This window comes from Plantactinospora sp. ZYX-F-223 (assembly GCF_039649625.1).
In the GTDB taxonomy this organism is placed as follows: Bacteria; Actinomycetota; Actinomycetes; order Mycobacteriales; family Micromonosporaceae; genus Plantactinospora.
The window spans coordinates 1-165,466 of sequence record NZ_JBDJAV010000020.1; the positions used below are offsets into that span (position 1 = coordinate 1).

Below are 165,466 nucleotides of genomic sequence, written 5' to 3' on the forward strand. Positions count from 1 at the left end.
GACGGCACGCAGCGAAGCGGAGTGCCGGCATGAGGCACATCCCCGCACCGAGCCGGCCCGAGGACTGGTGGAAGTCCGCGGTGGTCTACCAGGTGTACGTCCGCAGCTTCGCCGACGACGACGGTGACGGCATCGGTGACCTGGCCGGAGTACGCAGCCGACTGCCGTACCTGCGCGACCTCGGCGTGGACGCGCTCTGGCTGACCCCGTTCTACCGCTCGCCGATGGTGGACGGCGGCTACGACGTGGCCGACTACCGGGACGTCGACCCGATCTTCGGCACGCTCGACGACTTCGACCACATGATCACCGACGCGCACGCGCTGGGGCTGCGGATCATCGTCGACATCGTGCCGAACCACACCTCGGACGTGCACCCGTGGTTCGTCGCCGCCCTGGCCAGCCCACCCGGCTCGGCCGAACGGGACCGCTACCTGTTCCGGGACGGCCGGGGACCGGACGGCGCACTCCCGCCGAACGACTGGGAGTCGATCTTCGGCGGCCCGGCCTGGACCCGGGTGCCGGACGGCCAGTGGTACCTGCACCTCTTCGACCCGGCCCAGCCCGACCTGAACTGGCGGCACCCCGAGGTACGCGCCGAGTTCGAAGACGTGCTGCGGTTCTGGCTCGACCGCGGGGTGGACGGGTTCCGGATCGACGTGGCACACGGGATGATCAAGGCGGACGGGCTGCCGGACGTCGGCGACGGCGTCCCGGCCGGTCAGCGCCAGGTCGAGTTGCTCGGCCGGGCCCGGCTGCCCTACTTCGACCAGGACGAGGTGCACGACATCTACCGGGCCTGGCGGCCCATCCTGGACAGCTACCCGGGCGGCCGGATGGCGGTCGCCGAGGCGTGGGCCGAGACCCCGCAGCGGCTGGCCCGGTACGTCGGGCCGGACGAACTGCACCAGGCGTTCAACTTCGACTTCCTCGACGCCACCTGGTCGGCCGACTCGTTCCGCAAGGTGGTCGACACCGCGCTGGCCGAGTCGGCGATCGTCGGCGCGCCGACCACCTGGGTACTGTCCAACCACGACAAGCAGCGGCACGTCACCCGGTACGGCGACGGCGCGCTCGGGCTGCGTCGGGCCCGCGCGGCCGCCCTGCTGATGCTCGCGCTGCCCGGCAGCGTCTACCTCTACCAGGGGGAGGAACTCGGCCTGCCGGAGGTGCTCGACCTGCCGGACGAGCTGCGTCAGGATCCCGCGTTCCGGCGCACCGGCGAGAGCCGGGACGGCTGCCGGGTACCGCTGCCGTGGGGCGGCGACGTCCCGCCGTACGGCTTCGGCCCGGCCGGTGGCGCCCCGGCCTGGCTGCCGGCCCCGCCCACCTGGCGGGCCCTCTCGGTCGCCGCCCAGACCGGCGCCCCGGACTCGACCCTGGAGCTCTACCGGACGGCGCTGCGGCTGCGACGCGAACACGCGCCGGTCGGCGGTGCGACCGAACCGGGCCAGGTGACCTGGCTGGGCAGCGAGCCGGGAGCGCTCGCCTTCAGCCGGCCGGCGGGGGCCGGTTCGACGGAGCTGGTCTGCGTGGTCAACTTCGGCGACGAGCCGGTGGGTGTCGACGGGTACGGGACGCCGATCCTGCGCAGCCAGCCGCCGGGCGCGACCGACGACCCGGCTCGGCTGCCGACCGACGCGGCCGGGTGGTTCATCCGGCCGGTAACCGGGTAACTCCCTATCGACCTGGTCGTCCGCCGCGCTCCGCGCCGACGGGCGGCTGGGGCGGCGGCCCCTTTGTGGTGGAGGGGATGGTGGTACCGGTGCTCCGGGAGCGCACTCCCGGGGCACCGGTGCGTCACACCACCCCGGACTCTGCCCGGAATGGTGTGGGGGAGTCTCAGTGGGGTGGGAACCCCGTCGAGATTCCCCGATCCGGTGGGGTGGGTGTGCCCGGAGCCGCCCGTCAGGGGGAGGGACGGGTGAGCATCGCGGCGATCCGGGCGATGCCGGCGCGTACCTCGGTGGGGTCCGGGGGTTGCCGGGGCTGCGCCGGCGCTCGGGTGCTCTCGCCGATCACCTCCTCCTCGCCGAGGTCCTCGTAGTCGCCGTAGATGCTGGTGTCGTCTAGGTCCGCCGCCTCGTCCTCGGCCTCGACCGCGATCTGCGCGGCGGCGATCTCGGCCCGGATCTCCTCGGCGGAGACCCGGGGCAGCAGCGGCTCGACCACCGCCATCAGCTCCTCGTCGGCCACCACCGACTCGGCCAGCGCCAGGGCGTGGGGCCGCTCGTACGGGCCGCAGACCACCGGCTCCCACTCCTCGTCGTCGTCGAGCGGGCCGAACGTGATGATCCAGGGCAGGGCGAGGATCGGGGAGTCGTCCGGCAGTTCCAACGTCACTAGTGCGCCCACGCGACTCATCATCGCGGCGATCCACACACCATTAGTGGCTTTTGCCCGAATCGTAGTTCTGGTCTCTTTCTCCGGGACCGATCACGCCCGGTTGCCGCCCACAGCCGCCCGTCACCCACAGCTCTGGCCGCCATCCACAGCCGGTCGCCGACTCACTCGGTCGACGGTGGGTGCGGCCGGGCCGGATCGGGCACCTCCGGCGCCCCGGCCAGGTCGCGGACCCTCCCCTGGTGGCTGGTCGCCGCGAGCGCCGCGCCGAACAGCAGCAACTGGTTGAGCAGATAGAGATAGATCAGCAGGCCGACCGCGCCGGCCACCACCGTGTACGCCGGATTCCGCTCCCAGCGCACCACGTAGTACCGGCCGACCGAGTTCAGCAGCGTCACGCCCACCGCCACCAGCAGCACCGCCGGCAGCCACCGCCGGAAACTCATCCGCAGCCTCGGTACGGCGAGCAGCAGCGCCGAGGCCAGCAGCATGTTGATCAGAAACGCCAGGAACCAGCTACAGATCGTGAGCCCGATCGAACGTGCGCCCAGCAGCCAGCTCAGCAGCGACTCCAGCGCGTCCACGGCACCGATCGAGAGCCCGAGCAACACGAAGATCACCAGCAGTACGGCCAGGTCGACGAGCTGGCGCAGCACGAGGTAGCCCGGATGCTGGGCCAGACCGTGGATCAACCGCTGCGAGGAGCGGATCGACTCGACCCAGCCGATGCCGGTGACCGCCAGCAGGATCAACCCGATGACCCCGGGGCGGCTGCTGCTCTGCCGGATCTGCTCGGGGTCGACGAACGGCAGGTTCCGGGTGAGGAACCCGACTATCACCTCGCCGCTCTCCGCGCTGTCCCCGAGCAGCGCGCCCAGCACCGCGTACGCCACCAGGCCGAGGGCGAAGACCGCGAAGAAGCCGTAGTAGGCGATCGCCGCCGCCAACCGGGCGCCGAGCACGTCGGTGTAGCGGCCCACCGCCCGGGCAAGGTGGTCGAACCACGGGGACTGCCGGCGGTACGCCGTCAGCCGCGCGTCGACGCGCAGCACCGCCCGCTCGAACGCGTTCACGCCGCCATCCTTGCCCATCACCACCCGACGCGGGGCCCGCTCGACCCGCCACGCCGGCACCGCCGCGTCGTGAACGGCTTCCCGGCTCTCGGCGGGACTCAGCCGCCGAGCGGGAAGTCCCGGCGGGGCTGCCAGCGGGCGTCGCCGCTGTGCGAGAAGAGGGTGAACTTCTCGACCTTGAACAGGGCGGAGAAGTCGGCCAGGTCCTCGTACACCTGGTCCAGCGCCTCCGGTGCGACGTCCTGGGCGACCGTGACGTGCGGATGGTACGGAAAACGGCTCTCCCGGCGCAGCTCGGGCGCCCGGCCGATCGCCGCGGCGAGCAGCTCGCACTCGCTGATCCCGGCGGCCACCACCACGAAGACCACCTCGGTGATCGGCCGGAAGGTGCCGGTACCGCGCAGGTGCAGCAGGTACGGGCGGTGCGCGGCGGCCACCTCGGCCAGGTGCCGCTCCACCGCCGGCAGGCTCGCCAGGGGTACGTCGGTCGGCCCGAGCAGCGTCAGATGCGCCGGCACGTACGCGGCCTGCGGGTCACCGGCCTCCGCCCGCCGTCGGGTGAGGAACTCACACCACGGCTCCGGGACGTCCACGGCGATCCCGACCCGGGTCATCGGAGTTCCCGGATCCTGCGATCCGTCCGTGACAACCACACTCCGCTCCACTCACCGCACCGGGCGGCAGCGCGCCGCCCGGCGACCACGTCCCGGTACCCGGCGGTCTGAGCCCCGCCGGGGCGTCCGGCGGGCTCAGCCGTTCCGGGTGCCGGGCAGGAACCCCACCCGGTCGTACGCCTCGCGCAGCGTGACCGAGGCGACCGCGCGGGCCTTCTCCGCGCCGATCGCCAGCAGCTTGTCGAGCTGCGCCGGATCATCGAGGTAACTCTGGGTGCGCTGCTGGATCGGCCGGACGAACTCCGCCACCACCTCGGCCAGGTCCTTCTTCAGGTCCCCGTAGCCCTTGCCCGCGTACGCCTCGACCAGCTCGTCGATGCTCCGGCCGGTCAGCGCGGAATAGATGACCAGCAGGTTGGAGACCCCCGGCTTCCGCTCCGGATCGAAGAGGATGTCCCGGCCGGTGTCGGTCACCGCCGACCGGATCTTCTTGGCCGATTTCGCCGGGTCGTCCAGCAGCATGATGATCCCGGCCGGCGACGAGGACGACTTCGACATCTTGGCCGTCGGGTCCTGAAGGTCCGTGATCTTCGCGGTGTCCCGGACGATGTGCGGCGCCGGCACGGTGAAGGTCCGGCCGAACCGGGTGTTGAACCGCTGCGCCAGGTCGCGGGTCAGCTCCAGGTGCTGCCGCTGGTCCTCGCCGACCGGCACCGCGTCGGCCTGGTAGAGCAGGATGTCGGCGGCCTGCAGGATCGGATAGGTGAAGAGCCCGACGCTGGACCGGTCGGCACCCTGCTTCACCGACTTGTCCTTGAACTGGGTCATCCGGCTCGCCTCGCCGAACCCGGTGATGCAGCTCAGCACCCAGGCGAGCTGGGCGTGCTCCGGCACCTGGGACTGGACGAAGAGGGTGGTCCGCTCCGGGTCCAGCCCGACGGCGAAGAGCTGCGCCGCCGCGACCCGGGTGGAGTGCCGCAGCGCGACCGGGTCGTGCCCGGCGGTGATCGCGTGCAGGTCCACCACGCTGTAGAAGGTGTCGTGCGTCTCCTGCATCGCCACCCAGTTGCGTACCGCACCCAGGTAGTTGCCCACATGGAACGAGTCGGCGGTCGGCTGGATCCCGGAGAGCACCCGGGGCCGGGCAGGAGCGTCGGACATGCCGGCAATTCTGACAGCAACCGTGGGAGCGTGTCCCGACGCCCCCGTGCCATTCCGCCCCGGTCGCACCGCGGCGGTGCGGCGCGGTCGAGCGGGAATCCGGGGAACCGGGCGCAACGGTGCGGACTCGTACCCTGAAACCGGAGTCGGTCGGCGGCTCCGCCGTACCCGGGTGCGGCGTACCGCCCGGCCGGGAGGGACAGCGCTTGGTACGGCAGCGGGGCGGACGCTCCTCCGGCGGCGAGCGGGGCGCGGTGGACGAGGCGATGGGCGAGCTGTACCACGCCTGCTACCGGCGACTGGTCGCGCAGGTCTACGCGTTCACCACGGACCTGACCGAGGCGCAGGACGTGGTGCAGGAGGCGTTCGCCCGGGCGATCGCCCGGCCGCAGGGGTTGACCGACGTCGACAACCCCGAGGCGTGGCTGCGTACGGTCGCGGTCAACGTCGTACGCCGCCGCTGGCGGCGACGCCAACTGCTGGACACCATCCTGCTGCGGGACCGTCCGGTGACCCGACTGGTCGAGGCCGCTCCCGGACCCGAGCGGACCGACCTGCGGGAGGCCCTGGCCGGCCTGCCGGTCAGCTATCGGGAGGTGATCGTGCTGCACTACTTCGCCGACCTGCCGGTCGAGGAGATCGCCACCGTGCTCGGGGTACCGACCGGCACGGTGAAGTCCCGGCTGTCCCGGGGGCGTTCGGCGCTCGCCGTCCAACTCGGCGACTACCAGGGCACCGGCGGGCCCGCCTCGACGCCGGGACCGGAGGGCCGGACGGACCCTCCGGCCGACAGTGCGGACAGTCCGGCCGGCCGGCCGGATCCGATGGCCGCCAGGACGGAACCACCGGCCCGGGTACGGCCGGCGGTGCGACCGGGGTGAGAGATGCCTGACCGAGATTTCTCCGGCCCGGACCTCGACGTACGGCTGGCACGCGGCCGGGCGGCGCTGCTGGACAGCATCGACCAGCCGCCACTGGCCCGGATCCGGGACCGCGCGGCGACCCGGCGCCGTCGGCGGCACGCGGCCGGCGCGGCCGGGGGCGCCGCCCTGCTCAGCCTGGCGGTGGTGGCGACCGTGGCGCTCCAGCCGTGGACGGGCGACGGCACCGACCCGGTGCCGCCGCCGGTGGCGGGCGCACCGCCCGGCGGTCCGGTCTACACCGGTGCCGGCATCACCATCAACGGGCTCACCACGGCCGCCGTGGCACACGTGCCGGGGACGATCAGCGACGTCGAGTTCGTCGACCCGGACCACGGCTACCTGCTGGCCCGCTGCGGGGCCGCCGAGCCCTGCCCGGCCAACCTGGCCCGGACCTCGGACGGCGGCGCGAGCTGGGAACACAGTGAACTGCCGGCCGGCAGCGCCGGGCAGCGCAGCCTGGACCTGGCCGCCTTCCCAGGCGGACGGCTGCTGGTCAGCCACCCCGGCGGGGCGTACGCCTCCACGGACGAGGGACGGAGCTGGCGGGAGGTCGGGACCGGGGACGGGACCGGCCAGGTGCCGGCGGTCCGGGGCGACCTGCTCCGGGCCGGGCCGGGCGGCGGGCGGTGCGGCCTGGACGTGGAGGTGTGGCGACCGGAGCTGGCTCGGGCGGGCGCCCCGGCGACCTCACCCGATCTCGACGTCTGCTGGGTGGCACCGGCGGCCGGTGCCGACGGCGCCTGGTGGGTGGGCGGCTTCCGGAACGGCCACCCCGCGGTGGCGATCACCCGGGACCGGGGAGCACGCTGGCGGACGGTGGAACTGCCGGGCACCGGCGTCCCGGCCGGTACCGTCGAGGTGGCCAGCCTGGGCAGCCAGGCGTACGCGGCGGTGCTCGGCACCGACCGGCGGCTGCTGGCCCTGCACCACTCCGCCGACGGTGGCCGGACCTTCACCCGGAGCCGGTCCGGCTCGTCGGGGCTGCCGGCGGGGCTCTCCGGTGCGCTGGTGCCGCTGCTGGACGGCCGGCTGCTGGTGACCGGCACCGACCGGCAGCTCTACCTGAGCGCTGACGACGGGGTGACGTTCCAGCGGGCCGGCGGGAGCCTGCCTCCGCTCGCCCGGCTGGAGCGGACCGTCGCCGGCTACGTCGCCTACGACCTGTTCGGTTCCGGCTGGGCGGCCTACTCGGCCGACGGCGCCACCTGGCGCAAACTCCAGATCATCTGACCGGATTCGAGATCATCCGATCGAATTCCAGATCGTCTGAGCGCCGCCGATCCCGGCGATCCGAGACTGGCGAGTCACCCGGGGCCCGACCGAACGAGTCACCCGGGGCCGGCCGAACGAGTCACCCGAGGCCGGCCGAACCGGGCGAGGACTCGGATTCCTCGCCGGGCTCCCCGTCGGTGCGTGCGGCCGGCACGCTGGCGCGCTGTTGCTCCGGCAGCCGGGCCACCGAGACACCGACCCGGGCCACCCGGCGGCCCTCCACCGCCAGCACCCGGAGCAGCCAGCCGCCCGCGCCGGAGCCGCCGTCCGGGTCGGCACCGTTGCGGAACCCACCCGCCGGGCGGCCCGGACCACCGCCGTTGCCGGCCACGCCGGGCTCCTCCGCGCCGGGCACCGGCACCTCGTCACCGCAGACCGGCAACCGGCCCAGGGCGGCCATCACGAAGCCGCCGACCGTCTCGTACGGGCCGGGTGGCAGGGCGATGCCGACCCGTTCGGCGAAGTCGGCGAGGTTGAGCCGGCCGTCCACCTCGGTCGGGGCGCCGGTCGACACCGGGTCGGGCGCGCTGTCGTACTCGTCGTGGATCTCGCCGACCAGCTCCTCGATCAGGTCCTCCAGGGTGACGATCCCGGCCGTGCCGCCGTACTCGTCGATCACGACCGCGAGGTGGTGCCGCTCGCGGCGCATCTCGGTCAGCGCCGCCAGCACCCGCTTGCTGCCCGGGATCTTCTTCACCTCCCGGGTCAGGTCCCCGATCGTGGTGCAGGTGTCGTCGTCCGGCCGGAGCAGTACGTCGCGCAGGTGCACGAAGCCGACCACGTCGTCGGAGGTGCCGTCGACCACCGGGTACCGGGTGTGGGTCTCGACCCGGACGAGTTGGGCCGCCTCCTTGAGAGGCAGTCCGGCGGCCAGGAAGACCACCTCGGTCCGGGGCATCATCACCTCCCGGACCAGGCTGGCGCCGGCCACGAGTACCTCGTCGATGATCCGCCGTTCGACCGGGTCGAGCCGGGTGTTCGCGGCGACCAGGTCCCGGAGTTCGGCCTCGCTGATCTGCTCCCGACCGGCCGTCGGGCTGGCCCCGAGCAGCGCGGTGACCAGCCGGGTCGAGCCGTCCGCCGCCCGTACGATGATCCGGGCCAGGGCCCGCGCGAGTGGACCCGGTTGCCGTCGAGTACGCCCCGACGATCGTCGCCGGGGCCCGGTACTGCCGCCGTCCCGCATGCCAAGGATGGTAGACACCGGAGGTACCCGATGTGGGCACCTCCGCCACCCGTGCACCCCACCGGCCGATGTTCGACTCTGTGCAGAATTGACAGAACATGGTGAAATGCTGGGGGCCCGGCGCCGAACACGAAGCCGATACGGAATCGGCACCGGAGCCAGCGCGGCATCCGTCGTACCGAAGCAGAAAGGCACAGGCGTGAAACTGCTCGTCACCGGAGGTGCGGGTTACGTCGGCAGCGTCGTCACCCGGCTGCTGCTCGACGCCGGGCACGAGGTGGTGGTCCTGGACGACCTGCGTACCGGACACGCCGAGGCGCTGGCCCCGGAGGCCACCTTCGTCCAGGCCGACGTCGCCGACGTCGCCGGAGTGCTGACCCCCGACTCCGGCTTCGACGGCGTCCTGCACTTCGCCGCGCTGATCGCCGCCGGGGAGTCGATGGTCAAGCCGGAGCTCTACTGGCAGGTGAACACGGTCGGCTCGCTGGCACTGCTGGACGCCGCCCGGCTGGCCGGGGTGCCCCGGATCGTCTTCTCCTCCACCGCCGCCGTCTACGGCAACCCGACCGAGACGCCGATCAAGGAGACCAGCACTCCGCTGCCGACCAGCACGTACGGCGCCACCAAGCTCGCCGTCGACATGGCGCTCACCTCGATGGCCACCGCACACGGACTGGCGGCGGTCTCGCTGCGCTACTTCAACGTCGCCGGGGCGTACCTGCGCCCCGGGGTGGCGCTCGGCGAGCGGCACGAACCGGAGACGCACCTGATCCCGATCGCCCTCCAGGTCGCCGCCGGCCGCCGGGACAAGCTGCAACTCTTCGGCGACGACTACCCGACCGAGGACGGCACCTGCGTCCGGGACTACATCCACATCGAGGACCTGGCCCGGGCCCACCTGCTCGCGCTGGAGGCCGCCAAGCCCGGCGCGCACCAGGTTTTCAACCTCGGCAACGGCTGCGGCTTCTCCAACCGCCAGGTGGTGGAGGCGGTCCGCGAGGTGACCGGGCACCCGGTGCCGGTCGAGACGGCGCCGCGCCGCGCCGGCGACCCGGCCGCGCTGGTCGCCTCCGCCGAACACGCCCGGACCGACCTCGGCTGGACCCCGGCCAAGCCGGCCCTGCCGGAGATCGTCGCCGACGCCTGGACGTTCTACCAGGAGCAGATCCTCGGCGGGGCAGCGTCGTGACCGGCACTCCCGAGACCACGCACCGCCCGGCCACCACCAACCACCCGGACCGGCCGGCCGGGCCGGTCACCGAGCGCGCCACCACCGGCTTCCTCAGCGAGTACGCCGAACGCCCCGCTGGAGTGTGGGCGGCACCCGGCCGGGTCAACCTGATCGGCGAGCACACCGACTACAACGACGGCTTCGTGCTGCCGTTCGCGCTGCCGCAGCGCACCGTCGTCGCCGCCGCACCCGAGAAGGGACGGCGCTGGACGGTCTGGTCCGAGCAGGCCGGTGAACGGCTCTCGTTCGGCCGGGCCGACGCCGCCGAACCGGGCCGGGTGGCCGGCTGGGGGGCGTACGTCGCCGGAGTGGTCTGGGCGCTGCGCGAGGCCGGGCACGACGTACCGGTGGCCCGGCTGGCCATCGCCTCCGACGTACCGCTCGGTGCCGGACTCTCCTCCTCGGCGGCGCTGGAGTCCGCCGTGCTCACCGCCCTGGCCGACCTCGGCGAACTGGACCTGCCACTGGCCGACCGGCCGGCGCTGGCCCAGCGGGCCGAGAACGACTACGCCGGGATGCCCTGCGGGATCATGGACCAGTCCGCGTCGCTGCGCTGCCAGCCCGGGCACGCGCTCTTCCTGGACTGCCGGACGCTCGCCGTCGAGCAGGTGCCGTTCGACCTCGACGCCGCCGGGCTCGCCATCCTGGTGATCGACAGCAACGCGCCACACCGGCACGTCGGCGGCGAGTACGCCGCCCGCCGCGCCGCCTGCGAGTCCGCCGCCGCCGCGCTCGGGGTCCCGGCGTTGCGGGACGTGACCGTCGACCGGCTCGACGCCGCGCTGGCCCGGCTCGACGACGAGACGGTACGCCGCCGGGTGCGGCACGTCGTCACCGAGAACCAGCGGGTACTGGAGACCGTCGAACTGCTCCGCGCCGGCCGGCTGGCCGAGATCGGGCCGCTGCTGACCGCCTCGCACTCCTCGATGCGGGACGACTTCGAGATCACCGTCCCGGAGGTGGACACCGCGGTCGAGGCGGCGCTGACCGCCGGGGCGTACGGGGCCCGGATGACCGGGGGCGGGTTCGGCGGCTGCGTACTCGCCCTGGTAGACGCGGCAGCCGCCGAGACTGTGGCGTCGGCGGTGACCGAGGCGTACGCCGGACGCGGCTTCCGCGCCCCGGCCACCTTCACCGCGACCCCCGGCCCGGGCGCCGTACGCCTCGGCTGACAACCGAACCGGTCGGGCTCGGTCAGCCGCTGCCGAACAGATGGCGAGAGGTCTGCCGGATGCGTTCCTCGGCCTCCTCACTGCCTGGCGTCGTGGCGATGTCCCGGATGTCGAAACCCGGACCCAGCACCTCGCGGTAGCGCGCGTTCACCAAGTCGTTGAACGCTCCCTGCGCACGGTCGATGGTTTCCACGATGAGGCGTGCCAACGTTCGCGGCTCATGCCTTCGGTAGACAGCCGGGTCGAGCCACAACTCCGAGATCTTTCCGCCGGCCACGGTGACTCTCACCAGGCCGTCGGCAGTCTCCGCCGTAGCGTCCGCCGCCGCCACCTCGGCCTGGATCTCGCCGAGCCGGTCACGCACGTTGTGGAACCGTTCGAGCATCTCGTTGAGTCGATGGCCATGCTCGCCTCGAAACATCCGTCCCTCGCTCAGCTATACGGATCTTCGTTCCTGGGTTCCCAGGCGGTATGGTCGCCCGGGAAGGCCCCCGGAATGTCGTCGCCGCCGAGTTCGTCAACGGCGGTCGCGGCATGGATACGGGGACCGATGTTCTGCATCGCCTCGGTCATCGCCTCCAGTCGCGGCAGTATCGACGCGAAACCCGCGATGATCAGACCGACCGCGCCGATTATGACGCCGACGATCCCGACGATCAGGCCGACCACCGCTCCGACTCCGGTGATGCCGGTGTAGACAGCGATCACGGCACCAGCGATTCCCAGGATCAATCCGATGACGCCCAGGATGTATCCGACAATCTCGTACCAGCGGACTTCGAAGCTCTCAGCAACGTCGACCAACGCCGACCCGACGACCTGTAGCGCGGCGGCCTCGTCGTCGATCGCCCGCTCGATCGTCTCCATATAGCCGACGAACTGCTCGTACGCCGCGCCCGTCCAGCGATCCTGCACGGATGACAGCAGCATCTCCGTCAACCGCTCCGCGTGCTCCTCGAGCGCCACCTGGGCAGCGGCCTTTTCTCCACCGGCTCCCCACACACTCTCGCCCACCGCCTTGAGGCGATCGATATCGACCCAGGACAACTCTTCGAGATACCGGAGCGGATCATCACATCCCACCGCTCGCGCGATCGACGACAGTTCACGGACCTCGGCGGGAATGACCAGAGCCATCAGATGAATCGCCCATGGGCACTCCGGTCAGCCCGATCATAAGATCGTGCGACCTCGTGCAGGTTGGTGTCGGTGATCCGCAACTGCTGAACGATCTTGTTGTTCCGGGCCGCTGTGGCCCGCCGGGCCGCCTCGTAGACCTGACCGAGTCTCTCCAAGTGCCAACCAAGCGCGACCAGATACATCATCCTGCCGCCCCACACCCGATCTTCGAGTACGGCATCTCCGAGGAAGATCCGCCGATTGAGATCCTCGAGATCGTCGGCGACGGCGGAGCCTCTAACGCCGTACCATCGGAGTGCATCAGTGTCAGTGACAAAGCCGCTATCCGTCATCGGCCCCCTCAGCATTAGGTAAGAGTATTACTTACAGTCAATGTCGATGGAACCCGACAGGAGTAGCCGTGACATCGGCCCGACCCGAACGCATCCCGGAGGACCTGCCGTTCGTCGTCCGGACCGACCGCCGAAAGTTCCTGCTCTGGTTCGGCGGCATCACCTTCGCCGGCTATCTGCTGCTGTGCTGCGTCGTCGGTACGGTGCTCTACCTCGGCACCCGCGACCTCGGCACGTCCCCCGGGGTCACCGTGGCGCTCGTCGCGATCCCGCTGCTCGCTCTGGGTCTCCTGCTGGCAGTTCCGGTGCTGGTCGGACACCACCGGTTCATCGGGCGTGGACCGCTGCTGGCGGCGGACCATGCCGGCCTCTGGGTGCGCAACGTCGGCTTCCTGTCCCGTCCACAGTGGCTGCCGTGGGAGGCGGTCCGCGCCGTGTATCCGAGACACCAGGGCCCGGAGAAGCTGGTCTGGATCGAAGCCGACCCCCGCTATCCCGGCATGCCACCCGGCACCCGGCTCGTGGTCACCACGCTGATGTCCGACCACGACGCCCGGCAGGTTCTAGTCGCGCTCGCCGGACTGGCAGCCGGACGGGCCGTCGTCCACCCACCTGGTTGACCGCCGAAACGGCCCGACGATCTTACCGGCGCTGACCACACAACACATCGCCCCGTCGATACGCCCGTCCGGGTCCGGGTTCGACGGTGGGCCTGAGGGTCTCCCAGGTCCGTGGCGTCAACGCCGCGCCGGACGTTGGGCGCTGTCGCCACCGGGCCGCGGTCGCGGCGACATCCGGGGCGCGGCCCGCTTCTGCCGTCCGACTCGATAGGCGCGCAGCGCTTCCCAGCGCGTTGCTTCGTCCCGCTCGCGGTAGCCGATCAGCCTGATCCCGACACAGCTCGGTCGGTCGCCCCGATCGTCCCGCGAGAGGTGGCGGAACCGTTGGCCCGTGACGCCGTGGGGTGGGCTCAGGTAGGAACCGCCGGCGAGCCGGAAGGCGCCCTCGAAGCGCCGGTCGCCGTCGAACCGCTCATGCGGCAACTCACGGACGATCTCGTGCACGCCCCCGCAGCAGTCATAGACGTCGTCCGGCGATCGGCCGGCCTCATAGGCACCGACCGGGCTGAGCCGGCTGTCCGGCGTGAACTTGAGATTGGCGTGCAACGGTGTCGGCGGGTCAAGTCCCCAGGGGTAGGGCTGGGCGACGCAACCGGAGAGCGTGATCCACTCGGCGACCGTGGGAATGTCCCAGCGCCAGTCGTCGCCGCCGGGTGGCCGGGGCAGCGAGCCGAGGAGGTTGCTCAGTTCCCGCCACATCCCGGCGAACGCGCTCCCGTCGACCCGGTCCTGGGGCAGTACGTAGGGCATGGCAGGTTCGCTGCCCGGTGGCCGGCGCAGGATGAGGTCGACGTCGCCGACCCGCAGTGGATAGCGCATCGCCTGGAACGGATAGGGGCAGATGGCGCTGGCGGAGAAGCCGACCAGGTCGGGGGTGAAGACGCTGGGGCCGACGGCCGCGCCGAGCCGGCCCAGCAGGATCCGTACCCGCTTCAGGGTCGCCGGGCCGCTGCCGCGGGCCCTGAGCACGGCGTCATGCTGCTGCAGCTCGTCGCGGATACGGCGCAGCGTCACCGGGTCGTCGCGGGCGATCTCGATGAGGAAACTGACGTTCGGATAGAGCCGCTTGTGCTCGCCACCGCATTGGCTGATCGCCTCGGCGATGAGGCTGTTCGCCAGCCCGGTCTCGCGGTACGGGGCGGTGGCACTCAGATAGGTGTCGAACAACCACCGCCACATCTCACGGAGACGCGGTACAGCCGCCGGTTCGTTCCGCAGGATCGTGTCGGTCTCCCGCAGTATCCAGCGCTGGAGGCCCAGGCCACCGTCCTGGACGATGGAGTCGATCAGTAGGACGGTCCAGAACCGGGCGACGCTGTCCGCCGGCACGTCGTGCGGGCGATGCGCGGTGCGGACCTCGACATCGATCTCCGGCAGTGCGTGCTCGAGGAACTCGTCGAGCGGTGCCAGAGCCGGGCAGAGTTCTCGGGCTGGCATGCCGCGGAGCAGGCCCTCGGACACACCCGGGCGGTGGAGATATGGGATCCAGGCTTCGGCCGCGATACGGACGTGGGCGACCTGCCGAGCCTCGTACGCGGGGTCCGGGACGGCGCTTGCGGACCGGACCGTCTCCGGCGAACCCGCCGGAACCGTCACCTGAGGCGCGTCGGGCGAGGGCAGGATGGCGGTGCCGGCGGATGCCGGGGAGGCCACAGCGATCCCGTCCCTCGCCAGGACCAGCGTCAGCAACGCGGCCCAGAGGCTTGCCACGCCAGCCAGCCAACTGGCCACTTCCAGGCTTTGCAGACCGAAGAACGTGGCCGCGAGGGCCAGACCCGCTGCGAGGACGCCGCCGCCGAGCCAGGAGACCACCGTCCGTCGCTTCACCGTCACCAATCCATCACCTGCGAACCGGACAACAGTTGTCGTCGACCAACCTGCGGTGCCCTCGGGAGTGACTCGAACACCCGCCTGCGGCTCCGAGGGCCGCCGCTCTATCCCCTGAGCTACGAGGGCCATACCGAACCCGGGTGGGCTCAACTTTCGATGCTAACGGCAGGGTTCCACCCGGGCCCCCGGGCCGAGCCCGGCACGACCGGACCGGCAACGGGTGTCGACAGCCACTGGGGTGGGATCGGTGTCGCACCGGTTGCCCGTGGTGGTCGCCGAGGTCAGGAGCTGCCGTCCCGCTCCCATTCGGCATGGTCCGCCTCGATCCGCTGCCACACGGCCCGCAGCCGCTCGTCCGGCACGTCGTCGAGCGGCAGGTGGAACACCTCGCGCAGCACGGTCCGCCATTCGGCGTACCCGGACAGTTGCCGGACCGTCGCGGACCCGGCCACCGGCCGCTCGGTCAGCACCTGGCCACGGATGATCCGGGCGCCGGCCGGCGTCCGGTGCTGCGCCGTCACCACCCGCACCATGCCCGACGTCGGCGAGGTGGAGAGTTCGATGTGCTGGTCCACCAGATCGCTCGGCCGGGTGGCCGTGGTGGGGAAGTCCATCCCGACGAATGCGCCACCGGGTTCGTGGTCGAACCGCCAGCCGGCCGGCACGGCTTCCGACGGCCGCAGCCGGAACCGGTCGTCGGGTCCGAACGCTCCGGCCGCCAGTGGCACCGGGTCGAGCGGGCCGTCGCCCAGGCCGGTGTCCACCCACCAGGCTCGGCCGTCCAGCTCAGTGGTCAGCGCGAGATGGTTGCCGCTGTCCCCGGCCGGATCCCCGGCCTGGCCCTGCACGCCGGCCCGATGCCAGGTCACCTGGTAGCCAAGCGTGGTCAACAGTGCGGAAAATGCGCCGTTGAGCTGGTAGCAGTACCCACCCCGCCCGGCTACCAGGTATCCCGCCGCCTCGACCGGGTCGATCCCCCGCGCCTCGCCCAGGGCGATCCAGACGGTCTCGTACGGCACGCGTTCGACGTGCGCGGCGTGCAGGCGGTGCAACTGCGCCACCGACGGCCGGTCCGCCCGCTCGGCCACCGGGTCGAGACCCAGCCGGCGCAGGTAGGCGGCGACGACCGTGTCGTCGAGCGTCGGTGGCCGCCACAGATCGGTGCCCAGCGTCGACTTATTGATCACGTGGTCAGCTTAGCCAGCGGCAGTGACGGTAACGGCATCAACTCAGCGAGCGAGATCAATTGTTCTGCACCGCGTTCCGCTGTCGCCCACGTCAGGGAATGACGAACCTTGAGCCCGGTGAGCGCCTTCTCGTCGACCTCCGGCAGGCACAGCCGGTCGGCGGCGTCCGCGGTCCCGCTGCGCCACTGCGCGGGGGGTGAGGTCCCGGCGGAGCCGGAGTACACGTCCGCCTGTTCCTGCATCGGATCGGTGAGGCCGGCCAATGCGCTGGTCAGAGTGGCGTTGGTACGGAAACCCGCCCAGGTCCTCCAGGGCACGTCACCGGAGGCTGGACGGGTGACCACGGTGCCGCCCGGGACGTGCGGCCGGCTTCAGCCGCTCGGTGAACGGCTGGTCCCCACCCCGGCTGAGTACGTGGTAGAGGTCGCCCGCCGCAACCGGTGCACCACCCGTCCGCCGGGCGGCCGCCGATCACAGCGTCGCGGGCGGCGAACAGAAGAGATGCTGTGGCCCGTTCAGCGGATACCTGCCACGGCCTTCGGCGCTGGCGGCGGGTTTCGGCGCAGCGGCCTCGCTCTGGAGTACGGCGCCGAGGCAGAAGACCACTTCCCGCACCGGCTCCGGAAGCCTGACCGTGGCGACGTAGGGGCGGCGGCCTTCGAGTGGCAGGGAGACCGAGAACTCCTCGGTGACTTCCTCGCCGGGTGGGACGAACGTGCCTTCAATCGTGCCGACCGCGTCGGCGTTCACTCCGGATGGGATGGCGAAGGTGCGCTTGGCCAGCTCGACCGTGCCATCCTTCCGGGCGGTCACGTAGACGTCGAAGGCGTGCGAGGCGGCGTCTCCTTCCACCCCGGCGTAGGCGACGATCGGCTCCACGCCCTGGTTGCGCAGCGTGTAACGGATGTCCAGGGACTCCGCCCGAGGGGTGACCTCGGCGTCGAAACTCGCCGTCCGCTTGGCGCCGGTCGGGCTCCACTCCGGCTCGAAATCCACATAGGCATCCGCGCCGCAGCCGGCCAGCGTGACGACGGTGAGCATCGCCGCACCGCCGGCGAGAAGCAACTTCTTGATCAAGAGTACGACGTCCTTCTCGGCCAGCCCATCTCGTCACGGAAAGCATTCTCGGTGTAACTGTAGGGGTGGTCGGGGTCGATCTGGCCGGGCGTGTTCGGGTCGTCGTCCTCGTCGATCGGCAGGCCGACGGCCTCTCGTTCGTCGTTCTCGACCCCGACATCGTCCGGCCCTTCGTGGGTACCGGGAGCGGACGTGTTGTTGCCGTAGTCGTAGACGTGGGCGAACTCGTGGAACAGGCCCTCGATCGGCGGGCGTTCGTCCGACGACGACAGCCGGCTCGGGTTGTAGGTGACCTCGTAGTTCTCGCCCAGATGCCAGTTCGTGGTGGACGAGGCGGTGTTGGAATCGGCCTCGACCCAGCGGATCAAGGCGTACAGGATTCCGGTGATCCGGCTCTTCGGCGGCCATCTGGAGCACGCGGTTGAGGCGTTATCCCGGGTCGACAGCAGCGGCCGGCAGATCAGCCCGGACCAGATGGTCTCCGCGCTGACCTACCAGGCCGAACACGGCGAGACCCTCACCGACTGCATCTCCGGGATCCGGGAGAGCATCGCCGACGGCGGGTTCGGGGACGTCGCGGCGGAACCGGTCTTCCAGACCATCGTCGCTATCAGCGGCGAGGACGACGTGCAGGGCGCCCGCTGGACCGCCCTCGCCCGACCGGGTGGGGAGGACCCTCGACGGCGTCGTCGTGCAGGCCGAGGTCGCACTGCACCGGGCGGTGCGGTTCCTCCGGTACGAGGCCGGGGTGCCGGTGGCCTGGCTGGTGCCGTACCCGCAGCAGTTCATGCTGCTCGCGCTCTTCTTCCACCACCGGCCGCGCCTCGCTCAGTCTGCCCGGCCACCACCCCCAGCCGCTGCCGGAACGCTTCGACACCGAGGACGGCCGGGTACGCGCCTTCCTGCTCTGGGAGCTGAATCACTTCGGTCAGCGCTACGGGCTGGACGGCGAACCGATCCAACTCGTCGACCTGCTGGCCCGCTCCGGACCCGCCGCCTACCGCCGGATCGTCACCGGGACACGGGACGCCGCCAGCATCGCCAACCGGATCGTCCTGCCCACCCCACCCGGCACCCCAGTACGCGACGCCCTGCGCAACCTTCCGTTGAGACTGCTACGGCCGGTGGCGGTCAGCCACGGCATGCCGCCAGCGGCGTTGGCCCAACTGCTCGCCGATCACCGCGAAGGGTTCATCCGGGAGCGCAGCGCCGCCCTGGTCAGGCCGGAGCAGCAGTTCATCCAGGAGATTGGCGGCGAGGATCTCACCTGGGACAGCACCCAGGAGGACGGATCCTGATCGGAGGGTCGGATGGTACGAGCATCGAGGTTATCCACAGGTTCCCGACTGTAGGGTGACGAGGCGGTCGCGCTTCGTGCTATAACCTCCGAGTCAATTTCACCTGATAATCGGGGGTATCGGGCTCATGGAGACAACCGAGCCGGGGTGGCGACCGGAGTATCGCGGCGATGACGCCAGCGTCGGCAACGTCGGCTCGGGTAAGGAACTCGGCGCGCACCTCTACTACCTCTACCGGGCCGGTCGCAACGAGCTGCCCAGGATCGCCAGGACCTACGCCGACGTGACCGTGCTGGTGCACCAGACGGCCGGGGCGATGGAAGGGCAGTTCGACCTACCCGACCGAGGCATCGGCCCGGCCCAGCAGCGTCTGCTGGAGTTGCGCGCCGAGGTACAGGACGTGCTGCGACTGACCTCGCTGCGGATGTCGGAGGTCGGCGCCGCACTGGTCACCATCGCCGACCGGTACGCGGCCACGGACGAGGCGGCTGCCAAGGAGTTCACCCGACTCCTGGGCAACAACGCGTCTGACTACCAGCGTCCCGCCCTCACCCCGCCCGATCCCCCGGCCCCCGGGGATCCACCCCTGGCGGATCCCCGCATTCCCCGCAACATCGTTGACTGACCTGGCCAGACGGGAGACGCCATGGTCGACAACTCGATCCCCTTCGACTACCGACAGATGCACCAGTACCTGAACGAGATCGGCACCTACCTGGCCGAGCTGCACTACATCGACCAGGTGTTCGCGTATATGGACGAGGCCGAGTCCAGTTGGTGGGAGACGGCCGTCGATGGGGTGCTCAGTGCCGGGACAAGTTCCGGTGACACTATCGTCGTGGATTTCGTCGGGACTGTTTCCTTCAAACGAACCTGGCGTTTACCGCAGACACTACCTCTGCGACTACCCTGGCAGGATTCGTTCGAGGAGGAGGTCCGGGGGCGAATCGAGAAATACAAGACCGAGGCATCGGAATGGGCCTCGAGTAACATGGACTCAATCAAGTCGATGACCAAGCCACTCGCCCATCCCACCGGGTCCGTCTATCTTAACGACCTGATCCAACCATCCCGGGACGCCCTGGCACGGCTGGAAGACTTTGTGACCCACGACTTCGGCAAGCTGCGGCAGAGCCTCGGCCACTGGTCCGGTGAGGCGGCCGATGACTTCGCCACGAACTTCTACAACCCGTTCGAGCACACCCTGGCCAGCCATCAGCGGATGATCACCGCGCTCGTCACCGGCCTAGAGGGCGCGCACACGATCGTCGACCTCACTCAGCAGAGCCTGATGAACGTGTTGCACAAAACGCGCGACGCGCTCCTCGAACAGTTGCACCGGCGCGCCCAGCAGGCGGCAGCGATGCAGAAACAGGCGCAGGAGCAGTCCATCAAAAACGCGATGATCATCGTTAGCGCGGTTATTCCAATCTTCAAGAAGCAGGAGCTCTGGGACACCCGCCTCGACCTGGCCGGCGTCGCCGCTTCCGCTGCGGCGGGTGCCGCTTCTGCAGGGGCCATGGAGGAGCACGCCCTGACCGGGGGTACTGCCGAGGAACTGCTTCTCTCGCTGGGCAAAGCCATCCAGCTTATCGAGGACAACGCAGACCACCAGTACCGCGATCTCGACGAAAAGGTAAGTGCTGTCCTTTCCCGCATGGATCTCATCCGGAACACACCAAGCGGCGAAGACGGGCGGTTGATACCCCCGCAGCCCCGACTCATCGACGGCACTAACAGCAGCGATTTCTACCTGCCGGATGCCAGATGAACTCCTCCGATCAGCGCCTCCGCGCTCGAATGCACTCTCCGACTGTCCGCCACAGGCTAATTGTGGCTGCCGCTACCATCATTCTTGTGCTCGCGGCATGCGACCCCGGTCCGGAGCCGGTTGAGACTCCCGAGCCGCGGGTGACGTATGGGCAGGTAGCCCCAGACATGTGCGAACGCATGAAGATGGACGAGCTTGCTGCCCGGTTCAATCTGAAGCTGCGATCGTCGTACGACCCGACACTGAAGTTCGAGCACCGGGCCGGATACGACTACATCAGCTGTGATATCAGGACATACGATGACGGCGAACGCTTCCGAACGCCGCTGAAGGAGTTTGACCCGGGCGGGACCGTCACACTTCGCAGGTACCCGAATCATGATGATGCCAAGGGCGATCACGACGCGGCGATGTCCTCGTTGCGGGCCCTTGAGCAGTCCAGGACGGAGCTGTCGACGAAGGCAGTCAACGGCGGCTGGTGGGATGAGGGGATGTACGTCCAGCGGATAGATCCGATCGATCCGAAACAGTACCCGCGCGTCGAAAACCTCGACGCGGCAGAGGTCGGGGTGGGTTACGAACTCCGGCATGGAAACCTTCTCATCAGAACGCACCTTGACACGCAGGCACCCACTCCGCAGATCGAGCAGGTCCTCGCCTTCCTTCGTGACTTCGCGGACGCATTCACCAAGGACGCGGTGACCCATCTCGCCCGTACCAGCCCGGACTGATCCGGCTACCCGAGGACGCTAGATGTTCGAAATATCGCGTACCGGCGAGGATCCGGCGGGCCGCCGCGCACGGAGTCGACGACTGTGGAGAGCAAACACAAGGTTTCGCAATCCCTCGCCGGAGCGGGTCCATCCACCCATCGCCGGCTTCCACCATCAAGCGGAGGTTGGTGAGGGGCGCTGGTTGGTGCTCTCCGGCCAGCTCGGGATCCGACCTGGCGGACACGTACCGGATGACCAGATCGAGCAACTGGTCATCGCGCTCGAAAACGTCCGCCAGAACCTCTGCGGCGCCGACATGGAGATCAACGACGTAGTAAAGCTGACCATCTACCTCGTCGGTGGTGTCGACATGGATCGGCTGCGAGCTGAAATCGCCCGCTGGCTGGGCGGCCACGAACCGACCCTGAGCATCCTGTTCGTCGCCGGGCTCGTCGGTCCCAGCTTCCGGGTGCAGGTTGACGCCGTGGCTGCCGCTCCCTTTCACTGAGTTGCGTTGGCCGGTCTCACACGCCGGTCACCGGGGCGATCGGCCGTTTCGGTGTTCGTTCGCCACCCAGGCGTCCGGCAGCGTGACCCACTCGTCCTAGGCCACCGGCACCACTGTGGCGTCGAGCCGGGGAAGCTGGCCCGGATCCTCCATCGGACAGAGCAGCCACACCGCCCCGGCCCCGCCCCGGGCCAGGTCCGCCAACTCCTCCAGCAACTCCATCGCGCCGTACCGGGCGAGCGGCGCGGCGTGCAGGCTCTTGATCTCGATCAGGTACAGGCCGGCTCGGGCTGCCACCAGCAGGTCGATTTCGTAGACGTGACCGGTGTCGGCGGTGAAGGTGAAGTTCGACCAGGCCCGGTACGGCTCGGCGTCGGGAAGGTGCCGGCGGATGTGCTCCAACGCGGCCCGTTCGTGGTCGAACTGCGACGGCGTGATCGTCGTCCACCGGCCGTCCTGCATCGGTGCACGCCTCCTGTCACGTCCATGCCGCGATCCTGGCCCGGACGGGTCAGCGGCAGGCATCCCAGCGTAGTGACTCCGCGACAACCCGCGCGCTCGGGTTATCGGCGGACGACACCCGGTAGCCGGCTCGACCCGCGACCCTTCCGAGCCAGCGACGACCTACGACGGTCAGCCCGCCTCGACGATCATCCCCGCGCCGACCGTACGGTTGGTCGACTCGTCGATCACGATGAAGCCACCCGTCGTACGGTTGCGCCGGTACTCGTCGGCGAGCAGCGGCACAGTGGTCCGCAGCCGTACCCGGCCGATCTCGTTGAGCTTGAGTTCGGTGGCGGCCTCGTCCCGGTGCAGCGAGTTCACGTCGAGCAGGTACCGCAGGTTGCGGACCACGGCCCGGGCCGACCGGGTGGTGTGCTTGATGGCGTACTTGCCGCCGACCCGCAGCGGCCTGGTCTCGTCCATCCAGCAGATCATCGCCTCGATGTCCTGGGCGACCGCCGGGGCGTTGGTCGGCCGGCAGATCAGGTCACCCCGGGAGATGTCGATCTCGTCGGTGAGGCGCACGGTCACCGACATCGGCGGGAACGCCTGCTCGACCGGGCCGTCGGCGGTCTCGATCGAGGCGATCCGGCTGGTGAACCCGGACGGCAGCACCATCACCTCGTCGCCCGGCTTGAGCACACCCGAGGCGACCTGCCCGGCGTAGCCCCGGTAGTCGGTGACCGTGGTCGACTGGGGACGGATCACGTACTGCACCGGGAACCGTACGTCGACCAGGTTGCGGTCGCTGGCGATGTGCACGTGCTCCAGGTGGTGCAGCAGCGACGGGCCCTCGTACCACGGGGTGTGCTCGGAGCGGGAGACGATGTTGTCGCCATGCAGCGCCGAGATCGGCACCACGGTCAGGTCCGGCACGTCCAGCTTCGCCGCGAAGGCGGTGAACTCGTCCGCGATCTGCTCGAAGACCTCCTGGGACCAGTCGACCAGGTCCATCTTGTTGACGCAGAGCACCAAGTGCGGCACCCGGAGCAGCGAGCAGAGGAACGCGTGCCGGCGGGACTGCTCGACCAGTCCCTTGCGTGCGTCGACCAGGATCAGTGCCAGGTCGGCGGTGGACGCCCCGGTCACCATGTTCCGGGTGTACTGGATGTGCCCGGGGGTGTCGGCGATGATGAACTTCCGCCGGGGGGTGGCGAAGTATCGGTACGCCACGTCGATGGTGATGCCCTGCTCGCGCTCGGCCCGCAGCCCGTCGGTGAGCAGCGCCAGGTTGGTGTACTCGTCGCCCCGGGCCGCACTGACCGCCTCGACCGCCTCGAGCTGGTCGGTGAAGAGCGACTTGGTGTCGTAGAGCAGCCGGCCGATCAGGGTGGACTTGCCGTCGTCGACGCTGCCAGCGGTGGCGAACCGGAGCAGGTCCATCGCACGGGTCTCGGTGGGGACCATGGTCGCCGTCATCAGAAGTAGCCTTCCCGCTTGCGGTCTTCCATCGCCGCCTCGCTGACCCGGTCGTCGCCCCGGGTGGCGCCGCGTTCGGTGATCCGGGTCGCGGCCACCTCCTCGATCACCAGCTCGACGGTGTCCGCCGCCGACCGGACCGCCGCCGTGCACGAGGCGTCGCCGACGGTGCGGTAGCGGACCTGCTCGACAAAGGGCGTCTCACCGGCCCGGGGCGAGATGAATTCGTTGACCGCGTAGAGCATGCCGTCCCGCTCGACGACCTCCCGCTGGTGGGCGTAGTAGATCGACGGCAGCACGATCTTCTCCTGGGCGATGTAGTGCCAGACGTCCAGCTCGGTCCAGTTGGAGAGCGGGAAGACCCGGATCGACTCGCCCGGATGGTGTCGGCCGTTGTAGAGCGACCACAGCTCGGGGCGCTGGTTCTTCGGATCCCACTGGCCGAAGTCGTCGCGGAAGCTGAAGACCCGCTCCTTGGCCCGGGCCTTCTCCTCGTCCCGCCGGGCGCCGCCGAAGAGCGCGTCGAAGCGGTACTTCTCCACCGCGTCGAGCAGCACCGGCGTCTGGATCCGGTTGCGTACCCCGTCGGCCGGCTCCTGCACCAGCCCGGACTCCAGCGCCTCCGGCACGCTGGCCACCACCAGTTGCAGCCCCATCTGGGCCACCCGCCGGTCGCGGTATTCCAGTACCTCCGGAAAGTTGTGCCCGGTGTCGACGTGCATCACCGGGAACGGGATCCGGGCCGGCGCGAACGCCTTCTCGGCCAGCCGGAGCATGACGATCGAGTCCTTGCCTCCGGAGAAGAGCAGCACCGGCCGCTCCAGCTCGGCCACCACCTCGCGGATGACGAAGATGCTCTCGGCTTCCAGCGCGTCGAGATGGGAGACCCGGTAGGCCGCCGGCGAGGTCATGCCGTCACCTCGCCACGCTCACCGACGGAATCCGGCTTCCCGGCGCTGGCGAGATCGGCGATTTCGGCAAGGGCGCCGGCCCGCTGGCCGATCCGCTCGCGGTGCCCGCTCATGCCGGCCCGCGCAGGTGCTGCTCGCATGGGATTTCCAGACCCTCCCGGTCGGTTAAGTCGCCATGTCCTGGCCTACGGTACCCGGAGGTGGCGCTGCAACGCTGCGAGCAGCCGAGGAGCGAGATCCTTACGGCACACCACCAGATCCGGCAGGCGGGGATCGGCCTGGTTGTATTTCAGCGCGGATCCGTCGATTCGGGAAGCGAAAAGTCCGGTGGCCGTCGCCACAGCGACCGGAGCCGCCGAATCCCACTCGTACTGGCCGCCGGCGTGCACGTACCCATCGACCTCGCCGCTGATCACGGCGGCGATCTTCGCGCCCGCCGAGCCCATCGGCACCAGCTCGGCGCCGACTTCGGCGGCCAGGTCGGTGAGGAAGACCGGGGGCCGGCTCCGGCTCGCGGCCAACCGGATCCGCCGGCCGATGCCGTCCGGGCCGGTACCGTCGGTCGCCGCCGGCAGCGTCATCGGCGGGTACGCCGGCGGCTGGTCGGTGCCGAGCACCCGGTGCTGGGCGGGCAGCCCGACGGCGCCGGCGACCAGTCCGTGCGCGGTGCCGGCCCGGCGGGACCAGAGCGCCACATGCACCGCCCAGTCCGCCCGGCCCTCCTCGGAGAACTCCCGGGTGCCGTCCAGCGGGTCGATGATCCAGACCCGGTCGGCGCCCAGCCGGGGCGCCACCTCCGGCTCGGCCTCGGCGGCCCAGGCCAGCCGGGCGCCCTCGTCCTCCTCGGAGAGCACCGCGTCGGCAGGCCGCCAGCGGGCCAGCTCGGTGCGGAGGAGTTCGTGCGAGACCTTGTCGCCGGCCGCCTTCAGCGCTCCCGGGTCGGAGAAACCCAGCTCGGCCCGGAGTTCCAGCAGCGCCTGGCCGGCCCGACCGGCCAACCAGCGGGCGAACTCACCGTCGATAACTGGCGGCGCGGCCATCAGCACACCTCCATGGAACCGGCGTCGCCGGCCGCCCGACACGGAATCATCATCGTCAGCCTCCTCACCCGCGGCGAGAAGACTACCGGTCTCGGTGCGGGCGCGGGTGCACCGGCGGTCCGCCACACCGGTCGCGGTCCGTCCGTCGCCGCTCAGGTCCCGTGGTACGAGTTCTGCGCCCACTCCAGGCCGCGGGTCACGATCGCCTCCGCCGCATCGGCCGCCCGGTCCACCAGGAACTCCAGCTCCTTGCGCTCCACCGGGGAAAAGTCGGAGAGTACGAAGTCGGCCGGGTCCTGCCGCCCCGGCGGCCGCCCGATCCCGAACCGCACCCGCAGGTAGTCCTTCGTCCCCAGCGACTTGGACATCGACCGCACCCCGTTGTGCCCGCCCTCGCCACCGCCCTGCTTCAGCCGGATCTGCCCGTACGGGATGTCCAGCTCGTCGTGGACGGCGACCACCTGGTCGACCGGCACCTTGTAGAACTGGGCCAGCGCCGCCACCGGGCCGCCCGAGAGGTTCATGTAGGTCATCGGCTTCGCCAGCACCAGCTTCGGCCCGCCGAACCCGAGCCGTCCCTCGGCCACCTCGGCGACCGCCCGGCGGTGCCGGCCGAACTTGGCGCCGATCCGCTCGGCGAGCAGGTCGGCCACCATGAAGCCGACGTTGTGCCGGTGCCGCGCGTACTCCTTGCCGGGGTTGCCGAGCCCGACCAGCAACCACGGATGAAGCTCCTCCGCCACGCCGCTCTTCCCCCAGTTCTGCTTCCCGGCCCGCTCGGTGTCACAGTACGGAAACAGGCGCCCCCGAACGTCCGGGGGCGCCTGTCAGACGGTTGTCGCTCAGGCCTCTGCGGCAGCCTGCGCGGGCGCGCCCTGGTTGTCGCCCTCGGCCTCGGCGGCCTCGGCACCGGGGCCCTCGGCTCCGGCCTCCTCCTCGGCCTCCGCGGTCGGCTCCTCGCCGGCCTCGGCGGCCATCTGCTCGGCGCTCGGCGCCTGGGTGACGAGCGCGAGGATCTGCTCCGGGTCGGCGACCAGCTCCACACCCTGCGGCAGCCGTACGTCCGCCGCGGTCACCTGCGAACCGACCTCGAGACCGTCGATCGAGACCTCGAAGCTCTCCGGCAGCCGGGTCGCGTCGGCACTCACCGAGAGGGTGTTCTGCTCGTGCACGACCAGGGTGTCCCTGGCCGCCTCGCCGGTCAGGTGCACCGGCACGTCGACGGTGACCTTCTCGCCCCGCCGCACCAGCAGCAGGTCGATGTGCTCGAGAGTGTCCTTGATCGGATCACGCTGGATGGCCTTCGGCAGCGCGAGCGCCTGGGTGCCGTCACTGATCTCGATCGCGAACAACTGGTTGGCGCCACCGTGCCGGATGGCGGCGGCGAACTCACGCGCGGGTAGCGCGATGTGCTTGGGCTTTTCGCCGTGGCCGTACAGCACGGCGGGCACCTTACCGGCCCGGCGGGTACGACGGGCACCACCCTTGCCGAACTCGGTGCGGGGCTCGGCGCTGATCTTTACCTCGGACACGGGAAGACTCCTGATACGGTCACTGCGGCGCTACGTCGGCTGGCGGTTGGCGGTGCTTGGGCGAGGGGGCGCGCTGGGGGCTTTGCGTGTGGCCACTGCCCGGAGCACCGCGTCGATGACGGTGCATCCGTGCGGCGCTTGCTTCAGCGGCCCGCAGGGCACCCTCGCCGTGGCAACCGCACCAGTCTACCCGAGCCCCGATGCGGCTTCGCGGCGGTCCCCGCCCAGGCGGGTTGGCGCCATTCGCCATCCGCCAATTCCGTCTCCCGGCACCCCCGCAAGCCACACGCCCGCGCCGTCGGAGGGGACCGCCGACCGACCCGGCGCAGCGTCGAGTCGGTCCGCCGGGCAGTCGTCAGCTCAGCCCACCGAAGAGGGTGGTCACCGAGCCGTCATCGAAGACCTCGCGGATCGCCCGGGCCAGCAGCGGCGCGATGGAGAGCACGGTGAGCTTGTCGAGCTGCTTCTCCGGCGGCAGCGGCAGGGTGTTGGTCACCACCACCTCGCTGATCCGGCTGTTCTTCAGCCGTTCGGTCGCCGGGTCGGAGAGCAGGGCGTGGGTGGAGGCCACCAGCACGTCCGCGGCCTTCGCCTCGTGCAGGATCTCGGCCGCCTTGCAGATGGTGCCACCCGTGTCGATCATGTCGTCGACAATCAGGCAGACCCGACCCTCGACGTCCCCGACCACCCGGTTCGCCACCACCTGGTTCGGCTTGGAGGGGTCCCGGGTCTTGTGGATGAACGCCAGCGGGCAGCCGCCGAGCCGGTCTGTCCAGCGCTCCGCGACGCGTACCCGGCCCGAGTCCGGGGCCACCACGGTCATCGGGCGGCCGGCGTACTTGCGCTGGACGTACTCGGCCAGGATGTCCATCGCGAAGAGGTGGTCCACCGGCCCGTCGAAGAAACCCTGGATCTGCGCGGTGTGCAGGTCCACGGTGAGGATCCGGTTGGCGCCGGCCGTCTTGAGCAGGTCCGCGACCAGCCGGGCCGAGATCGGCTCCCGGCCGCGGTGCTTCTTGTCCTGCCGGGAGTACGGATAGAACGGCAACACGACGGTGATCCGCTTGGCCGAGCCGCGCTTCAAGGCGTCGATCATGATCAGGGTCTCCATGACCCACTTGTTCACGCCGTGCGTGACGGACTGCACCACGAAGGCGTCCGAACCACGCACCGACTCCTTGAACCGTACGAAGATCTCACCGTTGGCGAACTCGTACGCGTCGGACGGTGTCGGCGCCACCCCGAGCACCTCACCGATCTCCGTTGCCAGCTCCGGAAATCCCCTTCCGGAGAAGAGCATCAGACTCTTGCGATTTTCGGCGACGATGCTGCCCATCGGCTCGTCTGCTCCCGTTTGTCGGTGGGTCACCCGGCGTTGGGCCAGAGACTATTCGGTTGCAGTATCTCCCGAGGCCGGACGACCTTCACCCGCTACGGAGCCCCCGTGCAGTGGCTCACCTTCGCTTGCGCCCGGCGCCCCCTGTCCGGCACGCTCCGCGGCCGCCGCCGACTTCGTGCCGGCCCGGCGGCGCAGCACCCAGCCGTCGATGTTGCGCTGCTGGGCCCGGGTCACCGCGAGCGCCCCCGGCGGCACGTCGATGGTCACCGCGCTGCCCGCCGCCACGTACGCCCCGGCGCCCACCTCGACCGGCGCGACCAGGCTGGTGTCACAGCCGACGAACGCCGCCTCACCGACCACCGTGTGGTGCTTGTTGACCCCGTCGTAGTTCACGAAGAGCGTCCCGGCGCCGATGTTGGCCCGAGGCCCGATGGTGGCGTCCCCGACGTACGTCAGGTGGGGCACCTTGGCCCCCTCGCCGATCTCCGACTTCTTGACCTCGACGAAGGTGCCGACCTTCGCCTTCTCCCGCAGCGTCGCCTCCGGCCGCAGGTACGCGTACGGCCCCACGCTCGCGCCCGGACCGACCGCCGCGCCGACCGCGTGCGCCCGGATCACGGTGGCGCCGGCGCCGACGGTGGTGTCGATCAGGGTCGTGTCCGGGCCGACCGCCGCCTCCGGACCGACCGTGGTGGCGCCGCAGAGCTGGGTGTTCTGGTCGACCACCGCGTCCCGGCCCAGCGTGACGGTGACGTCGATCCAGGTGGTCGCCGGGTCGAGCAGGGTCACTCCGCTGCGCATCCAGCCCTCGTTGACCCGGTCCCGCAGCAGCCGGCGCAGCGCCGCCAACTCGACCCGGTCGTTGCAGCCCAGCGTCTCGGTGGCGTCCGCCGCGACGTGCACCGCCACGGTCTCGCCGGTCGCGGCGAACTGGCCGAAGACGTCGGTCAGGTATTCCTCGCCCTGGTCGTTGTCGGTGGAGAGCTTGCCCAGCGCGTCGCGCAGCAGCGCGGCGTCGAAGGCGTAGATCCCGGCGTTGATCTCGCGGATCGCCCGCTGGGCCGGGCTGGCGTCGCGCTCCTCGACGATCTGCTCCAGCCCGCCGTCGGCGCCCCGGACGATCCGGCCCAGGCCGGTCGGGTCGGCCACCTCGGCGGCGAGTACGGTCGCCGCCGCTGAAGCTGCCTCGTGCGCGGCGACCAGTTCGGTGACGGTCTCCGGCCGCAGCAGCGGTACGTCTCCGTTGAGCACCACCACGGTGCCACCGGCGTCCGGGGCGCTCTCCAGGGCGATCCGGACGGCGTGCCCGGTGCCGTGCTGCTCGGCCTGGAGCACCGGCTCGGCGTACGGGGCGACGTCGCGCAGGTGCGCGGTGACCTGGTCGGCGCCGTGGCCGACCACCACCAGCGTGCGGTCGGCCGACACCGGGGCGGCCGCCGTGAGCACGTGGCCGAGCAGGGTACGCCCGAGGATCGGATGGAGCACCTTGGGTAGCGCCGACTTCATCCGCTTGCCCTCACCGGCGGCGAGGACGACGACGGTGCGGAGGCGGGGCTGGGACACGAGAATGCTCCCGTCGTACGACTGGCAGTTTGCGGCCTCATGCTAGCCGTACTCCGTGGAGCGGTTCGGGGGTTCTCGGCCGGACAAACCGCCCAGACGGGCTGGAGTAGGAGCTCGGCCGCCAGGACTCGAACCTGAAACACAAGAACCAAAATCTTGGGTGTTGCCAATTACACCACGGCCGAAGGTGTAGCGGCCTTAGCCTAGCGCCTCGCCCTCCGTCGACCCCACCCCCTCGGCGTCGCCGCCGAGCGCGGCCCTCACGGCCGCTCACCGGACCGACCTCGTCGGCCGCCCGGGCGTGCGCGTCCGCCTCGGCGGCGTCCCGGGCGACGCGATGCCGCGCCCAGCGCGCCTCCGACATCCTGTGCGCGTGCGCCCGGCGCCGCGCCTCGGCTTCCGGGGCGGGGTCGAGCGGCAGGTGCCGGACCCACCGATACGCCGTCGACTTCGCCACCCCCAGCTCGTCGGCGATCTCCGGCACCGAGCGGCCCGCCCCGCGCAGCTCGACGGCCCGGGCCCGCAACTCGTCCTTGGCGTTGGGCCGTTTCGTCCACTCCGGCGGGGGAACATCCCCCAGCAACGCCGACAACCGATCCTTGCCGATGCCGAGCCGTCGCCGGATCTCTCGCGCGGACAGCAGCTCGACGGTACGCAGACGACGCGCCTCGGCAGCGAGCGGATCGACCATGACCTGGAGATTAGGACCCGTGTACGACAAGATCCGTCGATGGCTGACAGCGGATTCCCAGTTCGCGTCCATGGCAGACTACGAGAGCGTAGGTTACGGTGACGTAGGCGTAAGTTATCAGTCTTCCCCCTACGCTCAGCGAGGTGCCATGTCCTCCGTCCTGCTCGAACAACCGGCCTCCGAAGCCAAGAAGGGGCCCAAGCCGCTCACCGACGGCGTCCAGTCCAAGGGCATCCTCGTCGCCCTCTGGTCCTTCGTCATCATCCCCTTCCTCGCCCTGCTCGCCGCCGTACCGGTGGCCTGGGGCGGGTGGCTGAGCTGGACCGACATCGCGATCGCCGGAGTGTGGTACGTGGTGGCCGGGCTCGGCATCACGGTGGGCTTCCACCGGTACTTCACGCACGGGTCGTTCAAGGCCAAGCGCTGGCTGCGGGTCACCCTGGCGGTCGCGGGTTCGTTCGCCGTCCAGGGCAACATCACCCAGTGGGTGGCCGACCACCGCCGGCACCACGCCTTCTCCGACGTCGAGGGCGACCCGCACTCTCCATGGCGGTTCGGCGCCAGCGTGTGGGGGCTGACCAAGGGGCTGTTCCACGCGCACGTCGGCTGGCTGTTCAACCGGGAACTCTCCAACCGCGAGCGGTTCGCCCCCGACCTGCTCGCCGACAAGGACATCAGCCGGGTCGACCGGCTCTTCCCGCTGCTGGTGAGCCTCTCACTGCTCACCCCGGCGCTGCTGGGCGGTTTGGTCACCTGGTCCTGGCAGGGCGCGCTGACCGCGTTCTTCTGGGCCGGCCTGGTCCGGGTCTCCCTGCTGCACCACATCACCTGGTCGATCAACTCCGTCTGCCACGTCTACGGCGAGCGACCCTTCGAGGTACGCGAGGGTGACCGGGCGACGAACTTCTGGCCGCTGGCCATCCTGTCCTTCGGCGAGAGCTGGCACAACCTGCACCACGCCGACCCGACCTGTGCCCGGCACGGCGTACTGCGCGGTCAGGTCGACATCACGGCCCGGACGATCTGGCTCTTCGAGAAGGTCGGCGCCGCGTACGACGTGCGGTGGCCGAAGCCCGAGCGGGTCGCCGCGAAACTGCTCAAATCAACACCGTCGCATTGACCCGCGACGCGCCCGGGCACCCGGCCACGAGCGTCTGCCTGGCAGGATGGCCAGGTGACCGAGCGCAGCGAGGGCACCACCAGGGACGACACAAGTCAGCGCGGCATCGCGGGACGGCAGCGGGATAACGAGGTGACAGACAGTCCGCGTACCACCCGCGGGATCGGGCGCCGGCAGGTCCCGGCCCCGACGCCACCGCCGCCGCCCGCCAAGCCCGTTTCCCGGGTACGGATGTCCGCGGCCCAGCGCCGAGAGCAGCTCATCGCGATCGGCCGGCAGGCCTTTGCCGAGCGCGGGTTCGACGCCACCTCGATCGAGGAGGTGGCCGCCCGCGCCAAGGTCTCCAAGCCGGTGGTCTACGAGCACTTCGGCGGTAAGGAGGGCCTCTACGCGGTCGTCGTCGACCGGGAGGTACGCGCCCTGCTCGACCGGGTCACCACGGCACTGACCGCCGGGCATCCCCGGGAGTTGCTGGAGCAGGCGGCGCTGGCCCTGCTCGACTACATCGAGGAGGAGACCGACGGCTTCCGGGTGCTGGTCCGGGAGTCTCCGGTGCTCTCCGCCACCGGCAACTTCAGCAGCGTGATGAACGACGTGGCGCACCAGGTCGAGCACATCCTGGGCGCCGAGTTCAAAAGCCGGGGCTACGACCCGAAGCTCGCCGAGCTCTACTCGCAGTCCCTGGTCGGCATGGTGGCGCTGAGCGGTCGCTGGTGGCTGGAGGTACGCAAGCCGCGCAAGGAGACGGTGGCGGCGCACCTGGTGAACCTGGCCTGGAACGGCCTGTCCCACCTGGAGGCCAAGCCGACCCTGCTCACCCGCCGGACCCGCTGAGCGGCCGGCGGGGCCGGGTTCAGCGGCCGGGGCGGGCGTTCGAACTGCTGCGCATCTCGCGTTCCGTCTCGGCGTGCTCCGGCGGACCGACCTTGTCGTACAGGCCGGTGGCGAGCAGGACCAGGCCGAACAGCATCGACACGATGACCGTCGACATCGAGAAGTTGAGGATGTTCGCCTCGGTCTGCAGCACGGTCATCATCGCGAGGGCGACGACCAGGAAGACCACCCCGATGGCCAGGTTCATCAGGTGCCCGAAATTGCCCCGGTGCACCGCTCCGAACAGCACCACCAGCCCGAAGATCACCGACACCAGCGCGAACGCCATGTTGGTCCGCAGCCCCAACACCCAGTGGCTGTCCCGGCTGAAGAAGTCGTGCCCGGCGGTCTCGAAGAGTCCGAAGACGCCGAAGACCACGATGTAGAGGCCGATCAGCCCGGCGAGTACCCGGTAGACCGGCCGCGCCGGATGGTTGATTGGAATATGCGCCATTGCCCCTCCTCGCTGCCGGTGGGCGACTTTCCTACCGGATTGTCACCCGGGCCGGAGGGGATTGCCCGGCGAACGCCGGGATCAGAGCACCAGGCGGGCGTCCTGCCAGGCCTTGGCCTCCTCCTCGGAGCCGACCTTGCCGTACATGCCACACATCAGCAGGACCAGACCGAGGATCATGGTCACGATGGCGGTGGCGACGGTGAAGTTGAGATAGTTGGCGTCGGTACGCAGCACCGCCAGCCCGGCGAGCCCGAGCGCCATCAGGCCGTACCCGAGGAACTTGTCGACCGCCGTGTCGACGTTCCGGCCGACCAGGGTGGCGAGCAGGATCACGAGGCCGAGCACGGTCGAGATCGCCGAGTAGCCGAGGTTGGTCCCCTGGCCCAGCACGAGGGTGTCGTCCTGGGCGAAGAACTCGCCGCCGCCGGCCTCGACGAAGCCGAGGACGCCGAAGGCCACCAGGTAGAGGCCGGTCAGCCCGCCGATCGCCCGGTAGACCGGCCGCGCGGGATGGTTGACGGGGTTGTGGGCCATGATCAGCAGTCTCCAACGCCGTTGCCAGTGAGGGTCGGGGCTAGATTCTTCCGCATGGCATCCGGGTGACGCCGCACACCCCCGCCGGTCAGCTGCCGCCGTCGTCGCCGCGCCGGCGCTCAGCCCTCCGGTACCTGCTCGGCCAGGGCCAGCCAGGCCTCCTCGGTCTGCTCCCGCTCGGCCCGTACCGCCCTGAGCTGGCCGTCCAGTTCGGCGATCCGGGTGTAGTCGGTGGCATGCTCGGCCATCTGGTCGTGCAGCGCCGCCTCGCGCTGCTCCAGCTTGCCGATCTGCCGCTCCAGCCGGCTCAGCTCCTTGCGGGCCGCCCGCAGCTCCCCGCCGGAGAGCGCGCCGTCGACCCGTACGGCGGCCGGTGGGGCCGTGCCGTTGCTCCGCCCGTCCGGTGGCGGCCCGCCGGGCGTGGCGGCCCGGGCAAGATATTCGTCGATGCCGCCGGGCAGGTGCACCAGCCGGCCGTCGCCGAACATCCCGTACACCACGTCGGTGACCCGTTCGACCAGATAGCGGTCGTGACTGGCCACGATCAGGGTGCCGGGCCAGGAGTCGAGCAGGTCCTCCAGCGCGGCCAGGGTGTCGGTGTCCAGGTCGTTGGTCGGCTCGTCGAAGAGCAGCACGTTCGGCTCGGCGGCGAGCAGCCGGAGCAGTTGCAGCCGGCGCCGCTCCCCACCGGAGAGGTCGGAGACCGGGGTCCAGAGCCGCCGGTCGTCGAAACCGAAGATCTCGGCGAGCTGGGACGCGTTGACCTCCCGGTCTCCGAGTACGACCCGGCGGGCCACCTCCTCGACCGCCTCCAGTACCCGCAGCTGGCCCGGCAGCTCGGCCAGTTCCTGCGACAGGAAGGCGGGCCGGACGGTGGAGCCGGTCCGCACCTGCCCGGCGTCCGGGCCGCGTACCCCGGCCAGCAGCCGCAGCAGGGTGGTCTTGCCGGCCCCGTTCGCGCCCACGATGGCGATCCGGTCGCCCGGACCGACCTGCCAGGTCAGGTTCTCGAGGATCAGCTTCGGGCCGGCGGTCAGGGTGACGTCGGTCAGGTCGTACACCTGCTTGCCGAGCCGGGCGGTGGCCAGCCGTTGCAGCGACACGGTGTCGCGCGGCGGCGGTACGTCCGCGATCAGCGCGTTCGCCGCCTCGATCCGGAACCGCGGCTTGGAGGTCCGGGCCGGCGGGCCGCGCCGCAGCCAGGCGATCTCCTTGCGCAGCAGGTTCTGCCGGCGCGCCTCGGTGGCCGCGGCCACCCGCTCCCGCTCGACCCGGGCCAGCGTCCAGGCGGCGTAGCCGCCCTCGTAGGCGCGTACCGTCCGGTCGGCGACCTCCCAGGTGTCGGTGCAGACGGCGTCCAGGAACCACCGGTCGTGGGTGACCACCACCAGCGCGCCGCGCTTGCCGATCAGGTGCCGGGCCAGCCAGTCCACCCCGGCCACGTCGAGGTGGTTGGTCGGCTCGTCCAGCACCAGCAGGTCGGCGGTGCGGACCAGCAGGGCGGCCAGGGCCACCCGCCGCCGTTCGCCGCCGGACATCGGCCCGACCGGCTGGTCCAGCCCGAGGTACGGCATGCCGAGCCCGTCCAGGATCGCGCGTACGCCCGCGTCGCCGGCCCACTCGTGCTCGGCGCCGAACCCCTCGTCGAGCCAGGCGGTGCCGAGTACCACGTCCCGGACCCGGGCCTCGGGGTCGAGCACGAGGGTCTGCGGCAGCCAGGCGACCCGCAGGTCACGGCGGTGCGTCACCCGACCGCTGTCCGGCTCCTCGGCCTTGGTCAGCAACCGCAGCAGGGTGGACTTGCCGGTGCCGTTCAGCCCGACGACGCCGATCCGGTCCGAGTCGGAAAGGCCCAGGGAGACGTCGGTCAGGAGCTGCCCCGCCGCGCCGTACCCCTTGGAGACCCGGTCCAGATTGACGATGTTGGCCATGTACTCAGACGGTAGTCAGGTGGTCAGCTCACCCGGGCGCCGGGGACCGGCCCGTACGCCGTGCGGACCGTCCGGCACAGCCCGGAGGCGGTCAGCTCGGCGGCGACCCGCTCGGCGTGACCGCTGTCGGCGGCCAGGAAGACGCAGGTCGGCCCGGAGCCGGAGACGATGCCGGCGAGCGCTCCGGCCGCCTCGCCGGCCTTCAGTGTCTCGGCGAGCGCCGGGCGCAGCGAGAGCGCGGCGGCCTGGAGGTCGTTGCCGAGCGCCCGGCCGAGCCGGGCCGGGTCCCGGCCACGCAGCGCGGCGAGCAGCGCGTCGGCGGTACGCAGCGGTGCTGGGGCGGCGTGTTCGGCGCGCAGCCGGTCGAGTTCGCGGTAGGCGGCCGGGGTGGAAAGGCCGCCCTCGGCGATCGCCACCACCCAGTGCCAGGTGACCGGGCGGGCCAGGATCGGGCTGATCGTCTCGCCGTGGCCGGTGCCGAGCGCGGTGCCGCCGTACACCAGGAAGGGGACGTCGGAGCCGAGCCCGGCGGCGATCCCGGCGAGCTCGTCCCGGCTCAGGTCGGTGCCCCAGAGCGCGTCGCAGGCGACCAGCGTGGCGGCGGCGTCGGCGCTCCCCCCGGCCAGGCCGCCGGCCAGCGGGATCTGTTTGCGCAGGTGCAGCCGGGCGTGCGCCGGCACCCCGGCGTGCGCGGCCAGCGCCCGGGCCGCCCGGATCACCAGGTTGGACTCGTCCAGGGCCAGCTCACCGGCGCCCTCGCCCTCCATGGTCAGGGTGAGGGTGTCACCCCGGCGGGCGGTCAGTTCGTCGTGGATCGAGATCGCCTGGTAGACGGTGTTCAGCTCGTGGTAGCCGTCCGGGCGCAGCGGCCCGACCCCGAGATGGAGGTTCACCTTCGCCGGTACCCGGACCTTGACCGGGCCGGACATCCTCCGGCGCGGACGTTCGTCCTCGTCGTCCGGCCGCCATGCCTCGGTCATGCAGCGATGCCCCGGAGCCGCGGCCGGGCGAGCCGCTGGCGGAGCGGGTCAGGTGACCACGGCCGCCAGGACGCGGGATCCACCGGCTCGGCCGTCACGTCGGCCACCTCCTGCCACACACGTCGTCAGCCTACTCGGCGGGTCGGGCGGCCACCGGGGCCGACGCGGCGATCGCGGCGAACTGCGCGACGGTCAGCGACTCGCCCCGGGCGCCGGGATCGACCCCGGCCGCGACCAGCGCCGCCGCCGCCCGGTCCGGACCGCCGGCCCAGCCGGCCAACGCGGCCCGCAGGGTCTTGCGACGCTGCGCGAACGCGGCGTCGACCACCGCGAAAACCTGGTGCCGGGGTACGTCGGCCCGGGGCGGCTCGCGCCGGGTGAAGGCGACCAGCCCGGAGTCGACGTTCGGTACCGGCCAGAAGACGTTCGGCGGGACCCGGCCGGCGCCGCGCGCGTCGGCGTACCAGGCGAGTTTGACCGACGGGACACCGTAGGTCCGGGAGCCCGGACCGGCGACCAGCCGGTCGGCCACCTCCTTCTGCACCATCACCAGTCCGTGCCGCAGCGCGGGCAGTTCGGCGAGCAGGTGCAGCACCACCGGCACGGCGACGTTGTAGGGCAGGTTCGCCACCAGCGCGGTCGGGGCCGGCTCGGCCAGCTCGGCGGCGGTGATCCGCAGCGCGTCGGCGGGGTGCACGGTCAGCCGGGCCGCACCGGTCGGGCCGGCGTGCCGTCGCACCGTCTCCGGCAGCGCCCCGGCCAGTACCGGATCGAGCTCGACCGCGTGCACGTGCCCGGCCACCGGCAGCAGGCCGAGGGTGAGCGAGCCCAGCCCCGGCCCGACCTCCAGCGCCACGTCAGCCGAGGTCAGTCCGGCGGCGGCGACGATCCGGCGCACCGTGTTCGGGTCGTGCACGAAGTTCTGGCCGAGCTTCTTGGTCGGGTGCACACCCAGCCGGGCGGCGAGTTCCCGGATCTCCGCCGGGCCGAGCAGGTCTGCGGCCATGCTGCAACAGGGTACGGCCCGCCGGTGCGGCCGGGACGGCGTACCCGCCGTACCGTCCGACGCCGCTGTGCCCACGGTCGTCGCTGTGCCCACGGTCGCCGTCCGCACGAGCAGCCGGCCGCTCCGCCGTCCCGGCCGGCGCCGACCTGGACACCAGAGGCGTTATCCGCGTGCCGTAACGCCTCTGGTGTCCAGGTGTACCGAGCAAAGAGCCGGACCAACGGCGCTGCGGGCTACGACGTAGCCGGTAGCGGCGTACCGGCGAAGTGGCAGGCGGCGATTCGCTCGCCGGCGACGGTCGCGGCGTCGCCCTCGGGAACGAGCAGCGCCGGGGTCTCCCGGGCACAAATGTCCTGGGCGATCGGGCAGCGGGTGTGGAACCGGCAGCCGGACGGCGGGTCGACCGGGCTCGGCGGGTCGCCGGCCAGCACGATCCGCTCCCGGCCCCGCTCGCGCGGGTGCCGCACCGGCACGGAGCCGAGCAGCGCCCGGGTGTACGGGTGGGCCGGGTCCTGGTAGACGGTGGCGGCCGGGCCGAGTTCGGCGAGCCGGCCGAGGTACATCACCGCGACCCGGTGCGAGACGTGCCGGACCACGCCGAGGTCGTGCGCGATGAAGACCAGGGCGATGCCGAGCCGCTGCTGCAACTCGGCGAGCAGGTTGACCACCTGGGCCTGCACCGAGACGTCGAGGGCGGAGACCGGCTCGTCGCAGACCACCACCCGGGGTTCGGTGGCCAGCGCCCGGGCGATGCCGATCCGCTGTCGCTGACCGCCGGAGAACTCGTGCGGGAACCGGCGCATCATGTCCGGGGCGAGCCCGACCATCTCCAGCAGCTCGGCGACCCGGTCCCGGCGGGCGGTCGCGCCCCGGGCCAGCTTGTGCACGTCGAGCGGTTCGGCGATCACGTCCAGGATCGGCATCCGGGGGTTGAGCGAGGTAACCGGGTCCTGGAAGACCATCTGGACGGCGCGGCGCAGTTCGCGGCGGCGGGTGCCCCGGGCGGAGCCGACGTCGAGGCCGGCGTAGCGGACCTGGCCGGAGTCGGGTCGTTCCAGCCCGACCAGCAGCCGGGCCAGCGTCGACTTGCCGCAGCCGGATTCGCCGACCACCCCGAGGGTCTCGCCGGCCGCCACGGTCAGGTCCACCCCGTCCACGGCGTGCACCCGGGAGTGGCCGCCGAGGCCGCGTCCGGCCCGGTAGGTCTTGCGGACTCCGGTGGCGACCAGCAGCGGCTCGCCGATGGTCGGTACGTCGGCGGTCAGCGGGCCGGAGGTGTTCGGGCCGGCGGAGGCGGAGAGTGCGGTCGGCACGCCGGGCGTACCGACCGTCGGGGTTGACCCGGCCGGGCCGGAGGAGGCTGGGCCGGGCCCGGCCGAGTGGTCAGACGGGGGCATCGACGGCCTCCTCGGCGTGGTGGCAGGCGGCGGTCCGGCCGGGTACGGCGAGCGGCCGCCGCTCCGGGCGGGTCACCGTGCACTCCTCGGTGGCCCGGTCGCAGCGCGGATGGAAGGCACAGCCGGTCGGCAGCGCCAGCAGGTTCGGCGGGCTCCCCGGGATCGGCCGGAGCCGGTCGCCGGGCTGCGCCAGATCGGGTACGGAGCGCAGCAGCGCCGCCGTGTACGGGTGGGCCGGCCCGTCCAGTACCTCGGCCACGGTGCCGGTCTCGACGATCCGGCCGGCGTACATCACCGCGACCCGGTCGGCGATCTCGGCGGCCACCCCTAGGTCGTGGGTGATCAGCAGGACGCCCATCCCGAGTTCGGCGCGCAGCCGGTCGACGAGTTGCAGGATCTGCGCCTGCACGGTCACGTCGAGCGCGGTGGTGGGCTCGTCGGCGATCAGCAGCCGGGGGCCGAGCGCGACCGCCATGGCGATCAGAATCCGTTGCCGCATGCCGCCGGAGAACTGGTGCGGATAGTCGCGTACCCGGCGGTCCGGGGCCGGGATGCCGACCAGCTTGAGCAGTTCGGCGGCCTCGGCCCGGGCGGCCCGGCGGGACAGCCCACGGTGGATCCGGAACACCTCGCCGAGCTGGTCGCCGATCGAGAGCACCGGGTTGAGCGCGGAGAGGGCGTCCTGGAAGACCAGCGCCATGGTCTCGCCGCGCAGCTTCCGGACCTGCTCCGGGCCGGCGGTGGTCAGGTCGTGCCCGGCGACCCGGATCTGCTCGGACCGGACCTGCACCCCGCCGGAGTCGAGCAGTCCCATCACGGCGCGGGCGGTGACGGACTTGCCGGAGCCGGACTCGCCGAGCAGCACCAACACCTCGCCGGCGGCGATGTCGAGGTCGACCCCGCGCACCGCCGGGACGGTGCCGCGCCGGCCGGTGAAGGTGACGTCGAGGCCCCGGACCCGCAGTGCGGCCGGCAGGTCGGCATCGGGTGACCGTCGCTGGCTCTCTACCCCGCTAGTCACTACACCTCCCGAATTTCCGTGATGTTTCCTGCCGTAACGATTTCTGTCGCCCAGCCGTTGATCCGCGCCGGAGTTGGCCAACATGTTGACACGCTGCGCCTGATCCTGGCAATCTCTGCTCCCACATCGCCGACAATCCACACCCAGATCAGGTCACGGCGCCGAAATCCACCGCGCGCCCAGCATCTGGCACCGACCCGAAGGAGGGAGCGGCGTGCTCGACCCGGCCCCGCGCTACACCGGATACACGTCCTACAGCTACCTGGAGGCAGGTACCGACTACCGGGAGTTCAAGCTCGCTCCGGAACTCGGCCGGGTGCCGGCATACCAGGGCATCTCGCTGACGGACGGGCAGCGAGACCGGGTCCGCCGGCTGCTCGCCGACAACGTCGTGATCTCGCTGCACGACCACCCGTCGGTCTTCCCGGAGGAGATCGGCCAGACCGTCGACTACAACCGCACCGCCCGGCACCACACCGGGTACGCCGGACTGGCCCGCTCCGGCATGACCGCCGTCTTCGACAACATGATGGACGGCACCTGCTGCGTGACCAGCCAGATGGGCTGGAAGTGGACCGACGTCATCGCCGACCTGGGGATGCGGCTGTCCGACCTGGCCCACCAGGACTACCTGATCCGGGTGGAGCGGCTGGCCGACATCCACCACGCCCACGAGACCGGCCGGATGGGTCTGGTGCTGGCCACCGAGGCGGCCACGATGATCGAGAACGAGCTGGACCGGATCGACATGCTCTACGGCTTCGGCGTCCGGCAGATGGGCATCGCCTACAGCGAGGCGAACACCCTGGGCAGCGGGCTCAAGGAGCGTGGCGACGGCGGCCTTACCTACTTCGGCGAGAAGGCCGTACGCCGGATGAACAAGCTGGGCATCGCGATCGACGTGTCGCACTCCGGCGACCGTACCTCGGCCGACGTCATCGCCGCCTCCACCAAACCGATCTTCATCACGCACGCCGGATCGCGTACCGTCTGGCCCACCAACCGGATGAAGCCGGACGAGGTGATCCGGGCCTGCGCCGAGCGCGGCGGGGTGCTCGGCCTGGAGGCCGCACCGCACACCACGCTCTCGCCGGCCCACCCCGAGCACAGCATCGAGTCGGTGATGGACCACTTTGTGCACTGTGTCGACCTGGTCGGCATCGACCACGTGGCGTTCGGGCCGGACACCCTCTTCGGCGACCATGTCGGACTGCACGACACCTTCGCCGCGCACCTGTCCATCGCCGAGGCGCACGGCCACGTCGAGCACCCCCGGGTGCCGTACGTGGACGGGCTGGAGAACCCGGCCGAGTGCTACTGGAACATCGTCTCCTGGCTGGTCAGCCACGACTATTCGGACGACGAGATCGGCAAGGTCCTGGGGGGCAACATCATGCGCGTCCTTGAGGAGGTCTGGCACTGATGCGTACATTCCGGCGCGCCCTCGCCGTGGCGGCGGGCGCGCTCTCGATAGGGCTGGCGGCGACCGCCTGCTCACCCAGTAACCCGGACAGCTCCGATGGCGGCGGCAGCGGCGGCTCGGCGGACCGGATCACGATCGGCACCACCGCCGACGTGCTCAACTACAACCCGCTGGTCGGCAACAGCCGTACCGACACCTGGGTCACCAACCTGATGTACCCCCGGCTGATGAGCATGGGGATGGACGGGGTGCGCTCGCCGTACCTGGCCAGCAAGTGGGAGTACACCGACGGCGGGCGCAAGGCGAAGTTCACGCTGCGGGACGACTTCACCTGGAGCGACGGGGAGAAGGTCACCGCCGACGACGTGGCGTTCACCATCGACGCCGTCGCCAAGGAGAAGATCGGCGTCGTCGCCGGGCTGATCTCGTCGTACCAGAAGTCCACGGTGATCTCCCCGACGGAGATCGAGTTCCAGCTCTCCCAGCCGGACGGCACCTTCCTGGAGAACGTCGGCTTCTGGATGCCGGTCGTCCCGGAGCACGTCTTCAGCAAGGTCGGCAGCGTGCAGAAGTTCGCGAACGACTCCGACTGGGTGTCGGCCGGGCCGTACAAGCTGACCACGGTGGAGCGGGGCCAGCGGTACGTGCTGGAGCGGATGGAGAACTTCCCGCTGGTCGAGGGCGGTCCGAAGACCAAGGAGGTGGTCTTCCGGGTCTTCCCCGACGTCAACACCGAGGCGCTGGCGCTGCGCAACGGCGACGTCGACCTGATCGCCAACGCGCTGCCGCCGCCGCTGGCCAAGACCCTGGAGGGCGACAGCAAGCTCAAGCTGGTCAAGGTGCCGTCGCTGGGCTGGGCGCACATGCAGTACAACACCGCCCGCGAGCCGCTGGACAAGCTGGAGGTACGCCAGGCGCTGGCCGCCGCGGTCGACTACGAGGCGATCCGCCGGGTGGCGTTGCAGGGCAAGGCGGTCTCGTCGAACTCCTCGGTGCTGACCCCGACGCTGAAGCAGTGGCAGGACCCGACCGCCAAGGAGTACGCGCACGACCCGGCCAAGGCGAAGTCGCTGCTCACCGGTGCGGGATTCTCCGACGGCAACGGGGACGGGTTGTTCGACGGGCTGAGCCTGCGGATGATCTACGACCAGGCCGACCCGAACATCTCCAAGTGGGCGCAGCTGGTCCGGGACTCCAGCAAGGAGGCCGGGATCGAGATCAAGCTGGAGGGTCTGGAGCGGAACACGTACGTCGAGAAGTACACCGCGCGGGACTACGACATCTACGCCGGCTCGTGGGCGATCATGGAGAACCCACCGGCCAACCTGGCGCTGGCGTTCAAGTGCAAGGGCTTCATCAACTACGCCAACGCCTGCGACCCGGAGCTGGACGCCCTGATCGACCAGGCCCGGTCGCAGCTGGACCAGGCCGCCCAGAAGGGCCCGATCCAGCAGGCCGCGAAGATCATCACCGACAAGGTGTACGACAACGTGCTCTATGTCGAGGAGTTCACCATCGCGCACTCGGCGGAGTGGTCCAACTTCCTGGTCCAGCCGAGTGAGCTGCTCTCCATCGTCAACCCCGTCTCGGTGGCCCAGGCCACCAAGGGCTGACCAGTTCGACGCGGTCGGGGCGGGCCCGGTGTGACCGGCCCGCCCCGACGCCAAGCCAAGGGAGGAGAGAGACCATGCCCGCTGGCGCCCGGTTCGTCACCCGCCGCCTGCTGCGCGGCGTACTGACCATGTGGTTCGCGGTGACCGTGACGTTCTTCCTGCTCCGCCTGCTGCCCGGCGACCCGGCCCTGGCGGTGGCGGATCCGGGGATGACCGAGGAACTGCGGGCCGAGCTGCTGCGCGACTACGGCCTGGACCGGCCGCTGGCGGTGCAGTACTGGGAGTACCTGACCCAGCTCCTGCACGGCAACCTCGGGGTGTCGTTCCGGCAGAACCAGCCGGTGCTGGACATCCTGCTGGAGCGCCTGCCCTGGACCCTGCTGCTGGCCGGTTCCGCGCTGGTGGTGACGGTGGCGCTGGGCATCCCGCTCGGCGTGCTCGCGGCCACCCGGGCCAAGGGCACCCTGGACCGGCTGATCCAGGTCGGCGGCATCACCGGCCAGTCGCTCTTCATCCCGAGCATCGGGGTGTTCCTGCTCTACGTCTTCGGGGTGGTCTTCGGCATCCTGCCGATCGGCGGCGCGATGGACGACGACGTCTACGGGCTGGCCGCGTACGGCAGCATCGCGCTGCACCTGATCCTGCCCTGCCTGTCGCTGGTGCTGGTGCAGCTCGGCTCGTACGTGCTGACCCTGCGCAGCACGCTGATCGACGCGCTCGGCGAGGACTACTGCACGCTGGCCCGGGCCAAGGGGCTGCCGAACCGGAAGGTGGTCTGGCGGCACGCGCTGCGCAACGCGCTGCTGCCGACGACCACGCTGGTCGGGCTGCAACTGGGCTTCCTGGTCGGCGGGGCGGTGCTGACCGAGTCGATCTACGCGTACCCGGGGGTCGGCCGGGCCATCTTCGAGGCGGTCGGCCAGCTCGACTTCCCGGTGTTGCAGGGCGCGTTCCTGATGCTCGCCTTCGCGGTGATCGCCGCCAACCTGCTCACCGACCTCGCCTACGGACTGCTCGACCCGAGGGTGAGGACGTCATGACGACGACCGATGCGCTGATCCCGCCGCCGGGCGACGCGCCGCCGCCGGCCGCCGCCGCGACCCCGGCGGCCGGCGGGCTGCCGCCGTCGGAATCGGTGGCGCGGCAGACCTGGCAGTCGTTCCGGCGCAACCCGCTGGGCCTGGTCAGCGCCGGAATCCTGCTGCTGCTCGGCCTGGTCGCGCTGGCCGCGCCGCTGATCGCCGACTACCCCAGCGGGTACGGCGAGGAGGTGCTCGCCGGCCCGGGGGCCGGGCACTGGTTCGGCACCGACGACCTGGGGCGGGACGTCTTCGCCCAGGTGGTCTGGGGGACCCGGGTCAGCATCGTGGTCGGCTTGGCGGCCAGCCTGCTGGCGATCGTCATCGGCGTGCTGGTCGGGGTCGCGGCGGCGTACTTCCGGCCGGCCGATCTGGTGCTCGGGGTGATCGTCGACGTCTCGCTCTCGCTGCCGGTGCTGCCGCTGATGATCCTGGTCGCCGCGCTGGCCGGGCCGAGCGTGCCCACCCTGGTGGTGGTGATCGCGGTCTTCAGTTGGCCCGAGGTGGCCCGGGTGGTCCGCTCCCAGGGGCTGGCCGTGGTGCCGATGCCGTACGTCTCGGCGGCGCACGTGATCGGCGGCTCGCACCTGTGGATCATCCGCAAGCACGTACTGCCCGGCGTCGCGCCGGTGGTCGCCGTCTCGGTGGTGCTGACCACCTCCCGGGCGGTGCTCTCCGAGGCTGGGCTGTCGTTCCTCGGGCTCGGCGACCCGAACAGTTGGTCGTGGGGAACGATCCTGCACCAGGCGCAGCGCTCCGGCTCGCTCGCCACCGCCTGGTGGACCACGCTCTTCCCGTCGCTGGCCATCCTGCTGCTGGTGGTGGCCACCACCCTGCTCGCCGTGGCGTACAACGACGCCCGCAACCCGAGGACGAGGTGACGAGGCCGGTGCGACTGGCTGCTTCCTTCTACTCCGCGCTGCACGAGACCGTCCGGGCCGAACTGGACCGGGCCGGGCTGGACGCGCTGCTGCTGGACGATCCGCTCGACGTGGCGTACCTGACGGGTTTTTCGCACTTCCCGAACGAGCGCCCGGTCGCCGCCTACCTGGCCCGGGACGGCGCCGTACTGCTGCTGGTCCCGGACCTGGAGCGGGAGTACGCCGCCGACCAGCGGGCCGCCGCCGACCTGGTGGTCTATCCGGAGTTCCCCGGCGAGCGGAGCCCGTGGGCGGTGCTCCGGGACGCGGTGCCGGCCCCACCGGTCCGGGCCGGCTACGCCCCGTCCACCTCGGTCGCCCGGGTCGCCGGGATCGGCCGGGCGTTCCCCGGTACCGCCTGGGAGCCGAGCGACCTGGTCGGGACGCTGCGGCTGCGCAAGACCCCGGAGGAAATCGCCCTGCACGCCGAGGCGGCCCGGATCGCCGACGCGATGCTGGCCGAGGGCGTCCGGCTGGTCACCGACGCGGCGGCCGGTGGCGGCGAGCTGCCCACCGAGACGGAGCTGGCCGGGCACGTCACCCGGTACGGCGCGGCGCTGATGTACGCCGAGCACGACGACGTCGTGGTGGTGCCGATGCTCACCGGCGGCCTGGTCTACGGCGGACCGAACTCGGCCCAGCCGCACCGGCTGCCCGGCGGGGACCGGCTGCGGCACGGCGAGCCGTTCATGCTCTCGCTCGGCTGCGCGGTCGGCGGCCGGTTCGTGGAGAGCGAGCGGACCTTCCTGCTCGGTGAGCCGAGCGCCGAGCAGCGCCGCTACTACGAGGTGGTCCGCCAGGCGCAGCAGGTCGGCACCGAGGCGCTGCGCCCGGGCGTCCGGTGCGTGGACGCCAACCGGGCCTGCCTGGACGTGATCCGCCGGGCCGGGCTGGGCGAGTTCCTGCGGCACCGGCAGGGGCACGGGATCGGGCTCGGCTTCCACGAGCCGCCCTGGGTGGCCGACGGCGATGACACGGTGCTGGCGCCCGGCATGGTGCTCTCCAGCGAACCCGGGGTGTACGTGCCCGGACACGCCGGCTACCGGATCTCGGACACCGTACTGGTGACCGACGACGGGCCACGGCGGCTCACCAGCTATCCCCGGGACCTCGACGAGATCGTGATCGGAGCATGACCATGGAACCGACGATGGTGGAGATCAACGGCAACCGGCTCAACGTGCTGGTGCTGGGCGACGACGCGCCGGAGAAGCCGGTGATGATCGTGCACCACGGCGCGCCGGGACTGGGCTCGATGGCGGAACCGAGGGCGTCGTTCGCGGCCTTCGCCGACGAGTACCGGGTGCTGGTCTTCGACGCCCGGGGTTCCGGGGCGAGCGAGGGGAACGGGCCGTTCACCCACCAGCAGTGGGCGGCCGACGTGGACGGGCTGCGGGAGTGGATCGGTGCCGAGCGGATCGTGATGGCCGGCGGCTCGTACGGCGGCTTCATCGCGATGGAGTACGCGATCCGCTATCCGGACCGGGTGGCCGCACTGGTGCTCCGGGACACCGCCGCCGACAACGCCAACCAGGAGCTGGCGTTGCGCAACGCGCTCGCCTCGGCGCGGGTGGAGATCGACCGGGTGAAGCTGGACCGGATCATGTCCGGCACGGTCCGGGACGACGACGACCTGCGGGACTGCTGGGCGGAGATCCTGCCGCTCTACGACCACGACCTGGACTGGGACAAGGTGCGGGAGCGGGTGGCGAACACGCCGTACCGGTACGCCACGCACAACTTCGCATTCGCCGTCAACCAGCCGAATTACGACATCAAGTCGTTGCTCCCGGGGATCTCCTGCCCGACCCTGGTCACCGTGGGTCGACATGACTGGATCACGCCGGTGGAGTGCAGCGAAACCATCGCCGGACTGATCCCGGACGCGAAACTGGTGGTCTTCGAGCACTCCGGGCACTCCCCGCAGTTGGAGGAGGCAGAGCGGTTCCAGCAGGTCGTCCGGGAGTTCCTGGCCGGCGTACCGGCGTCGCGGGCATGATCCCGGGCGAGATCTACGACCTCGATCCGACCGACCGGCGCATCGTCGCCGCGCTCCAGGTCAACGGCCGGGCGAGCTGGACGGAGATCGCCCAGCTCACCGGCACCTCGGTCACCACCGTGGCCCGCCGGGCGCAGCAGCTCTTCGCCGACGGGCTGGTCAAGGTCGCCGCCGCGCCGCAGCCCGGCGGCGGGCCGGCCGACCTGCTGATCGTACGGATCCGCTGCGCGGCGGGGAGCCAGCTCGCCGCCGCGCAGGCGCTGGCCGCGATGCCGGAGATCCGCTTCGTCGCACTGGTGACCGGGGTGTACGACCTGGTGGCCGAGGTACTGGTGCCGAAGGGGACCAGCCTGCACAGCGTGCTGCTCAACGGGTTGCAGAAGATCCCCGGGGTGCAGGGCAGCGTCGCCGACCTGAACCTGCACACCTACAAGTCGACCCACGAGTGGTCCCGGCACCTGCTCGGCACCGAACCCCAGCTCGTCGCCCCGCCACCGGTGCACGACTGCCCTCCGGCGCACCTCGACGAGCTGGACGAGCGGATCATCGCGGCGCTCCGCGAGGACGGCCGGAACAGCTTCCAGGCCGTGGCCGGCGGGTTGGGAGTCAGTGAGAGCACCGTACGGCGACGGTTCGAGTCGCTGTACAACGCGGGCTGCGTACAGGTGATCACGCTGGTCCCGGCGACGGCGCTCGGCTTCGAGGCGGAGATCTTCTTCTGGCTGTCGGTGGCGCCGTCCCGGCTCGACGGGGTGGCCCGGGAGCTGGCCGCGCTGCGCGGCGTCCGCTACGTCGCCGCGACGCTGGGCCAGGAGTCGCTGATGTGCGAGGTGATCCTGCCGACCCACGCCGACGTCTTCGAGTTCACCACCAAGACGCTCGGCGGGATCGACGGCATCCAGGCGTGGACCGCCGGGGTGCAACTGCTCACCGTCAAGCGGGGCTTCGTGATCACCCCCTGGGCCGCCCGGCGACTCGCCGCCCAGGGCATCGGCGGCGACGCCGTCCCGACCCAGCCGACCGGCGGTACCCCGGCCGGCAACGGCCGCGTCACCGCCCGCAACCGGCGTACGTCGGCCTGAGCCCGCGCGGCGCGTGGCCGGCGGGCGGCGTCACCAGGGGCCGAAGACCCGGTCGCCGGTGGCGGAGATCGCCGCGCAGAGTTCGCCGAGGTCGGCGCCGGTCGTCTCGGCCAGCGACCGGACGGTCAGCGGGATCAGGTACGACGCGTTCGGCCGTCCCCGGTGCGGCATCGGCGTCAGGTAGGGCGCGTCGGTCTCCACCAGGATCTGGTCCAGCGGGGTGATCCGGGCCGCCTCGCGCAGCCCGGCGGCGTTGCCGAAGGTGACCGTGCCGGCGAAACTCAGCAGGTAACCGCGCCGGACGCACTCGGCGGCGAACTCGGCGTCCCCGGAGAAGCAGTGCAGCACCACCGTCTCCGGGGCACCCTCCGAGTCGAGGATCCGCAACACGTCGGCGTGCGCGTCCCGGTCGTGGATCACCAGCGGCTTGGCGTACCGCTTGGCGATCGCGATGTGCGCCCGGAAGCTCGCCTCCTGGGCCGCCCGGCCCTCGTCACCGGTACGGAAGAAGTCCATCCCGGTCTCGCCGATCCCGCGTACCCGCTGCTCGGCGGCGAGTGACTCGATCTCCCGCAGCGCCTCGTCGAGGTCGGCCAGCCGGGGCGCCTCGTTCGGGTGCAGCGCCACCGTGGCGACCACCCCCGGCTGCCGCCGGGCCAGCTCGGCACCCCAGCGCGACGACGCCACGTCGACGCCGACCTGCACCAGCCGGTCCACTCCGACCCCGGCGGCCACCTCGACGGCCCCCGCCACCGGATCGTCCGGCCGGCCGTTCCACGGCGGGGTGCCCGCCTCGGCGAGGGTGATGTCCAGGTGGGTGTGGCTGTCGATCACCGGCCCGGGCAGTGGCTCCGGTACCGGTGGAAACTCCCCCGCCCGGCGGGCGGCCCGCGCACGGCGGCTCTCGGTCGGCTGCTCACTCATCGCCGCCAGCATCACATATCGGCGGGACGAGCCGGGCTCGGGCGTACCGGACGGGGGCGGTTCTGCGCGGGATCCGCCGAACCGGCGGTGACGGGCGGCCGAACCGGCGCCGGCCGGCCAGCCGAACCGGCAGTTCGCGTTCGGGGCGGCGGGGCAACCCCGGTCGGTAACCCTCTGTTCACCGGGCCGGTACTGACCGGTCTTAGCGTCGGCGCGGTGAGCGTGTCCCCGCCGGCCAGTGCGGTGCCCGAGACGCCGGCCGGACTCCGGGTCCGGTACGGCGCAGCCGTGCACCCGGCCGAGGAACTCGCCCGGGGTGCCGCGTACGAGCTGTTCAGCACCGAGCCCGTGCCCGGCTTCGAGCGGGACCGCCGCCCCGACGCACGCTACCCGTACCACCGGTACGCGCACGCCAGCGAGGTCGGGGTGCTCCCCGGCGCCAGGGCGACCGGCGGTGGCGCCGGTCCGGGCGAGCGGGCGAACGGGCTCGGTGTCCCGGACACCCCGCTGACCGCACCGCTGCACCGGGTCTGGGGCTGGACGGACATCCACGGCCTCAGCCAGAGCCCGGCCGCGGCCGAGGACCCGGTGCTGGTCTCGGTACGCGAGTCGGCGACCGTGCGGCGGGGGAGCCAGATGGTCAAGGCGCTCTCCGCCCAGCAGTTCGCCGGTTTCCTGCTGCGCGGCTGGCTGCCGTACGGCTTCTGCTACCGGGAGTACGACGTGGCGCACCTGCGCACGCCGGCCGACCAGATGCTGCTGCGTACCGACTCGGAGGCGGGGCGGGCGGTGCCCGAGGTCGCGTACCTGCTGCGCTGGCGGGCGACCGACCCGATCGACTACGTCGCACCGCTGGCCCCCGAGCACGAGGGTCTGATGACGATGCCGCCGCACGACCGGGTCGGGCCGCCGGTGCTCGGCACCGGGTTCACCCCGAGTGGGCGGCACCTGATCCCGGAGTTCGTCACCCGGGACTTCGCCGACCTGCCGCTGCCGGCGAACGCCGCCCTGCTGGCGCACACCCCGGACGGGGACGAGGTGGTGCTCTACACGTACCAGCCGGAACAGCGCGGCTGGCTGCGGATGGCCGGGCCGCGCTGGCGGCACCTGCTGGCCGCGGTGCCCGGGGTCTCCCCCGACCAGGAGTACGTCTCGACCAGCGACGCCATCCGGTCCACCCTGCTGATCGGCGGATACCGGGGGCAGGAGCACGAGGCGGTCGCCGACCCGCCCGGCGAGTTCCGGGTGCTGGCGATGACCAGGGCGGCCCGCTATCCGGTGGATACCCTCACCCGCCGGGCCCGGTACGTCATCTGGCGCGACACCCGCTGCCTGGTGCTCCGCGAGGAGGGCGGCTGGCTGCGGGTACGGCTCTGCCGGCCCGACCCGGACAACGTCGCGGCGCTCGGCGCGCAGTGCTACGAGCGGGGCGTCTACGAGGCGTGGGCGCCGGCGGTCGAGGTGACCGACGACCAGCTCCTCGACGTGCCGTACGAAGTCTGAGAGAGCGTCGGTCTCAAGGCGGGTCAGCTCAGGCGCTCGAAGGTGAGGTCGAAGTCCTTCCGCCAGGTCTTGCCGGCGTCCTCGGATGCCTCCCAGCGGCCGAGGATCCGGTCCTGCTCGACGTCGGCGATGAAGCGCTGGTGGAAATCAGGATCCTCGCGGCTCATCGTCCAGTGCCCGCCGTCGAAGGTCATCGCGAACTGGCGGCAGACGCCGCGGTCGTCCTGGTAGAGCGCGACGAACCGGTCGTTCGGGTCGCTGCGTCCGAGGACGAGGCTCAGCTCGGAATGCGCGTGCCCGCCCCCGCCGAACTCCGACCGCACGACCAGTAACGACTCCCCGAGCCATTCGACGGTGCTGGTGCCCGGCACCGTGGTGCCCGGCGGTTCGAGGAACCAGGCGTCCGACAGCGTCGTCGTCCATTCGCCGACCAGCCCGTCGAGCTTCGCCATCTCGGTGTTGCGCATCGTCTCCTCCGATCGGTCCGCGTACCCGCGCTTCGCCCTGCCACGATCCCATGGCTCGACCAGAACGGCGGCGGAGGAGTCGGCGGCGCCGGGCGGTGACTTCCGGGTGTGGCGCCGAGCGGGCATTGTGGTCCCCGTGAGTGACGTCGCGCTCTACTTCCCGTATGTCAACCTTCCGGCGGACGAGTGGGTGAAGGCCGCCGCCCTGCACTGGCCCCAGCTCGGCCGGATCCGTCCGACCGGCTACTACGGCCTGCGCGACTCCGACACGGTCAAGCGACTCCGGGACGAACTCGACTTCATCATCGACGTACGGCCCGGCTGGGGCGAGCGGTCCTGGGTGGACACCGAGGTTCTCGAAAGGGTGGATGACGTCTACCTCGAGTGGGCCCGGGGGGTGGACACCGAGGACCAGGTCGACGCGCTGTTCTTCGATTTTCTCGACCGGCACCAGGACGAGCTGACCCCCCGGTACGGCGCCGAGGCACTCGGGGTCGAATCCCTGCGCACCCGGGACGTGTACGACGAACTCCTGTCGACAGATCCCCGGCTGGAGAAGATTCATCCGGGCAAACTGTCGTACGGGCTGGCGCACCGGCTGGCGGAGGCCGGGTTGCTGATCTCCCGGAGCTACCAGTGGCGGCGCGCGCCCGACGGGAAGGTGCTGCACATCGCTGACCTGGCGGCGCACCGCCGCCTGGCCCGGCTGTACCTGGCGATCCTGGCTGACGTCGTCGCCCGGGAGAACGGGATGACGCCGGTTACCGACCAGCCGCTGGCCTCCGCCGGTACCGCGGGCTGGACGGTCGAGGCGATGGCCCGGATCCTGCTCGGCGAGGAGACCGACCCGGCGCCGGAGGACCCGACGGACTACAGCCACGCGTTCGCGGTGTTGGCCCTGGAGACGGTACTGCCGCGCGACCTCGCCGAGGTGCCGGTCGAGCGGATCATCGAGGCGCGACGGAGGCTGCTGCCGCAGTTGCTGCAATATCGCGAATTCCTCGACTCGCTCACCCCGGACTTCGTGGCGATCAGCGAGGTCCGGGACCCGGACGTGCGAGCGGCCAAACTCCGCAACCACGTGCAGAGCCGGATCGCCCATCCGCTCGAAGAGATGGAACGTACGCTCGGTCGGCTCGGCCTGGTGCCGGTCCGAGCCGTACTCAGTCTCCAAACGCTCGCGCCGCCGGCCGCATTGGGTGTGCTGGCCAACGCCGTCCATTTTCCGCCGGTCGTCACCAGCGCGGGAGTGGTGGCGGGGTGCCTGATCGGGGCCGTGAGCAGCACGCTCGACCAGCGGAGGCAGGTCGTCGCCGGCCACCCCGCCGGCTATCTGTTGGAGCTGCGACACGAACTGGGGCCTTCCGACACCGTCGCGCGAATCCGGTCCGCCATTCGGCGGGCGATCCCCGAGTGACGGAGGGCGTTTCGGCGAGAATCACCCACGACACGACCGCGCGCGGCGGACAGTGCACCGATGGCCCACCGTCCGCCACGCGCCCTGCCAGGTGGCGGTCAGCCCCTGGTCGGCGTGCTCAGGTGCTCACCGAGCAGGTTCTGGGTGATGATCCCTTCATCCACCGCCCGCTGGCCGGCGTAGCAGGTCCAGTGCAGTCCCGCCGCGTCCTCGCCGACACAGCCGCCCGCGACATTGCCCTGATCGTCGGCGAACATCTCCTTCCGGTCCGTGTAGTCGCGGACGATCGGCTTGGTCGGGCGCTTCATCTCCGGAATTCGGGAAAGGTCGGGTAGCGGGTCGTTGGGGGGACGGCTGAGGGTGCAGGTGAAGACGATGTTGTCCTCGGTCGTACACGTCGGATCGGTCCCCTGGAAGATCTCGGCCGCGCCGGGCATGCCTCGACTGACGGTCTCCGGGGTGAGCAGCGCCACCGCGGCGAAGGCGGCGCCACCGCCGATCGCCAGCACTCCGGCGGTGACCGTCGCCAGGAACGCGGCCCGGGATCCGAAGAGCCGGCGGCTTCCGTGTCGCCGGCCGGTCGCGGCGAGGTCCCGGCTGACCGCGTGTTCGAGTTCGTTGCCGAGCCGGATTAGGTCCGGGTGCAGGTCGTTCGCCATCAGGATGCCCTCCTGGTCCGGGTTGTCGGGGTCGGTCTGGTCGGTCGGAGCCTGCCGCGCAGTGCGGTGAGTCCACGGGAGACCCGGATCCGGGCCGCACCGGGTGAGCAGTCGAGCGCGGCGCCGATCTGCTGGTAACTCTGGTCGTGCAGTACCCGCAGCTCGACCGCGCTGCGCTGGGCCGCCGGCAGCGACGCGAGCGCCGCCGCCAGATCCGCCTCCAGGCCGTCGAGCCAGCTCTGGTCCGGGGCCACGGCGGCCCGATCGGTTCGTACGTGCAGTCGGGCGCTCGCCTCGGCGTGGATCCGCCGGTCCCGTACCGCCCGGAGCAGCAGGTTGCGGGCGATACCGAACAGCCACGGTCCCACCGATCCGGCCCGCTGGTCGACGAAGCGGTGCCGCGACTGCCATGCCTGGGCGAAGGTCTCCGCCGTCAGGTCCAGTGCCGCTTCGTGGTCGCCGGTGCGCTTGCGGCAGAACCCGTGGATCGCCTGCGCGTACCGGTCGTACAGCTCTCGGAAGGCGTGTGCGTCGTGGTCCGCGGCCACGAGCAGTTCGATGTCGGTCCTCATCCGTGCCCCGTTCCGGCCGGCCTTCGGACATGTTCGTCCACCAACGTGTCCCTCCCAGGTCGTGGTGTTCTTCCACCTCTCTATGCCGGCGACCGGGTCGGTTGTTTCAGCGCAGATCAGTGAACCTTTTTCAACCTCCCCTTGCGGTCCGGCGGACCGCAAGGTCGGACGCGGTGCGTGAGCGCCGCGCGGTCCAGGTTGAAAAAGGTTCAGTTCGGGCGGATTGGCCGAGGGCTCAGGCAGGGCGAAAAGCCGCCATGGTCGCGATGTGGGAGCGCGCGGAGTTCCCCGTCGGGCGCCCCGAACCGGCGGTGGAGCGGGCGCAGACGTTCGTGGGCACTGGTCAAAGCCGACGCCGGACCGGTGACCTGGACACCAGATGCGCTATCGATGCCGGATAACGCGTCTGGTGTCCAGGTCAAGCTCGTCGGTCACCGACCGGTGGTGCCGGGAGCACAAGCGGGGCAGCTCGACAGCCTTCGACGGGGACACCCCTTGGCGGGACGTCGTCCCCGAGTTACCGGGTGGGTCAGGGCTTGCGGAACACCACGCCGCACTCCATGGAGCGCTGGTTCTCCGGGGGCGACTCCAGATAGGGCCGCAGCGGCTCGTCGACATGCGCCAACGTCGGCTGGTCGGGGTCGGGACGCCAGTCGACGACCTTCACCAGGCCCGGCTCCACCGACTCCGCACCGGTCAACCCGCGCATCAGCTCGACGACCTGCTCCGGGGTGCGGTTGCGCCAGGCCAGGCCGAGCCGTTTGGTCATCTCGTTGCCCTCGTCCACCGTCGCCTGGTCCACCCCGCACACCTGGGAGAACGCGAGGTAGCTGCCGGACGCGAGGGCCTCCCACACGGTGCCGAGCATGTTCCGCAGCAACGTGTCATCGACGATGGAGTGTCCGATGGACAGGAACAGCGCGGCGACCGGCCGGGAGAAGTCGACCAACTTCCGCGTCTCCGGGTCGCCGAGAATCCGCTCCGGTTCGGTCATGTCCGCCGCGATCACGGTGGTGGTCCGGTCGTCAGCCAGCAGCGCCCGCCCGTGGGCCAGCACGATCGGGTCGTTGTCGACGTAGACGACGTGCGCGTCCGGCTGGAACTGCTGGGCCACCTGGTGCACGTTGGCCTGGGTCGGCAGCCCGCTGCCCATGTCGAGGAACTGCCGGATCCCGGCGTCCCGGGCCAGGAAGCGCACCAGCCGGTAGAGGAACAGGCGGTTGTTCCGGGCCTCGGTCACGCCCTCCGGGAACTGCTTGTGCACGGCCAGCACCGCCGCCCGGTCGACCGGGAAGTTGTCCTTGCCGCCGAGGCAGTAGTCGTACATCCGCGCCGGGGTGGGCACGTCCTGCCGGATCTGAGGCTTACTTCCGTCATTCGGCGCGGTCACGACACCAGCTCCACGATCGACAACCGTCTCTGACTCGGGGGGAAGTGGAAAGACGGATCGTACCCGACCGGCTGGCTCAGCCGACGAGTCGGGCGAGTTCCTCGTCCACGATCGACGGGTCGAGCTTGCGGAAGACCGGCTTCGGCGCGGCCAGTGCCCGCCCCGCCTCGACCGGTACCGACTCCCATCGCGCCCCGACCGTGTAGTCCCCGGTCAGCACCGGGTACGACGGCCCGCCGTCCAGGTCGTCGACCTCCACGATCGACGGCATCGGCGCGTGTACCCCGGTGCCGCCGAGCAGCTCGTGCACCTGCTGCGCCGAGTGCGGCAGGAACGGGGTGAGCAGCGTGTTGGCGTCGCTGACCACCTGGAGCGCGACGTGCAGGATGGTGCCCATCCGAGGCTTGTCGGCCTCGCCTTTCAGCTTCCAGGGGGCCTGCTCGGAGAGGTACTTGTTGGCCTCGGCGACCACCCGCATCGCCTCGCCGATCGCCTGCTTCTGCCGGTGCTTGGAGATCAGGTCGCCGACGATGCCGAACCCGGCCCGCGCGGTGGCGAGCAGCGCCTCGTCGGCCTCGGTCAGCCCGGCCGGGTCGATCGGCGGGATCGCGCCGAAGTTCTTCGCGGCCATCGAGATCGACCGGTTGACCAGGTTGCCCCAGCCGGCGACCAGCTCGTCGTTGTTGCGGCGCAGGAACTCCGCCCAGGTGAAGTCGGTGTCCTGGCTCTCCGGGCCGGCCACGGCGATGAAGTAGCGCAGCGCGTCCGCGTCGTACCGGGCCAGGAAGTCCCGTACGTAGATCACGACCTGCCGGGACGAGGAGAACTTCTTCCCCTCCATGGTCAGGAACTCGCTGGAGACCACCTCGGTCGGCAGGTTGAGCCGGCCCAGGTCGCCGGGCTCACCGCCCCGGTCGCCCTCGCCGTCGTAGCCGAGCAGCAGCGCCGGCCAGATCACCGAGTGGAAGACGATGTTGTCCTTGCCCATGAAGTAGTAGCCCCGGGCGTCCTTGCCCTGGGCGTCCGCCGCCCACCAGCGCCGCCACGCCTCCGGGTCGCCGGAGCGCCGCGCCCACTCGATGGACGCGGACAGGTAGCCGATCACCGCGTCGAACCAGACGTAGATCCGCTTGTCGCTGCGGTCGCGCCAGCCCTCCAGCGGAATCGGTACGCCCCACTCCAGGTCCCGGGTGATCGCCCGGGGCTGGAGGTCGTCCAGCAGGTTCCGGGAGAAGCGCAGCACGTTCGGCCGCCACCCCTCCCGGGTGTCCAGCCACTTCGCCAGCGCCTGAGCGAAGGCCGGCAGGTCGAGGAAGAAGTGCTCGGTCTCGACGAACTGCGGTGTCTCGCCGTTTATCTTGGATCGGGGGTCGACCAGGTCGATCGGGTCGAGCTGGTTGCCGCAGTTGTCGCACTGGTCACCCCGGGCGTGCGGGTAGCCGCAGATCGGGCAGGTGCCCTCGATGTAGCGGTCCGGCAGGGTACGGCCGGTGGACGGCGAGATCGCCCCCATGGTGACCTTGGGCACGATGTAGCCGTTGCGGTGCAGCGTCTCGAACAGCTCCTGCACCACCGCGTAGTGGTTGCGGGTGGTGGTCCGGGTGAAGAGGTCGTAGGAGAGGCCGAGCCCGTGCAGGTCCTCGACGATCACCCGGTTGTAGCGATCAGCCAGTTCGCGCGGGGTGACCCCCTCCTTGTCCGCCTGCACCTGGATCGGCGTGCCGTGCTCGTCGGTGCCGCTGACCATGAGTACGTCGTGCCCGGCCATCCGCATGTACCGGCTGAACACGTCGGAGGGGACCCCGAAGCCGGAGACGTGGCCGATGTGGCGCGGGCCGTTGGCGTACGGCCAGGCAACCGCCGCGAGAACGTGACTCATGAGAAGCAAGCCTAGTGACCACCCTCCGAGTACCGCGAACCAACGCCGTACCCCGGGCCGACGGCGCCGGTAGGGGGCTGGCCGGCGGCCCGCCATCGACGGGTGTTTAGCGGAAAGATCACTCAACCTGCCAATATTCAGACTGATATCCGACTTTTTTCTCCTTCGACACGCCTGTGCGGCTGCCCTGGCGAGTCCGAGCAGCGTTGTCCAATGGACGGGTGACGGGCCAGGAGGGTGGGCAGCCAGCAGCGGAAACGCGCCCTTCCGAGACCCAGCCCGGCCCGCCGGCACCCGCCCAGCCCGGTCCGCCGACACCCGCCGGGACCGCGTCCGGACAATCACCCACCGGGCCGGTCCAGCCCGCCGAGGCCACCGACAATCCGGCCGCCGAGGCGGGACCGGCGCCGCAGCAGCGGCCGGCCCCGGCGTACGAGCCGGCGCCGGCCAGACCGTTCCGGGGGGCCACACCCGCACTCGGCTCCGCCTGGCTCGGTGCCCCCGGCACGCTCGCCGGCCCGTCCGGCATCGAGCCGACCACCGGCGCCCCGCTCGCGATGCTGCCCCGGCGGGCGCCCCGGGCCACCGCACCGACCTGGAACGGACCGACCGGGTCGCTACCGACCACCGCACCGGGAACGGATCCGGAAACGGCCGAGGAGGACGACTTCTGGCTGCCGATCGAGGAGGTCCACTGGGACGGCACGCCCGTGCAGCCGACTCCCCGGACCTGGTACGGCCGGCCGAAGGACCCGGCCGCGGCCGCGACCCGGCGGCGGGTGCCGCGACCGCCGAAGCCGCCGCGGAACCCGGCGCTCGGGCTCGCCGGGGTGATCCTCTGCTCCCTGGTCGCCAGCTTCTTCGCCTGGGTCAGTGCCGAGCCGTTCTGGCTCGCCGTCGGCCACGGCGAGCTGGGTACGGCGACGGTGCAGACCTGCACCGGGCACGGGCTCGGGCAGCACTGCCGGGGCACCTTCAGCGCCGACAGCGGCTCGGTGCGGGTCCACGACATCCGGCTGGTCGACGTCGGCGCGGCGCACCGCGAGTTCGGCAGCCGGTTCACGGCCCGGATGACCGGGGCGGACAGCGGGAAGGCGTACGTCGGCGCGGGCACCGGGCTACTGCACCTGCGCTGGGTACTCGGCTTCGGGATGGTGCTGCTGTGCTGCGTGGGAGCCGGTTGGACCAGCGGGGCGCTGCGACTGGTCGAGCGGCGCAACCGGCACACCGCGGCCCTGGTGAGCGTCGCCGGCCCGCTGCTGCTCGCCGCCGGGTTCCTGGCCGGCGCCTACTGACCCCCGCTGGCGCCGGCCGACGCGTCAGCTCGACGCCGGGGGGTGCACGGCGTTGTAGACGTCCCGGCGGCGCAGGCCGTACTCGGTGGCGACCGCGGTGATGGCGTCGCGTCGGGACGTACCCCCGGCCTCCAGGTCGGCGACCGCGGCCCGCAGGTCCGCGACGGCCGGGACCGGCGCGGCGACCGCCGGGGCACCCGCCACCACCAGGGTGATCTCGCCGCGCGGCTCGCCGGTGGCGGCCCAGGTCGCCAGCTCGCCGAGCGGGCGGCGCAGCACCTCCTCGTAGGTCTTGGTCAGCTCCCGACAGAGCGCCGCCGGCCGGTCGGCGCCGAACGCGGCCGCCAGGTCGGCGAGCGCGCCGGCCACCCGGTGCGGCGCTTCGAAGAAGACCAGCGTCCGCTCCTCGGCGGCGAGCGCCCGCAGCCGGGCCCGGCGCGGGCCGCCGGTGCGGGGCAGGAACCCCTCGAAGCAGAACCGGTCGGTGGGCAGGCCGGAGAGGGCGAGCGCGGTGGTGACCGCGCTCGGGCCGGGCGCCACGGTGACCGGGGCGCCCGCGTCGAGCGCGGCCCGGACCAGCCGGTAGCCGGGGTCGGAGACGCTCGGCATCCCGGCGTCGGTCACCAGCGCCACCAGCGCGCCGTCGAGGACGGCGTCGACCAGGTCCGGGGTACGACGCTCCTCGTTGCCCTCGAAGTACGACACGATCTTGCCGGTGATGGTGACGTCCAGGTCGCGGGCCAGCCGGGTGAGCCGGCGGGTGTCCTCGGCGGCGACGACGTCGGCCTGCCCGAGTGCGTCCCGCAGCCGCGCCGAGGCGTCGCCGGGGTTTCCGAGCGGCGCTCCGAGCAGGATCAGCCGGCCGTTACCGGGCGATTTTTCCACCGACCGACTCCTTCATCGATACCTGTCATCGCACATAGCGAGCGTCGTGCCCCGTTTCACACCATCGCAGCCTACGATCACGGGGTGACTCTGGCGTCGACAGCGCAGACCGAGAGCCCGGGCACCGCCGGGCCGCCGGCAGGCCCGGTGGTCGAGGTGGTCTCGGCCACCCCGGCCGGGACAGCCACGACCGAGCGCCCCGAGCGCCCCAACGGGGGCGTACCCGGGATCATCAGACGCCGGCTGGCCCCGTTCGACGCCCGGCTCGAACCGTGGTCCTGGCTGGCCACCGCCGTGGTGGTGCTGATCGCCGGCATCCTCCGCTTCGTCGGGCTGAGCAACCCCAAGGGCAAGATCTTCGACGAGATCTACTACGCCACCGACGCGCACAACCTGCTGCTGCGCGGCGTCGAATGGGACGAGAAGAACAATACCGCCGCGTACGTGGTGCACCCGCCGCTCGGCAAGTGGATGATCGCGATCGGCGAGCAGATCTGGGGCTACAACGAGCTGGGCTGGCGGTTCTCCGCCGCGGCGATCGGTACGCTCTCCGTCCTGCTGCTGATCCGGATCGCCCGCCGGATGTTCCAGTCGACCGTGCTCGGCTGCACCGCCGGGCTGCTGATGGCGCTGGACGGCTTCCACCTGGTGCTCTCCCGCACCGCGCTGCTCGACATCTTCCTGATGTTCTTCGTGCTGGCCGCGTTCGGCGCCCTGGTGGTGGACCGGGACGTCCGGCGGAAGCGCTGGCTGCGGGCGATCGAGTCCGGCCTCGACCCGAGCCAGCCGGGGCGACGCAACCGGCCGCCGTTCCGGTGGTCCGACGGGGTGCCGTGGTGGCGGCTGCTCGCCGCCGTGATGCTGGGCTGTGCCTTCGGGGTGAAGTGGAGCGCACTGTACTTCGTACCGGTGTTCGCGCTGCTGGTCGTGCTCTGGGAGGTCGGCGCCCGCCGTTCCGCCGGGGTACGCCGGCCGTGGCGGGACACCTTCCTCGACGAGGGGCTCTGGCTACTCGGCGCCGGGGTGCTGATCGGGCTCGTCTACCTCGCCACCTGGTCGGGCTGGTTCGCCAGCGACAACGGCTACTTCCGGAACTGGCGGGCCGACACCGGCCAGTCCAGCCTGCCGATCATCGGCAGCCTGCAGAACCTGTGGCACTACCACGAAGAGGCGCTCAAGTTCCATTCCGGCCTCGACGACAAACACGTCTACCAGTCCTGGCCCTGGCAGTGGCTGCTGCTCGGCCGGCCGGTCGCGTTCCACTGGTCCGACCAGGGCGCCTGCGGGGCTCCGAGCTGCGCCTCGGAGATCCTGCTGCTCGGTACCCCGATCCTGTGGTGGTCGTTCCTGCCGGCGCTGGCCGCGGTCGCCTGGCTGGGCCTGGCCCGGCGGGACTGGCGGCCCCTGGCCATCCTGCTGCCGGCGGCCGCCGGCCTGCTGCCGTGGTTCTGGTTCGCGCTGGACGGCCGGACGATGTTCTTCTTCTACGTCGCGCCGGTGGTGCCGTTCATGATCCTGGCCGTGACCTACGTGCTGGGCGCGATCATCGGCCCGGCCCGGGCACCGGCGCCAGCGGGCGCCCCGGCCGGCGGTGACCCGCCCGCCGCATCGGCCGGCGACGGTGGCCAGGGCGGGCGGACCAGTGACCGCCGCATGATCGGCGCGATCGTCGCCGGCACGTACGTGCTGCTGGTGGCGATCTGCTTCGCCTACTTCCATCCGATCTTCGTGGGGCAGCTCCTGCCGTACGCGGAGTGGTCGAGCCGGATGTGGCTCGGCAACCGCTGGATCTGACCCCTTTCGGCACAGCCGACCGAGACGGCCGGGCGGCGCACGCTCCGTGCCCGCGCCGGCCGCTCCGTCTCGACGGTCCCGGTCGTCTCGACAATCCCGGCCGTGTCGACGGTCCCGGCGTGCCGCTCGCACCGTGATGGTGCGATCCGACGACGATCTGACGGCGCGGTTCCATGATGGACGACCGGGAGGAACGTGGACGAACGCAGGAACGGCTAGGCGTGCGTGGTGTCGGCCGGGGCGCCTCGTGGCCGGTGCGCGGGGCACGGCGGACGGCGCTGGCAGGAAGGCTGGTCGGGCCACGGCAAGGCCCGGACATAGGTGCGCGCCCCGATCGCCTGCCACGGGGGAAGCGGGCGATTGGGGCGCGCACCAAGGAGCTTAACCACCCTGGATCAGTGGCACAACGGGTGGTGTTAAGTCAGATTTCCGACCGACGCACCGCCGAACACAACGGGCGTATGGGGCAGAGTACTCGGACGGGCATCAGCCACCCGATCGACCGGCCCCGGCCGGCCATCTGAACCGGCCCGAAGCGAGGCCGCCACCGCTCGCTCCCGGGCCGGGACCGGCACCCGCCTGCCGCCGGGCGGCTCCCCCGTTCACAGGATGCCGACTCCGCCGATCATCAGGCCAACCCCCCGGAACGACCCGACATTGAAGTGACCGAATAGCGGCCCTGTCGGTAGTTGACGTCGATAGGCACACTGTTGCGGTGACCGGACCACTGCGTTCAGGATTCACCCCGACACCGACCCGGCTGGTCGTGGTCGGCCTGGTGGCCGTGCTCGGCCTCACCTCCTGTGATCTGGGCGGCGACGCGCCTGCCACCGGCCCGAGTTGGTCGGGCAGCGCCAGCCCGACCCCGGGCGGCGTGGGTGGCGCCAAACCCACCGCGTTCACCGGCTGGTCGGATCCGGCCCTCGTCGGCAAGCCGTACGGCACCAAGGTGGACGGCCTGCTCACCTTCCGGGGCAATCCGACCCGGACCTACTACGGCACCGGGCCGATGCCCCGGACGACCCCGGCGCGGCAGTGGCAGTTCCCGCGCAGCGGTGGCCTGTGTGGGGAGTCGACCGACGAGAAGGGCACCCGGGTCTGGTGCGGTACGGGCTGGACCGGCCAACCCGCCGTCTTCGAGCGGGACGGGCGGACCTGGGTGGTCTTCGGGGCGTACGACCACAAGATCCATTTCTTGGACGGCGAGACGGGCGAGCGGATCCTGCCGGACTTTCCGACCGGCGACATCATCAAGGGCTCGGTCACCATCGACCCGGACGGGTTTCCGCTGGTCTACTCCGGATCGCGGGACAACTACTACCGGGTGATCGCGATCGACCGGGGCAGGCCGACCGAGCTGTGGAAGCTGTCGGCGCGGGCGGTCTCGCCGACGATGTGGAACGACGACTTCGACGGTGCCGGCCTGATCCTCGACGACTACCTCTTCCTCGGCGGCGAGAACAGCCAGTTCCACATCGTCAAGCTCAACCGGAGGTACGCCGCCAACGGCAAGGTCACGGTCAAGCCGAAGCTGGTGTTCAACACCCCCGGCTGGGACGCCCAACTCCTCCGCGACGTGGACGACCGGATGGTCTCGATCGAGAACTCCGTGGCGATCTCCGGCAACGTGGTCTACTTTGCCAACTCCGGCGGGTTGGTGCAGGGCTGGGACATCAGCGGTCTGAAGCAGGGGCGCAAGCCCAAGCGGGTGTTCCGGTTCTGGACCGGTGACGACACCGACGCCTCGATCGCGGTCGACGAGACCGGCGCGCTCTACGTCGGCTCGGAGTACGAGCGGGGCACCGCCCGGTCGAAGCAGGTCGGGCAGATGATGAAGCTCGACCCCAAGCGCAAGGGCAACCCGAGCGTCTGGCACGTCGACGACCACGCCCGCAAGCCGGCCGGCATCTGGGGCAGCCCCGCCCTGCACAGGGACATCGCGATCTTCGACACCCAGGGCGGCGAGGTGCTCGGCGTCGACCGGGCGACCGGGGCCGTACGGTGGCGGTTCGAGCTGCCCGGCCCGACCTGGCAGTCGCCGGTGGTGGTCGACGACGTACTGGTGATCGGGGACTGCAACGGCACGCTGCACGGGTACGACGTCGCCGACACCACGGCCGCACCGAAGCCACTGTGGAAGGTCAAGCTGGGCGGCTGCATCGAGTCGACTCCGGCGGTCTGGCGAGGGCGGATCTACGTCGGCACCCGGGCCGGCGCGTTCCACGCCATCGCGGCCCGCTGAGCCGGTCGACACCGCAGACCGGCCCGGGGGCCTCCGGACGATCCGACGGCCACGAGAACCAGGGGGGAACGAGAAGAAAGAAACCTACACAGCTACTTTCGCGCGGCGCAGGTATCTGCCAACCTGACATCTACATTTGCCTATGTCAGGAGGCCAATCATGTCGCTGCCTCGTCGCCTGGTCCCCCTGCTAGCCGCCATCACCGTCCCACTCGTCAGCACGCTCGCCGTCGGCCTGGCCGCCGTACCCGCGCACGCGGCCGCGACCACCTACACCGCGCTCGGCGACTCGTACGCCTCCGGCACCGGCACCCGGGAGTACTACCCGGACAGCGGCTCCTGCCAGCGCTCCCGACACTCCTACCCGGTGCTCGACGCGGCCCGGCTCGGCGCCACGCTCAGCTTCCCGGCCTGCGCCGGAGCCACCACCTCCAGCGTGCTCAGCGGGCAGCTCGGCAGCCTCAACTCGGCCACCAACTACGTCACCGTGCAGGCCGGCGGCAACGACCTCGGCTGGTCGTCGGTGATCGTGCAGTGCGCGCTGCCCTGGCCCACCACCTGCTGGTCCCAGATCGACAGCGCGGAGAACATCATCCGGAACACCCTGCCGGGCCGGCTCGACCAGCTCTACTCCCGGATCCGCAGCCTCGCCCCGAACGCCCGGGTCGCGGTGGTCGGATATCCGCGCCTCTTCAACGGCGAGGAGTGCAACATCATCGCCCGGATCTCCCCCGGTGAGCAGGCCGAGCTCAACGCCGCGGCGGAGCTGCTGGCGACCACCATCGCCGCCCGGGCCGCCGCGCACGGGTTCGCCTTCGTCGACGCCCGGGGGCCGTTCACCGGGCACGCGGTCTGCGACGACGTCGAGTGGCTGAACGGCACCTCCAACCCGCTCGGCGAGTCGTACCACCCGAACCGGGCCGGACACGTCGGGTACGCCGGCATCGTCGAGACCGCCCTCCGGGCCGCCGCTGCCCGCAGGTCCTGACCGGTACGCACCCGACCCACCCGGTACCCGCCCGGGCGCACCGCCGCCTCGCCGGGCTGCTCCGGACCGGTCGCCCGGCCGGAATCGGGACCGTGGGGTACGGCGGGGACCACTCGGCTCCCCGCCGTACCTCCGGATCACTCGCAGGTCCAGCGGACGGCGGCGGTGGCGGTGGCGTCCGGGCCGACCGAGACGAGCCCGCCGACCACCCGGCCGTCGTCGCTGACGCTCACCGCCGCCGGTCCCTCCCTGCCGGGTACCGCCCCGTCCGGCGCCGGCAGCACGAGCGGCCGCTCGCCGGCCAGCACCGCCGGGGTCTCGACGCCGGCCGCGTCCCGGACGAACCCGGCCACCCAGCCGTACCGGTTGATCGCCACTCCCCGGGCCAGACCGGTCAGCGGGGTCGCTACTCGGTCATGCCGACCGGGTCGGAGCGGACGAACGCCATCGTCCAGCAGCCGTCGGCGTCCTGCTGGGGCCGCAACTCGTAGAGGTGGTCCACGCCGGGCAGGTCCGCAGGCTCGTCCGAGCTGCTGCTCAACACCCACCGTCGCGGCGGCCGGCCACCGGGCGCGGCCGGCAGGTCCCGGGCAGTGCCGTCGGCCGGACCGCCCGCGAAGCGTACGGTGACCCACTCCACGTTCTCATGTTACGAGCGCGATCGCCCGCCGATGCGCCGGAACGAGCAGCGGGTCGCGGTCCACCGCCGCTCCGGCCGGGTGGACCGCGTTCCCGGAGCGCTCACAGTCAGCCGCAGCCGATTCCGGCTCCGGCTCCGGCTCCGGTTCCGGTTCCGGTTCCGGAGAACATCCGGTTCCGGAGAACAACCGTTTCCGACCGGAACTGCCGCAGGTCCGATCGCCGGCTATCCCCGCCCGCCCGAGGTACCGCGCCCGGCCGCCGGCGGCTATCCCCCGCCCGCCCGGAGCACCTCGCCCAGCCGCCGACGGCGCCGGAATGCGAACTCGACCCGCAGCACCGCGACGACCGCCACCGGCAACGCGACGGCGAGCAGGCCGATCTCCCACCACGGCAGCACCAGCGCCGGGTCGGCAGCCTGCACGGTGAGCAGTCGCAGCGCGAGCGGACCGAGCGTCAGGCCCGCGAGCAGTGTGCCGAGCAGTGTGCCGCCCACCGCGGCGACGACCACCGGCGGCAGCAACTCACCCGCGGCGACCCGGCGGGCGTCCGTCGGCCGCAGGCCGAGCGTCCGCAGCCGGGTAAGGGTCTGCCACCGCTCCGGCGCACCGGCAGCCGCGCCGAGCGCGAGTCCGAGCAGCCCCATGGCCAGCAACATCGCAACCGAGGCCCGGCCCAGCCGCAGCATCCCCAAGGAGAGCGGCGCCACGCGGCGCTGCGCCAACACGTCCTCGCGCACCACCACCTCAGCCGCGACGCTGGTGTCGGCGGCCGCCCGAGCCGCGCCGGGGCCGGCCACCCACACGGTGTTCGGAACGACCGGCACACCGGTGGCGGCAATCGCGGCGGCGTCGACGATGACCACGTCGTCCGCGTCGCCGACGGTGGGCGCCGCGCCGACCACGGCGAGCTGGACGGCCGGGCCGTCCTGCCGGCGGAGCTCCAGCCGCATGCCGGGCCGCAGCTCGCCGTCGCTGGAGCGCACCAGCGCCGGGACGGGGCCGGGGCCGGTCACTGCGAGCTTGTCGAGTTCCGGTCCGCCCGCCAACGGGGTCGCGGCCAGGAGCCGCGCGAGAGCAACGGCGTCCACGATCACCAGACGGGGCGCGACGAGCGTCGAATCGGCGGCGATCGAGGCGCTGTCGGTCACCTGCGCGGCCACCACCTGCCGCACCCCCTGCGCAGCGGCGATGCGCCGGGCGAGATCTGCCGTGGAGTCCTCGGCGGCCGGGCTGACGTCGACCCGGACGTCGGCGCCGACGGTATGCCACGCGCCCGCCGCGAGGCCCCGGACGGTGGTGGCCTGGAGCGTGAGCGCGAACGACGCCAGCGCGACGGAGGTCACCAGGACCAGCAGTGGAAGTACGCGTGCCGACGTCGCGGCCGCCCGCGCGGCGCCGAACACCGCCAGCGGGCGGCGGGAGCGCAGGGAGCGCCGCAGTGCAAGGCGGGTGCCGGCAGGCAGCAGCCGCAGCAGCACGAGCCCGCCGGTGAGCGCGCCAAGCGCGGGCGCGCTCGCCGGCAGTGTCAGGCCATCGTGCTGGCCGGACTCCGGACCGGCCGGCGCGCCGGAGAGGACGGCCGGAAGGATTCCGCGCTGGTGCAGCGCGACAAAGGCGGCCAGCGCGGCGGCCAGGACCGCGGTCTCCAGGGTGGCCCGGCGCAGTTGCCCGGTGCGGCGGACCCAGCGGCGGGCGGCCCGGTTGGCCGGGACGCGTCGGTCCCGGGTGGCCCGGGCGGCGGCGAGTGTGCCGAGAGCCGGGCCGGCAGCGGCTGCGGTGAGGACCACCGGGGCCGCCCAGCTCCAGGAGAGTCCCGGGGCGACCACGCCGGCCAGCGCGAGCCCGGCCACGGCGGCCACCAGCGCCAGCACGCTGGACTCGAGCAGCAGTTCCGCAGCGAGGTCCGGCAGGGCGGCGCCGCGCTGCCGGGCGGCGGCCAGCGCCGTGGCGCGGCGCCGGACCAGCAGCTCGGCAGCGAGCGTCAGCACCAGTACCGCGACGGCCAGGACCCCGATGAGCAGTACGGACGCCTGCGCGGTCGCGGCGGCGATCTGGGTCCGGACGTCCCGTAGCACGGCGTCGAGCCGCGTCTCCCAGCGCAGGGAGCTGTCTCGGACCCCGGAGGAGCCGGAGGACGTTTTGAGGGCGACCACGGTCGCGGCGATGCTCCCCGCCGAGTCCTGGGTGAACGCCTCGGGGTCGGGGCTGAACCAGATGCTGCGCTCCAGCTCGTCGTCCTCGAAGGCGAGCCGGGCGTCGGGCAGGGAGTCGGCGGAGAGCAGTCCGGCGAGCCGGGTGCTGCCCACGCCGTCGACGCCGGGAACGGGTCGCAACAGCCACGGTGCGAGTCGCCAGGCCGGATCGCCGCTGTCCGCCGCCTCGAAGACACCGCTGACCTGGACGTACTTCTCGTTCTTGCGTTGGTCCACGAGCGGAATGCGGTCGCCGGGGCCCAGGCCGAGGGCTTCGGCGTCCGCCTTCGACAGGCCGACCTGCACCGGCCGGGGCGGTCCGCCGTACAGGACCTCGACCCGGCTGTCCGCCTCCGGGACCGCCGGCCGGGGGGCGCCACCGGCGATCCAGATGACGTCCGGGCCCCCACCGGTCGCAGGATCGTTCCCGAGGTAGCTGAGCTGGAAGGTGCGCTGCACGCTACCGTCAGTGATCTTGAGTATGCTGCTGGTGACGCTGGCGATGGACGGGCGCAGCGCGGCCGCCAGATCGGGTCCGAGTTCGTCCCGGGCCATCCCGTGCAGGTCGCCGACGGCCTCGGCGAGGTACGGGTCGCGGACGCGTCCACCGCGCGGTCCGGCGTCCGGCTCCCAACGGGTATGCACCCGGACTGCGGCGTCGTCGCCGGCGCGGCGTACCGCCTGCTGGACGGCGTCGTCGGCGGTGGCCCGGATCAGTGGCGGCACGGCACCGGCGAACAGGACGACGGCCGCGACGACGACCGCGGTCAACAGCAGCGGCCCGGCATCGGCCCGAGGGCGGCTGCGGATGGTCGGCCAGTGCGGCGCGGGCAGCCAGTGCACGGCGTGTCGCCAGGACACAGCGGGTCGCCAGGACGCCGAGGGGCGCCGGAGCCGGATCACGAACTCACCCGCAGGTACGCGGCCTCGGCGCGCCGGGTCCGGACGGTGACCACAACCGCCACCGCGAGCACGCAACCGGCCAGCAGCAGGCCGAGCAGGGCCGCCTCGGCCGCCCACGGCCAGTACGGCACGACGGGCGGGACCGGCGCGGCACCGGCGTCGGACCGGACCAGCGGGGGCGCGACGACGAGCGTGGCGAGCCCGCCGACGGCCGCACCCGCGATCAGCAGCGGCAGCAGGAGGCCGGCGTACTGGCCGAACAGCACCGCGCGGACCTCGCGCCGGGTCATTCCCAGCCCGAGCAGCCGGGCCACCTCGACCGTGCGGGCCCGCAGGTCGACGAGTACGTGCAGGACGACACCGGCGACCAGCAGCAACGCGGCGGCGGGGACGAGCAGCCGAAGCGCGGCCGGCAGTCCGGCGCGCAACGGCCCGGCGCGCAGGCGCTCGGCCTCGGCGGCGCGGGTGGTGACCTGACCGACGTGCAGGGCCGCGGCGTGTACGGCGGCGTCCGTCCGGGTGGGGTGGCCGACCCACCAGCCGTCCACGGGATACTGGAGGTCGCCGGCGACCACCAGGGCACGGGAGACCGCGTCCAGGTCGGCCAGGATGGCGGCGGCACCGGGGGCGGACGGGACGTACGGCACCACGTCGGCGACGACGACGGAAACGGCCGAGGCGCCGACGCCGATGCTGAGCGGGGAGCCGCGGTGCACCCCGAGTTCGTCGAGGAGGCGGGCCGAGACGGCCACGGGTATCGGTCCGGGCGCGGGGAAGGCGGTCGCGACGAGGTCGCGGGCGGCGATCTGAGCGCCGCTGAGCTGGACGGTCGTCGTCATTCTCAACTCGATGCCCGAGGCGGTGCCGGCGAGCGCGACGGCCGAATCCGTGAGCTGTTCGGGTGCGGGCGGGGCGGAGGTGGCCGTCCACGGCGGTGCGCCGTTCCGGGCCGACGCCCCGGGAACCATCAGCGTCACGGCGACGTGGCTGCGCTCGGGACCGGCCGGACCGGCGGACGGATCGGCCGCGATCGGCAGGGAGAGCGCGACCAGTTCCAGACCGTCGGCCGGCACGCACTCCGGTAGCCGGTGTACCGCGCCGTCGAGCGGGACGAGTTCGCCGGTGCAGGTCGTCCGCAGGCCCGTGGCGTCCTGGAACACCAGCCTGGGGGTCACCACGACCGGGGTCGAACCGGTCGCCGTACCGGTCAGGGCGAGGGCGGTACCGGCCGGGACGGCAACTCCGACGGCGCGGGACGGCGGCGCCAGTGCGGCGCCCACCTCCGCCCAGCTACGGTCGCCGTCCAGCCGCCCGCGCAGCAGCGTCCCGGCGCGGCCGGTGTCCACGGCCACCAGCCGGGGCGCGTCGCCGGCCGTGCCGAGCCACTGGCCGATGGCGACGCCCCGCTCGGCGGCCGGGCTCACCGCTCCCCCGGTCGCCCCGCTGACCGCCGCGCCCTGCCCGGCGACCGGCGGGGCCGTCAGCGCGATCGCCAGGTCGGTGCCGATCGAGAGGTCGGCCTGGTCGTACTGCGACCGTTCCCAGGTGGCGTCGAAGGCGACTGCGAAGGTGCCGGCTCCGCAGGCAAGGCCGATCAGCAGGCCGGCGGCGACCGCCTGGGGCCGGCGGGCGGCCTCGAACGCGGCAAGCGGAAGCGCCAGTCCCCGGGCACGGCGGGCCAGCCGCTCGGCAGCGTGCAACGCGGGCGGTATCAGGCGCAGGGCCAGCGCGGCGCCGGCGGCCAGCAGCAGCGTGGGCGCGACAACCCGGACGGCGTCGACCCGGCTGTCGGCGCCGGCGGCCTGGGCGTGCAGCTGCCAGAGCCCGACCGCGCCGAACGCCACGAGCAGGACGTCTGCGCCGGACCGGGCGAGCAGCCCGCGCGGGTCGCGTCGGCCGCCGGCCACGGCGACCGGCCGGGCGGCGAGGACCACGAGTACCGCTGCGAGCACCAGTACGCCGCCGACGATGACGAGCAGCTGCGGGGCGGTCACCCCCGGTGGCCCGGCGAGGCCGGCGCCCGCCAGGGGTGGTAGCCGGGTCAGGCCGGAATGCAGCAGGGACGAGGCGGGGACCGCGAGCGCGGCGGCGAGCAGCGCGAGCGTACCGCCCTCGACAGCCGACACGGCGGCGAGCTGGCCACGGCCGAAGCCCAGTGTCGACAGCAGGCCGGTCTCCTCGGCGCGTATTCCGGCAGCGAGCCGTCCGGCGAGGGCCAGGGCGGTCGCGGTCAGTACACCGCCGAGCAGGGCGACGGCGAGCACCGTGGCGGCGGTGACCCGCTGCTGTTCACGGGCGGCCAGCAGCGTCTGTGGCAGCCGCGAGGCGAGGTTCTCGATCCGCACCCGGTCGCCGAGGATCCCGGCCAGCCGGCGGTCGGCGCCGCGTACGGCCCCGGCGACGGTTTCCAGGTCGTGGCGGGCGGGACTGGAGAGGTCCGGTTGGGCGGTGATCTCCATCCGGTCGATGGTGTGGCCGCCGGAGAGCAGGTCGGCGAGATCGACGATGACCGGACCGTAGGCGTGCACCAACTGCGGTTGGCGCCCGTCGCTGAACGCGAGATCGTAGCCGGCCCCGCCGAGCGGGTCACGGTCCCACCCGGTGCCGGGCAGCGGGCGTACGACGCCGACCACGGTCACGTCGACCGCCGGGGCGGGCTCGTCGGTCAACTCCGCGCCGAGCCGGACGCGACTGCCGAGGCCGAGATCGAGCCGCCGCGCGGTGGGTTCGAGCAGCACGGCCTCCAGGGACGTGGCCCCACCGGCGGCCTGTGGCCAGCGTCCGTCGACCAGCGCGGCACGGGCCGGCAGGTCATCCATTGCCGACAGGTACGTCTCGGTCAGGACGTCGGTCCGTCCGGCCAGCCGCTCCGGCAGCGTACGGAACGCGGACGACGCCCGCGTGGCCGTCGTCGCGGAGAACGGGGCGAGGGTCGAGGTCAACAGTTCGCGGGTATCGGCGGCCACCGAGCTGGCGTGGGTGCCCCGCACGGTGACGGTGTAGGCGGTGACGCCGACGTCGCCGGGAGCGGCCCGGGCGGCGGCGACCTCGAACGCCCGATCTGCGGTACCGGTCACCAGCAGGGCGCAGGTGCCGAGCAGGGTCGCGCCGAGCACGACGACCGCCAGCAGAGCCGCGAGCAGCGGCCACTGGGCGCGGGCACGGAGCCCGAGCAGCCTCAGCATCCGCCGCCCCGGGCCGTCACCGGGATGCCAGCCCGTCGGGCTCGTCGTCGAGCCGGCCGTCCTGGATCCGGATCACCCGGTCGGCCAGCGCCATCATCACCGGGTCGTGCGTGGAAACCAGTGCCGTGACACCCTCGGACTCCACCACGGCACGCAGCAACGACATCACCGACAGGCCCGTCTCGGCGTCCAGTTGCCCGGTCGGCTCGTCGGCGATCAGCAGCCGTGGTGACGCGGCCAGGGCCCGGGCGATCGCCACTCGCTGCTGCTGGCCGCCGGAGAGTTCGCCGGGCCGCTGCTGGGCGTGGTCGGCCAGGCCCACCAGTTCCAGCAGCAGCTCGACCCGGCGCTCGCGCTCCGCCACCGGGGTACGGGCCAGGCGCAGCGGTGCGCCGACGTTCTCCGCGGCCGACAGCACCGGGATCAGTCCGAACGTCTGGAACACGTAGCCGACCGTCGCGCGTCGTAGCCGGGAGAGGCCGTCCTCGTCGAGGGTGGTCACCTCGGTGCCGTCGACGACGACGGTGCCGGAGTCCGGCCGGTCCAGCCCGCCGACGATGTTGAGCAGCGTGGTCTTGCCGGAGCCGGAGCGGCCGACCAGGGCGACCATCGTGCCGGCGTCGACGTCGAACGACACGTCCCGTAGCGCGTGTACGACCGTCGGCCCGACACCGAAGCTCCGCCGGACGCCGCGTACGGCGACCAGCGGGTCGGCGCTCATGCCGGCACTCCGCTGCGCTCCGTGCCGACATGAGACACATTGGCACTGAGTCCGATGATTCACTCGCTGCGCTCGCTCATGCCGGCACTCCGCTGCGCTCCGTGCCGACATGAGACACATTGGCACTGAGTCCGATGATTCGCTCGCTGCGCTCGCTCATGCGGGCTCGGCGAGGTCGGGGCGGATCGCGACGTGGTCGGCCTCCAGGGCGAGCCGGACCCGCCTGGTCAACGCCAGCGCCTCGCGGTACTCGCGGGGCACCTGGACCCGCCCGGCACGATCCATCACGGCGTACTCCTCGGCGACCACCCGCACGTCGCCGTCGGCGCCGGTCGCCGCACGGCGCAACACCTCGCTGCTGGTACGCCCGTCGCGGATCGCCACTGTCCGCTCGACCTTGCCGCTGACCTCGGGATCGTGGGTCACGACGACGACGGTGACGCCGAGCTGCCGGTTGACGTCCCGCAGCGCCCCGAGAACCTCCGCCGAGGTGGCGGTGTCCAGCTCGCCGGTCGGCTCGTCGGCCAGCAGCACCCGGGGCTGGTTGGCGAGGGCGACCGCGACGGCGACCCGCATCTGCTGCCCGCCCGACATCTGCGCGGGACGCCGGTCGGCGCAGTCGGCGACACCGAGGGCGTCCAGCAGTTCGGCGGCGCGGGCGCGGCGGGTACTGGCCGGCGTGCGGGCCGCGGTCATCGGCAGGTCGACCATCTGCCGCGCGGTCAGGTAGGGCACGAGATTGCTCGTGCTCTGCTGCCGGACGAACCCGACGGTGTGCCGCCGGTAGCGGACGCGGTCGGCCCGGGACATCGCCAGCAGGTCCCACCGGTCGACGCGGGCCCGCCCGGCGGTGGGGGCGTCGATTCCGGCGAGGATGGAGAGCAGCGTCGACTTGCCCGACCCGGACGCCCCGACGACGGCGACCATCTCACCGCTCTGTACGACGAGGTCCAGCCCCTGCAACGCCTGTACCTCGATCGACCCGGTCTGGTAGATCCGGACCAGGCTCTCGCAGACGATGAGCGCGTCCCGGCCGAACTCCGCCGCTCGCCGTGCCGGTGGTTGCGGGAGAGACAGCGGTGTGATGGCGACACCTCTCCTTCGGCCCGCGTCGCGCAGACTCTAGCCATGAAGATCTATGCGGTCAACCGCGCGGCGCTCAGGGCGACCTGCTGGCTGGCGGCCCGGACGGCGAGAGGCGGCAACGGTGCTGGGCCGGGAGACGATCTCCCGGCGCAGCACCGTTCGTGGTCAGTCGGTCAGTTGGTCAGCGTGCAGTCGTCGACGAGCAACGTGGGACCGCCCGGGGTCAGGTTGTGCGACAGGACACTGAGCGGCAGCAGGTTGTCGCTGGTCGTGGCGGTGTGGGTCAGGGCCACCTGATACCAGGTGTTCGGGTCGCCCAGTGCCACCCCCGCCGACTCGGTCGGCCCGGTGACCGACTGCCAGTCCGGGGTGTACTCCTGCACCCGGACCCGCGCGGTGACCGGGCTGGCCGACCGTACCCAACAGGACGCCGAGTAGGTCCGGCCGGCTACCGTGCGCGTTTGCGGGTTGGGGCTGGTGGCACCGGCGGTGACCGGGGGCGTCCCGGTGGTGCCTATCTGGAGCGCCCGGGCGCCGCTGCGCGCGGTACCGACCGGGGTGAGCACGGTGGCCGGGCCGAAGGTGCCCCAGACCGGCGGGCTCGCCTCGAAGCCCGGGTCGGTCAGGTGGTTGGTCGGAGTCGGGGTGCCGACGGATCCGAACGGGATGCCGGTGGCGGCGGCGAACGCCGCGATCGTGGTGTACTGGGTGCAGGTGCTCGACGGGCACCAGTGGATGCTCTGGTTCCCCGACACGGTGTTCCCGGTCGCCCGCCCGATCATCTGGGCGGCGTTGACCTGTGCGGTACGGTTCGTCTCCATCAACCGGGTGGTCGCCGACGTCCCGTGCACGGTGTTCGAGGTGATCACGGTGTCGGTGGTGTTCCAGGTCAGCCCCAGACCGGCCGAGTACGAGTCGGTGGAGGGCGACCGCGCGTCGTCGTAGACGCCGAGCTGGGTCCGGTTGCCGGAGAACCGGTTGCCGGTTATCGACACGTGGTCGGAGCCGGACACCTTGATACCCCGCCCGTTGCCGTCGATCTGGTTGCCCGTGATCGTGGCACGGGCCGAGACCTCCCAGTAGATGCCGTTGTTGGCGTTGTTCACGACGGTGTTGCCGCTGATGGCTCCGTCGGTGCACCCCAGGTCGCACCAGTAGCCGGTGCCGTGGTTGTCGGCGAAGACGTTGTCCCGCACGGTCGGCCGGGCGGTGTGCGCCATCTTGAGCCCGGCGATGGTGCAGGCGTAGGTACAGGTCGACACCGCGAACCGGGCGGTGTTGTTGCGGCTGAACGTGTTGCCCGTCACCAGCACGTCGTGCGCCCGGTTGAAGTTCCCTCCCGCGCCGCCATTGTCGACCACCTGGTTGCCGGTGACCGTGATCCCGGTGTTGTAGATCCCGAGTGCCCGGCCCGCGCTGCGGGTGAGGACATTGTTGTCGATCACCGCGTCCGGTGCGTTCACGATCAGCACCGCGAGTTGGTCCTCGTTCCAGTGTGGTGCGTACTCGGTGAAGGTGAGGCCGCGGATCACGCTGCCGGCGGCGCCCGGGTTGAGCAGCATGGCCCGCCACCGGACCGACGCCTCCACCACCGCGCCGGCGGGGTTGTCACCCACGTACAGCGCCTTGCTGGTCGGGTCGACGAAGAAGGTGCCCGGCACCACGTCGGCCCGCGATCCGACCTGGCGCAGCGGTGCGCCGTCCCGGAACACCTGGTCGGGTCTGCCCGCCAACGGGTACGCCGGATCGATGGCGTCCGCGTCGTAGCAGGTCTGGCAGAGCGGCGAGACCCAGGTGCTGGCCCGCCAGTCACCGCCGTCGGCCGTCCAGGCCGAGATCACGTCCGAGCCCTTGAGCCGCACACTCTCGTCCGGGTACGGCTGCACGGTGATCCGCTTGTTGACGCCGCCCATCCCCTCCCGGTAGACGCCACCGCGCATCACGATCGTCCCGCCGGCGGCCACCTTGGCGACCGCGGCGGTGAGCGTACGCAATGGTTGGCTCTCCGTGCCCGGGGCACTGTCGCTGCCGGCCGGCGACACGAAGAGCGCACCGGCCGGGACCGGATACGCCAGGGCCCGGGGCGCCCCCGTCGCGGCTTCGGGGATCGGGCTCACCCCGGCGTGCGCGGGGGCCGGCACGGCGACCGGGCCCAGCGTGGCCAGGCCCAGCGTGGCCAGGCCGGCGGCGGCGAGCAGGCGCTGCCTGGCCCGTCCTGGTGATCGCTCTCGTTGGGGCGCGGTGGTCGGGCATGTCAGGGATTGCACGGGGCGTCCTCTCGGGTGGCTTCCTCACGCGATTGCTGCCATTGGCACCAGTTCAGTACCACGGCTGGCGTCGCACGGGGCGACCCGTGTGCGGATCCTGTGCGGCCCGGGAACAGGTGCCCACCCGGCCAGGGTGTACGCGAACGCGCTCCTCGCCGCGCTGGCCGGGTTCCTCGGTGCGCGCCGGGGCCGAGAATCACCGACGTTTCGAGGTCCTGGCTGAATCGACCAGAGCAGGAAGGTGCCGATGGCCTCGCCGGTCTTGAGTTCCTCCGCCACGGTCCGGGACCCGTCCGCCGGTCAGATGACGGTCAGATGATCAAGGGCGGCTTCTCGATCTTCCGAGAACCCGCCCTTGACCTGCTACTTCGATGGTGGAGCTGAGGGGATTTGAACCCCTGACCCCCTCGATGCGAACGAGGTGCGCTACCGGTCTGCGCCACAGCCCCTTGACCGACCCACCAACAGGGCGGGCCGGCGCCAAGGCTAACAGGTCGGCCGGTCCGAGCGCGAACCAGCCCCGCCGACACGTCACCCGGCGCCGGTCACCGTCCGCCGGCCTCGTAGGGGCGCCCGCGCAGGCCACCGGCCCGCCGGTAGGAGACCGATCCCGCCGCCCGACCGCCCCCACTGGCCGCCGGTGGCAGGTCGGCCGTCCGGTTCATCCCCAGCGCCGCCCGGCGTACCGCTTCCCGCTGAGCCGCCAGGCGACGCTGCGCTTCCCGGCGGGCCTGCGCCCGGCGGGCCTGGGCGCGCCGGACCTCCGCCTGCCGGGCGGCCAGCCAGGCTGCCTCCCGGGCCTGCATCCGCCGCCGACGGCGGTCGGCGATGGCCCGGCTGCGCAGGTGTACGAGGTACGCGCACAGCAGCGCGCCGGTGGCCGCGAAGCCGATCCAGAAGCCGGGGCTGACCAGCACCACCCCGACCAGCTCGACGAAGTTGAGCAGCAGCAGGGCGGCGAATACCCGGCGCCGCCGGTAGACGGCCGGGGTGTGCCGGGCGGGCGGTGGCCGCCGCCGGACCGGTCCCGGGGTCCGGGGCACCGAACGCAGTCGACGGCTGCGCCGACCGTTCCCCGGCGGCCCGGAGACCGGGGTGCGGGGACCGGCGGCCGGCGAGACCGGTTCGGCGCCCGCAGCCTCAGGGGGCGGAACGCCGGCACGCAGGGTGATGATTCGAGTGCGGGGTGGGTTCACCGGCTGCCGGCCCGGGACACTCCGGCGCCGTCGGCGGCGCTGGAGCACCCGCGCCGTCGACTGCGCCCGCTCCGCGGCCAGCCGCTCCGTGGCGTCGTACCGGCGGACCAGTGCCGGCGCGAGGGCGAGCAGACCGGCTGCGGCGAGGACGGCGAGGAGCACCGAGGCCGGCACCCTCATCCCTCCCGTCACCCACCTCGGGGCAACCGACCGGACGAGCACCTCCCGCACCGCCGGGTACGTCCACGGCAGGCGCGGACCAGCTCCCGGAGCCGGCGCGGGTCCGTCCGACGTTGCCGCACGTCCCGATTACTTCAGGTTACGGGGACACACCAGGAATATCGTGCGGCGCGCCGGCCGACCAGCGACTAAGAAGATCAACAGGGGCAACGCCGCGGGGTCAGGAGGCGGCGGCGCGCAGCCGGTGCCAGCGGGCCAGCAGGCCGCCCTCCCGGATGACCTCCTCGCTGGTCATCGCGTACCCGATGTGGTCACGCCAGGCGCCGTCGATGTGCATGTATCGCGGGTGGTACGCCTCCTCGCGGAAGCCCAGCTTCTCCACCACCCGCCGGGACGGGCCGTTCTCCGGCCGGATGTTGACCTCGATCCGGTGCAGCCCACCGGGCCCGAACGCGTGGTCGACGGCGAGCGCCATCGCGGTCGGCATCACGCCGCGCCCGGCCACCCGGCCGTCCACCCAGTAGCCGGCGTACGCCGAGCAGAACGCCCGGCGCACGATGTTGCCCAGGTTGAGGTGCCCGACCAACCGCTCCCGACCACCCTCGACCAGGCAGACCGCGAATGGCATGCTCTCGCCGCGACGCGCCTGTTTGCGCTGGTCGCGATAGACCCAGCGGAACGCGGCCGGAGAGTTCATCTCGTCCCACCGCCCCGGCGGGGACGACTCCCAGGGTGCCAGCCAGGCTTGGTTGGCGCAGCGCACCTCGGACCAGGCCGCCGCGTCCGACCGCTGGTACGGGCGCAGCAACACCGCCCCGTCCCGGAGTACGACCGGCCAGCCCGGGGTCGTGGCAAGGTTCACGCCCGGTGTCCCGTCGGCAACCCACGCCTCCTCATCGACGTCCCGACACCGTTCCGCACGCCGTTCCCGGCAGCCCGGTCACCGGCGCCGGTCCAGCAGCAGCACGTCCACCGTGGAGCCGGCCGCCGCGCTGGTCACCCGCTCGCCGAGCACCATCAGTCCGTTCGCCTCGGCCAGCCCGGAGAGCGTGTACGGCCCGCCGCGCAGCGGCTGCACCGTGTAGCCGCCGCCGCGCCGCTCGGCCACATGCGCCGGCCGGAACTCCCGCAGCCCGGACGGCGAGGAGACCGTCTCCAGCAGGTGTGCCCGCACGCTGGGCCGGAACACCGGCTCGGCCCCGGCCAGCAACTGGATCGCCGGCCTCGCCAGCACCTCGAAGCCGATCAATGCCGCGCCGGGCTCACCGGGTAGACACACCACCGGCACCTCCTCGGCTCCGACCGTACCGAATCCGAGGGCGCTTCCGGGATAGAGGGCGACCTCCATGAAGGTCACCGGGCTGGCCCGACCACCGTCCCGGCGGGACAGTACCCGGCGGATCATGTCACCCGGGCCGGCGCCGGTACCACCCGTCGTGATGATCAGGTCGGCCCGGAGTGTCTGGTCCTCCAGCAGCCCGCGCAGCCCTTCCGGGTCGTCGTCGCAGATGCCCACCCGGTACGCCAACGCGCCCACCTCGGCAGCCGCCGCCGTCAACGCGTGCGAGTTGATGTCCACCACCTGCCCCGGCTGGCTGGCCCGGCCGACGTCGACCAGCTCGTCACCGGTAGCCACGATCACCACCCGGGGACTGGGCCGGACCACCACGTGCCCGATGCCGGTCGCCGCGAAGACCGCGACCAGGGCCGGCGAGATGTACGAGCCGGAGCGGGCCAGCAGGGTACCGGCCGGCAGTTCCTCCCCGGCCCGGCGCAGCCCGTAGCCGCGCTTCGGAGTCCGGAAGATCTCCACCGCCGCCATGCCCTGGTCGGTCCACTCCACCGGCACCACCACGTCGGCGGCGATCGGCAGCGGCGAGCCGGCCGCCACCGAGAAGCAGGCTCCCGGGGTCAGCCGCACCGGCCGCCAACTCGCCGCGCCGAGGTCACCGACGACGTTCAGCCGCACCGGGCGGGGATCGCCGAGCCGGCTCGGGCCGTACCCGCCCGCCGTGCCACCGGTACGCCCCGCTCCCGAGATGTCCTCCCAGCGCGCCGCGTACCCGTCGATGGCCGCCTGGTCGAAGGCCGGATAGGCGTGCGGCGCGACGACGTCCTCGGCGAGCACGTTGCCGTACGCCTGGGTGAGGTCGAGGTCGAGCGGGGGAAGCGCCCGCAACCTGCGCAGCACGCTGCCCAGGTAGTCGGCGAGCGGCGTCAGCTCGTTGGCGGCCGCCTCGGCATCGGCCGTCGCTGTCACACCGTCACCTCGCAGGGGGGCGTCATGTGCGGCGGCCGGCGTCGGAGGCGACGAACTCGCCCAGCCACTGCCGGAACTCCGCACCGAGATCCTCGCGCTCGCAGGCCAGTTGCACCACGGTTTGCAGGTAGCCCAGCGGCATGCCGGTGTCGTAACGGGTGCCACGGTAGACGATCGCGTGCACCGGCATACCCTCCTTGAGCAGCAGACCCATCGCGTCGGTGAGCTGGATCTCCCCGCCACTGCCCTTTCCGGTACGCCCGATCGCCTCGAAGATCGCGCTGGGCAGCACGTACCGGCCGAGCACCGCCAGGTTGCTCGGCGCGTCCTCCGGCTTCGGCTTCTCCACCAGCCCGGTCACCTCCACCACCTCGCCGAGGTCGGCCAGGCTCCGGTCGGCCGGCGCCACCGAGGCGATGCCGTACCGCTTGGTCTCCTCCGGCGGCACCTCGAAGAAGGCCAGCACGATGCCGCCGGTCCGGGCCTGGAGATCCAGCATGGCCGGCAGCAGCGGCTCGGAGAGGTTCACGAACTCGTCGCCGAGCATGACCGCGAACGGCTGGTCACCGACGTGCGTCTCGGCGTACCCGACGGCGTGGCCCAGGCCGAGCTGCTCCGGCTGGCGGCAGGTGTAGATCTGCGCCAGCTCTCCCGGCCGGCGCACCGCGGCCAGCAGTTCCGGGTCGCCCTTCTCCTCCAGCCGCGCCTCCAGGTCGGGCCGGCGGTCGAAGTGGTCGACCATCGCGGTCTTGCCCCGGCCGGTGATCAGCAGGACGTCGTCGATACCGGCCTGGGCAGCCTCCTCGACGATGTACTGCAACACCGGACGGTCGACGACCGGCAGCAGTTCCTTCGGCACCACCTTGGTGGCGGGAAGGAACCGGGTCGCCAGGCCGGCGGCCGGGATGACCGCCTTCACCGCCCGTCGTCCGGCCGTCGGCGTCGAGGAGTTGGCTGGGGTAGCTGCGTTCTCCGGCATGTCGCGAGACTATCGGCCACGGCCCTGACGCGGCGGTTGTGGCCCGGATAACGCGCCGTCCGGGCCGCCGTCGGCGGTGACCGGTCCGTCCGCGCCCGGCCGCCCCGCCCGGGTCGATCCGTCTCCGCCCGGCCGCCCCGCCCGGGTCGGCCAGCCGCCGCCCGCGCCGAGCGTCGGCCGGCTACCCGCCCACGGAAGCCCGTCGTCCGGCGTCGCCGCGCCGGCCCGGACCGGGATCTCCTCGACCGTCAGCCGGCCACCGGCGGTGGCCATCTGGTACGTGTCCCGGCCCGCCGCCTTCGCCGCGTAGAGCGCCTCATCGGCCGCGACCAGCAACTGCGGGCCGGTGGCGGCGTGATCGGGATAGACGGCGACGCCGATCGACACGGTGACCGAGACCAAGGCCCCGACCGGGGTGACCGCGCCGGGCCGGGGCCGGATCGCCATCGGGGTCTCCCGGACGGCCGCGCCCAGCCGCTCCGCCACCGTCGCCGCGCCCCGGGCATCCGTCTCCGGCAGCAGCACCACGAACTCCTCGCCGCCCTGGCGGAAGGCGAGATCCACCTCCCGCATCGCACCCCGGATCCGCTGGGCGAACTCGGCCAGCACCGCGTCCCCGGCCGCGTGCCCGTACGTGTCGTTGACCTCCTTGAACCGGTCGAGGTCGAGGGCGAGCACGCTGAGCATCCGGCCGAACCGGCTGGCCCGTTCGATCTCCCGCCGGATCGACTCCTTGAGATAGCGGTAGTTCCAGAGCCCGGTCAGCGGGTCGGTCAGCGACAACCGCTGCGCCTCCTCGTGCATCCGGACGTTCTCCAGCGCCACCGCCGCATGGTCGGCGAAGGTGCTCAGCGTGACCAGGTCGACGTCGTCGAACTCGTCCGCCCCGAGCCGGTCATAGAGGGCCAGTACGCCGACCGGCGTCTGCCCCACCCCAAACGTCAGCCCCGGACGCCCGGTCCCCGGCCCGGCGGCCGTACCCGGCCAGCCGCCGGCGGTCGCCGGGCGCAGCGGCGGCGTACCGGTCCCCGGCTCCGCCCCCGGATACGGCACCTGACCGGCCGTACCGGAGGACGGGAGCGGCACGGCCACGTATGTCCGGCAGCGCGGCTCGCGGCCGTAGAGGCGCGGCCCGTCCCGGTCCAGCCGGCCCCGGCGCGGCTCACCCGTCGCCACGACCGTGCCGAGCAGCCCCTTGCCGAGCGGTACCCGCAGCGCCGGTGGATCGCCGTGCCGCTGCCGGTCGTCGGTCGGGCGATCCCGATGCGCTCCCGCGAAACCGCTCCCCCGACCGTCCACCGGCCCGGTAGCTCCACCGCCCGCCGGGTCGGTAGGGCCACCGCCCGTCGGGTCGGTGGGTCCACCACATGCCGGGTCGGTGTGCCCACCACCCGCCGGGTCGGTGCTGCCGGAGCTGGCGGGTGCGGCCGGTGCGCGGGTCGACGCCGGTCGGCCGAGCCCGACACCGCGCCGGTCGAGACCTTCGGCGCACTGGCTGACCAGGACTCCGGTCCTCGGGTCGAGCAGCAGCACCACCCCGGCCCGGGCCCCGGTCGCCGCCATCGCGGCCCGGAGCAGCAACTGGAAGATCCGGTGCAGGTCGTGTGAGCTGGCCAGGGTGTCGCCGAGCACGGCGAGCTGGTCACGCAACTGGTGCCGGCTGATCACCAGGGCCCGGAGGTAGGACTCCGCCTCCCGGGTCATCCGGTTGAAACTGTCGGCGAGCCGACCGACCTCGTCCGGGGACCGGACCGGCACCCGGGTCGCCAGGTCACCCTCGGCGACCCGGTCGGCGGCCCGGGCCAGCTCGGCCAGTGGCCGGGTGGTCGACCGGGCCAGCCGGCCGGCGGCCAGTACCGCGAACACCCCGGCGAGCAGTACGACGATCGCGAGGGGTCCGTAGCGGGCCACCGGCGGGTCGCGGGGCACCGAGAGCACCAGCGCCAACGGCTGGCCGGGGGCCGGACCGACCCGGCGGACGTACCGGCCCCCGCTCGCCTGGACGATCCTGTCCCCGGAGATCCGCCGGGCGGCGGCGAGCACGGCCGCCCGGGAACCGTTCGACTCGGTACTCGGCGACTCGGCCCCCTGCGGCCCCGCGTCCGGCGCCGCACTGCCAGCCGGACCACCACCAACGGACGAACCAACGCCCGGGGAGACGCTGCCAGCCGGACCACCACCGACGGACGAACCAACACCCGGGATGCCGGTGCCGGGCGGACGACTACCGGAGGCCCCGGGATCCGGGGGTGCGGAGCCCGGTGCCGCGACGAGGCCCGACGGCGGCGCGCCCGGGGACGTCGCCGCTGGCCCGGGCACCTCCCGCAGCAGGGTCACCGCGGTTCCGCTGGCGGTGGCGAGCCGGCGGACGAACGCCGCGTCGAGGACCTGTGCGGCCCAGACCTCGCCGGTCACCGCCCCCGACCGGTCCCGGAGTTCCACCCGGGCCGCCAGGGCACGAGGCGCCGGGCCGGTGCCGGCCGTCCCGGAGCAGAAGGCCCAGGGCCGGGCCGGTGCCGTCGGGGTGACGAAGTCGACCGCACCGGCCGGGCCGGTGATCAGCACGCCGTCCGCCAGCCCTCGCGCCACCACCTCGGCCGCCGCGCCGGTCCGGCTGGCCGGATCGGCGAGTACGGCCAGCGCGCCGGCCGTGGCATGCAACTGTTGGCAGAGTGCGCCGATCGAGGTACGGACGGCGTCGGCGGCGAGGTTGAGCCGGTGCTCGGCCTGATGGCGGCTCGCCGTCGCGGCCGTACCGGCGACGGAGAGCGCACCGAGCAGCACCGGCCCGAGCACGACGGCGAGGAAAGCTGTGGTCAAGCGTCCACGCAGCGTCACTCATCCCCCCGGAAGCTCGGCACCCGATGCTGCGATGCTGACCCAACCGCAATGGTTAACCGGCCTGCCCCCGGGAGTGTTACGTGCCGGATTTTTCGGATGAAGGGGTCGGCCCGCGCAAGAGCGCGCTCCGGGCCACCATGCTGGCCCGGCGCCGGGCGCTGTCGGCTCCGGCCCGACTGGCCGCCGCCGAGCGTGTCCGGGCCGAACTCCGCACCCTGGCCCAGCGGGTACGACCGCGCCTGGTCACCGGCTACGTGCCGGTCGGCAGTGAGCCGGGCGGAGCGGAGTTGCCGGACGAGCTGGCCGGCGCTCTGGGACCGGGTGCACAGCTCCTGCTGCCGGTACTCCGCCCCGACCTCGACCTGGACTGGGCGCCGTACGCCGGACCGGGCTGCCTGGTCGCGGCCGGCCGAGGGCTGCGGGAGCCCGCCACCGACCGGCTCGGTCGGGGCGCGATCGGCTCGGCGGAGCTGGTCGTCGTACCGGCGGTGGCGGTCGACCGGCGCGGCGTCCGGCTCGGTCGCGGCGGCGGCTCGTACGACCGTGCCCTCGCCCGGGCCGCTCCCGGGGCCCTCACGGTGGCGCTGTTGCACGACGGCGAGTTGATCGACTCGGTCCCGGCGATGGATCATGACTGTCCGGTACGGGCCGTGATCACCCCTTCCGGTGGACTCCAGCCGGTGGTGTCCGGTTGACCGGTCGCGGGTCCGGGTTCCCCGGCGTCGGCCCGGACACTTTGGCTGGACGAAAACGGGTACGATGCCGCACCATTGGCACTCGGATACGTCGAGTGCCAACAGACTTGCAAGATCCGGAGGGGAACGTGCCCACCTACCAGTACGCCTGCACCGAGTGCGGCCACCAGCTCGAGGCGGTGCAGTCCTTCACCGATGAGCCGTTGACCGAGTGCCCGGCGTGCGAGGGTCGCCTGCGCAAGCTCTTCAACTCCGTGGGCATCGTCTTCAAGGGCTCCGGCTTCTATCGGACCGACTCCCGGAGCAACGGCTCGGAAGGGGCCGGCAGCTCCACGGCGGCCAAGTCCGACTCGTCGAAGAGCGACTCCACGAAGACCGGCTCCGGCGGCGACTCGGGCTCGACCAGCGGCGGCACGTCCAGCTCCACCAGCGGCGGCGGATCCGGCTCGACCAACGGCGCGTCGAGCGGGTCCGGCAGCAAGCCGAAGGCGACGTCCTCCTCCTCGACCAGCACGACCTGACGACCTCCAACCAGCGCATCTGCCGGGGCTGGGAGAAGGCCGGCTCGTCCGCCGTCGACACGGTGGCCGGCAGGTCGCTTCGCCGACCCCTCCGTCTCCCGGCGGGGCGGCCTGGGCGAATGCGCCTGGCCGGGGTCAGTGGAGTTATCCACAACCCCCCGAGTTATCCACAGGGCGTGAATCCTCGACTGCCTCCCCCAGGCGCCCTCGCCTAGCCTGCTGCGCACCGGACGACGCCGACCCCACTGGCGCCGCCGGGCCGAGGGAGGTTCGCCGTGGCGCTCGACCGTACGCCCACCCGTCGCGATGCCACGCTGAGCCCGACCCGCTGGTCACGACCGGGTGCCGGCTCGATACTCCGCTGGATGCTGGTCGCCGCCCTGTTGGCGCTCGCGCTCGGCGCGCTCTACCTACCCGAGCCGATGTCGCCCTGCCCCGCGCCGTCGGCCGGTGCCAGCGGGGGCAAGGCCGACCCCGCCGGGTCCGGCGGACCGGCGTCCACCGGGTCGGCCGGCGCGAGTCCGGCGGCGGGGAGCGGGCCGGCGGAGCGGCCCAGCGGGTCGCCGGCTGGACCCGGTGGCACGGTAGCCCCGGGCGACTCGGGGGTGCCGGTGCCGGCGGGGACCGTGGGGGTGCCGATCCGGCTCGCCGAGCCGGCCGCGCTGACGGTGGCCCGGCCGGGAGCCCGGGTGGATCTCCTCGCGGCACCCGGCGGTGACCAGGCGGGCCGGGCACCGAAGCCGACCGTCCTGGCAACCCGGGTACTGGTGCTCGACGTGCTGGGTCCCGGCCAGACCGACGGCGCGGCCAGCGCCGTCTACCTGGCGCTCCGCCCGGACCAGGCCCACCGCGCGGTCGGGATGCCGGAATCCACCCGCTTCGCGATCATCGTTCGTTCGTAGCCACCGTCACAGCCGCAGGCCGGTGACCAGCCGCCCAGCACGGAGCCGGTGACCAGCCGCCCGGCACGGAGCCGGTGACCAGCCGCCCGGCACGGAGCCGGTGATCAACCGCCGGCACCACGCCGGTGACCAGCAGCAGGCACTACGCCGGTGGCCAGTGGCCCGGAACGACGCGGTCGATCAATCGCAGGCGCTTCGGCGCAGGCGGGTCATTCCCAGTGCGGCGGGCGCTCGGCCAACAACCGTTCGTCGTTGGAGTCCGGCCGCTCGCCCCAGCCTCGGTCGGTGTCGTCCACGGACTGCTCCGGCAGCACCCGGTAGTCACCGGTCAGCTTGACCGGCCGGTCGTCATCCCGCCCGACACCGGTGGTGCGCTGCTGCTCCGTCCCCGACACCCGGCAAGCGTACCCGGGGCAGCCGGTCCACAGTCCGCCGGTGACAGCGGGCAAGGGGCCGGAAACGGCTCCGGTTGGTAGCGTCGGACAGCGTGACGACGCAGAGCGGGAACTCCGCCGATGACGCCTTCTGGCGTCGACCCACCGGACCGCCCGCCGACAGCCCGGAGTCCACGGCAGAGCCCGCCACGCCGCCGCCGGTACGACCCGGGATCCACTACCCCGGCCCGCCGCCGAGTACCACCCCACCGCCGGGTTGGCGTCCGCCGCTGCACGTACAGCCGGCACCGCCACGAGCACTGCCGGCCCAGGACCACGCCGCCCTGGACGCCGAGGAGGGGAGCGCCCGGACGCTGACCTACGGCGTCGGCCTGGTGGGCGGCGCGGTGGTGCTGGTGCTGATGTGCCTGCTCTGCTCCCGAGCCCTGTTCTGACCCGACGCTCGGATGGGCGCCGGCCGGGCGGGGGGCGCGGCAGTTGTCGGTCTGCGGGTTAGATGACGCCCTGCCAGACCGCCTCGGCGCCGGTGTCGCCGGTGAGATAGACGTACCAGACGTTCAGCGCGGCGAGCACCACCACGACCGCGCCGAGTAGCAGGCCGAGCCAACCCGGCACGGACCGGGTCCGGGCCCGGGGGCTGGTCACCACGAGCAGCACCAGCGTCACCACACCGAGGGCGAGGCTCCACCACAACGTCAGTTCGCCGTAGCCCTGATGCTCCTCCACCTTCTGGAGGATCTCCGGGCCGTAGTTCTTGGCGACCAGCACCTCCTGCAGTTCCTCGCCGGACTGCACCGCGAAGAAGGCGGCGACCGGTGCGGCCACCGCCAGTACCCCCGCCGCCCAGTCGAGCCGGCTGCGGAACCGGGACCGGGCCAGTACGGCGTACCCGGTGGAGACCAACGCGAGCAGTGGCACGAAGACGACGGCCGCGTGCACCAGCAGCGCGTGGGCGGGGAGACCCATGACTTCCCTGAACACCGACGCCTCCTTGCTACCGCTCCCGACGGGAGACCCTGACGGTACGAGAATTCGATCACGTCATCCGCGATCTATACCGGTACACGAGCATCGAGCCGTCCCGGTTCACTCAGGTTCCATCTCCGGTGCGACCTGCCGGCTCGCCGTGTGGCGGTGACCACGATCGGCCCGCATCCGCCTTGTTGGGGTCCCATCGACGTGCTGTGATAGTGGGATGACTGGCGAGGAACTGCTCCGGTCGAGGGGCCTTCGGGTCACCCGGCCGCGCCTCGCCGTCCTCGACGTACTGGCCGGTGGCGGGCACCTGGAGGTGGAAGAGATCACCCAGCGGGTCCGGGAACGCCTCGACTCGGTCTCCACCCAGGCGATCTACGACGTGCTCGGCGCGCTTGCCCGGGCCGGGCTCTCCCGCCGGATCGAGCCGGCCGGATCGCCCGCCCGCTACGAGGCACGGGTCGGCGACAACCACCATCACGTCGTCTGCCGGGGCTGTGGCGAGATCGCCGACGTCGACTGCGCGGTCGGCTCCGCACCCTGCCTCGACCCGGTGAGCGCGTACGGCTTCGAGGTCGACGAGGCCGAGGTCACCTACTGGGGTCTCTGCCCGAGCTGCCAGTTGCGCCGAGCCACCGACGACTGACTGCTCTCGCCGGCTACTCGGACGCCCGCTCCCGGGCTTGTCCGCGCCAAGTGCCGGCTGCCGTGTCACGATGCCGGCTGCCGTGTCACGCCGTCCCGGCTGCCGTGTCACGCCGTCCCGGCGGGCCCGCCCTCGCCCGGGTCGGCGGGTGCGAGTGCCCGTTCCACCGCTGACCAGGGCTCGCGATCCGGGGCGTCCGCGCCGGCCGGACAACTGCGGCGGTAGTCGCACCAGCCACACCGGATGCCCGGCGCGACCGGGAATGCCTCGTCCGGGTCGGTGCCGTCGGCGACCGCCCGCTCGGCGGCGACGATGTCCCGCGCGGTGTCCTCGGCCCGGGCGAGTTGCCGGGCGAGCGACTCCTCGGTGTGGTCGTGCCCGGCCACCGTCCGGGTCGGCAGGTGGTGCAACTCCACCCGCCGGCACGGCTTCCGGAAGACCCGCTCGGCGGCGTAGGCGTAGAGCGCGAGCGCCTGGGAGCCACGGGCGTCGTCGGAGTCCAACCCGCTCCGCCCGGTCTTGTAGTCGACGATCACCAACTCCGGGCCGTCCGGGCCCGGACGCGAGTCGATCCGGTCGGCGCGACCGTTGAACGCCAACACGGAGGTCTTGACCGCCACCACCCGCTCCACCCCCAGCGGCTCGTCACCGGGGTCGAGCGTCTCCACGTAGGACTCCAGCCACTCCAGAGCCCGGCGGAACACCGCCCGCTCCTGCTCCTCGTCGCGGTAGCCCTCCCGGACCCAGGTGCCCTTGAGCAGGGTCGGCAGCGCCTCCGGACGGCGCCGGTCGGGCGGCGACGCATACCAGTTGCGGAGTGCGGTGTGCACGCTCGCGCCGAGTGAGTTGTGTGCCCAGGGCGGCCCCTTGGGCGGCGCGGGCCGGTCGACATAGGAGTAGCGGTAGCGGCGCGGGCAGTCCGTGTACGCGCCGAGCTTGCTCGGCGTGCAGACGAAGAGGCGCTCGGGCATCCCCTCGAACCCCAACTGCTCGGGTTGGGCGCCACGCGGTCGAGGAGTCCGGTTGCCGGCGGACGATGGCCTTCGCACGCACCGATCCTGCCATGCCGGTCCGACACCTCCGTCGATCCGCCACCCCCCACCCGCCAGACGGCGAGAGCGGTCGGGCCCGCCGAATCGGCAGCGGGACGCGGGGTGGTCACCCGTCGCCGGGAGTTCCCCGACCGCGAGGGGCACCGGAAACCGCGGTCAGGAGGCGCCGAGGTGCGCGGTGACGAAGGCGGCGACCGAGTCGGCGATCAACTGCACCGCGATCGCGGCGAGCAGCAACCCGGCGATCCGGGTCAGCACCTCGATCCCGGCCGGCCGGAGCACCCTGACCACGATCCCGGAGAAGCGCAGGATCAGCCAGACCGCGGCCATCACCGCGACGATGCCGACCGAGATCGCCAGGTAGTCGGCCGTACCGTCGGCACGTTGCACGAAGAGCATGGTGGCGACGATCGCACCGGGACCGGCCAGCAGGGGCGTACCGAGGGGCACCAGGGCGATGTTCGAGGTGTTCTGCTGGCTGGGGTCGTCGGCCTTGCCGGTGAGCAGTTCCAGCGCGACCAGCACCAGCAGCAGGCCACCGGCGCCCTGCAAGGCCGGCAGGTCGATGTGCAGGTAGTCCAGCAGGGTCTGCCCGGCGACCGCGAACACGACGATCACCCCGAGGGCGAGCGCCACCGCCTGCCACGCGGCGCGTACCCGGTCCCGGGCCGGCATCTGGCCGGTCAGGGCGAGGAAGATCGGCACCATGCCCGGTGGGTCGGTGATCACCAGCAGGGTCAGCATGACCTCGCCGAGCAGCTTCATGTTCACGTGATCACGTTAACCGGGCGGCGGGCGGCGTCCGCCGAGGTCAGCCCGGGTCGGCCAGTACGCCGACCCCGCTGCCCGCCGCGAGGATCCGCTCGTACGCCTCGACCTCCGTGGTGTACGCGCCGAGCCGCACGGTCTTGTGCGCACCGTGGAAGTCGGACGAGCCGGTGACCAGCAGCCCCAGCTCGGCGGCGAGCGCCCGTACGGCGTCCCGTTCGGCCGGGGAGTGGTCCTCGTGTTCCGCCTCCAGGCCGGCCAGCCCGGCCGCGGCCAACTCGATGATCAACGAGTCGGGCACGATCCGCCCCCGTCTGGTCGCCCTCGGATGGGCCATCACCGGCACCCCGCCGGCCTGCCGGACCAGCCGGACCGCCCGGAACACGTCGATGTCGTCCTTGGGCAGCCGGTAGCGCTCGCCGAGCCAGTTCGGGGTGAAGGCCTCGGCGGTCGTCGCCACCAGCCCGGCCCGGATCAGTGCCTGCGCGATGTGCGGCCGGCCCACCGTGCCGCCGGCGGCAGCGGCCCGGATCTCCGCCCAGTCGACGTCGATGCCGTCGGCCCGGAGCAGCGCGACGATGCGCTCGCCGCGTACCTCCCGGGCGGCGCGTACCCGGGCCAGCTCGGCGGCCAGCTCCGGCGACTCCGGGTCGAAGAGGTAGCCGAGCAGGTGCAGCGGGATCGGCGGCTCGGTGCCGTACCAGCGGCAGGAGAGTTCGGCGCCCCGGACCAGGGTGAGTCCCGGCGGCCGGGCGGCGGCGGCCCGCTCCCAGCCTCCGGTGGTGTCGTGGTCGGTGATGGCCAGTACGTCGAGTCCGGTCGCCCGGGCGGCCCGGACGAGTTCCTCCGGGGTGAGGGTGCCGTCGCTGGCGGTCGAGTGGGCGTGCAGGTCGATCCGGAGCCGGCTTCCGGTGTCGGGTGCCTCGGGCTGGCGGGACGTCACGGGCCGAGGTTACCGGCAGCCGTCGGTGCTCCGGCAGCGCTCGGGGAGCGGTCGGAGGTCACCGCCCGTCGGCCGGTGCGGTCAGCCTCGGCACGAGCTGCCAGTCCGCCGAGACGCCGTCGGGCAGCGGCACGGTCTCCTCGGTGCCGTCGGTGCGGCAGCGTACGACCTGCTCGTCGTCCCCGGTCACCACCGTCCGGTCGTCGGCCCAGACCGGGGGCACGTCACCGGCCGCCGGGCAGGAAACCACCGCGTTGCCGCCGTCCAGCGCCCGGTCGACCTCGATCAGCACGACCTCGGTGCCGCGCCGCTCGGCGAGCCAGTGGCCGTCCGGGGCGAGCCCGCCGTCGGACGCCTCGGCACGCAGGCCCAGCCCGCAACCGCCGCTGCGCACAGCTTGCAGTTTTCCGCTGCTCGGGGTGAGGCTGGCCAGACAGCGCCGGGTGCCGCTCTCCTCCCGGACCAGCCCGACGAGGCCGTCGCCGCGTACCCCGTAGATCGCCGTCACGTCGGCGTTGCGGGTCGGCTGCCGGGCCGGGTGGGCCAGGTCGACGAAGCCGTAGCCACGGGATCCGTCGGAGACCACCACCCGGTCGGCGGTGACCGCCACCGGCCAGGTGCCGGCGGGCACCTCGACGTGGTCCATCAGGGCCAGCCCGGTCGCCCCGACCCGGGCGATGTACAGCGTCGTGTCGAGCTGGAAGGCCAACCGGTCGCCGTCGGTGCTCAGCGCCCACCGGTCGTCCTCGCCGCTGAGCGCCACCGAGGTGCCATCGGGCCGGAGGAACCTGACCTGCTTGGCCCCGGCGTAGACCCAGCCGCCCGGCACCCGGTACACCCGGGTCACCTCGCCGACACCGGCCAGGCTCAGCCGCCGGCCGTCAGTGGTCCAGAGCTGGTCGCCACTGCGGATGTCGAGTCCCACCCCGGTGTCCTGGCCGGGGACCGGCGGCTGTACCGGCCCGACCGTGACCTCGGCCAGCGAGTCCACGTCGAAGCCGGCGGCGGGCCCGGCCGTCGGCCGGTCGGGCGGCCATCCGCCGCCGAGCGAGGCGGCGCCGGCGGTGACCAGTACCAGCGCGGCGGCCACCGCCACCAGCGAGCCGACGGCCCGGCGCCGGCGGGCGACCCGGCCCCGCCGGATCACGGTGCCGGCCGGATCGTCGGCAACCGGCGGTGTGTCGACCTGGGCGGCGAACATGTCGCGCAGCGAATCTTCCAGCATGGTCGTCACGCTTCCGCTCCGACCGCCGGAACGGGCGGGGGCGGCACCGCCAGGGCGGCCGGCCGCCGGGCACCGACCTGGCGCGGTCTGGGCAGCTCCGGCGGGGTGACCGGGCGTTGGTCGAACGCCGGCTGCGCGGACCCGAGCCGGCCGCCTTCGCCGTCGGCCTCTCCGGCGGGTACGGGGGCCAACTCCTGCTCGTCCTGCGGCACCCGGCTGTCGGCCTCGGCATCGAGCCGACGGCGGAGCGTGGAGAGGGCCCGGGAGGTCTGGCTCTTCACCGTGCCCGGCGAGATGTCGAGCAACGCGGCCGTCTGCGCCTCGGAGAGATCCTCGTAGAACCGCAGCACCAGGACGGCCCGCTGCCGGACCGGCAGGGTGCGGACGTGTCGCCACAGCCGGTCGCGTTCGAGCTGCTCCTCGATCTGGTCCGGGGCGGGTCGCTCGGGCAGCACCTCGGTGGGGCGCTCGCCGTGCCAGCGCCGCCGCCACCAACTGGTCGCCGTGTTGATCAGGACCCGTCGGGCGTACGGCTCGACCGCCTCGATCTCACCGAGCCGCTTCCAGGCCAGGTACGTCTTGGTCAACGCGGTCTGCAACAGGTCCTCGGCGGTCGCCCAGTCCCCGGCCAACAGGTACGCCGTACGCAGCAGGGCTGCCGAGCGGACCGCGACGAATTCGCGGAACTCCTCGTCCACCGAGTGCTTCGGCGCCACTCCCGCCTCCCCCCGCCGGTGCCAATTCAGAAGGCTGCCACAAGCCGGACCCGCAGGTCTACGGCGGAAAGGTGCGATTCAGCTCGATGTTCGGGCAGGGAATCGCCGGTTGCGCACCGGTGCCGCCCGTGGCGTCGCCAGCATCACACCCGCACCCTCCCGCGCCGGGCCGGTCGTCAGGCGCCGTCCTCGGCCTTGGCCTCCTCGGCCTCCTTGCCCAGCCGCGCCTCGACCGCCTGCGGCTCGTACATCTCCTCGACCACGCGCAGGTAGAGCTCGTTGGGGTTGGGAAGATACTTGATCTCCCGAAGCGCCTGCTCCTGACCGGCCGACTCCAGCACGAAGGTGCCGTAGTTGAGGGCCCGGCCGAGTGGGGACTGCTCATATTTCATGTCGGTGACCCGCAGCAGCGGCATCATCGCGACCTGTCGGGTGATGATCCCGTTGACCACCATCACCCGCTTGTTGGTCAGGATAAAGCGGTCGAAATACCAGTCCGCCACCTTCCAGGCGACCCAGCCCATGATGCCGAGCCAGATCAGCACCGCGACGGTGGTCAGCGCGCCGACCTCCTGGCCGGCGAGGAAGCCGGAGAGGTAGCCGAGCACGAAGGTGGCGAGCAGCCCGATCAGCAGCGGGGTGGCCAGGTAGATCTTGTGCCGCTTCCACTCACCCCGGTAGCGCTCCGTCGGGAAGAGGTAGCGGGCCACCAGCGAGGTCGGCTCGTCCTCCAGCGGCAGGACCCGGCGCGGGCCGAGCGGCATCCCCGAGGCGTCGACCCGGAGCCCGGCGAGTTCCTCCTCGGAGATCTCCGGGCCCTGGTCCGGATCCCGGACCCAGCCCCGGGTGCCGGCCCGGCGCTCGCCGTAGCCGATGTCGTCCGAGTAGGCCGGCCCGTCCGAATAGGAGGGCCCGTCGGAGTAGTCCGGCCCGGTGCCGAACTCCGGCCCGTCATCGGGTCGGACCCGGGGGATCGGCTCGGTGTCCCGCTCGCGCCGTCGACGTTCGTCGTCGTCCTCGGGCTCAGGGGGTTCACCCGACGGATTGCCCATGGGCGATTAAGCGACGAGGTCGGTGAAGAAGTCGCCGAAGCCCTGGGCAACGTCCAGCAGGCTGCCACCCAGCGACTTGAAGACGTCGGCCGCGGAGGAGGGCTGGTAGGCGATGAAGAAAACCAGGAAGGCGATACCGCCCCAGGTGAGGACCTTTTTAACCATGGCGGGCCATCCCTCCGTGCGGCACCGGGTTGCGAACCCCGGCAAAACCCAGAGTATCAGTCGGGTGTCCTGCGGGAAATAATCCACATACGCCCTCCGCCCCAGCCTGGCCGGCCATATCAGACCCTCCCGTGCAGGTAGGGGGACGGAGCACCGTACACGAGCTCGGGCGGTGTCCACTCGGTCAGGTCGTGGAGTTCGACGTCTTCCGCGAGGAGGTAACCCGCACTCGCCGGCCAGGCTATCGCATAGAGCCAGATCCCCCGAGCTTCACCGGCGTACGCGCTCCGGTCTGTCGGAGATTTGACTGACCATAGTGGAGTCGGGTGCCCGGCTGCCCTGACCTTGGCGTGCGCGATCCGCTCGGCGGATCCCGGGCCGGAATCGGTCAGCGCCTCCGCGAGTTGCGGCCCCGGGTCGACCCCGGTGGTGCCGGCCAGCCTGGTACCCAGACCGACGCCCGGCTCCTCGGCGACCAGCACCAGGTCGGCGGGTCCGCCGCCGAGCGGGTCCGGCCCGGTGCAGGCCACCGCGGTCGCGCGTACGCCGCCACGATCGTCACCGGCCCAGCCGACCCCGGTCATCGTCCAGCCCTGCGGAAGTGGCCAGGGGCACCAGAGCGGCAGCGGGGCGCCGGCCCGGGCTCCTGGACTGCCGTTCTCCTGGCCGGCGGGGTCGCGCTGCTCGATGATCCGCCCGACGGTGCTGGCGACGATCTCCGGCCCGATGTGCTCCGCGACGTGCAGCGGGCAGACCGGGCCGCAGTTCGGGCACCGCCAGGCAGTGTGCATCAGGTCCGGCGCTCTGACCGGACCGCCGCAACGCGGACAACTGACCGCGACACCCACGACAACTACAGTCCCCGCACCGGTGCCCCGAGTCAAGGCGAACCGGCCTTTTCGGTCGTTCTGCGTACGGTCGGGACGCCTTGCCTCAGGTCAGCCGGTCTCGCCGGGCGGCTCCGCGCCGTACGTGCGGATCCAGGCGTGCATGGCGATGCCGCTGGCCACCCCGGCGTTGATCGACCGGGTCGAGCCGTACTGGGCGATGGAGAAGACCGCCGAGCAGGCGAGCCGGGCCGGCTCGGACAGCCCCGGACCCTCCTGCCCGAACAGCAGTACGCAGCGGCGCGGCAGCACCGCGCTCTCCAGGGGTCGCGACCCGGGCAGGTTGTCGATGCCGATCACCGGCAGGTCGCCGGCCCGGCACCAATCCAGGAACGCCTCGATCGTCTCGTGGTGCCGGACGTGCTGGTAGCGGTCGGTGACCATGGCGCCCCGCCGGTTCCAGCGCCGCCGCCCCACCACGTGTACCTCGGCGGCGAGGAAGGCGTTGGCGTTCCGGACCACGGTGCCGATGTTGAAGTCGTGCTGCCAGTTCTCGATCGCCACGTGGAAGTCGTGCCGGCGCAGGTCCAGGTCGGCGACGATCGCCTCGCGCCGCCAGTAGCGGTACCGGTCGACGACGTTGCGCCGGTCGCCGTGGCTGAGCAGTTCCGGGTCGTACCGGGGATCGGTCGGCGGCTCGCCCGGCCACGGCCCTACCCCGACCTCGACTTCGACCTCGGTACCTTCCACGGTTGCCGAGGGTACGCACCCGGCGGTCAGCCGGCGGAGCGCAGTCCCAGCGCCTCGCCGAGCTGGTCCAGCACCCGGCGCTGGTCCGGATCCACCGGATCGCCGAACGGGCGTGGCCGTCCATCCGAACCGGCCGCTCGGCAGACCCGGGCCGCGACCGACTGCACCCACTGCCGGTAGGCGGCCGAGTCGGCCGGGTCGGCGTGTCGGGCCAACGTCTCGACCGCGGCCCGGCAGGACCGGAGCAGTTCGTCGAGTCCGCCGTCGACCTGTCCGGCGCGGACGGGTCCGGAGTGCCCGTCGTCGGACTCCGCGTAGATGGCGGCCACCACCGCCCGGACCAGTTCGCTGTCGAACGACCGCCCGGCGGCGATGCCGTCCAGGCCGGCCAGGCCCTCGGTGACCGCCCGGACCGGGTTGTCCGGCCGGGCCGAGGACGCCGCGACGATCACCCGGCCGGGCAGCCGGACGAGTAGTTGCCAGTCGTCGGGCGGGTAGCCGGTGGTGGTGGCCCGCCAGGCACCGTGCGTGGCACCGGGCGAGTCTGGAGATCCGGTGTGACTCATGGCGCCTCCCGACTCAGCATAAGCCGCCGGTAGGCGGAAAGCCCGGTTCCGCCCGAAAAGCGGTAGTGTTGGTGTCGCCGTCGGTCGACCGGAGGGCGTGACCGCGCACGCCGACGTGACCGGCCGGACGCGCCGGGCCCTCAGCGCTGATTTAAAGGTGTGCCCGGGCGGAGAAACCGACCCCGGACGCAATGAGCGGCGGGGCCCTCCCCGGCACCCGCCGCCCACGCTCTGATGGGAAAGATTCTGCCCGACCCGACCCGCTCGGCAGAAGAGTCCACCACGAGATCGGGGTCACAGTTACCTTTTTGTAATGTTACTGAACGTGAACGGTCATACGCACCCGGCCATCCGTTATGTCGCCTGTTTCCGCTTGCCAACCGGCAAGTTTCCGGATCACACCCGGACTGGCCAGGGGAAGTCCTGGAAACGCTCCCATAACTATCAGTCACCGAACTATGTCACCGATGTTTCACTTCCGGGCCGACTCAATGACCGACCCGTGTCGATGCCCGGCCGGAACGTGAGCCGCCACACGATGACCGTTTCAACCCATCGTGCCGGGGAATTCCAAGGAGGCCGGGTGGGTTTCCCCAGTCGTAAGGCCAATTGCGGTGATCGGAGAGATCAATGGCGACCGTTGAGCTGACCACAGCCAACTTCGACGAGGTGACCGAGCAGCCGGGCATCGTGCTGGTGGACTTCTGGGCGGACTGGTGTGGCCCGTGTAAGCGGTTCGCGCCGGTCTACGAGCGGTCTTCGGACAAGCACCAGGACATCGTCTTCGGCAAGGTAGACACCGAGGCCCAGCAGGAGATCGCCGCGAAGTTCGACATCCGCTCCATCCCCACGATCATGGCGATCCGGGACGGCGTGATCGTCTTCGCCCAGCCGGGTGCCCTGCCGGAGTCGGCGCTGGAGTCGCTGATCGAGCAGGTGCAGGCGCTGGACATGGACGACGTACGCAAGCAGCTCGCCGAGCACAGCCACTGACGGCCCCCTGACCAGGTAACGACCGCGCTCCGGCCGGACACCGCGCATCGGTGTCCGGCCGGAGTCGTCCCGGCCGGCGGCCAGACCGACGGTGCCCGAAGCTTGCGGGTACCGCGTAAGGTCTCGAACCGATGGACGCGTTGCCGAGGCGGGGCCGGAATCTCCGGGTGGGCCTCACCCTGCTGGCCGGCGCGGTGCTGCTCGCCGGCACCCTCTGGGGCCAGGACGACCACTTCCCGTTCGGCCCGTTCCGGATGTACGCCGGCTCCAACCCGCCGGACGATCCCGCCCCGGACACCCGGGTCGAGGGGGTCGACGCCACCGGCGCGGTGGTCGGGCTCGGCGAGGAGAGCACCGGCATCCGCCGGGCCGAGATCGAGGGCCAGCAGGGCCGGTACGAGGCCGACCCGACCCTGCTGCGCCAGGTCGCCGACGCGTACGCGCAACGGCACCCCGGCGCACCGCCGATCGTCGAGGTACGCATCGTGATCCGCTGGTACGGCATCACCGACGGCCGGCCGACCGGCAACGCGGTCGACGAGACGGTGGTCCGGTGGCAGGCCTCGTGAGCGCGTCGAGACGGATCGGCGCCGCCGTGTCAGGCTGGCTGACCGAACCGGTGCCGCTGGGCCGGGTCGCCACCTTCCGTACCCTGGTCTACCTCTTCGTCGCGGCGGACCTGCTGGTCTTCACGCCCTGGATCCGCGACAAGGCCAGTATCCCCGGCGAGCTGTACCAGCCGCTCTTCGTCGGCCGGCTGCTGCCGCTGCCCACCCCGACCCCGCTGCTGGTCAACCTCATCTTCTGGGCGCTGCTGCTGCTCGCGCTCGCCGCCGCCACCGGGCGGGCACCCCGGGCGCTCGGCTGGGCCGTCTTCGTGCTCTATTTCGAGTGGATGGTCATCGCGATGAGCTACGGGAAGGTGGACCACGACCGGTTCGGCTTCCTGGTGGCGCTGGCCGTGCTGCCGACGGTGGGACGGGCCCGGCACGGTGACCGCACCGAGAGCGAGGCGGCCGGCTGGGCGCTGCGGGTCACCCAGATCGCCGTGGTCTGCACCTACTTCCTGGCCGCCTGGGCCAAGCTCCGGTTCGGCGGGCTGGAGTGGATGACCGGCTCGGTACTGGCCCGGGCGATCATCCGGCGCGGCACCGAGCTGGCCGACCTGATCGCCCAGGTGCCGTACCTGCTGATCGCGGCACAGTTCGGCATCATCGCGTTCGAGCTGCTCAGCCCGCTGGTGTTCGTGGTGCCGGCCCGCTGGCGGCAGGCCGTGGTGGCGTTCTTCTACTCGTTCCACCTGGTCACCGTCGCCACCATTACGATCTCGTTCGCCCCGCACCTGGTGGCGATGACCAGCTTCCTGCCGCTGGAGCGGCTGCGCCCGACCGAACGGCTGCGCCGGCTGACCCGCCGACGCGGTCAGGACGCCGAACCGGTCCCGACGGAGCCGCCCGCCGCGCGGTCGCCGGCCGTGCCGTAGAGCCGGTCCCGGGTCGCCTGCGGCAGCGAGCAGGCGGCCGTACCGCCCGGCAGGCGGTGCCGGTTGCGGGCCACCCAGCGGTACGCCGGCCAGGCGAGCAGGCGTACCGGCGGCAGTCGCAGGCCGGCGCCGAGCAGCCGCCAGCCGGGGCGGCTCGCGCCGAGCAGCAGGGCGATCGCGTCCGGCCCGGCCGCCCGTACGCCGTCGGTGCCGACCCACCAGACCGCCTCCTCGCACTCGGCCGCGGTCAGCCCGAGCGCGTCGAGGTCGGCGAACTGCCAGGGCACCACCCTGGCCCCGGTCGGGATCCGCCGGCCGATGAACTCGGCGCAGGTGGTGCAGAAGGCGCAGTCGCCGTCGTACACGAAGGTGGGCTGGTCCATGCCACCAGTTTCCCCCGGGGCGGCGGTGCCGACTAACCCACGTGGGCGAGATAACCCGAGAGGGTACGGTCCAGGATCTCCGGGCCGGGCCGGGCCCACACCTCGGCGTTGAAGACCTCGACCTCGATCGGCCCGCGGTAGCCGGCGGCGTCCACCGCCTCCCGGAACCGGCGCAGCTGCACGCAGCCGTCGCCGGGCAGCGCCCGGCCGAGCAGTACCCCCTCGGGTAGCGGGGTCGCCCAGTCGGCGACCTGGAAGCAGGCGATCCGGTCCTCCCGGCCGGCCCGGGCGATCTGCGCCCAGACCTGGTCGTCCCACCAGATGTGGTAGGTGTCCACCACCACCCCGACCGTCTCGGCGGGATGCGGCGCGGCCAGGTCCAGCGCCTGGCCGAGGCTGGAGACCACGCAACGGTCGGAGCAGTACATCGGGTGCAGCGGCTCGATCGCCAGCCGTACCCCGGCGGCGCGGGCGTACGGCACCAGCTCGCCGATCGCCTCGCCGACGTGCGCGCGGGCCGCGTCCACGTCCCGGCTGCCCTCCGGCAGTCCGCCGGAGACCAGCACCAGCACCGGCGCCCCGAGGGTGGCGGCCTCGTCGATCGCCCGGCGGTTCTCGTCGTACCAGTCGGGGGTCTGGAAGAAACCGCCCCGGCACAGTGAGGTGACCGCGAGCCCGGACTCGCGCATCAGCGTGGCGGTCTTGTCCAGGCCGTGTTCGAGGGTCTCCTCCCGCCAGAGACCGACCTGGGTGACCCCGGTCGACAGGCAGCCGGCGACCAGTTCGGGAATCGGCCAGTATTTGGCGGTGGCCTGGTTGAACGAGAACCGCTCCCGGACGGTGGTCATCGGTTCCCACCGTCGAGGTCCGGGATCTCGATGCGCCGGCCGTCCCGGGCGGAGGCCAGCCCCAGCTCGGCGAGCTGCACCCCCCGGGCACCCGCCCACAGGTCCCAGCTGTACGGCTCGTCGGCGACCACATGCCGGAGGAACAGCTCCCACTGCGCCTTGAAGCCGTTGTCGAACTCCTCGTTGTCCGGTACGACCTGCCACTGTGACCGGAAGTCCTCGGTCGCCGGCAGGTCCGGGTTCCACACCGGCTTGGGCGTGCTGGCCCGGTGCTGGATCCGGCAGTTGCGCAGCCCGGCCACCGCGCTGCCCTCGGTGCCGTCGACCTGGAACTCGACCAGCTCGTCCCGGTAGACCCGGACCGACCAGGAGGAGTTGATCTGGGCCACGATCCGGCCCGACTGCCCCGGCCGCTCGATCTCGAAGATGCCGTACGCGGCGTCGTCGGCGGTGGCGTCATAGCGCTCGCCGGCCTCGTCCCAGCGTTCGGGGATGTGCGTGGTGACGTGCGCGGTCACCGCCGCGACCCGGCCGAAGATCTGCTCCAGCACGTAGTGCCAGTGCGGGAACATGTCGACCGTGATGCCGCCGCCGTCGGCGGCCCGGTAGTTCCAGGAGGGCCGCTGGGCCGCCTGCCAGTCACCCTCGAAGACCCAGTAGCCGAACTCGCCGCGTACCGAGAGGATGCGGCCGAAGAAGCCGCCCTTGACCAGCCGGTCGAGCTTGCGCAGGCCGGGCAGGAAGAGCTTGTCCTGCACCACGCCGTGCTTGATGCCGGCGGCGTCGGCGAGCCGGGCCAGCTCGATCGCGCCGGAGAGGTCCTCGGCGGTCGGCTTCTCGGTGTAGATGTGCTTCCCGGCCTCGATCGCCAGCTTCAGCGCCTTCTCCCGCTGGGCGGTGACCTGCGAGTCGAAGTAGATCTGCACGTCCGGGCGGGCCAGCGCGGCGGGCAGGTCGGTGGTCCACTCGGTGAGCCCGTGCCGCTGGGCGATCTCCTGGAGCTTGGCCTCGCTGCGGCCGACCAGGATCGGTTCGGGCCAGAGCCGGCGGCCGTCGGGCAGCGCCAGCCCGCCCTGCTCCCGGATGGCCAGAAGTGACCGGACCAGGTGCTGCCGGTAGCCCATCCGGCCGGTCACGCCGTTGAGCACGATGCCGATCGTGGTGCGGCCCATGTACGTCGCCTCCTCAGGCTGGCTGATCCGCGGGTGCCACTCGTCGAGCGCGCGGGGGTACGTGGTGCGGGGGATCGTCCTGGCGCGCGATGGTCGCGGTGGAGCACGCCGTACGTCGGTAAGCGCTTTCCCGATTACGCTACCGACTCCGTTCCGATTCGGGCAAGAGCCTGCCGGCACGCCGGTGATCTCCAGCCGCCGGGGTCACCCAGCCCGCGACGGCCGTGAATGGCCTGGACCGCGCCGCGCTATCCTCACCTGCAACCGGCCACCGGGCGGCCGGGGAAGGACGCAGTCGATGGCCACTCTGGCGGATGTCGCGCGGCGGGCCGGCGTGTCACCCGCCACCGCGTCGAGGATCATCAACGGCAGCCCCAAGCCGGTGACCGACGCGCTCCGCGAGCGGGTGCTGGCGGCGGTCGAGGAGTTGCAGTACGTGCCGAACGCGCACGCCCAGCAGCTCGCCCGCAACCACCGCAGCGCGGTTGGCGTGATCGTGCACGACGTCTCCGACCCGTACTTCGCGGAGATCACCCGAGGACTGCAACGGGTGGCCACCGAGCACGGCCGGCTGGTCATCATCTGCAACACCTACCGGGACCCGGACAAGGAACTGGAGTACGTCGAGCTGCTCCGGGCCAACCAGGCCGCCGCGATCATCCTGGCCGGCTCCGGCTACCACGACGAGCAGTTCACCAACACCCTCGACGCCAAACTGCGGGTCTACCAGTCCACCGGGGGGCACGTGGCGGTGATCGGCCGGCACGAGCACAGCGGGCACGCCGTCATCCCGGCGAACGAGGCCGGCGGGCACCTGATCGGCGCCGAACTGTACGGCCTCGGGCACACCCGGATCGGGGTCGTCGCCGGGCCGCGCCATCTCACCACCACCACCGACCGGCTCGCCGGGCTGCGCCGGGCCGCCCGGGAACACGGCCAGAAGCTCACCCCCCGGCAGATCGTCTACGCCGACTTCGACCGCTCGGGCGGCACCGCCGCCACCGCCACCCTGCTGGACAGCTACCCCGGCGTCACCGCCATCGTCGCGTTGAACGACTCGATGGCGATCGGCGCGCTCGCGCTGCTGCGGTCCCGGGGCATCGAGGTACCGGGCCAGATCAGTGTGGTCGGCTTCGACGACATGCCGATCGCCCAGGACGTGACGCCCGCGCTCACCACGATCCGGCTGCCCCTGGCCGACATGGGAGCCCGGGCGATGACCCTCGCGCTGCAACCGCCCGAGCCGCTGAACACCCCGCAGATCGAGCACGTCGCCGCGGAGCTGGTCCGCCGGGAGAGCAGCGGCCCGCCGGCCGGCGACCGGTAGCCGCGACCCCGCCTTCGATTTGGCGTCGCCGCCCTCTCGGCGCCCGGCGTGGCGAGTTGCGCGATATCTCGTACGTATGTTCGAATACTGGCCATGCGCTGGGAAAACCTGACGTCGGCTCCCCCCGACAGCGGGACCCCTCCGGGGGCGGCGCCGGCGGCTCCACCCCTGCCGCTGGCGCTGCCCGGCGCGACCGTCCGCACCTTCGACACTCCTGGCTTCGCCGGCATGACGTTCTACGAGGTGCGCGCCAAATCAATCATCAACAGGGTGCCGGGCACCTCGCGGGTGCCGTTCCAGTGGACGATCAACCCCTACCGGGGGTGCAGCCACGCCTGCGCCTACTGCCTGGCCGGCGATACCGCGATCCTGCTGGCCGACGGGCGCACCCGGCTCCTGGCCGAGCTGCGGATCGGCGACCAGATCTACGGCACCGTGGCGCAGGGCAACCACCGGCGCTACGTCCGGACGGAGGTGCTGGCGCACTGGTCGACGGTGAAGCCGGCGTACCGGATCGTCCTGGCGGACGGCACCGAGCTGACCGCCAGCGGCGACCACCGGTTCCTCACCCCGCGCGGCTGGAAGCACGTCGTCGGCGCGCTGCCCGGCGAGCCGCCCCGGCCCTATCTGGCGATCACCGACAGCCTGGTCGGCACCGGTCGGGCCACGCCCGGTCCCGCCGACCTCCCCGCCGGTGGGCTCGACGGGACGATCCTCGGCGGCCGGGCGCTGCTGCGGATCCGCAGCATCGAGCCACTCGACCAGGAGCTCCAGCTCTACGACATCACCACCGGCACCGGCGACTTCGTCGCCAACGGGGTGGTCAGCCACAACTGCTTCGCCCGGGGCACGCACACCTATCTCGACCTCGACGCCGGCCGCGACTTCGACAGCAAGGTGGTCGTCAAGGTCAACGCGGGAGAGCTGGTCCGCCGCGAGCTGGCGGCGCCGAAGTGGTCGGGCGAGCAGATCGCGATGGGCACCAACGTCGACTGCTACCAGCGGGCCGAGGGGCGCTATCGGCTGATGCCGCCGATCCTCACGGCGCTGCGCGACTTCGCCAACCCGTTCTCGATCCTGACCAAGGGCACCCTGATCCTGCGGGACCTGCCCCTGCTCCAGCAGGCGGCCACGGTCACCCAGGTCGGCGTCTCGATGTCGATCGGCTTCGTCGACGAGCGGATGTGGCGTTCCGTCGAGTCGGGCACGCCCAGTCCGCGACGCCGGCTCGACGCGGTACGCCGGCTGGCCGACGCCGGCTTCGCGGTCGGGGTGCTGATGGCCCCGATCCTGCCCGGGCTGACCGACGGCGACGAGTCGATCGAGGAGACGGTGGCCGCGATCGCGGCGGCCGGCGCGGTGAGCGTCACCCCGCTGCCACTGCACCTGCGTCCCGGTGCCCGGGAGTGGTACGCGAGCTGGCTGGCCCGGGAGTTCCCGCACCTGGTGCCGCACTACCGGACCCTCTTCAGCCGGGGCTCCTACCTGCCGCAGGCATACCAGCGCGAGCTGACCGCCCGGGTGCGGATGGCGGCCCGCCGCCACGGCCTGCACCGCGCCGAGCCGGGTGAGGCCCGCCAGGTGCCGGTGCCGGCCCCGGCACCCGCCGTCGAACAGCTCACCCTGCTCTGACCGACTTCCCACCGGCCGGCGCTACCGTCCGGGCCTCCCGGGGTCCACCTCCGGGTCGAGCGGGGCTGACGGCATGGAACCGAGCTACTGTCGCGGGGTGCGTAGTCCTCAGCAGATCCTGGCCGAAGCCGGGGTGATCGCCGTGGTCGGGGCGTCCCGCGACCCGGGCAAGCCGGCGCACAGCGTCCCGGCGCTGATGCAGCGGTACGGCTGGCGGATCATCCCGGTCAACCCGGTGGCGGACGAACTCTTCGGGGAGCGGGTCTACCGCTCACTGGCCGAGATCCCGCACCCGGTCGACCTGGTCGACGTGTTCCGGCCGGCCGAGGACGCCGTGCAGGTGGTCCGCGAGGCGGTGGCGATCGGCGCTCCGGCGGTCTGGCTGCAGCTCGGCATCGTCTCGGCCGAGGCCCGGCGGATCGCCGAGGAGGGCGGCATCGACTACGTCGAGGACCGCTGCCTGGCGGTGGAACGCGCCACTGCCGGACTGTCCCGGCTGAACTGACCGCCCCGCCGGAACTCGGCGACTCCTCTCCTGCACCGCACGGCGCGTCATCCCGGACATTTGCCGTGAAAGGCGGCGCCGACGGGTAGCGTTCCCCGGTGAGGAGGGCAACGCCATGAGCAACCCAGGGCAGGGTGAGCCGCCGGATCCGCATGGATCCCCGGCGCAGCCCCCACCCGGCTCCGGCGACCGCCCCGGCCAGTACGGCGGCCAGCCCGGCCAGTACGGCTATCCCGGTCAACCCGAGCAGCCCGGCCAGTACGGCTACCCGGGCCAAGCCGAGCAGCCCGGCTACTACGGACAGCCCGGTCAGTACGGCTACCAGAACCAGCCCGGCTACTACGGACAGCCGGGCCAGCCTGGCGGGCAGGGCGAGCCCGGCTACTACGGTCAGCCCGGCCGGCAGTCCGGCGTCAACCTGCTGGCGATCCTCTCCCTGGTCTTCGCCTTCGTCTTCGCGCCGGCCGGCATCGTGCTCGGGCACCTGGCCCGACGCCAGATCCGCCGCACCGGTGAACAGGGCGGCCAGTTGGCCACCTGGGGGCTGATCCTCAGCTACGTCTTCACCGCGCTCTACCTGATCGGCTGCTGCGGCTGGCTTGCCCTGGTGAGCTGGGCCGGCGCGGAGGGCGACGGCGGCACGTACTGACCCCGGTCGGGCGGTGCGTCGGGTCCGCCGGGACCGCCCGCCCGACCGGTGCCGGGAGGGCTTGCCGGCTACCGGTACTCCGCCTCCCGCACGCTGTTGCCGCCGTCCACCACCAGCATCTGTCCGGTGATGTACGAGGCGGCCGGCGAGCACAGGAAGGCGATCGCGGCGGCGACCTCGTCCGGGGTACCGGGGCGGCCGACCGGGGTGCCGAGCCCCTGCTTCAGTTCGGCCATGGTGGACGCCGCGGTGTAGATGGTCCCCGGCGCCACCGCGTTGACGGTGACCCCGTCGGCGATCATCTCCATCGCGAGCGCCCGGGTCAGCCCGACGACACCGGCCTTCGCGGCCGCGTACGCCGCCTCGGTGGGCAGCGCGTTGACCGGGCCGGCGGTGGCGGCGAGGTTGACGATCCGCCCCCAGCCCCGTTCGGCCATGCCGCCGCTGAACGCCCGACTGCACAGGAACGCCGTGCTCAGGTTGCGTTCGATCTCCCGGTGCCACTCGTCGTAGCTCAACTGGGCAACCGGCCGGAGCACCTCGGGACTCGCCCGGCTCGCCAACCCGGCGTTGTTGACCAGTACCTCCACCTCGCCGAGTTGCTCGACGATGGCGTCCGCCAGCGCGCCGACCTCGGCCTCGTCGGTGAGGTCGGCAACGAAGCCCGTCGCGCCCAGCTCGGTGGCCCGGTCGTGGATCCGGCGGGTGGTCGAGACGATCGCCACCCGGGCACCGAGCGCGCAGAGCCGGCGGGCGGTCGCGTACCCGATGCCGTCCGCACTGCCGGCGCCGGTGACCAGCGCCACTCGCCCGTCCAGCCGCATTGTCACCGGTTCGGCGTCGCCGGCCGGCGCTGCCGGCCGACCCGGGTCGATGCTCTGCGAGACGGTGCCCTGCGAGCCGGTACGGGGCCGGCGGGCCAGCGCGGGGCGCGTGGCGTCCCGGCGAGGCCGATTACCGGATCTGTCCCCGGCACGCGCGTCGAATACCATGTCCGCGATCCTGCCCGGTCCAGGCGATACGGGCAACGCCGCAGCGCCGTCGCACCGCGCCGACCGCGCGTCGGCCGAGCCGGCCGGCATGCGGCTGAGACCGGCCGGCACGGCGGGCCGAGACCCGCCCCGCACGTCGGGCAACGGCCGCCGGCCAGATATGGGGACACCGATCTGGCGAACGCCGACTACCCTGGCGACGCATCCGAACGGACGAAGTGAGAGACCTCGAATGACCGACCCCCAGCAGAGCGGCTACTCCAACGATCCGTCCTGGCAGGCACAACCACCGGCCCAACCCGGGGGCTACCAGGATCCGGGCTACCAGCCCATGTACCAGGACCCGACGGTGCAGGCAGCCAGCCCTGCCCAGCCCTACCAGCCCGGATATCCGACCGACGCCGGCTATCCGACCCCGGCGTACCCGGCCGGCACGGATCCGATCAGCGGCCAGCCGGTGATGGCTCCGGGCTATCCACCGGCCGGCTATCCGGTCGTCACCCCGGGTCCGTCGACCAACGGCCTGTCGATCGCCGCGATGGTGGTCGCCATCGTGGGCGCGCTCGGGCTCTGCGGGTACGGGCTGGGCGGCTACCTCGGCGCCGTCGGGGCGATCATGGGACACGTCGCCAGCAAGCAGATCCGCGAGCGCGGCGAGGGCGGCGCGGGATTCGCCAAGGCCGGCATCATCGTCGGCTGGATCTCCACCGCCATCGCGGTCCTCGCCACCATCGCCATCGTCATCTTCTTCGTCTGGTTGGCCAACCAACCGTCGTCGTCGTACGACAGCGGCTACTGAGCATCGACACCGGCTACTGAGCATCCGGACCAGCAGGAGGCGCCGTGAACCCCGGCAGCACCGGTAACCCGTCCGAGCCCACCAGCGACCCGGGTGTCGTCGCACAGCCGGCCCTCGACGCGGGGCAGTACCCGGGACCGGCCGGCGAAGCGCCGCAGCCGGGTTGGACGCCGGGCCACCCCGGCTACTCCGGCTACCCGTACGTGGTGCGCCGGCCGACGAACGGGATGGCGATCGCGGCGATGGTCACCGGGATCGTCGCCCTGTTCAGTTGCCAGCTCGTCGGCGGGGTCGCGGTCTATCTGGCGAAGAAGGCGCGTACCGAGATCCAGGCGAGCGGCGAGGAGGGCAGCGGCTTCGCCACCGCCGGCCTGGTGCTCGGCTGGGTCTCCCTCGGGTTGGCAGCCCTGGGTCTGCTCTTCTTCCTCGCCTACCTGGGCTTCATGGGCGTGCTCTTCGCCACCACGGCGAGCACCTCGGGCTGATCCCCGGCCGGCCCGAGATATTCGCCGGCCGGCCGGAAATGGTGACCGCGCTCCGGCCGATGCTGCCGCCGTCGGCCGGTGTCCGGTGGGCCGGCCAGTCAGCCGTTTCGGTGCGTCCCTCGGGAGCGCGGCTCGCGGTCCGGCAGGGGACCGGCCTCCGGTGGGGCGGGTAGCGGCTCCGGGTGGACCCCGGTGCCGGGGCGCCGGGCGGCCCGCGCCTCGCCGTGCAGCACGACGGCGACGCCGGCCAGCAGCAGGACCAGCCCGGGCAGGGCAGCCGTCCGGGGTACCTGGCCCAGCCAGACCCAGGCGAGCAGCGCGGCGCCGGGCGCTTCGAGCAGGAAGAGCACGCTGATCGTGGTCGCCGAGATCCGGCGCAACGCGTAGTTGAACATCGAGTGCCCGAGCAGTTGGGCTCCCACCACCAGCCCCAGTACGGCGAGCCAGGTGCCGGCGTCGTAGCCGCCGAGGCGTACGCCCCCGGCCAGGCAGACCACCAGCAGCGCCGCCGCGCAGACCCCGTAGCAGATGGTGGTGTAGCCGAGGGTGCTGATGGTGCTCCGGGCCCGTTCGCCGAGGGCGGTGTAGACCGCCGCCGCCATGCCACCGGCGACCGCGAGCAGGTCACCGGCGACGGCCCGGGCGGAGACCCCGAAGTCGGCGCCGACCGCCCAGATCGCGCCGACCACCGCCAGCCCGATGCCGAGCCAGGCGACCGCGGAGAGCCGCCGGCCCTGGCCGAGCGCGATCAGCCCCTGCCAGACCGGCTGGGTGACCACCAGCGCGGTGGCGGCGGCGACCGAGGTCAATTGGGCGCTCGGCATCCAGGTGGCGAAGTGCACCGCGAGGGCGAGACCGGCGAGCACGCAGTAGCCCGCGTCCCGGCGGCCGGCGCCCCTGGCCAGCGCCCGGAACTCGGCCCGGCGCCGGAAGAGCGCGACCGGCCCGAGCACGCCGACCGCGAGGAAGTTCCGCCAGAACGCGATGGCCAGCGCGGGCGCGGCGGCGAACGCGATCAACGGCGCCGACGACGACACCGCCGCGACGGCGACCGCGACCGCGCCGATGCTCAGCGGGTCGATCGAGGTCCGGGCCGGTGGTACGGCGACAGGCACGGAAAAATCCTCACATGTCACTGCGGGCCACCATCTGGTCGACAAGTCGTTACTATCGTCCGATCGCGCCTGGCTCCATCCGGTTCCGGAGGCCTGCTCCCCCATGCCCACATACCGGTACCCCTCCCCGACAGACCGCTGTTCCGCTCCCGACGCCCAGCCCCGACCGGATCGGTCGGACCAGGGCGGGGAGCGACGATTACCCGCGTACCGGGCGGTGATCTTCGACTTCTTCGGCACCCTCACCTGCGCCAGCCGGCGGGGGCAGCAGCACGCGGCGGTCGCCGCACTGCTCGGCTGTGCCGTGGAGGCGCTGGTCGAGGTGCTCGACCGGTCCTTCTACCTGCGCGCCAGCGGGGCGCTCGGCGACGCCACCGACACCATGCGCTGGATCTGCGCGCAGGCCGGTGCCCGACCCTCCGCCGCCGACCTGCGCGCCGCCGTCGAGGCCCGGGTCGAAGCGGTACGCGCCGACACCCGACTCCGCCCCGAGGCGGTGACCGTGCTGCGCGCCGTACGGCGTCGTGGCGCCCGCACCGCGCTGGTCAGTGACTGTACCCACGAACTTCCCGCCTTCCTGCCGCAACTGCCGGTCGCGCCCCTGCTCGACGCGCCGGTCTTCTCGGTGCAGGTCGGCCGCTGCAAGCCCGATCCGGCGATCTATCTCGCCGCCTGCCACCGGCTGGGTGTCGCCCCGGCAGACTGCCTCTACGTCGGCGACGGCGGCAGCCAGGAACTCACCGGCGCCGCCCGGGCCGGGATGACCGCGATCCGGCTGGCCGCTGCCGACCTCGACGGTCACCTCGTCTTCAACCGGGACCGTGGCTGGACCGGTCCGGCACTCAGCTCGCTGACCGAGGTCCCCGGGCTGCTCGACGTACCCCCAAGCCGGCCCGGGTCGGAGCCGGCGGGTTCCGTGCCGATCCCGGGTGAGGCAGGATGCGGGGTGTGACGGACGAGCAGGTGGCCCCGGTCTCGCCGCTGGTGACGGAGGCGGTGAAGAAGGCGGCCGTGGCGTGGGTGGCGGTCGGCGACCGGCCGCCGGTGGCGCTGTGGTGCGTCCCACTCGACGGCGGACTGTACGTGGTGAGTGGCCCCGGCGAGCAGTCCGCGCCGGGACTTGCCGAGGCGCACACCGCGACGGTGACGCTGCGCGGCGACCACGGCGGGCGGATCGTCACCTGGCCGGCCGAGGTGTCCCGGGTCGCACCGGAGAGCGAGCAGTGGGCGGCGGTGGCCCCCCAGGTGGCGGCCAAGCGGCTCAACGCCTCCGGCAGTCCGGCCGACCTGGCCGAGCGGTGGAGGGCTGGCTGCGTGCTCAGCCGGCTGGCCCCGGCCGGCTCGCCGCTGGCCGCCGGGCAGACCCTGCCGGACGACTCGCTCGCCGCCCCGCCGCGCGAGGCCGCCCCGGTGCGGCAGACCCGCCGGCCGTTCCGGTTGCACCGGGTCCGGCGCCGCTGACCGGGCCGCCGTCGACGGACCAGCGGCGCGAACCGCACAGCGGCACAAAAGCGCCGCGCGCCTCAAGGGGCTAGGCGCGCGGCGAACCTCAACGATCGTCGCACCCCAACGGGTACGGCGTCTACCGTCAAATCGCCAATTTCCCCACTCATGGCTGAACGCCCGACTTGCCGCCCCCGCCGTACTCGTTCGCTTCGTCTGCCGGGTGCTGCTCAGCGCCCGTCTGTCCCGGTGCGGCCGGCCAGTCGGACCGGCCGGCGACGTAGCATGGCGAACATGTCTGCTCCAGCCGTTCCCGGCCAGGAGGCCGCCGCCTCCGGCACCGACTCCGCCGTCCGGCCCACGAACGCCGTCGAGGAGGCGGTGCACGCCGCGCTCGCCACCGTCGACGACCCGGAGATCCGCCGGCCGATCACCGAACTCGGCATGGTGCGCTCCGCCGTGGTCGCCGCCGACGGCACGGTACGGGTGGAACTGCTGCTCACCGTCGCCGGCTGCCCGCTGCGGGACAAGCTGCGTACCGACATCACCGCAGCGGTCGGCGCGGTGCCGGGCGTGACCGGAGTCACCATCGACTTCGGCGTGATGAGCCCGGAGCAGCGGCAGGCGCTCCAGGCCCGGCTGCGCGGCGGCGGGCAGAGCCAGGAGCCGGTGATCCCGTTCGCCCAGCCCGGCTCCCGGACCCGGGTCTACGCCGTGGCCAGCGGCAAGGGCGGGGTCGGCAAGTCGAGTGTCACGGTCAACCTGGCCGCCGCACTCGCCGCCAAGGGGCTCGCGGTGGGCGTCGTCGACGCGGACATCTACGGCCACTCCGTGCCTCGGATGCTCGGCGTCGAAGGCCGGCCGACCCGGGTCGAAGACATGATCATGCCGCCCCAGTCGCACGGGGTGAAGGTGATCTCGATCGGCATGTTCACCGACGGCAACGCGGCGGTGGTCTGGCGGGGCCCGATGCTGCACCGCGCGTTGCAGCAGTTCCTCGCCGACGTCTACTGGGGCGACCTCGACGTCCTGCTGCTGGACCTGCCGCCGGGCACCGGCGACGTGGCCATCTCGCTGGCCCAGTTGCTGCCCAACGCGGAGATCCTGGTGGTGACCACGCCGCAGACGGCGGCGGCCGAGGTGGCCGAGCGGGCCGGCGGGATCGCCCTGCAGACCCACCAGCGGCTGGTCGGGGTGGTGGAGAACATGTCGTGGCTGGACCTGCCGGACGGCTCCCGGATGGAGGTCTTCGGCTCCGGCGGCGGCGCCATGGTCGCCGAGTCGCTGACCAGGGTGATCGGCGCACAGGTACCGCTGCTGGGTCAGATCCCGCTGGACACCCGGGTACGCGAGGCTGGCGACGCCGGTGACCCGGTCGTACTCGCCGAGCCGGAGGCGCCGGCCGCCAAGGCGCTCGCCGCGGTCGCGGACCGGCTGGCCGTACGCCGCGAGTCGCTGCTCGGCAAGCCCCTCGGGCTCCGCCCCACCGGTCGCTGATCCCACGGCGGCCGGCGGTCCGGGCGTCCATGTCGGCGCCCGGCGCCGGATCAGCGTGGCGTCAGCGCCCCAGCGGGGCGTCAGCACCTCGCGCGGAGTGGCGTCAGCCGCCTCGGATCAGGGGCGCCGGGTCAGGTGGCGTCGACGTCGAAGGCGTGGCGCCCGGCCGGCGTCACGTCGCTGCCGGTACCCGAGGTCGAGGCGGTCGAGCCGCTGGACGAGCGGATGTCCGCCGAGGCCGCCACGTCGTCGACCTCCCGGCGTACGTCGGTCAGGTCGGAGCGGAGCTTCTCGAACGTCCCCTCCAGCGGCTTCCGGATCGCCTGCTCGTCTTCCTCGCTCAACAGGTGCTTGCGGATGAACGCCTTCGGGTGCAGATCCTCTAGCTGGATGTCGGTGCCCAGCTCGCGGCTCAGGTCGCCGGTGGCGTTGCGGGCCATGTTGCGCAGGTTGCGCAGCATCCGGAGGCCGTCGCTGATCACGGTCGGCAGCCGGTCGCCGAAGATCAGCAGTGCGACCAGCAGCAGCGCACCGATCTCCCACCAGTTCAGGTTCTCGAACACGACTGCCTCCTCATCCCCGCCCCCGGCAAGAGTACGCACGTCCTGGCGGGCGGGGGGAGGGGGAGCGGGGCGCTACTTCGCGTCGGCGGCCAGGGTCACCGAGGCGGCCTGCCGCTCCGGCCCGCGCCGGTACTCGACGTTCACCACCGAGCCGGGTGCGTACTTGCGGACCAGCGCGATCAGGTCGCTCGGATCCTCCAGTGGCTTGCCGTCGATTTTGAGAACCACGTCACCGGCGCGCAGCCCGGCGGCGGCGGCCGGCCCGGTCGGCTCGACGGCGGAGATCCGCACCCCGCCCGACCCGCCGGAGCGGGTGCCGCCGACCGTCGCGCCGATCACGGTCCGGCGGGCCTTACCGGTGTCGATGATCTCCTGGGCCAACCGCTTGGCCTGGTTGATCGGGATCGCGAAGGCCAGGCCGACGTTGCCGGCGGTTTCCTCGTCGGCGGCCGGCGTCTGGATCACCGAGTTCACCCCGATCACCCGCCCGCCACCGTCGACCAGCGGCCCGCCGGAGTTGCCCCGGTTCACCGCGGCGTCGGTCTGGATGGCGGCGTAGTAGCGCACCTGCCCACCCGCTTCACCCTGCCGGAACGTCCGGTCCAGCGCGCTGACGATGCCGGCGGTGACGGTGTTGGCCAGCGACAGCGGCGTACCGAAGGCGAGCACCGGGTCGCCGACCGCCACGGCGTCCGAGTCGCCGAACTCCACCGGCTTGAGGCCGGTCCGGGACACCTTGATCACGGCGATGTCCGCCTCGGGATCCTTGCCGACCACCTCGGCCGGTGCGGTGGAGCCGTCGTTGAACACCACCGTCGCGGTGTCGGCGCCGACCCCGACCACGTGGTCGTTGGTGATCACGTAGCCGTCCTGGCTGACCACGAACCCGGAGCCGAGACCGATGCCGCCGTTGCCGCTGACCCGTACCGTGACGACGCTGGGCAGCAGCCGCTCCGCGACACCGGCCAGCGAGTCGGGTGGCCGGCGGGCCGTGGCGGGCGGCTCTGCGCCGGTCGAACCGAGCGCGGTCGTACCGCCGGCACCGCCGCGCACCGCGAAGGCGTACCCGAGTGAGCCGCCGAGCGCGCCGGCCAGCAGCGCGGTGATCAGCGAGACCAGGAAGACCGGGGCCAGCCCGCGCCGCCCGGCGGTGGCCGGGTCGCTCACCGGCTCGGGTTCGGCGCCCGTCCCCGAGGCCGGCGCCGCCTGCACCACCACGGCCGCCGGAGTGGCCGGGTTCCGCCACGGGTCGTGCAGCGCGTCGGACCACCACGGGGACGATCCCGGGGCGGCGGCCGACCCGGGCACCGCCGGCGTGCCTACCGTCGAGGGCGTCGGCGGCGGGGGATTCCCCGGCGTCGCCGTCCCGTCGGGCTGGCGCCAGTTCCAGCCGTCCGTCACGTTCGCTGCCTCCCAGTCCGTCCCTGAAGCCGGGCGCCGCGCGGGCCGGGGCGACCGGTTCCGGCCGCGGCGTCCGGGTTCCGCATCCAGGATCGCACGGATGGCCGATTACCGGTCATCGGTTGGTCCGAGGCAGCGGCGCTGTCCGAGGTACGCGCCTGCCGATCACGTACCGCCACCCTTAGGCTCATACCCGCAACCCCGCCCCGGTCCGCCGTCCCACCGCCGCCGTTCCACCGTCACCCCGCGAACCCGCCGTCCGCAAGCTCCGCCCGCCGGAAATCCCGGCACTCCCCGAGACGCACCGCAGACCGAGTTTCCCTCCCCAGGTTCCATCCCCAGCCGAGTCCCTCGCCGCCCGGAGGTGCCCCATCGCCACGGTCGCCCGGTCAGTCAGTACGACGACCGCCCAAGCACTCCAGTTCGCCGAAGCGTACGTCGCCGAGGACCTGGTCCTGCGTACCGCCCGCAGCCTGGCCAGGGAGGTCGGGCTGGACGCCGTCACGCCGGGGACCGGTGCCACGCTCCGGCTGCTGGCCGCGGCCGGCAGTGCGCGAGCCGTCGTGGAGATCGGCACCGGTACCGGGGTCAGCGGGCTCTGGCTGCTCCGCGGCATGCGCCCCGACGGCATCCTGACCACGATCGACGTGGAGACGGAACACCAGCGGATCGCCCGGCGGATCTTCCAGGAGGCGGGCTTCGCCTCCGGGCGTACCCGGATCATCACCGGCCGGGCGCTGGACGTGCTGCCCCGGCTAGCCGACGGTGTCTACGACCTGATCTTCGTCGACTCGGAGGTCGCGGAGTACAGCGCCTGTGTCGAGGCGGCGCTGCGGCTGCTGCGCCCCGGCGGGGTACTCGCGCTGCACGGCGCGCTGGCCGCCGGCCGGATCGGCGACCCGGCCGCCCGGGACGTGGAGACGGTGACCGTCCGGGAGGTGGTCAAGGCGGTCCGCGAGTCGGAGGAGTGGACCCCTGCGCTGCTGCCCACCGGCGAGGGACTGCTCGTCGCGGTCAAGCGCTGACCGGACCCGGTCCAACCCCGGCCGGACCCGCCCGCACCGGCTACGGCTGCGTCGCCAGCCAGCGCGGCGCTACGGCTGTGCAGTGCTACGGCTGCGTCGCCAGCCAGCGCAGCAGGGTGCGTACGCCCCAGCCGGTCGCGCCCTTGACCAGCTCGCCGTCGTTGCCGTCGGACCAGGACGGCGCCGACATGTCCAGGTGTACCCAGCGGTCCCGCAGGTCACCGGCGAACTCCCGGAGGTAGAGCGCGGCGGTGACCGATCCGGCGCCGTGGTTCGGGGCGCTGTAGAGGTCGGCGATCTCGCTGCCGAGGTATTCGGCGTAGTCGGTGGGGAGCGGCATCCGCCAGGCCCGCTCGCCGGCCGCCTCGGCCGCCGCCAGCACCGCCTCGGCCAGCTCGTCGGTGTCGCTGTAGAGGGCGGCGGTCCGCTTGCCGAGCGCGACCGCGTTCGCCCCGGTGAGGGTGGCGAGGTCGACCAGCAGGTCCGGCGCGAGCCGCGCCGCGGCGTAGCCGAGCGCGTCGGCCAGCACCAGCCGGCCCTCGGCGTCGGTGTTGGTGCTCTCGCTGGTCAGCCCGTTGTAGTGCCGCACCACGTCGCCCGGCCGGTACGCCGAGCCGCTGACCATGTTCTCGGCGAGCGGGGCGAGCGCGGTGACCCGGACCGGTAGCCGGAGCGCGGCGGCGCCGAGAACGGCGGCGACCACGGCCGCCGCACCGCCCATGTCCTTGCGCATCAGCTTCATGCCGTCCCGGGGCTTGATCGAGACGCCGCCGGTGTCGAAGGTGATGCCCTTGCCGACGAGTACCACGTGCCGGCCCGCACCCTCGGGCCGCCAGCTCAGCTCGACCAGCCGGGGCCCCTGCGCCGATCCCCCGCCGACGGCGAGGATGCCGCCGAACCCCTCGGCGGCGAGCCGGTCCGGCTCCCGGATCTCGACGGTCAGCCCGTCCCGGCCGGCGGCCGCCTCGACCACCCGGTCGGCGAACCAGGCCGGGCTCTTCACCGAGGAGGGGGTGTTGGTCAGGTCCCGGGCGAACCGGGTCGCCTCGGCGACCACCCGGGCGGTGTGCAGAGCCGCCCGGTAGGGCTCCGGGTCGGCGACCGCGAGCAGCACCTCGGTCAGCGCGGGCGGGTCGCCGGCGGCTCCGTCGGCGTCGGGCATCCGGAACCGGTACGACGCCAGCCAGATCCCTTCGGCGAGCCCGCGTACCACCTCCGGGGTGGCATCGGCCGGAATCGCTATAGTGATCGAACTCTCACGCGTGGCCGCCCTGACCACCGCCGCCCCGCCAGACCGCCAGCCGGCCTCGTCGCCGTCACCCACACCGGCCAGCAGCAGCCGGGTCGGGGTGCCCTGCGGCCGGATCGACCGGTGCAGCGCGCCCGCGCCCCCGGGCTGGTCGAGGTACGGCAGCAGCGCGGTCGCCTCGGCGGCCAGCTCGGCAGGCAGGGCGAGAAAGGTGGGCAGCACTCGGCCGGCCGGCTCGGTGCCGTCCTGGGTACCCGATCCGGCCTGGTCGGTCGGGCCCGGGTCGATCCGTGCCGGCCCGGCGGCGGGCTCACCCGGCGGCTCCGGAGGTGCGACCGGCAGGGCCAGGGTCTCGAACCCGCTCGGGTCGACTACCAGACGGATCGACAGCACGCCGGCGTTACCTCCAGACGATCTTGTGTGGGCGGGAGAAACACCCGCCCGGCATCACGACCCTGGGCCACCGGCGACACCGCCGGTGGCCCAGGGTGAGAAACCCCGCCGGACGAGACGTACCGCCCGGAGGAGTCGGCGTTCACTTAGCCGGCGGCGGCCTTCAGCGCGTCACCGAGCGCGTTGGCCTCGTCGGGAGTCATCTCGACGACGAGCCGGCCACCACCCTCCAGCGGAACCCGCATGACGATGCCCCGGCCCTCCTTGGTGACTTCCAGCGGACCGTCGCCCGTCCGCGGCTTCATCGCCGCCATGTTGTCTCCCCTCAGACCTTCATCAGGGTCGGTGGGTTACCCCACATCCATTTGGTCAGCATCACCGCCCAAGGCCGCGGTGCCGACCAACGATTTTCCCTGATGAACACCGCCGGACCCAAACCGAACCAGCGTTGATGTAACAGCATCTAGCTTATCTTGAGAAGGGGTGTCACAATGTGCGGTCATGCAGGCACGGTCGGCACTCTTCGACCTGTACGGCGACTACCTCCGCTCCCGGGGTGGACGCGCACCGGTGTCCGCGCTGGTCAAACTACTATCCCCGCTCGGCATCGCCGCACCCGCGGTCCGTACCGCGGTCTCCCGGATGGTCCGGCAGGGCTGGCTGCACCCGCTCCGACTGGCCGCCGGACCGGGCTATCTGCTCACCCCGAGAGCGGCCCGACGACTCGACGAGGCGGCGGCCCGGATCTACCGCACCGGCAAGATCGGATGGGACGGCCGATTCGACCTCATCGTGCTTGAAAACGGCACGAATCGACGGGACCGGCAACGCCTCGCCGCCAACCTGAGCTATCTGGGCTACGGCATGCTCGACGAGCAGACCTGGGTCGCCACCCGGCCCGGCGAGGACGTGGACGCCCTGCTGACCGAGGCCGGGGTGCGCTACGAGCGGTTCACCGCCACGCACACCGCCGGCACGCCCGGGGCGATGGGGGTGGTCCGGCGGGCCTGGGACCTCGACGAGATCGCCAACGCGTACCAGGAGTTCGTCTCCGAGCAGCGGCCGCTGCTCGCCGCGGTGACCGTACGCAGCTGCGACGAGGACGCGTACGCGGCCCGGTTCCGGCTCGTGCACGCATGGCGTACCTTCCTCTTCCGGGACCCGCAACTGCCTCCCGCGCTACTGCCCGAGCGGTGGCCCGGGACCAGCGCGGCAGCTTTCTTCGACCGGCACGCCGCGCGGCTGCGCCCGGCCGCCGACCGCTTCGTCGAGCAGTGCCTCGACGGAAACCACCGGACCGCCCGACAGAAGGGTCAACACCCGTGACCGAGCCGTTGCTCATCGACCGCTCCGACTCCGTGGTCACGCTGACCCTGAACCGGCCGGCCGCGATGAACGCGCTGGACGTGGCGCTGAAGGAGGCGCTGCGGGACACCCTGGCCGAGTTGGAGCACGACCGCTCCTGCCGCGCGGTGGTGCTCGCCGGTGCCGGGTCGGCCTTCTGCGCCGGCCAGGACCTGCGGGAACACGCTGCCACGCTGGCCGATGGCGGCACCGACCCGCTCGACACGGTCCGGACCCACTACAACCCGATCGCCTCCCGGCTGGCCAGCCTGCCCAAGCCGGTGATCGCGGCGGTACGCGGCATGGCGGCGGGCGCCGGAGCCTCGCTCGCCTTCCTCGCCGACTTCCGGATCGGCGGCCCCGGTACGAGCTTCCTGCTGGCCTTCGCCAAGGTCGGTCTGGCCGGCGACACCGGCGCCTCCTGGTCGCTGCCCCGGCTGGTCGGCCACGCCAAGGCGGTCGAGCTGCTGATGCTCGCCGAGCCGGTACCGGCCGACGAGGCGTACCGGATCGGGCTGCTGAATCGGCTGGTCGACGACGAGCAGGTGCTGGAGACCGCGCAGGAGCTGGCCGTCCGGCTGGCCGCCGGACCGACGGTGGCGTACGGGGCGATCAAGCGGCAGCTCTCGGTCGGCGACGCCGGCACCCTCTCCGAGGCGCTGGCCGCCGAGGCCCAGGCGCAGGCGATCTGCGGCGCCACCGCCGACCACCGGGCCGCCACCACCGCCTTCGTGGAGAAGCGCCGGCCGACGTTCGAGGGCCGCTGACCGTCCCCGGGCACCGGCATCGCCGGAATCACCGCTGACGCAGACCGATCTCGATCGCCGGCCTTCCGAGCTCGTACCCAACCGGCCTAGGGTCAGCCGCATGGTCGATCGGGACGCCGTCGTACGCCTGCTGCGCCGCGCCACCTTCGGGCCGACAGTCGCCGAGGTGGAGTCGGCCGGACGCGCCGGGCTGGCGGCCACGCTGGACCGGTTGCTCAGCCCGGTCGGCACCGACCCCGGCGCGGCGGCCACCCCGCCCCCCGAACTCGGCGCCGACGCGTACGCCGGGATCACCAGGGAGTCCGGTCGGGAGCAGCGGCAGCAGGCCCAGAAGCAGCGGGCGGAACAGGTACGCGGGCTGGTCGACTGGTGGCTGGACCGGATGGTCGCCGCCGAGCACCAGCTCACCGAGAAGCTGGTCTTCTTCTGGCACGGGCACTGGGCGACCAGCGTACGCAAGGTGCGCTCTGCCCAGCTCATGCTCGGGCAGCTAGACACCTTCCGGCGGTACGGCCGGGGGCCGTTCGAGGCACTGGTCCGGGCGATGGTGCGGGATCCGGCGCTGATCCTCTGGCTGGACGGGCAGAAGAACACCCGTACCGCCCCGAACGAGAACCTGGCCCGGGAGCTGATGGAGCTGTTCACCCTCGGCATCGGGCACTTCACCGAGGCGGACGTCAAGGCCGGGGCGCGGGCGCTGACCGGCTGGCAGGTCGACCGGCGTACCGGCGAGGCGCGGTTCGTCCGGCGCCGGCACGATCCGGCCGGGAAGACGATCCTGGGCCAGACGGCGGCGTTCGACGCCGACTCGTACGCCCGGCTGCTGGCCGCCCGCCCCGAGGCCGGCGCCTTCGTCTCGGCTCGGCTCTGGGCCCGGTTCGCCGGCGCCGACGCGCCGCCACCGGAGGCGCTGGCCGGTGGCACCACCGTCGAGGTGCTCCGGGCGCTCTTCACCGCGCCGGAGTTCGGGCAGGCCCGGGGCGGGCTGGTGAAGCAGCCGGTGGAGTGGGCGGTCGGGGCGATGCGCCAGCTCGGCATCCGGCCCGGCAAGCTCCCCGACCAGCAGCGCCGGGAACTGGCCAACCGGCTGGCCGGGATGGACCAGGTGCCGCTGCGACCGCCGAGCGTCGGTGGCTGGCCGGCCGGCCCGGCCTGGCTGACCACCTCGTCGTTGCAGGCCCGGATGCGGCTGGCCGCGCTGCTGGCCGGGGCCGCGGCCCCGCAGGTGACCCGGCGGCTCGCCGGCACCGCCCGGGACGACCGGCCGGAGGCGCTGGCCCGGCTGCTGGTGGTGGACCGCTGGACGCCACGCACCCGGGCCGCCCTGGCCCCGCTGGCCGACGACCCGCGCCGGCTGCTGGTCGCCGGGCTGGTCAGCCCCGAGTACACGGTCAGTTGACGAGGAGGGGACGAGCGGATGGACATCCTCACCCGACGCAGGTTCCTGCTCGCCAGTGGCGTGGCCGGGGCGGGTGCGCTCGCGGCCGGCGCAGGCGCGTACGGCCTGTCGGACCTGTTCGACACGGCCGGTGACCGGGACCCGCAGGCCCGTACCCTGGTCCTGGTCACCCTCTACGGCGGCAACGACGGCCTGAACACCGTCGTCCCGTACGCCGATCCGGCCTACCAGGACGCCCGCCCCGAGCTGGCGTACTCGGCCGACGAGGTGAAGCGGCTGGACGACCGGGTGGGGCTGAACCCGGCGCTGGCCGGGCTGCACCGGCTGTACGGCGAGGGCAGGCTGGCCATCGTGCGCGGTGTCGGATATCCGACACCCAACCGCAGTCACTTCCGCTCGATGGACATCTGGCAGACCGCCCGCCCCGACCGCCCCGAGCACACCGGCTGGCTGGGCCGCTGGCTGGACGGGGTGGGCGGCGACCCCCGGCTCGCGGTCTCCTTCGAGCCGACCCTGCCGCCGCTGCTCGCCGGTGCCCGCAGCGCGGGTGCCGCCGTACCGGTGACCGAGCGGAAGGCCCGCCGCCCGGTCGGCGACCCGACGCTGGCCAAGCTCGCGGTGGCGGAGCCCGGCGAACCGGCCGGCCAGGCCCGGGCCGCCGCCTGCTTCGCCGACCTGCGCGCCGTCGACGCGATGCTCACCGAGGTACGCGACGCGGCCGAGGAAGCCGACGAGGCCGACGACGGCGGTAACGACGACCGGCCGGCCGCGACCGCGACCGGCGGGGCGCGCAGCCCGCTCGCCGCCCAACTCGACCTGGTGGCGCAGTGCGTCGAGGCCGGGGTGTCGAGCCGGGTCTTCTCGGTCTCGCTGGGCGGCTTCGACACCCACGCCGACGAGAAGCAACTCCAGGCGGTGCTGCTCGGCCAGGTCGACAAGGCGCTGACCGGCTTTGTCGACCGGATGGCCGGCACCGAGGCCGGGCGCAGGGTGGTGGTGGCGGTGTACTCGGAATTCGGCCGGCGGGTCCGGGCCAACGCCTCGGACGGCACCGACCACGGCACCGCGTCCGACGTCTTCCTGCTCGGCGCCGGGGTACGCGGCGGCCTGCACGGCGAACCGCCCAGCCTGACCCGGCTCGACGACGGCGACCTGCGGTTCACCACCGACTTCCGGGACGTCTACGCCAGCCTGCTGGAGCGGGTCCTCGACACCGAACCGGAGCAGGTGCTGGCCGGCTGGCGGGGCCGGCTGTCCGGGGTGCTGACCTGACGGCGGCCGGCAACCGGTGCCCGAGGGCGGCTCAGTCCTCGTCCTCCTCCGGATCCTGGTTGGCCTCGACGCCGAGCACGAACGCCTGCATCGCGAGCTCGTCGTCCGACGGTGCGACGAACGCCGGCAGCTCGCGGGGGCCCAGCTCCTGGACGTACGCCCAGAACAGCCGGACCGCCTCGGCCGGTGACCCCGCCTCGATCGGCAGGTCGAGGCTGACCAGGTAGTTCCGGCGCTCCGGCGATGGGCCGACCCGCCCGGCCAGCTCCTGGTAGACCGCTGGGTCGACCGGGGTGACCGGGCCGTCGAGGGCGAGCCGGTCGGCCGGGACCGGCTCATCGAAGACCTGCCGGGTGTACGTCACCGCGAGCGCCCCGGTCTCGCCCGGTCCGGACTGCGGATCGTCCGGATCCCGCTCCTCGACGCCGTCGGCGGCGATCACCCGGCCGAGCGCGACCACCAGTGGCGGCCGCTCGTCGCGGACCACCAGGACGGGATCGCCGGGGCCGGGTCGGGGCCCGCCGTTGCGGCCAGTCAGCTCCAGGGTGTCGTGGTGGAAGAGCCGCTCGGCCTCGTAGCGCTCACCGGGGATGACGACGGCCCACGTCCGGGCCGAACCCGCTGCACTCATGCCGCTATCCCATCACGGCGGCGGCCGGCGGCTTGACGTGGCAGCCGTCGAGGTGGTCGTCGACCATGCCGGTCGCCTGCATCAGTGCGTACGCCGTGGTGGGGCCGACGAACCGGAAACCCCGCTTCCGGAGCGTCTTGGCCATCGCGGTCGACTCTCGCGTGATCGCCGGCACCTCCGCAAAGGACCGGGGCCGGGCCGCCCGGGCGGCCGGGGCAAACGACCAGAGCAGTGCCGCCAGCCCGTCCGGCAGGTCGAGCGCGGCCCGCGCGTTGGCGATCGCCGCCTCGATCTTCGCCCGGTTCCGTACGATGCCGGCGTCGGCCATCAACCGGCTGACGTCCGCGTCGCCGTAGCCGGCCACGGTCTCCAGGTGGAACCCGTCGAAGGCGAGCCGGAACGCCGGCCGCTTCCGCAGGATGGTCAGCCAGGAGAGCCCGGACTGGAACGCCTCCAGCGTCAGCCGCTCGTAGAGCGCGTCGTCGCCGTGCAGCGGTCGGCCCCACTCCTCGTCGTGGTAGACGGCATAGTCCGGAGTGCTCGCGCCCCAGCGGCAGCGGGCCAGCCCGTCGTCGCCGGTCACCAGATCAGTCACGGCGTCAACGGTAGGCCAACCCGCCGACAACCCGCTGGTGACCGGCATCACCGCCGCCCGGTACGGCCACGGCCACGGGCACGGGCACGGGCACGGCCACGGGCACCGCCGGATGGTGCCGGGGGTCAGGGCAGTTGGCCGCGCTCCACCAGCCGGGCAAACCGCTTCAGCGCCTGGGTGAGGCCGAACTTGGAGCCGGGCCAGAGCACCGGCCAGGCCACCCGGCCGGCCGAGCCGCCGGGCAGGTGGAACCACTCGTGCCAGACCACCTGGGTCCGGTCCTCGGCCATCTGGGTGCAGCGCAACACCCCGGGACCGCGCAGCAGACCGCCGCAGTGCACCACCCGCACCTCGTACGGCGGGTCCACCCGGACCACCCGCATCTCGTCGCGGAGCACGGCCGGCCCGACCGCGGTGACCGCCTCCACCAGGCTGCCCTCGCCCCCGTCCCCCTCCACCAGGCGGACCCGGGTGAACGGGATCCAGTCGCCCTGCCGTTCCCAGGCGGTCAGCGCGGCGAAGACCCGGGGTGCGGGGGCCGCGACGATGACCGTCGCGGTGACCTCTCCGGCGCCGGGCTGGGCTGCTGCACGGAGCCCCTCGGTGCCGTCCGGATCCGCACCGCCCGGGTCGGCGGCGCTCACGCCCGCTCCGGTTGCTCCGCCGGTCCGCTCGGCCCGGCCGCCCCGTCTGCCTGCACCGGCCGCCCGACCCGGGTGGTGTGCGCCTCGTCGGCCGGTTCGTCCGACTCGTCGGCGGCGTCCGCCGGTACCGGCCGGGCCGGCTGGTCGTCCTCGCCGTCGCCGGTCGGATCGCTCGATCCGTTGCTGGCGGCCGGCCGGATCGGTGCCGTGGCCTCGGTCAGGTCGCCGTCCTCGGCCTCGATCACGGAGCCGCCCGCCCGGACCGGCCGGGTCGGGGCCGGTTCGTCGCCGTCCGTCCGGTCGTCCGTCGCTGGCGCGGCAGCCTCCGCCGGAGCAGGCTCGGGCCGGGGCGACGGCTCGGACCCGAACTCGACCGGCTGGAACTCGAGCGGCGCCGGCTCGGCCAGCCCGGACCGGCGCTCGGAGCCGCTCGGGCCAGCGCCGGCGGCGTCGGCCGGGCCGGTGACCGGTGGCACCGGCGACGAGTGGACCCCGATCCCGCCGGTCGTCGCCGCGGCGGCCAGCGTACGGGCCGAGGAGTTGTCGACCACGGCGTCCGGCGCGGCGCCGGCCGACCCGGCCGGTACGAGAGCTGCCTCCCGGGCCCGGCGGAGCACCTCGGCGTCGTCCAGCCGTCCCTCCCGCAACGCGGTGACCTCCGCCTGGAGCACCCCGATCAACTCGTCCTTGTAGCCGATGTCGTACGCCGTGCGGCGCAGCGCCAGGTCGACCTGGGCCATCCGGTACCCCCGCAGTGCCAGGTCGAACCGGACCTGCCCGACGTCGGTCTCCAGCAGCGGCCGGTTGCCGGGCAGCGGCACCGCCCGACCGTCCGGCTCGGCGGTGCCCAGCCCCGGATCGGAACCGGTCACCAGCACCGTCACCCCGAAGACCACCGCCGCGACGGTCAGCGCCACGACCAAGAGGAGCAGAACCTGACCCATCCGCCGATGGTGGCATGGCGAGCCGGGCCGGGCGACCCCGCCACCCCGGTCATTCTTCGACAGACGTGAAACCCTGCCCGCCGGCACCGCCGCCGGACCGGACGGCGGTGCTCACGGCGGCCCGGCACCCCGGCTCGCGGGCCCGACCGACGCGGGCGCCCGCACGGGTACGGCGGTCCGGAGCCGACTAGCGTGATCAGCGCGAAGACGGTGGAGGAGGAGTGGATGGCGGAGGCGCTTCGACTGGGGCGGCGCACGTTCGCGCCCGGCGACCTCGCCGTGATGGCGATCGTGAACCGTACTCCGGACTCGTTCTTCGACCGGGGCGTGACCTTCGCGGCGGAGAGCGCGCTGCGGGCCGTGGAGCGGGCGGTGACCGAGGGTGCGGAGATCATCGACATCGGCGGGGTGAAGGCCGGGCCCGGTGCCGAGGTGGATGTGGCCGAGGAGATCCGTCGTACCGTCGGCACCATCGCCGCCGTCCGGGCCGCCTTTCCGGACGTGGTGATCTCGATCGACACCTGGCGGGCCGAGGTGGCCGTCGAGGCAATCGCGGCCGGCGCCGACCTGCTCAACGACACCTGGTCCGGTGCCGATCCGGCGCTCGCCGAGGTGGCCGCCGCGACCGGGGTCGGACTGGTCTGCTCGCACGCGGGCGGGTTGACGCCGCGTACCCGGCCGCACCGGGCGGCCTTTCCCGACCTGCTGGGCGACGTGCTCGACACGGTCACCGGGCTCGCCGACCGGGCGGTCCGGCTCGGGGTACGCCGGGACGGCATCCTGATCGACCCGGCGCACGACTTCGGCAAGAACACCCGGCACTCGCTGGAAATCACCCGGCGACTCGGCGAGTTGACCGGCACCGGCTGGCCGGTACTGGTGGCCCTGTCCAACAAGGACTTCGTCGGGGAGACCCTTGACCTGCCGGTGGACCAGCGGCTGGAGGGCACCCTCGCGGCCACCGCGATCTCGGCCTGGCTGGGTGCCCGGGTCTTCCGGGCCCACCAGGTACGCCCGACCCGGCGGCTGCTGGACATGGTCGCCTCGATCCGGGGCGACCGGCCGCCCGCGGTGTCCCGGCGCGGACTGGCCTAACCCGCCCGGTCCGCTCTCAGACCCGGGTCGCTGAACCTTTCAACCTGAACCGCGCGGCGCCCACCCACCGCGTCCGACCTTGCGGTCCGCCGGACCGCAAGGGGAGGTTGAAGAAGGTTCACTGGGTCCAGCGGAGGATGTTCTTCCGCCAGGCGTAGAGGATGCCGAGGGCGAGCACGGCGACGAAGATGGCCATCTCGATCACCGTGACGAGGCCGAACCCGGGCCGGTCGAAGACCACCGCCCAGGGAAAGAGAAAGACCGCCTCGACGGCGAACAGGACGTAGAGATAGGCGTAGACGTAGTAGCGGATCTGCATCTGGGCCCAGTCGCTGCCGACCGGATCCAGCCCGCACTCGTAACTGGTCCGCTTGCCGGGCGGGTCCGCGGGGCGGGCCGGCCGGAGCACCCGATTGGCGGCGAACGCCCCGACGAAGACCAGTACGCTGGCGAGCAGCAGCAGCCCCAGCGTCGCGTACGACCCCAGGTATCCGGTCATGTGCGGCAGCCTACCGTCCGGTGTCGGGTTTCTGCCTCGTAGAATTCGACGTCCGGAGTTCGGTGATCTGGATAACGACACCGCTTTCCGGGTGGGGCGAAAGCACGCTAATGCTGCCATTACAGCGTCCCATGTGACGGACCTTGGGCAAGGATCACCTAACCATCGACGTAGGCTCTGCAATGAAGGACTGGAGCGGGCCCGGCCCTCACCACCGCCAACCCGCCACCGGCGCTCAAGGAGGACATGTGGCCGAGCAAGGCGAGGTCACCCCTGAGCTCAGCCCGTCCGACCGGGCCGAGCGAAGCGAGGTGCAGCAGTGAGCAAGCAGGTCCAACAACTGGATCGGGTGGTCATCCGGTTCGCCGGCGACTCCGGCGACGGCATGCAGCTCACCGGCGACCGATTCACCTCGGAAACCGCCCAACTGGGCAACGACATCTCGACGCTGCCGAACTTCCCCGCGGAGATCCGCGCCCCCGCCGGCACCCTACCCGGAGTGTCGAGCTTCCAGGTGCACTTCGCGGACTACGACATCCTGACCCCGGGCGACGCCCCCAACGTCCTGGTCGCGATGAACCCCGCTGCGCTGAAGGCCAACCTGGCCGACCTGCCGCGCGGGGCCGACATCATCGTCAACACCGACGAGTTCACCAAGCGCAACCTGGCCAAGGTGGGCTACCAGGCCAGCCCGCTCGACGACGGCTCGCTGGACGGCTACGTGCTGCACCCGGTGGCGCTGACCTCGATGACCGTCGGCGCGCTGGCCGAGCACGACGTCTCGAAGAAGGACGCCGAGCGGGCCAAGAACATGTTCGCACTCGGCCTGCTCTCCTGGATGTACTCCCGGCCGTACGAGTCGACCATCCGCTTCCTGGAGCGCAAGTTCGCCGCCCGGCCGGAGCTGGTCGCGGCGAACACCGCCGCCTTCAAGGCCGGCTGGAACTTCGGCGAGACCACCGAGGACTTCGGGGTCCGCTACGAGGTCAAGCCGGCGAAGATGAACCCGGGAACATACCGGAACATCACCGGCAACGCCGCGCTCTCGCTGGGCCTGGTCGCCGCCGGTGTCCGGTCCGGGCTGCCGGTCTTCCTCGGGGCGTACCCGATCACTCCGGCCTCGGACATCCTGCACGAGCTGAGCAAGCACAAGCGGTTCGGCGTCACCACGATGCAGGCCGAGGACGAGATCGCGGCGATCGGGGCGGCGCTCGGCGCCTCGTACGGCGGTGCGCTCGGCGTCACCACCACCTCGGGCCCGGGCGTGGCGCTGAAGGGCGAGACGATCTCCCTGGCGGTGGCCCTGGAGCTGCCGCTGGTCATCGTCGACGTGCAGCGGGCCGGCCCGTCCACCGGCATGCCGACCAAGACCGAGCAGGCCGACCTCAACATGGCGCTGTTCGGCCGGCACGGCGAGGCGCCGGTCGCGGTGATCGCCCCGCGCTCCCCCTCCGACTGCTTCTTCGCCGCCCTCGAAGCGGCCCGGATCGCGCTGACCCACCGCACCCCGGTGATCCTGCTGTCGGACAACTACGTGGCGAACGGCTCCGAGCCGTGGCTGTTGCCGGACGTCGAGTCGCTGCCGGACCTGCGGGTCGAGTTCGCCACCACGCCGAACGGTGAGGACGGTAAGACCTTCCTGCCCTACCTGCGCGACCCGGCCACGCTGGCCCGGCCGTGGGCGATCCCCGGCACGCCGGGCCTGGAGCACCGGATCGGCGGCCTGGAGAAGGCCGACAAGACCGGCGACATCTCGTACGACCCGGCGAACCACGACTTCATGGTGCGGACCAGGGCGGCCCGGATCGAGGCGATCCAGGTACCGGACGTCGAGGTCGAGGACCCAGACTCGGACGCCCGGGTGCTGGTGCTCGGCTGGGGCTCGACGTACGGGCCGATCGGCGCGGCCTGCCGTGGGCTGCGCCAGCGCGGCCTGCCGGTGGCCCAGGCGCACCTGCGGCACCTCTCGCCGCTGCCGGCCAACCTCGGCGAGGTGCTGGCCCGCTACGAGAAGGTGGTGATCCCGGAGATGAACCTCGGCCAGCTCGCTCACGTGATCCGGGCCCGCTACCTGGTCGACGCGATCGGATACAACCAGGTCCGGGGGCTGCCGTTCACCGCCACCGAGCTGGAGACCATGCTGGAAGAGGTCGTGAAGAATGCCTGAGCCCGTCGCCCTCAAGCTCACCACCAAGGACTTCAAGTCCGACCAGGAGGTGCGCTGGTGCCCCGGCTGCGGTGACTACGCGATCCTCGCCGCGGTCCAGTCGTTCATGCCCGAGTTGCAGATTCCCCGGGAGCGGATCGTCTTCGTCTCCGGCATCGGCTGCTCGTCGCGCTTCCCGTACTACATGAACACGTACGGGATGCACTCGATCCACGGCCGGGCCCCGGCGATCGCCACCGGGCTCTCGGTCTCCCGGCCGGACCTGTCGGTCTGGGTGGTCACCGGTGACGGCGACGCGCTGTCGATCGGCGGCAACCACCTGATCCACGCGCTGCGCCGGAACGTCAACCTCAAGATCCTGCTCTTCAACAACCGGATCTACGGGCTGACCAAGGGGCAGTATTCCCCCACCTCCGAGGTCGGCAAGATCACTAAGTCGACACCGGTCGGCTCGGCGGACGCGCCGTTCAACCCGCTCTCGCTGGCTCTCGGTGCCGAGGCGACCTTCGTGGCCCGGACCATCGACTCGGACCGCAAGCACCTCCAGTCGGTGCTGCGCGCCGCCGCCGAGCACCAGGGCTCGGCGTTCGTGGAGATCTACCAGAACTGCAACATCTTCAACGACGGCGCCTTCGACCAGTTGAAGGAGCCGGCCACCCGGGACGACTACCTGATCCGGCTGGAGCACGGCGAGCCGATCACCTTCGGTTCCGCTGGTCAGTTCTGCGTCGTCCACCCGCCGGGCGGGTTCGGTCTGGAGGTCCGGGAGACCGCCTCGGTACCCGCGGACGAGATCGTGGTGCACGACGCCACGGTGACCGAGCCGGCGTACGCCTTCGCGCTCTCCCGGCTGCCCGGCTTCGCCCTGCGCAACACCCCGATCGGGATCTTCCGCAACGTCGACCGGCCCAGCTACGACGGTGTGGTCCAGGGACAGCTCGACGCGGCCCGGGCGAAGAGCACGGGCACCCCGGAGGAGCAGCTCGCCGGCCTGCTGAACAGCGGCGACACCTGGACGATCCTCTAGGACGTCCGGGGTTGCGGACCCGTCGACCGGTGAGCGCCGGTCGGCGGGCCTGAGCCGGCAGCGCGGGCGACCGTCAGCGGGACTGGTCGGCGGGGGCGCTGCCGCTGCTGGACCGGTCGTCGCGGACGTACACCAGCATGTCGCCGGTCTCGATGGCGGTGGCGGCCTGGTCGGCGAGCGAGACCACCTTGCCCCGCCGGACCAGCGCGATGACCAGCGCCTCCAGTTGGCGCGGTGACACGCCGACCTCGTCCCGGGTGGCCGAGCGCATGGCCAGCGCCATGCCCTGGCCGGGGGTGAGCAGGTCCTCGACGACGTCGATCAGCGGCGGGGCTGAGGTGGAGACGCCGAGCAGCCGGCCGGCGGTCGCCGACGAGACGATGACGTGGTGCGCCCCGCTCTGCCGCAGCAGCGGGGCGTTTTCCGCCTCCCGGGCGGCGGCGATGATCCGGACCTGGCCGGCGGTGAGCTGCCGTACGGTCAGCGTGACCAGTACGGAGACCTCGTCGCTGTCGGTCGCGATGATCACGGATTTCGCGTGCCGGACGTGCGCCTCGTTCAGCGTCGCCGACCGGGTGGCGTTCCCCTCGATCACGACCAGTCCGGCCGAGGTGGCCTGCCGGACGGCCGCCGGATTTCGCTCGACGACGAGGATCCGTTGCTTGTCGAAGCCGGTTTCGAGCAGTGCGGAGATCGCGCTACGGCCCTTGGTGCCGTAGCCGCAGATGATGACGTGGTCCTTCACTTTCCTCCTCCACCGCGTCAAGCGGAGGTTGGTGCGGTACTGCTCGGTCAGGACTTCCAGGGTGGTGCCGACCAGGATGATCAGGAACAGCACCCGGGCCGGGGTGATCACCAGGACGTTGATCAGCCGGGCTCCCCGGGTGACCGGCGTGATGTCGCCGTATCCGGTGGTGGAGAGGGAGACCACCGCGTAGTAGAAGGAGTCGAGAAGGGTGATCCCGTCCTCGTTGACGTCACGGTAGCCGTCCCGGTCGAGGTAGACCACCGCGACGATCAGCAGCACGAGACCGATCGCGGCGGCGACCCGCTGGCCCAGCGCCCGCAGCGGCCCCCTGCGGATGGCGGGAAAGTGGATCATCGCCAGCCCCGCCTCATCGCCGCCCCCGCCCGCACGCCCACAACATAGCCGGGATCATCGCACCGGGTTGGCCGGGTACCCGGATCGGGGCCGACAGGCCGGGTTGTGGTCGGGCGTCCAGCCATGCATCGAGCTGAAATTTTGGTTAGATACGTTGCGCTGGGTACGGCTGAATTAGCACGCTGTGACGTCAGGTGCGGTCATCCGCCCCCAGACCCCCGCGCTACACAACTCTCTCCCGTTGCCTGGAGGTGCCGTGACCACGCTGCCCGCAGTTCCCGATCTGGCCGCCGGGACCGTACTCCAGCTCCGTCAGGAGGACTGGCGGTACGGCGGCTACCCGCTCCGGCTCCGGGTCGAGCAGGTCCGGCACGACATCTCACACTATTACCAGGACGAGTGGGTCTGGATCGTCGGCGAGCGGCTCGACCGGGACGGCCGGGCACAGGGCCGGATCGAGGCGCTGGTCAGGGTGGCCGCCCTGGGCGAGCGCGACCGAGAAGGGCGCGACTGAGCAGAGCGGGCCGGATGCGGGGGTGCCCGGGCGGCACGGCGGATGGCGGAGGCGGACCGTACGGCGGAGAGTCCATGGTCGATCGAAGGCTTGCGCCCGGTGGCCACGGTGTGAAAATTTCCTTCCAGCGGCATAAGCATGTCGGTATAAACCGCCGACGGGCGCCGCCGTGCCCCTCCCCGCCCCCGGGGGAGCCCAACGAAGGGACGCACCGCATGAAGCCATATCGGCTCGCAGCCGCCGGGCTGGCCGCAGCGCTGCTCGGTTCGCTCGTCGCCGCCCCGCCCGTGAACGCCGCACCCGCGAGCACCACCATCGCATCCACCCGTACCGGCAGCACCGGCTGCGCGACCGACCCCGCCACCCCGAAACGGCAGTTCCGGGCGATGTGGATCGCGAGCGTCGTGAACATCGACTGGCCGACCAAGGCGTCGTACACCGCGCCGGACCGGATCGCCGCCCAGCAGGCCGAATACACCGGCTGGCTCGACCTGGCCCAGCGGCTGAACCACAACGCCGTGGTCGTGCAGGTCCGGCCGACCGCCGACGCGTTCTGGCCGTCACCGCACGAGCCGTGGTCGGAGTACCTGACCGGGGTGCGCGGCCAGGACCCCGGCTGGGACCCGCTGGCGTACCTGGTCGCCGAGTCGCACAAGCGGAACCTGGAGTTCCACGCCTGGTTCAACCCGTACCGGATCTCCATGCCGGACGGCGCCGGCGCCGACGTCAACAAGCTCGCGCCGGGACATCCGGCCCGGGAAAACCCGGAGTGGGCGGTCGCCTACCCGCAGAACGCGGCCGGCTCCCGGCTCTACTACAACCCCGGCATCCCGGAGGTACGCCAGTTCGTCCAGACCGCCATGCTCGACGCGGTCAGGCGGTACGACATCGACGGCGTGCACTTCGACGACTACTTCTACCCCTACCCGGCGGCCGGGCAGGACTTCGCCGACCAGGCCACCTTCGAGCGGTACGGTGCCGGCTTCGCCAGCAAGGCGGACTGGCGGCGGCACAACATCGACCTACTGGTCCAGGAGATGGGTCGACGGATCAAGGCGACCAAGCCATGGGTGAAGTTCGGGGTCAGCCCGTTCGGCATCTGGCGCAACAAGGCGGTCGACCCGCTCGGCTCGGAAACCAACGGGACCCAGTCGTACGACGCCAACTTCGCCGACACCCGCAAGTGGGTCAAGGAGGAGTGGATCGACTACATCGTGCCGCAGGTCTACTGGAACATCGGCCTCGCGGTGGCCGACTACGCCAAGCTGGTGCCCTGGTGGTCGGAGGTGGTCGCCGGCACCCGGGTGCAGCTCTACATCGGGCAGGCGGACTACAAGATCGCCGACCCGGCGCAGCCGGCGCCCTGGCAGGACCCGGCCGAGATGTCGAAGCACCTGACCTTCAACCGGGACTACCCGCAGGTGGCCGGCAACATCCACTTCAGCGCGGTGCAGGTCCGGGCCAACCGGCTCGGCGCCACCGACCGCTACGCCGCCGAGCACTACTCCCGGCCGGCGCTGATCCCGACCATGCCGCACCTGGCCGCCAAGCCGCTGATGTTCCCGGTGCTGACCGGCGCGTCCCGGCAGGCCGACGGGGTACGGCTGCGCTGGCGGCAGCCGGCCGACGGGCTGGGGCCGTTCGGCCGGGCCACCTCGTACGCGATCTACCGGTTCGACGGGATCGACCTGCCTGGCTCCTGCGGCTTCGCCGACGCCGGCAACCTGGTCGGCACCGTCCGGTCCAGCGGCGCGGGTGTGCAGTCCTGGCTGGACAGCACCGCCGAGCCGGGCCGGCGGTACAGCTACTACGTGACCGCGCTGGACCGGCTGGCCAACGAGAGCCAGCCCAGCCCGCCGTGGTTCGTGCTCCGCTGAGCGGGGCCGACCGGTACTGACGCGCGAATGCTCCGGGGTGCGGCACCTCGGAGCATTCGCCTGTTCTGGCGTCTGTCAACGAAAATAAAGGTCGGATAGAGATCGGCGGGCAACGATGCCCTGAGACTGTCACCACGTAGCTCACTTACCAGTGACAGCTCCGCCCCGCCCGGGCCTCCCCACGAGGGAGCCCTTCCTGTCCGGAGGTACGTGCCTTGTCCCGTCGCCTACTCATCACCCTGACCGCCACCATGTTCGCGGTGCTGGCGTTCCTCGGGTTCGCCGCACCCGCTGTCGCCGCGGTGACCCCCGAACAGAAGCTATCGGTGCTGTCGAGCTGGACCCAGACCAGCGCCAGCAGCTACAACGCCTGGAACTCCGCCCGCACCAACCAGGCCGCCTGGGCCGACTACGCCTTCAACTGGAGCACCGACTACTGCTCGTCCAGCCCGGACAACCCGCTCGGGTTCAACTTCGAACTTTCCTGCCATCGGCACGACTTCGGCTACCGCAACTACAAGGCGGTCGGCCAGTTCGACCCGAACAAGGCCCGGCTGGACAGCGCGTTCTACGAGGACCTGCGCCGGGTCTGCGCGACGTACAACGCGTTCGTCCGCCCGGCCTGCTACAGCCTGGCCTGGACCTACTACCAAGCGGTACGCGCGTTCGGTTCGCTGGTCATCAGCCAGTCCGACCTGGACAAGGCGGCGAAGCTCAAGGCCGACGGCGAACGCCGGGCGGCCGCCGCGGCCGCGGCCCGCTGACCTCCGCGTCTCCACGCCGCTCGTCGCCCAGGTGAACCCCTTCGACCTCCCCGCGCGGTCCGTGGTGCCCACGGTGGAAGTCGGGGCGAACGGGCCACGCCGTTCAAGTCGGAAGAAGTTCACTGATCCGGTCGGGACCGGCGCCGATTGCCGTCGGCGCCGGTCCCGATGCCGGTCCCGCCCGGGGCGGGGACCGGCCGGGTCAGATCGAGCGTCTCGCCAACGGCCGCCGCCGCGGCCCGCCCGGCGTCTGGGCCGTCCGGCGCACACTGTCGAGCTGCCCCGGTTGTGCGCCCGGATCGACGATCCGCGCGCCGGAATTCGAGTGCGGTTCGGCCGGCCGGCCCGGCTCACCGGTCACGGCACGTCGCCGCCATCCGGCGTTCTGGCCGAACCCGGCCCCGGCGGATGTCGGCTGCCCGGTACGGACCGATCCCGACTGACCCGCCCGGCCGGATGCCGGCTGACCCGCCCGGCCGGATGCCGGCTGACCCGCCCGGCCGGATGCCGGCTGACCCGCCCGGCCGGATGCCGGCTGACCCGCCCGGCCGGATGCCGGCTGACCGGCCCGCGTTGGCTGACCAATCCGATTCGGCTGACCGGCCCGGCCAGCCAGGCTGCCGACCGGACGCTCCCAGGTGAGCCGCTGGTTCGTCGGCCGGCCCCGGATCGGCGACGGCGGCGGGTCGACGGTCACGGAGATCCGGGACGGCGGCAACGGCGGCCCGGCCGACCGTGCCGCAGGGGTCGCGCCGGGACATCTCCATCGGTGGCCACACCGGCAGTACCGCCAGAGTCGGCGCCAGTCCCTTCGATGCCGTTCGGGCGTACGGCGTATCCAGCTCATCTCGCGACCCCCTCCGCGTCCGGTCTGGAGGCGGGGACCGCTCGTGCGGTGCCGGCTCCGAGCGGTCCCCGCGCGGGTACCGCTCTCCCCCCAGTAACGACCCCGGAGCGGTCCCGTCGGTGACAGTCTGGTGCAGAGGTAACTACTGTGGACGACGATCCGGCCTCTTTGCGCAGTTGAGCCACGGCGTACGCGTAGTCCCGAGTGGGCCGCGTAGCTGCCGACACATTCCGAGTGGAGGGTGCGTGATGGGCGCAGCGGTGGACCTCCTGGTCGAGGAGCTGATAGAAGCACGAACGTCCCGGGCCATGACCCAGGAGGAGTGGGCCCGCACGGTCAAGTTCTCTCCGACGCACGTCAGCTCGGTGGAGACGCGGCACCGGCCACCGACCGGCGACTACGTGGCCGCCGTGGACCGGGCGTTCCAGACCGGAGGCGCCTACACCCGGCTCCTGGTCAAGCTCGCCAGTTTCGACAGCGCGCCGATCTGGCTGCGGGACTGGATCGAGATCGAGCGGGAGGCGGTGCTGCTCCGCTGGTTCGAGCCGGCGTACGTGCCCGGGTTGTTGCAGACCGAGGCGTATGCTCGGGCAACCCTGGCCGGCGGCCGGTTCACCGCCGAGGAGATCGACCGGCACGTCGCCTCCCGGCTGGCCCGGCAGGCGATCCTCAACCGGGACGTCCCGCCGCAGCTCATCGCGGTGATCGACGAGGCGGTACTCCGCCGGCCGGCCCCAGAGCAGCCTGGGCTGATGGGTGAACAGGTGGAGCGGATCGTCGCGCTCGCGGAACTGGACCACGTCCAGGTGCAGGTCGTCCCGGCCACCACCGGGATCTACCTGGGGCTGGCCGGACAGTTCATCATCGCCGAGATGCCGGACGACAGCCGGGTCGGGTATGCCGACAATCAGCTCAAGGCACAGATAGTCGATCAACCGGGCGAAATTGCTAGACTAGTGCGAATGTGGGAAGTAGTGCGTAACTATGCTCTTCCCGTCAGACAATCGCTCGAACTGATCAAGGAAGTGTCGAAGATATGGACTTAACTGGGGCCCTTTGGCGCACGTCGACCCGGTCCGGCGGTAACGGTGGCGCCTGCGTCGAGGTGGCGGACAACCTGCCTGGGGTGGTCGCCGTCCGGGACAGCAAGGACCCGACCGGCCCGGTCCTGGCGTTCCGCCCCGACTCCTGGCGGATATTCGTCGACCTCGCCAAGGACCTCTGACCACCGCGCCACCTCGATGCTCCCGCCCCCTCGGGGTACGGGAGCATCGGCGTCTCCGGCACCGTGCCGACCGTTCCGGGTGTCCCGACGTCTCGACGAACACGCCGCGACGGCCACCGCGACAACCCCGCTCGACGGAGCCGGACCGGTGGGCGTGCCTCAGTGCTCGACCTCACGGGGCGCGTCGACGCTCTCCCGGGGCCGCGGGCGCTGGGCCGGCGTCTCGACGTGGGAGAACCTGATCGAGCCGGCGGCCAGGTCGGGATGGTCGACCTCCAGGGCCACCGCCGCCGCCTCCTCCAAGGTCAGTTCGGCGCCGGCCGCGTACGCGGTGTCGAAGGCCGTGTCGCCCATCAGGTTCCGCAGCGAAGCCTGCTCCTGGAGCCAGTACGCCCCGAACGTGCCCGGGGTGCAGCGCATCGCCGAGCGGGTGAGCTGGGCCGCGCCGAAGAGTCGCGCCGCCGACCTCGGGTCCCCGCCGCCGGCGCAGCGCACCGCGATCGCGTTGACCGTGTCGCAGGCCCTGGCCAGATAGCCGTAGCTCATCCGGGACCGCAACGCGACCACCAGGTGGTCGTGCGCGGCGACCAGGTCGCCCCGGGCCAGCGCCACCATGCCGAGCAGCATGTCGACGGAACGCTTGCCGCGCTCGGTCGGCCGGCCCGCCTCCACCGGCCGGGCCGCGCCGAGCAGCTCGGCCGCCTCGTCCAGGGCACCCCGGCGCCAGAGCAGCTCCGCCAGGCTGTAGACGGCGAGCAGCGCCTCACCGGCCACGCCCTCCGTCTCGGCCTCGGCGATCACCTCCCGGCACACCCGCTCGGCCTCGGCGAACCGTCCCATGTCGATCAGCGGCGCGGCCCGGCCGGCGAGTACCCGGATCAGCAGGCCCGCGTCGCCGGCCTGCCGGGCGGCCGACTCGGCCCGCTGCGAGAAGCGCAGCTCCTCCGCGAACTCACCGTCCGCGCCGGCATGCTGCGAGTGCATGTGGTACGCCGCCGCCAGCTCCGCCTCGGGGATCTGCTCGCCGGTCTCGGCGATCCGGCCGTAGAGCCGGAACAGCCACAACCGGCCCTCCCGGGCCAGCCCCCGCTCCCGCCACCACTCGTCCAACCCGCTGGCCAGTTGCAGCCCCTGCCGGGCGCTGCCACCGGTGACTGTCCAGCGCAGCGCGGCCCGCAGCTCGTCGGCGAGCGGGTCGAGCGCGTAGAGGGAGAGGGTGACCGGCCGGTCGTCCGGGCCCAGGTAGGCCCGCTGCAACGCGTGCAGTGACCAGGCCACGTGCCGGTCCCGGGCGGTCTGCTCCTCCCCCGCGTCGACCAGCCGGCGCGCCGCGTACGCCCGGATCGGGTCCAGCATCCGGTAGGTGCTGCCGGAGACGTTCGGCTCGGCCTGGATCATCGACTTGTCGACCAGCACCGACAGCGGGTCGAGCGGGTCGTCGTTGAGCAGCCACTCGACGGTGGCCAGGTCGACCGGGCCGGAGAAGACCGCCAGCCAGCGCAGCAGCCGGGCGGCCCGGGGGCCGAGCGTCCGGTACGACCAGGTGACCGTGGCCTGCATGGTGACGTGCCGCTGGGTGGCCGAGCGCTGGACCGCGCGGACGCCGACGGGTGGCGCCACCCCCCGGGCCGCCGCCGCCAGATCCACGGTGTCCTGCTGGTTGGCGACCCAGCCCCGGGCCGCCGCCGGGGCGGGTTCCACGTCGTCCCGGCCCGCGTCCAGGGCACCGAGTACGTCGTCCAGCCGTTCGGCGAGCTGGCTGGCGGAGAGTACCCGCAGCCGGGCGGCGGCCAGCTCGATCGCCAGCGGCAGCCCGTCCAGCCGGGTCACCACCCGTTGCAGGTCGGCCGACTCTGCCGGACCGGACCGGCGCCCGCCGCGGGCCGCCGCGGTCCGGTCGAGCAGCAGGGTCACCGCCTCGCTCGGACCGCCACCGGGTGCCGGGTCGACGGAGAGCGGTGGGATGCGCCAGATCACCTCGCCGGGCAGCCCGAGCGACTCCCGGCTGGTGGCGAGCACGCGTACGCCGCTGCCGCCGGCCAGCAGTCGCGAGATCACCTCGGCGCAGGCGGCCGGCTGGGCGTCGCAGGTGTCGAGCACGACCAGCATCCGCCGGGACGCGGCGAATTCGACAAGCGTCTCCAGCATCGGCCGGCCCGGCTCCGGCCGCAGCCCGAGGACCGCGGCGAACGCGAAGGCGACCAGTCCGGGATCGGTCACGGTGGCGATGTCGACGAACCAGACGCCGTCCGGGTACGACTCGACCACGCCGCCGGCCAGCTCGACCGCCAGCCGGGTCTTGCCGGCCCCGCCAGCGCCGACCACCGTCACCAGCCGGTGTGCGTCGATGAGCTGGTCCAGCTCCTCCCGCTCCGCCTTCCGGCCCACGAACGAGGTGACCTGGGTCGGCAGGTTGTGCGGGATCGCGTCGGCGGTGCGCGGGCGGGGGAACTGGCGCTCCAGCCCGGGGGCGACGAGCTGGAAGAGCCGCTCCCGGTCGTCGAAGCCGCGCAGCCGGTGCAGGCCGAGGTCGAGCAGGGAGGCTCCCGGCGGCAGCGGCGCGGCGTGCCTGGCGGTCGCGCCGGAGCAGAGCACCTGGCCGCCGTGCGCGGCGGCGGCGATCCGGGCGGCCCGGTGCACCTCGGCGCTGGCGTACTCGCCGTCGCGCGGCTCGGCCTGCCCGGTGTGCAGCCCCATCCGGACCCGGGGGGTGGCTTCCGGCGTCGGCCACTCGTGGTTGTTCAGCGCGCGCTGCGCGGCCAGCGAGGCGTCCAGCGCGGACGAGGCGTCGGCGAACGCGACGAAAAACGAGTCGCCCTCGGTGAAGAGTTCGGTGCCGTCACTGGCGGCCAGCGTCGCCCGCAGCAGGCGCCGGTGCTCGCTCAGCACCGGCCGGTAGCCCGCACCGAGCATCTGGGCCAGCCGCGTGGAGCCCTCGATGTCGGTGAACATGAATGTCACCAACCCGCTCGGCAGGTGGATCCGTGCTGACATGCCTGGAACCTCCCGCCCCCTGGAAGTCGCGTTCATGCTGCCGCATATTTACGGGTTGGCCCATCGTAGGAACGGACGGCGCGACCCCGTACCAAGGTGCTAACCGGGGACTGTGCGACGAAACCGACATCACGGTCGCGAGCTCTCCTCACTGAACCCTCTTCACCTTCTCCTGCGCTCGGCCGTGGCCGCAGGCGAAAGCCGGGCGCAGGCGCCGCGCTGTTCAGGTCGAAAGGTTCACTGTCCGGGACGGGAGGGGACCGGGTCCGGACCGCCGGGTTACGGCCTCAGCAGCCGCAACTCCCACCGCAGCAGCCGCCGCCGCTGGGAGCGGCCGGTGCCGGGGCGACACCGGCCCCACCGCGACCGGTGAAGGCGACCGTCGACAGTAGCTTGACCGTGTCGTCGTGCCCCTGCGGGCAGGACGCCGGAGCCGTGGCCTCGGCCATCGGCCGGTTCATTTCGAAGGTGTCGCCGCAGGCGCGGCAACGGAACTCGTACCGGGGCATACCAACAGCGTACGGCCAGACCTGACGTTCGACGGTCGATGGGTAATACTCGACGGGTGGCGGAGCCCGACGAGATTTCTACGACTCGACCACTGCGGCCTGCGGCGCCGGTTTTCGACGGGCCGCTAGCCAGCTCGGGTGCGGCCCCGGATCCGGACTTCGATCCACCGTCGGTGACCGTGCCGCGCCCGCGCGCGGAAGCCGAGCCCGTCCGGCCCACCGAGCCGGCGCCGGTCGCCACACCCGCCGAGCGGACGGCCACCGACGCCGAGTCGGTCTCGCCGACCGCGTCCGAGCCGGACCCGGCCGCCGATCGCACGACCGGCGAATCCGAGCCGGGCCCGGTCACCGAGACCGCGCAGGACCCGGTCGCCGGTTCCGGGTCGGACCCGGGTGTCGGCTCCGCGCCGGGCCCGGTCACCGGTCCCGAGGCGGATTCGACTGTCACGTCGGAAGGTGGGGCCGCCGCCGAAGCCGGCCCGACGACCGAGCGGCCGGAGTCCGCCGCCGGGCCCGAGCTGGCCACCGCCGCCGGGCCGACGGTGCAGCCGGCCACCGGTGCCGGGACCGAGGACGCCGCCGGGCCCGCAGGTGGGAGCACCGGCACGTCCGCGCCGACGGCCACACCGCCAGCGGCGGGCAAGCCGGGCGAGACGGCGATCGACCTCGACGTACCGGCGACCGCGCCGGCCGGGCCGAACCGGCGGATCCGAGCCCGGTTCGCGCACGCGGTCGCCCGCTGGCCGTCACCCGGGGCGGTACGCGCCTGGTCCAAACGGCCGAGCGGCCGGCTCACGCTGCCGGCGCTACTGCTCTTCGCCCTGGTCGCGGCGACCGGCGCCGCCGGCGCGTTCCTGCTCCCGGCCACCGCGCGCCAGGCCGGACCGGTCGGGCCGGGTGCCGCGTCGAGCCCGCCACCGCCCTCGCCGACCGTCCCCGGGTTCCCCGTCGGTCCGGCCGGGCTGCCCTCGGGGCTACCGAGCCCGCCAGCGTTCGGCACGCCCAGCGTGCCGGCGCCGCCCTGGAACGCGACCGGCGGGCGCCCCTCGGACGTACTCGCCGGCTGGGCCGCCCAGATCGGGCCCCGGGTCGGGATCTCCACGACGGCGATGCAGGCGTACGGCTACGCCGAGCTGCAGGTCGGCCAGACGGCGCCCGGCTGCCAGCTCCGCTGGACCACGCTGGCCGCGATCGGCCAGGTGGAATCCGCGCACGGGCGGGCGAACGGGGCGATCCTCGGTACGAACGGGATAGCCGCTCCGGAGATCATCGGCCTGCCGCTGGACGGCAACGGGGGCCGCATGCGGATCCTGGACACCGAGGACGGCCGGCTCGACCGGGACGCCACCTACGACCGCGCGGTCGGCCCGATGCAGTTCATCCCGACCACCTGGGAGGAGATCGGGGCCGACGCCGACGGCGACGGGGTGGAGAACCCGCACAGCATCGACGACGCGGCTCTGGCGGCCGGTAACTATCTGTGCAAGGGAGGCCGCAACCTGTCGGTCGCCTCGGACTGGTGGAGCGCCATCCTTTCCTACAATGACGTGCGGCCATATGCCCAATCGGTGTTCAACGCGGCCAACAAGTACGGCACGGACAGTCGGACTTAGCGTAATGTCCTCGACACATTGAAGAACTGGGCACTTTCGCCAGGCTGCGGTTGACGGCAAGCTAGACGGGTGATGGTGCGCGAGTGGGATCCCCGGACCGCCCCGGCCGCCGAGATCGAGTCCTTCCTGGACGCGATCAACGCGGTTTTCGCGGCCGACTTACCGGAGGACCCCCTGTGGGAGAACGGCCTGCTCCGGGAGTACCTCTGCGAGGTGATGCCCGGCGAACGCCGGATCTCCTGGATCATCCAGGACGAGCCCTCGGCCGACGGGCAGCCGGGGCGGATCCTCGGGCACACCCACGTACTCCTGCTGGGTGACATCGGTGTGCTCGAGGTGATGGTGCACCCGGCGGCCCGGCGGCGCGGGCTCGGCCGCAAACTGATCGCCACGGCGGCCCGGCGGACGTACCAGGAGGGCTTCCGTTCGATGGGCGTCGAGGTCATCGGCGACACGCCCGCGGTCGGGTTCTACGAGGCTCTCGGCTTCGCCCGGGAGTACGAGGAGGATCGCAGCGTGCTGCGGCTCGGCTCGGTCGACTGGGGCGCGCTCGGCGACATGGCCCAGGGAATCGGCACCGGATACCGTCTGGAGTTCTGCCCGGGCGGGCCGCCGGACGAGTTGATCGAGCCGTACGCCATGGCGAAGGCCGAGATGCGCGACATTGACGACGGTGACCTGGATCTACGGCCGAGTTCGTACGATCCGCAGCGCCTCCGGGACAGCCTGCACTGCCTGCACCGGCGGGGCATGAAGCCGTACATCGTGCTCGCGATCGAGGAGAAGACCGGGGTGGTCGCCGGACTCACCGAGGTCGTCGTACCGGCCCAGCACCCGACCCGGGCCGACCAGTACGACACCATCGTCGGCCAGGACCACCAGGGTTACGGCATCGACCGGGCGATGAAGGCGCGGATGCTCTTCGAACTGCGCTCGGCCGAGCCCAAGCTCTCCGAGGTGCAGACCTGGAACGCCCGGACCAACGAGGCGATGCGGGCCGTCAACGCCGACCTCGGCTTCCAGGCCGATCGGGAGTGGTACGAGTACGGCGTCGACGTGGCCGAGCTGGTGCACCGGCTGGACGCCGGCAACTGAGCCCGCCGGGCCGGACCGCCCGAACCTGGCACCGCGGGTACCGGACACTACCGCGCGCTGGCGCTGAGCGCTCAGTAGCGGTCGCGGAGCATCCGGGCCGCCTCGACGGCCCAGTAGGTGAGGATGATCTGGGCACCGGCCCGGCGGATCGACGTCAACGTCTCCAGCACCGCCCGTTCGCGGTCGATCCAGCCGTTGGCCGCGGCGGCCTCGACCATCGCATATTCACCGGAGATCTGGTAGGCGGCGACCGGTACGTCCACCTCGGCCCGGATCGCGGCGAGCACGTCGAGGTAGGGCAGGGCCGGCTTGACCATCACCAGGTCGGCGCCCTCGGCGATGTCGAGGCGTACCTCCCGGAGCGACTCGCGCAGGTTGGCCGGGTCCTGCTGATAGGTGCGGCGGTCGCCCTGCAACGACGACTCCACCGCGTCCCGGAACGGGCCGTAGAACGAGGAGGCGTACTTCACCGCGTACGCCAGGATGCCGGTGTCGGTGTGCCCTGCGGCGTCCAGCGCTCGCCGGACCACCCCGACCTGGCCGTCCATCATCCCGGACGGCCCGACCACGTGCGCCCCCGCCTCGGCCTGCGCCACCCCCATCTCGGCGTACGCGGCCAGGGTGGCGTCGTTGTCGACGGTGCCGTCCGGGGCGAGCAGCCCGCAGTGCCCGTGCGAGGTGAACTCATCGAGGCAGAGGTCGCTCATCACCACCGTGGCGTCGCCGACCTCGGCGATCACGTCCCGGATCGCCACGTTGAGGATGCCGTCCGGGTCGATGCCGCCGGAACCGGTCTCGTCCTTCGCGACCGGCACCCCGAAGAGCATGATCCCGCCGACGCCGGCGTGCACCGCCTCGGCCGCCGCCTTGCGCAGCGACTCCCGGGAGTGCTGCAGCACGCCCGGCATCGAGGCGATCGGCCTCGGCTCGGCCAGCCCCTCCTTGACGAACATCGGTAGCACCAGCTCCGCCGGGGCGAGCCGGGTCTCCTCGACCAGCCGGCGGATCGCCGGGGACCGCCGCAACCGGCGCGGGCGGATCTCTGGGTACGACATGACCACTCCTCACGGCCGACCGGCCGGCACCCGACCCGGCGTCTGCCGGGCCATCGGGACCGCCGACGGCCCTGTGCCGTCGATGGCGTCCTAGGACCGATGGTGCCTCAGAACCGAGCGTGCTTCACCACAGATGGCGCTACACAAATCCGACAGAGATTACCGAAACCGCAGCGCGGTCGGACCCTGGACCTTTGAACCCCGGCGCTGCTTCGCCGGCATCGCGGCCAGCTTCTCCCGCAGCTCCACCGCGTAGGACGCGAGCGCCTCGACCAGGTCCGGCACCGAGGCGTGCGCCGGCTGGGCGTCCACCCGCAGGCCGAACTCGGTGGCGGTCTCCGCCGTCTTCGGGCCGATCACCGCGACCACCGTCCGGGCGTGCGGCTTGCCGGCGATGCCGACCAGGTTGCGCACGGTCGAGGAGGAGGTGAAGAGCACCGCGTCGAAGCCGCCCGACTTGATCGCGTCACGGATCTCGGCCGGCGGCGGGGCCGCCCGCACGGTCCGGTAGGCGGTGACGTCGTCGACCTCCCAGCCGCGCTCGGTCAGCCCGGCCGCCAGGGTCTCGGTGGCGATGTCGGCGCGGGGCAGCAGTACCCGGCCGACCGGGTCGAGGATCTCGTCGTGCGGCGAGAACTCGGCGAGCAGCCCCTCCGACGACTGCTCCCCGGACGGGACCAGCTCGGGCTGGATGCCGAAGGCGCGTACCGCGTCGGCGGTCGCCTCGCCGATACAGGCGATCTTGACGCCGCCGAAGTGCCGGGCGTCCAGCCCGTGCTCGGCGAACTTCTCCCAGACCGCCCGTACGGCGTTCACCGAGGTGAAGATCACCCAGGCGTACCTGCCGTCGACCAGGCCCTTGACGGCCCGTTCCATCTGGGCCGGGGTACGCGGCGGCTCGACCGCGATGGTCGGCACCTCGCACGGGATGGCGCCGTATTCACGAAGTCGGGCGCTCATCACCCCGGCCTGCTCCTTGGTGCGCGGCACCAGCACCTTCCAGCCGTACAGCGGGCGGTTCTCCCACCAGCTCAGCTTGTCCCGGTGCGGGACACCGGCGCCCAGGGTGAGCACCACCCGGCCGGTGAAGCCGAGCGCGGCGGCGACGAAGCTGTCCACCGTCGAGGTGGTGGTGTACTGCGTCTCCCCGGTGCCGTCCCCGGTCACCGCGACCGCGGTGGAGCCGTCCACCCCCACCGCGAGCAGTCCGTCCCGGATCGCGGCCAGGTCACCGGCGTCCACCGCCAGCGCCAGCGAACCACGGCCGATTGCCGCCGCCAGCGCCTCGAAGTCCATCGCGGTGACGTCGTCCACGTCGGCGGCGGTGCGTACCCCGGACAGCGGTACCCCGGCGTAGGTGGCCACCCCCTCGGCCTGGCCGACCCCCGGCACCACCTCGAAGTGCACGGCGGTACGCGCCACCGCCTGCACCTCCTTGACCACCGAGTCGTGCCCGAACGGGTCACCGGCGACCAGGTGCACGGCGGTCAGCCCGGACCGGGCCGCCGAGAGCAGCACCTTGGCCACGTCCCCCGGCGCCCCCTCGGCCGGGGTGAACTGCGCGTCCTCCTTGGCCTCGGCCTTGACCGCCGTGAGCAGGGCCTCGGGAACGCTGCGGTCGTACACCACCTGGTCGGCGTCGATCAACGCGCCGTGCGCCCGGCGGGTCAGCAGGCCGGGGTCACCGGGTCCGGCCCCGACGAACGCGATGCGGCCTGCGGGCTTACGGGTGCCGATCATTCTGTAGCTCCAAAATGCTGGGTCCTCGCGCCGGATTCCTTGGGCGCCCCGAGGATCGAGTCGGCGCCGAGGTCGAGGAGTTCGGCGGCGAGCGCCTTACCGATCTCCGTCGCCTCGGCGGGCGTACCGGTGCGGGACAGCCGGATGTCACGGGTACCGTCCGGGCTGATCACCGCCCCGCGCAGGTAGATCTCATCGCCGTCGTCGCCCTCGGCGACTTCGGCGTACCCGGCGACCGGCGCACTGCACCCGGCCTCCAGGGTGGCCAGAAACGCCCGCTCCGCGGTGACCGCGGCCCGGGTCGGTGCATGATCGAGCACGCCGAGCAGCTCGACCAGTTCCGCGTCGTCGACCCGGCACTCCACCGCCAGCGCCCCCTGTGCGGGTGCCGGCAGCATCAGCATCGGGTCGAGAGTCTCGCTGATCTCGTCGGCGCGGCCCAGCCGGACCAGCCCGGCCCGGGCCAGCACCACCGCGTCGAGATCCGCCTTCGGGCCGCGTACCCGGCCCACCCGGGTGTCCACGTTGCCGCGGATCGGCACCACCGTGAGCTGGAGCCCGAGCGCGTGCAACTGGGCGATCCGGCGCAGCGCACCGGTGCCGACCGTGGCACCGGGCGGCAGCTCGGCGAGGGTGCGGCCGTCCTTGGCGACCAGCGCGTCGCGCGGGTCCTCCCGGGGCGGTACCGCCGCGATGTGCAGCCCGGCCTGACCAGCCGTCGGCAGGTCCTTGTAGGAGTGGACCGCGAAGTCGATCTCGTTGGCGACCAGGGCGTCCCGCAGCGCGGAGACGAAGACCCCGACGCCCAACCGGTGCACCGGGGCGCTGGACCGGTCGCCGGCCGTGACGACCTCGACCAGCTCGACCTGGCGGCCGGTCGCCGCCGTCACCGCGTCGGCGACCGCCCGGGACTGGGCGAGGGCGAGGGCGCTGCCCCGGGTGCCGAGCCGCAGCGCGGTCATGCCGGCACCCCGATCCGCCCGGCGAGGTCCGCCCACCCGGTGCCATCGGTCCGGCCGGCGCGGGCCTGAACCTCGGTCATCGTTCTCCTCCGGATTGCTGTCGGGGCACCGGGGCACGCAGGGCCGGACCGGCGCCGAGGTCGGCCTGGCCGCCGATCTCCGGCAGGCCACCGAGGCCGGGCAGGCCGGCGAGACCGGTCAACCGGCTGCCGGCCGGTACTCCGGCCAGCTCGGCGGCGGCCAGTTCCGGCACGGTGTCCGCCTGTGAGGTGACCGGCACCTCCAGGTCGAAGAGTTCCCGGAGCAGGGCGGCGTACTGGTCACCGCCGGGTTCGGCGGCGAGTTGCCGGACCCGTACCGTCGGCGAGTGCAGCAGCCGCTGCACCACCCGGTGCACCGTGTGGCTCACCTCGGCACGCTGGTCGTCGGTGAGGTCCGGCCGGCGCTGGGCGAGCCGGCGCAGCTCGGCGGTGACCACCTCGTCGGCCCGGGCCCGCAGCGCGGCCACGGTCGGCGCGACGTCCGCGCCGCGCAGCCAGGTGAGGAACGCCTCGACCTCGGAGCCGACGATCCGGGTGACGGCCGCGGTGTCGGCGGCGGCCGGGCCGATCGGCTGGGCCGCGGCCAGTCCGTCGATGTCGATCACCATCGCGCCGGGAAGTTCGGCGACCGCCGGCTCGATGTCCCGGGGTACGGCGAGGTCGAGCAGCACCAGCGGGTCGGGCCGGTCGGCCGCGCGCTCCCGCAGCGCCCGCTCCACCGTCTCCCGGGTGAGGACCGGCTCGATCGACGCGGTGGCGGCGACTACTATGTCCACTGTGGAAAGGGCGGTCGGGAGTTCGGCGATCGGCACCGCGGTCGCGCCGTACGCCTCGGCCAGCCGGAGCGCCCGGTCGTGACCCCGGTTGCTGATCCCCACCGGGCCGGCGCCCAGCCGGGAGAGCGTGGCCACGGCCAGCGCGCCCATCGAGCCGGCCCCGACCACCAGCACCGGGCGGCCCTCGATGGCGCCGCCGAGGTGCGTGGCGGCCAGGTCGAGCGCGGCGCTGACCACGTTCTGCCCGGCCCGGTCGATCTCGGTCTCGGCGTGCGCCCGCTTCCCCACCCGGAGCGCCTGCTGCATCAGCTCGTGCAGCAGCCGGCCGGGTGCCTCGGCCTCGCTCGCGGCATGGTAGGCGTCCCGGAGCTGGCCGAGGATCTGCGCCTCGCCGACGACCATCGAGTCCAGCCCGGCGGCGACCCGGAAGGCGTGCTCCACCGCCGCGCCGTCGTAGTGCACGTAGAGGTGGTTGGCCAGCTCGGCCGGGGCGGCCCCGGCGTGCCCGGCCAGTACCGCGCAGATGTCCCCCAGCCCACCGTGGAAGCCGGTGACAGCGGCGTAGACCTCGACCCGGTTGCAGGTCGAGACGACGACCGCCTCGCCGACGTACGGCTGGGCGAGCAGCCGGGCGAGGATCTCCGGCAGCTCGGTGCCGGCGACGGCCAACCGCTCCAGGATGGCGACCGGTGCGGTGCGGTGCGACGCACCGACGACAAGCAGATTCATGAGCCGACCGCCTCCGCGTTCGACCGGAGTGTCCCGGCGGGCGCTGCCTCGGTGGTACCGGTGGCGGCGAGCCCGCCGGGCAGGGCGGTCAGCCCTGCCGCACCGGCGCCGCCCAGGGTGCTGCCATTCGGTGTGCCCAGCGCGGCGCCCGGTCCGGGGGTCGCCGGCAGCCCGGTGAGCGCCGCCTTGCGGTGCTCGTGGAAGGAGAGGATCTGCAGCTCGATGGCGAGGTCGACCTTGCGGACGTCGACCCCGTCCGGCACCGCCAGCACGCACGGTGCGAAGTTGAGGATGCTGGTCACCCCGGCCGCGACCAGTTGGTCGGCGACGCTCTGCGCGGCGGTGGCCGGGGTGGCGATCACACCGATCGCGATGCTCTCCTCGGCGGCCACCTGCGGCAGCTCGTCGATGTGCCGGACGACCAGCCCGTTGATCACCTCGCCCAGCCGGGCCGGGTCGGCGTCGAAGAGCGCCGCGATCCGGAAGCCACGGCCGGCGAAGCCCGCGTACCCCGCAAGGGCGTGACCGAGATTACCCACACCGACCAGGGCGACCGCCCGGCACTGGGTGAGCCCGAGCACGAACTCGATCTGGTCGATCAACAGGGCGACGTCGTAGCCCACGCCCCGGGTGCCGTACGACCCGAGCTGCGAGAGGTCCTTGCGCAGCTTCGCCGAGTTGACCCCGGCCGCCGCCGCCAACTCCTCGCTGGAGACCGTGTCGTTACCGGTTTCGGCGAGATTGTGCAGGGCACGTAGGTATTCGGGGAGCCGGGCGACCGTCGCCTCAGGGAGATCCGGAAGCGCCGGCACGGCACCGGCGCGGCCGGGCGTGCCTACGGGGCGGTGCTGACTCATGCGACTCCGTGCCGTGCGATCTTCGACCAGCCGGACCGGCGGGTCGTTCCGGTGGACCCGCTGGCGGCCGCCATGACCGGCTGTGCTAGCAGGGCTCGTCGGAGTAACAGAGTAGGCGCTTGTGAAGACACGCACAAATCGCGATCTTGATAGACCGCGATAACGCCCCACCTGGGCCTCCACTTACAAGATCAGTTCGCGACCCAACCGGAGCCGTCACGGCGATTATTACCTAAGTCCGACTTATCTGACCAACTCGCCGCTACCGCGCCGGCCGATCGGCCAGCTCTTTCCGCCGAGCCAGCAATCACGATGCGCCGCGAATTTCCTGAACCCACCATTACATTTGACGACAAACCCTTGGCGCTCAGCGGATTGCCGGTTGCCGGACCTCCGACCCGGACGGCAACCGGGGAGCCCGGCCGGACGGGGCAGGACACGGTGGTGACGGCCGAGGGGCCCGCCGCCGTCGTCCCTCCCGGCGCTCGTCCTCGCCGCCGAGGGGCCGGGTGGCGCGCGGATTTCGTCCCGGGTGGGGACAGCCCTACCGTGAAGAGGCCAGCCGATGGGATGGGGACCGACCGCGCCGATGCCTAGCGTCGAGAACATGACCACGACCACCGCCACCAGCGTGGCCGCCGGTGCCGAACCCGGTGCCGGCCGCACCGTGCTACGCCAGCTCGCCATCGACTCCGGCTACGTGTTCCTCGGCCTCCCCCTCGCACTGGCGAGCTTCGTCGTGCTCGTCACCGGGGTCGCGCTCAGCGCCGGGCTGGCAGTGACGGTGACCGGGCTGCCGATCCTGGCCGGCACCCTCTACGCGGCCCGGGGGTTCGCCGACATCGAACGGCTGCGGATGCCGGCGGTGCTCCGGCAGCCCCGGGTACGCCCCAACTACCGCACCGCCGAGCCTGGGGCCAGCGCCTGGCGGCGGATCTTCGTACCCATCGCCGACGCGCAGTCCTGGCTCGACCTCGCGCACGGCTGGGTACGGCTGGTGGTGGCGCTCGGCACCTTCGTGATCACCGTGGTCTGGTGGGCCGGTGCGATCGGCGGCTCCCTCTACTGGGCGTATGACTGGGCGATCCCGCAGAGCCCGGGCGACGAGGGCCTGCCCGAGCTGCTCGGACTGGCTGACACCGCCGCCACCCGGATCGGGGTGAACACCGCGCTCGGAGTGTTCTTCCTGATCACCCTGCCCCTGGTGGTCCGGGGCTGTGCCCTGATGCAGGCCGGGCTCGGTCGCGCGCTGCTGACCGGAGTGGCGGAGATGCGCAACCGGATCACCGTACTGGAGGAGCAGAAGCGGGCCGCGGTCTCGGCGGAGGCCACCGCGCTGCGCAAGCTGGAACGGGACATCCACGACGGGCCGCAGCAGCGGCTGGTCCGGCTGGCCATGGACCTGAGCCGGGCGCAGCAGCAGCTCGACTCGGACCCGGAGGCGGCCCGACAGACCCTCGGCGAGGCGCTCGCACAGACCCGGGACACCCTCGCCGAGCTGCGCGCACTGTCCCGGGGCATCGCCCCGCCGATCCTGGTCGACCGGGGCCTGCCCAGCGCCCTGGCGGCGCTCGCCGGGCGCGGGCTGATCCCGGTCGAACTCGCCGTCGACCCCCGGCTCGGCACCGCGGACGGCCGGCCCGACCCGGCGATCGAGTCGACGGCGTACTTCGTGGTGGCCGAGGCGCTGACCAACGTCGCCAAGCACAGCCGGGCCACCGAGTGCTGGTTGACGGTGACCCGCGAGGAGCGGGCGCTGCGGATAGTGGTGATCGACGACGGCGAGGGCGGCGCGCACCTCTCCAAGGGACACGGCCTGGCCGGGCTCGCCGACCGGGTACGCGCCAACGACGGCACCCTGACCGTGCTCAGCCCGGTCGGCGGACCGACCGAGATCCGGGCCGAGCTGCCGTGCTGAGCGGCCCCGGCGTGTCCTCCGGCACCGCCCCGGCACCGGCCGGGGCCACGCCCGGCGGCCGCGAACGCCCACCGGACGGGCCGGCAGTGGTAGACAACAACACCATGCGCGTAGTGATCGCCGATGACGCGGTCCTCCTCCGGGAGGGTCTGATCCGCCTGCTGACCGAGCACGGCCACGATGTGGTGGCCGCGGTCGGCGACGGTACGGCCCTGGTCGAGGCCATCGTCACGCACCGCCCGGACGTCTCGATCGTGGACGTCCGGATGCCGCCCTCGCACACCGACGAGGGGCTGCGGGCGGCGGTGGAGGCCCGGCAGCGGGTACCCCGGACCCCGATCCTGGTCCTCTCCCAGTACGTCGAGGTGTCGTACGCCGACGACCTGCTCGCCACCGTCAAGCCCAGCGGCGGCGTCGGTGGGGGTGGGATCGGTTACCTGCTCAAGGACCGGGTGGCGGCGATCGACGAGTTCCTCGACGCGGTACGCCGGGTGGCCGGCGGCGGCACCGTGCTCGACCCGGAGGTGGTCGGCCAGCTACTCGTCCGGCGCCGCCGGGACGACCCGCTGCGACAGTTGACCCCGCGCGAGCGGGAGGTGCTCGGGCTGATGGCCGAGGGCCGGTCGAACACCGCCATCGCCCGGGCCCTGGTGGTCAGCGACGGCGCGGTGGAGAAGCATGTCCGGAACATCTTCACCAAGCTGCAACTGCCGCCCGACGAGGAGCAGCACCGCCGGGTCCTCGCCGTCCTCGCCTACCTGCGCGGCTGACCCGACCCGCCATGTTCCCGGTCAGTCCAGTTTGGCGGCCAGTTCGACGGCCTCGGTGAGCGAGTCGGCCACCGGCCAGCCGCCGGCACGCAGCCGGGCCGCATCGGTGAAACCGCCGGTGTAGAGGACGCAGCGGGCGCCCACCGAGTCGGCCGCCTCGGCGTCGTCGATCGAGTCCCCGATCAGCACCGCCGACGTCCCGTCGACACCGAACTCCGCGAGGTGCCGAGCCAGGTGGGCGGCCTTGCGCTCGCCGCCGACGGTGCCGCGCAGCCCGTCGACCCGGCGGAACACGGCGGTCAGCCCGTACCGGTCGACCGCCGGCACCAGCTCGTCGTGGAACCACATCGACAGCAGCGACTGGGTACCGGTCCAGGTCTGGATGGCCTTGGTGGCGTCGGCGGCCAGGTCGCAACTGGCCAGCCCGACCCGGTACGCCTCGTGGAAGAGCTGGTCCAGCCGGCTGAACTCCTCGGCGTCCACGGCCCGGCCCAGCACCTCGGCGTAGTAGTCCGCGATCGGCCGGCGGAACTGCGTACGGTGCTCCTCGGCGGTCACCTCGGGCCCGCCCGCACCGGCCAGGGCCACGTTGGTGGCGGCGACCACCAGGGTCAGGTCGTCGAGCAGGGTGCCGTTCCAGTCCCAGACGAGGTGCTCACGCATCCGAGCACGATACGCGGAGACCTCGACCGGACCGACGGCTGCGGCCGGGCGGCAGGGCGGGAAGTCACCGACGTCACACGCCGGCGCCGGGACCGTCGCGCGGGGCGGCCGGTTGGGGGAAAGCGGTCAGGTGCGGGGGGCGGTCAGGTCGCGGAGCAGGCGCTCCTCCTCGACCCGCCAGTAGCCGTGCTCGCGACCGTCGAGCAGCACCACCGGCAGCCGGTCGCCGTACTCCCGCTCCAGCTCCAGGTCGCCGGTGACGTCCAGCTCGGTCCACCGGTCCCCGGTCACCGCCACCACCCGGTCGACGGCCTCCTTCGCCACCTCACAGAGGTGGCAGCCGGGTCGGGTGATCAAGGTCAGCCGTGGCTCACTCGCCGTCACTCGCGCCCCTTTGCCGGATCACCGATCTGCGTACCCGGCCGATCGCGGAGAGCGGCAGGGACCCGACGAACTCTATCCTGCTCGGGCACTTGAACCGGGCCAGGCTACCGGCGCAGTGCGCGGCCAGCTCGGCGGTCGAGACGCTGCTCTCCGGGGCCCGTACGACGTACGCGGTGACCGCCTCCCCGGCCACCGGGTGCGGTACCCCGAACACCACCGACTCGACCACCTCCGGGTGCGCGCCGAGCACCCGTTCGACCTCCTGCGGATAGACGTTGAAGCCGTTGACCAGGATCAGTTCGCCGAGCCGGTCCACCAGGAAGAGGTCGCCCCCGGCGTCGGCGTACGCCACGTCGCCGGTCCGCCACCAGCCGTCCGGGTCCGGCCCGCCGTGCCCGTCGGGCCAGTAGCCGGAGAAGAGGTTGGCGCCCCGGACCACGATCTCGCCGGGGTCGGTGCCGGGCGAGGAGAACTCCAGATCGGGCTCGTCCGCGCCGTCCCCGTCGTCCGCCGGCTCGACGGTGGAGCCGTCCCGCCACAGTTCCTCGCCGTCGGCGGCGACGAGCCGCAGTTCGACACCGGGGATCGGCCGGCCGATCGAGTTCGGCTTCGCCGCCGGGCCGGAGAGCGTGGTGGTGAGCACCGGAGCGGTCTCGGTGAGGCCGTAGCCGACCTGGATCTGCCGGCCGGTCGCCTCGGCGAACCGGGCCGCGCCGCCGACGGCCAGCGGGGCGGCGCCGCAGATCGCGACCCGCACGGAGGCCATCGCGGTGCGCAGCGCCGGACCGGCCGGCACCCCGGCCGCCGCCGGGGCGTCCGGCAGCATCGTCCAACCGAGAAACATCGACGGTACGCCGACCAGCACGCTCACCCGGTGCCGGGCGACCACCTCCAGTACGGCGGCCGCGTCGAACCGGTCGACCAGCACCCCGCACGCCCCGTGGTACGCCACCGCGCCCAGCCCGGCGTTCAGCCCGTACGCGTGGAAGAGCGGCAGGGCCAGCAGCACCCGGTCGTCCGGCCCGACCACCGGCGGGGAGATCCGGCCGATCTGCTCGTGGTTGGCGAGCAGCGCCCGGTGGGACAGCATCGCCCCCTTCGGCTCGCCGGTCGTGCCGGAGGTGTAGAGCAGCACCGCAACCGCCTCCGGGTCTGGCCGGATCGGCCGGTCGGCCGGGTCGCCGCCCGGCACCACCCCGACGCCCGGGTCCGGCAGTGCGGTGTGCAGTTCGGTCAGTGCCGGCAGCTCGGCGCGGACCCCGTCGACCGCCACCCGGACCTGTTCGGTGCAGATCAGGACGCCCGCCGCCGAGTCGGCCAGGATGTGCCGCAGCTCCGGACCGGTCAGCGCCGGGTTCACCGGCACCGCGACCAGCCCGGCCCGCTGGGCGGCGAAGAACGCCACCGCGAAGTCGGGCGAGTTGGGCAGTGCGATGGCGACCCGGGCCGGATGGCCGTCGGCCGGCACTCCGAACCGGCCGCGCAGCGCTGCGGCGACCCGGTCCACCGCACTGTCCAGTTCGGCCCAGCTCAGTACGCCGTCCGGCCAGAGCAGTGCGGGTCGGTCGGGTCGACTGGCGGCGGCCAGGCGTACCCGGTCGGCCAGGGTGACCGCGGCTGGCTCGGCGGGGGTGTCCGGTCCATCCTGCACGGTCGCTGAGTCTGGCACAGAGCCGGGCGCGACGCGTACTCCGACCGCCGCCGGTGTGCAGCGGTCGCCCAACCGGCCATCCCGGACCCGCCGGTACGCCACACGCCGACGACGTCGGTGGAAGTTCTCTCGACGTGGAACTTCCCTCGACTTCTCCGCCTCCGCCGGGGTACGGTCCAGCAGACCGTAACGGGTTTCAGATATCGACCGCCCCGGCGCGGTGGACTGCTTCTAACACGTTCGCGGCGGCACGCCCAAGGCCGGCCGCGCATTGGCGTGTTTCCACGTTTTCCCTGCTCAGAGCCCTCGCCACCGTACTGTCAGGCATCTGACAACGCACAAGCTGTGCGCCCCGTTCGGGTGGCTTCTGGAAATACTTTGGCTCTGTGTAACGGACTTGCCGCACATGGGTGACGTTGGCCCTATCATCACTCGGGTCGGCTCACCCCTTTTGCCGTGAGTCGACACCCCTCAGCCCGAGGAGGCCGCCGTGCCTGTGAGAGCACTGCACCAGCAGCTGTGGGGCGTGTGCCGTCGTACGGCGCAGCCCGGAACTGCCGTGCCGGATCGCGCCGACCCCGGCGTGGGTACGGCCCCCATCGCGGCCGGCTCCCGGCGACCGGTCCCGCGGCCTCGGCCGGCCGGGGAGGTCCAGTGAGCACATACGGATACGTCGGCGGAGCGACCGGCGGCGCACCCCGGAACACCCGGCTCGCCCTGACCGAGGGCCTCGACCGGCTCCGCGTGTCCATGGACGACATGCTGAGCCTGGCGGTACGCGGCGACGGCGGCTCCAAGCGGACCCGAAACCGTCCACATCCGAACGAGACCCCACCCCGGCACAACACGCCGGGCGGAAACGCCCGCCCGGTCGGCGGCCGGGTGGCCAGTCCGACCCGGCCGGCCATGCCCGCCCAGCCGGGTGCCGCGACACCGCCGGCCCAGCCCGCGGTGTCCGAGACCGAGACCGCGGTGCTGCCGGTGGTGCCGGCGACCGAGAAGTCGACCGGTTCGGGCGGCGGCCCGCCGACCGGCTATCCGGACCGGCCGGACCCGTCGGATCCGGCCCGGGAGGTCTGGGCCCTGGTGGAACGGGCCCAGGCCGGCGAGCCCGAGGCGTTCGGCCTGATCTACGACCGGTACGTCGACACCGTCTTCCGGTTCGTCTACTTCCGGGTCGGCAACCGGCAACTCGCCGAGGACCTCACCTCGGACACCTTCCTACGGGCACTGAAACGGATCGGCAGCTTCACCTGGCAGGGCCGTGACCTGGGCGCCTGGCTGGTGACGATCGCCCGGAACCTGGTCGCGGACCACTTCAAGTCCGGCCGGTACCGCCTGGAAGTTACTACGGGTGACGTTCTGGATGCGGACCGCGAGGATCGGGGCCCGGAGGGGAGCCCTGAGGCGGCCGTCGTCGAGCACATCACCAACGTCGCCCTGCTGACCGCCGTCAAGCAGCTCAACCCCGAGCAGCAGGAATGCATCGTTCTGCGATTTCTACAGGGTTTCTCGGTGGCGGAGACCGCCCAGGCGATGGGCAAGAACGAGGGCGCGATCAAGGCTCTGCAATACCGCGCCGTCCGGGCGCTGGCCAGGTTGCTACCGGACGGATTCCAGCCGTGAGGCGCTGTGGCGGCCGCCGCCGACGCTCCGTGACTCCGCTCACTCTTCGTAGTATTTCCCGCCGCCCGCCCGTAACCGGTCGACCCCGCCGACCGTTTGTCCGGGTGCGACCGGCGGTTGGCCAGACATCCCTCCGGCCGGTCGGTCGGAGAGCGGATCCGGCCTCGGGCACCGTGGCCTGGTCCTGAAGTCAGCCACCGTCGTATCCGGACGGCGAGACGGGCCGACCGCAGCATCGCGACCAGCGAAGGGAGGTGTCGGCGGTGAGTTGGAAGACTTTCTACCGCCAACGCGCCGAGCGCTTCGCGCAGCTGCTCGACGAGGCCAACGGAGGCCCTCGCCATCACGTCCGGTCCCGGGTCGATGACGAACTGGCACAGCCGCTGGCTGTCGGGCAACGCCTTAGGGACGTGCAGTCCACCGTCGAGGTCGACCCCGACTTCCGGGCCGGCCTGCGCGCCATGCTCATCGCCACCGCCGAACGGGAAGGGATCGGCGCGACCGCCAGCGACGACGCCATCGTCGACGGCGGCGGCCAACCCGCCACCCGTCGGGCCAGTCAGCCCGCGTTCCGGGGACCACGTACCCGGGCTCGGGCCCGCGGCGCCGTCGTCATCGGGGTCGCGGTCGGCGCGATCGCGGTCTCCGGGATGTCCGCCGCCAGTGAGAACGCGGTACCCGGCGACGCCCTGTACGGCATGAAGCGGCACACCGAACGCGCCCAGCTCGCCCTGGCCAGCTCCGACCTGAGTCGCGGGCAGCTCTTCCTCGACTTCGCGCGTACCCGGCTCGCCGAGGCGGTCGCGGTCGGCGGGCAGAACTTCGGCTTCTCCGCCGTCCTGGAGGACATGGACGCCGACACCCGGCAGGGCATCAAGCTGCTGACCAGCGCGGCGGTGCAGCGCCAGGACCCGGCCGCGCTCGACGCCGTGGACACCTTCCTGCGCCAGCAGCGCCCGCAGGTCGCCCGCCTCTTCGAAGACACCACCCGGGCCACCCGCAGCCGGGCCAACGAGTCGCTGAAGCTCCTCGACGACGTGCAGGACCGGTCCGAGAGCCTCCGGGCCGCGCTCGCCTGCGGCGTCGGCGCGATCGGCCGGAACGACTCGATCGGACCGCTTCCCCGGACCTGCCCGGTCAACCGTGGCCCGGCCGGTACGCCGTCGGACGCGCCGCCCCCGGCGGCCGAGGGGGACGGTGGCAGCCGTACCCCGGAGGAGCCGCCGCGTGCCCCGGACCGCACCTCGGCACCCAGGCCACCGGCGCCGACGCCCAGCCAGGACCAGCCACCGGCGGTACGGGACCGCAGCACCACCGAACCCGTGCACCGGGTCGGCGGCTGACCATCGCCCGCACCGGCCCGACTGTCCCGGACTCCGGGTGCGCCTCGGCGGATCCGGCTACCCTCGCTGTGTACCCGTAGCGAGGAGGTTCCCGCGTGGCCCGGGCCCGCAAGGTGACGGTCAGCACCGACGACCACGGTCACACCGCCGGCTGGGCCGACGCGGGGCCGGACGCCCCACCGGCGGATTCGGCCCGGACCGACCCCCGGGCCGCCGCCTTCTTCGACGTGGACAACACGGTGATGCAGGGCGCCTCCATCTACTGGTTCGCCCGTGGCCTGGCGGCCCGCAACTACCTCACCACCGGTGACCTGGTCCGGTTCGGCTGGCAGCAGCTCCGGTTCCGGGTGCTCGCCGTCGAACACCCCGGCAGCATGTCCCGGGTCAAGGAGGCGGCGCTGGCCTTCGTCGCCGGTTGGCGGGTCGAGGACGTCGAACGGCTCACCGAGGAGATCTTCGACGAGCTGATGGCCCCCCGGATCTGGGCCGGCACCCGGGCCCTGGCCCAGCAGCACCTGGACGCCGGTCAACGGGTCTGGCTGGTCACCGCCGCCCCGGTGGAGATCGGCCGGATCATCGCGGCCCGGCTCGGCCTGACCGGCGCGCTCGGTACCGTCGCCGAGATCCGCGACGGGGCGTACACCGGGCGGCTGGTCGGCGACCTGATGCACGGGCCGGCGAAGGCGGACGCGGTGGTCCAGCTCGCCATGGTGGAGGGGCTGGATCTGGATCGGTGCGCAGCCTACAGCGACTCCGCCAACGACCTGCCGATGCTCTCCGCCGTCGGCCGGGCGGTGGCGATCAACCCGGACGGCACGCTGCTCCGGCACGCCCGGGAGCGCGGCTGGGCGGTACACGACTTCCGGACCGGGCGGAAGGCGGCCCGGATCGCCGTACCCTCGACCGTGGCCGCCGGGCTGGTGGCCGGCGCGGTGACGGCGGGGCTGGCGATGCGCCGCCGGCTGACCCGGTAACCGCCTCCGGTCGGGGTGCCGCTCAGGGGCCGAACGGGTCGGGCCGCTTCTCCAGCAACTGGTGCAGGGTCTGCTGGATGGTCTCCCGGACCTGGTCGGCGAGGTTGAAGACGACCAGCGGATCGTCGGCGGAGTCGACCAGGTGATCGGTGGGGATCGGCGGGCAGAACTCGATCAGCCACTTGCTGGGCAGCGGCACCGCACCGAGCGGGCCGAGCCACGGGAAGGTCGGCGTCACCGGAAAGTACGGCAGCTTGAGCAGCCGGGCCAGCGGCTTGATGTCGGCGAGCATCGGGTACGTCTCCTCGGCACCGACGATCGCCACCGGGATGATCGGCGTCCCGGTGCGGAGCGCGGCGGAGACGAAGCCGCCCCGGCCGAACCGCTGCAGCTTGTAGCGGTCCGCGTAGAGCTTGCCGACGCCCTTGAAGCCCTCGGGGAAGACGCCGACCAGCTCGCCCCGGCCGAGCAGCCGCTCGGCGTCCGGGTTGCAGGCCACGGTGCCGCCGGTCTTGCGGACCAGCTCGGAGACGACCGGCATCCGGAAGACCAGGTCGGCGCCGAGTAGCCGCAGGTAGCGGTGTTTCGGGTGCCGGTCGTGCAGCACGGCCGCCAGCACCAGCGCGTCCATCGCGACCGTGCCGGAGTGGTTGCCGACCACCAGCCCGGCACCGTCGACCGGCAGGTGGCGCACGCCGTAGACCTCGGTGCGGAACCAGTCGCGGTAGAGCCGGCGCAGCACCGGATGGAAGACCTGGTCGGTCAGCTCGGGGTCGAAGCCGAACTCGTCGACCTCGTACTGCCCGGAGAGGCGCCGGCGCAGGAAGGCCAGCCCGGCGGCGACCCGCCGGTCCCAGACGTCACCCGGCCGGTCGGGCACCGCCGGCCCGGTCGGGCCGGACCGGCGCCCGTTGCGCCGCGCCGACCGCTCCAGCTCCGTACCGTCGTACTCCGCAGGCGCGGAGTATCGCCGGTCCGGGATGTTCCCCAGATCGTGCCGCGCCGCTGCGTTCTCGCCGTTTCCGGTGCCGGTGGGCCGCCGGTCGTCGCCGGTCACCGGCCACCCCGCTCCGCCGGTCCGGCACCGTCGACCGCGCCGAGTTGGGTGATCCGGTCCCGGACCGTGGCCCGGGTGTGCCGGATCCCGTCCATGATCACCTGCTCGGCCCGGCGGAGCTGCTCCGGCCCGAGCACCGTCCCGTCGCTGTGGCTGGCGATGAACTCGTCAAAGGCGGCGGCGGTGGAGCGCGGGGTGAAGCCGTACTCCGTGGTCAGCCTGGTGGTGTCGACCACCCGGCCGTGCACGAACAGGTCGACCTGGTCGAGTCCGTAGCGGGCGAAGCCCAGCACCCGGGCGAGCCCGGCCGCGCCGGAAAGCCCCGGCTCCACCACCGGCAGGGCGACCCGGCCGGCCCGGCGGATGGCCTGGGAGAGCGCCAGCACTCCCGGCCCGGCGACGTTGTACGTCCCGGGGTGCTCCTCCACCACCGACCGGTGCAGCACCTCCAGCACGTCGTCGAAGTGCACGAACTGGAGCCGGGGGTCGCGACCGAGCACGGTCGGCACCACGGGCTGGGCGAAATACCTGGTCAGCGTGGTGTTGGCCATCGAGCCGATGAACGGCGCGAAGCGCAGCACGGTGGCGGTGACGTCGGGGCGGCGCCGCCGGAAGCCGCGGACGTACCCCTCGATGTCGAGGATGTCCCGGGCGAAGCCGCCACGCGGCACGGCCCGGGGCTCGGTGTCCTCGGTGAAGACAGCCGGGTCCCGGAACGACGCCCCGTAGGCGGCGGTCGACGACCGGACGACCAGCTTGCGCAGCCGGGGCGCCCGCTGGGCGGCGGCGAGCAGCTGCATCGTGCCGATGACGTTCTGCTCCTTCATCGCCGCCCGGCCGCCGTGCTGCGGATCAGCCGCGGTGACCAGCGCCAGGTGCACGACGGCGTCGGCACCCAGCTCGTCAATGATGGTGCTCACCGCGCCGGCATCGGCCCGGACCCGCTCGACGCCGTCGAGCAGCCCCGCGATCTCGTCCGCCGGTTCGTGCACGTCGAGACCGACGACCCGGGCGATCCGGCCGTCGGCGACGAGCCGCGCCGCGACGTGTGCACCGAGGAACCGGCTGACTCCGGTCACCACGACGACCCCCGGCGCACCGGGGGTGCTACCGGGGGTCACCTCGCGCTCCGCGCGGGACGACCCGGGCCGGGCCCGGACCGCCGCGACGTCGTCACGTGGGCCTCCGAAGGTCGACAGCTGACCGGCTCACCGCCGGCCGGGCAGGCGCCCGGCCGGGGTCACTTGCCGAGACGGCGACGCTGGACGCGGGTCTTGCGCAGCAGCTTGCGGTGCTTCTTCTTGGCCATGCGCTTGCGGCGCTTCTTGACCACCGAGCCCATACGACAGCCCTTCTGATGCGACGTGCTGATCGGACCGGCCTCACCCGCGGGTGCGGCCGGCTACCGAGCTGGACAACGGACCGGGCCGGCACGACGGGCTCGCACCCATCTCGGCACGTGGCCACGGTCGCGGTCCAGACTAGCCCTCGGCCGTCAGCCGGACCAAAGCGCCCCCACGAGGAACCGCCCGGAGCGCTCCGGAACCGTCGCGACGCCACCGCTCAGCGGTCAGGCGGTCTCCTGAAAGGCACCGCGCAGATAGTCGTGCACGGCGTGCTCCGGCACCCGGAACGACCGGCCGACCCGCACCGCCGTCAGCTCGCCGGAATGCACCAGCCGGTAGACCGTCATCTTCGAGACCCGCATCAGCGTCGCCACCTCGGCGACGGTCAGAAACCTGACCTCCGGCATTCGGCTGTCCGGCTGTGGTGATCCTGCCATGGCTCACCAACCCATCCCAATCCCCGGCGCGTACCGCCCGGCGGGATGCTTCCGCGCCGCCGCTACGCGCGTGTTACCAGTACGGTAACGGGACGGCTGTGACCGGCGCGATCCCTTCGGGCAATTGATCATCACTGGCACGCGGGTCGACGGGTGGGAACGGGCAGTTCACGCCCGAAGGGGTCATTCGGCGCGGAGCGCGATCACCGGGTCCAACCGCCCGGCCCGCTGCGCCGGTACCACCCCGAAGATGATCCCGACCGCCGCCGAGACCCCGAACGAGAGCGCCAGTGACCACCAGGTGACCACCGCCGGTACCGGGGAGAGGGCGGCCACCAGCAGCGCGGCGCCCACCCCGAGCCCCATCCCGAGCACCCCGCCGAGCGCGGTCAGCAGCACCGCCTCCAGCAGGAACTGGATCCCGATGTCCCGGGGACGGGCGCCGACCGCCTTGCGCAGCCCGATCTCCCGGGTCCGCTCGCGTACCGAGACCAGCATGATGTTGGAGACCCCAACGCCGCCGACCAGCAGCGAGATGCCGGCGATCGCCGCCAGTACCCCGGTGAGCACCCCGAGGATGTCCCCGAGTACGCCGAGGATCTGCTCCTGGGTCACCGCGCTGAACTCGGTCTCCGGGTGCCGCCGGGTCAGCTCGGCGACGACCCGGGCCCCGAGGTCGTCGATCTCCTCCCGGTGCGGCGCCTTGATCGCGATCCCGTCGATCCGCTGGGTGCCGTAGAGCCGGTGCGCGGCGGTGACCGGGATGTGCACCTCGTCGTCCCGGTCCACTCCGAGGCTCTGCCCCAGCGGAGCGAAGACCCCGACCACCCGGAACCGTACGCCGGCGATCGCCACCTGCTGCCCGACCGGCTCCCGGTCGCCGAAGAGGGTACCGGCGACCGTGGCGCCGAGCACCGCCACCCGGCGACTGGTGTCGACATCGGACGAGGTCAGGTAGCTGCCCCGGTCCAGTTCCCGGACGAAGACCTCGGGCGTGGTCTCCAGTACGCCCTGCACGGTGGTGAACGCCGAGCGGGTGCCGGCGCGGACCGTCTCACCGGAGGTGACCGTGACCGCCACCCGGCGCGGATCGCCGACGACCCGGTTGACCGCCTCGACGTCGGCCAGGGAGAGCCGGGAGACCGCCGGTGCCGCGCCGAAGTCGAGCCGGCCGGGCACCACGACGAGCAGGTTGGAGCCGAGCCCCTCGACCTGCTGCTCCACCTCCCGCTTGGCGCCGGTGCCGATCGCGACCAGCACCACCACGGCGGCCACCCCGATCACCACCCCGAGCATGGTGAGCATGCTGCGCAGCCGGTTCGCCGCCAGGGCGTCCAGCGCGACCCGCCACGCCTCGGCGATCCTCACGAGCCGCTCCCCGCCCCGGCAGCCGGCCCGTCGGCATGGCCGGAGCCGGCTCCGCCCGACCCGCGGCGTCCGGTGGCTTCGGTGGCGCCACCGAAGCCACCGGACGGGTGCCCCGAGTCGCTTCCGGACGCTCGTCGGGGCTCCGCGCTGGGAGCGGGATCTACTATCTCAGGCGCCCGCCGCGCCGCCGGCACGACCGTCGCCGAATCCGGCCCGGCCGCCGGTGGTAGGCCCGTCGGTTCCGGCTCCACCGGCGGTGTGACGAGGAGGCCGTCGCGCATCGTGACCTGCCGGTGCGCCCGCTCGGCGACCTCCCGGTCGTGGGTGACCAACACCAGCGCCACCCCGTCGGAGGCGTTCAACTCCTCCAGCAGGGTCAGCACGGACTCGCCGGTCGCGCTGTCCAGGTTGCCGGTCGGCTCGTCGGCGAGCAGCAGGACCGGATCGGTGACCAGGGCCCGGGCGATCGCCACCCGCTGCTGCTCACCGCCGGAGAGCTGGTTGGGCCGGTGGTCCAGCCGGTGCCCGAGGCCGACCCGGCCCAGCATCGCCGCCGCCAGTTCGCGCCGTCGCCGGCCGCCGATGCCCCGGTAGACCAGCGGCAGCGCGACGTTGTCGAGTGCGGAGGTCCGGGGCAGCAGGTGGAACGACTGGAAGACGAAGCCGATGGTCTCGTTGCGCAGCGTGGCGAGTTCTCCGGCGTCCAGCGTGGCGACGTCCCGGCCGCCGATCACCAGCCGGCCGGTGGTGGGCCGGTCCAGCCCGCCGAGCAGGTGCATCAGGGTCGACTTGCCCGACCCGGACGGGCCGACCACCGCCACGTAGTCACCGGCGGCGATGGTCAGCGAGACACCGCGCAGCGCGGTCACCGACACCCCGCCCAGGTCGTACGTCCGGACCAGGTCGACCGCCTCGACCGCCACCCCGGACCGCCGGGTCGGTCCACCGGTCGCGACGTCGCCGGAGCTGCCCACCGGCGCGGCGGTCACCGGATCCTCCGCGGAGAGGAAGTCAACGTACCCGCTCTCCGGGGCGCACCTGGTCGCCGCCGCTGACCACCACCTGCTGGCCCGGCTGCACCCCGCTGACGATCTGCACCAGGTCCTGGCCCTGTACCCCGACCGTCACCGGCACCTGCTCGGCGATCCCGTCCTCGACCACCCAGACCGCGTCCCGCCCCTGCGCCGAGTGCACCGCCGCGGCCGGTACGGTCACCGCGCCGGCCGCCTCCCGGACCCGCAGCCGGACCACCGCGCTCATCCCGGGGCGCGGCGCCGGGGCGGCCCGCCCGTCGGCGAAGCGCCCGGGGCCGAGCGAGAGCCGCACCCGGTACGAGACACCACCCCGGGCCGACGCGGTCGGCAGTACGTCGACCGAGCGGACCCGGGCCGAATATTCCGCTCCGGTGGCGGCGTCCAGTTCCACGCTCGCCGGCACCCCCTGGTTGACCAGCAGCACGTCGGTCTCGTCCACCTCGGCGACCAGCCCGAGGTCGGTCAGGTCCACCACGGTCAGGATCGGGGTGCCCGCGCTCACCCGGCCGCCGACCGGCACCGCGCCGTCGACGCCGGCCACCGGGGCGGTCGGGTTGCCCCCGCCGAGCGCCCCGGTCGGATCGACCCCGCCCGGGGCACCCAGCCCACCGGTCGCGCCGAGTAGTCCGGCCAGCGCGTCGGCCGTACCGGCACCGGCAGCCGGCGAGGCGGGACCGCCGAGCTGCACCACCCCGCCGATCGGTGCCCGCAGCACGAGCGCGTCGACGGTCGCCTTCGCCAGGTCGTACGCCTGCTCGGCCTGGAGACGCTGGGCTGCGGAGAGGGCCCGTACCGCGGAATTCAGCCCGGCGACGCCGCGCTGGACGGCGCGTACCGCCGCACCGGCGGTCTCGGCCGCCGCCTCGTACTGCCGCTCCGCGATCCGGATCTGGGCGAGCAGCGCGGCCCGGGCGGCCGGGTCGGTGAGCTTGCCGGCGGCGTCCCGGGCGGCCCGGAACGCCTGCGCCGCCGCCCGGTCGGTGCCACGGCGCAACCGGGACAGGTCGGTGCCGCCGCCGACGCCCCGCCCGGCGCTCCGCGCCGCGTCGAGGGCCCGGCGGGCCTTGGCCAGCCGGTCCCGGGCCGAGGGCGAGTCGACAACCGCGAGCACCCGGCCCGGCTTGACCAGGGCACCCGGCCTGACCCGCAGCTCGGCCAGGGTGCCGTCGGCGGGTGCGCTCAGGGTGGCCGCCGCCCGCGCGGTCACGCTGGCCGGCGCGTCGACCAGTTCAGCGACGTCGGCCCGCTCCACACTGGCCAACCTGACCTGGTCGTCGGACTCACAGGAGGCCGCGGAGAGGCCGAACAGGATGGTGAGGGCGAGGAGGGCGGCGGAGATCACGGAGTGACGGGGCCGCGGTGCTGCGGGCAGGCGCGGCGGAGAGGCGCGACGCACGCCGCCATGGTACGAGGTGCCACCCGCACCGGCCGGCAGGACGCGCGGGCCGCGAGCCCGCTGAGCTGCACCTGATCAGGAGGCGGTCCTCTTCACGTACGCCACGCACTCGTCGTGCAGCTTCGACCAGTCCTGACCGAACGCCTCCTGGGACGCCTCCTCCTCCGACCGGCCGTCGTGCACCACCAGCTTGAAGAAGGTGAGTACGTCCTTCTCGCCGAACCGGTCGACGAGATGCCGGACGGCGAGGTAGCCGACGCCGTAGCTGCCGGCGACGTGCCAGTCCTCGGAGCGGTCGCTGGGCGCCACGTCCGCCAATTCGCCGTTCCAGCCCGAGTTGACCAGCCGGTCGACGTCGTCGAGGCTGCCGTACCGGCTCGCCGCCCGGCCACCGGCCGCCGCCTGTTCGGCGATCCCCTCCACCAGCCACCAGGCGTCGTCGGGGATCCGGTCGGCGCCGGCCAGCGAGGAGGCGTGGGTCAGCTCGTGCCGCATCAGGTCGGCGTACTGGCCCGGCACCACGGCCTTGGAGTTGAGCACCAGGTCGTACTGGTCGCCGCCGACCGGTACGGCGTATCCAGCGGTCCACTCCGGACGGTTGCCGCCGTACCAGCGGCTCCACTCGTTCGGGCCGGCGTAGAAGATCAGGTAGCGCTCCGGTGGCTTGCCGTCCACGGCGTACCGGTCGGCGACCCTGGCCGCCCGCTCCCCCTCGCGCAGCAGGTCGGGCAGCCGGTCCCGGAACGCCCGGGGCGCGGCGACCAGGGTGCGTTCGCCGATCGAGGCGACCAGCTCGTCGCTCTCCCAGGGCCGGGGCCGACCCGGCCCGCCGGTCTCGTCGGTGTCGATCGCGAACAGCCGTGGCTGGCCGACGACGTCCTTCCACCGGGTGACCATGGTGATCTCGTTCGGCTCGCAGGCCGGGCTGACGAAGCAGTGCGAGAGGGTGAGGTTGGCCCGCCACTCGCCGGCCGTGTTGAGCTCGCTCACCCGGCCCAGCAGCTTCGGCTCCCACTTGCTCACCCGCATCGCCCGCAGTGTCCGGAAGTCGCGCCGGAGTTGCCGGGCGATCGGCGTGTTCGGCTCGGCGAGCCCGACGTAGCCGTTCTCGTCGCCGCCGAGCAACGCCTTCGCCTGCGCGTCGAGCAGGCCGCGGATCTGCGCGGTGAGCCAGTCGCCGGTGACCGAGGGCGGGTCGCCGGCCTTCGGGCTGGCGGCCGCCCCGGCACCGGCGGCCGGGCCGGTCGGCCCGGACGCCCGGTCGAGCAGCACCGCACCGATCGCGACCGGGACCGCGCAGAGCAGCAGGGCCACGACGGTCCCGAGCCCCACCCAGAGCGGCCACCGGCGGCGGCGCGGCGGCGGAACCAGCCCGGCCGGTGGCGGATAGCCGCCGGGCATCGGATAGCCGCCCGGCATCGGGTACCCGGCCGACGCCGGATAGCCGGGCCCCGCCTGGTAACCGACCGGCCCTGGCGGGTACCGGCCGGCCTGGTAACCGGCCGGCTGGTAGCCGACGGGCAGCTCCGCACCAGCCCCGTGACCGGCAGCCTGGTAACCGGTGGGCGGTGCCTCCGCGCCCATCCCCGAACCGGCGGGCTGGTAGCTGGCGGTCGGCTCGGCCCCAGCACCGTAGCCGGCGGGCTGGTGACCGGTAGGGGTGGGCTGGTGGTGGCGCGGGTCCTGCCGGTAGCCGGTGGGCTGCACCGGATAGCCGGCGGCGGCCGGCGGGAGGCCGTGCGCGGCCGGCTCCGGCTCCGGGGGCGGGTAACCGCCGGACGGCGGGTACCCGGAAGGCGGGTGATCGGCCGGTGGGTAGCCGATCTGCGGCTGGTGGTCGGCCGGTGGGCGGTCGCGGTACTCCCCGTCGGTCACCGCCGGAGAGTACGACCAATCGTCCAGCCGTGGAAACCTGCCCTCACCGACCCGCGCACGACCCGGCCGGCTGTGCCGCCGGCCGGAAGTCCGGCCGCTCCGCCGCGGCCCGCCAGCAGTGCCGCGCCGAGCCGAGCAGCAGGCCCGACGAGACCGCCCAGCCCATTCCGCCGACCAGCGCCTGCGCACCCCCGTCCCCCGGCGGCAGTACGGCCAGCAGCACGCCGCAGACCATGGTCACCCCGACCACCACCGATGCGAGTACGGCGGTCACCCGGATCGCCGCTGGGCGGACGTCGAAGTGCCGTGGCCCCCAGCGCAGCAGGATGGCCGCGACGAGGGCGGTGCCGAGGGCGAGCCCGGCGAAGGTGTCCGTCACCCGGGCCAGCCACAGGTACGCCGCCCCCGGCTCGACGCCGTCCCAGAATTGCTGCCAGCCGCCGATCCGACCCAGCAGCTCCGACGCGCCGTACTGGGCGCCGAGCACTCCGACGAGCAACAGCGCGGTACGCCGTCCCTGTGCCACCGCCAGTACGTCCTGGAGTCCCGCCGCGATCCGGTCGGCCGTGCCGAACTCCCGGACGGCCAACCGCTGCGCCTCCGGCTCGGTCAGCCCGGCGTGCCGGTACCCCTCGGCGGCATCGACCAGCGCGTCCCGGATCTCGGCCAGCATGTCGGCCCGCAACCGGACGGAGCCGCGCAACCGGTCACCAACCGCGGAGACGTAGTCGTCGATCGGGGCGGTCACCGCCCCAGTCTCGCTGCCGCACGGGTGAAAGGCCATCCGGAGCAACCCTGCCGGAGGAACCCTGACCCGGATAGGGCGGCTTTACGGCCGTGACTACCCCAACGCGACGGATGAGCGTGATGGGTTCGATGTACGAATCATGCCTGGACCAGTCAACTCAGACAGGAAGAGCGGTACGTCCGCCGAGTAGCCATCTGCTTTTTTCTGCCCGAAATGGGATTGCCACGGTCTGGCCCGCATCTATCCGGTTAGCGCTTTTCAAGCGTGGACCGGCCCTAATTCCACTGGTTCGTGGGTTTTCTTCATATAGGCCCGCGATGCACTGAACGGCACCGTACGGTGACGTTAAGTGGCTACAACCTATTTGTGGCCCTCCGCGCCCCAGATGGTGCGGCCGTGTCTTGTATTCGAAAGGCAGGGAGCTTGATGTCCGAATTCCAAGGGAGCCACGTGGATCCCGGTCAGCCCACGGCGCGGCCAAAAAGGCGGCGGTCCCGGTGGTTCTTAGCCGGGGGCATCGTCGCTGGCAGCCTGGTAGCTGGCGCGGCTGGCCTGGCCGGGGTGGCCACGTTGGCCGGCGACAAGGGTCTGGCAGACGTGGACCTGGGACAGTTGTCCGTCGTCGCCGCCGAGAACGACAAGGGCGACAACGGCAAAGACCAGGGCAAGCACGAAGATCCCAAGGACCAGAACGGCAAGCACGAGGGTGGCGGCGACTCCCAGGGCGGCAACTGGCAGGACTACTGCAAGCCCGGCGGCTGGCAGGGCCACGGCGACAAGAAGGCCGAGGACCAGAAGGCGAAGCCCGAGGAGTCGAAGGACCCGAAGGCGGGGCCGACCGCGACCAAGGACCCGAAGGCCGGACCGGCCGCCGAGTCCAAGGACCCGAAGGCCGGACCGACCGCGACCAAGGACCCGAAGGCCGGACCGGCCGCCGAGTCCAAGGACCCGAAGGCCGGACCGACCGCGACCAAGGACCCCAAGGCCGGACCGGCCACCGGGTCCAAGGACACCAAGGAGAACCACGAGGACTCCAAGGATGCCAAGGAGAAGCACGAGGACTCCAAGGACTCCAACGGTTCCGGGTCGCAGGGCGGCTCCGGCTGGCAGGGCGGCTCGCAGGGCGGCTCGGGCTGGCAAGGCGGCTCGCAGGGCGGCTCACAGGGCGGCTCCGGCTGGCAAGGCGGCTCGCAGGGCGGCTCACAGGGCGGCTCCGGCTGGCAAGGCGGCTCGCAGGGCGGCTCACAAGGCGGGTCGCAGGGCGGGTCGCAGGGCGGCTCCGGCTGGAAC

154 protein-coding genes, 3 tRNA genes and 5 pseudogenes are annotated in these 165,466 nt (G+C 72.4%); 64 read left to right on the forward strand and 98 right to left on the reverse strand.

The annotated features are described in order from the left end of the window. The first annotated feature begins 29 nt into the window (after positions 1-29). Complete coding sequence (locus AAH979_RS20650; RefSeq protein WP_346259760.1) at positions 30-1,676, forward strand: glycoside hydrolase family 13 protein; 1,647 nt, start codon at positions 30-32, stop codon at positions 1,674-1,676. Between the two features lie 232 nt (positions 1,677-1,908). Here AAH979_RS20650 and AAH979_RS20655 read toward each other — a convergent pair whose 3' ends face one another. The 4 genes from AAH979_RS20655 to trpS all read right to left on the reverse strand — a co-directional run bounded on the left by AAH979_RS20655 (position 1,909) and on the right by trpS (position 5,191). Then, positions 1,909-2,355 carry a hypothetical protein gene (locus AAH979_RS20655; RefSeq protein ID WP_346259761.1) on the reverse strand — a complete coding sequence of 149 codons (447 nt, stop codon included), beginning with the start codon at positions 2,353-2,355 and terminating at the stop codon, positions 1,909-1,911. Between the two features lie 152 nt (positions 2,356-2,507). Then, on the reverse strand, positions 2,508-3,416 hold the full coding sequence (locus AAH979_RS20660; protein ID WP_346259762.1) for a YhjD/YihY/BrkB family envelope integrity protein: 909 nt from the start codon (positions 3,414-3,416) through the stop codon (positions 2,508-2,510). A 98-nt stretch (positions 3,417-3,514) separates the two neighbouring features. Beyond that, positions 3,515-4,030 (reverse strand): 2'-5' RNA ligase family protein, encoded by a 516-nt coding sequence (locus AAH979_RS20665; protein WP_346259763.1) that lies wholly within the window; start codon positions 4,028-4,030, stop codon positions 3,515-3,517. 135 nt (positions 4,031-4,165) lie between these two features. Continuing rightward, the gene (gene trpS / locus AAH979_RS20670) at positions 4,166-5,191 is read right to left on the reverse strand and encodes a tryptophan--tRNA ligase (protein WP_346259764.1); all 1,026 of its coding nucleotides are present in this window, start codon (positions 5,189-5,191) and stop codon (positions 4,166-4,168) included. Between the two features lie 119 nt (positions 5,192-5,310). Here trpS and AAH979_RS20675 point away from each other — a divergent pair, with 119 nt between their 5' ends. Together AAH979_RS20675 and AAH979_RS20680 are read left to right on the forward strand one after the other, a co-directional pair. Further along, entirely contained in the window at positions 5,311-6,072 is a 762-nt protein-coding gene (locus tag AAH979_RS20675) for an RNA polymerase sigma factor (RefSeq protein ID WP_346259765.1), read from the forward strand. A 3-nt stretch (positions 6,073-6,075) separates the two neighbouring features. Continuing rightward, positions 6,076-7,344: a hypothetical protein gene (locus tag AAH979_RS20680; protein ID WP_346259766.1), complete on the forward strand. Its 1,269-nt coding sequence runs from the start codon at positions 6,076-6,078 to the stop codon at positions 7,342-7,344. A 121-nt stretch (positions 7,345-7,465) separates the two neighbouring features. Here the strand turns inward: AAH979_RS20680 and AAH979_RS20685 are convergent, their stop codons facing one another. Next, complete coding sequence (locus AAH979_RS20685) at positions 7,466-8,572, reverse strand: hemolysin family protein (RefSeq protein ID WP_346259767.1); 1,107 nt, start codon at positions 8,570-8,572, stop codon at positions 7,466-7,468. A 199-nt stretch (positions 8,573-8,771) separates the two neighbouring features. Here AAH979_RS20685 and galE point away from each other — a divergent pair, with 199 nt between their 5' ends. Further along, positions 8,772-9,761: a UDP-glucose 4-epimerase GalE gene (gene galE / locus AAH979_RS20690; protein WP_346259768.1), complete on the forward strand. Its 990-nt coding sequence runs from the start codon at positions 8,772-8,774 to the stop codon at positions 9,759-9,761. After that, positions 9,758-10,975 carry a galactokinase gene (gene galK, locus AAH979_RS20695; protein ID WP_346259769.1) on the forward strand — a complete coding sequence of 406 codons (1,218 nt, stop codon included), beginning with the start codon at positions 9,758-9,760 and terminating at the stop codon, positions 10,973-10,975. Before galE ends, galK begins: the two co-directional genes overlap by 4 nt. Positions 10,976-10,997: 22 nt before the next feature. On the opposite strand, the gene AAH979_RS20700 is transcribed toward galK, so the two are convergent. From AAH979_RS20700 to AAH979_RS20710, 3 genes are read right to left on the reverse strand one after another with little or no spacing between them, the layout of a single operon-like run. After that, positions 10,998-11,360 carry a YbaB/EbfC family nucleoid-associated protein gene (locus tag AAH979_RS20700; RefSeq protein WP_346259770.1) on the reverse strand — a complete coding sequence of 121 codons (363 nt, stop codon included), beginning with the start codon at positions 11,358-11,360 and terminating at the stop codon, positions 10,998-11,000. A gap of 47 nt (positions 11,361-11,407) precedes the next feature. Next, a complete protein-coding gene (locus AAH979_RS20705; RefSeq protein ID WP_346259771.1) occupies positions 11,408-12,112 on the reverse strand; it encodes a WXG100 family type VII secretion target in 705 nt (234 codons plus the stop codon). Next, positions 12,112-12,462 (reverse strand): hypothetical protein, encoded by a 351-nt coding sequence (locus AAH979_RS20710; protein ID WP_346259772.1) that lies wholly within the window; start codon positions 12,460-12,462, stop codon positions 12,112-12,114. Before AAH979_RS20710 ends, AAH979_RS20705 begins: the two co-directional genes overlap by 1 nt. 53 nt (positions 12,463-12,515) lie before the next feature. On the opposite strand from AAH979_RS20710, the gene AAH979_RS20715 reads away from it, so the two are divergent. After that, positions 12,516-13,067, forward strand: coding sequence for a hypothetical protein (locus AAH979_RS20715; protein ID WP_346259773.1), 552 nt, complete (start codon positions 12,516-12,518; stop codon positions 13,065-13,067). A 117-nt stretch (positions 13,068-13,184) separates the two neighbouring features. On the opposite strand, the gene AAH979_RS20720 is transcribed toward AAH979_RS20715, so the two are convergent. The 6 genes from AAH979_RS20720 to AAH979_RS20745 all read right to left on the reverse strand — a co-directional run bounded on the left by AAH979_RS20720 (position 13,185) and on the right by AAH979_RS20745 (position 17,529). Continuing rightward, positions 13,185-14,894, reverse strand: coding sequence for a hypothetical protein (locus AAH979_RS20720; RefSeq protein ID WP_346259774.1), 1,710 nt, complete (start codon positions 14,892-14,894; stop codon positions 13,185-13,187). Positions 14,895-14,950: 56 nt separating this feature from the next. After that, positions 14,951-15,023 (reverse strand) — tRNA-Arg (locus tag AAH979_RS20725). A 155-nt stretch (positions 15,024-15,178) separates the two neighbouring features. Next, positions 15,179-16,084: an arylamine N-acetyltransferase gene (locus tag AAH979_RS20730; RefSeq protein ID WP_346259775.1), complete on the reverse strand. Its 906-nt coding sequence runs from the start codon at positions 16,082-16,084 to the stop codon at positions 15,179-15,181. Beyond that, positions 16,081-16,401 (reverse strand): hypothetical protein, encoded by a 321-nt coding sequence (locus tag AAH979_RS20735; RefSeq protein WP_346259776.1) that lies wholly within the window; start codon positions 16,399-16,401, stop codon positions 16,081-16,083. The genes AAH979_RS20730 and AAH979_RS20735 overlap by 4 nt, the downstream gene beginning before the upstream one ends. Before the next feature lie 154 nt (positions 16,402-16,555). After that, entirely contained in the window at positions 16,556-17,161 is a 606-nt protein-coding gene (locus AAH979_RS20740; RefSeq protein WP_346259777.1) for a hypothetical protein, read from the reverse strand. Beyond that, positions 17,158-17,529, reverse strand: a complete 372-nt coding sequence (locus AAH979_RS20745; RefSeq protein WP_346259778.1) for a type III secretion system effector protein — start codon at positions 17,527-17,529, stop codon at positions 17,158-17,160. The genes AAH979_RS20740 and AAH979_RS20745 overlap by 4 nt, the downstream gene beginning before the upstream one ends. 738 nt (positions 17,530-18,267) lie before the next feature. Between AAH979_RS20745 and AAH979_RS20750 the strand changes: the two genes are divergently transcribed. From AAH979_RS20750 to AAH979_RS20770, 5 genes are all read left to right on the forward strand, one after another. Next, entirely contained in the window at positions 18,268-18,459 is a 192-nt protein-coding gene (locus AAH979_RS20750; RefSeq protein ID WP_346259779.1) for a hypothetical protein, read from the forward strand. A gap of 127 nt (positions 18,460-18,586) precedes the next feature. After that, positions 18,587-19,084 (forward strand): hypothetical protein, encoded by a 498-nt coding sequence (locus tag AAH979_RS20755; protein ID WP_346259780.1) that lies wholly within the window; start codon positions 18,587-18,589, stop codon positions 19,082-19,084. A gap of 21 nt (positions 19,085-19,105) precedes the next feature. Next, positions 19,106-20,230 (forward strand): hypothetical protein, encoded by a 1,125-nt coding sequence (locus tag AAH979_RS20760; protein ID WP_346259781.1) that lies wholly within the window; start codon positions 19,106-19,108, stop codon positions 20,228-20,230. Between the two features lie 179 nt (positions 20,231-20,409). After that, positions 20,410-20,961, forward strand: coding sequence for a hypothetical protein (locus AAH979_RS20765; RefSeq protein WP_346259782.1), 552 nt, complete (start codon positions 20,410-20,412; stop codon positions 20,959-20,961). 22 nt (positions 20,962-20,983) lie between these two features. Beyond that, positions 20,984-21,451 carry a RidA family protein gene (locus AAH979_RS20770; protein ID WP_346259783.1) on the forward strand — a complete coding sequence of 156 codons (468 nt, stop codon included), beginning with the start codon at positions 20,984-20,986 and terminating at the stop codon, positions 21,449-21,451. 96 nt (positions 21,452-21,547) lie between these two features. Here AAH979_RS20770 and AAH979_RS20775 read toward each other — a convergent pair whose 3' ends face one another. The 11 genes and pseudogenes from AAH979_RS20775 to AAH979_RS20825 all read right to left on the reverse strand — a co-directional run. After that, positions 21,548-21,913 (reverse strand): NERD domain-containing protein, encoded by a 366-nt coding sequence (locus AAH979_RS20775; protein ID WP_346259784.1) that lies wholly within the window; start codon positions 21,911-21,913, stop codon positions 21,548-21,550. 171 nt (positions 21,914-22,084) lie between these two features. Beyond that, on the reverse strand, positions 22,085-23,374 hold the full coding sequence (cysN, locus tag AAH979_RS20780) for a sulfate adenylyltransferase subunit CysN (protein WP_346259785.1): 1,290 nt from the start codon (positions 23,372-23,374) through the stop codon (positions 22,085-22,087). Then, on the reverse strand, positions 23,374-24,285 hold the full coding sequence (cysD, locus tag AAH979_RS20785; RefSeq protein WP_346259786.1) for a sulfate adenylyltransferase subunit CysD: 912 nt from the start codon (positions 24,283-24,285) through the stop codon (positions 23,374-23,376). Before cysD ends, cysN begins: the two co-directional genes overlap by 1 nt. Continuing rightward, complete coding sequence (locus AAH979_RS20790; protein WP_346259787.1) at positions 24,282-24,425, reverse strand: hypothetical protein; 144 nt, start codon at positions 24,423-24,425, stop codon at positions 24,282-24,284. The genes cysD and AAH979_RS20790 overlap by 4 nt, the downstream gene beginning before the upstream one ends. A gap of 45 nt (positions 24,426-24,470) precedes the next feature. After that, on the reverse strand, positions 24,471-25,325 hold the full coding sequence (locus AAH979_RS20795) for an inositol monophosphatase family protein (RefSeq protein ID WP_346259788.1): 855 nt from the start codon (positions 25,323-25,325) through the stop codon (positions 24,471-24,473). Positions 25,326-25,477: 152 nt separating this feature from the next. Continuing rightward, positions 25,478-26,068, reverse strand: a complete 591-nt coding sequence (gene pth / locus AAH979_RS20800) for an aminoacyl-tRNA hydrolase (protein ID WP_346259789.1) — start codon at positions 26,066-26,068, stop codon at positions 25,478-25,480. Positions 26,069-26,167: 99 nt separating this feature from the next. Next, a complete protein-coding gene (locus tag AAH979_RS20805; RefSeq protein WP_346259790.1) occupies positions 26,168-26,857 on the reverse strand; it encodes a 50S ribosomal protein L25/general stress protein Ctc in 690 nt (229 codons plus the stop codon). A 355-nt stretch (positions 26,858-27,212) separates the two neighbouring features. After that, positions 27,213-28,193 (reverse strand): ribose-phosphate diphosphokinase, encoded by a 981-nt coding sequence (locus tag AAH979_RS20810; protein WP_318397708.1) that lies wholly within the window; start codon positions 28,191-28,193, stop codon positions 27,213-27,215. 51 nt (positions 28,194-28,244) lie between these two features. Further along, positions 28,245-29,759: a bifunctional UDP-N-acetylglucosamine diphosphorylase/glucosamine-1-phosphate N-acetyltransferase GlmU gene (gene glmU / locus AAH979_RS20815; RefSeq protein ID WP_346259791.1), complete on the reverse strand. Its 1,515-nt coding sequence runs from the start codon at positions 29,757-29,759 to the stop codon at positions 28,245-28,247. A 113-nt stretch (positions 29,760-29,872) separates the two neighbouring features. Further along, positions 29,873-29,944 (reverse strand) — tRNA-Gln (locus AAH979_RS20820). A 248-nt stretch (positions 29,945-30,192) separates the two neighbouring features. Further along, positions 30,193-30,522, reverse strand: a pseudogene (locus AAH979_RS20825) (helix-turn-helix domain-containing protein); the annotation flags it as partial. Positions 30,523-30,598: 76 nt separating this feature from the next. Here AAH979_RS20825 and AAH979_RS20830 point away from each other — a divergent pair. Together AAH979_RS20830 and AAH979_RS20835 are read left to right on the forward strand one after the other, a co-directional pair. Next, positions 30,599-31,570 (forward strand): acyl-CoA desaturase, encoded by a 972-nt coding sequence (locus AAH979_RS20830; protein WP_346259792.1) that lies wholly within the window; start codon positions 30,599-30,601, stop codon positions 31,568-31,570. A 231-nt stretch (positions 31,571-31,801) separates the two neighbouring features. Beyond that, complete coding sequence (locus AAH979_RS20835) at positions 31,802-32,404, forward strand: TetR/AcrR family transcriptional regulator (protein WP_318397763.1); 603 nt, start codon at positions 31,802-31,804, stop codon at positions 32,402-32,404. A 19-nt stretch (positions 32,405-32,423) separates the two neighbouring features. Here AAH979_RS20835 and AAH979_RS20840 read toward each other — a convergent pair whose 3' ends face one another. From AAH979_RS20840 to AAH979_RS20870, 7 genes are all read right to left on the reverse strand, one after another. After that, complete coding sequence (locus tag AAH979_RS20840; protein ID WP_346259793.1) at positions 32,424-32,897, reverse strand: DUF4383 domain-containing protein; 474 nt, start codon at positions 32,895-32,897, stop codon at positions 32,424-32,426. Between the two features lie 81 nt (positions 32,898-32,978). Beyond that, positions 32,979-33,434 (reverse strand): DUF4383 domain-containing protein, encoded by a 456-nt coding sequence (locus AAH979_RS20845; RefSeq protein ID WP_346259794.1) that lies wholly within the window; start codon positions 33,432-33,434, stop codon positions 32,979-32,981. A gap of 119 nt (positions 33,435-33,553) precedes the next feature. Next, a complete protein-coding gene (locus AAH979_RS20850; protein WP_346259795.1) occupies positions 33,554-35,365 on the reverse strand; it encodes an ABC-F family ATP-binding cassette domain-containing protein in 1,812 nt (603 codons plus the stop codon). Between the two features lie 23 nt (positions 35,366-35,388). Beyond that, on the reverse strand, positions 35,389-36,345 hold the full coding sequence (locus AAH979_RS20855; protein ID WP_346259796.1) for a 4-(cytidine 5'-diphospho)-2-C-methyl-D-erythritol kinase: 957 nt from the start codon (positions 36,343-36,345) through the stop codon (positions 35,389-35,391). Positions 36,346-36,475: 130 nt separating this feature from the next. Further along, entirely contained in the window at positions 36,476-37,351 is an 876-nt protein-coding gene (gene rsmA / locus AAH979_RS20860) for a 16S rRNA (adenine(1518)-N(6)/adenine(1519)-N(6))-dimethyltransferase RsmA (protein WP_346259797.1), read from the reverse strand. A 233-nt stretch (positions 37,352-37,584) separates the two neighbouring features. Next, positions 37,585-38,748: an ABC transporter ATP-binding protein gene (locus AAH979_RS20865; RefSeq protein WP_346259798.1), complete on the reverse strand. Its 1,164-nt coding sequence runs from the start codon at positions 38,746-38,748 to the stop codon at positions 37,585-37,587. Next, positions 38,735-39,769 carry an ABC transporter ATP-binding protein gene (locus tag AAH979_RS20870; RefSeq protein WP_346259799.1) on the reverse strand — a complete coding sequence of 345 codons (1,035 nt, stop codon included), beginning with the start codon at positions 39,767-39,769 and terminating at the stop codon, positions 38,735-38,737. Before AAH979_RS20870 ends, AAH979_RS20865 begins: the two co-directional genes overlap by 14 nt. Before the next feature lie 214 nt (positions 39,770-39,983). Between AAH979_RS20870 and AAH979_RS20875 the strand changes: the two genes are divergently transcribed. The 7 genes from AAH979_RS20875 to AAH979_RS20905 all read left to right on the forward strand — a co-directional run bounded on the left by AAH979_RS20875 (position 39,984) and on the right by AAH979_RS20905 (position 47,885). Beyond that, a complete protein-coding gene (locus AAH979_RS20875; protein WP_346259800.1) occupies positions 39,984-41,192 on the forward strand; it encodes a membrane dipeptidase in 1,209 nt (402 codons plus the stop codon). Further along, on the forward strand, positions 41,192-42,805 hold the full coding sequence (locus AAH979_RS20880) for an ABC transporter substrate-binding protein (protein WP_346259801.1): 1,614 nt from the start codon (positions 41,192-41,194) through the stop codon (positions 42,803-42,805). Before AAH979_RS20875 ends, AAH979_RS20880 begins: the two co-directional genes overlap by 1 nt. 74 nt (positions 42,806-42,879) lie before the next feature. Further along, positions 42,880-43,845, forward strand: a complete 966-nt coding sequence (locus AAH979_RS20885) for an ABC transporter permease (protein ID WP_346259802.1) — start codon at positions 42,880-42,882, stop codon at positions 43,843-43,845. Beyond that, a complete protein-coding gene (locus AAH979_RS20890) occupies positions 43,842-44,765 on the forward strand; it encodes an ABC transporter permease (RefSeq protein ID WP_346259803.1) in 924 nt (307 codons plus the stop codon). The genes AAH979_RS20885 and AAH979_RS20890 overlap by 4 nt, the downstream gene beginning before the upstream one ends. A gap of 8 nt (positions 44,766-44,773) precedes the next feature. Then, positions 44,774-45,940 carry a Xaa-Pro peptidase family protein gene (locus AAH979_RS20895; RefSeq protein WP_346259804.1) on the forward strand — a complete coding sequence of 389 codons (1,167 nt, stop codon included), beginning with the start codon at positions 44,774-44,776 and terminating at the stop codon, positions 45,938-45,940. Next, positions 45,937-46,803, forward strand: coding sequence for an alpha/beta hydrolase (locus AAH979_RS20900; protein WP_346259805.1), 867 nt, complete (start codon positions 45,937-45,939; stop codon positions 46,801-46,803). The genes AAH979_RS20895 and AAH979_RS20900 overlap by 4 nt, the downstream gene beginning before the upstream one ends. After that, a complete protein-coding gene (locus AAH979_RS20905) occupies positions 46,800-47,885 on the forward strand; it encodes an Lrp/AsnC family transcriptional regulator (protein WP_346259806.1) in 1,086 nt (361 codons plus the stop codon). The genes AAH979_RS20900 and AAH979_RS20905 overlap by 4 nt, the downstream gene beginning before the upstream one ends. A 30-nt stretch (positions 47,886-47,915) precedes the next feature. On the opposite strand, the gene AAH979_RS20910 is transcribed toward AAH979_RS20905, so the two are convergent. Further along, positions 47,916-48,821: a TatD family hydrolase gene (locus AAH979_RS20910; protein ID WP_346259807.1), complete on the reverse strand. Its 906-nt coding sequence runs from the start codon at positions 48,819-48,821 to the stop codon at positions 47,916-47,918. Between the two features lie 204 nt (positions 48,822-49,025). On the opposite strand from AAH979_RS20910, the gene AAH979_RS20915 reads away from it, so the two are divergent. Further along, the gene (locus AAH979_RS20915) at positions 49,026-50,312 is read left to right on the forward strand and encodes a hypothetical protein (protein ID WP_346259808.1); all 1,287 of its coding nucleotides are present in this window, start codon (positions 49,026-49,028) and stop codon (positions 50,310-50,312) included. 23 nt (positions 50,313-50,335) lie between these two features. Here the strand turns inward: AAH979_RS20915 and AAH979_RS20920 are convergent, their stop codons facing one another. Further along, positions 50,336-50,779 (reverse strand): hypothetical protein, encoded by a 444-nt coding sequence (locus AAH979_RS20920; RefSeq protein ID WP_346259809.1) that lies wholly within the window; start codon positions 50,777-50,779, stop codon positions 50,336-50,338. 136 nt (positions 50,780-50,915) lie between these two features. Here AAH979_RS20920 and AAH979_RS20925 point away from each other — a divergent pair, with 136 nt between their 5' ends. Further along, positions 50,916-52,196, forward strand: a complete 1,281-nt coding sequence (locus AAH979_RS20925; RefSeq protein WP_346259810.1) for a DUF6236 family protein — start codon at positions 50,916-50,918, stop codon at positions 52,194-52,196. Positions 52,197-52,294: 98 nt separating this feature from the next. Here AAH979_RS20925 and AAH979_RS20930 read toward each other — a convergent pair whose 3' ends face one another. The 4 genes from AAH979_RS20930 to metG form a co-directional block, all read right to left on the reverse strand. Then, the gene (locus tag AAH979_RS20930; RefSeq protein ID WP_346259811.1) at positions 52,295-52,855 is read right to left on the reverse strand and encodes a hypothetical protein; all 561 of its coding nucleotides are present in this window, start codon (positions 52,853-52,855) and stop codon (positions 52,295-52,297) included. Continuing rightward, positions 52,855-53,427 (reverse strand): sigma-70 family RNA polymerase sigma factor, encoded by a 573-nt coding sequence (locus AAH979_RS20935; RefSeq protein ID WP_346259812.1) that lies wholly within the window; start codon positions 53,425-53,427, stop codon positions 52,855-52,857. Before AAH979_RS20935 ends, AAH979_RS20930 begins: the two co-directional genes overlap by 1 nt. 529 nt (positions 53,428-53,956) lie before the next feature. After that, the gene (locus AAH979_RS20940) at positions 53,957-54,817 is read right to left on the reverse strand and encodes an SAM-dependent methyltransferase (RefSeq protein WP_346259813.1); all 861 of its coding nucleotides are present in this window, start codon (positions 54,815-54,817) and stop codon (positions 53,957-53,959) included. Positions 54,818-54,893: 76 nt separating this feature from the next. Further along, on the reverse strand, positions 54,894-56,696 hold the full coding sequence (gene metG / locus AAH979_RS20945; protein WP_346259814.1) for a methionine--tRNA ligase: 1,803 nt from the start codon (positions 56,694-56,696) through the stop codon (positions 54,894-54,896). A gap of 221 nt (positions 56,697-56,917) precedes the next feature. Here metG and AAH979_RS20950 point away from each other — a divergent pair, with 221 nt between their 5' ends. Continuing rightward, complete coding sequence (locus AAH979_RS20950; protein WP_346259815.1) at positions 56,918-57,991, forward strand: hypothetical protein; 1,074 nt, start codon at positions 56,918-56,920, stop codon at positions 57,989-57,991. Positions 57,992-58,015: 24 nt separating this feature from the next. On the opposite strand, the gene rsmI is transcribed toward AAH979_RS20950, so the two are convergent. Beyond that, positions 58,016-58,876 carry a 16S rRNA (cytidine(1402)-2'-O)-methyltransferase gene (rsmI, locus tag AAH979_RS20955; protein ID WP_346259816.1) on the reverse strand — a complete coding sequence of 287 codons (861 nt, stop codon included), beginning with the start codon at positions 58,874-58,876 and terminating at the stop codon, positions 58,016-58,018. A 147-nt stretch (positions 58,877-59,023) separates the two neighbouring features. On the opposite strand from rsmI, the gene AAH979_RS20960 reads away from it, so the two are divergent. From AAH979_RS20960 to AAH979_RS20970, 3 genes are all read left to right on the forward strand, one after another. Further along, positions 59,024-60,670: a phospholipid carrier-dependent glycosyltransferase gene (locus AAH979_RS20960; protein WP_346259892.1), complete on the forward strand. Its 1,647-nt coding sequence runs from the start codon at positions 59,024-59,026 to the stop codon at positions 60,668-60,670. A gap of 715 nt (positions 60,671-61,385) precedes the next feature. Continuing rightward, complete coding sequence (locus AAH979_RS20965; RefSeq protein WP_346259817.1) at positions 61,386-62,912, forward strand: PQQ-binding-like beta-propeller repeat protein; 1,527 nt, start codon at positions 61,386-61,388, stop codon at positions 62,910-62,912. Between the two features lie 159 nt (positions 62,913-63,071). Beyond that, a complete protein-coding gene (locus AAH979_RS20970; protein ID WP_346259818.1) occupies positions 63,072-63,899 on the forward strand; it encodes an SGNH/GDSL hydrolase family protein in 828 nt (275 codons plus the stop codon). Between the two features lie 137 nt (positions 63,900-64,036). On the opposite strand, the gene AAH979_RS20975 is transcribed toward AAH979_RS20970, so the two are convergent. From AAH979_RS20975 to AAH979_RS21035, 13 genes are all read right to left on the reverse strand, one after another. Beyond that, positions 64,037-64,276, reverse strand: coding sequence for a hypothetical protein (locus tag AAH979_RS20975; protein WP_346259819.1), 240 nt, complete (start codon positions 64,274-64,276; stop codon positions 64,037-64,039). Between the two features lie 29 nt (positions 64,277-64,305). Then, entirely contained in the window at positions 64,306-64,539 is a 234-nt protein-coding gene (locus AAH979_RS20980) for a hypothetical protein (protein WP_346259820.1), read from the reverse strand. A 267-nt stretch (positions 64,540-64,806) separates the two neighbouring features. After that, positions 64,807-67,635: an FtsX-like permease family protein gene (locus AAH979_RS20985; RefSeq protein ID WP_346259821.1), complete on the reverse strand. Its 2,829-nt coding sequence runs from the start codon at positions 67,633-67,635 to the stop codon at positions 64,807-64,809. Beyond that, complete coding sequence (locus tag AAH979_RS20990) at positions 67,632-70,820, reverse strand: FtsX-like permease family protein (RefSeq protein ID WP_346259822.1); 3,189 nt, start codon at positions 70,818-70,820, stop codon at positions 67,632-67,634. Before AAH979_RS20990 ends, AAH979_RS20985 begins: the two co-directional genes overlap by 4 nt. Positions 70,821-70,836: 16 nt before the next feature. Then, complete coding sequence (locus AAH979_RS20995; RefSeq protein ID WP_346259823.1) at positions 70,837-71,541, reverse strand: ABC transporter ATP-binding protein; 705 nt, start codon at positions 71,539-71,541, stop codon at positions 70,837-70,839. 156 nt (positions 71,542-71,697) lie between these two features. After that, complete coding sequence (locus tag AAH979_RS21000; protein ID WP_346259893.1) at positions 71,698-72,618, reverse strand: ABC transporter ATP-binding protein; 921 nt, start codon at positions 72,616-72,618, stop codon at positions 71,698-71,700. 182 nt (positions 72,619-72,800) lie between these two features. Then, positions 72,801-74,894 (reverse strand): right-handed parallel beta-helix repeat-containing protein, encoded by a 2,094-nt coding sequence (locus tag AAH979_RS21005; RefSeq protein ID WP_346259824.1) that lies wholly within the window; start codon positions 74,892-74,894, stop codon positions 72,801-72,803. Between the two features lie 372 nt (positions 74,895-75,266). Next, positions 75,267-75,343, reverse strand: a tRNA-Ala gene (locus tag AAH979_RS21010). A gap of 96 nt (positions 75,344-75,439) precedes the next feature. Beyond that, positions 75,440-76,270: a hypothetical protein gene (locus AAH979_RS21015; protein ID WP_346259825.1), complete on the reverse strand. Its 831-nt coding sequence runs from the start codon at positions 76,268-76,270 to the stop codon at positions 75,440-75,442. A 220-nt stretch (positions 76,271-76,490) separates the two neighbouring features. Then, complete coding sequence (locus tag AAH979_RS21020) at positions 76,491-77,132, reverse strand: GNAT family protein (RefSeq protein ID WP_346259826.1); 642 nt, start codon at positions 77,130-77,132, stop codon at positions 76,491-76,493. A 78-nt stretch (positions 77,133-77,210) separates the two neighbouring features. Continuing rightward, positions 77,211-78,530, reverse strand: a complete 1,320-nt coding sequence (glp, locus tag AAH979_RS21025; protein WP_318400299.1) for a gephyrin-like molybdotransferase Glp — start codon at positions 78,528-78,530, stop codon at positions 77,211-77,213. A gap of 22 nt (positions 78,531-78,552) precedes the next feature. Further along, on the reverse strand, positions 78,553-79,509 hold the full coding sequence (locus AAH979_RS21030) for a UTP--glucose-1-phosphate uridylyltransferase (protein ID WP_346259827.1): 957 nt from the start codon (positions 79,507-79,509) through the stop codon (positions 78,553-78,555). A 9-nt stretch (positions 79,510-79,518) separates the two neighbouring features. Beyond that, positions 79,519-81,963: a diguanylate cyclase gene (locus AAH979_RS21035; RefSeq protein WP_346259894.1), complete on the reverse strand. Its 2,445-nt coding sequence runs from the start codon at positions 81,961-81,963 to the stop codon at positions 79,519-79,521. A 524-nt stretch (positions 81,964-82,487) separates the two neighbouring features. Between AAH979_RS21035 and AAH979_RS21040 the strand changes: the two genes are divergently transcribed. The 3 genes from AAH979_RS21040 to AAH979_RS21050 all read left to right on the forward strand — a co-directional run bounded on the left by AAH979_RS21040 (position 82,488) and on the right by AAH979_RS21050 (position 84,468). After that, positions 82,488-83,045 carry a 5-formyltetrahydrofolate cyclo-ligase gene (locus AAH979_RS21040; protein WP_346259895.1) on the forward strand — a complete coding sequence of 186 codons (558 nt, stop codon included), beginning with the start codon at positions 82,488-82,490 and terminating at the stop codon, positions 83,043-83,045. Positions 83,046-83,173: 128 nt separating this feature from the next. Beyond that, positions 83,174-83,566: an FmdB family zinc ribbon protein gene (locus AAH979_RS21045; RefSeq protein WP_346259828.1), complete on the forward strand. Its 393-nt coding sequence runs from the start codon at positions 83,174-83,176 to the stop codon at positions 83,564-83,566. A 275-nt stretch (positions 83,567-83,841) separates the two neighbouring features. Beyond that, the gene (locus tag AAH979_RS21050) at positions 83,842-84,468 is read left to right on the forward strand and encodes a flagellar biosynthesis protein FlgA (protein WP_346259829.1); all 627 of its coding nucleotides are present in this window, start codon (positions 83,842-83,844) and stop codon (positions 84,466-84,468) included. 209 nt (positions 84,469-84,677) lie between these two features. Here the strand turns inward: AAH979_RS21050 and AAH979_RS21055 are convergent, their stop codons facing one another. Next, entirely contained in the window at positions 84,678-84,863 is a 186-nt protein-coding gene (locus tag AAH979_RS21055; protein ID WP_346259830.1) for a hypothetical protein, read from the reverse strand. A 92-nt stretch (positions 84,864-84,955) separates the two neighbouring features. Between AAH979_RS21055 and AAH979_RS21060 the strand changes: the two genes are divergently transcribed. Beyond that, positions 84,956-85,297, forward strand: coding sequence for a translation initiation factor 2 (locus tag AAH979_RS21060; RefSeq protein WP_346259831.1), 342 nt, complete (start codon positions 84,956-84,958; stop codon positions 85,295-85,297). A 58-nt stretch (positions 85,298-85,355) separates the two neighbouring features. On the opposite strand, the gene AAH979_RS21065 is transcribed toward AAH979_RS21060, so the two are convergent. Beyond that, positions 85,356-85,844 (reverse strand): DUF2231 domain-containing protein, encoded by a 489-nt coding sequence (locus AAH979_RS21065; protein ID WP_346259832.1) that lies wholly within the window; start codon positions 85,842-85,844, stop codon positions 85,356-85,358. Positions 85,845-86,058: 214 nt separating this feature from the next. Here AAH979_RS21065 and AAH979_RS21070 point away from each other — a divergent pair, with 214 nt between their 5' ends. After that, complete coding sequence (locus AAH979_RS21070) at positions 86,059-86,484, forward strand: Fur family transcriptional regulator (protein WP_346259833.1); 426 nt, start codon at positions 86,059-86,061, stop codon at positions 86,482-86,484. A 107-nt stretch (positions 86,485-86,591) separates the two neighbouring features. Here the strand turns inward: AAH979_RS21070 and AAH979_RS21075 are convergent, their stop codons facing one another. The 10 genes from AAH979_RS21075 to AAH979_RS21120 form a co-directional block, all read right to left on the reverse strand. Beyond that, the gene (locus tag AAH979_RS21075; RefSeq protein WP_346259896.1) at positions 86,592-87,455 is read right to left on the reverse strand and encodes a PD-(D/E)XK nuclease family protein; all 864 of its coding nucleotides are present in this window, start codon (positions 87,453-87,455) and stop codon (positions 86,592-86,594) included. A gap of 237 nt (positions 87,456-87,692) precedes the next feature. Continuing rightward, positions 87,693-88,307, reverse strand: coding sequence for a MarC family protein (locus AAH979_RS21080; RefSeq protein ID WP_346259834.1), 615 nt, complete (start codon positions 88,305-88,307; stop codon positions 87,693-87,695). A gap of 40 nt (positions 88,308-88,347) precedes the next feature. Continuing rightward, positions 88,348-89,247: a PHP domain-containing protein gene (locus AAH979_RS21085; protein ID WP_346259835.1), complete on the reverse strand. Its 900-nt coding sequence runs from the start codon at positions 89,245-89,247 to the stop codon at positions 88,348-88,350. A 58-nt stretch (positions 89,248-89,305) separates the two neighbouring features. After that, entirely contained in the window at positions 89,306-90,481 is a 1,176-nt protein-coding gene (locus AAH979_RS21090; RefSeq protein WP_346259836.1) for a hypothetical protein, read from the reverse strand. After that, positions 90,478-91,188: a SigE family RNA polymerase sigma factor gene (locus AAH979_RS21095; RefSeq protein WP_346259837.1), complete on the reverse strand. Its 711-nt coding sequence runs from the start codon at positions 91,186-91,188 to the stop codon at positions 90,478-90,480. Before AAH979_RS21095 ends, AAH979_RS21090 begins: the two co-directional genes overlap by 4 nt. Positions 91,189-91,364: 176 nt before the next feature. Beyond that, entirely contained in the window at positions 91,365-92,240 is an 876-nt protein-coding gene (locus tag AAH979_RS21100) for a PH domain-containing protein (protein WP_318400279.1), read from the reverse strand. A 6-nt stretch (positions 92,241-92,246) separates the two neighbouring features. Then, positions 92,247-92,405, reverse strand: coding sequence for a hypothetical protein (locus AAH979_RS21105; protein ID WP_165436875.1), 159 nt, complete (start codon positions 92,403-92,405; stop codon positions 92,247-92,249). 119 nt (positions 92,406-92,524) lie between these two features. Further along, positions 92,525-93,253, reverse strand: coding sequence for a DUF6758 family protein (locus AAH979_RS21110; RefSeq protein ID WP_346259838.1), 729 nt, complete (start codon positions 93,251-93,253; stop codon positions 92,525-92,527). A 90-nt stretch (positions 93,254-93,343) separates the two neighbouring features. Further along, a complete protein-coding gene (locus tag AAH979_RS21115; RefSeq protein WP_346259839.1) occupies positions 93,344-93,982 on the reverse strand; it encodes an RNA methyltransferase in 639 nt (212 codons plus the stop codon). 26 nt (positions 93,983-94,008) lie between these two features. Beyond that, entirely contained in the window at positions 94,009-94,548 is a 540-nt protein-coding gene (locus AAH979_RS21120; protein WP_346259840.1) for a hypothetical protein, read from the reverse strand. A gap of 630 nt (positions 94,549-95,178) precedes the next feature. On the opposite strand from AAH979_RS21120, the gene trxA reads away from it, so the two are divergent. The 3 genes from trxA to AAH979_RS21135 all read left to right on the forward strand — a co-directional run bounded on the left by trxA (position 95,179) and on the right by AAH979_RS21135 (position 97,024). Next, entirely contained in the window at positions 95,179-95,541 is a 363-nt protein-coding gene (trxA, locus tag AAH979_RS21125; RefSeq protein WP_346259841.1) for a thioredoxin, read from the forward strand. A gap of 131 nt (positions 95,542-95,672) precedes the next feature. Then, positions 95,673-96,110: a hypothetical protein gene (locus tag AAH979_RS21130; RefSeq protein ID WP_346259842.1), complete on the forward strand. Its 438-nt coding sequence runs from the start codon at positions 95,673-95,675 to the stop codon at positions 96,108-96,110. Then, positions 96,095-97,024, forward strand: coding sequence for an MFS transporter permease (locus AAH979_RS21135; RefSeq protein WP_346259843.1), 930 nt, complete (start codon positions 96,095-96,097; stop codon positions 97,022-97,024). The genes AAH979_RS21130 and AAH979_RS21135 overlap by 16 nt, the downstream gene beginning before the upstream one ends. Here the strand turns inward: AAH979_RS21135 and AAH979_RS21140 are convergent. Genes AAH979_RS21140 through AAH979_RS21150 form a run of 3 tightly spaced genes read right to left on the reverse strand, consistent with a single transcriptional unit; the run spans position 96,964 to position 99,427 of the window. After that, positions 96,964-97,407 carry a DUF393 domain-containing protein gene (locus AAH979_RS21140; RefSeq protein WP_346259844.1) on the reverse strand — a complete coding sequence of 148 codons (444 nt, stop codon included), beginning with the start codon at positions 97,405-97,407 and terminating at the stop codon, positions 96,964-96,966. The two genes, AAH979_RS21135 and AAH979_RS21140, sit on opposite strands and share 61 nt — an antisense overlap. 32 nt (positions 97,408-97,439) lie before the next feature. Beyond that, complete coding sequence (locus tag AAH979_RS21145; protein WP_346259845.1) at positions 97,440-98,255, reverse strand: sugar phosphate isomerase/epimerase family protein; 816 nt, start codon at positions 98,253-98,255, stop codon at positions 97,440-97,442. After that, the gene (locus tag AAH979_RS21150; RefSeq protein WP_346259846.1) at positions 98,252-99,427 is read right to left on the reverse strand and encodes a Gfo/Idh/MocA family oxidoreductase; all 1,176 of its coding nucleotides are present in this window, start codon (positions 99,425-99,427) and stop codon (positions 98,252-98,254) included. The genes AAH979_RS21145 and AAH979_RS21150 overlap by 4 nt, the downstream gene beginning before the upstream one ends. A gap of 298 nt (positions 99,428-99,725) precedes the next feature. Between AAH979_RS21150 and AAH979_RS21155 the strand changes: the two genes are divergently transcribed. The 4 genes from AAH979_RS21155 (at position 99,726) to AAH979_RS21170 (ending at position 103,540) form a co-directional block, all read left to right on the forward strand. After that, the gene (locus tag AAH979_RS21155) at positions 99,726-100,754 is read left to right on the forward strand and encodes a LacI family DNA-binding transcriptional regulator (protein WP_346259847.1); all 1,029 of its coding nucleotides are present in this window, start codon (positions 99,726-99,728) and stop codon (positions 100,752-100,754) included. 93 nt (positions 100,755-100,847) lie between these two features. Next, entirely contained in the window at positions 100,848-102,386 is a 1,539-nt protein-coding gene (locus AAH979_RS21160; protein ID WP_346259848.1) for an Rv2578c family radical SAM protein, read from the forward strand. A 97-nt stretch (positions 102,387-102,483) separates the two neighbouring features. After that, positions 102,484-102,891: a CoA-binding protein gene (locus tag AAH979_RS21165; RefSeq protein ID WP_346259849.1), complete on the forward strand. Its 408-nt coding sequence runs from the start codon at positions 102,484-102,486 to the stop codon at positions 102,889-102,891. 115 nt (positions 102,892-103,006) lie between these two features. Further along, positions 103,007-103,540 (forward strand): DUF4190 domain-containing protein, encoded by a 534-nt coding sequence (locus tag AAH979_RS21170; RefSeq protein ID WP_346259850.1) that lies wholly within the window; start codon positions 103,007-103,009, stop codon positions 103,538-103,540. Positions 103,541-103,608: 68 nt separating this feature from the next. Here AAH979_RS21170 and AAH979_RS21175 read toward each other — a convergent pair whose 3' ends face one another. Further along, positions 103,609-104,532, reverse strand: coding sequence for an SDR family NAD(P)-dependent oxidoreductase (locus AAH979_RS21175; protein WP_346259851.1), 924 nt, complete (start codon positions 104,530-104,532; stop codon positions 103,609-103,611). A 232-nt stretch (positions 104,533-104,764) separates the two neighbouring features. On the opposite strand from AAH979_RS21175, the gene AAH979_RS21180 reads away from it, so the two are divergent. Beyond that, positions 104,765-105,331: a DUF4190 domain-containing protein gene (locus AAH979_RS21180; RefSeq protein WP_346259852.1), complete on the forward strand. Its 567-nt coding sequence runs from the start codon at positions 104,765-104,767 to the stop codon at positions 105,329-105,331. A gap of 44 nt (positions 105,332-105,375) precedes the next feature. Beyond that, the gene (locus AAH979_RS21185; RefSeq protein ID WP_346259853.1) at positions 105,376-105,816 is read left to right on the forward strand and encodes a DUF4190 domain-containing protein; all 441 of its coding nucleotides are present in this window, start codon (positions 105,376-105,378) and stop codon (positions 105,814-105,816) included. A gap of 98 nt (positions 105,817-105,914) precedes the next feature. Here the strand turns inward: AAH979_RS21185 and AAH979_RS21190 are convergent, their stop codons facing one another. Then, positions 105,915-106,931, reverse strand: a complete 1,017-nt coding sequence (locus AAH979_RS21190) for a DMT family transporter (protein WP_346259854.1) — start codon at positions 106,929-106,931, stop codon at positions 105,915-105,917. Positions 106,932-107,148: 217 nt separating this feature from the next. On the opposite strand from AAH979_RS21190, the gene AAH979_RS21195 reads away from it, so the two are divergent. From AAH979_RS21195 to AAH979_RS21205, 3 genes are all read left to right on the forward strand, one after another. After that, a complete protein-coding gene (locus tag AAH979_RS21195) occupies positions 107,149-107,883 on the forward strand; it encodes an HAD-IA family hydrolase (RefSeq protein WP_346259855.1) in 735 nt (244 codons plus the stop codon). Further along, complete coding sequence (locus AAH979_RS21200; RefSeq protein WP_346259856.1) at positions 107,871-108,392, forward strand: hypothetical protein; 522 nt, start codon at positions 107,871-107,873, stop codon at positions 108,390-108,392. Before AAH979_RS21195 ends, AAH979_RS21200 begins: the two co-directional genes overlap by 13 nt. Before the next feature lie 276 nt (positions 108,393-108,668). Beyond that, entirely contained in the window at positions 108,669-109,871 is a 1,203-nt protein-coding gene (locus AAH979_RS21205) for an Mrp/NBP35 family ATP-binding protein (RefSeq protein WP_346259857.1), read from the forward strand. Between the two features lie 131 nt (positions 109,872-110,002). On the opposite strand, the gene AAH979_RS21210 is transcribed toward AAH979_RS21205, so the two are convergent. Then, positions 110,003-110,434, reverse strand: a complete 432-nt coding sequence (locus tag AAH979_RS21210) for a preprotein translocase subunit TatB (RefSeq protein WP_346259858.1) — start codon at positions 110,432-110,434, stop codon at positions 110,003-110,005. Positions 110,435-110,506: 72 nt separating this feature from the next. Next, complete coding sequence (locus AAH979_RS21215; protein WP_346259897.1) at positions 110,507-111,742, reverse strand: trypsin-like peptidase domain-containing protein; 1,236 nt, start codon at positions 111,740-111,742, stop codon at positions 110,507-110,509. Positions 111,743-112,284: 542 nt separating this feature from the next. Between AAH979_RS21215 and AAH979_RS21220 the strand changes: the two genes are divergently transcribed. Continuing rightward, positions 112,285-112,860: an O-methyltransferase gene (locus AAH979_RS21220; RefSeq protein WP_239312401.1), complete on the forward strand. Its 576-nt coding sequence runs from the start codon at positions 112,285-112,287 to the stop codon at positions 112,858-112,860. Positions 112,861-112,945: 85 nt separating this feature from the next. Here the strand turns inward: AAH979_RS21220 and AAH979_RS21225 are convergent, their stop codons facing one another. Beyond that, a complete protein-coding gene (locus AAH979_RS21225; protein WP_346259859.1) occupies positions 112,946-114,502 on the reverse strand; it encodes a leucyl aminopeptidase family protein in 1,557 nt (518 codons plus the stop codon). Positions 114,503-114,648: 146 nt separating this feature from the next. Next, positions 114,649-114,816: a DUF3117 domain-containing protein gene (locus AAH979_RS21230; RefSeq protein WP_007455245.1), complete on the reverse strand. Its 168-nt coding sequence runs from the start codon at positions 114,814-114,816 to the stop codon at positions 114,649-114,651. Positions 114,817-115,003: 187 nt separating this feature from the next. Between AAH979_RS21230 and AAH979_RS21235 the strand changes: the two genes are divergently transcribed. The 4 genes from AAH979_RS21235 (at position 115,004) to AAH979_RS21250 (ending at position 119,284) form a co-directional block, all read left to right on the forward strand. Then, positions 115,004-115,828, forward strand: coding sequence for a PaaX family transcriptional regulator C-terminal domain-containing protein (locus AAH979_RS21235; RefSeq protein ID WP_346259860.1), 825 nt, complete (start codon positions 115,004-115,006; stop codon positions 115,826-115,828). After that, positions 115,825-116,613: an enoyl-CoA hydratase-related protein gene (locus AAH979_RS21240; RefSeq protein WP_346259861.1), complete on the forward strand. Its 789-nt coding sequence runs from the start codon at positions 115,825-115,827 to the stop codon at positions 116,611-116,613. The genes AAH979_RS21235 and AAH979_RS21240 overlap by 4 nt, the downstream gene beginning before the upstream one ends. A gap of 100 nt (positions 116,614-116,713) precedes the next feature. Next, a complete protein-coding gene (locus AAH979_RS21245) occupies positions 116,714-118,012 on the forward strand; it encodes a DUF1800 domain-containing protein (RefSeq protein ID WP_346259862.1) in 1,299 nt (432 codons plus the stop codon). A gap of 18 nt (positions 118,013-118,030) precedes the next feature. After that, complete coding sequence (locus AAH979_RS21250; RefSeq protein WP_346259863.1) at positions 118,031-119,284, forward strand: DUF1501 domain-containing protein; 1,254 nt, start codon at positions 118,031-118,033, stop codon at positions 119,282-119,284. Between the two features lie 31 nt (positions 119,285-119,315). On the opposite strand, the gene AAH979_RS21255 is transcribed toward AAH979_RS21250, so the two are convergent. The 4 genes and pseudogenes from AAH979_RS21255 to AAH979_RS21270 form a co-directional block, all read right to left on the reverse strand. Then, the gene (locus AAH979_RS21255) at positions 119,316-119,915 is read right to left on the reverse strand and encodes a hypothetical protein (protein WP_346259864.1); all 600 of its coding nucleotides are present in this window, start codon (positions 119,913-119,915) and stop codon (positions 119,316-119,318) included. 4 nt (positions 119,916-119,919) lie between these two features. Beyond that, on the reverse strand, positions 119,920-120,510 hold the full coding sequence (locus AAH979_RS21260) for a DNA-3-methyladenine glycosylase I (RefSeq protein ID WP_346259865.1): 591 nt from the start codon (positions 120,508-120,510) through the stop codon (positions 119,920-119,922). A 125-nt stretch (positions 120,511-120,635) separates the two neighbouring features. Further along, a complete protein-coding gene (locus AAH979_RS21265; RefSeq protein WP_346259866.1) occupies positions 120,636-121,154 on the reverse strand; it encodes an SRPBCC family protein in 519 nt (172 codons plus the stop codon). Positions 121,155-121,744: 590 nt separating this feature from the next. After that, positions 121,745-122,098, reverse strand: a pseudogene (locus AAH979_RS21270) (DivIVA domain-containing protein); the annotation flags it as partial. Positions 122,099-122,323: 225 nt separating this feature from the next. On the opposite strand from AAH979_RS21270, the gene folP reads away from it, so the two are divergent. Continuing rightward, positions 122,324-123,193: a dihydropteroate synthase gene (gene folP, locus AAH979_RS21275; RefSeq protein ID WP_346259898.1), complete on the forward strand. Its 870-nt coding sequence runs from the start codon at positions 122,324-122,326 to the stop codon at positions 123,191-123,193. A gap of 118 nt (positions 123,194-123,311) precedes the next feature. On the opposite strand, the gene ndhC is transcribed toward folP, so the two are convergent. Continuing rightward, the gene (ndhC, locus tag AAH979_RS21280; RefSeq protein ID WP_318400221.1) at positions 123,312-123,692 is read right to left on the reverse strand and encodes an NADH-quinone oxidoreductase subunit A; all 381 of its coding nucleotides are present in this window, start codon (positions 123,690-123,692) and stop codon (positions 123,312-123,314) included. Positions 123,693-124,011: 319 nt separating this feature from the next. On the opposite strand from ndhC, the gene AAH979_RS21285 reads away from it, so the two are divergent. Together AAH979_RS21285 and AAH979_RS21290 are read left to right on the forward strand one after the other, a co-directional pair. Then, the gene (locus AAH979_RS21285) at positions 124,012-125,859 is read left to right on the forward strand and encodes a 2-oxoacid:acceptor oxidoreductase subunit alpha (protein ID WP_346259867.1); all 1,848 of its coding nucleotides are present in this window, start codon (positions 124,012-124,014) and stop codon (positions 125,857-125,859) included. Next, positions 125,852-126,886, forward strand: coding sequence for a 2-oxoacid:ferredoxin oxidoreductase subunit beta (locus AAH979_RS21290; protein ID WP_346259868.1), 1,035 nt, complete (start codon positions 125,852-125,854; stop codon positions 126,884-126,886). Before AAH979_RS21285 ends, AAH979_RS21290 begins: the two co-directional genes overlap by 8 nt. 73 nt (positions 126,887-126,959) lie before the next feature. Here the strand turns inward: AAH979_RS21290 and AAH979_RS21295 are convergent, their stop codons facing one another. Continuing rightward, entirely contained in the window at positions 126,960-127,988 is a 1,029-nt protein-coding gene (locus AAH979_RS21295) for a potassium channel family protein (protein WP_346259869.1), read from the reverse strand. 256 nt (positions 127,989-128,244) lie between these two features. Here AAH979_RS21295 and AAH979_RS21300 point away from each other — a divergent pair, with 256 nt between their 5' ends. The 5 genes from AAH979_RS21300 to AAH979_RS21320 all read left to right on the forward strand — a co-directional run bounded on the left by AAH979_RS21300 (position 128,245) and on the right by AAH979_RS21320 (position 133,215). After that, complete coding sequence (locus tag AAH979_RS21300) at positions 128,245-128,502, forward strand: hypothetical protein (protein WP_346259870.1); 258 nt, start codon at positions 128,245-128,247, stop codon at positions 128,500-128,502. 215 nt (positions 128,503-128,717) lie between these two features. Continuing rightward, positions 128,718-130,379, forward strand: a complete 1,662-nt coding sequence (locus tag AAH979_RS21305; protein ID WP_346259871.1) for a family 10 glycosylhydrolase — start codon at positions 128,718-128,720, stop codon at positions 130,377-130,379. Positions 130,380-130,594: 215 nt separating this feature from the next. Continuing rightward, positions 130,595-131,143, forward strand: a complete 549-nt coding sequence (locus tag AAH979_RS21310; protein WP_346259872.1) for a phospholipase — start codon at positions 130,595-130,597, stop codon at positions 131,141-131,143. A 1,095-nt stretch (positions 131,144-132,238) separates the two neighbouring features. Beyond that, the gene (locus tag AAH979_RS21315; protein WP_346259873.1) at positions 132,239-133,036 is read left to right on the forward strand and encodes a helix-turn-helix transcriptional regulator; all 798 of its coding nucleotides are present in this window, start codon (positions 132,239-132,241) and stop codon (positions 133,034-133,036) included. Next, positions 133,027-133,215 (forward strand): DUF397 domain-containing protein, encoded by a 189-nt coding sequence (locus AAH979_RS21320; protein ID WP_346259874.1) that lies wholly within the window; start codon positions 133,027-133,029, stop codon positions 133,213-133,215. The genes AAH979_RS21315 and AAH979_RS21320 overlap by 10 nt, the downstream gene beginning before the upstream one ends. Positions 133,216-133,374: 159 nt before the next feature. Here the strand turns inward: AAH979_RS21320 and AAH979_RS21325 are convergent, their stop codons facing one another. Both AAH979_RS21325 and AAH979_RS21330 read right to left on the reverse strand, forming a co-directional pair. Continuing rightward, positions 133,375-136,209, reverse strand: a complete 2,835-nt coding sequence (locus AAH979_RS21325) for an adenylate/guanylate cyclase domain-containing protein (protein ID WP_346259875.1) — start codon at positions 136,207-136,209, stop codon at positions 133,375-133,377. Between the two features lie 287 nt (positions 136,210-136,496). Continuing rightward, the gene (locus AAH979_RS21330) at positions 136,497-136,718 is read right to left on the reverse strand and encodes a zinc ribbon domain-containing protein (RefSeq protein WP_346259876.1); all 222 of its coding nucleotides are present in this window, start codon (positions 136,716-136,718) and stop codon (positions 136,497-136,499) included. A 173-nt stretch (positions 136,719-136,891) separates the two neighbouring features. Between AAH979_RS21330 and AAH979_RS21335 the strand changes: the two genes are divergently transcribed. Both AAH979_RS21335 and AAH979_RS21340 read left to right on the forward strand, forming a co-directional pair. Next, positions 136,892-138,331, forward strand: a complete 1,440-nt coding sequence (locus AAH979_RS21335) for a lytic murein transglycosylase (protein ID WP_346259877.1) — start codon at positions 136,892-136,894, stop codon at positions 138,329-138,331. A 72-nt stretch (positions 138,332-138,403) separates the two neighbouring features. Next, the gene (locus tag AAH979_RS21340) at positions 138,404-139,426 is read left to right on the forward strand and encodes a GNAT family N-acetyltransferase (protein ID WP_346259899.1); all 1,023 of its coding nucleotides are present in this window, start codon (positions 138,404-138,406) and stop codon (positions 139,424-139,426) included. A gap of 71 nt (positions 139,427-139,497) precedes the next feature. Here the strand turns inward: AAH979_RS21340 and hemB are convergent, their stop codons facing one another. The 5 genes and pseudogenes from hemB to AAH979_RS21365 all read right to left on the reverse strand — a co-directional run bounded on the left by hemB (position 139,498) and on the right by AAH979_RS21365 (position 145,586). After that, positions 139,498-140,481, reverse strand: a complete 984-nt coding sequence (gene hemB / locus AAH979_RS21345) for a porphobilinogen synthase (protein ID WP_346259878.1) — start codon at positions 140,479-140,481, stop codon at positions 139,498-139,500. A gap of 159 nt (positions 140,482-140,640) precedes the next feature. Continuing rightward, positions 140,641-142,221 carry a uroporphyrinogen-III synthase gene (locus tag AAH979_RS21350; RefSeq protein ID WP_346259879.1) on the reverse strand — a complete coding sequence of 527 codons (1,581 nt, stop codon included), beginning with the start codon at positions 142,219-142,221 and terminating at the stop codon, positions 140,641-140,643. Then, positions 142,218-143,183: a hydroxymethylbilane synthase gene (gene hemC, locus AAH979_RS21355; protein WP_346259880.1), complete on the reverse strand. Its 966-nt coding sequence runs from the start codon at positions 143,181-143,183 to the stop codon at positions 142,218-142,220. The genes AAH979_RS21350 and hemC overlap by 4 nt, the downstream gene beginning before the upstream one ends. 241 nt (positions 143,184-143,424) lie before the next feature. Then, positions 143,425-144,729: pseudogene (locus tag AAH979_RS21360) on the reverse strand (glutamyl-tRNA reductase); the annotation flags it as partial. Then, positions 144,726-145,586, reverse strand: coding sequence for a redox-sensing transcriptional repressor Rex (locus AAH979_RS21365; protein WP_346259881.1), 861 nt, complete (start codon positions 145,584-145,586; stop codon positions 144,726-144,728). The gene AAH979_RS21365 and the pseudogene AAH979_RS21360, both read right to left, overlap by 4 nt. A 607-nt stretch (positions 145,587-146,193) precedes the next feature. Between AAH979_RS21365 and AAH979_RS21370 the strand changes: the two genes are divergently transcribed. Further along, positions 146,194-147,504, forward strand: coding sequence for a sensor histidine kinase (locus AAH979_RS21370; RefSeq protein ID WP_346259882.1), 1,311 nt, complete (start codon positions 146,194-146,196; stop codon positions 147,502-147,504). Between the two features lie 104 nt (positions 147,505-147,608). Further along, the gene (locus tag AAH979_RS21375; RefSeq protein WP_346259883.1) at positions 147,609-148,274 is read left to right on the forward strand and encodes a response regulator transcription factor; all 666 of its coding nucleotides are present in this window, start codon (positions 147,609-147,611) and stop codon (positions 148,272-148,274) included. 21 nt (positions 148,275-148,295) lie between these two features. Here AAH979_RS21375 and AAH979_RS21380 read toward each other — a convergent pair whose 3' ends face one another. From AAH979_RS21380 to AAH979_RS21390, 3 genes are all read right to left on the reverse strand, one after another. Continuing rightward, a complete protein-coding gene (locus AAH979_RS21380) occupies positions 148,296-148,937 on the reverse strand; it encodes an HAD hydrolase-like protein (protein WP_346259884.1) in 642 nt (213 codons plus the stop codon). A gap of 126 nt (positions 148,938-149,063) precedes the next feature. Further along, positions 149,064-149,321, reverse strand: a complete 258-nt coding sequence (locus AAH979_RS21385) for a glutaredoxin family protein (protein WP_346259885.1) — start codon at positions 149,319-149,321, stop codon at positions 149,064-149,066. Next, positions 149,308-150,972, reverse strand: a complete 1,665-nt coding sequence (locus tag AAH979_RS21390) for an AMP-binding protein (RefSeq protein WP_346259886.1) — start codon at positions 150,970-150,972, stop codon at positions 149,308-149,310. Before AAH979_RS21390 ends, AAH979_RS21385 begins: the two co-directional genes overlap by 14 nt. A gap of 759 nt (positions 150,973-151,731) precedes the next feature. Here AAH979_RS21390 and AAH979_RS21395 point away from each other — a divergent pair. The 3 genes and pseudogenes from AAH979_RS21395 (at position 151,732) to AAH979_RS21405 (ending at position 154,915) form a co-directional block, all read left to right on the forward strand. After that, a complete protein-coding gene (locus AAH979_RS21395) occupies positions 151,732-152,598 on the forward strand; it encodes an ECF subfamily RNA polymerase sigma factor, BldN family (protein ID WP_346259900.1) in 867 nt (288 codons plus the stop codon). A 263-nt stretch (positions 152,599-152,861) separates the two neighbouring features. Continuing rightward, positions 152,862-153,743, forward strand: a pseudogene (locus AAH979_RS21400) (DUF5667 domain-containing protein); the annotation flags it as partial. A gap of 293 nt (positions 153,744-154,036) precedes the next feature. After that, positions 154,037-154,915 (forward strand): HAD-IB family hydrolase, encoded by an 879-nt coding sequence (locus tag AAH979_RS21405; RefSeq protein ID WP_346259887.1) that lies wholly within the window; start codon positions 154,037-154,039, stop codon positions 154,913-154,915. Positions 154,916-154,937: 22 nt separating this feature from the next. On the opposite strand, the gene AAH979_RS21410 is transcribed toward AAH979_RS21405, so the two are convergent. The 9 genes from AAH979_RS21410 to AAH979_RS21450 all read right to left on the reverse strand — a co-directional run bounded on the left by AAH979_RS21410 (position 154,938) and on the right by AAH979_RS21450 (position 164,176). Continuing rightward, positions 154,938-155,849 carry a lysophospholipid acyltransferase family protein gene (locus AAH979_RS21410; protein WP_346259901.1) on the reverse strand — a complete coding sequence of 304 codons (912 nt, stop codon included), beginning with the start codon at positions 155,847-155,849 and terminating at the stop codon, positions 154,938-154,940. 119 nt (positions 155,850-155,968) lie between these two features. Beyond that, positions 155,969-157,093, reverse strand: a complete 1,125-nt coding sequence (locus tag AAH979_RS21415) for an NAD-dependent epimerase/dehydratase family protein (protein ID WP_346259888.1) — start codon at positions 157,091-157,093, stop codon at positions 155,969-155,971. Positions 157,094-157,212: 119 nt separating this feature from the next. Continuing rightward, a complete protein-coding gene (locus AAH979_RS21420; protein ID WP_007465623.1) occupies positions 157,213-157,314 on the reverse strand; it encodes an AURKAIP1/COX24 domain-containing protein in 102 nt (33 codons plus the stop codon). A gap of 228 nt (positions 157,315-157,542) precedes the next feature. Next, positions 157,543-157,755, reverse strand: coding sequence for a helix-turn-helix domain-containing protein (locus tag AAH979_RS21425; RefSeq protein ID WP_101369425.1), 213 nt, complete (start codon positions 157,753-157,755; stop codon positions 157,543-157,545). A 183-nt stretch (positions 157,756-157,938) separates the two neighbouring features. Beyond that, positions 157,939-159,123, reverse strand: coding sequence for an ABC transporter permease (locus AAH979_RS21430; protein ID WP_346259889.1), 1,185 nt, complete (start codon positions 159,121-159,123; stop codon positions 157,939-157,941). Continuing rightward, a complete protein-coding gene (locus AAH979_RS21435) occupies positions 159,120-160,046 on the reverse strand; it encodes an ABC transporter ATP-binding protein (protein WP_346259902.1) in 927 nt (308 codons plus the stop codon). The genes AAH979_RS21430 and AAH979_RS21435 overlap by 4 nt, the downstream gene beginning before the upstream one ends. Before the next feature lie 88 nt (positions 160,047-160,134). Then, entirely contained in the window at positions 160,135-161,592 is a 1,458-nt protein-coding gene (locus AAH979_RS21440; protein WP_346259903.1) for an efflux RND transporter periplasmic adaptor subunit, read from the reverse strand. Positions 161,593-161,628: 36 nt separating this feature from the next. Next, entirely contained in the window at positions 161,629-163,428 is a 1,800-nt protein-coding gene (locus AAH979_RS21445; protein WP_346259890.1) for a hypothetical protein, read from the reverse strand. Between the two features lie 43 nt (positions 163,429-163,471). After that, entirely contained in the window at positions 163,472-164,176 is a 705-nt protein-coding gene (locus AAH979_RS21450; RefSeq protein WP_346259891.1) for a permease prefix domain 1-containing protein, read from the reverse strand. A 561-nt stretch (positions 164,177-164,737) separates the two neighbouring features. On the opposite strand from AAH979_RS21450, the pseudogene AAH979_RS21455 reads away from it, so the two are divergent. Next, a pseudogene (locus tag AAH979_RS21455) lies at positions 164,738-165,466 on the forward strand (hypothetical protein); the annotation flags it as partial.

What these genes read in the sequence shown, in the direction of transcription:
- AAH979_RS21075 (WP_346259896.1), bottom strand. Translation starts at nt 87,455, where the DNA reads ATGCCCGAGCGCCTCTTCGTCTGCACGCCGAGCAAGCTCGGCGCGTAC.
- AAH979_RS20765 (WP_346259782.1), top strand. Translation starts at nt 20,410, where the DNA reads ATGAAGATGGACGAGCTTGCTGCCCGGTTCAATCTGAAGCTGCGATCG.
- AAH979_RS21370 (WP_346259882.1), top strand. Translation starts at nt 146,194, where the DNA reads ATGACCACGACCACCGCCACCAGCGTGGCCGCCGGTGCCGAACCCGGT.
- AAH979_RS21205 (WP_346259857.1), top strand. Translation starts at nt 108,669, where the DNA reads ATGTCTGCTCCAGCCGTTCCCGGCCAGGAGGCCGCCGCCTCCGGCACC.
- AAH979_RS20890 (WP_346259803.1), top strand. Translation starts at nt 43,842, where the DNA reads ATGACGACGACCGATGCGCTGATCCCGCCGCCGGGCGACGCGCCGCCG.
- AAH979_RS21030 (WP_346259827.1), bottom strand. Translation starts at nt 79,509, where the DNA reads ATGCCGGAGAACGCAGCTACCCCAGCCAACTCCTCGACGCCGACGGCC.
- AAH979_RS21180 (WP_346259852.1), top strand. Translation starts at nt 104,765, where the DNA reads ATGACCGACCCCCAGCAGAGCGGCTACTCCAACGATCCGTCCTGGCAG.
- folP (WP_346259898.1), top strand. Translation starts at nt 122,324, where the DNA reads ATGGCGGAGGCGCTTCGACTGGGGCGGCGCACGTTCGCGCCCGGCGAC.
- AAH979_RS20920 (WP_346259809.1), bottom strand. Translation starts at nt 50,779, where the DNA reads ATGCGCAACACCGAGATGGCGAAGCTCGACGGGCTGGTCGGCGAATGG.
- AAH979_RS21340 (WP_346259899.1), top strand. Translation starts at nt 138,404, where the DNA reads ATGGTGCGCGAGTGGGATCCCCGGACCGCCCCGGCCGCCGAGATCGAG.
- trpS (WP_346259764.1), bottom strand. Translation starts at nt 5,191, where the DNA reads ATGTCCGACGCTCCTGCCCGGCCCCGGGTGCTCTCCGGGATCCAGCCG.
- AAH979_RS20850 (WP_346259795.1), bottom strand. Translation starts at nt 35,365, where the DNA reads ATGGCCAACATCGTCAATCTGGACCGGGTCTCCAAGGGGTACGGCGCG.
- AAH979_RS20700 (WP_346259770.1), bottom strand. Translation starts at nt 11,360, where the DNA reads ATGCTCGAACGGTTCCACAACGTGCGTGACCGGCTCGGCGAGATCCAG.
- AAH979_RS20845 (WP_346259794.1), bottom strand. Translation starts at nt 33,434, where the DNA reads ATGGCCCACAACCCCGTCAACCATCCCGCGCGGCCGGTCTACCGGGCG.
- AAH979_RS20865 (WP_346259798.1), bottom strand. Translation starts at nt 38,748, where the DNA reads ATGCCCCCGTCTGACCACTCGGCCGGGCCCGGCCCAGCCTCCTCCGGC.
- AAH979_RS21380 (WP_346259884.1), bottom strand. Translation starts at nt 148,937, where the DNA reads ATGCGTGAGCACCTCGTCTGGGACTGGAACGGCACCCTGCTCGACGAC.
- hemB (WP_346259878.1), bottom strand. Translation starts at nt 140,481, where the DNA reads ATGTCGTACCCAGAGATCCGCCCGCGCCGGTTGCGGCGGTCCCCGGCG.
- AAH979_RS21315 (WP_346259873.1), top strand. Translation starts at nt 132,239, where the DNA reads ATGGGCGCAGCGGTGGACCTCCTGGTCGAGGAGCTGATAGAAGCACGA.
- ndhC (WP_318400221.1), bottom strand. Translation starts at nt 123,692, where the DNA reads ATGACCGGATACCTGGGGTCGTACGCGACGCTGGGGCTGCTGCTGCTC.
- AAH979_RS21175 (WP_346259851.1), bottom strand. Translation starts at nt 104,532, where the DNA reads ATGGTATTCGACGCGCGTGCCGGGGACAGATCCGGTAATCGGCCTCGC.
- AAH979_RS20905 (WP_346259806.1), top strand. Translation starts at nt 46,800, where the DNA reads ATGATCCCGGGCGAGATCTACGACCTCGATCCGACCGACCGGCGCATC.
- AAH979_RS20835 (WP_318397763.1), top strand. Translation starts at nt 31,802, where the DNA reads ATGTCCGCGGCCCAGCGCCGAGAGCAGCTCATCGCGATCGGCCGGCAG.
- AAH979_RS21230 (WP_007455245.1), bottom strand. Translation starts at nt 114,816, where the DNA reads ATGGCGGCGATGAAGCCGCGGACGGGCGACGGTCCGCTGGAAGTCACC.
- AAH979_RS21425 (WP_101369425.1), bottom strand. Translation starts at nt 157,755, where the DNA reads ATGGCAGGATCACCACAGCCGGACAGCCGAATGCCGGAGGTCAGGTTT.
- AAH979_RS20880 (WP_346259801.1), top strand. Translation starts at nt 41,192, where the DNA reads ATGCGTACATTCCGGCGCGCCCTCGCCGTGGCGGCGGGCGCGCTCTCG.
- AAH979_RS21160 (WP_346259848.1), top strand. Translation starts at nt 100,848, where the DNA reads ATGCGCTGGGAAAACCTGACGTCGGCTCCCCCCGACAGCGGGACCCCT.
- AAH979_RS21255 (WP_346259864.1), bottom strand. Translation starts at nt 119,915, where the DNA reads ATGAGTGCAGCGGGTTCGGCCCGGACGTGGGCCGTCGTCATCCCCGGT.
- AAH979_RS20990 (WP_346259822.1), bottom strand. Translation starts at nt 70,820, where the DNA reads ATGCTGAGGCTGCTCGGGCTCCGTGCCCGCGCCCAGTGGCCGCTGCTC.
- AAH979_RS20685 (WP_346259767.1), bottom strand. Translation starts at nt 8,572, where the DNA reads ATGCGGGACGGCGGCAGTACCGGGCCCCGGCGACGATCGTCGGGGCGT.
- AAH979_RS20885 (WP_346259802.1), top strand. Translation starts at nt 42,880, where the DNA reads ATGCCCGCTGGCGCCCGGTTCGTCACCCGCCGCCTGCTGCGCGGCGTA.
- AAH979_RS21325 (WP_346259875.1), bottom strand. Translation starts at nt 136,209, where the DNA reads ATGTCAGCACGGATCCACCTGCCGAGCGGGTTGGTGACATTCATGTTC.
- AAH979_RS20775 (WP_346259784.1), bottom strand. Translation starts at nt 21,913, where the DNA reads ATGCAGGACGGCCGGTGGACGACGATCACGCCGTCGCAGTTCGACCAC.
- AAH979_RS21420 (WP_007465623.1), bottom strand. Translation starts at nt 157,314, where the DNA reads ATGGGCTCGGTGGTCAAGAAGCGCCGCAAGCGCATGGCCAAGAAGAAG.
- AAH979_RS21015 (WP_346259825.1), bottom strand. Translation starts at nt 76,270, where the DNA reads ATGAGGGTGCCGGCCTCGGTGCTCCTCGCCGTCCTCGCCGCAGCCGGT.
- rsmA (WP_346259797.1), bottom strand. Translation starts at nt 37,351, where the DNA reads ATGGCCGCAGACCTGCTCGGCCCGGCGGAGATCCGGGAACTCGCCGCC.
- AAH979_RS20705 (WP_346259771.1), bottom strand. Translation starts at nt 12,112, where the DNA reads ATGGCTCTGGTCATTCCCGCCGAGGTCCGTGAACTGTCGTCGATCGCG.
- hemC (WP_346259880.1), bottom strand. Translation starts at nt 143,183, where the DNA reads ATGACCGCGCTGCGGCTCGGCACCCGGGGCAGCGCCCTCGCCCTCGCC.
- AAH979_RS21305 (WP_346259871.1), top strand. Translation starts at nt 128,718, where the DNA reads ATGAAGCCATATCGGCTCGCAGCCGCCGGGCTGGCCGCAGCGCTGCTC.
- AAH979_RS21350 (WP_346259879.1), bottom strand. Translation starts at nt 142,221, where the DNA reads ATGATCGGCACCCGTAAGCCCGCAGGCCGCATCGCGTTCGTCGGGGCC.
- AAH979_RS21290 (WP_346259868.1), top strand. Translation starts at nt 125,852, where the DNA reads ATGCCTGAGCCCGTCGCCCTCAAGCTCACCACCAAGGACTTCAAGTCC.
- AAH979_RS20995 (WP_346259823.1), bottom strand. Translation starts at nt 71,541, where the DNA reads ATGAGCGCCGACCCGCTGGTCGCCGTACGCGGCGTCCGGCGGAGCTTC.
- AAH979_RS21155 (WP_346259847.1), top strand. Translation starts at nt 99,726, where the DNA reads ATGGCCACTCTGGCGGATGTCGCGCGGCGGGCCGGCGTGTCACCCGCC.
- AAH979_RS21140 (WP_346259844.1), bottom strand. Translation starts at nt 97,407, where the DNA reads ATGGACCAGCCCACCTTCGTGTACGACGGCGACTGCGCCTTCTGCACC.
- AAH979_RS20970 (WP_346259818.1), top strand. Translation starts at nt 63,072, where the DNA reads ATGTCGCTGCCTCGTCGCCTGGTCCCCCTGCTAGCCGCCATCACCGTC.
- metG (WP_346259814.1), bottom strand. Translation starts at nt 56,696, where the DNA reads ATGAGTCACGTTCTCGCGGCGGTTGCCTGGCCGTACGCCAACGGCCCG.
- AAH979_RS21170 (WP_346259850.1), top strand. Translation starts at nt 103,007, where the DNA reads ATGAGCAACCCAGGGCAGGGTGAGCCGCCGGATCCGCATGGATCCCCG.
- AAH979_RS20930 (WP_346259811.1), bottom strand. Translation starts at nt 52,855, where the DNA reads ATGGCGAACGACCTGCACCCGGACCTAATCCGGCTCGGCAACGAACTC.
- AAH979_RS20760 (WP_346259781.1), top strand. Translation starts at nt 19,106, where the DNA reads ATGGTCGACAACTCGATCCCCTTCGACTACCGACAGATGCACCAGTAC.
- AAH979_RS20935 (WP_346259812.1), bottom strand. Translation starts at nt 53,427, where the DNA reads ATGAGGACCGACATCGAACTGCTCGTGGCCGCGGACCACGACGCACAC.
- AAH979_RS20830 (WP_346259792.1), top strand. Translation starts at nt 30,599, where the DNA reads ATGTCCTCCGTCCTGCTCGAACAACCGGCCTCCGAAGCCAAGAAGGGG.
- AAH979_RS21365 (WP_346259881.1), bottom strand. Translation starts at nt 145,586, where the DNA reads ATGAGTCAGCACCGCCCCGTAGGCACGCCCGGCCGCGCCGGTGCCGTG.
- AAH979_RS20795 (WP_346259788.1), bottom strand. Translation starts at nt 25,325, where the DNA reads ATGGCCGCGCCGCCAGTTATCGACGGTGAGTTCGCCCGCTGGTTGGCC.
- AAH979_RS21040 (WP_346259895.1), top strand. Translation starts at nt 82,488, where the DNA reads ATGCTGGCCCGGCGCCGGGCGCTGTCGGCTCCGGCCCGACTGGCCGCC.
- trxA (WP_346259841.1), top strand. Translation starts at nt 95,179, where the DNA reads ATGGCGACCGTTGAGCTGACCACAGCCAACTTCGACGAGGTGACCGAG.
- AAH979_RS20710 (WP_346259772.1), bottom strand. Translation starts at nt 12,462, where the DNA reads ATGCTGAGGGGGCCGATGACGGATAGCGGCTTTGTCACTGACACTGAT.
- AAH979_RS20755 (WP_346259780.1), top strand. Translation starts at nt 18,587, where the DNA reads ATGGAGACAACCGAGCCGGGGTGGCGACCGGAGTATCGCGGCGATGAC.
- AAH979_RS20910 (WP_346259807.1), bottom strand. Translation starts at nt 48,821, where the DNA reads ATGCTGGCGGCGATGAGTGAGCAGCCGACCGAGAGCCGCCGTGCGCGG.
- AAH979_RS20840 (WP_346259793.1), bottom strand. Translation starts at nt 32,897, where the DNA reads ATGGCGCATATTCCAATCAACCATCCGGCGCGGCCGGTCTACCGGGTA.
- AAH979_RS20855 (WP_346259796.1), bottom strand. Translation starts at nt 36,345, where the DNA reads ATGACCGAGGCATGGCGGCCGGACGACGAGGACGAACGTCCGCGCCGG.
- cysD (WP_346259786.1), bottom strand. Translation starts at nt 24,285, where the DNA reads ATGACCTCGCCGGCGGCCTACCGGGTCTCCCATCTCGACGCGCTGGAA.
- AAH979_RS20790 (WP_346259787.1), bottom strand. Translation starts at nt 24,425, where the DNA reads ATGCGAGCAGCACCTGCGCGGGCCGGCATGAGCGGGCACCGCGAGCGG.
- AAH979_RS20900 (WP_346259805.1), top strand. Translation starts at nt 45,937, where the DNA reads ATGACCATGGAACCGACGATGGTGGAGATCAACGGCAACCGGCTCAAC.
- AAH979_RS21070 (WP_346259833.1), top strand. Translation starts at nt 86,059, where the DNA reads ATGACTGGCGAGGAACTGCTCCGGTCGAGGGGCCTTCGGGTCACCCGG.
- AAH979_RS20650 (WP_346259760.1), top strand. Translation starts at nt 30, where the DNA reads ATGAGGCACATCCCCGCACCGAGCCGGCCCGAGGACTGGTGGAAGTCC.
- AAH979_RS21250 (WP_346259863.1), top strand. Translation starts at nt 118,031, where the DNA reads ATGGACATCCTCACCCGACGCAGGTTCCTGCTCGCCAGTGGCGTGGCC.
- AAH979_RS21200 (WP_346259856.1), top strand. Translation starts at nt 107,871, where the DNA reads ATGCGGGGTGTGACGGACGAGCAGGTGGCCCCGGTCTCGCCGCTGGTG.
- AAH979_RS20810 (WP_318397708.1), bottom strand. Translation starts at nt 28,193, where the DNA reads ATGGGCAGCATCGTCGCCGAAAATCGCAAGAGTCTGATGCTCTTCTCC.
- AAH979_RS21120 (WP_346259840.1), bottom strand. Translation starts at nt 94,548, where the DNA reads ATGAGTCACACCGGATCTCCAGACTCGCCCGGTGCCACGCACGGTGCC.
- AAH979_RS21330 (WP_346259876.1), bottom strand. Translation starts at nt 136,718, where the DNA reads ATGCCCCGGTACGAGTTCCGTTGCCGCGCCTGCGGCGACACCTTCGAA.
- AAH979_RS21235 (WP_346259860.1), top strand. Translation starts at nt 115,004, where the DNA reads ATGCAGGCACGGTCGGCACTCTTCGACCTGTACGGCGACTACCTCCGC.
- AAH979_RS21150 (WP_346259846.1), bottom strand. Translation starts at nt 99,427, where the DNA reads ATGGGCCGCACCACGATCGGCATCGTGCTCAACGGCGTGACCGGCCGG.
- AAH979_RS21395 (WP_346259900.1), top strand. Translation starts at nt 151,732, where the DNA reads ATGCTGAGCCTGGCGGTACGCGGCGACGGCGGCTCCAAGCGGACCCGA.
- AAH979_RS20770 (WP_346259783.1), top strand. Translation starts at nt 20,984, where the DNA reads ATGTTCGAAATATCGCGTACCGGCGAGGATCCGGCGGGCCGCCGCGCA.
- AAH979_RS21295 (WP_346259869.1), bottom strand. Translation starts at nt 127,988, where the DNA reads ATGATCCACTTTCCCGCCATCCGCAGGGGGCCGCTGCGGGCGCTGGGC.
- AAH979_RS21145 (WP_346259845.1), bottom strand. Translation starts at nt 98,255, where the DNA reads ATGACCACCGTCCGGGAGCGGTTCTCGTTCAACCAGGCCACCGCCAAA.
- AAH979_RS20665 (WP_346259763.1), bottom strand. Translation starts at nt 4,030, where the DNA reads ATGACCCGGGTCGGGATCGCCGTGGACGTCCCGGAGCCGTGGTGTGAG.
- AAH979_RS20680 (WP_346259766.1), top strand. Translation starts at nt 6,076, where the DNA reads ATGCCTGACCGAGATTTCTCCGGCCCGGACCTCGACGTACGGCTGGCA.
- AAH979_RS21375 (WP_346259883.1), top strand. Translation starts at nt 147,609, where the DNA reads ATGCGCGTAGTGATCGCCGATGACGCGGTCCTCCTCCGGGAGGGTCTG.
- AAH979_RS21320 (WP_346259874.1), top strand. Translation starts at nt 133,027, where the DNA reads ATGGACTTAACTGGGGCCCTTTGGCGCACGTCGACCCGGTCCGGCGGT.
- AAH979_RS21105 (WP_165436875.1), bottom strand. Translation starts at nt 92,405, where the DNA reads ATGGTTAAAAAGGTCCTCACCTGGGGCGGTATCGCCTTCCTGGTTTTC.
- cysN (WP_346259785.1), bottom strand. Translation starts at nt 23,374, where the DNA reads ATGACGGCGACCATGGTCCCCACCGAGACCCGTGCGATGGACCTGCTC.
- AAH979_RS21130 (WP_346259842.1), top strand. Translation starts at nt 95,673, where the DNA reads ATGGACGCGTTGCCGAGGCGGGGCCGGAATCTCCGGGTGGGCCTCACC.
- AAH979_RS21100 (WP_318400279.1), bottom strand. Translation starts at nt 92,240, where the DNA reads ATGGGCAATCCGTCGGGTGAACCCCCTGAGCCCGAGGACGACGACGAA.
- AAH979_RS21245 (WP_346259862.1), top strand. Translation starts at nt 116,714, where the DNA reads ATGGTCGATCGGGACGCCGTCGTACGCCTGCTGCGCCGCGCCACCTTC.